The sequence below is a fragment of the Parendozoicomonas sp. 209JJ7-1 genome (assembly GCF_058147085.1).
On the sequence record NZ_JBYVJU010000003.1, the window covers coordinates 1 to 230,686 of the forward strand.

The following is a 230,686-nucleotide window of genomic DNA, read 5'->3' on the forward strand; positions in this document are numbered from 1 at the left end:
CTTTATAGAAAGTACTGAATTATTTCCCCCCATAGGCGTCTGGGCTGCGGTTCCAAAGAAAGACAAGACCGGGAAAATCGTAGACTACGACAGGGGTAAACTCCTGTGCCCCTATTTTTCTGGCCTTTCATATTGCTGTGCAGATTTGAACAAAGGCCCGTTTCTGGTCGGGGTCGATTTTGCACCCTTTAACTATACCATTATTAACGAGACACACGTCGTGAGAACAGGGCGTGCGCTGATGGGGCAACATGGCTTATATGTATCCCTAGACAAATATGCCTCAGCATGGGATTCCCACTGCAAGTGGGGGCATGAGGCGGTGCTTATCAATGCGCTGGATATAACCGTTGACGTGAGTCTGTCATCCCTGGGTTATCACTATTCACATATTGCTCCAATGGGCGGGAAAACCTGCATAACAAAAGATGAAGCGAGCCCGAATCTTACAGTTTTCTACAGGGACACATATGATTCCAACCAGAAAACAACCGGAAAAATTGCCGGAAAATATTGTTTCCTCCACAGAGACAAACCCCAGGACGTGCCGTTAATGACCTGTTACGGTTCCCTTTCACCGGATGCGCCTCCGGTGAATCAGTTGTAGCCACAGAGTCTCCCCCTGATGTATCTCCTGCACACTCTGCTCTCAGCGTGTCCGCTAATACCTGATACAAAAAAAACCGCCGGGATGGCGGTTTTTTTTATCCAGTAATCAGCATACAGTACTGCGAATTCTAGAATGCGTCGTAAATGTTAATTAATTTCTATCAGGACATCGCCATGGCCGAAGGTGCATACCATCAGGAACTTCATATTTCCTGGGACGAGTTTCACAGGGATTCCAGGGAGCTGTCCGCTCTGCTGAAAGACAGGGAGTGGAAGGGCATGCTGGCAATTACCCGTGGGGGGCTCGGACCGGCGACGGTTTTGTCCCGCGAGCTTGATATCACTCACGTGGATACAGTCTGCATCGCCAGCTACGATCATCAGGATCAGGGCGAGCTGCAGCTGCTGAAAAGTATCAGTCTGGAGGATGGCGGAGAAGGTTGGCTGGTGGTGGACGACCTTGTGGATACTGGTAAAACTATCAGGCTGGTGCGTGAATTTCTGCCCCAGGCCCATGTGGCCACTGTTTTTGCAAAGCCTGCGGGTAAAAAGATGGTTGATACCTTCTTGAAAGAAGTTGAGCAGGACTGCTGGGTATTCTTCCCATGGGAAGAATAAATCCTGGTTGTTTTTTCTGGGATTATTCAAAATATAGTCCTAACAATCCTAATCAAAGTCTTCGGTTTTCCCTTTCCTGGCGTATGCTCGCTAATGGGTATTTGTTCGGTTAGAATCTGCCTCCATGGTGGGCCGGGTTCATGAAGTCCCCGGTGTTGGTTTATTGCACTTTTGTGCCACGTTTGTACCACGAAAGTGTGATAAATCTACGGTAAACCGAATAATAAATATCCAGCCGGAATTCCCGGCAAAGAAGCATAAGTCAGGAGAAAGCAGATGGCGGTAGAACGTACATTGTCCATTATCAAGCCAGACGCTGTTGCCAAAAACATTATTGGCAAGATTTACAGTCGTTTTGAGAGCGCTGGTCTGAAGATTGTTGCTGGCAAGATGCTGCACCTCTCCCAGGAAAAGGCAGAAGGCTTTTACGCTGAACACAAGGGTCGTCCTTTCTTTAACGACCTGGTCGCTTTTATGACTTCCGGACCGGTTGTTGTATCTGTACTGGAAGGCGAGAACGCTGTTGCCCTGCACCGTGAACTGATGGGCGCGACAAATCCCAGGGAAGCGGCGGAAGGTACTATCCGTGCTGATTTCGCGGAAACTATTGATGAAAATGCTGTTCACGGCTCCGATGCTGTTGAGTCAGCGGCCCGGGAAGTGGCTTACTTCTTCGAGGACAGCGAAATCTGTCCGCGTACCCGTTGACAGAGTACCTGAAAGTACTGTCCCGACAGGTATGATGTGATTCCGAGGTGATGAAATCTATGGGTGTTGAAAAAGTCAATCTGTTAGGTCTGACGAAAGAGAAGCTTGCCGCTTTTTTTGAAAAAATCGGTGAGAAGCCTTTCCGTGCCCAGCAGGTTATGAAATGGATTCATCACTTCGGTGTCGATGATTTTGATGCTATGACCAATGTCAGTAAGGCTCTGAGAACAAAACTCAAGGAGATTGCTGAAATCAGGGGACCGGAAGTTGTCTCCTATGATGTTTCCACAGACGGTACTCGCAAATGGGTGGTACGTGTAGCCAGTGGCAGCTGTGTGGAAACTGTATTTATCCCCGATAATGGCCGGGGCACTTTGTGTGTATCTTCCCAGGCCGGATGCTCCCTGGACTGCAGCTTCTGCTCTACGGGCAAGCAGGGCTTTAACTCGGATCTGACAGTCGCTGAAATTATCGGCCAGGTCTGGCTGGCGGTGAAATCTTTTGGTGTTCCCGCATCCAGCGAAGAGCGCTCCGTCACCAACGTGGTGATGATGGGTATGGGTGAACCCTTGCTCAACTTTGAGAATGTGATTGATGCCATGAACCTGATGATGGACGACTTTGCCTATGGTCTGTCCAAGCGTCGGGTAACCCTCAGTACCTCCGGCGTGGTACCTAACCTGCGTCGTATGGTTGGTCTGACCGATGTGTCACTGGCTGTTTCCCTGCACGCTCCCAATGATGCGCTGCGTAATGATCTGGTGCCCATTAACAGAAAATACAACCTGAAGATGCTGCTGGCTGCCATTGATGAATATATGGACAGCCTGCCGGATAACTCCCGGGTGGTCACTATTGAATACACCCTGCTGGCCGGTGTAAACGACCAGCCGGAGCATGCCCTGCAGTTGATACGCCTGCTCAAGGATGTACCCTGCAAGATTAACCTGATACCCTTCAATCCATTCCCTCATTCGGGATATAAACGTCCCAGTAATAATGCGATTCGACGGTTCCAGAGTGCTCTTATGGACGTTGGCTTCAACACCACTGTGCGTAAAACCCGTGGTGATGATATTGATGCGGCCTGTGGCCAGCTGGTGGGTTCGGTTATGGACAAGACTCGCCGGAGCGCCCGCTATGAAGCTCAACGCAATGTGCAGACGGAGGCCGTCAGGTTCATAGACAGAGCTTCCTGACCAATTATGGATAACCGGATACGCTACTCACTGGCTTTACCCCTGATACTGCTGGCACTGCTGACAAGTGGCTGTGTCAGTACACTTCCGGATGAAAACAGAGTGCAGAACCCGGAGGTTTTCGAACAGAGGAACCTCGAGATAGCCTATGGCTTTCTGCAACAGGGACTGCCGGGTCGGGCTATCGCCCGTCTTGATGAAATTCTCAAGGTTAACAGTCGCTCTTCACGCACTTACGCGATGCTGGGCATCGTTTACCAGCGTCAGGGCGAGCTTAAGCTGTCTGAAGAGAGCTTCAAGCATTCCCTGTCTCTCAAGCCCGACGCTTCCGATGTTCGGAACAATTATGGTGTACTGTTGTATGAAATGGGCCGCTATAAAGATGCCTACGATACTTTCATAAAGGTAACCGAAGACGTTTATTACGCCAATCGTGGCGGTACTTTTGAGAACCTTGGCTTTGTGGCTCTGGCCGTTGGTAAGCAGGAAGAGGCACGCAAATATTTCCAGCGGGCACTGCGTCTGCAGCCTGATCTGCCCAAAGCCAGCCTGGAGCTGGCATCAATCTATTTTGATGATGGTAATTATGTGGAAGCGGAACGCTCCTACCAGAACTACCTGAATTTAACCCGTTATAGCCGCCCCGATGCCCGTGGTCTGCTGTTAGGTATTGAATTGGCTAGAATATTCAAGAATCAGGAACGGCTGGATAAGTTTGCTGAACAGCTGGCCCGCTACTATCCGGGCTCCCAGGAATATCGCAAGTACCAGGCAACATTGCGGAATGACTGAAGACATTAATTTTACTCAGACAGAAAATACCGAAGAACACTTCCAAAGGGCTGGTCAGGTTCTTGCCGCAGCAAGGGAAGAAAAAGGTCTGACTGTTGAGCAGGTTTCCGAACGGCTGAAAATTTCCGTTCCCTACCTGCAGGCTATTGAAGTCTGCGAGTACGACAGCCTGCCCGGCACCACTTTTATTCGCGGCTATCTGCGCAGCTATGCCCGGCTGGTTGAGCTGGACGAGCAGAATATACTGGAGCTTTACGGTGAGACCGTTCAGGCCGACGAGCAGGTTGCTCGTCTGCTGCAGGAAAAACCTCTGGATAATCATGGTGCTCCCGGTGGCCGTGGTGTAATTATTTTTGGCTTGGTTTTTTTGGTCAGCTTTGTTGCTGCAAGTGTATTCTGGTGGCAGAACGAACCGGCTGCTCAGCTGACAGCGTCCGCTGTGGCGGCGGAACAACAGGTCGAATCAGTTTCGGCTGCTGTTGCTGAAGAGGTGCGATCCGAGGAGCAGGTTGATCAGATTTCGGCACTTGCTGCAGAGGACGATGGGGTTACAGCAATGTTTCCAGAAGTTCCAGACGTGCCAGAAGTGCCAGAGCTTCCTCAAGTGGCAGAGCAAACAATAGCAGAGGGTTCAGAGCCAGAAGTTGTAGCGGATGAACCCGAAACGGCGATACAGGAAGTTACGAAACCTTCTGTTAAAACAGTTGCGCCTGTTGTTGAGGCAGTAGCTATTAAGTCAGTAGCTATTAAATCAGTAGCTGCCGAGGCAGAAGAGACTCTCAAAATCAGTTTCAGCGCGGATTGCTGGGTTGAGGTGCGGGACGCAGAAAACCATGTGCTGTTCTCTGCGGTAAAGTCCGCAAACAGTGAACTGATGGTGGAAGGGGATGCTCCCCTTAAAATCAAATTCGGCAATGTCAGCGCCGTAGAGTCAGTATTTTTTAACGGCAAGCCGGTAGATATCGAAATACCGGTGTCCGCCAGTGGTGTCGGTCGGCTGACTCTGGGTTAATATTGCCCGGCTAACAGTATTTATCGTCTGTCAGTAGCATCGGAAAGAAGGATAATAACATTGGCGAAACAGCTGCAAGCCATTCGCGGCATGAATGACATTCTCCCTGAACAGACCCCGACCTGGGCCTGGCTGGAGAGCAATGTTCGCCATATTCTGGCTCAGTATGGCTACCGGGAAATGCGGGTGCCGCTTATTGAGTTCACTCATTTGTTTGCCCGCGGCATTGGTGAAAACACTGATGTGGTGGAGAAGGAAATGTACACCTTTGAAGATCGGGGCGGTGACAGCCTGACCCTGCGCCCTGAAGCGACTGCCTGCTGTGTGCGGGCGGGTATCCAGCATGGGTTGTTCCATAACCAGCAGCAGCGTATCTGGACCTCCGGCCCCATGTTCCGTTACGAGCGCCCCCAGAAAGGCCGCTACCGACAGTTTCACCAGGTGAGCGTAGAAACCTTTGGCATGGCTGGCCCGGACATTGACGCAGAACTGATCCTGATGACCTGGCGTCTGTGGAAAAAGCTGGGCCTGGATAAGCATGTGGCCCTGGAGTTGAATACCCTGGGTGACTTTGAGTCCCGCAAGCGTTACCGGGAAGCCCTGGTAGCCTACCTGGAAGAGCGGAAAGGCTCCCTGGACGAAGACAGCCAGCGCCGCATATACAGCAATCCGCTGCGGGTTCTGGACAGCAAGGATAAAGGAACACAGGCAGCCCTGGCAGAGGCTCCGAAGCTCCATGACTATATGGATGAAGAATCTGCAGAGCATTTTTCCCATTTATGCGCCACTCTTGATGACGCTGGCGTGAAATATGTAGTGAACCAGCGCCTGGTGCGGGGGCTGGATTACTACAATCGAACCGTGTTTGAATGGATCACCTGCGCGCTGGGTTCCCAGGGGACGGTCTGTGGTGGCGGTCGCTTCGACGGTCTGGTGGAACAGCTGGGCGGAAAGCCGGTCAAAGCCTGTGGTTTTGCCATGGGAATGGAGCGTCTTGTGCTGCTGCTCGAGACCTGCGGGCTGGTGCCGGAAGAAATTAATACTGCTGTTGACGCTGCCCTCGTGACCTTTGGGGACACAGGCAATTACGGCATGGTGCTGGCGGAGCGTGTTCGTGAAGCCTGCCCGAACCTGCGACTGCAGGTAAGCTGTGGCGGTGGCAGCGTGAAGAACCAGATGAAACGTGCAGACCGCTCCGGAGCCCGTATTGCTCTGGTTGTCGGCGAAGATGAAAAGCGTGACGGCACGGTAACGGTGAAATTCCTGAGGGAGGACCGCCCCCAGGAGACCTGTACCCTTGAGCAGTTTATTGCCCGCAAAGATATGGCTGGTTAGCCGACTGACGGATATTGATAGAAAGCTTATATAAAGAACTTGGGAGTTCAGAGTGGATAGTTTGCGTACCGAAGAGGAACAGGTCGCGACCCTCAAGCAGTTCTGGAAGGATTATGGCTCAGCCATCCTGCTGGGTATTGTGCTTTCACTGGGGTCTGTATACGGCTGGAAAGCCTGGAAAAACCACAACCTGGAGCAGGCGCAGGTCGCCTCCGGCCTGTATCAGGAACTGCTGGATCTCTCCCTGGTCCAGCCCGGCCAGGCGATGACTGATGAGCAGAAGGCGTCTTTTGACAACCTGCTCAAAACTCTGAAGGAAGACCATCGGGACACGGTTTACACCCAGTTTGCGGCCCTGCTGAAGGCTGGTAAGTCCGTAGAGGCGGGTGATCTGGATACCGCCCATGACCAGCTGGAATGGGTGCTGCTGCAGAAGCCGGATGCCAATGTGGCCATTATTGCCCGCCTGCGCATGGCTCGTGTACTGCTTGCCCAGAATGTGGATAAAGCGGAAGAAGCACTGGCTCTGATCAACCAGATTGACCAGCTGGGTGCTTTCAAAGCATCCTATGAGGATGTCAGGGGTGATGTACTGCTGGCTCTGGGACGCAGGGACGAAGCCCGCGACGCTTACCGTCTGGCTGTAGACCTGGGTGCGGAAAACGGTGAACCCCGCCCACTGGTTCAACTTAAACTGGATGATCTGGCCAAGCCCGGAGAAAATAACAAGTGATGCAAAGTCCTGTCGCCCGGAATAAAAGATTTTTTTCTGCTGTTCTGGCTACGGTCCTGATCGGCCTGGCTGGTTGCAGCAGCGATGGAGAAGATGCCGTTGAACCGAAACCCCTTCCTGATTTCAAGGAAGAGGTTTCGGTGAAAGAGGTCTGGAGCCGCAATGTTGGTGATGGTCAGGGAGGAGCCTGGCTACATCTGACCCCAAGCGTTGATGGCGAGCGAATCTTTACTGCCGGTGCGTCAGGCACTGTCACTGCCCTTGACCGCTCCAGCGGTAAAGAAATCTGGTCTTCGGACCTCAAGCGCCGTATCGGCGGTGGTGCGGGTTCCGGTGAGAGCCTGGTTCTTGTTGGTACCCGTGACGGCCATGTTGTGGCTCTGAATGCCGAAGATGGCAAGCAGCTGTGGGAAGCCCCTCTGTCCAGCGAAGTGCTGTCCGCTCCCCAGGTTAGTGATGGTGTTGTGGTTGTGCAGACCATTGATTCCCGCATTACCGGCCTGAAAGCCAGTTCTGGTGAGCGTTTGTGGGTGCAGGAAACCCTGCAGCCCGTCCTGACCCTGCGTGGAACTTCAGTTCCGACTATCAAGTCTGGTGTCGTGTATGCCGGTTTTGCCAATGGTGAAGCCCGGGCCTACCGTCTGGATACCGGAACCCTGCTGTGGGATGCAAAAGTGGCGGTTCCCCGTGGTTCCTCTGAACTGGAGCGTATGGTTGACGTTGATGCGGCTCCGCTGCTGAGCGGCGATGTGCTGTACATGATCAGCTACCAGGGCAATGTCGTTGGTATTGAACCCAGCAGTGGCCGCATCCTGTGGGCCCGTGAAGCCTCCAGCTATGAAAGCCTGACGGAAGGGTTCGGTAACCTTTACCTGAGCAGTGCAGACAGCGTTATCTCGGCCGTAGATCAGCGCACCGGCTCCGTGATCTGGAGCCAGAAAGAGCTGGAACACCGTGGTCTGTCTGGCCCTGCGAGCCTGGGCAGCTATGTATTTTCCGGTGATTTTGAGGGTTACCTGCATATCATCTCCCAGGTGGATGGCCGGATTGTTGGCCGCACGAAGGTGGATTCTTCCGGTATTCGTGCCCGCCCTCTGGTTGTCGACGACATGATTTATGTTTATGCCAACAACGGCGATCTGGCGGCGCTGACACTGAACTAACGCGCTGCTGAATAATTTGAATGGTGATGCAGCCGGTCTGTATCACCTGAGTCAGGGACGGCTGCCGAGAGGTGGCCGTTTGCTGTTTTCTGTCTGCAGGCTTTTCTCGTGTGGCTGACGGCTAATGTGAAAAGCCTGCAGCTCTGATGTGATTTCTGGATCGATAATAGAATGCTTCCTGTCATCGCCCTTGTCGGGCGGCCCAATGTGGGCAAGTCAACACTCTTTAACCGGATGACCCGCAGCCGGGACGCGCTGGTTGCCGACTATTCCGGCCTTACCCGTGATCGCAAATACGGCGAAGGCCGTCTGGATGAAAGAAGTTATATCGTGATTGATACCGGTGGTATCAGTGGTGATGAAGAGGGCATTGATTCCCATATGGCGGAGCAGTCCCTGCTGGCCATTGAAGAGGCTGATGTCGTTCTGTTTCTGGTGGATGCCCGTGCCGGACTGACCGCCGCCGATGAGATGATTGCTGATCACCTGCGCCGGAACAAGAAGAAAGTCTGGCTGGTGATGAACAAGACAGATGCCGTTGATGCCGACAGCGCTGCGGCAGAGTTTTACAGTATAGGCTTGGGTGACCCGTTGCCCATTGCTGCGGCCCACAGCAAGGGAACCCGTCAGCTGGTTGAGCTGGTGATGGAAGACTTCCCTGAAGCTAAAAAAGAAGTGCTTAATGACGAGGAAGCCGGCATCAAGATGGCGGTTGTTGGTCGTCCTAATGTTGGTAAGTCCACACTTGTTAACCGCATGCTGGGTGAAGACCGGGTGGTTGTATACGACCAGGCTGGCACAACCCGGGACAGTATCTACATTCCCTACGAGCGTTTTGAACAGCGTTACACTCTGATTGATACGGCTGGTGTTCGCCGTCGTGGTAAGGTTCATGAAACGGTAGAGAAGTTTTCTGTTATTAAAACCCTCCAGGCAATGGAGGACGCTAATGTCGTTATCCTTGTGCTGGATGCTCGTGAGGGTATTGTTGAGCAAGATCTGCACTTGCTGGGCTTTGTGCTTGATAGTGGGCGCTCACTGGTTATTGCCGTTAACAAATGGGATGGCATGACGTCGGAAGAACGGGAAGATGTTAAGCGTGAGCTTGATCGTCGTTTGAACTTTGTCGGGTTTGCGGATACTCATTTTATCTCCGCCATGCACGGCACCAATGTTGGCCACCTTTATGAATCTGTGGAAGAAGCTTACGACAGTGCTATGGGGCGCTGGACATCTAATCAGCTGACCCGGATTCTGGAAGATGCGGTAGCCAGTCATCAGCCGCCGATGGTTCGTGGTCACAGAATCAAGCTGCGTTATTGCCATATGGGCGGTAATAATCCACCGATGCTGGTTGTGCATGGCAACCAGACCTCTTCTGTACCTGCGTCATATGCCCGCTATCTGGAAAACACTTTCCGTACGGTGCTGAAGTTGAAGGGCACTCCTATGAAAATTGAATTCAAAGGCAGCGAGAACCCTTTTGCGGAGAAGAAAGCTCCCCAAAAAGCCCAGAATGCCAAGCGTCGTCAGTTGGAAAAACGTGACCAGCGGATGAAAAACCGCGATGGAGTGATGCAGGCGAAAAACCCAAAGAAGAAGGTGAAACAGGCTGGACCCAACAAGAACAAGCTGAAAAATAAGGCTCGTACCATTTAACCCATAATTAGATTAACGCTTAATTAGCCTTTAACTTCATCCGTTTGTTCAGGCTGGGGTTCAGGTTGGGGCTTATCAGGCTGGGGTAAATGGTTGTCCTGGCCTGTTGGTTCAGCAGTTGTCTTCTTTTTCTGACGTTTCTTTTTAGCTGGCCGACCTTGTTCGGCCAGTTTTTCTTTGACCAGTTCTATGGTCGTTTTTGAGTGAACAGCTTCCTGATTGACTCGTCGCATACGTTCCCTGGCAAGAATCAGGCTGTTGCGAATATCGTTAATCTTAACCTGTTTCTTAAAGCGGCGCAGATAGCTCCAGCAGACCATGGTTGTTGCGGCGGCAGCCTGTAAAAGGAGTTTGCTGGTGTTCATGGCAGCGGCAGCGGCGTACCAGGGTTTAGCTTCAGGCTGCAGGTTGGCCATCAGTGAATCCGGATAATCGCCAAATGCGAAGTACTCCCGGCTTGAGCCCTGGTGAACCATCCGCAAATTCAAAATGCCATAAATGCCTGACATGCCTCCAGCAATGACGGCCAGTTGCCAGAGGGTGTCCCTGGTTGAGAGAGAGGGCAGGGCAGAACCGTTTTCGCTGAACCATGTAACCAGTCCTGCTGTAATGGCGGACAAATAACTGCGTGGAAGTGTTTGCCTGAAAAAGTCCTGCCACAGGTGATGGAGATCGCCGGGGCTGGTAACTGGTTTGAGAAGAAAGTAGTCGGGACTGGCGGTCATCAGGTTGGCGGAGTGGATAAATTCCAGAGCCAGGTCGATAGCGACGGCGACACCGGCAGAGAGAGCTTTGTTTTGAGCAGTATTATCTTCCTCAAGGAATTCCAGTTGTTGTTCCAGTTTCTGGTATTCAAATTCCAGTGCCTTTGATTGAGCTGAGAGCTCGGTTTCTTCTGTGGCAGAAGCGGTGGCTGATATCAGTATGCTGAAGAAAAGAACGCCGGAAATGCCTGCCCTGCGGGCAGCCTGTCTGAAATAAGAAGTTACTGTTCTGGGCACCGGTCGTTCCTGTGCAATCTGTTCTTATCTGTTGGGCTGGATAGCCTAGTAGAACAGTACAGGTGTGCCAGTTATTCCTGTAATTCTACCCGGCAGATCAGCTGTCCCTTTGCGAGTCTGACTCTGATTTTATCGCCGGGGGAGGCCGTCTGGCTGTCTGTGATCACTTGCCCGGATTCTGCCTGGACAATGGCGTAGCCCCGCTGAAGGGTGGCCAGGGGGCTGTAGGCATCCAGTTCGGCCACCTGGCGGCCCAGTGCGCTTTTCAAACGTTCAAAGGTGGCTGTGATGGCCTGACGCATACGCTGGTCCAGCTGCTGCTGCAGGGTACTCATACGGGCCAGAGTGTTGATGGGGGAGTGTTGACGAAGCTGCTCCCTGCTTTGGCTGAGACGTGACTGCTGTCGATGCAGGTGGTGTTGTATGGCCTGCCGCAGGCGAATATCCAGTTCGTCCAAACGCTGGTTCTGTTCCCGCAGGCGCTCTCCAGGGTGGCGCAGACGCTGGCGCAGGTGGTTCAGATGCTGATGTTGGTGTTGAATCTGGTTGCCCAGCAGGCGGGCCAGCATCTGCCGGTAACCCAGAATAGTATTCTGCAGTTCCTGCTGGTCCGGGCTGAGAATTTCTGCTGCGGCTGAAGGTGTGGGTGCCCGATGATCTGCAACAAAGTCTGCAATAGTGAAATCTACTTCGTGGCCCACAGCACTGATCACGGGCAGAGGACAGGCAGCTATAGCCCGGGCCACCATTTCCTCGTTAAAGGGCCAGAGGTCTTCCAGGGAGCCGCCTCCGCGACCGAGGATAATGGCATCCACTGGGAGGCCTGCTGCCAGTGCGAGGGCGTGAACAATCTGGGGAGCGGCTTCTGCACCTTGAACCAGGGTTGGAACCACAGTGATTTCCATGGTCGGAAAGCGGCGCTGGAACACAGTCAAAATATCCCGAATCGCGGCTCCGGTCGGAGATGTGACCACGGCAATATGGGATGGCATGGTGGGCAGAGGCTGTTTGTACTCAGGAGCAAACAGTCCTTCCCGGGACAGGCGATTCTTTAGCTCTTCAAAGGCTCGCTGCAGAGCACCCGTGCCGGCTTCTTCCATATGCTCGGCAATCAGCTGGTAATCACCTCGCCCTTCGTACAGGCTGACTTTGGCCCGAATCAGTACCTGCTGGCCTTCCTTGGGCTGAAAACGCACCCGACTATTGGCCCCCCGGAACATGGCGCAGCGCACCTGGGCGCTGGCGTCTTTCAGGGTGAAGTACCAGTGGCCGGAGCGGGGGCGGGCAATATTGGAGAGCTCTCCTTCTACCCACACAGAAGGAAAAGAGACCTCCAGAAGGCGTTTGGCCTGACGGTTCAGGTCACTGACGGAAAGCACCCGTTTGTCATTACCGGATGGCTCGCTATAGGTATTCTGTGAACCCTGCGGTCCGTAGCTGGAAGGATTGAAATCGTATGACATGGCAGCTACCGGATGGGCGGTTATCAGCAATTTCTCTGGAGCTGATAAGGAACCGCAGTGTTTCAGGGAATTTGTATAAGGGCTTTTACACGGGCAAACCGTAATATTATCCCTGAAAAAAACAAAAAATATAAGAATTGTGGGAGGCAATAAGGACTTTTATAATTGACTGAATTTACCTCGCTCAGCTGGCTTGTGAGTGCATCCCCGGCACAATCCGGTCGGTTCTGGTGTATGTTTTACCTTGAAAATGGAAGCAAGGTGGAACCTCACTGGTTTTTACACCCAGCTTTTCCTTAACTGGACGGCAAAAATGTTACGTATCGCTCAAGAAGCTCTCACATTCGATGATGTCCTTCTCGTACCCGGCTATTCGGAAGTTCTGCCCAAGTCGGTTTCCCTGAAGACTCAATTGACCCGCGGCATTGAATTAAACATTCCCCTGCTGTCCGCGGCCATGGATACCGTAACCGAAGCACGTCTGGCCATCGCCATGGCCCAGGAAGGTGGTATTGGTATTATCCATAAAAACATGACCCCTGAAGAACAGGCGGCAGAAGTCCGTAAGGTTAAAAAACACGAAAGCGGTATTGTGCGTGATCCTATCACTATCGAAGCCTGTGCCACCATTTGTGAATTGATGGGCCTGCGTCAGCAATACAATATCTCCGGTGTACCTGTTCTGGATAACGGCGAACTGGTGGGCATTATCACCAGCCGTGATGTGCGTTTTGAAACCGACCTGAATAAAAAAGTCACCGATCTGATGACGCCCTGTGATCGTCTGGTCACAGTGCAGGAAGGGACCGACAAAGCTGAAGTTGAGCGTCTGCTGCAGAAGAACCGCATCGAAAAGGTCCTGGTTGTTGATACTGCTGGCGTCCTGAAAGGTATGATGACTGTTAAGGATATTCAGAAGTCTCAGGATTATCCCAGTGCCTGTAAAGATGAATCCGGCAGCCTGCGTGTCGGTGCTGCTGTGGGTACCGGCCCCGAAACCCCTGACCGTGTTGCGGCTCTGGTTGATGCAGGCGTTGACGTAATTATTGTTGATACTGCCCACGGCCACTCCCGGGGTGTTATTGATCGTGTTGCCTGGGTGAAGAAGCATTACCCCCAGGTGCAGGTGATTGGCGGCAATATCGCCACCGCTGAAGCGGCCAGGGCCCTGGCTGAAGCGGGTGCCGATGGTGTGAAGGTTGGTATTGGTCCCGGTTCTATCTGCACCACCCGTATTGTGACGGGTATTGGTGTGCCTCAGATTACCGCTGTGTCCAATGTGGCAGAAGCCCTGAAGGGTACCGGTATTCCTGTTATTGCTGATGGCGGTATTCGTTATTCCGGTGATCTGGCCAAGGCCGTTGTTGCCGGAGCCAATGTGGTTATGATTGGCAGCATGCTGGCGGGTACCGACGAAGCCCCCGGAGAAATTATTCTCTACCAGGGCCGAAGCTACAAGAGCTACCGTGGTATGGGATCCCTGGGTGCCATGGCACAGAGCCAGGGTTCCAGTGATCGTTACTTCCAGGATGCCAATGCCGGGGCTGACAAGCTGGTACCGGAAGGTATTGAGGGCCGTGTTCCCTACAAGGGTGCTTTGAATGCGATAATCCATCAGATGATGGGTGGTCTGAGGGCCTCCATGGGTTATACCGGTTCTGCGGATATCGAAACCATGCGTACCTGTCCGGAGTTTGTCCGGGTGACCAATGCCGGTATGCGTGAGTCCCATGTTCATGATGTTACTATCACCAAGGAAGCGCCCAACTATCGGGCAGGTTGATTGCGGGCTTGCTGATTGTTGTTTTACGGGCGGTTGAATATTGCCACCTATAAATCCTGATTGATGGATGACCCGATAATAATTGACAGCTGCCTTTCACCCGGGCAGCTGTGTTTGCAGGTATCAAAACGCTTATGAGCCAGGATATTCATTCCCAGCGAGTCTTAATTCTTGATTTCGGTTCCCAGTACACCCAGCTGATTGGCCGGCGTGTGCGGGAAATCGGTGTGTACTGTGAAATTCGCGCCTTTGATATGGACGAAGCGTCCATTCGTGATTTTGCTCCCAAAGCAATCATTTTGTCCGGTGGCCCTGAGTCTGTGACCGGTGACGATACGCCCCGGGCTCCGCAGGTTGTGTTTGAGCTGGGTGTGCCTGTTCTGGGTATCTGCTATGGCATGCAAACCATGGCCCAGCAGCTGGGCGGTGAAGTATCCACCTCAGACCTGCGGGAATTCGGTTATGCCCAGGTCAATATCGGTGAAGCCGGCAACCTGCTGGATGGTATTCAGGACCATGTGGCTGAAGGCGGCCAGATGAGCCTGGATGTCTGGATGAGTCATGGTGACAAGGTTTCTGCTTTGCCGGAAGGCTTCAGTCGTCTGGCCTGGACCGAAAGCTGCCCGTTTGCCGGTATGGCAGACGAAGAACGTCGTTTTTATGGTGTGCAGTTCCATCCGGAAGTGACCCACACCCTGCAGGGGGGCCGTATTCTTGAACGTTTTGTCTGTGAGATTGCCGGTTGCGAAAAGCTTTGGACCCCGGCCGGCATTATTGAAGATGCCATTACCCGTGTCCATAAGCAGGTGGGTGACCAGATGGTTCTTCTGGGCCTATCCGGTGGCGTGGATTCCAGTGTGGTAGCCGCGCTGTTACACCGGGCTATTGGTGACAGGCTTGTCTGCGTATTTGTGGATAATGGTCTTCTGCGTAAGAACGAAGGTGACCAGGTGATGTCCATGTTTGCGGAGAATATGGGCGTAAAGGTTATCCGTTCCGATTCCGAAAGCCGTTTCCTGTCCCGTCTTCACGGCGTTGAAGATCCGGAGAAAAAGCGCAAGATAATTGGCAATACCTTTATCGAAGTTTTTGATGAAGAGTCTGCCCGCATGAAGGGGGTGCGCTTCCTGGCCCAGGGCACGATCTATCCTGACGTCATTGAATCTGCCGCCAGTAAAACCGGAAAGGCCCATATGATCAAGTCTCACCACAACGTGGGTGGCCTGCCGGAAGATATGACCATGGAACTGGTTGAGCCTCTGCGTGAACTGTTCAAGGACGAAGTGCGCAAGATCGGCCTGGAGCTGGGGTTGCCCTACGATATGGTTTACCGTCATCCGTTCCCAGGGCCGGGTCTGGGTGTTCGTATTCTGGGTGAGGTGAAAAAAGAGTACGCCGACATTCTGCGGGAAGCGGACGCGATCTTTATTGAAGAATTGCACAAAGCGGATCTGTACCACAAAACCAGCCAGGCTTTTGCGGTGTTCCTGCCGGTTAAGTCTGTGGGTGTTGTAGGCGACGGTCGTCGTTACGAGTATGTGATTGCCCTGCGGGCGGTGGAAACCATTGATTTTATGACAGCCCGCTGGGCTCATCTTCCCTATGAATTTCTGGAGACAGTGTCCAGCCGGGTTATTAATGAAATCAGCCAGGTATCCCGGGTAACGTATGATGTTTCAAGTAAGCCACCGGCCACTATTGAGTGGGAATAATTTCTGAAGTGTTTATTTATTAATTGAAGCATTTCAAAGCTGCTGGGAATTCTTCAGCAGCTTTTTTGGTTTATTTTGTGTTGATAACCGGTTATTGAAGGAGCAATGTTGTAGCTTGGTAGGCTGATATTCTTCGTACGATGGTACTCATAAAGGGACATGAAAATATCGCATTTTCACAACGTTTTGCTATGTTTTTTCAAGTTGTCAGGTATACGAACACTTTTGCTGTTGTGGTAACAGCCTATTAGCCCTGATATTTCATAAATTGCCCCGAAGATCGCGTCGGGCCTTGTTGCTCTAGGGTGTTTGGCGAAGAAGCGCCGTACCGGGGTGTACGGTCGACTGAGTCAAATCTCCTTAGAGCGGCAGGGAACAAGCGAGAGCGGGAGCATGTTTATGAAATATCCGGGTTAGGGTGTGGAATATGCGTGTTTTGTTATTGTGCGCATTGTGAGTGTTATATCGGCTGTGCATAATGATTGCAGGTTTTGAATGGTAGAGGCGCAGGGTTCATCAGTACTTGGCTTTTGAGTGACGTCAATGGAAGCTGGGGGAAGGGAGCTTTGCCGAAGTCTGCAGCAGGTCAAAGCTGTAGGCTGGGGTGCCGTTTAAGAGGCGGCACACTGTCACGGTGTTGCGGTTATCAGGATGCTTTGCGTGTTATTTCATCCAGGTTTCCAGCAGTACATTTGCTATCTGGGCTTGCCTGTTTTCAGGAGCTTTTGTAATCCAGAAGTTTTCAGGAAGCAGGGAACCGTGGAGTGCTACCGAATTTTGAAAAAACCTCCTCCGATTTCTGCGTTGCTGAAGGGTTGTGCGGGTTTATTTCATAGTTTGCGCTCCTGATCACTAATGACCAGTTTGCGACGATGCAGGGAATTACAAGTTTCTGGCAGACCCGTAAAGCTGTACTGAAAAATAGAGATCAGCAGTATGGATTTAATCAGTTTCTCTTTTTCTCCTTTATCACTTCTGGCACCGGTCGTGGCAATAGGTCTGGCGGTGTTGACCCGTAAGACTCTGTTGTCGCTGGGGGTAGGTATCGTTGCTGGCGCATTGCTGCTTACCGGTTTTAATCTGGCTGATACAGCTAAATATCTTTTCAGCGCTCTGACTTCCGTATTCTGGGATGATGGGCTGAATACCGGCAGTGTCTTTATTATCCTGTTTCTGATCTGCCTCGGAATTACCACCAGTTTTATCTCTCTTGCTGGCGGCACCCGGGCGTTTGGTGACTGGGCAAGAAAGCGGGTATCCACCGCGAAAGGTTCTCAGCTGCTGACAGTTCTGATGGGCGTGATCATTTTCATTGATGATTATTTCAACGCCCTGGCGGTTGGTAATATCTGTCGCCCACTGACTGACCGGAACCGGGTTTCCCGGGCTAAGCTGGCTTACCTGATTGACTCAACCGCAGCTCCTGTATGTGTAATTACCCCTGTTTCCAGCTGGGGGGCATACATTATCGCTTTGGTTGGTTCCATTCTGGTGACCCACGGCGTTACGGATGTCAGTGCTTTCTCCGCGTTTGTCTTCATGATCCCCATGAACCTGTACGCTTTCTTCGCTTTGGCCATGGTAATCGCAGTGGCGGCAATGGATCTGAATGTCGGCCCGATGCACACCCACGCGATGATGGCTGACCAGGGTGAACTGTTCGACAGCAGTCGTGGTACACCCATGGGTTCGACTGAAATTGAAGATACCGGCAAGGGTACAGTGGCTGATCTTGTGGTGCCTGTACTGGTGCTGGTGCTAACCACTATTGCTGCGCTTATCGGTACAGGTTTTATGGCTCTGGCAGAAGCGGGAGAGGCTTTCAGTATTCTGGGGGCGTTTGAGAATACCAATGTGGCCAACTCCCTGCTGACTGGTGGAATGATTGGCCTGATCGTCAGCTTTATTATGCTGTCCCGTCAAGAGGTTTCTGGAAGCCGGGTTATGGAGGCTTTCGGTGCCGGCGTGAAGTCCATGATGGGCGCTATCTACATCCTGATTCTGGCCTGGGTGCTGGTGGATGTGATTAGTAACCTGGAAACCGGTAAGTACCTGGCCAGTCTGGTCAGCGGTAATATCAGCACTTCCTGGCTGCCGGCCCTGATGTTCCTGATTGCCGGAGCAATGGCTTTCGCAACAGGTACCAGCTGGGGTACCTTCGGGATTATGCTGCCGATCGCCGGCGATATGGCTGCGGCTACGGAAATTGTCCTGATCATGCCGATGATGAGCGCGGTGCTGGCGGGTGCGGTCTTCGGTGATCACTGCTCACCCATTTCCGATACTACTATTCTTTCCTCTACAGGTGCGTCCTGTCACCATATTGATCATGTGGTGACTCAGCTGCCTTACTGCACAGTAGTGGCCAGTGTCTGCTTCGTTGGTTACCTGGTGATGGGTGCCACCCAGTCCGCAATACTGGGTTTTGCGACCACTGCTGTCCTGTTTGCCGGCGTGCTGGTTGTTTTCCGTAAGCTCTCGGCCATCAACCGGAACAGCCGCCAGGCCCGCACGTTTGCCTGATAACGGATGATCTGACTTTAAACGGGCTGCAGTGAATCCCGCAGCAGCCCGTTTTCATTTGTAGTCCCGGGGCGTTCTGCCGACATCTATCTGTGAATAAGTCAGAGTGCCTGCAATGAATCTGGATGAGCTTCTAACCCGCTTTGCCCGCAATAATGGTATCGAAAAACCTGTTGACGAAAGTGGTCGGTTTAAGATTGCCATGGAAGGTGTGGATGTATTCTGCCTTGAGGAGGCGGGGAATCTTTGCCTGCAGGCTGAACTGGCTCCTATGGCGCAGGAGAGTTCACGGCGACAGGCCGATAACCGGCTGTTGCTAAGCAAAAGCATGGAGTTGATTAAAAGCCGGCGCAGTGTTTTGACCGTTGATAATGATTCTGGCTCTTATCAGCTGTATCAAAGAGTGTCTCTGGCTGAGCTGGCTCCAGAGGAGTTTCAGCGAACACTGGAGGCTTTTGGTGGGTGCTGTCTTTATTATCTGGGGTTGCTGGGGCAGGGAACTTCGGGAGCTGCGCCACCTATGACTGGTGGTAATATGATGATGCCCTGAAAGCCTTCATAAATACTTAGTGAAGGCCGGGGGACGATTTTTTGTTGGCGTGCTGCTGCAGTTCATTGAGAAGGTTGGTGGCCAGTCCTGCTGCCAGCGCGTCATCGCTGTCTACTAACCCCTCCAGGCAGCGTTCACTTTCACTGCTGCGGCCGAGCAGCATCAAGGCCATTCCCATAAATGCCTGAACTGTTGGGTTGTCCGGCTCGATCTTTAACGCTTCTTTCTCAAGAATGTCCAAGGCTTCCTGATTCTTGTTCAGATTCATGCAGTTCAGTGCTTTGCCAATATGGGGCAGGACACTGTCGGGGCGGTTCAGCTCTATGGCACGGAACAAAGAGTTGGCCTGTGGAGAGAAGCCACTGCTGGTTGCCATAAAGCCGATGTCGGCAAGAAGTCTGAGGGTGTCTGCGCTAACCATATCTGGTCGTCCTGATAAGAAGGTTCAATAAATCAGTTTATTTTCTGGATTATGCTCTGACCGGTATCCTTGATGGATTTGATCACACCACTCTCAAGGCTGTAGAGCATGGTCAGTTTATTAATTTCCTGCTGGAACTGGATCAGATCCGCCATGTTACTTGGATCAAGGTTCTCCATTCGGCTCTGAACATTTTTCTCAAACTCTTGCAGCTGATTGCTGAGTTTTTCTGTCGTACGATCAAAACTCAGGTTCTGTGGTGTTGTGGTGTTCTGCGGCATAACCTGCTCCCTGGTATTCCTTTCAAGTTCTCAGCTTAGCTGCTGTGCTTTGGATTCCGTCTCAGTGTTGTTTTTCTGACGCGTGGTGTTTATGCCAGGTCAGTTCAATCACCTTGATGGCATCATCAATGGCAGCTGTCAGAGCCTCTACGCTGGCGAATTGCTCCGGGGAAAGGCCGCTGTTGCGTTTGCGTTTCAGGGCTTCCACATCGCTGGTCAGCTGTTCAATCAGCTGGGTTTTGTATTTGCCGTCTTTGTCGGATACCAGGCGGTCTTCCGTGACTGACAGCGAGACGAATTCATTGTCCGCCATTGGCTCCTCCAATAAAGTATTTGATTCGTTCCTGGCCTAGCTTGAGCGTTAGATATTCCAGATTGATATGTTCAAGTATATATCCGTTTTTCAGCTTCGCCCCTCGCAGGTACTTTTCACCATTATCGAGAATTACGTAAGGGATGCGCCCGAGGCTGATGCTTTTAATTTTCAGGAGAGGCTGCATGGTGGCCAGGTCGGTGGCAGGAAGGACAACATCTATTACCAGCTTGGGGCGATCCTTGTATTTTTCCCGAAAGTCCTGAACCACCTCTTTGAGGTGATAACCCTGAGAAGCGTCGGCAAGGCGGCCTTTAAGCACAATTGTTCCCGGCGTTTCCATCAGCCGAATACGCTGGGCGATGGCTTTTTCCTTCAACATAGTACGTAGAGCTTTGAGGCGGGTGGCCTGGTATTCCACCTGATCGACAATGGAAACCAGTCCATGGACTTCCTGTTTGAGTACATCTCGAATACGGCTGACCTCCTTGGGATTGGCGGCATAGCCACTGAGAACCAGAGAACCGGGGGTGGTATCAAGTTCAATATTCATCTGCTTGAACTCATACTGTTCCAAAACTGTGGCGGCTGTGGCTCTCATTTCATTCATCACCACAGCCTGAAAGTTATAAGGAATATTGGCTTCGTTTAGTGCTGTTAGAAGTTTGTTTTTGACTGTGTTGTCAGCGATATAGCCGGAGATCAGGACGGAGCCATCAGGCAGTTTTTTCAGCTGCAGATCCTGAAGGTTCATTTGGTTTATAGTGGCTTCCGCCTGTTGGGCAGGGGTAATGTTGTCGAGGGCGTTTTGTTCAGGGTCTGTCAGTGTCCACAGCCAGATAAAGCCGGCAATCAGCAAGCACAGGAAGATACCCGCACCGGAGCCGGCAACAATAAAGGGGTGTTTCCGCCCCCAGCCAATAATGTCTATCCCTTCAAAAGAGATATCACCCAGGGCCGCGAGAAGCTTGCTGAAATAAGTGGGGGCTTTGTTCTGGGGATCTGCTTCCTCTGCTACCAGTTCCTTGAGTTCATCTTCTTCGACACGATCATCAATAATGGGAATGTCATCAGTTTCAGGAATGCTGGCTTTTGTTTCGCTGTTAGCGGTGGGTGCCGCTGGTTCCGGTTCCTGCCTGAGGGATGGTGTGGGCGCTGAAACAGGCGGGCCGGCCAGATTTAACTCGGGCCATGCCTGCCCAGCCTGACCGACAGCAAAATAAAGGCTGCCAGCCATAGCGACAGTGTGGGAAGGAAGGGTAAAGCTGGTGGGCTGGGCTTCCCCTGACAGGTAGATGTTCTGCCCCTGGGCCAGATTGGACACTTGTACACCATCCGGGCCGACATTCAGCTCAAAATGGCGTTCAGCCAGAGTGTCATCTGTCAGAACCAGATCGCACTCTTCATGACGCCCGAGAACCCAGGTTCCCGTATCCAGCGCAATTTCGGCCCCAACATGGGGGCCAGACAGAATTTTGAGGGCCCAGGCTTCAGCCATATGTGTTATCCGTAACCTTATGGCGCAGCGTCATGATCCTTCAATCGGCTGCGGGGAGATTTCCCCTAATTAAGAAAAGGTTATGTGAGAGATATGGATATTTCCACTGGTGATAAGCAGTCTGTCAGAAAACCAGCCCTGAAGGCTGGTTCCACTGAAGTTGGGCGCTAGAAGTGAATTTCTCCTTTATTAATTTGTGAGAGAAGGCCGGCTGTCAGTGGCTGGTAGCGATCTTCCTGGGGCTGGAGGGTCAGGACAGGGTCATTGATAAGATTCAGGTCAAAAGCTTCTTTCTTAAGTTCACCCTTCAGGTATTTAAAAGTTGAAGTCACTTTTTGCTCTTCCCGTATGCGCAGAAACAGTGGGATGGCATATCCCGGCAGCTCACCGCGTACGTAAGATGTCAGTTCGGAGAGAGATAACTCAGCAATGGTGCTGTCCAGGGTCAGGGCCGCCATACCGGCGCGGCCATCGCTTCCTGGGATGCTGACGCCATAGACAACAGCATGCTTGATACCGGGAAAGTGGTTAAGAATGGCTTCAATTTCTGCTGTGGCGACGTTTTCCCCCTTCCAGCGGTAGGTATCCCCCAGCCGGTCGGCAAAGGCCACATGTTTCCAACCCTGGTTGATAACCAGATCACCTGTGTTGATATAGCAATCGCCCTTTGTAAATACGCTATGGAGGAGTTTTTTTGCGCTCTCTTCGGCTGAGGTATAGCCATCAAAGGGGCTTCTTTTGGTCACTCTGGATATCAGCAGACCGGTTTCCCCCCTACCCGCTTTAATCATCCTTCCCTTGCTGTCCTGTGAGGGGCAGCTGTTCTCAACATCCCAGTGCACAATGGCATAGGGCAGCGGGCAGAAACCGGTGGTGTAATTCAGGTTGAAAACATTACTGAACACCAGATTGGACTCACTGGCACTGTAGAATTCATTAATATGGTTGATATTGAAGCGTTGTTTGAACTCCATCCAGATATCCGGACGCAGCCCATTACCCAGCATTACCCTGACAGGGTTCACACCATCGCCGGGTTGGGGAGGCTGGTTATAAAGATAACGACAGAGTTCACCTATATAACAGAAGGCTGTGGCCCGGTGAAGGTTGATATCTTTCCAGAATCGGGTAACGCTGAATTTTCTGGCCAATGCCATAGTTGCGCCTGCTCCCATTACGGATGAGAGGGTCAGGGTCAGGGCGTTATTGTGATAAAGGGGCAGTGGGCAGTAAAACACATCAGCTGAAGTCATTCGTAGAGAGGCCGTGCCTATTCCGGCCAGGGCCTTGAACCACCGGTAATGGGTCATGATGGAGGCTTTTGGCATACCGGTTGTGCCGGAGGTGAAAATATAAAAGGCCTTTTGGCTGAGGGTTATATCGCGGGTTGTGGCTGGATTCTCTATGGACTTACTGGCTGTTTCTTCCGGAATACTTCGATAGTCGCTGGGGGCTGTGGCCTGGCTGTTATCGGGTTGAAACCACAGGTTATTGCGCAGGTTATCAGGAAAAGACGAACGGATTTCCGTCAGTGCCGGTTCCAGTTCTTCTCCAACAATAATCAGCTTTGGCTTGGTAATGTTAATGCTGTGGTGCAGAGTATCCCGGCGCTGGCTGGTGTTAATCATGGTGGCGATGGCCCCCAGTTTCACGGTGGCCAGGGCGAATAGCAATAACTCAATGCGATTCTCCAGGAATAATCCAATAGTGTCGTTTTTTCCTATACCCTGGCTCTGCAACAGGTGGGCAATGCGGTTTATCTGCTTATTGGCCTGTTCGTAAGTCAGTTTCTGGGCTTCATCAACAACGAAGCATTTGTCCGGGTGCTTCTTTGCCTGTTGCTCCATCAGCAGGCCAATGGACATTTTTTTTCCGGGAGTCAGGGTGAGCAGCATTACTAACCCTTTCAACATAATGGGAAGTTCCCGGGCAGAGGCGAAAGATGAGCGGATAATGCTGCGGAGGGATACAGCTCTTTGAATGACGGTGCTTTTTATTTTTAGATTTGTCATTGTGTTGGGGGACTCTGTCATGGCATTGCGTCTGTCCGGCAGAGAGAAACATTAACAGTCTGTTATCCGCCACAGGCATGTAGTGGCCAGAGTTGTGTGCAGACTGTCATCGGTTCGCAGGCAATCATAGCGGGTGAAATCAAAATTGCTTTCGTCCTGTTTTGTACCTTATTTTCCGTATATTGCACCAAAAAATACGTACAAACTTAGATATTGAAAGTGTTTGCCGCTATCATGTGCGGGCATTCTGCTGGTCCCACTAGACTGGCAGAGTGTCTGGGGGCAACCATTGACTGCCGGACAGGGGGAAATTGGCATCACAGCCAATTCTGTTCGAGAGCGGTACCCGGGCTCCAATACAGGGCGTATGGCCGGATGACAAAACCGGTACCGTGAAGTGAAGTTGCCACGAAGTTTATAATTAAAAAAGTGATTCGCTTATGGATGCTCAATTCTGGAATGGTAAGCGTGCTCCAGGTGTTCAGGATTCTGTTAATCCTGACGTGTACACTTCTATCCTTGAAGTTTTTGAAGAATCTGTTGGCAAACATAAGGACAACCCAGCTTTCACTGGCATAGGTCATACCCTGACTTACCAGGATGTTGATGAGCTCAGTACAAAGTTTGCCACTTACCTGCAAAATTATACCGACCTGGCTCCAGGTGACCGGATCGCCATTCAGATGCCAAACCTGCTTCAGTTTCCCATTGCCGTTTATGGTGCTCTGAAGGCCGGTCTGGTTATCGTGAACACAAACCCGCTGTACACCGCCCGTGAAATGCACCACCAGTTCAATGACTCCGGAGCAAGAGCCCTTGTGTTCATGGATGTGTTTGGGCACCTGGTGGAAGAAATTATTGCCGATACGCCCGTTGAGCATTTGATTGTTACCAGTATTGCGGACTGTCTGCCCACACCCAAACGTCAGGTCATTAATATGGCCGCCAGATACGTTAAGAAAATGGTGCAACCTTACAATCTGCCTGTAGCGGTGAAGTTTCGTAAGGCTCTGAGCCTTGGTTCCGGTAAAGAGTATGTGCGTCCGGCTTCAGCCAAGTCTGACGATGTGGCTGTTCTGCAGTACACCGGTGGTACGACAGGTGTTGCTAAAGGTGCGATGCTTACCCACCGGAATATTATTGCCAACATGCTGCAGTCGAGTGCCCATCTGTCCCAGAATGATGAGTCCGGCAATCCTATTAATGATCCGGGCAATGAAATCATTGTCGCACCTTTGCCCCTCTACCATATCTATGCGTTTACAGTGCATCTTATGAGCATGGTTGAGCAGGGTAATCACAGTATTTTGATTGCTAACCCCCGTGATACCAGCATGTTTATCAAGATGATTAAGCCCTGGCAATTCACGTCCTTTATCGGTTTGAATACTCTTTTTGTCAGCCTTCTTAATCATCCTGAATTTGAGAAGTGTGATTTCAGCAAGCTCAAGATGACTCTGTCTGGTGGTACGGCTCTCCAGGGGGATACCGGAGTGCGTTGGAATAAATTGACTGGGGCGACCATCTCCGAAGCCTACGGGCTGACAGAATGTTCCCCCGCAGTCACCATTAACCCGGTTGGGGAAATGATTCAGTCAGGTACTGTTGGTCTGCCGGTGCCGGGTACAGCCCTGAAAACTGTAGATAATGAGGGGAATGAAACTCCGATTGGCCAGCCTGGCGAATTGTGCGTAAAAGGCCCTCAGGTGATGAAGGGGTACTGGAAGCGTCCTGATGCCACTTCTGAAATCTTTGATGAGGCTGGTTGGCTGAAAACCGGGGATGTGGCCACAATCGCTGAAGATGGTTTTGTCAGAATTGTTGACCGTATCAAGGACCTGGTACTTGTTTCCGGTTTTAACGTCTATCCCAACGAGATTGAAGATGTTGTGGTAACTCACAAGGATGTTGAGAACTGTGCGGTTATTGGTGTTCCTGATGAGAAGACCGGTGAAGCCGTGAAGCTGTTCGTTATTCCTTCGGACAAGTCCCTGACGGAAGAGGTTATTCGGGAGTATTGTCGGGCCAACCTTACGGCATACAAAGTGCCCAAGCAGGTTGAGTTCCGGGACGAGCTGCCCATGACACCGGTTGGCAAAATCCTTCGTAAAGACCTCCGTGCTGAAGAGCTGGCAAAGCGAAAGGCTGGCTAACTTCTCTGTAGCGTGATTCCTGAATAAGCAGGCATACCTTCTGTGTGCCTGCTCTAGCCCAAATCCTCATCTCACTGGTCTGACAAGCCAATACAACTTGTTCAATCCTTGCTCACAATGCTCATTTTCCAGTTGTTGCTAATATACCCGGCATTCAAAAATTAACAGACCGGGAGATGGGTTGAGGAGAATTGTCTATGCCTGAGTACAAGGCCCCCCTGAGAGATATGAAATTTCTGATGGATGATGTACTGGACATGTCATCCCACTACCAGAGCCTGCCTCTTGAGGAAGAGGTGTCTTCTGATCTGGTTGACGCGATTCTGAATGAGGGAGCGAAGTTCGCCGAGAATGTACTCTCTCCCCTGAACCAAAGTGGCGACGAAGAAGGCTGCCGCTGGGAGAATACCGAGGTTTTTACGCCTAAAGGCTTTAAGGAAGCTTATCAGCAATATGTCGAGGGAGGCTGGCAATCCCTTGCCCACCCAGTGGAGTATGGTGGCCAGGGGCTGCCGATTTCCCTGGGAATGATGATGTCGGAAATGGTGGGAACGGCCAACTGGTCCTGGGGTATGTACCCCGGATTGACTCTTGGTGCGATGAATACGGTTTATCTCCACGGTACGGAAGAACAGAAGCAGACCTACCTGACCCGCATGACGACGGGAGAGTGGAGCGGCACCATGTGCCTGACTGAGCCCCAGTGCGGTACTGATCTGGGTCAGGTAAAAACCAAAGCTGAGCTTTTCGAAGATGGTGCCTACAGCATTACCGGTACCAAAATCTTTATCTCTGCCGGCGAGCATGACCTGACCGAAAATATTATTCATATTGTTCTTGCACGCCTCCCCGGTGCGCCCAGGGGGACCAGGGGCATTTCCCTGTTTATCGTGCCCAAGTTTAATGTGAACGAAGATGGTTCTCTGGGAGAACGCAATGGCGTGAGCTGTGGTTCGCTTGAGAAGAAAATGGGCATCAAGGCATCGGCCACCTGTGTTATGAACTTTGATGGTGCCAGGGGTTTCCTGATCGGCCCGGAAAACAAGGGGCTTGAGTGCATGTTCACCTTTATGAATACGGCCCGTATCGGTACCGGTATGCAGGGGCTGGCGGCAGCGGAGCTCTCTTATCAGGGGGCTTTGAACTATGCCCGTGAGCGTCTGTCCATGCGGTCTCTGTCTGGTACCAAGTATCCGGATAAAGTAGCTGATCCATTGATTGTCCACCCTGATGTACGGCGCATGCTGCTGACTCAGAAGGCTTTTGCGGAAGGTGGCCGGGCCATGCTCTACGACGCGGCCAAATTTGCGGACAAGATGATTACCGCAGCCTCGGATATTGACAGGGAAAAGTTAGACGATGAGCTAGGTATGTTCACGCCTATCCTTAAAGGATTCCTGACAGAGATGGGGCTGGAAGCTGCCAATATAGGTGTGCAGGTGTATGGCGGCCATGGTTATATTCGTGAACATGGTATGGAGCAGATTGTCCGGGATACCCGTATCTCCACACTTTATGAAGGTACAACCGGGATACAGTCACTGGATCTTCTCGGGCGTAAAGTATTGCTCTCCAAGGGCAAGGCCTTGAACCGGGTGGCGAAGCAAATTTACAGTGGCTGTAAAGATATTCTTGTCGAGAATGCTTCAAGCCGCCTGAAGCTGTTGCCTTACGTGACCAAAGTTATGGCGCTGACTGCCAAGTGGCAGTATTTGACTTACCGTATTGCTTTCCGGGCCGCCAAAAACCGGGATAGTGTAGGCGCGGCCTCTGTGGATTACCTGATGTTTGCCGGTTATGTATCTATGGCATATTACTGGCTGAAGATGATGGCTGTAGCTTATCGAAAACTGGATGAAGGTGTGTCCGATCCCGAGTTCTACCAGGCAAAAATCCAGACCGGTAAGTTTTATTTCGAACGTATTTTGCCCCGCACCAGAACCCACGCCAAAGGAATGATGGCCAGCCCCAAAGGCCTGACCAAAATGGCGGAGGAGCACTTTTCCTTCTGAGTGATTTCTGCCTTCCTTCAGCTAGTCTGTTTTATGACTGAAAGCGGAAAAATTGAAGGGAGGCAGAATATGTTGTTCAGAAATATCGGATTACTGTTTGTATGTGGGGTGGCATCTTTCGTTTCTGCAGAAGCCTACCGAGTGGCTAACCCGGAAAGCAAGGCTAATATCGCTCAGGTGGTTAATATTCAAGGTGCGGCGGAAGGTGCAAATTTCTTTTACGTGAAGTTAAATAAAAACTTGCAGCCGTCTTGTTCTGATGGATCCTGGGCGAAAGTTATGTTTGGGAGTAGAAACATCAACTTTCCACTATTGCATGATGCAATGAAGGAAGGTACTCCTGTTGCTTTTATTTTGTCCCAAGGGCAACCCTGTCAGAATATTGGGAACAGGGAGTATTACAACATCCTTGGTTTTGATGTTGGTAAATATCGTCCTAAATCGTTAGACAGCAGCACCCGGACGGAGGAGCGCTTGCAAAGAGAGAGGTAGCAGCAGCTTCGGGCTTTTCAATTGTTGCCTCTGTTGCAAACTGAAACATTCCTCCGTATGCCCCGGCCCCCGGGCCTTATTCTCCCCGCCAGGGCCGTTAGCAGACACCCCAGACAGATTTATGTGTATTGTCAGCGGTTCTGCCCCGCTGGTCTGGATTTGTCTGACAAAAGGCGGCGGTAATTCGAACGCCAAGGCTCTGTTCACATTAGACATTGGTGAGATAGTCTACACTTGCAACTTGTGTCACCTGTCGTCTGAGTTGGCCCCAGAATCATGCAAGCCGGTCATTTCGATAAGCTCATAGCAGCTCTGTTCTCACTATCTCCTGAACAGCTTTGCAAGCTCGCCTCCCCACCCTGAGGAAATATCTCTGCTGTGTCGCTCTCCGTAGTGCTCTGGCAATCCGGAAAAAAGACCAGCTTCCATCACACAGGGGCTTTTAAGTTCATGATTGTTTTTGGCGGATAACATGAAGTTGTCACTGCGTGTGGAAAGAAAGTGGATCCTGTTATGGGCAGGGCTACTGATATATGGTGAGGCTTGGGCACCCATTGTACATCTACAGGATTTTCTCGGTCTGCCGGTGCTTCATTCTACCCCAATACTTATCTCTGATTATGGTTATGGTAAACACATAATGACTTACAACCCTTCCCTGGGAGGCGGCAGGGAAGAAAATGTGGGTTACCTTGATGCCGCGGTTATTGATGAGGGGCGCTTTTTCACCGATGCTGCTTTGTTTGGCGGCAAACAACGTACTGATCTTATTGCATCAATGGTGAGGTCCAAAAGATGGCTGCAATCCACAGGTTCCCGGTCAGAAGGACAGTGGCTGGTAACGAAAGAACTGGAGTATAACAACAGGGTCATTGTGGTTGGTGGTTTCCGGATCATTGACGACAACCCCCATATTCTCTTTTCTGTGGGGAGTAACCTGTGTGCTTATGAGCCCTCTGAGTTGGGGCTAAAGCTGGGGAAAATATTCAGGCGCTATGGTATAGATATAAGAACCGTTGATCTTTTGATCCCCCATGGGGATAAGATAGCGGCCGATTTTCATGAAGGTCTGAGGGCTGCCCTGAAAGACAAGAGCAACTTCTTATTGAATGCCTATGACGTGGAAGAAATAAGATTTGGTTCCAAAATTAATGGTGAGGAGGTATTAGTTTTTCATCGTGGCAATCAAGACGTTGTGCTTGATTCACAGAAATTTTTCCAAAAGGGTGAAACAGAAGATATACCCAGAGAGTGGGTACACAGTTATTTGGCTGATGACACCCCTCGCCTATGGAAGTACGCCCCTTGGGAGGATGCCTGCACGCCTTGATTTTTTAATGAGTGACAACCTTTCATTCGATTCCTTTATCGAAAATGGATTATTGTGAGGTTCCAGCCCGACTGGAAATACAGAGTCAGGATTCTCTAAGTGCGGGACTCTATATCCGGGCTAGGGGCTGTTCATAAATAAAGGCAGGTTCCACCCAATTACTTATGTCTGTGCCTGACTCCGCTTTCTGGCTGGAGTTTTTCTCAGGGAAATATTGGTTTAACAGTTCTGGGGTGTCTTTCAGCAGGCTTCTGGCTTCTGGCTTCTGGCTTCTGGCTTCTGGCTTCTGCTTCTGTCAGTGGCTCTACCACTGTTTTTTCCAGTTTCATAGCATCAACATGGGCAATAAACAAGAACCAGTGACCGCATTCGTTCAGGGTGAGAACTCTGAGTTCGTGCTTGATAGAAGGAAGCAGGGGAAGGAAAGGGTGCTTTATATGGTCTTTGCGGATGGGGGTTGCGGTCTGGCACCATTTTTCCTGGGGCCGGCATCCTGCTGCCCTTTGGTTGGAGTATAGGTATATTCCGCAATCAGGGAGGTGTTATTACAAAGCCTGGTCAGTTCAGCAGGCAGAGCCAAGGTCGGGGAAAAGAGGAGAAGTAGAAGCCTGTGATGCCTGGTTCCACCAGTGGGCGAGGGTGTCTTTGGCCAGTTTTTTTGCCTCTGATTCACCACTCAATTGTCGTACAAGTTCGAGGGCAAAAGTTATGGCTGTGCCTGGCCCCTGGCTGGTAATGATCTTGTGGGTTTCATCTACTACAACAGGTTCGTTTGAGTGCATGCAGTTTTGCATTTTATCGGCAAAGGATGGATAGCATGTGGCCTGCACGCCAGACAGAAGATTGTGGTGATGGAGAACAACGGCAGGGGATGCGCAAATGGCAGCCAGCCAGCGCCTCTGTTGCTTTTGGGTTTTTAACAGGGAGGTAAGTTCCGGGCTATCCCGCAGGTTGGCGGCACCGGGCATACCGCCGGGCAGGGCAATCATATCCCAGTGTGTATCTGTGCAATGACTGATAAGGCAGTTGGCCTGAATCCTGATATTGTGGGAACCCTCAATCAGCGTGGTTGCGCTGCACGAGGCGGTGACAACGGACAGTCCGGCTCGCTGGAGAAAATCGGCCATGGTTACGGCTTCAAGCTCTTCGGTACCGTGAGCCAGAGGAATCAGAATCGACGGAATCATAATGTTTCCAGTCTGTTAGACAATAAGGGAGGTCAGCCTATACGGTTTTCTCTGAACACCAGGTAACCGCCATACAGGTAATGGCCAGTACGCATGAGCTGACCAGTAGTATAAAACCACCACCCCATCCCACGCGATCCACAATAAATCCCAAGAGTATATTGGCCATTAACGCACCTCCAAGATAGCCAAATAAACCGGTCAGGCCGGCGGCTGTTCCTGCAGCTTTTTTGGGGACCAGATCCAGGGCCTGAACGCCAATCAGCATCACCGGGCCATAGATAAGAAAGCCGATCGCTGTCAGGGCCAAATTATCAATCAGAGGGTTTCCTGCCGGATTCAGCCAGTACACTAGCACAGCGATCATAACCAGAACCATAAACAGGATATTGGCGGGGGTGCGACGACCGTTGAAAACTTTATCACTGAGCCAGCCACAGAACAGGGTGCCGGGAATAGCCGCGAACTCGTAGGCAAACCAGGCCCAGCCAGACTGCTGAATCTGGAATCCTTTGGTTTCTGCCAGAAATGCCGGTGCCCAGTCGAGAATGCCGTATCGCACCAGATACACAAAGGCATTGGCGAAAGCTATACACCAGAGTGTGCGGTTGGGGAGTACATGACGGAAAAGAATATCTTTCAGACTGAACTCTTGCTCGTGGCTGCTGCAGTATTGAGGCGGATAATCATTGCGATATTGTTCAATGGGAGGAAGGCCGCAGGACTGGGGTGTATCCCTAATTAAAAGCAGAGTGAGAAGGGACAGAGCCAAAGCAAGCAGTCCGGGAACATAAAATGCGCTCTGCCAGGTGCCGGTTATGGTTAAACCAAAAATCGCCAGAGGCCCGATAAGGCCCCCGCCAATATTGTGGGCCACATTCCAGGTGGCCATACGGGAACCCCGTTCAGAAGGGGAGAACCAGTGCACCATCACCCGACCGCTGGGTGGCCAGCCCATGCCCTGGAACCAACCGTTCAGGAACAGCAGGGAGAACATAATGGGAATGCTGGACAGTGCCCAGGGAACGGTTCCCATAAACACCATAAGCAGTGCGGTCATGGTCAAGCCAAGGGAGAGAAAGCGGCGGGCATCGCTGCGGTCCGACAGGGTGCCCATCAGGAATTTGCTCAGGCCGTAGGAAATGGCGACACCGGACATGGCAAAGCCAAGCTGGGTTTTTGAATAGCCCATATCAATCAGGTTGGGAATTACCAGGCTGAAGTTTTTACGTACCAGGTAGTAACCGGCATAGCCGATAAATATTCCCAGGAAAACCTGCAGCCTCAGGCGTTTGTAAGAAGGATCAATATCTTCCTCGGCCAGCGGTTGGCTGGGGGGTGGAGGAACCAGAAAGCCTGACTTTACGGACTGTGATGCGCTCTGGGTCATAAACGATTGCGCTCCTGAATGGTGGAGAGAAGTTAGACTTTGGTTCCACTTCTCTCCAGTGCTGTTCTGTAAACAGTTGTTATACCGGCAACTGTTTATTCAGACCGTCAGGATTGAATATCGTGTCCGTAAATATCTGATTTTTCCCGTTTTTCTTCGCGAATTGTAAGCCCTACCAACAGCACAGCCAGCAGGCAGGAGCCAATAAGGACAAGGAATCCTCCGCCCCAGTTAAAATGGTCAACAATCATGCCCATGGCGATATTGGCAAACATGGCTCCCCCAAGATAACCAAACAGGCCGGTTAGCCCGGTTGCGGTTCCCGCTGCTTTTTTGGGAGCCATATCCAGGGCCTGAACCCCGATCAGGACGACGGGGCCATAGATCAGAAAGCCCACAGCTATCAGGCAGACGATATCAATGGCGGGGTTTCCGGGAGGGTTCTGCCAGTACACGAAGATCGCTATGGCGACCAGAAGCATAAAGATCATGTTCACCGGAGCCCGGCGGCCATAAAACACCTTGTCGCTCAGCCAGCCGGTAATCAGGATGCCCGGTATGCCGGCAAATTCATAGGCAAAGTAGGCCCAACCGGTCTGGCTCATAGAGAAATTCTTAACCTCTTCCAGATAGGTGGGAGCCCAGTCCAGAACCCCGTAACGAACCAGATAAACAAAAATATTGGCGAAGGCCAGATACCAGAGAAGTTTGTTGTTAAACACATGCTCAAAGAAGATCTCTTTGGCGGAGAGTTCCCGTTCATGTTCATTGGAATAGGATTTATGAAACTCCCCTGTCCAGTTCTCAATGCTTGGCAATCCGCAGGACTGGGGGGTATCCCGTACCAGCAGCCAGGTGACGGCAGCAAAGACCAGGGCAATATAACCATGAAAATAAATTTTGCTGTGCCAGTCAGTGAATAAAACAACCGCGAGAATGGCCAGTGGGCCGACCAGTCCAGCACCAACATTATGGGCTGTATTCCAGATGGCCATTTTCATTCCCCGTTCACGAATAGTGAACCAGTGGGCCATCACACGCACACAGCTTGGGTAACCAATCCCTTGAAACCAGCCGCTCAGGCATAACAGGATAAACATATTGGTAATGCTGGCGGTGGCTATGGGTACAGAACCCATAAAAATAGTTATAAGGGCGCTGACACTTAGGCCCAGAACTACAAATTTGCGAGCATCGCTGCGATCGGAAACATTACCCATCAGGAATTTGCTGAGGCCGTAAGCCAGGGAAACGCCAGAAAGGGCAAAGCCAAGTTCTGTCTTGGTATAACCCAGAGCGACCAAATCGGGCATGGCCAGGGAGAAGTTTTTGCGGATCAGGTAATAACCGGCATATCCGATAAAAATGCCGATCATCATCTGCAGACGCATCCTTTTATAGGTGCTGTCGACACTCTGCTCGGGAAGCAGGGCAATATGGGCGGGGGGGTTGAGGAAATTACGTAACGTCGTCATTCAGCCCTCGCTTATGCTCGCTTTTGGTGCGGCAAGTCCAGACCATGATTTCGAAACTGGCAATGTCGGATTATACGGAGGTGGAAAGGTAGAGAAGGAGCCGTCTGTATCAGGGCAGACGGCTGAGGTTTGGGAAAACTCAGTTTTTATTTGTGGGATCGGGGAAGCGAGAGTGGATGTTTTCGATTTCTGTGAGAATTTCGTCAGAAAGCTTCAATTCCAGTGAGTCGATATTATCGGTCAGCTGCTCCAGGGTAGTGGCTCCGATAATATTGCTGGCCAGAAAACTACGGCTGTTTACATAGGCCAGCGCCATCTGGGCTGGGTCAAGGTCGTGATCCCGGGCCAGCTCAACATAAGAGCGGATAGCGTTCTGGGCCAGGGGGGAAGTGTAACGGACAAAGCGGGTGAATAGCGTCATACGGGCACCTTCCGGGCGGGCGCCATTAAGATATTTACCGCTCAAACTGCCCATGCCTAGAGGGGAATAGGCCAGCAGGCCAAGGTCTTCCCGGTGGGCGATCTCTGCCAGCCCCACTTCAAAGCTCCGGTTCAGTAGACTGTAGGGATTCTGGATAGAGACCGCCCGTGGCCATCCTTTCTCTTCCGCAAGCTGCATAAAGCGCATAGCACCCCAGGGGGTTTCATTGGAGAGACCGATATGGCGGATTTTGCCGGCTTTTATCTGGTCGTCCAGCACCTCCAGGGTTTCTTCTATGGGGGTGGCTGTTTCATTATCGTCGAAAACAAAGCCCCGCTGTCCGAAGTTGTTGGCATTGCGGTCAGGCCAATGCAGCTGGTAAAGGTCGATATAATCGGTCTTCAGACGTTTAAGGCTGCCATTAAGGGCTTTCTCTATATGTTGCCGGTTAAATCTTCGACCACCATCCATATAGGCATAGCCTGGGCCGCAGACTTTGGTGGCGATCACCATATCATCCCGCTGTCCACGCTGGGCGAGCCAGTTGCCGATAATAGTTTCAGTTTTTGTATAGGTTTCCTCTTTGGGAGGGACAGGGTACATCTCTGCGGTATCAAGAAAGTTCACGCCCCGCTCCAGGGCATAATCCATCTGGGCAAAAGCCTCCTGTTCGGAGTTCTGCTCTCCCCAGGTCATGGTTCCCAGGCAAATCAGGCTGACCCTGAGGTCGGAACGGCCAAGATTATGATATTTCATAGCGTGTATTTATTCCCGTGATGGATTCGCGGCTATTATGACGCTGATTCCCTGCCCGGATACAGTACGAACCGCAGTAAAGGAAAGGTACAGCACCTGCGCGCCAGAACACAGCAGAAACGCATAAGAGGTGTGTAATAAAGAGTACTTTGATCGTTGCGAAGGGCTTCCCAAATAATTCTGACTCGCTATAATATCGCGCTTCGTTTCCCGCGAATGAGTGCCCAATGTTTGCACGCCGAACCTGATAGGCCGTTTCAAAGCCTGGTTACGGGTCGACAGGGTAGGCGAATTGAAACCATCTCGCATGGCGAGCATTGAGGCGATAGGATCAGATGAAAACCTTTAGCGCTAAAGCAGAAACCGCACGGCGTGACTGGTACGTCGTAGATGCGGCTGGCAAGACTCTGGGGCGTCTAGCTACAGAAGTTGCTACCCGTCTGCGCGGAAAGCACAAACCAGAATACACTCCGCACGTGGATACCGGTGACTACATTGTTGTCATCAACGCTGAGAAAGTACGGGTAACCGGAAACAAGGCGTCTGACAAGATGTACTACCGTCACTCCGAATTCCCGGGCGGATTGAAGTCCATGAGTTTCGACAAGCTGATTGCCCACAAGCCTGAGCGAGTAATCGAACTGGCTGTTAAAGGCATGATGCCCCGTAATCCTCTGGGCCGCGCGATGCAGCGTAAACTGAAAGTTTATGCTGGTACTGAACATCCGCACGCTGCTCAGCAGCCTCAGCAACTGGATATTTAACGGGGATTAATATGTCTGTTACTCAGAACTACGGAACTGGTCGCCGGAAGAACTCTACCGCACGCGTATTCCTGCGCGCCGGTACCGGCAATATCAGTATTAATGGTCGTACTCTGCAGGAGTACTTCGGTCGCGAAACGTCCCGCATGGTCGTTATGCAGCCCCTGGAACTGGTTGAGATGGTCGAGAAGTTTGACCTCAAGATTACTGTAAAAGGTGGTGGTGCTTCCGGTCAGGCCGGTGCTATCCGTCACGGAATCACCCGTGCACTGATGGACTACGACGAAGCTCTGCGCAGCTCGCTGCGTAAGGCTGGCTACGTAACCCGTGATGCCCGTATGGTTGAGCGTAAGAAAGTTGGTCTGCACAAAGCGCGTAAGCGTCCGCAGTACTCCAAGCGCTGATACCTTTCGGTATTTCGGTCGAGAAAACGCCCTGCCTTTTGGCCGGGCGTTTTTTTATGTCGGCCATTTTTGTCCCAAACTGGTGCAAGATAAGAAAAATAGCACGGTTAAGAGATTTCCAGCCTAATCACGCATTAACATTCCTCCATAAAACCTATATTATCTCGGTCTGTGCGTAGGGTGATGGGGTAAATGCCTGTTGCTTGTTAAACAAAAAATCTAAATACCAAGCCCTCCGCCCGAAAACGGCAGGCATGCCGTACAAGCAATAACCCTTGGGGAGAAAGCCGAATGAGTCAAGACGGCGTAAATGTGGGTCGGCGCCGCTTCCTGATAGGAGCTACATCGGTTGTCGGTGCGGCGGGAGCAGTGGGCGTGGCGATACCGTTCGTACAGTCCTGGAATCCCAGTGCCAAGGCAAAAGCTGCTGGTGCACCTGTGGAAGTCAATGTCGCTAAAGTTGAGAAAGGCCAGCAGATCATCGCTGAATGGCGCGGGAAGCCGATTTTTGTCGTTCGTCGTACTGACGAAATGCTGGAGAATATCCGTAAGGATGACGGAAAGGTTCTGGATCCTGATTCCAATAATTCAGAGCAGCCTGAATATGCGAAAAATGAATACCGCTCCAGAAAACCGGACATTCTGGTTCTGATCGGTATCTGTACCCATTTGGGGTGCTCTCCGAAGTTTCTACCGGAAGTTGCTCCTATGGATTTTGCTCCGGACTGGTTGGGGGGATACCACTGTCCCTGTCATGGTTCCAAGTTCGATCTGGCTGGGCGTGTTTACAAGAATGTACCCGCACCCACCAATCTGGTAGTTCCTCCTTACTCCTTCAAGAGTGACAATGTGATTGTGGTCGGTGTTGACGAGGAGAATGCCTGATGGGATCCAAACTTTTGGCATGGGTCGATGAGCGGTTCCCGCTGACACCCCTCTGGGAAGAGCATCTCAGTAAATACTACGCGCCCAAGAACTTTAACTTCTGGTACTTCTTTGGTTCCCTGGCTCTGCTGGTTCTGGTTAACCAGATCCTGACTGGTATCTGGCTCACCATGAGTTATGTGCCCAGTGCGGAAGCGGCCTTTGCTTCTGTTGAATACATCATGCGTGATGTGGAATATGGCTGGCTGATTCGCTACATGCATTCGACGGGCGCTTCAGCTTTCTTTGTCGTTGTGTATCTGCACATGTTCCGGGGGCTGATTTATGGTTCTTACCGGAAGCCCCGTGAGCTGATCTGGATTTTTGGTATGGCCATTTACCTTGCGCTGATGGCGGAAGGCTTTATGGGTTACCTGCTTCCATGGGGGCAGATGTCTTACTGGGGTGCACAGGTAATCATTTCCCTGTTTGGCGCGATTCCGGTGATTGGCCCCGATATCCAACAATGGGTACGTGGTGACTTCCTGATCTCCGGTATTACCCTGAACCGCTTCTTTGCCTTGCATGTGATTGCGTTGCCGATCGTTATTCTCGGTCTGGTGGTTATGCATATCATCGCTCTCCATGAGGTTGGTTCCAATAACCCTGATGGCGTTGAGATCAAGAAGAACAAGGATGAGAATGGCATTCCTCTCGATGGTATTCCTTTTCATCCCTATTACACGGTTAAAGATCTTGTAGCAGTGGTGGTGTTCCTGTTCGTATTCTGTGCTGTGATTTTCTTCTTCCCGGAAATGAACGGATATTTTCTTGAGCATGCCAACTTTGAGCCTGCCAATGGTTTGAAGACGCCGGAACATATTGCTCCAGTCTGGTACTTCGGGGCGTTCTATTCGATTCTTCGTGCGATCACGTTCAGTATCGGGCCGATTGATGCCAAGCTGTTGGGTGTTATCTTCATGGGGGCGGCCATCGCAATCCTGTTTGTATTGCCCTGGCTTGATCGCAGTCCTGTGAAGTCCTGGCGTTACAAGGGGCCGATTTTCCGCACACTGATTCTTTTGTTTGCGTTCGACTTTATCCTTCTGATCTGGCTGGGAACCAAGCCGGCAACGGAGATCTATACCCTGATGGCTCAGCTGGGCACGGTGTTCTATTTCGCCTTCTTCCTGTTGATGCCGTTCTACTCCGTCATGGAAAAAACCAAGCCTGTACCGGAGAGGGTGACCAAATAATGAAAACAATACGGTTAATTAAAAATACTGTTGCGGCCGTTATGCTGGCCGCACTTTCTGCGGGGGTTCTGGCTGCTGGCAGTGGGTATCCGTTGGATAAGATGGAGCCGAATATAGAGGATAAGGCATCCCTCCAGCGTGGTGCACAAACTTTTGTAAACTACTGTTTTGGTTGTCATGCTACAGGCTATCAACGCTATGAGCGGGTGGCTGACGATCTGGGTATTCCCCATGATCTGATGAAGGAAAACCTGATGCCCTCCGGTGGCAAGATTGGTGACCTGATGGTGATCGGTATGGACCCGAAAGAGTCCAAGGAGTGGTTTGGTACCACGCCTCCCGACCTGACTCTTGTGGCCCGGGTTCGTGGTACCGACTGGCTGTACACCTATCTGAGAACTTTCTACCTTGATCCCAAGCGTCCCTGGGGCGTGAACAACAAGGTGTTCCCGGATGTGGGTATGCCTCACGTATTGCTGGAGTTGCAGGGTGCTCAGGTGGATACCTGTGCTGGAGAAGGTTTCTCCCAGCGTGACACACTGACCGGAGAAAGGCTGTGTGGTCTGGAGCCTGATCCTTCTATTAAAGGCAGTATGACACCGGAACAGTATGACCAGTCCATGTATGACCTGGTGAACTTCCTGGCTTACAGTGGTGAACCCATGAAGCTGGAGCGTCAGCGGACTGGTACTTTTGTACTGATGTTCCTGGTGGTTTTCTTCATTGTGGCCTACATGCTGAAACGGGAATACTGGAAGGACGTTCACTAACTCCTATAATCTGGTAGAATTTGCTATCGGCGCGTAATCACAGGTTGATTGCGCGCGTTTTTGTTTCACTTCACCTCAGGCGGAGGTAAATAGATGGGCGTAGTCGCCAAGCGATCCTCAATGACTTTCTACTCCGATCCGGCGGATCATTACTGCCATCGGGTTCGTATTGTGCTGGCGGAGAAGGGGGTTGCTGTCGATATTCAGGATGTAAATCCAGACGCCCTGCCTCAGGAACTTGCGGATATTAATCCTTATAACACGGTACCGACACTGGTTGATCGTGAGCTGGTTCTGTATGAGTCCGGCGTTATGATGGAATATCTGGATGAGCGTTTTCCTCATCCCCCTCTGTTGCCGGTTTATCCGGTGACTAGGGCGCAGAGTCGTTTGATGATGCATCGTATTCAAAAGGACTGGTGCCAGCTGGCGGATACTATCCTGAGTTCTACCAGCAAGGATGCGACTGCCAGAGCGCGTAAAGAACTGAGGGAAGGGCTAACGGGCATTTCTCCGATTTTCGCTGAAAAGCCATTCTTTATGAGCGATGAATTCACTCTCGTGGATTGCTGTGTGGCTCCGATTCTCTGGCGTCTGCCGGCGTTGGGTGTTGAGCTGCCCCGCCAGGCCAAGGATATTCTGACTTATGCAGACAAACTGTTTGAGCGGGATTCTTTCCGTGAAAGCCTGTCTGAGATAGAGAAAGAAATGAGAGTCTGATTCAGCTTAATGAATTACAATGAAAGGAGTGCCTGGCACTCCTTTTTTTTATGGAGCTTCTCTTTTTAATAGCGCTTCTTTTCTAATATAACCGTTTATCTGGAGTTGGTGGATGAGTATGACAAGCAGTCGCCCTTACATCATTCGGGCACTGTATGACTGGATTGTTGAGAACGAATGCACACCCTATTTGCTGGTTGACGCTCTCTGGCCCGGCGTGGCTGTTCCTCCTGGATTTGCTGAAGATGAACAGGTTGTGCTTAATGTGTCGCCTATGGCTGTGCGGGAACTGCAGCTGGAGAATGATGCTGTATCATTTATGGCGCGTTTCAGTGGGCGTTCCTGTGATGTTTATGTGCCAGTGGCTGCGGTCATGGCGATTTATGCCCGGGAAAATGGCCAGGGTATGGTGTTCGAGATGGAGCCCCGTCCCGGTGAGGATGAGCTTGATCTGGAAGAGGGTGAATCTGCTCCTGTTATCGCGCCGGTTGAAGTTGCAAAAACCGATGCTGATGTTTCCCGGCAGGATGGTGGCAATGATGATAAGCCCACTCCACCGAAAGGCCGCCCGTCACTTAAAGTCGTAAAATAAAGTTTTAACACTGGTTTTAAACAGAAAAGGCCCGCGCTGCGGGCCTTTTCTGTTTTGTATCTCTGTGTTTGTTATTAGCGAATGTATTCAAAAACCTTGACGATTTTCTGAACGCCGTAGGCTTCCCGTACAAGGTTGACGGCTTGGTCGGCCTGTTCCGGTGTCACCAGTCCCATTAAAAATACAGTGCCGTTCTCGGTCACAGTCTTGATCTGTGAAGAAGGAAAACCTTCGGTCGCCAGCATGCGGGTTCTGATTTTGGTGGTAATCCAGGTATCGCTGGAGCGTGTCAGGGCGGTGGTGGGACCGGAGATTTCCAGTTCGTTGTACACCTTTCTGACTTTAAGAACCTTTCTGACTATCTGTTCCGCCTGGGCTTTCAGCTGTTCGCTGCTGACCTGGCCGGACAGAAGAACGTAGCCGTTATAGCTGGTCACGTTTACGTGATTCTTCTCAAATTCCGGGTTGGTTTTGTTGAGATTTACGGTGGCGACGGTTTCAATGCTCTGGTCGTCCATCCAGGCGCCCCAAGTGCGGCTACCCTGATCTTCCTTGATGGGACCTTCCTGTACGGCAGATATGGTCGTGGCGCACCCGGTCAGCAGCGCAAGGACGCAGGTCAGGGCCGGTAGCAGAGATTTTGTGGTCATATCCTTGTCCTGTGTCGTTTATATAGCTTTTCGATAGGGCGTTCGATAAAACGTTCGATAAAGTGTTCGATAAAGTGTTATTCGACACTTCCAAACAGATATTCATCAATCAGGTCGCACAGGCAGTGGAGAACCAGCAGATGTACCTCCTGAATACGGGTGGTGATATTACTGGGAATACGGATTTCCACGTCTTCCGTATGGAGCAGACGTGCGCAGTTACCACCATCCTTGCCGGTAAGGGCGACAACGGTCATCTCCCGGTCATGGGCGGCCTGTATGGACTGTACAATATTGGGGGAGCGGCCGCCGGCAGATATAACCAGCAGGATGTCGCCGGGTTGCCCAAGGGCGCGGATCTGCTTAGAGAAAATTTCGTTGTAGCTGTAATCCCTGGCAATGGAGGTCAGAGTTGAGGTGTCCGTGGTCAGGGCTATGGCGGGCAATCCTGGGCGCTCCCGCTCAAACCGGTTCAGAAGTTCGGAGGAGAAGTGCTGGGAAACGGCTGCTGAGCCGCCGTTGCCGCATACCAGAATTTTTCCTTCATTTACGAGGGAGTGCACCATAAGTTCGGCAGCCTGGCCGATATAGGGCGGAAGTTCTTCAGCTGCGCGGATTTTTGCGTCAATACTATCGGAGAAGTGGCTGGTTATATGGTCAAGCATGTCACGGGGTCCTGGTGATCCACTTTCGTCCGGGAATTGCTCTTCTCTCAGACAGATAATTTACTAAAAACAGGTATCGCTTTTTCAAAATGATGCAGCGATGATTGCAGCCTGTTCAGGATGCTCACTTAAAGTACTCTTCAGATTGCTCTTCAAACAGTTTTTCAAAAGTTTTGCGACAATTGTCTTATGGGCCAAAGGCGTTTCTGATCCAGTTGATTGCACGGGTGTTGGCATTGTTCGTTGTCGGATGAATCGTGATTATATCAAAGCGACAGGGCTGTCTGTCTGTCAGCTTGAGTGTCTGCATGTAATGGGCTGCCGTTTTGCTCAGTTTTTGTTGCTTGTGATAATTTACAGCGTCTGCGCCTGATCCGAAATTGTTGTTTTTCCGATATTTCACTTCAACGAATACAAGAGTGTCCCTGTCTTCCATGATGAGATCAAGCTCCCCGGCTCTGCAGGCGTAGTTTCTGTCTCTGAAGGTCAGGCCCTGGCGAAGCAGGAATGCCAGAGCCTGGTCTTCGGCAGCTTTGCCGGAGAGGTTGTTAACCGTCGTCTTCCAGAACATTCTGGTCGTGCTCAGGGTTCATGCTGCGTTTTTGAGTTAATGGTGTGGGGCGACCATTACGGAAATACTGCCAGGTAAGCTGGCGGGTGACTTCCCTGTTGCGGGATATGCTCAAGGTGCCGGTTGAGCCGAACATTTGGGCACCTTCTGACTGTGCCATCTGCTCCAGACGGGGATAAATCCGCCAGGCATCGGCACCCAGTGCATAAAGAGGGGCAAGCTGGCTGCTGCTCTCTTTTTTCCAGCTGGACTGAATTGATGCCTTGACTGGTGAAGGCTTGTCGGTAAACCAGGGTATCAGCGGGATACGGACGTCGTTAAGATCCCTGTTCTGGGTTCTGTTAGTTTCGCCGCTGTACATGGCGGATATCGTGTAAACCGGCAGGTCGTAAGCAAAGTAGTAGTTCAGGGCGGGTTTCAGCTGACGTCCCTGGGCGGGGGAGCCAATCATGAAAATCATGTCTATATCCTGGCGTCGGCGCGGGGTGTAGTCCAGGCGTTCCCCGAGAAGTCTTGTCAGGGCATTGGCTCGTTTGAAGCTGCTGTTTACCAGTAGGGCATCACTGACAGCGGTGTTGTAATCACCTTTGGAAAAAATATGCTGGTTCAGTACTTCGCCCCCCCACTCTTCCCAGGTTTTACGGAAACTTTCTGCAACCCGGCTGCCCCAGGGGCTGTCTGGGGTAAGGATGACAGGTTTCCTGTAACCATCGTTCCAGGCTCGGTGAGCAGCCTGGGCCGCTTCGGTTTCGGAGGCCAGGCTGAACTGGTAAGTGGTCGGACTGGTTTCTATATCAGGTACCTGGTTAAGCACCAGCCAGGGGATGGTGATGGTGGTGTTGATCAGGCTCCGCTGGGCTGCGCTGCGGCGCAGGGGGCCGATAATCATTTCCGCACCTTCATCCTGGGCCAGGCTGACAAGTTCCGCCGGGTCTGATTTGTCGGTGTTATAGAATGCTATTTCCGGCAGATTGGTGGTAGTGTTGCCAGCCTGCAAGGTGCTTTTGGAAAGATAGTAGCCCGCCATAAAGCCGTTCTGCACAGCTTTTCCTGCTGCGGCCTGTGGGCCAGTGAGTGGCAGCAGAACCGCAATACGTGCTGGCTGGTAGGGTGGCGTATTTTTCAGTGCGCTGATGGCTTTCGGTATATGCTGGAGAGCGTCAGTGCCCTGCCAGCGCATCTCCCACTGTCTGAGTTCGACCAGTTGCTGGCTCAGTTCGCTGGGTTCCCGGTAAATAATGGCCAGTTCAATCCAGGGTTGGAGAGGTGTGGCGATGTTGTTGGCCAGCATTTCTTTCAGATTGTCGCTGTCTTCCTGCAGCAGGCTGTTCCAGAGATCCTGGTAGAGTTCAGGGTTGATGGTTATGCCGGGCTGGCTGATGGCATTGCTCCAATAGCTAATCGCTTCGGGGTAGCGGCCTTCCATATTAGCAAGACGTGCCTGAAGAATATTGTATTTCTGCAGTTGATTGTTCTGGAGGTCGGGACGATAGATAGCCTCAAGCCACTGGAGGGCATAGGATGGCTGCTTATTGGTCAGGGCCAGTAATGCGTTCAACAGTTTGTAGCCGGTCAGCTCCTGCTGGCTCAGACTGTACTGGCTAACCAGTTCAAGAAGTTCGGCGGCCCGGACAGGGTTTTCTGAAGCTAATTGTTCTGCTGCTTGAATATACAGATTGCTGCGGCGTGGTTCGCTGGCCTGGCTGGCTGCGCTCAGTAAGCTGTTGATGGTGCTCTCGATTGTTGTAACCCGTGGCTTCGCCGGGTGTGTGTCGACTTTCTGGGTGGGAGCGCAAGCCGACAGAATAAACAGTGGTATTACCAGCAGCAATATTCCGGCCCGGGTTTGAAAATTCACGGTGTCAGGTGACCTTCTGGCAAAATAATAATTAGTACGGATTCTAACCGAGACCCTGCGGTGGCTCCAGAAGGTGGGCGGGTTAAAAGCAGGTTTGTGTGATTTTTGGGTTAACGGGTAACAAAGGTTTTTTTATGAGTGACGGTACCCTTTATATAGTGGCAACGCCGATAGGTAATCTTGGTGACTTGTCCGTCAGGGCAAAAGAAGTTCTGGAGGGTGTGAATGTTATTGCCGCTGAAGATACTCGGCATACCAGCCGTTTGCTCAGTCATTTTGGGATAAAGAGGCCACTTCTGGCTTGTCATGACCATAATGAGCGGGGAAGAAGTGAGCAGATTGTGCAGCGGTTGCAGGCTGGTGAGTCTGTTGCTCTGGTGTCTGATGCGGGGACGCCGCTGATTTCTGATCCGGGCTATTACCTGGTTAACGCGGTACGGGATGCCGGTTTCCGGGTTGTTCCGGTTCCGGGAGCCTGTGCTATGGTGGCGGCGTTGAGTGTGTCTGGTATGCCTTCCGACCGGTTCTTTTTTGAAGGGTTTCTGCCAGCTAAAGGGGCCGGGCGCCGCAAGCGTATTGGTGAGCTGGCGGATTTTCCCCACACCTGGATTGTTTATGAGTCTCCGCATCGCATTGTGGATATGCTGGATGACTTTGCTTCGGAGCTGGGAGAAGAACGTCAAGTGGCTCTGGCCCGTGAACTGACCAAGACCTTTGAAACAGTCCTGTCTGGAACCGTTGCAGAGTTACAGGTGATGCTGGAGCAGGATGAAAACCAGCGTCGGGGCGAGTTTGTTGTTCTTGTCCATGGTGCGTCAAAGCCGGAGGTTGTGGCTGGGGATATACCTGAAGATGCTCTGAAAATTCTGCAGTTACTGCTGGATGAATTACCCATGAAGCAGGCAAGCCAGCTGACCGCTAAAATTACCGGGCTAAAAGCGAAAGTGCTGTATAAGGCAGGATTGGCACTGAAGTCGAAGGGATAATTATCAGGTCGCTAATGGGGGCAGTGGTAGCCAGCCAAGGGTATCAAGGGCTTCTATAAAAATTTCTACAGCGAGGGATGTGACCAGAAGGCCCATAACCCGAACAAGAATAGATGTGCCGTTGTCCCCAAGGATTTTGTAGATTTTCGGAGCCAGGCGAAACAACCCCCATGCAATTGTAAGTACCAGAATCATCAGGAAGGCGGTGAACGCCTGTTCCTGGATTGAGTGAAGGCGGTTATCGGTTAAAATAATGATGGCTGTCAGGGCTCCAGGGTTGGCAAGGGAGGGAATGGCCAGGGGGAAAACAGCTACATCGTGCCCTGGTTCCTGATGGCCAGCGGGGTATTCCTCCTCTTCCGGGCGAAAAATCATCTGTAAGCCATAAAGAAACAGAACTACGCTGCCGGCCATCTGGAAGGCAGCAAGCCTTATTCCTATGGCATGGAGCAGTACCTGTCCAATCAGCAGGCAGCTGATTAGTATGATGGCGCTGTAGAGGACGGCCTTAAGGGCAATATGGGCTTTCTGGGTGGCATTAAAACGACGGGTGACTGTTAGAAACATGGGCATGCTGCCGATCGGATCAATAACCGCAAAGAGAAGGATAAAGTCATGGATCTGGTTTGGGATCATTGCTGTAACGGCGGAAAGAATGTTCGGAGAGATTAGCTAACAAATCAAGCTTGAGTTGACTGGACTGTTCCGGTATTGTTCGCCGTCCGCAAGATGGCCGGGCAGCCGCTGTTTCTTTATTGTGTTCGCATAATAAAGGGAGGGAGGAAAGTCCGGGCTCCACAGGGCAGGGTGCCAGGTAACGCCTGGGGGGCGAAAGCCTACGGAAAGTGCCGCAGAGAGCAGACCGCCTAAATCAGCCGCTCTTTTCAGGAGAGTGATTGATCGGTAAGGGTGAAAGGGTGCGGTAAGAGCGCACCGCATGGCTGGCAACAGTTCATGGCAGGGTAAACCCCACTCGGAGCAAGACCAAATAGGAATTCATTGGCGTGGTCCGCGCTGAATTCGGGTAGGTCGCTTGAGGTGTGTGGCGACATGCATCCCAGATGAATGGCTGTCAGGGTTCCTTTGGGAACTTTACAGAACCCGGCTTACAGGCCATCTTGCGGCCTTTTCTTCTTTTTATATTCCTGTTTTGCCTTGTTCTTGACGGTTCCCTCCGTTTCTTTAGCTTTCTTTGTGATAAATCATTCCTCCTTTATTAGCGGCTATAGCCTATAAACTAATATTTTTCATCATTCTGTCTCTCATGATGTTGGTGCAGCCGTTTCTTTTTATTGGTTTTTTCCATTTTTTCCACTTTCTTTCACCATGTGTAACTTACTAATTTTCAAGGTTTTTCCCGAACTCAAGGGTCTTTGACCAGGGTTTTGAGTATTTCTATAGTGTGTTACAGTGGGTGAAAGTGGATATATGTGGAAAAATCTGGGAAGCTGGTGTAGTTGAAAGGAGGGATTCTCGTGTTTCGAGGTGTTAACGCACTGAATATGGATACCAAGGGACGGTTGGCAGTGCCGACACGTTACCGGTCCGTATTGTCAGAGCGTTGCGAAGGCCATCTGGTGGCCACCATTGATACCGAAGAAACCTGCCTTCTTATTTATCCGGTTGATGAATGGGACGCTATTCAGACCAAGATTGAAGCTTTGCCCAGTTTCCATCCTATGACCCGCAGAATACAGCGCCTGTTGATAGGCCATGCGACTGATCTGGAAATGGATGGTAATGGACGAATTTTGATTCCGCCACTGTTAAGGGAATACGCCGGCCTGAGCAAGAAAACGATTTTGCTGGGCCAGGGGAAAAAGTTCGAACTTTGGAATGAGCAGTGCTGGAATGAACGGCGCAATGCCTACCTTCAGGAAGCAGGGGGCGGCGACGAAACCCCCGAAGAGTTACAGACATTGTCGTTGTAGGTATGAATAAAAAATTTCAGCACAAGACAGTTTTGCTGGATGAGGCGGTAGCGTGCCTGGTCGAAAACCCCGATGGTCGTTTTATCGACGGCACCTTCGGGCGAGGTGGCCACAGTCGCCTGATCCTGTCCCAGCTCAGTGATAAAGGGCAGTTGACGGGTATTGATAAAGATCCTGTAGCCGTAAGGTTTGGCACTGGATTAATGGCAGAAGATGGCCGGTTCCGTATCTGCCATGGCTCTTTTGCGGATATGAAAGAGTTTGCAGGGGGAGGAAAGCTGGATGGCATTTTGCTGGATCTTGGCGTGTCATCCCCCCAGCTGGACGACGCTGATCGTGGATTCAGCTTTCAGAATGATGGTCCTCTGGATATGCGCATGAATACCAGCAAAGGTTTAAGCGCCGCTGAGTGGCTGGCGGTAGCCAGCGAAGACGAAATTACTGACGTCATCAAGCGTTTTGGAGAAGAAAAATTTGGTCGTCGTATGGCAAAGGGCATTATTGAAGCCCGAGAACAGGCACCAATAGAAAGAACAGCCCAGCTGGCGAAGATTATTGCGGATGCGAACCCGGTGTGGCCGAAAAAGATTCACCCGGCCACTAAAGCGTTTCAGGGAATCAGAATTTTTATTAACAGTGAGCTGGACGACCTTGAGCAGATACTGGAAGACAGTCTGGAGCTGCTGAAGCCCGGTGGAAGGCTGGTGATTATCAGTTTTCATTCCCTGGAAGACAGAATGGTGAAACGCTTTATCCGCAGGCATGAAAAAGGGGATGATGTTCCCAGTTGGGTGCCCCTGACGGAAGAACAGCTGAACCGGCACCTGAAGAGTATCGGCAAAGCCCGTAAGGCCGGCCCGGAAGAAGTTGACTGTAATCCACGGGCACGCAGTGCGGTTATGCGAGTGGCGGAACGTCTCGCGTGATGACGGGCTGGCTGGATTTTTCCCCCCTGAAAGCCATAGGGGAGAGAGTTCGATGGTTACCAGTGGCCATGTTTGTGGGAGTTGTCGTCTGTGCTCTGGCCGTGACTTATGTCGCCCATTTGAACAGACAGGCATCCAACCAGTTACAGGCTGAATTAAAGCGTAAGAATGCCCTTCAGGAAGAGTGGGGGCGGCTGCTTCTGCAGCACAGTACTCTGACGGCTCACAGGGAAATAGAGCAGTTGGCCCGTGAGGAGCTCAACATGGATGTGCCCGGAAAGGGCAGGGTCATCATGGTGCAGCCATGAATATGCTTGGAAAAATAAAGTCACGGCTTAACCGCTATTTCTTTGTGCAGACGCTAATAATTGCGGCTGCATTGTGCGTCAGTGGTCGTGTGTTTTATCTGCATGTGTACGACAGGCCCTTCTTACAGAACGAAGGGGACAAGCGTACTGAGCGGGAAATACAGATTCCTGCTCACCGGGGCATTATTTTTGACCGTAACGGTAGCCCTCTGGCGGTCAGTAGCCGGGTGGTGTCTGTCTGGGGCAATCCCAGACTGTTGAATAAAGAGAAGGGCCGCTGGGGCGAGTTGGCAAAGGCCCTTGGCATAAAGCTAATGGTGCTGGAAAAGAAGTTAAAAAATAACAGCGAGAAAGGTTTCGTCTACCTGAAAAAACGGATGAAACCGGAGAATGCTGACAAAGCGTTGAAACTGAAGATTCCGGGCGTTTATGGTGACTCGGAATATCGTCGTTTTTATCCGCTGGGTGAAGAGACAGCTCAGCTGATTGGCCTGACAGATTCTAATGATCAGGGACAGGAAGGTGTTGAACTGGCCTTGAATGACTGGCTGGCCGGCGTACCTGGTGAGCGGGTGGTGACCAAAGACCGCAAAGGTAATGTTATCCGCATGGGAGAAGTGCGGAAGGAGGCTGAGGCGGGCAAGGATGTCATGCTCAGTATTGACCTGCGTTTGCAGTACCTGGCTTACCGGGAATTGTTAGCGGCGGTGCAGGAGCATAAAGCCAGGGCTGGTTCTTTGGTCATGCTGGATGTGAAAACCGGAGAGGTGTTGGCCATGGTCAATCAGCCCTCTTTTAATCCGAATAACCGTAAGTCCATTAATCTTGCGGGTATGAGAAACAGGGCTATCACCGACCAGTTTGAGCCAGGTTCGGTGATTAAGCCATTTACCGTTGCAGCGGCGCTGGAATCGGGGCGTTATCAGGCGGATACGCAGATTAATACAGCGCCGGGAACCCTTCGGGTGGGCCAGGATACAGTCAGGGATCCACGCAATTTCGGCACCCTGGATGTTACCGGAATTATTACCCGGTCCAGTAATGTTGGTGTAACCAAGCTGGCCCTGGATATAGGTGCAGAAAAGGTGATTTCTGTTCTGCAGCGTGTTGGTATCGGACAATCTACAGGGATTGTGTTTCCCGGGGAGAGTACCGGAACATTGCCTGTCAGAAGAAAATGGCGACCAATAGAGACCGCAACCCTGTCTTACGGTTATGGCCTTACGGCTACACCCCTGCAGCTGGCACAGGCATATAGCGTGTTGGCGAATGATGGGGTGGCTATGCCTGTAAGCATTATTAAGCAGGATCTTCCCTCTCAGGGAGAGCAGGTGCTGGCCCCGGATATTGCCCGTGAGGTTATGGATATGATGAGAACCGCAACCAGCAATATAGGCACGGCCAGAAGAGCGAGAACAGAGGGCTACTCTGTTGCCGGTAAGACAGGAACATCGAAGAAACTGGGTGACAAAGGGTATTCCGACAATGACTATATTTCTCTATTTGCCGGTGTGATACCGGCAGACAATCCGAAAGTGACGATGGTTGTTCTTATAGATGGTGCTACAGACGGACGTTATTACGGTGGTGCTGTCGCGGCTCCGGTATTTTCACGTGTAGCGGGAGAAACCATGCGCGTGTTGAGGGTTCCGCCGGAAGGAAGCCGCGGGCAGATGGTGGCCGACGCCGCAAGAAAATCCAGGAATGAAGGTTGATGACTGATTCTATGCGGGAGTATGGCATCCAGAACCAGCAACTGACCTTGAATGGTCTGCTGAAATGGCTCGGACATGTGCCGACTGCAGACGATATTGTCCTGTCCGGGGTGAAAACAGACAGTCGCCGTGTACAACAGGGTGACCTGTTTCTTGCGATTTCTGGTTATGCCGTTGATGGCAGGGACTATATCGAAGCTGCAGTTCAGGCTGGTGCTGTCGGGGTGCTGGCTCAATCTGGCGCTGAACTGCCTGTTGTCGGTGTGCCTGTGATCGCTGTGGATAATCTTCAGGACAAGGCCGGTGGGCTTATTGATTTCAGCTTTGGCCATCCTTCCAGACAAATCAAAGTTATTGGGGTGACTGGGACCAACGGAAAGTCATCCACAGTGCATTTTCTGGCAGACCTGCTGGATAAACTCAGTAATGGCTGTGGCCTGATGGGGACATTAGGCAGTGGTCGCATAGGGCGACTGGAGAATTCCGGCAATACCACCGCAGACCTGTTCAGCTGTCACAGCTTCGCTGCCCAAATGAGAGATGAACAGATCGGCTGGATGGCGATGGAAGTATCGTCCCACGGTCTTGACCAGGGCCGAATTCAGGGCATGCATGTTGATACGGCAGTGTTCACAAACCTGACCCGGGATCACTTAGATTACCACGGTACCATGGGCGCCTATGCCCGGGCTAAGGGACGCTTGTTCCAGCATCCTCGTTTAAAACATGCCGTATTTAATATGGATGACAGCTGGTCACAATTCCTTCGTGACCTGACCCCGGACAGTGTTGAATGTATTGGGTGCTCTTTGTCCGATGAAAGTGCTGATATTTACCTGAAGAATATTCAGCTGATTTCCCACGGTATGCAGGCGGATATTGTTACTCCCTGGGGAAAAGGCGAGCTGAAAACACCACTGATGGGGCGTTTTAACCTCAGCAATCTGCTGGGTGTGATTAGTGTTCTGGGATGTCATGGTTTCCCGTTAAGTGACGTTCTGCAGGTTATTCCGACTATTAACAGCGTACCGGGGCGTCTTGAACGTTTTGGAGGTGAGAATCAGCCCCTGGTGGTGGTTGATTATGCCCACACACCTGATGCCTTAACCAGTGCCCTGAAGGCGCTGCGTGAACATGGTGGTAAAAGCATTACCTGTGTCTTTGGCTGTGGTGGTGACCGGGATAAAGGCAAGAGAGCCTTGATGGCTCAGGCGGCCTGCGCTGATGCGGATAAAGTTTATCTCACCAGTGATAATCCCAGGAATGAAGAGTCCAGAGCCATTATTGAAGATTGCCTGGCTGGTCTTGATGAGGCCCAGAAAAACCAGGTGACCGTTGTCGTAAATCGAGCGGAGGCTATCGCCCATGCTGTTGCCGATGCCTGCGCTGAAGATATTGTGCTTGTGGCCGGAAAAGGCCATGAGAGTTACCAGGAGATTAAGGGTGTTCGATACCCGTTCAGTGATTTCGAGCAGGTTTCGCTGGCTTTGTCCGGGAGGGTGGCATGATTGCATCTGAACGCTTGAGCGGGCTGGCCAAAAAGCTACCGGCGAAGCTTATCGGTGATGATGCTGAGGTCACATCCATCAGCATAGATACACGAACACTGGTGCCAGGGCAGTTATTTGTCGCGATCAAGGGACCAAACTTTGATGGTCACAACTATGTGTCTGCGGCCCTGAAAAAAGGCGCGGCAGGAGTGCTGGTTAGCCGGAAAGGGGAAGGTGAGCCCCGTCTTCTCGTTGAAAATACAGATAAAGCCCTGGCATCCCTGGGTTACCTGAACCGTGACGCATTTGATGGTCTGGTGATAGGTGTAACCGGCAGCAGCGGTAAAACCTCAGTAAAGGAAATGCTCGCCGCTGTTTTTGGCCAGGTGGCACCGACCCTGGCGACCCGTGGCAATCTGAATAATGCCTATGGTGTTCCGGTTACCCTGGGTGAGCTGATTTCTGAACACAAGTATGCCGTTATTGAAATGGGCACTAACAGCCCCGGTGAAATAGCTCATCTGACGTCTATCGTCCGCCCCCATATTGCTCTGATCAATAACGCCAGTATTTCCCATATAGCTGGTCTTGGCAGCCTGGAAGGTGTTGTGGAAGAGAAAGGTGCGATTTTTGATCGCCTGCCCAATGACGGCTGCGCTGTTATTAATGCTGACGACCCGTACTGTGATACCTGGAAAGAGCGGGTAAGCAAAGCTTCAAACTGTCGGGTAATGACTTTCAGTCTTACAGGTAAAGAGGCTGACTGCTGGCCGGATAATATTGTCACCGAAGACAATGGCATGCACTTTACCCTGCACCTGGATGGCAAGGAGACTCTTGTCCATCTGCAGTTCTGGGGTAAGCACCAGGTGGCGAATGCCTGTGCTGCTGCTGCCATTGCCAGAGCCGCCGGCCTGGATATTGAAACCATTGCCGCCGGGCTGGGGGAAGCCCGTCCGTACGCTCGCCGTGGTCAGCGTTTTCGTACTAATAACGGTGCCATAGTTATTGACCAGAGTTATAACGCTAACCCTGACTCAACCCGTGCGGCCATTGATGAACTGGCTGACTGTGACGGTTACCGGATTCTGGTGGTGGGTGACCTGTCTGAAGAACATTTCCTTAATGAGGAAGAAGGCATTGCTATGCACCGTGAACTGGGTGAATACACCAGTGCTGCAGGTATCGACAGGTTGCTGACTTCCGGCCATTGGTCCCGTTATGTTCATGATGGTTTCCAGGGGGCCGGCGAGCACTTTGAAACAAAAGAAGAATTAAGTGGGTGGTTGCATCCTCATCTGAATGCCGGGGTTGTTGTGCTGGTGAAAGGGTCAATGACAACCGGAATGAACGAAGTGGTCACTGCCTGCCTGGGCGACCCAACTGTTGAGGCCGGGAGGCCCGAAACCACGGAGGGTATCTGATGCTGTACTGGCTGTCGGATTTCCTGAGTACGTATTACAGCGGCTTTGGCGTATTTAAGTATCTCACCCTGAGAGCCATTCTCAGTGTGCTGACAGCTTTGGCCTTCTCCCTGATTCTCGGTCCGGTGCTGATTCGTAAACTGAGCTTTCACCAGATTGGTCAGGCGGTTCGTGATGACGGCCCACAGTCTCATCTGAGCAAAGCGGGAACGCCCACAATGGGGGGCGCGTTAATTCTGGCAGCGATTACTATCAGCACCTTGCTGTGGGGCAATCTCACTAATATTTACCTGTGGATGGTGCTCGGTGTAACCCTGTCGTTTGGTGCTATTGGCTGGGTTGACGATTACAGAAAGGTTGTGGAAAAGCATTCCCGTGGTCTGCCAGCCCGCTGGAAATACTTCTGGCAATCGGTGTTTGGTTTGGGGGCGGCTGTTGCTCTGTTTGTAATGGCGAAAACTCCCATGGAAACGGCATTGATTGTGCCGTTCTTCAAGAGCGTGGCTATTCCTCTGGGCTTCTTCTTTATTGGGCTGACGTATCTGGTGATTGTTGGCACCAGTAACGCGGTGAATTTAACCGACGGCCTTGATGGGTTAGCCATTATGCCGACGGTGATGGTGGCTGCGGCTTTGGGTGTATTTGCCTACCTCAGTGGTCATATTGAGTTTGCCCGTTACCTGAATATTCCCCATATCCGTGGTTCCGGTGAACTGGTGGTATTTACCGCTGCGCTGGTGGGAGCGGGGCTTGGCTTTCTGTGGTTTAACACATATCCCGCCCAGGTTTTTATGGGTGATGTGGGTGCCCTGGCTCTGGGGGCAGCTCTGGGTGTTATTGCTGTGATTGTTCGCCAGGAAATTGTGCTCTTTATTATGGGCGGTGTTTTCGTCATGGAAACCGTGTCGGTCATTCTGCAGGTGGGCTCTTACAAACTGACCGGACGACGTATATTTCGTATGGCACCCATACATCACCATTTTGAATTGAAGGGCTGGCCTGAACCCAGGGTTATTGTGCGGTTCTGGATTATCAGCCTGATTCTCGTATTGATAGGACTGGCAACACTTAAGTTGCGTTGACGAAGAAGGATAAAAACGCAGTGAACGGACAGATGATCAGCAGCGATAAACAGCGGATTGTCGTCGGTCTTGGGAAGACCGGGCTGGCCTGTGCCCGCTGGTTGTTCCGTTCTGGTCTGTCTTTTCAGATAGTGGATACCCGTTCACAGCCTCCCGGCCTGGATGATCTTCATCGGGAGTGTCCTGGTGTTGAGGTTGTTTGTGGCCCTCTTGATGGGAACTTTCTTTCTCAGGCTGATGAGTTGATTGTCAGCCCGGGTCTCTCCCTGAAAGAACCGGCTATTGCTGAGGCCATTTCAGCCGGTATCTCTGTTATCGGTGATATCGAGCTGTTTTGCCGCAAGGTGAGTGCGCCGGTTATTGCCATTACCGGTTCAAATGGCAAAAGCACCGTAACCACTCTGCTTGGCCAGATGGCAGAAAAATCTGGTATCAGGGCTGGTGTCGGCGGAAATATCGGCACTCCGGTTCTTGAATTGCTGGAGCAGGAGGAGCACGAACTTTATATTCTGGAACTCTCCAGTTTCCAGCTGGAAACGACCCACTCCCTCAGAGCTGTTGGCGCAACTGTACTGAATGTAACACCGGATCATATGGACCGGTATGCTTCAATGCTTGAATACCATCAGGCGAAACACAAAATTTACCGTGGCTGCACCGGGGCTGTTTATAACCGTGATGATCAGCTGACCACTCCGCTGGTATCAGAGAATACCCAGATAATGTCTTTTGGCCTGAATACACCTCCAGGTTTAAAAGACTTTGGTGTTGTCAGTGAGCAGGGCAAAACCTGGCTGGTGCAGGGGTTGCAACGTCTGATTGCGACGGATGAGCTTCGTGTAAAAGGCTCTCATAATCAGGCTAATGCTCTGGCTGCCCTGGCGCTGGGAACATTTGCCGGTTTGCCTATGGACGTCATGCTGGATAGTCTGCGGGAATTTACCGGGCTGGTCCATCGTTGTGAATGGTTGGCGGATTGTCAGGGCGTCAGCTGGTTTAATGATTCCAAGGCCACCAATACCGGTGCTGCCATTGCCGCCATAGAAGGGCTGGGCGGTGATCTGGCGGGCGATATTATTCTGATCGCCGGTGGTGATGGTAAAGGTGCTGATTTCTCCGACCTTTGCCCGGCAGTTGAACGCTATGTTCGCGAATTAATTGTTATTGGTACAGATGGTCCCCGTATTGCCGAGACTGTGGGTGGCCTGTCTCACGTGCACTCTGCCGCAAGCCTGCAGGATGCAGTGAGAATGGCAGCCAGTCTATCTTCTGCTGGTGATGCTGTTTTGCTGGCGCCAGCCTGCGCAAGCTTCGATATGTTCTGCAGCTATGAACACCGGGGTGATGAATTCCGGCGACTGGTGGAGATGCTCAATGGCTGACGCATCCTCCCTGAGCTTGTCTGCACGCCTGCGCACCGGGAGCAGTCCGGTGGATTTCTGGTTGCTGGTAGCAGTGGTCTGCACTATGGCCCTTGGGCTGGTAATGGTGGCTTCTGCCTCCAGCGGTATTGCCTCAGCCGGTTACGGTTCACCTTTCCATTTTTCGTTGCGTCAGGGCATTTATATGTCTGGTGGGGTTGCCATAATGCTGGCCCTGCAATCACTGCCTATGGCCTCTCTGCAAAAAATTACTCCGGGGCTGCTGGTAATTGCCATGGCTCTTCTGGTTATAGTATTGGTTCCCCAGGTTGGTCGGGAAGTGAACGGCAGTCGTCGCTGGTTGCCTTTGGGCTTATTTAGTCTTCAGGCGTCTGAGGTAGCGAAAGTTTTCCTGGTGCTGCCTATGGCTGCGTATATGGCAAAGCATGAAGAAGACCTTCCTGGTGCCAGCTGGAAAGTCTTTCTGACTCCTATTGTTTTGCTGGGAATTGCCGGTGGTTTGTTGCTTGCGGAGCCTGATTTCGGGTCTGCGGTCGTTATTGCCGGAACCGTTATGGGAATGATTTTTCTGGCTGGAGCCAGATGGGGAAAATTTCTGGTATTGCTGACTCCTTTGCTGGTAGCCGGGTATTACCTGCTTCAGGAGCCGTATCGTCTCCGTCGTCTGACTAACTACCTGGACCCTTGGTCTGATAAATACGGTGACGGTTATCAGTTAACCCAGTCGCTTATTGGCTTTGGCCGTGGCAGCTGGTTTGGAGAAGGTCTGGGTAATGGTATCCAGAAACTGTTCTTCCTTCCTGAGGCTCATACAGATTTCATCTTTTCTGTTATTGCTGAAGAACTTGGTCTTATTGGTGCACTGCTGGTGATTGGTCTTCTGACTTTTATTGCCTGCAGAGCCATGCATATTGGTCGTACGGCGTATAAAGCCGGGCAGAAATTTTCTGCTTACGTGGCCTATGGTCTGGGGCTGCTGTTTGGCAGCCAGGCTTTTATCAATATAGGTGTGAGCAGTGGTTTGCTGCCCACCAAAGGGTTAGCTCTGCCTCTGTTCAGTTATGGAGGAAGCAGCCTGATTATGAATTGCGTGGTCCTTGGACTGTTAATGCGAATTGATTTTGAACGACGAACTGCTGTTAAACAGGGAGGGAAAGCCAATGGCTGAGCAGTTTCCCCTGTTTATTATTATGGCCGGAGGAACCGGTGGCCATATTTTCCCCGCCTTGGCTGTGGCTGATGAGCTGCGGAATAAAGGTTACCGCATTCACTGGTTGGGTACCCGGGATGGTATGGAAGCAGATCTGGTTCCCAAACATGGTTACGACATCAGCTTTATGCCGGTCAAAGGTGTACGTGGTAATGGTTTGAAAGCGTTGCTTCAGGCTCCGTTCCGGGTACTGGTTTCCGTGTGGCATGCTCTGCGTATTATGCGTAGTAAAAAAGCAGTTGGTGTCCTGGGTATGGGCGGGTTTGTCTCCGGCCCTGGCAGTGTTGCCGCCTGGCTGCTGCGTAAGCCACTTGTTCTCCATGAGCAGAATGCCACAATCGGGCTGACCAATCGCATAGCCAGCGTATTTGCTACTCGGCGACTGGAAGCTTTCCCCGAGGCATTTCCGCCTTCAGCTGGCGCAGAGTGTACAGGCAATCCTGTGCGCCCTATGAATGTGCCTGCGTCAGTTCGGAAAGAAGCACCTCTGCGTCTCCTGGTTCTGGGGGGCAGCCGTGGCGCTGTGGCCATAAATAAATGTGTACCGGCAGTGCTGGTGCGAATGGATAAAGGTGCTGTTGAGGTCTGGCATCAGACAGGTGCCGCAAATATTGATGAGACCCGTGAAAACTATCGAGCACTCGGTATTGCTGGCCGGGTAGACCCTTTTATTGATGACATGGCTGTTGCGTATGGGTGGGCCGACTTGGTGTTGTGCCGCTCTGGAGCCCTGACTGTTGCCGAGTTAGCCAATGCCGGCAGGCCCTCCATTCTTGTGCCTTATCCCTGGCACAAGGATCAGCAGCAGTTACGCAATGGTCGTTATCTTGTGGATAACGGCGCCGCCATTTTGCTTGAACAACGAGATATGACAGAAGAAACACTGGCAGACATACTGATAATGTTTTCAGAAGACAGAGACCGTCTGCAGATAATGGCAGGCGCTGCGAAAGCCTGTGCCCACCTTGATGCAACACAGACTGTTGCCCGTCACTGTGAGGAGGTGGCCCATGCCTGAGGCAGGTTCTGAACAGAGCGTAAAGGGAATGAATGTCCCTGTTTTTGCTGTACCGGAAATGCGTCGTATCAGGAAGATCCATTTCATTGGTATTGGCGGTTCCGGCATGTGTGGTATTGCGGAAGTTCTACGTAACCAGGGTTATGCCATTTCCGGTTCAGACATAAAAGCATCCCGGGTGATTCGGCGGTTGGAGTCCCTTGGTGTTGAGGTGTTTATCGGCCATGCCCGTGAACATGTTGGCGATGCCAATGTGGTGGTTGTTTCTACTGCTGTTAAGGAGGATAACCCCGAGTTGCTGGCGGCACGGGAGCTGCGTATTCCTGTCGTTCCCCGTGCGGAGATGCTGGCTGAGCTGATGCGTTACCGTCATGGTATTGCTGTTGCCGGTACCCATGGCAAAACCACCACCACAAGCCTGCTGGCTTCCGTGCTTGGGCAGGGTGGTCTGGACCCGACATTTATTATTGGTGGCCGGTTGAACTCTGCCGGCACTAATGCCCGTCTGGGGGCAAGCCGTTATCTGGTGGCCGAGGCCGATGAGAGCGATGCCTCCTTCCTGCATCTGCAGCCGATGGTTTCCATTGTTACCAATATTGATGCTGACCATATGGGTACCTATGACGGTGACTTTGGCCGTTTGAAGCAGACTTTTCTGGAGTTCCTGGATAATCTGCCTTTTTATGGTCTGGCAGTCGTCTGTATTGATGACCCTGTGGTGCGTGAGCTGCTTCCCAGAATCAAGCGTCAGATCATTACCTACGGTTTTTCTGAGGATGCTGATTACCGTGCTGTTAATGTGCATCAGGATGGTATGCAAAACCGCTACACCCTGGTACGCAAAGGCCGTGAAAATGTTGGGGTCGGTCTGAATATTCCCGGGGAGCACAATGTTCTGAATTCACTGGCAACCTTTGCTGTGGCTGCAGAAGAAGGTATTTCCGATGAAGATATTTGCGCGGGTCTGGCAGGTTTTCAAGGTGTTGGTCGTCGCTTCCAGGTCTATGGCAATTATCAGACGGGTGTCGGCGAAGTAATGTTTGTGGATGATTACGGACATCATCCCAGAGAAGTGGCCGCAACCATTGCTGCCATTCGCAAAGGCTGGCCGGAAAAGCGTCTGGCGATGATTTACCAGCCCCACCGCTATTCCCGGACCCGGGATCTGTACGACGATTTTGTTGATGTACTATCCCAGGTGGACGTTCTGCTGCTGATGGATGTTTACCCGGCAGGTGAAGATGAAATCCCCGGTGCTGATAGCCGAAGTCTGTGCCGCAGCATTCGTCAGCGAGGACGCCTTGACCCGATTTTTGTTCCCCGAGGAGAGTCTGTGAACAAAATTCTTCAGGATGTATTGAGTGAAGGTGATTTATTAATAACCCAGGGTGCCGGTGATATCGGTGCTCTGGCTGCGGATCTGGCAAAAAAAGAGCTGGTTCTGAAAGTGGAATGAGTGCATGACTGAAGAAAAAGTAGTCGGGCATGAGACCCTCAGTCAGAAAGAGGCCGCTGGACGGGTAGCCGTACTTTATGGTGGGTGTTCGGCTGAACGACAAGTTTCGCTAAATTCCGGTGCTCGCATCTTTAATGCACTTAAGGAAAAGGGCATTGATGCCGTACTGGTAGATGTTGACACGGATTTGATTGACCGGTTGCGGGATATTGCACCGGATAAGGTTTTTCTGGCTCTGCATGGAGGTGAAGGTGAAAACGGGACTATCCAGGGGCTGTTGGAATTTATGGGTATTCCCTACACAGGAACAGGTGTGAAAGGGTCTGCGCTGGCAATGGATAAGTGCCGCAGTAAACTGCTTTGGAACAGTATTGGGCTACCAACTCCTGAGTTCCGAATGATTTATGCAGAAACTGATTTTGCCAGTGCGGATTTGCCGGTCCCCTGTTTTGTTAAGCCAAACAGTGATGGCTCCAGTATCTATACTTTCCCGGTACATTCCCGGGATCAGTTGAAACCATCAATTAACCGGGTGCTGGAACATACCGGTCAAGTGCTGGTTGAGCAGTTAATAGACGGCCCGGAATTTACCATCGGAATTCTTGATGGCCGTGCATTACCGGTTATCCGTCTTGAGACTGATAACACATTTTACGACTACGAAGCCAAATATCTTTCCGATGATACACGTTACCATTTACCTTGCGGGCTGTCAGAAGAGAAAGAGGCAGAACTCCAGGAGCTGGCGGTCAAGGCTTTTGAAAGTCTTGGATGCAGTGGCTGGGGGCGTGTCGATGTGATGCAGGATGTAGATGGGAAATTCTGGCTGCTGGAAGTGAATACTATTCCCGGAATGACTGACCATAGTCTTGTACCTATGGCAGCCCGGGCAGAAGGTTATGACTTTGCGGATCTGGTTGTGAAGTTGCTGATGACAACTGAACAGAAGGAGCGGCCATGGATGCCCGTCGGTATCTCAGGCGAGACAATGACAACCGGGTAGGGCGGGCAAAGGAGCAGCCAGCCCGGAAACGGCAGAGCCATCGTAAAGAGCGAGGCGACCGAACACAACGGGTTGACCGTAAAGAAATTTTTGCACTCTGGTGGCGGCGCATACTGTCGGCTCTGAAATTGCTGATAGCGGGTGCCTGCCTTGGCGGCTTGATGTGGTCTGTGCCTCAGCTCTGGAACTGGCTGGATCGTCCGATTTCGAGGGTTGAGGTGGGTGGAACATTTCGCTACCTGAAGAAGGAACGGTTGCAGGCGCAGTTAAAACCCTACCTGCAACAGACGTTCTTCTCCCTGGATCTCCGGGCTATACAATCCCGGCTCCAGGGCGATAGCTGGATAGATAATGTCCGGGTGCGCAAAGTCTGGCCGGATCTTCTGAAAGTAACTTTCAGGGAAGAGGTGCCGGTTGCCAGGTGGCGGGACAGAGAGCTGATTAATGCCGAGGGGGAGGTGCTCGATTCACGACAGGGGCAGAGTTTTAGCGAGCTGCCCGTGCTTGCAGGGCCTGATGGCCGTGAGCAGGAAGTGATGCAGCAGTATATGACCCTGGGCCAGCAGCTGCGACCCCTTGGTTTGAAAGTGGATGGTGTAACCCTGACACCTGCCGGTAGCTGGAGTTTCAGGGTCAGGCAGGTGAAGGTTGAACTCGGTGGAGAAGCTTTGATTGAACGAATGCAGAGGTTTTCACGCCTCTATTTCAGTCAGCTGAAACCCCGTTGGAACGATGTTGCAAGTGTTGATTTACGGTACCGGGATGGAGTGGCTGTTGCCTGGCGTATAAAGTACGACGGATAACGGATAGATAAGTGGAACAACAACGATTGCACGGGCACAGTGATGACTGCATTCAGAAACGGCTGGACGCCGGAGTCGAGTCACTGAGTGTTGGCACAATAACAGATAGGTTAACGAATGACTGACTCCGGGAATGGAAAAATGGTGGTCGGCCTGGATATAGGCACCTCTAAGGTGGTCGCTCTGGTCGGAGAGATTACTGACCGTGGAACAATTGAGGTGGTTGGTATCGGTTCACATCCTTCGCGCGGATTGCGTAAGGGAGTGGTCGTTAATATTGAGTCAACGGTGCAGTCTATTCAGCGGGCCATAGAAGAAACTGAATTGATGGCTGGCTGTCAGATTGATTCAGTGTATGTGGGGATCGCGGGTAATCATATCCGCAGCCTGAACTCTCATGGGATTGTTGCCATTCGTGAACGGGAAGTAACTACGGCCGATATGGAGCGGGTGATTGATGCGGCCCAGGCTGTTGCGATTCCCGCAGACCAGAAAATTCTCCATATTCTCCCTCAGGAGTATGTGATTGATACCCAGGAAGGGGTGAAGGAACCCTTGGGCATGTCCGGTGTCCGTCTGGAAGCCAAGGTTCATCTGGTGACCTGTGCCGTTAATGCGGTTCAGAATATTGAGAAATGTGTACGTCGTCGTGGGCTGGCCGTTGATGATGTGATTCTTGAACAGCTGGCTTCCAGTTACTCGGTGCTGACAGAGGACGAAAAAGAACTTGGTGTCTGCATCGTGGATATCGGTGGTGGAACTACGGACATTGCCGTTTATACAGAAGGTGCGATTCGCCATACGGCGGTGATTCCTATCGCCGGTGATCAGGTGACCAACGACATTGCCATGGCCTTGAGAACACCTTACCAGCATGCGGAAGATATTAAGATTAAATACGCCTGCGCGCTGACACAGCTGGCGGGTGCCGATGAAACCATTCGGGTACCGAGTGTCGGTGATCGTCCTCCGAGAGAGCTTTCCCGGCAGGCTCTGGCGGAGGTTGTCGAGCCCAGATATGACGAATTGTTCACATTAATCCAGGCAGAATTGCGCCGCAGCGGTTTTGAAGAACTGATTGCCGCGGGTGTGGTTCTGACCGGTGGAACCTCAAAAATGGAAGGGGTTATTGAGTTGGCGGAAGAGATTTTCCATATGCCGGTTCGACTGGGTGTGCCCCAGAATGTGGAAGGTCTGGCTGATGTGGTCAGGAATCCGATTTATGCGACAAGTGTTGGGCTTTTGCAATATGCCCAGCACAATATGCAAGAGGGGAGCGGAGCTGCATCACCCGCTCAAGGGCAGGATCAACAGGAAAGTTTTTTGAGTCGGCTGAAAAGCTGGATTCAAGGAAACTTCTGATTGTGGACTGGAAGTCAATATAACAAAATGGACATCAAGAGAGATAGGAGAGTGACATGAGTGACATCTTTCAAATGGTTGACAGCGTGTCGCAAAATGCTGTTATCAAAGTTATCGGCGTAGGTGGTGGCGGTGGTAATGCAGTTAATCACATGCTTAACAGCCAGGTCGAGGGTGTAGACTTCGCCGTTGCCAATACTGACGCACAGGCACTGAAAAACCTGAATGCGCGTACCCTGTTGCAGCTGGGCACTGGTATTACCAAGGGCCTGGGCGCAGGTGCTAATCCGGAAATTGGCCGTCAGGCGGCCATGGAAGATCGGGAGCGCATTGCCGAGGTACTGAGTGGGGCAGATATGGTCTTTATCACTGCCGGTATGGGTGGTGGTACTGGTACTGGTGCGGCACCGGTTGTTGCCCAGATTGCCAAGGAAATGGATATTCTGACAGTAGCTGTTGTGACTCGTCCATTCCCGTTTGAGGGCCGTAAGCGCATGACGATTGCCGATGCCGGCCTGAAGGAACTGGAGGAGCATGTCGACTCCCTGATTACCATTCCTAACGAGAAGCTGCTGGAAGCACTGGGCAAGAAAGCCAGCCTGCTGTCAGCCTTTAGCGCGGCCAATGATGTGCTTCAGGGCGCAGTACAGGGTATTGCTGACCTGATCATCCGTCCGGGTATGATTAACGTCGACTTTGCAGATGTTCGTACCGTGATGTCTGAGATGGGCATGGCTATGATGGGAACAGGTTCTGCCCGGGGTGAAAGTGGTGAGACCCGTGCGGTGGAGGCTGCTGAAGCCGCTATTCGCAGTCCGCTGCTGGAGAACATTGACCTCCAGGGTGCCCGTGGTGTACTTGTGAACATTACCGCAGGTATTGATTTTGGTATTGGTGAATTCCAGGACGTTGGTGACACTATTAATCAGTACGCTTCTGACAATGCTACCGTTGTTATCGGTACGGTTATTGATCCCGAAATGTCTGATGAGATCAAGGTAACCGTGGTTGCTACAGGTCTTGGAGAAAATGAGCAGATTCGTACAGTTGTAGATAATACTGCGGACACAACTCCCAAGCCCCGTGCCGATACAGGCAAAATTGACTACGGTGAACTGGACCGCCCCGCGGTTATGAGAAACCGCCCCCGCAAGGTTGCCGGTGATACTGCCACTGTCGACCCCCAGGACCAGGGACAGGGCTCATCAAACGGTTCTGACTCCACATATCTTGATATTCCTGCGTTTTTGAGACGCCAGGCGGATTAATTTCTGCCTGGGGTGAGGAATATGGCAACCTTGAGTGAATGTAACACTATGTTCATGGTTGTTACTTTGCTAGACTGCGCGTTTATTGCAAGATTTCAGGCAGGGCAGGATGTCTTGCAGCTTGGCTGAACGCCGGCATGACTGGCACATAGCAAGATATAAAGGCTCTACGGCTGCACTATGATCAGACAGCGAACACTTAAAAATATTATTCGAGCAACGGGTGTTGGTCTGCATTCAGGTGAGAAGGTTTACCTGACTTTGCGTCCTGCTCCGATTGATACTGGCATTGTTTTCTGCAGAACAGATCTGGACCCAGTGGTTCAGATTCCTGCTCTTGCCATGAATGTTGGCCAGACGACCCTCTGCACGTCACTGGAAAAGGACGGTGTACGCGTCGATACGGTCGAGCACCTGCTGTCTGCGATGGCCGGGCTTGGTATCGACAATGCCTATGTTGATGTGACTGCCCATGAAGTTCCCATTATGGATGGCAGTGCCGGGCCTTTTGTATTCCTGCTTCAGTCCGCTGGTATTGAAGAGCAGGATGCCCACAAGCGTTTTATCCGCATAAAGAAGAAAGTAACCGTCGAAGATGGCGATATTAAAGCCACTTTTGTGCCCTTTAATGGCTTCAAGGTTTCCTTCTTTATTGAGTTTGATCACCCCGTCTTCCAGGGGCTGACCCAGGAAGCGAGTATCGACTTCTCCAGTACGTCTTTCGTCAAGGAAGTCAGCCGTGCCCGTACCTTCGGTTTTATGAAGGATATTGAATTCCTGCGTTCCCAGAATCTGGCCCTGGGTGGCAGCGTTGAGAATGCCATCGTGGTGGATGACTACCGCATTCTGAATGAAGACGGCCTTCGATACGAAGATGAATTTGTTAAGCATAAAATGCTTGATGCCATTGGTGACCTGTACCTGCTGGGTAACAGCCTGATTGGTGAGTTTATCGGTGAGAAGTCCGGTCACTCCCTGAATAACAAATTGCTGCGTGCCTTGATCGCCGATAAGTCCGCCTGGGAAGTTGTCACATTTGACGACCCGGAGAGCGCTCCGATCTCTTATGCCCGCCCCACGGCAGTTATTGCCTGAGCATAAATTAAGTACACCTCCTTTTTGGTCATCCTTGTGATGGCCTTTTTATTGCTTAAAATTTAGATAGATATCGGCGTGTTTAGTTGCGGGAATGATTGACTGAATGCTAGAGTGTGCCGCACTTTAGCCGATTTCTGGTACTATCAAGCATTACCTCTGGCGCTGGGTTTCAGATTCCGGGGACGAGTATTTTTAGTGTTTGGTAAAACTGGCCAGTCCAGAGCGGAATTTTGTTGTGTTGTTTATTTTCCTCTCCTGATAAGCCGAATCGGTCGCTGTGTTTTTGGAAATTTCAGGCAGGCAATGAAAGTAATCGTTGTTCGATACCCCCATGGCAAGAGCCGCACATTCTGGATGGATGGAGTCCGGCTCGTATGGGGGGCTGGGGTGGTCGCCATTGCTTTGATTTTGATGGGCTTTTTCCTCGCCTGGTATGTCATCAATATCAACGCTTCCGGAACTCTGACCACCAAAGAGCTTTCCAACTGGCAGTCCTCCCTTGCGGATCAGCGAAAAGATGTTGAGAAACTTCGGAACGAGGCTGCTGTCGAATTGGATGCTCTGGCAGTGCAGTTGGCCCAGCTTCAGGGGCAGCTGATGCGCCTGGATGCCTTGGGTGACCGGCTGGTAACCATGGCGGATATCTCCCCGGATGAATTTGATTTTGGCTCAGCGCCGGCACTGGGTGGCCCTGATGAAGCCATCACCGAGTCTGGCCTGTCCTACGTGCCGCCGGCGTTCGCCGACCAAATTGAAGACCTGGCTACACGTATCGACCAGCGTGCGGAACAGCTGGAAGTCCTGGAGTCGGTTTTGCTGGACCGCAGCCTCCAGGATGATGTATTCATTGCCGGGCGGCCGGTACGAAAAGGCTGGATGTCGTCCTCCTACGGCCGCAGAACCGACCCGTTTACGGGTAAGGCAGCCTGGCACCGTGGGGTGGATTTCGCCGCCAAGGAAGGTTCTGATGTTATCGCTGTCGGATCAGGGGTTGTGACCTGGTCAGGGCCGCGAAGTGGTTATGGGTTGCTGGTTGAGATCAATCACGGCAATGGTTATGTAACCCGATATGCCCATAATAAGGATTCCCTGGTGAAAGTCGGAGATATCGTCAGCAAAGGGCAGGCTATAAGTCTGGTGGGCAGTTCCGGTCGTTCAACCGGACCCCATGTGCATTTTGAAGTGCTGGTGAATGGCCGACAGGTCAACCCTGCACGGTATATTTATCGGGCCAGTCGCTGATATAAACGGATAGAATTCAGGCATTTGATCAAACATGTTGTCATCCTTCGTCAAAAAAATCATTGGTAGCAAAAACGACCGCCAGCTCAAAAAAATGAGTAAACGGGTCAAGCAGATCGGCGAGCTGGAATGCTCCCTGCAGGATCTGAGCGATGAAGAGCTGAAAGCGCGGAGTCTGCAGTTGAAGGAGCAGGCCCATGGTGGAGCGTCCCTTGACGACCTTTTGCCTGAAGCCTTTGCCGTCTGTCGTGAGGCCAGCCGCCGGGTTATGGGTATGCGTCACTTTGATGTCCAGCTGATCGGCGGTATGACCCTTCATGAAGGACGTATCGCTGAGATGCGTACAGGTGAAGGTAAAACCCTGATGGCCACCCTGGCCGCGTACCTTAACGGCCTGTCCGGCAAGGGCGTTCATGTTGTGACCGTGAACGACTATCTGGCCAGCCGTGACGCCGAATGGATGCGCCCCCTGTACGAATTTCTTGGCCTGAGTGTAGGCGTTGTTGTTCCCCAGCAGGCCCCTGAAGAGAAGCGGGCCGCTTATCGGGCTGACATCACCTACGGTACCAACAACGAGTTTGGTTTTGACTACCTGCGGGATAACATGGCCTTCCGCAAGGAAGACAAATTTCAGCGGGATCTCAACTTTTCCGTGGTCGATGAAGTTGACTCCATCCTGATTGACGAAGCCCGTACCCCACTGATTATCTCCGGCCCGGCGGAGGACAGCTCCGAGCTTTACCGTACTATGAACAAGCTGGCTCCCCGTCTGACCCGTCAGATGGAAGAGCTGGAAGAAGGCCAGGAAGCCACAGGCCATTACATTGTGGATGAGAAGACCCGTCAGGTTGAACTGACTGAGGCCGGTCACCAGTTTATTGAAGAGGTTCTTACCGCTGAAGGGCATCTGCCGGAAGGTGAGAGCCTGTACGCTTCCCAGAACCTGAATCTGCTGCACCACGCACAGGCCGCCCTGAAAGCCCATGCCCTGTTCCAGAAGAATGTAGAGTACATCGTACAGGGTCAGGAAGTGATGCTGGTGGATGAGCACACTGGTCGTACCATGCCCGGTCGCCGTCTGTCCGAAGGTCTGCACCAGGCTCTGGAAGCGAAAGAAAGTCTGCCCATTCAGGCAGAGAGCCAAACCCTGGCTTCCACTACTTTCCAGAACTACTTCCGTCTGTATAACAACCTGTCCGGTATGACCGGTACGGCTGATACCGAAGCCTTTGAATTCCGTCAGATCTACGGCCTGGATGTTGTGGTTATCCCGACCCACAAACCCATGATCCGTAAGGATATGAATGATCTTGTGTATCTCTCTATTGAGGAGAAGTACGAGGCCATTATTCAGGACATTCGTGAAACTGTGGCGGCTAGTCGTCCGGTTCTGGTGGGCACGGCATCCATTGATGCTTCCGAACTGCTGTCCAATGCCCTGAAAAAGGCAGGTATTGAACATAATGTTCTGAACGCCAAGTTTCATGAGAAGGAAGCGGAAATTATTGCCCAGGCCGGCCGCCCTGGTGCGATTACCATCGCTACCAACATGGCGGGCCGTGGTACTGATATCAGCCTGGGTGGTAACTGGGAAGCGGAAGCCGCCAAACTGGACAACCCCACCGAAGAACGGCTGGAAAACCTGCGCTCTGAGTGGCAGCAGACCCACGAAAGTGTACTGGCGGCCGGTGGCCTCCATATTATCGGTACCGAGCGCCATGAATCCCGGCGTATTGATAACCAGCTCCGCGGCCGTGCCGGCCGTCAGGGTGATGCCGGTTCTTCCCGTTTTTATCTGTCCCTGGAAGATAACCTGATGCGTATCTTCGCCTCTGACCGGGTGAAGAACTTTATGAAAGCCCTGGGTATGGAAAAGGGCGAAGCCATTGAACACCGTATGGTGAGCAATGCCATCGAAAAAGCCCAGCGTAAGGTGGAAGGCCGCAACTTCGATATTCGTAAAAACCTGTTGGAATACGATGACGTTGCCAACGACCAGCGTAAGGTGGTTTACAGCCAGCGTGATGGCCTGCTGGATGCTGAGGATGTGTCTGAAAGCGTATCCAGTATCCGTGAGGAAGTGGTCAACAGTATTATCGATGAGTTTATTCCGCCCCAGAGTCTGGAAGAGCAGTGGGATATCAAGGGTCTGGAAGCCCGTCTCAGCGCTGAGCTAAGCGAGAACCTGCCGGTTCGCAAGTGGCTGGATACAGAAGACGCTCTGGAAGAAGACAGCCTGCGTATTCGTATTCTCGAGAAGGTTGTTGAATCCTACGAAACCAAGAAAGAGATGGCTGGTGAGGAAGCTCTGCGGGCCTTTGAAAAGCATATCCTGCTGCGTATTCTGGATGACAAGTGGAAGGAACATCTGGCCACCATGGATCATCTACGCCAGGGCATTCATCTGCGTGGTTATGCCGCCAAGAACCCCAAGCAGGAATACAAGCGCGAAGCCTTTGAACTGTTTTCCCAGATGCTGACCGACATCAAGCACGAGGTGATCCGTGTGCTGTCCCATGTTCAGGTCCAGCAGGATGACCGCACAGAAGAGATGGAGCGCCAGCGTCGTGAAGAGCTGGCCCGTCGCATGCAGTTCCAGCATGAAGAGGCCCACGCCCTGCCGGATAAGGCGGAAGACGAAAGTGGCGGAGCGCCTCAGCAGAGTGAAGAGCATCCGGAACCCTTTGTCAGGGAGGGCCGCAAGGTTGGCCGTAACGAACCCTGCCCCTGTGGTTCTGGCAGGAAGTTCAAGCAGTGTCACGGTAAGCTGACCTGATAATACTCTGAAGTCAGCTTCTACAAAAAGCCTTTCATTCCGTCTTAAAGGCCGGGTGAAAGGCTTTTTCATTTTCATGGCCTGAGTTATAAAGTGGCCAGGCACATCTCTGACAAATATGTCTTTGACAGAAATGGTTCTGGCAAAATAAAGCTGTGAAAAATAAAGCTGGGTGGAATAAATCCCGGCACAATAAATAATTGAAAAAGGTTGTCGCCAGCAGGGGGTATATATGGCAACGGGTAAGGCTCCATCGGGCACGCTTCACAAGGTAAAAGGTTTTGAGCTGGGAACGGTGAAAGCCGGTATACGCTATCCCGACCGCCGGGATCTGGTGGTTATGCGCTGGTCTCAGTCTGCGAATGTTGCCGGAATCTTCACCCAGAACAAATTTTGTGCGCCTCCTGTCGTACTGTGCCGGGAGCGGGTGCAGAAGCAGCCCTGCGCTTTGCTGGTAAATACCGGCAACGCCAATGCCGGAACCGGCGAGCAGGGGATGCAGGATGCTGTTTTAACAACGACGATGCTTGCCGAACATCTGGATATTGTCCCTGAAAAGGTATTGGTGTCGTCTACTGGTATTATAGGTGAGTACCTGCCCACTGACCGTATTGAAACCGGTCTGCCGGGCTGTATCGCTGAACTGTCGGAGGATGGCTGGTGGCCTGCGGCGGAGGGCATTATGACCACCGATACCCGCCCGAAAGGTTTTTCCCGCCAGTTTTTCCATGAAGACGTTGAGTACACGGTTACCGGTATTGCCAAGGGCTCAGGGATGATTCATCCCAATATGGCGACCATGCTTGCTTATATTGCCACTGATGCAGCTATTGCCAAACCCCTGCTTCAGGAGTTGTTGACGGAAGTTGCCGATCAGTCTTTTAATCGGATTACTGTGGATGGGGATACCTCAACAAACGACTCATCTTTCCTGGTTGCTACTGGTGAAGCGGGTAACGAGTTGATAGAAGACCGCAGTCACCCACTGTTCCCGCTTATTGAAGAAGCCATTACCGGCGTTTGCCGGGATCTGGCTATGGCTCAGGTGATGGATGGTGAAGGGGCGACCCGATTTGTGACAGTGGCTGTTGAAGGCGCTGAGTCCATGGCACAGGCCCATACTGTTGCCAATACGGTTGCTCTGTCGCCTCTGGTGAAAACGGCTCTGTTTGCCTGTGACCCGAACTGGGGGCGTATTCTTGCCGCTGTTGGCCGTTCCCCTGTGGATAAACTGGATGTGGAGAAGATTCGTATCTGGCTGGACGATGTGCTGATTGCTGAAAAAAGCGGTGTGGCCCAAAGCTATCGGGAAGAAGATGGTCAGGCGGTTATGGATAAAGAAGCTTACACCATTCGGATGGATCTGGGGCTGGGAGAGGTTGCCACCCAAGTATGGACCTCAGACCTGTCCCATGACTATGTCACCATCAACGCCGAATACAGAACCTAAAGAAAATCTATGACTCCGCTTCACGTAGTTGCTGCCGTTATTCTCGATGATAAAGAACGGGTGTTTATCGCACGACGCCCGCTGGATAAGCACCAAGGCGGTCTGTGGGAGTTTCCCGGTGGCAAGGTGGAGCCGGAGGAGCAGGTGACAGATGCCCTCTGCCGTGAGCTGGATGAGGAATTGGGTATTCAGCCAACAGCTTTCCAGCCCCTGATTCAGATTCGCCATGATTATCCGGATAAGTCTGTTCTACTGGATGTCTGGACGGTGACGTCTTTTGAAGGTGAAGCCCACGGCAGGGAAGGGCAGCCGGTGCAGTGGGTGAATCGTAGTGCTTTGGGAGAGCATGAGTTTCCTGCGGCTAATCGACCTATCGTAACCGCTGCCCAGTTGCCGGAAAAATATCTGGTAACGGGAAAATTTTCCGATGCTCAGGATCTCTCCCGGAAGATAGAGAGTATTCTTAGCCAAGGTATTGAGCTGCTGCAGTTTCGTGCACCCTGGCTGGATGAAAAACAATACGCAGCAGCTGTTCAACAGCTTCTGCCATTTTTTATTGATGGCAGGCGGAAACTGATTGTTAAAGGTGGTCTGGAGTGGCTTGAGAAAGAAGGTGTGGCTGGTTTGCACTTAACATCTGCCCAGCTGCTTTCGCTCTATAGAGAGGAGTTCCGATATTCTGGTGAGAGGTTGCTGGTCGCTTCCTGCCATAATAGAGAACAACTGGAGATGGCTCAGGAGATTGGTGTGAGCTTTGTGACCCTGTCTCCTGTGCAACAGACTTCCTCACACCCAGATGCCTCTCCCCTTGGTTGGGAGGCGGCTACAGCCCTGATTGCTGATGCTTCTATGCCCGTTTATTGTCTTGGAGGAATGACCGAGCTGAGCCTGCCTCAGGCAAAGAATGCCGGAGCCCAGGGAGTAGCTGCTATCAGCTGTTGGTGGTCTTAAAGGGGAGTAGTGTCAGTGGGCAGGATTACTTATGCCCGGCCAGAGGGTCATCAAGGTTTTCAGACATTACATCATCATAGACGCTGCTGCCGGCGATCTTGTGCTCCTCTGATGCCCAGGCTCCAAGGTCTATCAAGCGACAGCGGTGGGAGCAGAAGGGGCGGAACTTGTTTTCAGGCTTCCACTCAACAGGATTGCTGCAGTGGGGACACTTTAATGTGGTGGTCATACATTCGGTTCCTGAATGGTGGTACAGAATAGCTGAAATAAAAAAGGCCTGAGAGATCAGGCCTTTTCTTTATTTGGAGCAAAGAATCAGTTATTAGACGCTTTGGGAGCATCTGGCTCTTGATGGTTATCCAGCAATCCGAAACTGAGGGTGTTCAGCCAGGAGCTGTTCTGTTCTTCTTCATGTTCTTCATGCTCTTCGGCTTGTTCTTTGGCTTTGGGCTTGTTGTCACCCCCCAGCAGGCCAAAGGTCACAGTGTTCAGTAGTGACGGGTCAACATCGTTGTAAACACGGAGTCCGACAAAGTTACCGTTAGCATCAACCAGTTTGCTGTCCGGGAAGTTGGCCTTCAGAACGCTCAGGGCTTGTTCCGCAGGCTCGTTCAAACCGAGGTGCTGGTAGCCTTCCACCATAACCCCCAAGGCTTCTTCCACAACGGGGGTACCCTGAAGGTGTTCAACAACGTAACGGCCACGGCCTACGGCGGCGACATAAGCTTTGCGCTTCATGTAATAGTCGGCGACGTGCATTTCGTAGTGGGCCAGGCGATTACGGAGGTAAATCATGCGCAGGCGGGCATCGGGGGCGTACTGGCTGTTCGGGAAGCGGCGCAGCAACTCGGCAAATTCGTTAAAGGACTGGCGGGCCTGTCCCGGGTCACGGCGGGACATATCCACAGGCACGTAGCGCTCAATCAGGCCCAGGTCGGCGGTGTTGGACGCCAGGCCCTTCATGTAGTAAGCATAATCAACGTTAGGGTTCTGAGGATGCAGGCGGATAAAGCGTTCGGCAGATGCTCTGGCGGCTTCTGGCTCTGCACTCTTATAATAGGCGTAAATCAGATCCAGCTGGGATTGCTCGGCGAAGGGGCCGAACGGGTAGCGGGATTCCAGCGCGCGCAGCTCCTTAACGGCGGTAGAATAGTCTTTATTGTCCAGTGCCTTGCTGGCCCGCTGGTAGAGCTGGGCTTCGGTAAGGCTTTCGGGAACAATATTGGAGTCTGTGCTTGAGCAGGCTGCCAGCAGCACAGTAAAAGCCAGTACAAGTAAATGTTTTGCTGGTCGCATTGGTAATCCCTGAAGTACTTTCCCAGTGTTATCCGTCCGTCCCGGGGGCTGACGTACTGTGATACACTGTCCTATCTGGTCTATTTAATCACAGCATGGGGGGGAATCCCAGTCATGCACGGATGATCGTTTTGTTCGGGCAGTAATTTTATATATTGTCCTTTGTTTTTACGTACCTGAGCACTTTTCATATAGCTAATTATGTATATTGCCAATTATGTCTGAGGTACCTATTGAAGACTATTTTAACACTTCTTGTCACGGGGAATACTAGCTCCATTTATGTCTGAGAAGATAACCCTTGAGGCTGCCGTCCCCGATGGGCTGGGAGGCAGGCGCCTGGATCAGATCGCTTCCAAAGTATTTTCTGATTATTCCCGCTCCTGCCTGCAGGAGTGGATTCGCACCGGTGCCCTGACTGTGGATGGAAAAAGCCGCAGACCAAAAGACAAACTCTATGGTGGGGAAAATCTCACCATAGACGCAGAAATAGAAGATGATGGCCGCTGGGAACCGGAAGATATTCCGCTGGATGTGGTGTATGAAGATGATCATATCGTGGTTATCAACAAGCCCCGTAATCTGGTTGTGCATCCGGCGGCGGGCAACTGGTCCGGAACTATGCTTAATGGTCTGCTGTTCCGTTATCCTGAGCTGGCTTCAGTGCCCAGGGCCGGTATCGTTCATCGGCTGGATAAAGACACCACTGGTTTAATGGTGGTAGCCCGTACCCTGCAGGCTCAGACCAATCTGGTTGAACAGCTGCAGGAGCGCACCGTCAGCCGTGAATATGAAGCCATTGTATTTGGTGTGATGAGCGGTGGTGGTGAGGTGAATGAACCCATTGGCCGTCACCCTGCCAACCGTTTGAAAATGGCTGTTGTAGTGGGCGGAAAGCCTTCCATCACCCATTACCGTGTGCTGGAGCGTTATTGCGGTCATACCCATATTCTGCTGAAGCTGGAAACCGGTCGTACCCACCAGATTCGTGTGCATATGAGCCATCTGCGTTACCCGCTGGTAGGCGATTCCCTCTATGCCGGGCCGCCCCGTTTCCCCAAAGGTGCCGGTCCGGAATTGAGCACTGCGATAAAGGATTTCGACCGTCAGGCTCTTCATGCCCGTCGCCTTGGTCTTGTTCATCCGGCCACCGGTGAATATATGGAATGGGAGACAGAACTTCCGGAAGACTTTTTGACATTTCTGGATGTACTTGAACAGGATGTGGAGCTGGCTTCTGAATGACCCTGCACAATAATTATCTGCTGCCTGAATGGAATGCACCGGCTCTGGTGAAAGCTTTTGTTTCCACCAGAGCCGTCAGCCCTTCGGGGCCGCCAATGAATGATACCAGCGCACCAGATTTTCAAGAGCGCAGGCAGCAATGGTTATTGCCCTGGGGTGAGAAGCTTGTTCAGGGATGGGGCTGGAAGGCCCCACCCTGCTGGGCTCTGCAGATTCATGGTACTGATGTGATTCCCGCTGGTTCAGCCTTTGGTGCTCCGGCAGATGCCGTCTGGAGTGATAAAACAGGTTTTCCCTGTACAGTGTTGACGGCGGATTGCCTGCCGGTACTCTTCTGCAACTGTGCAGGTACTAAAGTGGCCGCGGCCCACGCAGGTTGGCGCGGGCTGGCGAATGGTGTGCTGGAAAATACCGTTGCTGCAATGGGAGAACCGGGAGAGAAGTTAATGGCCTGGTTTGGCCCGGCGATCAGCCAGCCCTGTTTTGAAGTGGGGCCGGAAGTGTATGAGGCTTTTGTCAAGTGCCTTCCCATTGCGGAAAAAGCCTTTGTACCCAGTAAAGAGGATCGCTGGTTTGCAGATATTTACCTGCTGGCCCGCCAACGCTTACAGGCTTTGGGCATTACAGATATCAGTGGTGGTAACCATTGTACTGTAACGGAAGGCGAGTTGTTTCACTCTTACCGGCGGGATGGCGTAAGCAGTGGTCGAATGTTGTCGTCCATCTGGATTTGTAGGGAAGAATCATTTTTTGCCCTGTGAAGCCCCGAGCTGACAGCAGGTTACCGGACAGCAGTGAGGTTCTTCCTCTGTCACCTACTGTAAGGTTTTTCATGGCGTCATGGAGCTAAGGTTTTTTCCGTAATCATTTCAGGTTGTACGCAGAACTCAGCCCCTGCAACGCTGCATATTGAGCAGCCATCTTTGCGGTGTTCTTGAAATATCTCTTCTCAGTCTCCACATACATAGCAACAGTGATTGTGTGAATATGAAGGGGAGAGTGCCATGCGTGCCGACAGGCTCACCAGCAAATTACAGTCAGCCCTTGCCGATGCCCAGTCATTGGCCATCGGCAAGGATCATACCAGTATTGAACCGGCCCACCTGCTGCAGGTGATGCTTGAGCAGCAGGGTAGTTCTGTCAAACCTTTGCTGTCCCAGATGGGCTTTGATATCGCCACCCTGTCCCAGGGACTGGCGGGTATTATTGATAAGGTTGCCGTGGTCAAAAATCCCACCGGCGATATCCAGCCCTCCCAGACTCTTCTTCGCCTGCTGAATATGGCGGATAAACGTTCCCAGCAGGATAACGACCAGTTTATTTCCAGTGAAACCGTACTGCTGGCGATGATGGACGACAGCGGACCTGTCGGCCAGCTGCTGCGGGATCAGGACGTCAGCAAGAAAGCCCTGGAAACCGCCATTAAAAACCTCCGTGGTGGTGAGTCTGTTAATGATCCCAATGCGGAAGACAGCCGCAATGCTCTTGCCAAATATACTGTTGATCTGACTGAAAGAGCCGAGCAGGGCAAGCTTGATCCGGTGATTGGCAGGGATGATGAGATCCGTCGTACGGTTCAGGTGCTTCAGCGTCGAACCAAAAACAATCCGGTTTTAATCGGTGAACCGGGTGTGGGGAAGACCGCTATTGTGGAAGGCCTGGCCCTGCGGATTGTGAATGGTGAAGTACCAGAGGGTATTCGCAACAAGCGTATTCTTTCCCTTGACCTGGGGGCTTTGCTGGCTGGTGCCAAATATCGGGGCGAGTTTGAGGAACGCCTGAAGGCGGTTCTGAATGACCTTGCCAAGCAGGAAGGCCAGATCATCCTGTTTATTGATGAAATCCACACCATGGTGGGCGCAGGTAAGGCAGAAGGCGCGATGGATGCTGGCAATATGCTTAAGCCGGCTCTGGCCCGTGGTGAGCTGCATTGTGTGGGCGCGACGACACTGGACGAGTATCGCCAGCATATTGAAAAGGACGCGGCCCTTGAGCGCCGTTTCCAGAAGGTACTGGTGGATGAACCCACAGTGGAAGACACCATCGCTATTCTCCGTGGTTTGAAGGAACGCTACGAAGTTCACCATCACGTAGATATTACCGATCCGGCCATTATTGCGGCGGCCAAACTGTCCCATCGCTATATCACTGACCGACAGTTGCCGGATAAAGCCATTGACCTGGTGGATGAAGCCGGCAGCCGGATTCGTATGGAGATGGATTCCAAACCGGAAACCATGGACAAGCTTGAGCGCCGCCTGATTCAGCTGAAAATCGAGAAAGAAGCCCTGAAAAAAGAAGAAGACGCAGCGTCCAAAAAGCGCTTGTCTACTCTGGATGGTGAGATTGCAGGACTGGGAAAAGAGTTTGCCGATCTTGAGGAAATCTGGACCGCAGAGAAAGCGGTACTGAAGGGTGCCCACAAACTGAAGGAAGAGAAAGAGAAACTGCTGCTGGAACTGGAAGCGGCCAACCGCAGTGGTGACCTGGCGAAAATGTCAGAGATTCAGTACGGTCAGCTACCGGATATTGAAAAGCGTATTGAGCAGGCCCAGGAAGCGGAAAGCTCAGGTATGCAGCTGTTACGCAATAAAGTGACTGATGAAGAAATTGCCGAGGTTGTCAGTCGCTGGACAGGTATTCCTGTCAGCAAAATGCTGGAAGGTGAGCGGGATAAACTGCTGCGTATGGAAGAGTTTCTTCATCAGCGGGTGATTGGCCAGGATGAAGCGGTCAGGGCTGTTTCTGACGCTGTTCGCCGCAGCCGGGCGGGACTGTCTGATCCGAATCGCCCCAACGGTTCCTTTATGTTCCTTGGCCCCACCGGTGTGGGTAAAACCGAGTTGTGTAAGGCGCTGGCTGAGTTTCTGTTTGATACCGAGGACGCGGTTGTCCGGGTGGATATGTCCGAGTTTATGGAGAAACACTCGGTTTCGCGTCTGCTGGGGGCACCTCCCGGATATGTTGGTTATGAAGAAGGTGGTTATCTGACCGAAGCCGTACGTCGTCGCCCGTACAGCGTTGTACTGCTGGATGAGGTGGAGAAAGCCCATGCGGATGTGTTCAACATCCTTCTTCAGGTGTTGGACGATGGTCGTTTGACTGATGGTCAGGGGCGCACCGTTGATTTCCGCAATACAGTAATTGTGATGACCTCCAACCTGGGTTCCGACCTGATTCAGACCTTGAAGGATGAAGAGTTTGAAACTGTGAAAAGCACCCTGATGGATGTTGTCGGCCAGCACTTCCGACCAGAATTTGTAAACCGGGTGGATGAACTGGTGGTGTTCCACCCATTGGCGAAAGAGCAGATTGTCGGTATCGCTGATATTCAGCTGGATCGCCTGCGTTCCCGTCTGGCGGAAAGCGAACTCTCCCTGGATGTCTCTCCAGAAGTTATGGGTATGCTGGTGGATGCCGGTTTTGACCCCGTTTATGGTGCTCGCCCCCTGAAGCGTGCAATTCAGCGGGAGATTGAGAATCCGCTGGCACAATCCATTCTGGCGGGTAAATTTGCTCCGGGAGAGACAATTCGGGTCACTATGGGCGAGAAAGGGCTGGTGTTTGAGTCCTGACTTTTAGAGCCACTGAGCCGATCATAAAACCTCGACAGGCTCTAGCCCGGATATTTCATAAATTGCCCCGAAGATCGCGTCGGGCCTTGTTGCTCTATGGTGTTTGGCGAAGAAGCGCCGTACCGGGGTGTACGGCCGACTGAGTCAAATCTCCTTAGAGCGGCAGGGAACAAGCGAGATCGGGAGCATGTTTATGAAATATCCGGGCTAGCTTTCCATACTGAGGCTTCTGAGAATAGGGAGTGGCAGAGAGGGTTTCTTTGGCCATTCCCCTGGAGGTGCGGGTTTTGCGAATGCTGTGTTGGTTATTCTCTCTGGTGAGCCAGCTTTAGAAGTGTATAAGGTGTCTCCTTCTTCTATTTCTGGGGGAGAGGTGGGAGATTCTGACTGTTCTGAAATCCCGCTGTCGTTACTGATTTGTTTATGAAATGCTGGATGTTTGCCGGGCAAGTCCTCAGAAGCTTCCGCCAGGGTGTCTGCAGTTGCGCCCTGATAAAAGAGCAAGGATAAAAGCAGAGACGCATAATCCTTGGCGTCAGCTAGATCTGGTTCTGCAATATCTTGTTGCAACCGCTCCTGTAAAGCATTTTTCAAGCCTGCCCATTTTAACTCTCCGGTAGCAAGATCACTTTGCAGCTGCTGGAACAGGTTTATGAAAGACTCCATTGCCTGGCTTTGGGGCATCTCTTCCAGACTCTCAATAACGGCCTGAAGATTGGTTACATGTACATTAACAAGGTTGCCCATCTGGCCCATAAGCTCGTGGGACTTTGACAGTTCATGCCTGAGGCTGGTTATCATTCTGATTGCTTCCAGTTTCTCCTGCTCTGTATCAGACGCTTTTTCTTCCTGCTGGGTCAGGGCTTCTTTTGTTCTTTCCAGTTCCGTTGTCAGGCCACGCTGTTGTTGTACGATGGATTGCAATGCCTGTTGCGTTTGCTCCAGTTGCTCCTGAAGAGTGCCATTCTTGTCATATTGATGGGATTTAGTCTGGGTCGCCACTAATTGTTCTTTAAGTTCACTGTTTTCCTGGTCGAGTTTCAGGTTGCGGTCTGCCAGTGTACTCTGGTGGCTTTGCAGGGTTTTCAGGGCGGTTTCCATTTCCTGAAGGTTTGCGCTGGCCTGTTGCTGGGTTTCCCGGGCCTCGTCAAGCAGTGTTTCGTATGCTTCTTGTTTTGCACCTAGCGAGATATTGAGCTCTTTGCTTGTTTGAAGTTTTTCTTCTGTCTGGGCCAGGGTTTCTGTTAATTCTGAATATGTCTGCTCTGCAGCATCTTTGCTCTCTTTTAAGGCTGTAAATTCTGCGAGAAGCATCTCAAGCCTGGCGTTTATGGATGCGTCATTAATATTTATGGTCGGCAGAGCTGAGATTATATTCCTCTCTGAACTGATGGCTGCCATGTTTTCCGGTGTGGATAAGCTGTCTGATATTTGTATATGGGCTGTGCTGTCGATGATGGATGCTGGGTTAAGTTTCTGTAGTAAAGCCTGTTCGAGGGTCAGCCACTGATTCAGAAGTTTCTGGCTGTGTTGCTTGAGGGTTTCTGTTTGTGTCTGGGCATCACTGGCCAGCTGTCTGGTTTCCTTTAGGCTGGTTGTCAGCTGCTTAATTTCGTCGTCTTTGGTTTGAATGGTTTGCTCTTGTGTCGAGAGCAGCTGCTGCATTTCCGTGTTGCGAACCTGGACAGCCCGATGTAGTTCCTGGGTGGCATACAGTTTTTCTTGAACTGTTTGTGTAGAGGCTTTTTCCTGGGCAAGCTGTTGTTGAATTTCAGTGATTTTCTGGGTCTGCTGTTCACAGACTTGCTGTAATTCTGCTGCTGTGGCTGTTTGTTTTTCCAGAAGGTCCCTTACTTCTTTCTGGTTTGTTTGAGCCTGATCGGTGAGTTCCTGAATGTGTTGCCGGGCACTTTGGAGGGATTTATCTTTCTCCAGCGCCAGAGTGATCTGCTGTTGTTTTTCTTTTTGCTCAGACTGGAGTTGCAGGTTGAGCTGAGCCAGCTCAGCGCTTTGGGACGTAACCATCTTCTTCCAGTTCCGAATGGAGGTTTCTTGTTCTTTCAGTTGGTTTTCCATCTGCTGGAGCTGGAAGGTCAATCTCTCTTTTTCCGTACTCAGGGCTGTTATTTCAGGGGAGCTGGCCGGTTGTTCTCTTATCTGTTCGGACAGCAGTGACAACTGTATCTGTGCTGTTGTCATCATTTCTGTCAGCTGCGTTCTTTCTTTTGTTTGGGTTTCCAGTGTTTGCTGTGCTTCTGTCAGGGCTAGATGAGTTTGGTGAAGGGTTGCCAGCATCTTTTGATTGGTCAGTTCAAATTCTTCAGCTTTTTTGGCCTGGGCGTGCAGGTTGCGAATTTCCTCAGACTGCTGTTTTATGGTGGCTTTGCTCTGTTGCAGTTCCTGTCTCTGCTCTGTATAAGAGCGGGTAAAATTTGTGAGGGCTGCCTCTTTTTTTAGCAGATCTTGTGTTAGTTGCTGGACAGCCTTTTCCGATTTTCTCAGCTGCTCCCTCTGCCTGACCAGTTCCCCTTTATCCCTCAGGTGTTGAAGCAGGGTTCTGCTGACATCGTGGCGCATACTGGTAACTGCGGATACCTGCTTTGCCGTACTTTGTTTTTCTTTCTCTAATTGCTGCTGGAAAGAGCGAGAACTTTTTTCCCAGATTTGTTTTTCCTGGTTTATACGACTGAGTTCTACTTTTAAGCGCTCTATTTCCTGATCCTTTGTTGTCGCTGTTTGTTCCGCTTCAGCGTGCGTGGTTACAAGAGTCTGGTGTTGTTCTTTGAGTTGTTTGAGGTCTTTATCTCTTGCGGAGAGGGCGGAAGACACAGTTGATAATTGTTTTCTCGCTTCTTCCGTTTTCCATTGGCTGACCGCCAGTTCTGTCGTGAGTTTCTGGAGTTGTTCCCTGGTTTGCTGGTGTTCTTTCTGTTCTTCAGCCAGCTTCTGTTGCTGTCCGGCCAGTTCTTTTTTGGTGGTCAGCACTTCTTGTACGGACTTGATGTTATTTTTTCTCTCCTGAGCCAGCTGGCTGCTGAACTCGGCTCTTTCGGTAAGAACGGTGGTAACAGCGTCCTCAAGGGTAAGAGGCGGTTTCTTTTTTGTTCTTGCGGTGGAGAGTGCTTCAGCCAGTTTGTTCTCCTGGACCTGCAATCTTTCGAGTTCAGTCAGCATTTCGGCTGTAGTTTCTTCATACACGTCAAGTCGTTTAGTTTGATCTTCCAGTGTGGTGTGCAGCTGCTGGTTTTCCTGCTTTAGGGCACGAAGTCTTGCGGATTGCTGGATGGTGACCCGTTCTGTTGCTTTGGTTATACGACGGGATTTGCGTAAGTTAAAGGCGAGAGCGCGATTATCTTGCTGAAGTTGTGCAACATTCTGGCTCCAGTTGAACTCCTTCATTTTGAAGAGAACCGCCTGATCTTTAAGCTTACTGTGGAGTTCCTGGATGTTTTTCTGACTGGCGGTGACTACTGATTGTTGTTGCTCGAGTTTTCTTTGGGTGTCTTTTTGCAGTACTTCACTGGCAACCAGTTCTTCCAAAGTGCTGACAAGTTCCGCTTCCTGCTCTTCAAAGATTCTCTGTGCTTCCAGGAGTTTGTGCTCGCTGGTCTGCAGGTTGGCCTGGGTCTGGATTAATTTGTCCTGGGTGGCTTTCAGTTGCCCGGATGTTGTGGAGAGCTGGCGGCTCTGTTGCTCCGTCTGGTTTTGTAACTGTCTCAGCTGGCGTAAATGCTCACTGATCTGCTGTTGCAGTTCGTGATTCTGGTGTTTGGTTTTATCGTGCTGTTGCTGTAGTCGTGCCAGTTTTTCCTGTGTTTCCTGAAGGTTGCAGGAGAGTGCTTTGGAATCCCGTTCCTGTTTCTCCCTTGCAGTGATTAGCTGGTGTATCTGAGCCCTTTGCTGCTGTTCCGTTGCCTTAAGGGTATTGTTCTGTTTTTCAAGAAGATCTTTTTCTTCTTTTATCTGGGCAAGTGCCAGGGACAGTCTTGTGGTTTGCTGTTCTCTATGCAGGATATCCTGGGAAATTCTGTTGTGTTCAGCCTGTAGTTGACTGTTTTCAGCCCGCAGACTGGTCAGTTGCTGTTTTATTTCGAAAGTTTTTTTTCTGAGTTGTTGCTGGGCTTCTTTCTGGATTTCGTCCCTTGGGAATCTGCGTTGTAGATGTTGGGCCTGGGTTGTCGCGACGCCGGTGCTGGTTGCCAGAGCTCTGGCTTTTGGTCCCAGGCGACCGGCTTTTACCGCAATATCGGCCACAGCGTTTTGCAGGTTTTGGGTTCCTTCACTGGCGGTACTCAGCCGGGCGGAGGTTTCATGCCCCTGCTTAAGTGCCTCTTGGGACTGTTGCAGGGTTTGGCTTGTCTGGTTATAAAGCTGCTGTGACTGTTGTTGAAGCTGGCCGAAGGGATCGTCTGCATCAACTTCTGTACGGGTATTGTCTTCCCTGGAAGTAATCTGGTTGCTGAGCCAGGAGTACCGTGGTGACTCGAAGATTTTTATCAACTCCCGAACATCCACTCCCTGGCATTCTTCTGCGATAGGTTTATCAAGGGCGATGATGCTGGAATGTACCTGCAGCCCGGCATGGGTTTCATTAAAACCGGCTTTCACATGCCCGGCGATATAGCCCTTGGTGAGAGTGCGAATCACGTTAAAGGGGGGATACTGCTTCAGAACACTTGTTCCTGGTACCCCTGATTTCAGGACTTTATCCTGGCCATAAGCCAGCAGTTCGGCTCTCTGTGGGTTTGCCTGGGCAGTGCTGAAGTCTTCCGGAGAGGGGGCGGAGGTCAGGTCATGTTCCAGCAGACTGACACCTGGGCCGGGAGTATCCGGTGATACAACTCTTGTACGCCTCTGGGGGAGTGACGCCCGATAAGGATTTTTTATACCGGGTTTTGGCAGTTTTTTTTCAACTGTGGGCTGTTTGTCAGATGACAACGGTGGTTTACCGGCGCTTGATGAACCGGATGCGGGCGTAATTCCTGGTTTTCCTGACCCGGTTGGCTCCACTGCTATTCCTGCCCATTCTCGTTTATGAGTATCAGTAAAGCAGGTTTACAGCCAAATCCCACGTGCAGAGCTGGGGAATTGGGTCAGGTTTCCAGAAGCTTCCGCACACGCTTCTGGTTATCATCGCTGATATCAATAATGCGAAAGCCATTCCAGAACTGCGTATCACTGTTTCCCGGCGCGCTCCACAGGGATTCCGCCCCCAGTTGAATGGTTTCTCCATCTTCGCCTTCTTTTTCAATCACGGTCCGGCACTGGAGAACCATGCCTTCCGGTACAGGGCTGGGATTGCTGAGCATAAACCCGCTTTCCGACAGGTTTACCAGGTTGCCAAGGCTTTCACCGGTGTGCTCGTTAAACAGCTCCAGGGGAATGGTTATGTCTATCCGTGGTTCTTTGCGCTTGTCCATATTAAGGGCCTATTTATTGGTTTTTTTGTTGTTAAAGGCGGTTTGAACTGCATCCAGAATACTGGTGAGAAGAGAAGACTGTTTACCGACCTGGAAGTTGATCTGTCCTCGTTCTATCCAGTCTGCGAGGGTATTTTTGTCGGTCAGGGATGTTTTCTGACCTGAGCCATCCACAAACAGGAAGTGCTGGCCGTTCTGGCTGATCCAGGCCAGTTTCCAGCGAACGTTTCTTCCCTCCAGGTTACTTCCGGCCTTGGCTCTGTGAACATCGCACCACTCCCCAGGTTGTAGCTGAGAGATAAGGGCTTCAGTTTCCGGGGAGAGAGAAGTTTGGGGCTGGGAATTGTCGGAGATGTCGGGTTGCTGAGTCTCAAACTGTTCCAGCAGGCTGAGATCACCCAAGACCTTACCGCTGGCTTCCATAAGCAGCTCCTTAATCAGCTGGCGAATCACATCCTGGCGGTAGCTGCCTAACTGGTGCAGGCAGGAAGCCACTCTGGGGGCAATGGTGAGCAACTTCTCTCGTTCACCTGCCAATCCTTTGAGCAACTGCTCCGTCAGGGACTTAACATCCTCGCCGGTCGGCATTTGTTGTTGACGAAGATTATGGAAGGTCAGAAGGTCAACCCATACCGAGTTCAGAAAGCGTTTGCTGAAGGGACGCAGGGAAGTCTCTGTACTTATTGCGCGAATGGTCTCTGATGCTTTTCTGCGGGCGTTCTGCAGGGTTTCCTGGCCTTTGCTCGCTTCTATATGCCGTTGTTCCAGAATGTCTGATTTACGCTCCAGGGTGGAAATATGCTGTCGGAAGCTGCTCAACATTCCATCCAGTTTTTCCCGGCGTACCTGAGGTGCTCTGGTCAGGGAGTCCACAATAGCTTGGCACTGATTGTATAATTCCCTGGAGAACATGCGTGTATCCTGGAAACGGTTGGCTGCGCTGGCTATTTCATCCAGGAGCTGCTGGGCGGGGTGCTGGCTCTCCTCAAGGAAGTGTTCGTTTTCCAGTGCCAGGTAGGCCCAGGGCAGGGAAAGTTTTGTCAGCAGGTTCCGGTAATTATCGGACAGTTGGGCATCATGGCTGATGGTTTCAAAAATCTGGCCAATCAGTTGTATATTACTTTCGTCTTCCGGGCTGAAAGCATGAGTGTCATGGCTTTCTTTCTCCAGCTCATCCATAAGTGCCCTGCGAAAATTGTCAGCCCCTTCGGAGCTGGTGAAAGGGTGGTAGTTTTCATCCAGAGCCTGCTTCTGGATACGGGTCAGGGCTGAGAGAAGGTTGTCTTTGGTCCAGGCTTTGCCGTTATGGGCTGGCAGGCTTTTAAGTATCTGATAACGCAGGCTGGTTATCGGTTTTGCGCTGAGCCTGGAAGAGTCTGATGGCGTTTGTGGCGACGTATTGGGTACCGCAGCTTTTCTGGGGCGGGATGGCAGGGGAGCGGATTGTGACTTTTTCCAGGACTCTTTTTGAGGTTTCGCTCTCTGTATCCGGGCGCTGTAACGCAGATTGGCCAGAATTCCAGCATCTATCAGCAGGGTGTTGATGCGCTGGTAAATAACATCAAGGCGCTTCATCACCATTTCATCAAACAGATGATAAATATCGGGCTTGATGCGGCTGTGAATGCCCGCAGGCTCTATGGCCATGGCAAAGCTCTCAGCGATGCACCGGGGAGACAGAGGATTGTTCTGTTCTGTCAGAGGATGACCATCGTTAAGAATGGCAAAGCGTTTATCCAGACCAAACAGTGCTTCTCCACAGCGCCCGCTAACACTGGAAACCAGATTGGTGACCTGCAGCGTATCTTCATAGGCTTCTGTGTTCAGCAGGGTCATGGAATTTTCATCTGGCTCTTCGTCGGAGGCACCTTGGTCTGTGTCATGTGAAGGGCCGGGGGGGAAGTTACGGAAGGATTCAGATATCCGGCTGTGAAAAGCCCGGGTGATTGTGGAGCGGTTGCGCCGGATGTCCCGCATGGTGTCGAAGAACAGGGTTTGCTCAACATTGCTGGGGGCTTTTTCGGCCTGGGCAAACAGGGTGTCATCTACCAGACTGAGAGTTCTGTCCAAGCCCTCTGCCAGGCTTTCCATAGTCAGCTTTCGACACTGGTCGATCAGTTTCCTTACATTCCGGTCAGGGAAAGGCCCTGATCGAAAGGGGGAGACAGGGCTGGAATCATTCCCGCTCATGTTTATTAATCCCTGGCGCCCCTGTGGAGCGGGTATTTATTCTTATTTGCTGCAAGAATTATACACCCGCCCGGAACCCTGAACAGGCATAACATTTGACCACTGTTGTAAAAAGGACTTGACGAAAATCTCAGAGTCATTATCATTCGCCGCCGTTGAGTGATGATAACAATGGCACTTTCCAGACTGTAACGAAGTAAGCGAAAGTGATAGCCGGGGTCAGTAACTTTGTGACCCGGAAAAATGTTAAAAATCTCTTAATAAAGTTCCCCGATAGCTCAGTTGGTAGAGCAAATGACTGTTAATCATTGGGTCACTGGTTCGAGTCCAGTTCGGGGAGCCACTTTTAAATAGACTGTTCGCGTAACAGTTTATTTGTGGGTCGTTAGCTCAGTTGGTAGAGCAGTTGGCTTTTAACCAATTGGTCGTAGGTTCGAATCCTACACGACCCACCATATCGTTCCCCGATAGCTCAGTTGGTAGAGCAAATGACTGTTAATCATTGGGTCACTGGTTCGAGTCCAGTTCGGGGAGCCACTTTTAAATAGACTGTTCGCGTAACAGTTTATTTGTGGGTCGTTAGCTCAGTTGGTAGAGCAGTTGGCTTTTAACCAATTGGTCGTAGGTTCGAATCCTACACGACCCACCATGTTAAAGAAAAAAGGCCGCATCACTGATGCGGCCTTTTTTGTGCCCGAATTTTATGTCCTGAATGCCTGGTGGCCCCGCTTCTGTTTTCTAAAGCGGGACAAAGGGATTAATGAAGCTTAAGCTTTGGTGTCGTGCTGCGTTCCAGAACATCCTTGGCCATAAGCATGCCGGTTCTCCAGAAGCCGTACAGGGTCATCTGGTGAAGTCGGTAGAGGGACAGGTAGAACAGTCTGGCCATCCATCCTTCCAGCATGACATCTCCCGTCAGGTTGCCCATCAGGTTGCCCACTGCAGAGTGGCTGCTGAGTGATATCAGTGAACCGTGGTCGCGGTAGGCGAACTCTTCCATTTCTTCGCCTTTTAGACGTTTCGCAAGGTTCTTGGCCAGCAGGCTGGCCTGCTGGTGGGCAGCCTGGGCCCGGGGCGGAACAGTAAAACTCTCTCCGTTCTTGCCGGGGATGGTGCAGCTGGCGCAGTCCCCCAGAGAGAATATGTTCTCATCAAGGGTGGTCTGGAGGGTGGGCTTTACAATCAGTTGATTGATGCGATTGCTTTCCAGCCTGTCCAGATTCTGTAGAAACTCCGGCCCTTTAATGCCCGCGGCCCAGATGGTCATATCCGAAGGGATTACGCTGCCATCCCGGGTTTCCAGTCCGCCCTTCTTTACCTCGTTGACCAGAGTGTTGGTCAGGGTTTTGATGCCAAGGCGGTCCAGTTGCTTCTGAACCCCTTTACTGATTCTTTCTGGCAGGGCGGGAAGAACACGGTTTCCACCTTCCACCAGGGTGATCTTTATTTCTCTTGGGTTTTTTTCCAGCCCGTAGCGGGCCATCAGGTGAGCGGCGTGGTGCAGTTCTGCGGACAGCTCCACCCCGGTTGCCCCTGCGCCAATAATGGTTATGTTGGTGTTTTGGGGGGCGCCAGAGTCGGTAGAGTGGCGCAGGGAGCGGCTGATGAGGTGGTGGTGCACACGTTCGGCCTGCTCGCGGGAGTCGAGAAACAGGCAGTTCTCCTGTGCGCCCCTGGTGCCAAAGTCGTTGGTCTGGCTGCCAACGGAGATGATCAGGGTATCGTAGTTAATGGTGCGTTCGGGGAAAAGAGGTGCGCCAGTGTTATCCGTAGCCGCTGCCAGGGTAATTGTTTTGACGCTTCTGTCCAGGCTGGTCATGGTCCCGGGCTGGAAGCGGAAGTGGTTCCAGTTGGCCTGGGCCAGGTAGTTCAGTTCGTCACTGTAGGAGTTCAGGGAACCTGCGGCCACCTCGTGGAAGAGAGGTTTCCAGATATGGGTCATGCGGGTATCTATCAGCAGAATATCGGCGGCTTTTTTCTTGCCGAGCGTACGACCAAGACGGGTGGCAAGTTCCAGTCCGCCGGCACCACCACCAACAATAACGATACGATGCAATCCCTGATGATTTGGCATTGGCCTCTCTTTATGCTTTTAGGCTTGTAGTATTTGGAAACGGGAACCCTAACAGGCTCTAACCTAACAGGCTCTAATATGGCAGATAAAAGGTGCCAATCAGACGTGCAGCAACGCCAAGAACAATAATGCTAAGGGTTAGCCAGAGCATCATGGACCAGGGGCGAAACGGTTTGCGTTCAGTCTGGTTAATGCCTGTCGAAATAAAAGTATCCACAAGTTGTTGGTCATCCTGGTTCAGGCGGGGTGTATGCTCAGTATCTTGCTGATTCATAAGTAACCTGTCTGACTGCCATACTTTGGTAAATCAGGTGTCCCTTCCGGGGCTGATAATTTAATTATTATGTGTGAAATTCATGTGAATCCCTTCATCTTGGGGATTATGGTTGAATTTCAATCAACATGACAACTCATGTGCGGCTAAGGATGGACTACATGAACTGGAATAATGCCGGAGAAAACCGTTTTTGGGGCTGGTTTCGCATGCTGGGAACGGGGCTGGTTCTTTCCCTGATAGGTTTGCGCTATGGGTTGTCCCCGGGCTTTCTGAAATTTGAATTGCTTCGTCGTTTATTCTACCTCCCCTGTAACCCCTGGCGAATCAGTCGGAAGTTTCTTGATGACCGGCAGGAATATGATGCTCAAGGCTATGGGGAAACACCTATTGTGGTTCTGGATGCTATTGCCCGGCATTTGCGGTTGAGTCGTGGAGACACTTTACTGGAGCTGGGTTCGGGTACCGGACGAAACTGTGCCTGGCTTTCTGTGAAATATGGTTGTCGAACTCGGGGAGTGGAACAGGTCCCCCTGTTTGTCCGGTTTGGGCAGAGGCTTGTTGACTACAGTGGGCTTAAGAAAAAAGTATCATTGGAGTGCGGGGATATGTTCTCCCTGGATATGTCCCAATGGAACAAGGTTTATGTTGATTGCACCGCTATGAGTGAAGCCTGTATCCGCAAGGTGGCTATGCTATGCGCTGGGCTGCCTGACGGTGCCCTGGTGATAACGGTAAATGCTTCCCTGGCGGAGCTTATGCCGGAACGTTTTCAGGTGACAAGTACCTTTCCTGGTCTTTTTGTCTGGGGCTGGTCGGATATTCGGGTGCAGAGAGTGGGAATTCAGAAGGCGTGGGAAACGCATAAGTCTCCTGAAGACCTTGCTGGTCTTCAGGAGGGCGTGAAGGTTACATCAGTTCAATAGCCATGGCTGTAGCTTCACCGCCGCCAATACAGAGGCTGGCAATGCCTCTGCTGCCATTTGTGCGACGAAGGGCATGTATAAGCGACAGAATAATACGTGAGCCTGTGGAGCCTATTGGGTGCCCCTGGGCGCATGCGCCGCCATGAATGTTCACTTTGGCATGGTCAAGACCATGATCCTGCATGGCGGCCATGGAGACCATGGCAAAAGCTTCGTTGATTTCAAACAGGTCAACGTCGTCTTTTTTCCAGCCGATTTTTTCAATCAGTTTAGTGATCGCGCCAACGGGGGCAATGGTAAACTCTGACGGATGTCGTGAATTGGTGCTGTGTCCAACGATACGGGCCAGTGGTGAAAGCCCACGGCGACTGGCTTCTTCCGCAGTCATCAGAACAAGGGCAGAGGCACCGTCGGAAATCGAGCTGGAATTGGCTGCGGTAATGGTTCCGTCTTTGCTGAACGCCGGGCGCAGTTGTGGGATTTTGTCGATGCGGGCGTTTCCGGGCTGTTCATCATCCGATACAACAGTTTCACCCTTTCTGGTTTTCACGGTGACAGGAACAATCTCATCCTGTAGCCAGCCATTGGCAATAGCGGCGTTGGCCCGGGACAGGGATTCGATAGCAAAAGCGTCCAGGCTTTCACGGCTCATGTCATACTGTGTGGCCATATCCTGGGCAAAAGAACCCATCAGGCGGCCGGTTTCTGCGTCTTCCAGTCCGTCCAGGAACATATGGTCAGCAATCTGGCCGTGTCCCATGCGATAACCGCTTCTGGCTTTGTCGAGGATGTAGGGAGCGTTGCTCATGCTTTCCATGCCGCCGGCAACCATAACAGAGGCAGAGCCTGCCCGAATAAGGTCGTGGGCCAGCATGGTGGCCTTCATACCGGAACCGCAGAGCTTGTTGATGGTTGTGCTGCCTGTTGAATCGGGGAGTCCGGCCAGGCGGGCGGCCTGTCTGGCGGGGCCCTGCTTGAGTCCAGCGGACAATACGCAGCCCATAATCACTTCATCTACGTCGTCCGGACTCAAGCCTGCCCTTAGTACGGCTTCCTTAATGGCAATGGAGCCAAGTTCGGGAGCTGTCAATGTGCTCAGGACTCCCTGCAGGCCGCCCATAGGAGTCCGTGCGCCGCCAACGATAACAATGTCGTCTTGGTTCATAGCAGGTATCATTTCTTCTGATTTCTAATTATGTGTTTTGTGTCATCTGTGTGTGCGCTGGCCATTGTATCCCTCCAGTCGGCCAGTATGAACCTCTTATCCTCAATAGACATGCATGGTGGCTGGATGAAAGTCCACCAGGATACGGGTGGGTTCATGGTACCAGCGGCTGAATTCGGTCCAGTTCGGGTACACCGGCCTTGCCTGCATATTGTAAGGCTTGCTGGTGGGACGTGTGCTGTTTATTCCGCTAACACGCGCGTCAATAGTGCCTGGCTTCCAGCTGTTAGTGATATGACGGATGAAGTTTATGGTGATTTCTTCATCTGGCCCGTTTTCATGTCTGCGGGAGAATGTGACGTCGATATCGGTGGGATTATCCGTCAGACCCCACCAGTTTTCCTGGTCTATCAGCAGGAAGCGACCCGAAGGACATGTCTGGCGGTCGAACATATTGTTTTCCCTGACAATTTCCAGCGCGTCCTCATTAAAGTCAAAGTCTTTCTGGCGAACCACTGTGCCGTTGGTGATCTTGTAGCCGGTTATCCGCCAGTCAGAATCTTCCGGTACTTCTATGGCTGTCAGGCTGGCGGCACCGTTATAGGGCCAGAAGGAGAAAACAGAGCGGCTGATACCGTAGTAGGCTCCATAGGCAATGGCAGCGATGGTTGCCACGGCGGCAACAACAACGACTCCATCTTTCACTGTTTCAGTAAATGAAGGCCGGTCACTGCTGTAGCTGTTCCTTCCCCAGCCCCCACTCCATCCCCATCCGGTTCCCCAGTGTGAGTGGGTATGGTGATGTTCGACATGAATGGTTTTTTCCTCTGCCCCTTCTTCTGTTTTTTGCAGGTGCGGGCCACGTTGTTTCAGTTGGTAAAGCCCCATGTGCCGGTAATCAATCGGAACTTCCCGAGTGGATTGAGGAACAATGTTCTCGGTGATCTGCTCAGAATCGGAAGGGAAGGAGATTTCACCGTATGAGGGACAGGTAAGGATGATTGCGAGGGTTGTTAGTCCGGTTGCCAGTGATTGCCTGATCATATGAAAGAATCCTGTGAATAAATTATTTGAGGGGCTGTGTGTACTCCTTGTTTCCCTGAATAGGGCGTGTCGAGGAAGGTTAGACACTCATGAAACAGCGTCAATGTAGAAAATGTGACATACCGTAACGGGGTTTCGCCAAGTGAGGTGTTGACAGGTGAGGGGTTAATCATGAAAATGCGCACCAGGTTTTCGGGGCTAGGTAGCTCAGTTGGTTAGAGCACAGCACTCATAATGCTGGGGTCGGCAGTTCGAATCTGCCCCTAGCTACCAAAGATGACATCGAATGGGGTGTCGCCAAGCGGTAAGGCAACGGGTTTTGATCCCGTCATGCGCAGGTTCGAATCCTGCCACCCCAGCCATCTTTTCCGAAATCTGAAGAATGTGGCTAGGTAGCTCAGTTGGTTAGAGCACAGCACTCATAATGCTGGGGTCGGCAGTTCGAATCTGCCCCTAGCTACCATGTTTTTGGGGTGTCGCCAAGCGGTAAGGCAACGGGTTTTGATCCCGTCATGCGCAGGTTCGAATCCTGCCACCCCAGCCATATCCTTTTTTCATTTCTCACCTTCTGCTTCTGATTTCATCGTTCCAACCGCTGTGCCGGTAAATTCTGTATTCACTGCAACTTTATTGAGCTTTTTTGGAATCTCTATGTATTTTTACCTGTCGTGATAGGTGAATCTGCCGTGGCTTTCTATATAATGCGCGCGCAAGCTGAATAAAGGATCACCATTATAACGCAGCACGGACAGCTGCAAGGCACGATAACAGGTCGGGTTTCGTACGAATGCACCAGCATTCTGTAGTCCTGGCCGGCAAGGTCAGAGAGTGGAGATGATGACGGCAGAGACCTATGACGTATTAATAGTGGGAGGGGGCGTTTCCGGAACAGCGCTGCTCTACGAACTGGCAAAATACACAGACCTGAAGCGTATTGGTCTGGTAGAAAAGTACAGTGATTTTGCGACTGTTAACTCGAAAAGCAGTAATAACAGTCAGACTATCCACTGCGGTGATATTGAAACCAACTATACCCTTGAAAAAGCCCTCAAGGTAAAGCGTACTGCCAGAATGCTGGTAAACTACGCCACATCTCTCCCCGATGAAGAGCGGGACCGGATTATCTTTAAATACCCCAAAATGGTTTTGGGTGTCGGTTCCCAGGAGTGTCAATTCCTCCGTGACCGTTTCGAGGTGTTCAAAGAACACTACGCAGGCATGACCCTGCTGGAAAAGGAGCAGGTAGCGGAAGTTGAACCCCGGGTTGTCAACACAGACAACGGTCCCCGCAAAGAAGATCTGGTAGCACTGGCCATTACTGATGATTACACGGCGGTAGACTACAAGGCCCTGTCCCAGTCCTTCGTGGACAATGCCAAGAAAACAGATAAAAACATTGGTATCCATCTGGAAACTGGTGTTGAAGCCATCGAGAAAATTGACGAAGGCTATAAGCTGGTTACCAACAGGGGTGAGTTCCGTGGACGTTTTGTTGTGGTCTGCGCCGGTGGTCACAGTCTGCTGCTGGCCCAGCAGATGGGCTACGGTCTGAACTTCTCCTGTCTGCCAGTTGCGGGAAGCTTCTATTTCACGCCCCAGGTGCTGAACGGTAAGGTGTACACCGTTCAGAACGACAAGCTTCCGTTTGCCGCTATCCACGGCGATCCGGACGTGCTTGTACCGGGTAAGACCCGTTTCGGACCAACAGCCCTGCTGCTGCCGATGCTGGAGCGTTACAACAACAGTACCATTCCTGAGTTCTTCAAGGTTCTGCGCCTGGATGGTTCTGTATTCAAGGTATTCTGGGATCTGTTTAAGGTTTCTGATATCCGCAATTACATTTTCAAGAACTTCCTGTTCGAGATGCCCTGGATACGCCGCCGTTTGTTCCTCAAGGACGCACGTAAAATCGTTCCTGGCCTTAAGCTGGAAGATGTCTCCTTTGCCAAGGGCTATGGTGGCATCCGCCCCCAGCTGATTGATAAAGATAAGAAAGAGTTATTGCTGGGTGAAGCCAGAATTAATCCGGGTAGCGGCATTATCTTCAATATGACACCTTCCCCCGGTGGTACCAGCTGTCTGGGTAATGCGGAGAATGACCTGCTGGAGATTGTACGTCATCTTGGCTGTGCTTTTGACAAGGATAGTTTTGAGAATGACCTGACCGACATGTAATTCTCGGTTAGACGCTAGCAAAAAAGCGACTATCGCAAGATAGTCGCTTTTTTTTGAACTATAAAACTTCACTTGTTTTTTGGTTTGCGTCTTTTTCAGAGAATGAGGCAGGTGGAGGCATGAAAAGAGCAATAGTCCTGAGAAGTGTGGTTGTGCTGTCGTGCATTGCGCTGGCTGACATGACATATGCAGGCAAAGACAAATCAGCAAAGCTTATTCCGGATGTAGAGTGCAGTGAAGAAGGTGCTGGTGAAGCCCGTAAACGAGTGAAGCAGAAACATAAGCAATCCGATAGTGATTCGCTTACAGTTCTGAAACATAGGGAAGTTGATAAACCGGGCAGTCAAAAAGGTCACAAAATTAAAGGGGGACGGAGCGAAAAAAGCAAAGAAGATGGTGTTGTGAATCCACAACCTGTGGGGCAGCCGGAGGCTCCGGCTTTTTCCTATCAATTAAGCGGTACGGATTACCGAACATATACAGGTGTTCAGGAGAAGGGTCATACCAAGCAGTATTTCCTTGAACATCATGCTGATGCTATCAGGGCAAAGATTGAGAAGGAGAAAGAGACCTCCGGCCTGGAATATGGTGATGACCTGGTTGTAAAGGTTCTGGCTCCTCGGGGCGGTGGTATGCTGGTAAAATTAAATTTGGATGATTTGTATCCTGGAGATCCTGAGATCCCTGCCGCACAACGTGTTTCTTCCGGTGAAGAGGAGCTTGATGGGAAAAAAAGAAGACGGTCACCTTCTCCAGTGATCTATAACCTGAAGACATTATCAGAACCAAAGGTTGGCCGCTGGTATGGAATGATTCGGTCAAGATGTTTTCATAGATTTCACGGGCCAATGGACAGGCTTTTTGCAACGCCAGCGCCCATATTGACCTGGGAAATTTATCCGGAAACTGGTGGGAAGTTTCTGGATAAACACAAGCTTATTGCTGTTAAAGCGGATAAATATCTGACCCAGGCGGGGAAAGATATTCTTACTGCTAATAATAAAAAATATTCAGGATTTATGGATATTCAATATGTCAGGGAAAAGAAAAACAGGAATGTTTTGAGCTCCATGATTATTAATCTTATGGCGGTGCCTAAGGGGTATGGTAGTAAGCCAAGGATTGCGGAGGCGGATGTCCATGTCCGGCTGGAAATGGATTTCGGTAATATTTCCAGGACACTTTATGACCGGCCCCATGTGGGTGTGAAAGTGACCCTGCCACAGCTTGTGGCAACAAGGGGCGATAGCGCAATAAGACATTATCGTTTTGATCTTGAACAGGATTTGTCTCAGAAGATTCTTCGGGACAACTCTCTGAGAACAGGAGAGGAAGAAGAGGATGAAAGCGAGACAGGTGATAGTGATGCCGGAGGGGTTCAGGGCTGGGCTGTGGTGAAGCCGCCTATGGAATCCACACCCATGAAAGAAGGGCTTTTCCCCTATCCTGATCGTGATGCACTGTTCTCCATGCTCAGGGATGTTTTGGGCAGCACATCAGAAACTGAGAGATTCGATAATCTGAAAACCTGGGATTCTGATGGCAATCTTCATATTCTCAGCGACAGTGATGGTGATAGTTTGGTGCTTATCAAGCCTCTTTACTGGCTATACCATAATGGAGAAGGCTCTTTGCAGATGGTCAGAGAGAAGGGGGATGTAGGCTCACAAGCTGTGTCAGTGTCCGTTAAGTAGAAGGGCAGGATCAGGCTTAATTCCATTCCCTCCCGTATAATTATGCTGGAGGGAATGTTTTAAAGGCGCTTTTATATTTTTGCTTTGCAGGCCTGTTGAAGGGCCTGTGCGTACTTCTCACTGGGCGGGTTTTCCCGGATCTCTTGAAGAAGGGTTTTACCGTCCGGTCCTTCCGCCAGAGGATTGAAGCCTTGCTCAAGAAAAAATGGCAGGAAACGCTCAAAGTCGTGGCTGCGCAGGGCGCGATAGGCCCGCAACAGAATAAAATAGTCCCGGTCGATACCGGCTTCCGGCTCCTGAACGAGAAGCTGTTTCAAGCGCTCATCCGAGAGCTCTTCCCCAATGACTTTCTGCTTGTCTTTTTTCATCGTCTGTTTGTTTGACTGGTTGCTGACGGATTTCTGGCGGCCATTGTAGCGGTCTGTCTGGCACAGGCAAAGAAATTCAAGGAAACGTAAGCCGCGCAGTGCTTTCTCTTCCCAGCCGATATTCGGTACAAGGACGCAGGATTTCTATTGTATGGACTCAGGAAATATTCGTGGCTCTGATATTCAGTCCCTCCGGGGAATGGACATTGCGGCGACTCCGGAACAGCTGGAACAGTGCCAGGTCGCTTTTGGCAGTGGCAACAGGACTGTCACCCTGGCGGAAGCCAAAAGTGTGTTCCAGGAGTTGCGGGCAGAACAGGTGCAGACGGGAGACGTCGAATCTGGTCCCGAACAGAAGCCCCTGGAAGAGCGCTCGGTCAAGGATGTGACGGATAAGAAACCCGGGCGACTGCGTTCAGCATTATCCAAATTAGGGAAGTATACAGCCGACAAATATCAGTCCGGGAAGAGCGCTGCAAGAGCCGTCGGTGATGTGCTTCTGCACCCCATGAAAACAGGCCGTGCGGGCCTTTCCTACGCCAAAGGAAAGTACGACGCGGCGAAAACCTCTGTCGGGCAGGGCTGGGATACCTTCAAGGAGAACCCCAAAGGTGCGCTAAAGTCCGGTTTGCAAAGTATAGGAAAAAGTCTGAAAAACCGGGCTGTTTCAATGCGTTCAAGTGCCGCGAAGCTAATTCCTTCCAGCCTGAAATCCGCCTCTCTGCCCAGCCTGAAATCCCTGATGTCTCGTTCGGTGAAAGTCACAGAGCCCTCTGTCTCTATTAAACAGCTGTCTACGGATGTGACCCAGAAGCATCAGCGTGCGGAAAATCAGATGACGGAAGCCCGGGAAAATTTAAAGGATGCTAAGGCAGCCCATAAAAACTTTCAGCAACTATCCCAGCTTCTGGATAACCCAGCAGAGCTTGGCAGCTCAAAGAAAGATGTGGAGTTAACCTTCCCGGGTGGTGAAACAGTTGTTGTGGCCGGCATTGGCTTAAAGCGCAGCAAGACGGTGAGCGAGGCTACCAGGCTGGCGGGCCAGTATCGTTCGGAAATCAGGGAAGGGCTGAAGGATTCAGAGAAACTGGTCAGTGATTTACGTACAGGAAAGAAGTCTATCAAAAGTGAAACTAAAGAAGAGATAGAAACTCTGCGTACGAAAGAAGCAGGCAAGGAAAAAACGGCCTATAAAAAGCAGTTGCAGTCACTGACCAGTGAACGCGAAGAAATCAAGATTGCTATCAACAAAGCCAAAGAAGAACTGAAAGAGGCCGTGGACAGTCGAAAGACCCAGAAATCAACAGTAAAAGAGAAAGCCAGTGAATTGTTAAAAAACAGTGAAAGAGAGCTGGCAGAGTTGAAAGGGCAGAAGAAAACAGTCACCACCGAGGGCAAAACATCGGTGAAAGAGCTTAGTCAGCAACTACAGGAGGTGAACAGGGAACTCAAGGTCCAGGAAAAACTGCTTGAAGACGCGGGAGAGCTTCCTGAGCAGGTGGCGGAGATTAAGACAAAAATCCAGTCTCTGGAGGTGAGAGCCGATGGCTTGATGGAAGGTATTGCCCAGGCCCGGGAAAGCCAGGAGAAACAGCTTGAAGAACTGAACGATCAGATCAGGACGGCAGAAGGTGCTGTGCAGACTTTAAAAGACGCAAAGAAAAAACCGGAACTTCCCGAGCCTCCGGATACAACGGCTCTGGAAACACAGTTAAAGGATGAAAGAGAGAAACTGGCTGATAACACCAGAAAAATACAACAATTGAGAAAGCAGCACCAGCTGGATAAGCAGGCGTTGAAAAAACTCAAATAAACAAGCGGAAATAATCGGTGATGTGAGTTAATGAAAAAGGGCGGCAGGACCGCCCTTAATTTTGCGCTGTCAGTGGCCTTTCAGGGCGTAAATACCCGGCGCGTTACGCCAGTAGCCCTGGTAATCCATGCCATATCCAAAGATGTAACGGTCTTCAACATCCAGCCCGGTAAAATCACTCTTCTGCCCGGAGCGGGCTTTACGATCATGAATCTTATTCACCAGAACCGCGCTCAGTACCTCTTTGGCACCGGCTTTTTCACAGTGCTCGAGGATTGCGGAGAGGGTGTGACCTTCGTCGAGAATATCATCAATAATCAGAACAGTGCGGTCTTTCAGTTCGCTGGCAGGGGGAACCTTCCAGTCCAGTTCTCCGCCGCGGGTGGTATTGCGGTAGCGGGTAGCGTGCAGGTAAGACGATTCCAGGGGAAAGTGCAGGTGAGTAAGAAGTTTGCCACAGAAGACCAGTCCGCCATTCATTACAGCGAATACCAGAGGGTTTTTGTCAGCCAGAACTTCAGTGATCTCTTCTGCCATACGCCGAATAGCGGTTTCCACCTCTTCGCGGGTATAGAGACAATCGGCTTCTTCAAAAACCAGTTGGATATGGTCCAGATCGATGGACATGGTGGAGAGCCTCTCCTCGGAAAATACGGTTGCTCATTATGACTGACACAGTTAATGATTTAACAGACGAAAGCCATTACAGGAGCGGAAACATACATGGCTTGCTGACCTGAATCAATGGTGCGGCGAAAGGGAATTATACTGCTGCTGTTATTGCGGTTGGAGAATATCAACAGGGAAGATTAAAATGCGATACTGGTCAATATTGCAGTTAAACGGCCAGGAAATAATAGAGGCTTCCAATGAACGTTCAAGAAATTAGGCACCCTCTGATCCAGCACAAACTGGGTCTGATGCGTGAGAAGGATATCAGCACGAAAGGTTTTCGTACCCTGGCCAGTGAAGTTGGCACGCTGCTGACATATGAAGCGACCAAGGATCTGAACCTGGAAGATAAAGTCATTCCCGGATGGAATGGTGATGTCACTGTTCAGCGCCTGAAGGGAAAGAAAATCACCATCGTGCCTATTTTACGGGCGGGCCTTGGCATGCTGGACGGCGTGACTGAGTTAATTCCCAGCGCGCGTATCAGCGTGATTGGTCTGTACCGTGATGAAGAGACTCTGGAAGCCGTACCCTACTTCCAGAAAATCTGTAAGCAGATTGACGAGCGAATGGCGCTGATTGTTGACCCCATGCTGGCTACCGGCGGCACCATGGTGGCTGCTATCGATATGTTGAAAGAAGCGGGCTGCAGGAATATTCGGGTACTGGTGCTGGTTGCTGCGCCGGAAGGTATCAAGAAGGTTCTGGATGCCCATCCTGATATTGAGATTTTCACCGCGTCTGTAGACGATTGTCTGAATGACAAGGGTTATATCCTGCCTGGCCTAGGCGATGCCGGCGACAAGATCTTCGGCACCAAGTAAGCATTACTTTTCGGGCTTACTTATGTTTCTGCCAGGTTCGATTCTCAAATCTGGCATTCCACACTTCCTTACCGCTCCATTTTTTCCTGTATCAGGTAAACAGACTGAATGGCAGCTTGACCTTGGGCATGTAAGTTACGGCGCTGAAGAATTCGAACCAGTGTTTCTTCGGTATAAGATGGTCACCGTTATCACCATGCTGTAATCCAAGGGCCGCCCCCACAAGCGTGGCTGATGTCAGCGTTGCTGTAATAAATGCTGCCGGGAAGGTAATTCCGGCTGAGGCAATGGTTCCCAGGGTGACACTGGCCATCAGGGCCAGAGCACCGGCATAAAGGAAGCCGCTGACCAGGGTTGTCAGGATCTTTGCCGGATTATGCAGGTATGCCGTTACCCGGTCTTTTATATAGTCTACAGGCAGGGTTGGCCTGGACAGTTCTACAGTTTTGCCTTCCTTCAAGTATTTATCTGGATCTTCAATAGCTGACGTGCTCTTCCGCAGTTCATCCCAGCGGGCTCGTGACTGTTCATGTATCCGCTGCCGGGCCATTCTGGCAAAGTCCATTTCGCTGGCTGGCTTTGCGACTGTCAGTCTGGGGGACGCGAGTGCATAATCGGTATCCGAGTCTGAGCTGGAGTCAGAATGCAGCCCACTGTCGTAAGATGCCTGTCTGAGTAATCTGCTGGCGCGGTGTTCACTGTCCTGAACAGAAAGTCGGGAAGGTGAATGAATCTGACGGCTGTGGATATGGGCACCGTTGCGCCTGTGGCTGCGCTTGCTTTTGGGCAAAATCAATGCTGCGGGCGCGGGTTGTCTTATTTGCCTTTGCTCCTGCACGGGGGCGGAGAAGGCTGGTGCTTGTCTGTCTACAGATAACATAATCTCGCCTCCTCTTTAATGCAAAACCCGGCGTATGGCTTCATGCTTGTCGGGAATGGCTTCTATAAACTTATCGAGTCCGCTGAGGTGCAGCAGATCGACAACCCTTTGGCTAGCATTACATAATACAACTTTTCCATCTTCGGAAAGCTCTTTCACCAGCTCCGACAGGACGGATAATCCGTGGCTGCTGATGGAGGCCAGGTCCTGGCAGTCCAGAACAATCCGGTTGTGGCCGTGGGCCAGCAGGATATCCAGAAAATTCTGCAGATAATAAGCGTTACTGGCCCGTACGCTTCCTTCCAGAACGATAACCGCCAGATCGTTGTACTCTTCCAGAATCAGTTCCAGAGCCATAACGACACCTCCATCCATTGCCCCATACGGCAGGGGTCTCTGGCCACGGACACAAGGTATCGGGTTGGTTTCTTCCAGTCTGTTGAACCATGGTCTCTAAGACCAAAGGCTTATAGATCCCGTCCCTGGATTTGTAGTTCAAAAAAGGTCTTGTGAAGGCAGAATCGTTCTTAATTTTTACTTCAAAAATCATTGCTTACACGACGGGTCTTTCATGATGTTGTACTAAATTGAATCGCACTTTACAGGGAATAGACCGACCATGTCTTTTGCGCACGTTAACAGAGTTGCACAATATATATTTTTGATTGTGCATGCCTTATTTGCGGTAAGTGGAATACTGTTGAGTTCATCAAGCTTCGCGGAAGACGATGGTCGTTACCCGATAAAGAGACTGGTGGTTTTGGGGGATAGTATCTCCGATACAGGTAATTTGCAGGCTGTGCTGAAAGAGCTGGTTGGCAAGGTGCCGCCCAATATCGTGCTGAAACCCTGGAAAGCCTATTGCACCCATAAGTACAGGACGTATGTGGGCGCGGAGATATGTGAGACTATTTTTGACAGGTTTATTCCCGTTGCCATTCGTATGCTTAACATGATGCTCCGAAAGGTACCGGTTATACCGGAGAGGCCCTATTACAAAGGGCATTTTTCCAACGGTCCGGTATGGGCGGAATGGGTAGGCGAAATGCTGATGGATATTGATGTCAGCAACAGCGGGCAGTTTATTAATCGGGCCTATGGTGGTGCCTTTGCCATAGATGCCCTGCAACAGCTGGAGTTTGATCTCAAACATTTTCGCATGGATTTTCATCATTTGCTTCGCACCCTGACATTTCTGTTGGCAGGGAAGATATTTCCTCCGGACCTGAGTCTGACCCGGGAGATTTATCTGGATGAGTATCCAAATACTCCTACAGATACACTTTTTGTGCTGTTCTATGGAGCGAATGATTACATGACGGGGGTTACCAATTATCGGCTGGTAACGGATTCCATTTGCAGAAATACACGAATTCTGGCGGATAATTTTGTAAATAACCCCAAGAACCAGGGTGTGATCCATATAGCCTTAGTGAATATGCCGGATATTGCCCAAACACCGGAGTATTTCAGCAGCACTTCTGCGGTACGGGAAGAACTTATGGATCTTTCCGCCCACCATAATATTTATCTGAATGCCTGTTATCAGTCCCTGGTTATGTATGAAGCGTATAAAACCGGTAAGGCCAGGGTTGAATTTACTTTGGTAGATATTGCTTCACTGATGAGCCAGATTATTAGCGAGGGCGAAGCCAGGGGAATGGAAACCAGAAAACCCTGTATAAATACCAACTTTCTGACGGGGAAGTTTTTTCCATCGAAGGAATGCCTTAATCCGGATAATTATATTTTCTGGGACTCCGGGCATCCAACCCGATGGACCCATGCACACATCTCTTATCGGCTTTGCAAGGAAATGAGTACCAAATATCGCTTAAATTGCAGTATTCCCGCAGATATCAGCGACAAGGCACTTTGGCCGAAGACTGTGTTGAATCCATAGGCAGTGTATTCAATTTCACCGGTATCGGTTTATAGGGGTAACGCTGTTAATGCCTCCGGACTTGAAATTATTTCCATCCACATCTGCGTTTTTCCTGCCGTTTTCCCTGCAAAGGGCATTTACGAAAATGCCTGTTTCCATAACGTGTTCAGGGATCTTTTGGGGCCATTCTATCTCAGAGCAACATCCCTGTCTTACGCATTTTCCAGTCCTATGTAATAAAATACCCTGTTAGCTGGGGATACAATCCGGCCAGTTTTTACACGCTCTTGGTACAGCAGGCATCCTTCCCAAGATGAAAAGCAGTGTTATTATTGCCACCTACCAGCGTCCCCAGGATCTTCCTCGTTGCCTGGAGTCGCTTATTTCCCAGTCCCGACTGCCCGACGAGATCATTATCGTCGACCAGGATCCAGCGTCCCAGACCCATAAAATAATCAAGCCGTACCCCTCGACTCCGATTACCCTGATTCACCATGATGTACCCAGTCTGACCCAGGCTCGCAACCGGGGGATAGCACAGGCCGGAGGAGAGTATCTGTTCTTTCTCGATGATGATGTGGTCCTGGAGCCTGATTATATCGAAATGGCCTGCGCCTATCTGGACAGCCACAATGAGGTCAACGGGCTGAACGGGCGCGATCAGTTGCGGGCGTTGGAGAAAGCCCGCCATCTGAAAAGAGCCATTCTTTTTCTTTTTACTCTAAGACCTCTGCATGGGCGACAGGTGGTTAGTCGTGCCGGACGTAATCAGCTGACCTGTGCATTGCACCAGGAACAGACCGTCGAGTGGTTGAGTGGATGCAATATGGTCATTCGCGCCAGCATCCTGATCGAGCTGAATTTGCTTTTCGAACCCACTTTTCGGGCATGGTCGTGTGGTGAAGATGTTTTGCTGACCTATCAGATTCATCAGCACCGACCCGGGTCGTTGAAATATCTCCCGCAGATTATACTATCTCACCATGAAAGCCCCGCCGGACGCTTACCGCCCCGTCAGCGGATTGCCATGATCATCATCTATCACCGTATTTTTCACCAAAAAGCTTTGGGGCATTCACGACTTAATCGCTTCCTGTACTGGTGGACCCTCCTACCCAGTACGCTATTGCACTGGCTGGCTTACGAGCGCTCGCAGTCTTTACTTTCAGTACGAATGAAATCAGTCTGGTATGTCTTTAAGCACCGCCATCAGAAACTTATTGAAACTGATTTTAACAGTTTTGTTTTCAAGGACAGGTCATGACGACGCACCCATCCAGGAAAACCATTGTCGTCATAGGTATGTGGGATGTCAGCACCACAGGGGGCGTGAGCGGAGGGGTGGAGAGGATGATTTTCGCCCTGCTCAGAGACTGGAGCGACTACCATATTCACTTCATTGTTTACCTGCCTTTTGCCCGCCTGGACGCGCCTCTGGCTGATTTTGGGCCAGATGTGATGGTGCACAGGATGGGCTATGGGCGTGCCCCGGAATTCAGGGCGTTCTGGCGGGCTCTCCCGATGATCAGACAACACAAACCCGATCTGGTTATATCCGCTCATTATATTTTTGCCCGCTACCTGCTCTGGGATCGCCTGGTCAAACGCCAGAAATATAAATTGATCTATTGGTGTCACGGGTTATCGGGTGGCTGGAAAATTATGCTCCAGGCGGCTATGTTCGCCTGTTTGGGTGACCATGTTATTACCGTTAACCAGAATCTGGCCCGGCGCATTGCCGCCATTTGCCCCGGCACGGGTCATAAGATCACGACTATCTACAACGGGATGGATCTGGAGGCTATTCGCGCCCAGTCCCTGCAGTCGTGCCCCTGCCCGATCACTTTACAGCATCCTCTGGTTTTTGTGGGTCGGCTGAGTAACAGCGAAAAAGGGCTGGATACCCTGATTCACGCCGCCCATTATGCGGTGAACACTTTGAACTCCCCGCTGCATCTTGACATCGTCGGGGATGGCCCTGACCGGGATCTGACTGAAAAACTTATCAAAAAATACGGCCTGGAAACCCGCATTACACTGCATGGGTGGTGCGCCAACCCTTACCGGCATATGCGTCACTCGTCTGGTTTGGTGGTATCCAGCAATATAGAATCCTTTGGATTGATCATTGTCGAGGCCCTGGCGTTGGGTCTTCCTGTTGTATCAACCGACGCACCGTCTGGCCCCGGGGAAATTCTAAAACAGGGACAGTATGGATCGTTGGTAGCAGTGGAGGACTACAAGGCTCTGGGTGAGCAAATGCACCGCCTCTATAAGCTGGGCCACGGGAAACAGGAAAGGCTTAGCAAGTATGCCGAGCAATTTTCCATCACTGCCTGTCGCACTCAATTTCAACAGATCTTTGAGCGTCTTTTCTCATCAGTATGAAAAAAATGGTAGTGGGTCAAATGTGTGTTTCAGGGATTCGGGACACCAGCCAGGTTCTTCAGATCAATTATGAATAAGTATTTAACGAATGCTGGCGAAAGTTGAAGTATCAGGTAACTGCCTAAAACAAGACTTATGCTTCATGTTAACGCCTTCTCTGTCTTGTCTTGTTCTTTACAGAGCAACTGCTGAGTTATTGAAAAAGGTGCGGCCGGATGTCCCCGTTACCATGGTGTGGAAACCGCCCATGTGGATGATGGTGCGGAGGGTGAAGTGGCACGCAGTGCCGGATAGCTTTTGATAGAGAAGAACTGCTGATAGGAGAGAGATGTCGATCGAATAACAGGAAGGCCTTGAGGCTGATAAGGAGCCGGGGAGATGCGTTCAGAACGTATCTCCCCGGTTCCTTATCAGGTGGATGCAAAGTTTCTTTTGGTGTGGTTGCGGGCTGATACGTGCCAGCTCAGACAGAGCAGCACCAGGGTCAGGTAGATGATAAGGAAAGTGCGGTTTGTTGATGCGGCACTTTCTTCGCTATAAATTGCACGGCGGGATGAATCAATCGCACCATTGATAACGCTCTCAGTGTTGGCATTAACAGCTTTGTGCAGATAGCGCTGCACAACAAGCTGCTCCCTGATAATGATTTCTGTATGGCGAATAACACGGGAGAACTGCTCTTCAAGCTGTTCAGGCAACTGCCCCTGAGTATTGGCATCCTGCAGGTCTTTCAGATTGATCCTGAGGATAATCCTGTCGCTCTGCTTACCGCTGCTGCCGTATTGCAGCAGGCTGACTTTTAGATCAGTCAGCAGGGACACTAACTGATCTGAAAGGATATATCGGTTCTGGAGCAATTCATCCACAGCTGTGGGTGCGTAGTGTTTGGAGTTACGCAATACAGAGTTATGGGACTTGAAGCTTTCAATCAGGCTGCTATGCACTTCATGGGCTTCATTGTATCGTTCCAGGAATTCAGCGCCAGGATTCAACTGATTCAGCTGTCTAAGCTCAGCCTCGATTTCGTTCATCAAGGTTGTCAGGGCATCATAGTTTTTATCCAATCCGCTGTAGGCTCTCAGCAGCCGTGAGCTGATCTGGGCATTGAGCTCATCAAGGGTCTGCAGAGTGCTCAGCTCTTCATAGCTGCTCGTCCGTTCACCAAACTGCTGCAGGAAAATGGGGATACTGGCAACCATCACAATCAAAGTGAATAGGGTTTTGATATTCATTACGGCGTCATCTCCCTGTTGGTGCCGGCTAAGGTTCCCAGAAAATCAATGATGGCATCACGATCCTTATCCGGTACCGGGCGTCCAAGCTGGAACTCAATCATGAGGTTGACGGCTTCCTGAAGTGTTGATACTGAGCCATCGTGAAAGTAAGGAGCCGTCTGAGTGACCATTCTCAGGCTGGGTACCTTGAAAACAAATTTGTCCCACTCATTGCGGGTGATGTTGTAGCGGCCGAGGTCATCACTGCCGCCGTCGCGAAGGTTGATATCTTTCAGCACGCCGAATTTCTGGAACATATTGCCACCGACATTTTTACCCTGGTGGCAGCTGGCGCAGCCATAGGACTTGAATAGCTGGTAACCTTTTTTTTGGTTATCTGTCAGAGCTTCGTTATCTCCCAGAAGGTAAAGGTCGAAGGGGGCATCGACAGTTATCAGGGTTTTCTGGAACTCGGCAATGGCATCGGTGACAGAGTGCTGGTCGATCACACCGTTATACAGTGTTTGAAACGATTGCTGATATTCAGCTTTACCGGAAAGCTTGCTGCCGATGTCTTCAAGGTTTATTCCCATTCCTGTGGGGTTTGAGAGAGCTCTGGCAGCCTGGCTGGCAAGGGTTTTCTCTACTCCGTCCCAATGTTGGCGGAAGTTATAGAAGGCATTAAATACTGTGGGTGAATTACGGGTTCCCCGCTGTTGGTTAATGCCGGTGGAAACCCTGCGGCCATCGTCTCCACCTTTGCTTAAGTCATGGCAGGAAGCACATGAGATATCGTTGGTGGCAGACAACAGGGGCTCATTAAACAGCTGTTTACCCAGTGCTGCCTTGGCTTTGTTTATGCCGGTAACCTCTGTAAGAGGCTGAATGGGCTCATTGTCAGGATCACGAATTTCAGCAAAGGATGTTGTTGTAAAAAGTGCTGTGGCAAAAAGGCTGCATTTGAGAGAAGCGGACAGAGATTCGCTTCGAGGGGGCAATTCCATAAAATTCATTATTATCAGGTGGACTTGGTTCACCTCTACCTCTTATTAATCAGTTGCCTGATTGTGTTATTGCGATCAGTACCTGTTGCTATTAGATTTCAGGCGTACTTTTTCGGTGCAGAGACTAAATCAACAAGACAGTAGTTGGTTAATGAGTTTTGTAGTATTGGCCTGAATAAACCGGTAAAGCTGCCTGTTGGGCTGTTTCGCCAACAGCGCTACTCCCAGGGCAGTCGATTACACTTATTGCTTGAATCCAGCATTATTTTCCCGGGTGTGAACCTGTGTGCTGACGCTGCTATCTGCCCCGACAAGGGTATGGGTACGGGTTATTATCCGGCCACCGGTATTACGTCGGGTATAGCCTGTAACAACCCTGTGGCTATCAGGCCCAGTACGAAGCCGTTCACGGCCCAGGGCATCGTGTTCAAAGGTGGTCTTAGGTGGATTAGATGTGCCTGCAGTATAAGGCTCCGTGATCCGGACAGTTCGGCCAAGTGCATCATAGCCGGTATCCACATAAATGGTTGCGCCACTCAGGTTTGTTGTTGCACGCCGTAATTCACGCCCCAGGCGATCGTAATAAACCGTCGTATCCGGGCTGGCTTTGCCCAATGCAGTGCCGCGTTCGTGAAGACTGCGGGATGTCAGTTTCCACAATTAAATGAACCCGACCCCATTTCTCTCCATTTCTCTTCATTTAAATGAACCTGAGCCCTTTTTCTACTCGAAAATGATAAGGGAGATATTACCAGCAACGATATTACTACTGCCTTTAAATTTTCTTTGATATTTGTTTACGAAAAACTTCCATATTCTTACATCATCCATATCTGGAATCGACAAGGGGGCACATCTATTATCACATTCGTACCTGACCCCATTTCTCCCGTGGTATGGAGTATGGATCTGTTCGGTGTTGAACGAAGTTACAGCGGGGCGAGAGTCGGTGGCTTTACCTGGCCATGAACATAAATAAACGACCCCCTTGTCGGGAGCATTTCAAACAAAGCCTCCCGGGTCACCTCAATCATCCAGCCATGATATGGTTCTCTTAAAATAGCGCTCTTTTCATTGATTTCATCCAGCACAACAGCGTGAATGCCATGGTTTTGTGCCTGTAACGTCAAGATCAGCGCACCCCACTTTTTCAGGTGCCCCTGTAGTACAGATATGCACTCATCAACTGAGGCGGCAGAGACATGTTCTATATTGGCCCGAAGCCCCATGGTCTGAAATCGGTCTACACAATTTACGTTAGAGTCAAGGTTGCAGTCTGAACCGTAGGGGGTTGTGGCATCCAGGGCAACACCGTGATCCAGCATTAACATGCCGGCACATGCTGCAAGACAGGCACGGGTTGCCGGCTGCTGATACACGTGTTTACTCTGAAAGACACCAAACCAGTGCAATGTAGCAGGGCTTGAAGAGTCATCATGATAGAGCGCATATTCATATGATGCTGGCGCATCATGCTGCGCCGATTTTATATATTCAAACAGCTTTCCTACCTCTGGAAAGGTATGGCCATACCGGGGCTGACACATCACGGTCAGAATGTCCTTGTCTTCAAACAGGGGCGTGTGCGAGCGGTCTTTTCCTATGGTATCAACCAGATTATGGGGAGGGTATAACCTTTTTTGGGGTAAGGGGTAGAGCAGAGAATGCCGCTCTCCTGCTCCTGCTGGTGTGACTGAATAGCTGGTTATACTGACTCTGCCCGCCTGTCTGGAATGATCAGTTTTCCTATCGCTGGAGGTCATAGGGAGAGGGGCAGGAGATGCACTCTCCATGGGGGCCGGCTCCGGGTGCCTGGGCTTTGGTGTAAGCACGTTCTGTTTTGGGTTTATGGTGGTTTCCATGGGACACCTCTTGCCGCAGAGCTTGTCTATATTGCTGTTTATCACAGTCAGCATGACTGGCTGGATTATTTTCTCTATGTCATGCATGTCCGAACATCATGAGTCGGGCAAGCTCTATGCAGTCCGGGAAATTGACTGATTTGTTCGGACCTTCCTTGGTTTTCCCATGCTTTCGTCAGGGCCGATGTGTAGTTCCATTCCACCCCAAAGCATTATCTTTATTGAGCAGGCATTTCTATTGTGTTTATTGCACCGCCGCCAGTGCGATTACGCAGATACCTGGTCAAATACACGGTAGCGATAACGCCTCCCACGGTAAGAGCAGCTGTGCTGACGGTTATTCCAGTACCCAAACCGGCACCAAAGCCCGCGCCAAATCTGTCGTCGCAATCACTGTCCGGGCAGCCGGATATTGCAGGAGACGGGGTTGTTGTTGATGCTGTTGCTGTTGATATTTCTGTTGGTGTTGCTGTTGGAAAAACGCAGCTGCCTCCCGCTGTCATATTGTCAGGAACGAGCTGATAACCGCTTTCCGAGCGCTGAAAGCAGTAGTTATAACGCGCCACTTCTGCATCACCGGTGAGCGCTGCGCACCGGTTCTGTTCGTCATAGTTCATGGCAATCATGTCTGGCAGCGTCTGGTTGGCAATCAATGTCTGGTTGAAAGCCTGTGAATCAATATCTCCGGAAAAAGAAAACAGCTTTTTATTATGAGCGCCATAGCCGGTGACGGTGTAGCTCCGCAGGGAAAGGCCCGTAAACGGGAGTGTTTCCGGCGGTATATTCACGCCTTCAGGGTAATCGAATGCGACGTTTACCCTCTGAACGCCATTCTCTTCCCCGTCCACCGTATAATTCAGGGAAACCGCCGGCTTTGCCCCTAATGAAGCTGTGGTCAGCAGGGTGGCGGTTTGTGTGAGGAAACCATCTCCGCAGGTTACACTGTCTTGTATTGGTGTGGTTCTAAGGTTTGATATATACGTTACCAAATCGCCAGAAGGTAGCTTCTGATCAAGGCTTGCAAATGAAACAATATCATTTGTCGCGATACTGCTGGTGGCGCTGATTTGGGAGTTCTCATCAAATATGTGAACCCGATTGTCAGGCAATACCCATTGGAGAAAACCATTAGTTGATATCGTGGTACATTTAAAATTCAGGTTGCCAATATTGCTGCAGTAGCTTCTTGGCGTCAGGGTAATGTTCGCAGGGTCGGTCGCAGAGGCTGTTTCCATAAGAAACGCGGCGGCCATGCCCAGGGCAATTGTTGTCTTTTTCATTAAAAGGGTAACTCCTGTGACATCATAAAAAATCAGGCTATTACCCCTAAGGACAATGGATGGCTCTGTGGAGTTTCCTTTCCGTTAAAATGTCTGACATATGTGTCAGGGGGGGCTGTTTCTTGATCCGGCTCCTGAAGGGCTACAGGCACAGCAAACGCACACCTTTCTGGAAAGTGGGTTTGTCTTTCATAATCCGCAGAGTGGCCAACATTGCTTTGGGGATAACCCGTTGCGCAAAATCGGCTGGCTGGAGGACAATGTGGATGTGTGCCAGCCCAAATAAGTTGTTTACGGCTCCCGAGGAGCCAGCTGCCGTCTGAGAAAGTACAAAGATCCGGTGAATTTATAACCCTTTACAGTACGTCCGGGAAAGATAAAGACGAGAAAAAAGTTTCAGGAGGAAAAGACGCCGTTACAACGGCCCCTCCTTCCCAGAAACATAAAAGAAAACGACACAAGAGACGATAAGAACTGATTCAGGCATGGCCTTTTTTCTTCAGGAAAGGTGTGAACAAGGCGGCCCTATCCTGACCGGCCTGCTTTTCATATGTCTTATCCCTGAATCATAACCCGCACAGTGGCCAGCATTGCCTGGAGATAATCAGTTGCGGAAAATTGGCTGGCTCCGGGCTTCCTTTACGCAGGGCTATTGTTTTGCCTGGGTGCTAAGGGCGATCAGAATTTTCGCTACCTGCTCTGTAGACATGTCTTCCCCCGGTTGCTGTTGGGCTTTGGATTTCTCAACCGTGTGGGTGCGCAGGTGTTTTCTCATGCGGCTCATTCGAGAAAACCGCTTGACACACCCTTCAAAAGTACAGGCATGGGGTTTCTCACCTGTGTGGGTGAGCAGGTGTCTTTTCATGCTGCCCCTTTGAGAAAACCGCTTGACACACCCTTCATAATTACAGGCATGGGGTTTCTCACCTGTGTGGGTGAGCAGGTGTGTTTTCATGCTGCTCCTTTGAGAAAACCGCTTGCCACACCCTTCAAAAGTACAGGCATGGGGTTTCTCACCTGTGTGGGTGAGCAGGTGCCTTTTCATGTAGTTCATTTGAGAAAACCGCTTACCACACCCTTCAAAAGTACAGGCATGGGGACCCTCACCTGTGTGGAGGAGCAGGTGTGTTCTCATGCTGCTCATTTGAGAAAACCGCTTGCCACACCCTTCAACAATACAGGCATAGTGTTTCACACCAGTGTGGGTGAGCAGGTGTCTTTTCATGTTGCCCATTCGAGAAAACTGCTTGCCACATTCGCCACAGACAACCGTCGAGCACGAACGACCCGAAGCCATCTTTGTCCGCTTACGGCTTTTCTGCAGGGCAGGAACCGGTTGCACAACACTTTGTGCAGGATGAGCACGACTCGGTGCAGATACCATGATGTCAGAGCCTCCCTTAATTCTGTTGTCCGACCAAATACCCATTAGACAACCTGATGTGTTCTGTGACTTGCACAGCTGACAGCTTTGTCAGTGGTTTTGCAGACGACCATAATTCTTCAGCCTCTCTTATTTGGTCATATCCGCTGGCATCAGCACGACGCCGGTTGGAGCCTGGTGCTCACCTGAAGGGTTAGTCTGTGCATGCTTTGCCGGGGCATCCAGCCCGAGCATTCTGGCCCCGACGCTCCATGATCTTGAGCAGGGGGATAACCAGCTGCGCAAGATTGGCTGGCTTCGGGATTTCAAGCGTTCCGGTGTTCGCTACAGAAACCCTTACCAGACCCGCCATACCTATGCCCATATGCTGATCAAAAATAATGAGAATATATGGTGGCTGGCAAACCAGATGGGCCATACGGGTATTGAGATGATTAATCGCCATTATGGCGGCTGGCTGGAAGATAATGTGGATGTGTATTAGCCCAATAAGCTGTTTACGTCTCTCCAAGAGCCCTTGTTGGCGGATTCTGAGAAAATATAACGTTATCAGGCCGAGAGGAATTGCAGGGGCTGAAGCTTGGAAAGGTTAACCCGCTTCCTGGCCTGCCAGATTTCATAATTGTCCTGCATGCTGAGCCAGCTCTCAGGCGTACGCCCCAGAACTTTTGAAAGTCTTAAAGCCATCTCGGGGGAGACGGCACTCTTTCCTTTTATAACACGGTTCAGGGTCGAAGCAGCTACACCAAGCTGTTCTGCAAGATACCGACAGCTGATCTCGTAGGGCTGCATATAAACAGACTCAATGAACTCGCCAGGGTGCGGTGGATTGTGCATGGGCATTAGTGATAATCCTCATAGTTAAGGATGTACGCATGGCCATCCCGAAATTCGAAGGTAACACGCCAGTTACCACTCACAGAGATTGACCATATACCTGAGCGATTCCCTTTCAACGGGTGTAAGGAAAAGCCCGGGAGGTCAATATCATCCAGCACCTGGGCGGTATCAATAGCAGCAAGCTGCATTCTCAGCTTTTTGGCGTGCTTGGCTTGAATGCCAGATTTTTTGCCTGTTTCAAAGAACTGTTTCAGCCCTTTGTGCTTGAATGATTTGATCATGATGAAAATCGTAGCGCATTGCGCAACGCGGATCAATGGCGGGGTTGTTATATGGCTAAAGAAGGCTGGCAGGGATACGAAGTGGGGTCTTTTTCAAGAGGCCTGAGGCTGGGCTTAAGAGGCGTTTTTAAGCGGACAGGCCTGGCGCACCGCCTGGCCTGTCCTGAAGGGCTTTTTGTGCCCCTCTTTCAGTTCTCAAGGGGCTGCCATCCAGAGCGACCCGACTGTCGCCATCAGGTAAAAGACCCAGCCAGGCCCTCGCTGAGTCTGTTCAGCGCCGTTGCTTTCCGGGGTAGGAGTGGGGGTCACAAAACGGCTGTCTCCTCCTGGGCTTGTGACCGTTGTCTCTGCAGGTGTGGGTGTAGCCTGTGTCGGAGTGGGGTAAATGGGCAGACCAAGGTTTGCCAACCCACGTTGAGGCAAAAGAACTTCATAGTCCGCTGAAACAACTGGCGCTCCTGCCACAAGACCAGTGTTGATCAGGCATCCCTGGCCAAACAACCGCCCGATTCTTTTTGTTTGTCCTTCCGAGACACGGCAAAATGCCTGATACTCAGACACAGGTGCCCTGTCAGACTGGGCCCCACTGCCACTGCTCCCGGTTTCAGGGTGGGATACAGTCGTAAAGACACCGTTAGCCAAATCCTGTACAGGGTAATACCAGGAATAATCTCCAAACAGCGTTCCTGTCAACACCTCAAACCTGTCCTGAACCAAAGACTCTTCGCCCCTGTACGTCAGGCAATGCCATTCGCCAGCGGCATCCTGCCTGAGCTCGCCCGCAGTCTTTTCTTCATCCCGGCAGAGCAGTGAAGCGCTCGTGAAGCTGCCATCAGGGAACCAGGCGCCTGTGCGCAGTGGCTGACCACTGGACATTGGCCGCCACTGCCAGGGGGTCTCGTCACTCCAGCCGATCAAACTGATCGCCTGACTGCCATGGGGAGCCAGGCGCGGGCCGATACCCACGATGTCACCCCTGCCCAGGCTTTGCCAGACAGTAAAAACACCCTGCGTGATGCCAACCTGTACAAGCCCCTCCCCGGAAGGCAAGGGAACCAGAATGGGGCCGCCGGAGTCACCAAACGAGCTTCCCCCCCGCTGGCGATCCACAAATATCATTGCCTTCAACGCCTCTTCTGTAAAAAGGTGTGTTGCCGCCGGGACAGCCACCTTGAAGGGGGTGTCGGGAAAAGACGGTGAGAATAAATCTCCCCCCGTCACCCCCCAGCCTGCGAACGTCAGTTGACTGCCTTCGGTCGCCCCGGTACCGGGTGCGGGGAAAAGCTGTAAGTTGGCCAGGGGAGGGTTGGGAACAGGCTGGTCAAGAAGAAGCCAGGCGATATCATCACTCCCGACAGTATTGTGATCCTGATAGTATGGGGGATGAGCAAGCACAGTGACGCTGCTCTCGGGATGCCGGTATATTGCCTGAACCGTTCGAAATGGTTCACGGCTGCCATCAATGCCCCAGACAGATACCGTCAGGTCAGTACGCTCAAAATTTTCAACACAATGAGCCGCGGTTAGAACCCAGCGCTCCCGGACCAGCGTGCCGCTGCAGCGGGTGGGGGTCACTCTGGACTTTTGTCGCCACTTTGTGTCTCCGATGCGGACAAGGTACGGGAGTTCGCCCTGCGCAACAGGGTCTCCATTCAAAATACGCTCTTCCAAAGCCAGGGTCGGCGTCGAGACGTAAAGTAAACAGGCAATTGCCATCAGCGCTGCCCTGAGGAAAAGCCTGGAAATGACATGGCCTTGTTTGTAGTGATGCAGCACAGTGATGATCCCTCTGTGTACTATCAAATGCGAAATGCGGTAACACATCAGAGGATGTTGCCGAAAATCCGTTCAATTATTGTCACGGTGGCAAACCAGGCTGTTAGTCGGCGTTTACCCCGGGTAGCTGCGAAAGCCAGGCTAACAATTGCCCCTCACTCAGGGAACATAGTCCTGTCTATCGGCTCTACCTGCAGGAAGCACAAAAGTCTGAAGACCAGAGTATTTTCAGGCGATAGCAGGAAGGAGTCAGACCATGATGATAAAAACCGGAACAGCCAGCCTGGTCTCGCACCGGCTAAAAACACTGGCGCTGCTGGTCGCCCTGGCAGCTACCAGCGTCAAGGGGGACCTCCCTCCGGCAGACGGGTATGAACAGTCTGGCTCCGGAACACTTCAGTCAGCAAATCAATGGATGTCCTTTTTTACCTTTTAACATTCACAGTTTGGTCGAATGGGATGAACCTCTGGTTCTGGGCCGGTCGTTCCATATTTGGAAATCCTTAAGTTCTCCGTATGAGCGATGCTTACTGGCCAGTGAAAGAGACCTCATTGACGATGTTATGAGATGCTCGAATTTGGATATACCTGCAACGACGGAGTCAAAGCACGATGTATTGTCACACTGTTCCTGCCTCAGTTTTTTTTCCTTCTCTTTCCAATGTTTTACTGCTGGCTTCAAAGCGTTGATTACTGATTGGTAATTATCATATCGTTCAGGATCCTGCCTTCTCCATAGGGGCTGGCCCTGCCTGGCCGCACGTAGAGGGCTTTTGGTAAAAATTTTATAATAACGCCATGTCATTGTTGGATCAGCCCCCGCATTAACAAGAGTGGGAACAATATCGACATAGCCATTCTGACTGGCTTTAAACAGAGGCGTTACACCATGCCAGGCTTGATTCAGATCAGCCCCGGCCTTAACAAGTATGCGAACGACATCAGCATGGCCATTCTGACTGGCCTGGAACAGAGGTGTGGCTCCGTTCCAGGTTTGATTCAGATCAGCCCCGGCCTTAACAAGTATACGAACGACATCAGCACGGCCATTCTGACTGGCCTGGAACAGAGGTGTGGCTCCGTTCCAGGTTTGATTCACATCAACCCCATCGGCATCAACAAGTATGCGAACGACATCAGCATGGCCATGCTGACTGGCTTTAAACAGAGGCGTTACCCCGTCGTCATAGGCCTGATGCAGATCAGCCCCGGCATCAGCAAGAATTTTAACGACCCCAGAATGACCCCAGCTAGCCGCTATATACAGACCTGATCTCTTTTCCTTGCTTGCGCCGCTGACAAACTCCTCACTGGGGTTAAAACCCTCCTGAGCCAACCAGTATCCCACAATATCAACACGCCCCTGTCGACAGGCGGCCAGGAACTGGTGTTCATCAAATGCTTTCTCGAAAGAAGGCTGACCTTCCCAACTTGGCGCGTCCCTCCAATCGGCTCTCGCAAGCCCGGCCTGCATCAAAAGAACCACCAACAGGCTGAGGAAAAATAATGCATAGGAAAATGCGTCCTGTGAACCAACTCTTTTCATTAGCGCATCGCCTCACCACACTTACTGTTAAAAAGGGATAGAAGGTATGGCAATTACTCAGGAAAATATCAAGCTGCTTGAATCCCAAAGGGTCACCGACGAGGACGATGGCGGGGGCCGAGCCACCTGTTGCAATTGGACACACTCATTCTTTCAGACAACTTCCTGTGGCTCAACGAGTTCGACTGGTCACCCGTCGCCCAGGAAAGCGAACACACCCTGACCGGTGCGCTAATGGTGTCAGAGCAGGCCAAATCCTATGGCCGTCCGATTGTGCTGGTGGATGGGGAAAACAGCTGGGTGACCCGCGCCCAGCTCGATGCTCTGTTCGCACTTACGGCCGTAGTTGTGACGATGCCGCTCCTAATAGACGGGGCTTTCGGTTATCTCATTGGGCCCGTAGCTAGAAAAGCGCTTTTGATTACTCTTATTACAACCCTGCTCTGCCCAAGACAGGCATCCAAAAACGAGTTGAGCTGGATATGCTTGGTGTTTTGTCCCGTACATAGTTTCTGGTGTATAAATCAGATGAACACTTCTCCATGACGCAGTATCTGACCGCTCTTGTTTTGCCTGGGGTCGTGATGTGGTGATCCTGCCCCGGTTGAGCGGCAAAAAGCACATATAACCTTACTAAAATCATAATCAAAGCCTGGTAGCATCTTGTTATTGTTAATATGTTCAATCAGAAAAACTATTTCTGAAAGTGTTTTCACTGTTGCTCCAAAAAAAGTTTCGTACCATGAGTTTTGTGGTTTTTCTATTTGGCACAGGGCGCAGGGGCGGAATTCCTGAAATGGCGTTTTGAGCTTTGAGATACTGATAAATGTTTCAAATGCAGTGGCTGCGGCTTCAATCACTGTGTCTGCGTCAGGAAAGTACGATAGGTTGTAATTAGGACAAGTTGATCCACCCTCATAAATATCTGTGGGCTGTACATTAAGGCTTGAGAAGTTGACTGGGTTAATATCTATTAGTGCGCTGCCATGGGGGCAAAAGAACCATATTTCCAAGAGTTTCGGAACCATGAAGGTCGTGTTAAGAGCTCCTCCATGGGAGGATATAAGAATTTCTGGTGTAATGAATGAGTCAGAATAAGTTATGCAAATACCATTAGTTGAATACTTTAACATACTACAACCTCTGCGTCTGGGGCAGTCTTTAGAAAGGCATAAGGATGAGGAATGCTGCTGGTTCTATGGCTTATTTCTACTCAAAGAACTTAATGGTTTGAATAACCCTTCATCTCCACCTTTCCTGAAACTTTCTTGGTCTTGTATTGGTTGTTGTGAACAGGCGTCACTCTCATATTTTCTACCTGAAAAGAGTGGAACTACCGCTCCATTCTCAGGAAACGCGCTGACTACAGGCGCTCCTGTAACAGTATCTACAGGGTAAAGGTTACTCGTTAATTTGTCTGTAAACTCAAATGCAAGTACATGGGAATGGTACTCCTTATTGTGCAGTTTAAGATAAGAGTGACAGGCAGCAGCACTCGGCGCGGAAATACTTATATTACCAACACTATGATTTTGGTAAGCAGTATCAAATAGCTCTTCATCAATAAGCAGCCCACTATACAGGTCTTGTAAGAAATAGGCTGATACCCTGTATTTTGACGTATCCTGCTCATTTCTTTGAACAGGGATGAGTAAGCATCCTTTTTGCTGCACAGGTTCGGGCAGGTAGTCGCCACTTAAGGCAAGGGTTACAGCATCCTCCATTACCTCGATAGGATCAGGTATTGGAGTCGTTACTGCTGTGAAGTAGCTATTAAGTGTTGCAGAATCTGTTTGACCAGCTTTAATTCTTTTGGCCTGAAGATCTGTAGCATCACGATGTTTTTGCAGGTTTAATGCGAGCCTGACAATACAACGGCTCTGGCAGGGAGTCTCTTTTTTTGAAAGGTAAACGCCTATACCTGGATAGCGCTTTATGGATATGCTCAAATCTGGTAATTCATTCATATCAAGCAGTTTTCTATAATCGTCTTCGCCTACAAAGAGGACAAAACCGTGGTTTCCCGGAGAAATACCATGAATGACCCTGTTAAGAAAAGTCGGGTGAGGCAGGGCTTTAATATCATGAGCCGTTAGAAACTCCTGGATAGCCTTCAGGTCAGACAACTTTTCATCTGAGTATTTACAGGCATTGCTTACTTTTACAGGACTACCATCTGGTGAATGCTTCCTTATCTCACGTATCTCTTTCTTATCGGAGAATCTCCATAGAGAGATGTTACCCATTTTCTGTATTCTGGTGTTAAATGTCTCCAGGTATTTTTCCCCGTTCAGGCTGTCAGGAATAGACTCTATATAATCAGCTCCACTAAACGAAGAAAAAGGCAACACGACAAAGGCAAAAAAAGGAATCGTCAGAAATGGAGACGATATTCTTAACGCAAGGAATCGGATTATCATAGTCTGGAACCTGAAAACGATGATGCACAATAACGAAGTTATTAAAAAGATCTTCTGATACGCATCCTGCAGAAAACAATGGTAGACCAGCGTTAGCCATTAGTCGTTAAATTTTATAAGCTGCTTGTGGATAGGGGGCTATCCAGCACAACATAGGGTGAAGTTGTCTTTGTGCTTGTAGAGACAGGCAGCAAATATGTACACCCATTCTGGGTATTCCCCCTTGGTGCTGAAGAGTTCGTGCTGAAGAGCTCCAGAATCTTTTTACTGGTTGGATTGGATATGGCTTTTTCAGAGGATCAATCCTGCGCCAGAAAAGATTATGCTGTCGAGGATCTTGCCATTGCAAGGCCGATTGCCCTGAATATTCTCAAGCAGGATGCAACGATCAAATTGGGCATTAAGAATAAAAGAAAAGATTGTGGCTGGAGCGAGGATTATCTCTATCAAATGCTAAATAATGTTCACATGTTTGCCCTGTATACTAGAATGTAAGGCTCACAAAGCATATATGGTGTTTAACGATGAAAATCATTCCTAATATTCATCATTCATCTTTCATCTTTATTTTTTTTCATTGAATGTATGGGCCTCTATTCAGAAATTATCATCAAACTCTTTTATTTATGACTCTCAAGATGGGGAGAATATTAAAGTAACCATTACTGGTTATACAAAACCTAAAAATTTGGCGTCATTACAATGTCTATGTTCTTGTAAAGCAGCTGAAGGTAACACAAACATGGAGGATCAGAAATTAACAGATCCGGATATAAAAGAAATATTTGTTTTATCATCATCATGTTGCGATAAAAGTTATGGTTGTATATTTTTTGTTGTCCTTTTGAAGGATGAAAAAAAGTTATTTGTTTACCATTACATAACAAAAGTGACAATTAGAAACCCAAAAATCCCACAAGGATTGTATCCCTCTTTATTCAAAACGGTATCAATGAATGAACGGATTGTAATGCCATCTTTAGATCCAGCCGGATCCGTGTCAATTGCAGAGGATAAAATTTTAATGACATCAGAAGTAGCAATACCCATGACCGTTTTGTTAGATGATGATTTTGACGTAGAAAATAAGGATCGAATAAATCTTGATTCCTTACAATTCATGTATTCGATAAGAGAAAGAGAAACCTTTGATTAGAATCAACAGAGAATGGAAAACAGTTAACAAGTGGTTCCAGGTGGCACTTGAGCAGTTAAATAGCCCGTAAGCTGCTTGCTTTTACTGTCGGTATATATCACAACATTCAGGTTGGTAAAGCGCCTATGCAATTTGAAGAACTTATCTCAGTCTGGAAGTTACACTTGGGGTTAACTAAGGAAGTGAATATATACATAGCCCGATAATGGCGGGCTATGTATACAAAACAACTGAAAAATCACTCCAGTTTCTTCTTAAGCAATTGATTCACCATTCCAGGGTTAGCTTTACCCTTGGAAGCCTTCATGGTCTGGCCAACAAAGAAACCAATCATCTTGCCACGCTTGGCCTCTTCCGCAGATTTGTACTGCTCAACCTGAGCAGGGTTATTGGCCAGCACTTCATCAATAATTGCTTCGATGGCGCCGGTATCGGTAACCTGCTTCAGGCCCTTTTTCTCGATCACCTCATCAGCAGTGGCGCCCTCACCATTCCACAGGGCTTCAAAAACCTGTTTGGCAATCTTGCCGGAAATGGTGTTGTCCTTAATGCGGGCAATCAGGCCGCCGAGGGTATCGGCATTGACCGGAGATTCGCTGATGGTCAGGTTGTTCTGGTTCAGGGTCTTGGCCAGTTCACCCATTACCCAATTGGCTGCCAGCTTGGCATCTCCACCGGCTTTGGCCGCGGTTTCAAAGAAGTCGGCAGTGGCGATATCCGCAGAGAGGATTTCCGCATCATAGTCACTCAGGCCCAAGTCGCTGATAAAGCGAGCCTTGCGGGCTTCCGGCATTTCCGGCATTTCGCCCCGCAGGCGCTCCAGGCGTTCGTCACTGATCACCACAGGCAGCAGGTCGGGGCAGGGGAAGTAACGGTAGTCGTTGGCTTCTTCCTTGCTGCGCATGGAGCGGGCTTCACCGGTATCACCGTTGTACAGCCGGGTTTCCTGCATAACCGTGCCGCCGTCTTCTATCAGCTCAATCTGGCGCTGGACTTCTTTATAGATGGCCTGTTCCATAAACCGGAAGGAGTTCAGGTTTTTGGTTTCTGTGCGGGTGCCGAGTTTTTCTTCGCCTTTTAAGCGTACGGAGACGTTGACATCGAAGCGCATGGAGCCCTGGCTCATTTCACCGTCGCAGATACCGAGGGAGGTAACAATAGAGTGCAGCTTACGTGCAACGGCCACAGCTTCCTTGGCACTGCGAATATCGGGTTCGGTGACAATCTCAATCAAAGGTGTACCGGCACGGTTCAGGTCGATACCGCTCATGCCCTGGCTGCCAATAGAGAAAGCTTCGTGCAGGCTCTTGCCCGCGTCTTCTTCCAGATGGGCATGGTGAATGCGTACTCGGCTGGTTGTACCGTCGTCCAGCATCACATCCAGGTAGCCTGCTCCGACAATAGGCTTTTCCAGCTGTGTGGTCTGGTAACCTTTGGGCAGGTCCGGGTAGAAGTAGTTTTTACGCTCGAAAACGTTCACCTGATTGATCTCGGCGTTAATACCCAGACCAAATTTGATGGCCATATTAATAGCTTCTTCATTCACTACCGGCAGAATGCCCGGCAGGCCCAGGTCTACTGCGCAGGCCTGGGTGTTGGGCTCAGCGCCGAAAGCGGTGGACGCGCCGGAGAAGATTTTGGTCTTGGTGGCCAGCTGTACATGGACTTCCAGGCCGATGACTGTTTCCCATTCCATCGTCTTACTCCCCCTTTCCTGCTCTGGTTTCTAAAGCAAAGCCTTCCGGTGTCGCCTTGTGCCAGTCGGTTGCCTGCTGAAACTGGTGGCCTACATTCAGCAGTCGTGCTTCCTCAAAATGCGGGGCGGTAATCTGCAGGCCTACGGGCAGGCCGTCTACAAAACCGGCAGGTACGCTCATGCCCGGCAGACCCGCCAGGTTGGTGGCGATGGTGTAGATGTCTTCCAGATACATGGATACCGGGTCATCGCTCTTTTCGCCGATGGGGAAGGCAGGGGTAGGCGTGGTTGGACCCATGATTACGTCTACCTCGTTAAAGGCGTTCATAAAGTCATCGCGGATCATGCGACGCAGTTTCTGTGCCTTGGCATAGTAGGCGTCGTAGTAACCGGCGGAGAGGGCGTAGGTGCCCACTAGGATGCGGTTCTTCACTTCCGTGCCGAAACCTTCGCCACGACTGCGCTTGTACAGGTCTTCCAGGTCTTCCGGATCCTTGCAGCGGTGGCCAAAGCGCACACCGTCAAAGCGGGACAGGTTGGAAGAGGCCTCCGCCGGCGCGATTACATAATAAGCGGCTACGGACAGATGGTTGCGGGGCAGGCTGATCTCTTTTACCGTCGCCCCCAGCTTTTCATATTCGGTAATGGCATTTCGAATCAGTTGTTCCACCCGGGCATCCAGACCTTTGGTGAAATACTCTTTGGGCAGACCAATTCGCAGACCTTTCAGAGGTTCGTTTAAATTGGCCGTATAGTCGGGAACGGCACGATCCATACAGGTGGAATCTTTCGGGTCAAAGCCGGCCATTATATTCAGCATCATGGCAGCGTCTTCGGCGGTCTGGGTCAGGGGACCGGCCTGGTCCAGGCTGGAGGCGAAGGCGATCATGCCCCAGCGGGATACACGGCCATAGGTGGGCTTAATGCCGGTAATGCCACACATGCTGGCGGGCTGACGGATAGAACCGCCGGTATCGGTACCGGTGGCCGCCGGAACCAGACGGGCTGCTACCGCAGCGGCAGAACCGCCGGAAGAACCACCGGGAATCATGCTCTGGTTCCAGGGGTTTTTCACCGGGCCGTAAAAGCTGTTCTCGTTGGAACTGCCCATGGCGAATTCATCCATGTTCAACTTGCCCAGAGTCACTGCGCCGGCCTGCTTGAAATTGGCAGTCACAGTAGATTCGTAGGGGGCAATAAAATTATCCAGCATCTTGGAACCGCAGCTGGTCTTTATGCCTTCTGTGCAGAAAATATCTTTATGGGCCAGTGGAATACCGGTCAGTGGGCCGGCATTGCCGGCGGCGCGGGCTTCATCGGCGGCTTTTGCCTGTTCCAGGGCCAGATCCGGGGTTACGGTAATAAAGGAATTGAGATCCGCATCGTATTGTCCGATACGGTCCAGAAAACTTTGAATCAGCTCGACACTGGATATTTCACCTGTGTCCAGCAAACGGGAGAGTTCCGCCAGGGTTTTATAGTGCATGTGTAGTCTATGATATCTGTCAGTCAGGAATCTGGGGGCGAATCGTGTTCAGCTGTTGCGTGCTGGTTGCCGGTTCATTCAATAACTTTGGGCACCAGGAACAGGCCGTTTTCTATGGCCGGGGCATTGGCCTGCAGCTGTTCACGCTGATTGGTTTCACTGACTTCGTCGGCCCGCAGTCTTTGTACAGCATCAAGGGGATGGGCGAGGGGGGCAACACCATCGGTATCCACGGCCTGCATTTCATCAATCAGGCTCATAATGGCAGTAATTTTATCGGTCGTTTGCTGAATCTCATCCTCGCTGATTGACAATCGGGCAAGATGAGCGACGCTCGCAACCGTGGAGCGATCAATCGCCATGGGCTGTTCTCCGTATGAATATGTACCAGGGTCAGACGCGGCGAAACATCTTTTTTATATGTAACAACATATGTAGCAACGCCGGCTCGAAATTTACCAATAACCGGCCTAATTTAGGGACTTGTCCCTATAATCTCAAGGTTCTTTTTCAGCACCAGGCCTTGTATATCGAGCAACAGAGTGGACGGTCCGGCTTGCCCGGTGTGCACTCCATTGTTATTGTTGGCGGATATATTTAAAGCCAAGACCATAGCAGGGCTACAGGACACTATGTTAAAGAGATTGCGCGGCCTGTTCTCGACAGACTTGTCTATTGACCTGGGAACCGCAAATACCCTGGTCTATGTACGCGATAAAGGTATCGTGCTTGATGAACCGTCTGTTGTTGCCATTCGCAACCTCGGTACCCAGAAGAGTGTGGTGGCCGTCGGTACAGATGCCAAGCGCATGCTCGGGCGTACCCCCGGCAGTATAACTGCAATTCGCCCAATGAAAGACGGTGTTATTGCCGATTTCGACGTTTGTGAGAAAATGCTTCAGCACTTTATAAATAAAGTGCATGAAAACAGTTTTATTCAGCCCAGCCCCCGTGTGCTGGTCTGTGTACCCTGCAAATCCACCAAGGTGGAGCGCCGGGCGATTCGGGAATCTGTACTGGGTGCCGGTGCCCGTGAGGTTTACCTGATTGAAGAGCCCATGGCCGCCGCTATCGGTGCCGGCCTGCCGGTTGAAGAAGCCAGTGGCTCCATGGTTGTGGATATCGGTGGTGGTACGACAGAGATTGCCATTATCTCCCTGAGCGGTGTGGTGTTCTCTGAGTCTGTACGTATTGGTGGTGACCGTTTCGACGAAGCTATCGTAACTTACGTGCGTCGCAATTACGGCAGCCTGATTGGTGAATCCACTGCGGAACGCATCAAACAGGAAATCGCTATTGCTTACCCCATGGGTGAAGTGCGTGAAATTGATGTCCGTGGCCGCAACCTGGCGGAAGGTGTGCCCCGCAGCTTCACCCTGAACAGCAACGAAGTGCTGGAAGCCCTGCAGGACAGCTTGAACTCCATCGTTCAGTCTGTGAAGAGTGCCCTGGAGCAGTCTCCCCCGGAACTGGCGTCCGATATTGCAGAGCGTGGTGTGGTGCTCACCGGCGGTGGTGCCCTGATGCGTGGTCTGGATACTTTAGTCAGTGAAGAGACCGGCCTGCCGGTGATTGTCGCGGAAGAGCCTCTGACCTGTGTGGCCCGTGGTGGTGGTCGTGCCCTTGAGATGATGGACCGTCACCGTATGGATCTGCTCTCTACTGAATAATAGTTTTCACCGCTATACATAATAAAAAAAGGCCTGCACTCAAAGAAAAGTGCAGGCCTTTTTGGTTTGGGGTGTTGAGATAAATCCGTTTAGTTGGAGAGGGCATTGTCTCCAATTTCATTCATCGGAATAAACATGGGAGTGTGGCTGCGTTTTTTTACCAGATAAATAACGGCCACTGCAGTAATAGCTACACCAGCTATAACTGCAGCGGCTGCGGTTGTACCCCCGATAATTCCCCCTTCGTTATTAGGGTGGGGAGGCAAAGGAGACTCTGTTGGTGATGGAAAGGCAGTTTCCTCTGTTTCTGAAACTATAGCGCTGCTGAAAATCGTGGTAAATCCGGGCAGGCTGGAAAGTGCCGAGGACAGGCCTTCAGAAACTGACGTCGGGAACAGGCTGGATGTTACCGGTCCAGAGTTGGAGGATGTGAAAACAATAATCGGCTCTGATGAGGTCACTTCCCCTGAACTCTGGGTCGTGTGGGTTGTGATAACCATCGGGGAGCTTATGGGAAAGCTCGTGGGCAGCTCCATTGTCGACGTCAGGGAGGGAGTAAATTCCATCACCGGTGACGACTCCGTTTCTGACATAAATGGCGTACTGCTGTACTCAGATTCAGTTGCTGTTATATCACAGTAGGACACAGTAAGAGATGGAGTGTTAGACTTTGGTTTATTGACTTTCTGGCTCAGGTGGTAAGCCCTGAGAAACTGCATCAGTGGCTGCCCGTCACCAATATCCGGACGGGGGTTGCTCTTGAAAAGGTAAGCCTGAACCAGGGCAAACCCTCGGGTAAAGAAGTGGCTCAAGCCATTGGGCATGATATTACTTGTATCAATGCTAAAGCTTGTACTGTTTTGGGTTCCTACCAGAAAGTAAGGACTCTTTCCTCCGTATACTTTATAACTGGCATCATTAGTACGGTCGGCGTTATAGACAGAGTAAAAGCTGTTATCCCGGTCATCATTCGGGTCCAGTGTGTAAGGAATTTGCACCTTGGTAGATATCTCGACGATATACTCCTGAACAGGTACATTTTGGTTCACAAAAATGGGGGTGGCTGATTTACATTCCGTATCTCCGCAGGCCCTGAGTTCTACAATTTTGTTTCCTTTCTGGATATCAATGTTGTGTATGCGTACATGGCCTTTGCACTGGTTCAGGTTCTCTGAGGTGTAAAGTTCTGTGCCATCTTCTTTAAACAGGCTGAGCTCCTGTTCGATACCTGCGTCTGTAACAGGATGCCAGTCAAGCTCCATGGTCTGACCATCGGAGTTGTAGTTCATGGCAATTATTTGTGGGCGTTGAGGGGCGGCGCTAACTGGCAGACTACCCGTTGGCTCGTTTTTGATGACGACCGGTGGGTAAGAAAGTGACAGGGATGTTTTAAATGAGTCGCTACCGCCTTGAGTGGTCGTATAATAACACGCATATGTTGCTGATGAGCCGTTCAGGTAATCAGCCTGTAATAAAAGGTGGTTGTTACTGGTTGCCGTCAGAGCGCCGGGCAGGGTGTTGCCATTGAGAAGCTGTGAGTTAACACTCCAGAAAACCAGCTGCTGAGGTTGTCCTGGCTGGCTCGGTCTTGGACAGTAAATTGAAACCTCCTGGCCATTTTTTACGACATATTCCGGCTCGGTGATATTCAGAGCGTTAATATTTATCGGGTTATCCCCGGCCAGAAGGTTGCCGGAGATTGTGGCCAGAAAAAACAGTGTGAGAATGGTTTGGAATAGTCGCATCACGGTCTTGCTACTTCCGTGAATACTGTTATCTGTGTTGTACATTGTGATTGTGCTGAACATAGTATCTACCTTTTTGCTGACAATTGTGATCTTGTTGTCTGATAGATTCACAACAGCCTTGTTAAGTTCCGAAGGGCGGGAAGTTAGACAGTTTGGCTTTATGTTCGGTTATCGGAAGAAATAATCAGGCGTGTTTAACTGTAAATGTCTCTGATTATGATTTGAGAGAAAATCGGGAGTTCTTTGGTATTGAAGTCATTTTCGGTGTTGAAATAAAGAGAAAGGTCAGCACTTTCAATACTGACCTTTCTATTTGGTCTTTCCGTAGATAAATCCGTTTAATTATCGACTGGCATATCATGCATCTGAACGTCCTGGGAGGAGTGTCCGCCCTTCTTCTTGACCACCATTACTGTTGTTACAAGAATAGCCAGGGCAGAGATTCCGACAATTAGTGCTGCAGCTGCTGTACCCCCGATAATTCCCCCTTCGTTATTAGGGTGAGGAGGCAAAGAGGAGTCACTTGGTGACGGAAAGGCTGTTCCCTCTGTTTCCGAAGGCATGAAACTGCTGCTGAACAATGTAGAGAGTCCTTGCAGGCTGGACAGTGTTGAACCCATGCTTTCAGAGACTGACGTCGGGAAGAAGCTGGATGTTACCGGGCCAGAATTGGAGGATGTGAAAACAATCATCGGCTCTGAAGAGGTCACCTGCCCTGAACTTTGGATTGTTTGAGTTGTGACCACCAGCGGGGAGCTTATGGGGAAGCTCGCCGGAAGGCTCGGCATTGTACTGGATGGATTCACGGATGATGTCAGTTCCATGTTTGTTGATGACTCGGTTGCTGACATGGATGGCGTGCTGCTGGAGGCTGTTACATCACAGTAGGATATAGTGACAGATGCTTTTGGCTGGCCAGTCTCTCTTAGATTATAAGCCTTATGGAAACGCATCCGTGGCTGGTTGTTTCCAGCCTCCGGGGTGGGGTTTCTGCTAAAGCTGTTCGCTTGCACAAAGGCAAGGCCCTGGGTAAAGAAGTAATTCTCTCCCTCCGGGTTGTTCTTTGCCAAACTTAAAGAAAAGCTTGAATTGCTCTCAGCTGTTGTGGCGAAGTAGGGGGAGTTGTCACCGAAAACCTTGTAAGTCTCATCTCCGTCCCGTTCCTGGCTGTATACGGTATAGAAACTGTTGTCGAGGTTGTCATGACCCAGTGTATAAGGCAGTTTTATTCCGGTGTTCGTGTCTACGGTGTATTCCTCTATGGGGACATTTCCATCCACAAAAACAGGTACGGATGAAGTGCATTCCTTATTGTCGCAGGCTCGCAGTGCGACAATTTTTTTTCCGTCCCGGATATTAAAGTTGTGTACACGTACATGGCCATTGCATTGGTTCAGGTTATATGAGTTATAAAGTTCTTCGCCCTCTTCCGAGAAGACGTTAAGTTCCTGTTCGGTGCCGGCAACAGAGTGCCAGTCAAGCTCCATGATCTGATTATTTGCGTTATAGTTCATGGCGATCAGGCGCGGCCTTTGAGGGGGGCTGCTAATTGGTGCTGCGCTGCCTTCTGACTCCCCTTTGATAATCACTTCGAGTGAGTCGCTCGTAGCACTGCTGAAAAAGCCGTTATGGAAACCACTGGTTGTGTAATAACAACTGTATGTGGTGGTGCTGTCATCTTTGTAATCTACCTGGAAGATAAGATCGTTATCACTGGTAGCCATCAGGTTGCCGGGCAGGGAGTTACTGCTGTAAAGCGCAGTGTCGACTCGCCAGGCAACCAGTCTTTGTTCATGGCCTGGTTTGTTTTGTTCATGGCAGGCGATGATAACTTCCTGACCACTTTCCAGGGTATATTCAGGCTTTGGATTATTCTGTAAATCAATAATTAGCGGTTTATCCTGGGCCAGAAGAGTGACGGAAATAGTAGCCAGAAAAACCAGTGTGAAAATGGCCTGGAATAGCCGTATCACGGCCTGGTTGCTGCCGTTAATACTGTTACCTGTGTTGTACATAGTGGTTGTGTGGAACGTGGTTGTGTGGAACCTGTTTTTGTGAAACATAGCGTATGCCCTCGGTTAAGAATCGGTATCTTGGTGTCCGATAGATTTATGACAGCTTTGCTATGTTCCTGAGGGCGGAACGTTAGACAGTCTGGCTTTACCTCCGGTCAGTGTTACAAACAATCTGCATGCTCAATTGTCCTCAATTGTCAGCGCAGGTTAATCCTGTTCACAAATCCTGCAGGTGTTGTTACAAAACCACTATAGAGGCCAAAAGCGTTGCCCAGTAAAGTGAATTTTCTGATGTTCTAACGACTGTTCGGGAGAGAAAGATGGATACAATGATTCGCAACCAGATGGCAACCGGACACTTTGACCCCATGTTCGGAGCCGCAATTATCACTGAAGACGGCCGCGAACTGCCGATTACCGATGCCATGGTATCTGAGAGCCTGGATCGCCTGATTCGTCAGCAGGAAGTCTACGAGAAGTAAACCTGCGAGAAATTAGTTTCACCTGATACTTATAAATGCCCGGTACATTGTGTGTCGGACGTTTTCGGTTTCAGGGAGCTGGTGGTTTGTTAACGTCTTTCCCAATAGAGGAAATGGAGAAAAGGTCCATCAGGATACAGGCGACCAGCGCCGTCCCAACAAAACCGACCAGGAAAATCAGCGGCATGGTGGTATAGCCAAGAATATGCCAGATCAGGGATTCCAGCGTGCTCATTGCCAGCCTCCTTTTTCTTCACTCATATTGGGCAGTCGGTGGGCAATGCCTTTATGGCAGTCGATGCAGGTGGCCTTGCCTGTGGCAAGAAACTCCCTGTGCATGCGGGCTGCCCGGGATGACTGCACCGACAGATCCATGTAGGAAAATTCATGGCAGTTACGGCACTCCCGTGAGTCGTTGGCTTTCATACGTGCCCACTCCCGTTCTGCCATCTCCTGGCGGTGAGCAAGAAATTTCTCCCGGGTATCAATAATCCCGGTGATCTTGCCCCAGACCTCTTTGGAAGCCTGGACTTTGCGAATAATTTTATAGGTCCATTCATGGGGAACATGGCAGTCCGGGCAGGTGGCCCTGACCCCGGAGCGGTTGGTGTAATGGATGGTGGGCTTAATCTCCTGGAAGACGTTATCACGCATTTCATGGCAGCTGGTGCAGAAGGCTTCGGTGTTGGTCATCTCCATGGCGGTGTTAAACCCACCCCAGAAAATAATGCCCGCGATAAAGCCAAAGGCCAGCACCACCCACAGGGCCAGAGCTACGGGCACGGTGAGCCTGCTCCAGTAACGATGTATCCAGGCGGGCAGCTTCATGGCTTCAGGCTCGGCACAGGATCAAACAGGTTTTCCCTGAGTGGAGGGGCGTTTTTCTGGGGGACATGGCATTGAGTGCAGAAATACCTGGCTGGAGAAACATCGGACAGCAGGTTGCCTTTGCGGTCCCGGAAATGGGAAAAGCCGATACGGGGAGCGCCGGTAATATGGGCGGAATCCAGCCCGTGGCATGTCAGGCATTTATTGGTGTTGGCGGTGATTTCGTACCCCCGGATAGCGTGGGGAATTAACGGCGGTTGTCCGATATAGTTGGGTTTGTAGCGGGGCGTCTCCTTGGGGAAATCCTGGAGTCGTGGCGGCGTGCCTTCTTCCTGTATGGGGGTTATTCCCCTTAGTGACTCCGGAGGTTCAAGGGGAGGGGGAGGCGTGGGCTTTTCAGCCTGTACAGGCAGAATAGCCAGGGCGGTCAGGCCCGTCAGCCAGGTTACGATGGATTTACGCAGGCTTACCATCACGACACCTTCTCAACCTTGACCGGACATTTTTTAAAATCGGTCTGCTTTGACAGGGGATCGGTGGCATCCAGAATCAGTTTGTTTGCCAGTTCCGAAGCGTCAAAGAAGGGAATAAATGTCATACCCCTGGGCATGCGGTTTCGGCCCCGGGTTTCGACTCTGGTCAGGATGCTGCCCCTAGGGGAACTGACCTGCACTTCATCTCCCCGGCGCAGTTTCCGTTCCCGGGCATCGTCCGGGTTCATAAACAGCACAGCGTCAGGGAAGGCTTTATAAAGTTCGGGAACCCGCTGGGTCATAGTGCCTGAGTGCCAGTGTTCCAGAACCCGACCGGTGCACAGCCATAGATCATAGGTCTCATTGGGAAGTTCCGGTGGCGGCTCATAGGGCAGGGCAAACATCCAGGCCCGGCCATCGGGCTTGCCGTAGAAATACACTCCCTGGCCTTTTTTGACATAAGGGTCGTAACCTTCCCGGAAGCGCCAGCGGGTCTCCTTGCCGTTCACGACAGGCCAGCGCAGACCGCGGGCTTTGTGATACATATCAAAAGGAGCCAGGTCATGGCCATGGCCGCGGCCAAAGGTGGCGTATTCCTCAAACAGTCCTTTTTGCACATAGAAGCCGAAGTGTTTGGCTTCCTGATTATCCCGTTTTGGATTAATGGTGTTGAGGGGAAATTTATCCACCTGGCCATTGGCGAACAGGACTTCATAAAGAGTTTTGTTCTTGTAAGCCGGGTTGTTTTCCAGAAGCTGCTGTGGCCATACCTCATTGGTGGTAAAGCGTTTGGAAAACTCCATCAACTGCCAGAGATCGCTGCGGGATTCGCCGGGAGCGGTTACCTGCTGGTACCAGAACTGGGTGCGTCGTTCAGCGTTGCCATAGGCTCCTTCCTTTTCTACCCACATGGCAGTGGGCAGAACCAGGTCGGCAACAGAAGAACTCACCGTCGGGTAAGGGTCAGATACCACGATAAAAGCTTTCGGGTTCAGGTATCCGGGCAGTGTCTCTTTATTGAGGTTGGGGGCGGTCTGGACATTGTTATTACACATCACCCAGTAAGCGTTAAGTTTGCCGTCTTTCAGCATTCTGTCCTGGAGCACTGCGTGATAGCCGGGTTTTGGGGGAATGGTGCCGGGAGGCAGCTTCCAGATGTGTTCGGTCCGTTCACGGTCTTCAGGGCTGGTGACCACCATATCGGCGGGCAGACGGTGGGAGAAGGTGCCCACTTCCCGGGCTGTGCCGCAGGCGGAAGGCTGGCCGGTGAGGGAGAAGGGACCGCTGCCTGGCTCTGATATTTTTCCGGTCAGCAGGTGGATGTTGTAAATAATATTATTCATCCATACGCCGCGAGTGTGCTGGTTAACCCCCATGGTCCAGAGGGACATGACTTTCCGGTCAGGGTCAGCGTAAAGCTCTGCCAGATCCAGCAGGCTTCTTTTGCTGACACCGGACATTTCGGACACCTTCTCAAGGGGATAGTCGCTGACAAAACGGGCAAAGGCATCAAGATCAATAGGCTTTGAGGCACCGCTGTTCGGATGTTTGGCTTTCATCTGCAGAGGGTTGTCCGGGCGCAGGCCGTAACCGATATCGGTCTCCCCAAGACGAAAATGGGTGTGCTTGTTAACGAAGTCGCTGTTCACCCGGTTGGTGCTGATGATGTGATGGCAGATAAAGTTTCCAATGGCCAGATCAGTCTGTGGCTCAAAGATCATGGGCATGTGGGCGAGGTCGCAGGAGCGGTGCTCATAGGTAGAAAGAACAGCTACCTTTACATGGTCGTGGGCCAGGGTGCGGGCCGCCAGCCGGCTCCAGAGTACTGGATGCATCTCCGCCATATTGGAACCCCAGAGCACAAAGGCATCGGCGTTCTCAAAGTCGTCATAGCAGCCCATGGGTTCATCTATGCCAAAGGTGCGCATAAAGCCACTCGCGGCGGATGCCATGCAGTGGCGGGCGTTGGGATCCAGATTGTTGGAGCGAAAGCCGCCTTTCATCAGCTTGGAGGCTGCGTAACCCTCCCAGATTGTCCACTGTCCGGAGCCAAACATGCCTATGGCTGTTGGGCCTTTCTCTTTCAGGGTTTTCTTGAACTGGGCGGCCATCTCATCAAAAGCCTGGTCCCAGGTGGTGGGCATCAATTCACCCTGTTTGGAATATTTACCGTTCTTCATTCTCAGCAGAGGAATGGTCAGGCGATCTTCCCCATACATGATTTTGGACAGGAAATAACCCTTGATGCAATTCAGGCCGCGGTTGACCGGCGCGTCCGGGTCGGCCTGGGTGGCGACCATCCGGTTATTCTTTATACCCACCAGAACACCGCAGCCGGTTCCGCAGAAACGACAGGGAGCTTTGTCCCAGCGCAGCTCTTCATTGGTGAACGGATCAGCATCCGAAGCGATAAGTTTTTCTGTGGGCAGGCTCAACCCGGCAGCGCTGGCTGCGGCCATGGCAGCGGAATTACGGATAAATTCGCGTCGATTTTGCATAGTCTGGATCAGCCGGGGCAGAGAATTGGAAAGGGTGTTTTACTATCCGTTTTCGTGATAGGTGTAGGTCAGCGACACATCAAGTACACCCTGGGTAGAGCGGATTGTTTCCAGGCGATCCATAGTCGTTTGTTGTTGCCCGTCACTTTCCAGTGTGGCGGCCATGCGGCCTTGTGTGTCACTGGCGTGGATGGTCAGACCGGGGATTTCCGGCAGGGTTTTCATCACTCCGGACATATGCTCTGGCTGAGCCAGAATAAACAGTCCGCAGATATCAATAATGTCACTGGGGTGGTGTAACTCAGGTTTCATGGCGTACTTCACATTCGGCTCATTTTGTAGATTCTGTGTGGGCTTTACAGCCTGTGGCATGGCCACTCTTCATATGGTTTATAGGTTTATATGGTTTATGTGGTAACCACATTTACGGTAACGGCGTCGACTGGGCATATCGGGATGCAGGCTCCGCAGCCGGTGCAGGTATCAGCGTTTACCGATGGCTGCCCCATGCCTTGGGAAGAATAGTTCATAATTATGGCCCGTGGTTCACAGATATCCGAGCAGTGTCCGCAGGCAGTGCCTGAAAATGTAAGGCAGCGGTCGCTTATGTGGGCAATTGGCTGTTCAGCGGCTGTTTGTGGTTTATTTCCGCCCAGAAGAAAATGCCTGCGGGAAAGATCTACCGGTGGATGATTATTCATAGCAAATTCACGTCATCTGAGTGCTTGTATAAACTATCGGACAGTTTAGGCTGAATCTGTTGGCTTGCCCCTTCCCGCAATGGGCATAACCCATTTAGAATAAATAACTTTATACACTGGAGCTGGCAGGAGCACCCCTATTAATCCCATATTTCGAAAGGGGCAGTCCCTTGGTGCGCAGTTCACATTATTACTGGCATTGTCCCTGACTTTGATTTTTGTTGATCATCGCTTTGAATATCTGGTTCAGGTGCGCAGCGCACTGTCTGTTGTGGTGACCCCTATACAGTGGCTGGCAGATACCCCTGCCCGGTTAACGGACAACGTCCGCATGATGGTCAGTTCCCGTACTGAGCTGGCCCAGGAAAATGCTCAACTCAAAGCCCGTAATCTTATCCTCAAGCAGAAATTGCAAAAGCTGGCTTCCCTGAATGCCCAGAACGTACGCCTGCGGGAACTGCTGAACTCTTCACGGCTTGTTGATGAAAAGGTGGTTGTCGCTGAGCTGATTGGTATTGATCCTGATCCCGGCATTAAACGGGTGCTGATTAATAAGGGTGACAGGGATGGCGTGTATATTGGCCAGCCCCTGCTGGATGCTACCGGTGTGATGGGACAGGTGGTCGAGACCGGCCCCCTGACCAGTCGGGTAATTCTGATTACTGACAGCAGCAGCCGGATTCCTGTACAGGTTAACCGCAACGGTTACCGGGCCATTGCCGCGGGTACCGAAGATGGTACTGAGCTGGAACTGCAGCATGTTCCGGGTACAGCCGACATAAAAGTCGGTGATCTGCTGGTTTCTTCCGGTATGGGGCAGCGCTTTCCCGTAGGTTACCCGGTGGCTGAAGTGGTAGAGGTTCACCAGGATCCCGGCCACCCGTTCCTCTCTATTCGTGCACAGCCTTTGGCGCGTCTTAACCGCAGTCGTCTGGTGATGCTGGTGTTTACTGCGGAAAGGGATATTTATGGACAGGCTGAACAGGTTATGGAGTCAGGTGGCCATACTTCGGAGGCTAAACGAGAGGTTAAAGCAGGTAAAACGGAAGGAACCCAACAATGAAGCATAGTCATGGCCACTGGCTGGTCTGGGTAACACTGTTTCTTGGTGCTGTTCTCGCCCTGCTGCCCATGCCGGAAGTGGCGGCACAGGCTCGTCCGGCCTGGGTATCCTTAGTGGTGATTTTCTGGATACTGGCTTTGCCTCAGTACTATGGTCTGTTCTTTGCCTGGGGCGTTGGCCTGATTATGGATGTGCTTCTGGGCACGGTTTTTGGCCAGCATGCCATGGCCATGCTGTTTATGGCGCTGGCGGTTAATCAGTTGCACCGAAGGCTGAGAATGTACCCCTGGTGGCAGCAGAGTTTTATGGTGTTGATGATTGTGGGTATTTACCAGCTCACTATTCTCTGGATTGGTAATGCCACCGGGCAATTAAGCCCGTCCCTGTGGTATTTGCTGCCTTCTGTGACCAGCGCTGTACTCTGGCCCTGGCTGGCGGCGCTGTTCCATAGTCTGCGTCGGCGCTTTGTGGTGATTTAAGCAGTTAATACACTGAGATTTCCGGGCGGGTCCTATGGAAAGTATGTCATTTGTTTATCTGGCGTCCCGCTCTCCTCGCAGACGGGAGCTGTTGAATCAGGCCGGTGTCCCTTTCCGGCTGGTGGATATAGAAATTGATGAGTCTGTTGTTCCCGGGGAATCCGCAGCCGCCTATGTTGAGCGTCTGGCCCGGGGCAAGGCTGCGGCGGCATGGCAAAAGCTTGACTCAGGCGAAATAGCGGAAGTCGCGCCGGTGCTGGCGGCCGATACAACGGTTGCCATCGGCGATGTTTTGCTGGGAAAACCGGCTAACACGGATGATGCTGTAAGCATGCTGATGGAGTTGAGTGGTAAATCCCATAACGTACATACAGGCATCGCGGTGTGTCTCGGTGAGCGCATCAAGACCAGGGTTGTCACTACCCGGGTCGTGTTCAGTGAGTTTTCCCGTGAACAGGCTCAATGCTACGTGAATACGGGGGAATCCATGGACAAGGCCGGCGCATATGGCATCCAGGGATTCGGCGGTGTTCTGGTGGAAAGAATCGAAGGAAGTTACTCAAGTGTTGTGGGTCTGCCTCTTAAGGAAACAGTCGAGCTGATATCCCGGTTCGGCATACCATTTTGGCAGAAACCTTCTTGCGAACAAGATCAGTAGGGCTTGTCTCTACAGGACGTGAAGACCGGGAGTTGGAGATGAGTGAAGAAATACTGATGAACATTACGCCCATGGAATCCCGTGTGGCACTTGTGGAGAACGGCGTTCTGCAGGAAGTGTATGTGGAGCGTTACCGCAGCCGGGGGATTGTGGGCAATATCTACAAAGGTAAAGTCGTACGGGTTCTGCCCGGCATGCAGGCAGCTTTTGTGGATATAGGGCTGGAGCGGGCCGCGTTTATCCATGCCAGCGAAATTTATGACCGCAGTGACAAGGCCGATGGCCAGGAGCCGGGCATTGTTGAGCTGGTTCATGAAGGGCAGGCCCTGGTTGTGCAGGTGACCAAAGACCCCATCGGCTCCAAAGGTGCCCGTCTTACTACCCATATCTCCATTCCCGCCCGTTATCTGGTGTTGATGCCCCACAATACTCATGTGGGTATTTCCCTGCGTATTGAAGACACGGAAGAACGTGACCGTCTGCGCCAGATTGTTGAAGATATGGTGGAGCAGGAGAACCTGAAGGAGAAAGGCGGGTTTATTCTGCGTACGGCATCGGAAGGTATCTCCGAGAAAGAGATTCTGGCGGATATCCTGTTCCTGCACCGACTGTGGGAGAGTGTGGAAGAGCTTCGCAAATCCAGTAAGGCACCTTCCTGTATTTATGAAGACCTGCCCTTGCATCTGCGCACCATGCGGGATCTGGTGGAGCCTGATATTGAGCGTATTCGCATAGATTCCCAAGAAACTTTCAACAAGGTCACAAAGTTTGTTCGCAAACTGGTGCCCCACCTCGACGGCCGTGTGGAGTTTTATGCCGGTGAAAGGCCCATCTTCGATCTGTTCAGTGTGGAAGATGAAATTAATCGCGCCTTGTCACGGCGGGTGGAGTTGAAGTCTGGCGGATACCTGATTATTGACCAGACTGAAGCCATGACCACCATTGATGTAAATACCGGTGGTTTTGTCGGGCACAGGAATCTGGAAGAGACAATTTTCAAGACCAATCTTGAAGCGGCCCATGCCATTGCCCGCCAGCTGCGTCTGCGCAACCTGGGCGGCATTATTATTATCGATTTTATTGATATGGAGGATTCCGAACACCAGCGCCAGGTACTGCGTGCCCTGGAAAAAATGCTGGAACGGGACCATGCCAAAACCAATATTACCGGGGTTTCCGAACTGGGGCTGGTGGAAATGACCCGCAAGCGTACCAGGGAATCCCTGGAAAATACCCTGTGTGAACCCTGCCCTACCTGTCAGGGGCGGGGCACGTTGAAAACCGCTGAAACTGTCTGCTATGAAATTTTCCGCGAAATTATGCGGGAAGCCAGAACTTACGACAGTGACAGCTACCTGGTGCTGGCTTCTGAAAAAGTTGTTGACCAGTTACTGGATGAAGAGTCCGATAATGTGGCTGAACTGGAATCGGCGATGAAGAAAACCATTCGTTTTCAGGTTGAGCCACGCTACAGTCAGGAACAGTTTGATGTTGTACTGGTCTGAACCGTTAACAGCTGTTGAGTTCAGTCCCGCACAGTCGGAGTCGAAGCGGATCGCTTTATGAAAAGGATTGCCATTCACCTGTCCAGAGCCACGTGGGTGGCTGTGGTTTCCTTGATGGTTGCACTTGCGCTTGCGCTTGCGGTTGCCAGATTTGTTGTGCCCATGGTAAACACCTGGCGGGTTGATGTAGAGAACCGGCTGAGTGCAATGCTGAAAACCCGGGTTGTACTGGGGGAGCTGACCGGGGAACAATATAACTTTAATCCAGCCATTGGCATTAATGGTCTGGTTATTTATCAGGTTGAACATCCTGACCGTCCCAGCCTGAAAGTGAACCGGCTGGTATTGGAACTTGATACTATTGCCACTTTGACCCGTCAGCAGCTGGTATTCCGGCGCATGCTGATTGATGGTGGTGAATTGCATCTGACCGGACATCCGGGCGGTGTACGCCTGGAAGGTTATCCCGAACCTGAACCCGTTCCCGAAGGGCCGGTGATGACCAGCGGAAGACCCAATATTCGCAAATTTGTGGACCTGCTGGACCAACAGCAACAGATTGATGTCCAGAATTTTCGTTTTACTGTCGATATGCCTTCCGGTGTGACCAACACATTAACCGTGGAAGATATGCTGATGTCCGGCCCGTCCAGGGCGCGGCGGGCAGCGGCAGTGGTGAAAATCGCCGGTGAGGAGAAAATAAAGCTTTCTCTCAATCTGGCCGGACATGCCAGCAGTTGGCCGGACACTGTCGTTCATGGTTATCTGTCTACTCCGGTGATTGATTTCAAACCCTGGCTGGGGCTGCTTCCCGGTGAGATTGCGTCTGACCTTGAGTGGCAGATCAATGATGTACAGGCCGGTGTTGAATCCTGGTTCTCCTACACTCCAGCTGGATGGGATATTCGCGGCAAGGCACAGGTTGAAAATGCCGATGTGGACTGGCGTGGCCAGGAATTGCCTCCGATAAGTAATCTGCAAAGCGATCTCTCGCTTACTTTTGATCGCGATCAGCCTGCCAGGTTGTGGTTGAATAACCTCTCCTTCATGTTTGCGGAGGAGAGCTGGCCTGAAAATAACCTTTTCTTTGAATGGAAAAATAGTGAAGAAGGCAGCCTGCTTGTCGCTGCTGACCGTATCCCCCTGCAACCGCTGGCGATGATGGCCAGTTCCTCTGGACAGCTGCCGGAACTGTTAAATGAGGTGGTCACTACTCTTGCTCCCAGGGGGCGGTTAAAAAATGTTGTGGCTCGCTTCTGGCCAAAGCATGAACCCTTTGACTTCGAACTCGTAGCGGATATGCGGGATATTGGTGTTGACCACTGGTATGACGCGCCGTCCGGCGACCGTATCAGTGGCCGCCTGCAACTGACCGCTGATACCGGTATTATTGATCTCGACAGTCCCGGTTTCACCCTTGGACTGGACAATGTCTTTGGCGATATCTGGGTGTACGACAGGGTACAAGGCCAGCTCTACTGGCGCATAGCCGATGAAGCAATGGTGCTGCGTACAGATGGATTGTCGTTTACCGGTGGTGAAGGTGATATCGAGGCCAGAATGAGGCTGGATATACCCTTTGATGAAGATATTCCCATCATTATGGCTCTGGAGGCCGGTATTACCAATGGGGATATTGCTTACACCGGGAAGTACCTGCCAGTGAAAAACGCTCTGTCCGAAGACCTGGCCAGTTGGCTGAACAGTGCAATCAAAGGCGGAGATATCCGACAGGGCGCGTTTATTTTCAATGGTCCGCTGACCGGGCCGGATATTGATAATGCCATGGCCTGGGGATTGTTCTTTGATATTGCCAATACCGACCTGGCTTACAGCCCGGAATGGCCAGAGCTGAAAGGGATTGATGGCCTGGTGACGGTAGACCAGAGCGATGTGCTGGTCCGTGCAGATAAGGCCACTATCTATAACAGCCGGTTAAGTGCCTTGCGGGCACGGGTGCCCGATATTCTCGGGGATGCTCCCCTGTCTGTTCAGGTGCAGGGTCGAGTGGCGGCCACAGGCCAGGATGCCCAGCGAATTCTCCAGGAATCTCCCATTGCGGAACAGCTGGGCCATGCCGCTGATAACTGGAAAATTGGCGGTGATGTGGGTGTCGACCTTGATTTAAGTATCGGCCTGGATAAAGGCAGTGATGACGATATTCGGGTTGGGATTGACCTGGCAGGCAACCGCCTGCAGATTCCCTCTGCTGGTATTGATGCCAGTGGCCTTGTTGGTCGGCTGACGTATACCTCGAAGAAAGGTATCAGTGGAAAAAAACTGATCGGGCAACTGTTTGAAAAGCCAGTGTCTTTTACCCTTTCTTCTGCGATTGGAAAAAACACTCAGACGACAGAGGTTGATGTTCGGGGACGGGTCACCATGACCTACCTGAAGGAGTGGCTGGGCTCTGAACTGCTGGGCGAATTCTCCGGTGAAACCGGTTATCGGGCCAGGGTGAAGATTGGCAAACAGATAAATGTAAATGTCACCAGTAACCTGGCTGGGATCAGTTCAAAGCTTCCTGCGCCTTTTGACAAGAAGCGTTCCGAGGCGATTCCTTTTCAGTCTGAGATTATGGTAACCCCTGGTCAGCCCTTGATAGAGTTTACTGCGAACTATGACTCTCAGTTCCTGGTCAGGGCTGCGGTTAACAGAGAAGGGAAGCTCGCGCGCGTGGGAGCTCACTTTGGCCCTGGCCGTGCGGTTATGCCCAAAAACGGAGTACTGCTAACCGGACAGATGGAAAACCTGCAACTGCCTCCCTGGGTTGAGTGGTGGGACAGGTATGGTGGGCAGGGCCATGTACAGAACCGCTCTGGTAGTGCCGGAGTCTTGACTTCGGGGAGTTTTCAAACGGCGTCCAAAGGTATGCCCGTAACTGTCAGAGAATTCCGTATCGGTCATCTTTATTGGGGGGAAGAAATTCTTACGGATACCCGGTTTGACCTGTCCAATGCTTCAGGTAACTGGAACCTCTCGCTGAAATCCTCAAAAGTGGACGGTTCTGTGAGTGTGCCTGCGGACAAAAATCCGATAGAGGTTGATATTACCCGACTGGACCTGCCTGCCTCAACGCTGCCCAAGCATCAGACTGGAAAGCAGGAAACAGGTGATGCTGTTAACACGGCTGCCCTTCGGCCTGGCAGTCCGGAGAAGAAAAAGGATTTTCTGAAGGAGATAAATCCGGCAGAGATTCCCGATATGAATGTGCGTGTAGCCAGGCTTCGCATTGATAAAGATGATTTCGGGAACCTGTCGTTTAATATCCGCCAAGTGAAAAATGGCCTTAAGGCCATGAACCTGAAGGGTGTTCTGGGAACAGCCACCCTGGATGGCTCCCTGGACTGGAGCCTGGTCAATAAAACCCATCACACAGTCCTTAAGTCCTCCCTCAGCAGCCGTAAAGTAGGAGGGCTGATGGCGCGATGGGGCTATCCGGACGTGGTGACGGGGAAATCCCTGAATGGTCGTGTCGATCTGTCCTGGAGGGGGGCACCAACAGGGTTTGATGTGGACCATCTGCGGGGCAGGGTCAGCCTGGATATAAAAGACGGACACTTTCTTTCTGTGGATAACTCCTCTTCCGGTGCTCTACGACTGTTTGGCGTACTTAATGTTGACGCTATTACCCGCCGCCTGCGGCTGGATTTCTCGGACCTGTATCAAAGTGGCATGGCTTATGATCGTATTCGAGGCGAGGTTGAGTTTAATAATGGAGTGATATCCCTGATTAAGCCGGTCACTGTTGAAGGACCTTCTTCCGATTTCCGTCTTGGAGGAAGTCTTAATGTCCCGAACAAAACCATAGATATGGATCTGGTTGTTACCTTGCCAGTTACTCAGAATATAGCGGTTGTCAGCCTTCTGCTTGGTCAGCCTTATATTGCCGGTGCCGTTTATCTGTTTGACAAGCTTCTGGGCAGGCAGGTGGAGCAGTTCGCCAGCCTGCGTTATGAAATCAAGGGCAGTTTCTCGGAGCCGGAGATAAAGCTGGATAAGCTCTTTTCTAACAGGGTAAAGGGTGGCAAGTCGTAAGGGACGAGTGGTTATAGGTGCTGGCCGTAGGGTTTCGGCCAGCCAGATTTTAATCAATTAATTTTGTTGCGGAGAATCTGTTTCCAGGTTCCAGTCACTGTTACCACGGAGTCTGGCAACCTGCTCTTTATGTTCCGCACGGGTAATACGGTACTGGAACAGAGCAATAATGGAAATAGCGTACAGCAGTCCAAGGAGAGGACCGTACACCATTCCCAGGTCAAACAGCACATCTTCGGGAACCGTACCCGGCATTGCCCTAGCGGGGAAATCAATAATGCTGATGACCAGTCCGCCAAGGGCAATACCCAGGGCACCTGTGGCCTTGCCGACAAAAGACTGAACAGCAAACAGGGTGCCTTCATCCCGGCGTCCGGTTTCCATTTCCCGGGCTTCCACCAGGTCGGCCATCATGGATGAGGACATAACGTAACCCATAATGCTGAGGGCCACGGTAATAACGCCGTGGATAACCATCACCACCAGCAGCATATCATCGCCATTTTCATAGAACAGGCCAAGTAGACGCAGAGTCACAGGCGCTGCGGCAACCACAAGGCTGATGCAGAACAGGGTAATGGTGACATTCCGCTTTTCATGGCGACGGGATACCACCGGTACCAGCAGTACCGCGATAAATGTTGAGAAAATCTGGGCGGAGATCATGATTACTGTTTCTTCCGAGCCAAACTCCCAGAAGTAGCTTTGCATATATATCCACAGGGCACCGGTTACACCGGCGGCTATCATACTGAACAGGCTGGAGGTAAACAGGGCAACAAAAGATCTGTCGTTAAAGGTGCTGAGCATTTCCGCCAGCATGCTCTTGTCGTTTTTCTTCGGTGGTGCGTACAGGTGGGGAATATAGCGGTGTGTACCACGGGTACAGATCAGCATAAATATACCCATCAAAATGGCACCGAAGGTTGCAGCGTCCTGGTAGCCTTCTGCGTTCAATATGCCCATGCCAGGCACCATGCCAGGTTTATCGGCAATCCAGTAACCATACATGCCGATGGCCAGGGCGGTGCCGGCAAAGTAGGTGAAAAAGCTCCAGTAGTTCACGATGCGGGTACGTTCATCGTAGTCATCGGTCAGTTCCGCGCTGAGGGCCATGCCTGGTACGCTGAAGAAGGTCAGGGCCAGGCCTGTGAGGGAGCCGATCACCAGCAGCCAGTAGAACAGTTCCATCTGCCCAAGCCCGGCGGGTGGGTTCCATTCCAGGTAGAACAGCACAACAACGGGAATAATGGAGAAGTACATAAAGGGGTGACGACGCCCAAAACGGGATTTGAAATCATCTGACCAGCGCCCGATAAAAGGGTCGCTGATGGCATCGATCAGGCTGGCAATCGCCAGGGCCAGGCCTGTCAGATAGGCTTCAAGCCCAAGAACCTGGCTGTAATACACCAGAAGAAAGTAAGAAACGAAGTTTATAACAACTCCATCCCCCACACCGCCGGAGCCGAAGGCCAGGTGAGTTTTGAATGGCAGCTTGCGCATATTATTTTTCTACTGTTTTTGATCTGGTTTATCGGGTGTGTTATGGATTTTTTATTCTCAAATGAGACTACATTGTTCCAAAATGAAAATCATCATCTAAACCGGATTTTCTCCAAATTAAGCAATTTTTCTTGAGCCTTTTTATGGCCTCCCATACCATGTAAAAGAGACGTAACTTCAGGAAAATCTTTCACATGAGCGACATCCTGACCCAGGCCAGACAGCAGCTGCTCGTACCTTCCTCTCTTGATGAGAGCCATTTGGAGCGGGTTATTCACGGTATGCTGGGACACCGGATTGATGCTGCAGATCTTTACTTCCAGAGTGTCCGCCATGAGAGCTGGATGCTGGAGGACGGGATTGTCAAAGAAGGCAGTTACAACGCTGACCGGGGAGTGGGGGTCAGAGCCATCAGTGGCGAGAAAACCGGCTTTGCCTATGCCAATGATATTGATATGAGTGCCCTTGAGGCGGCAGCGGGTGCGTCCCGCAGTATCGCACGTCAGGGCCAGAACCGGCAGGTTCAGGCATGGCACCGTCGTGAGCCTTTGACTTTATATAATGATGCCAACCCTCTGGATTCCCTGTCCCGGGATGACAAGGTCAAGCTGCTGAAAGATATGGATGCTGAAGCTCGTCGTATTGATTCACGGGTAAAGCAGGTAAGTGTAAGCTTGGCGGGTGTCCATGAATATGTACTGGTGGCCGCTGCGGATGGCACTCTGTCTGCGGATATTCGTCCGCTGGTGCGTTTGAATATCAGCGTGATTGTAGAAGACGGTGGTCGTCGTGAGCGGGGCAGTCATGGCGGTGGTGGCCGTAGTGACTATCGCATGTTCTTCCAGAATGATCTGTGGAAGAGCTATACCGCCGAAGCTGTACGACAGGCTCTGGTAAATCTGAACGCGGTCGCGGCACCGGCAGGTACTATGGAAGTGGTGCTGGGAGCCGGCTGGAACGGCGTACTGCTTCATGAGGCTGTAGGCCATGGTCTGGAAGGTGACTTTAACCGTAAAGGCAGCTCTATGTACTCTGGTCGCATAGGTGAACGTGTGGCTTCTTCTCTGTGTACCATTGTTGATGACGGAACAATTGCAGGTCGGCGCGGTTCCCTGAATATTGACGATGAAGGTATTCCCGCCTCCAATACTGTGCTGATTGAGAACGGTATCCTCAAAGGCTATATGCAGGATAAACTTAATGCCCGCCTGATGGGAGTGGAATCCACCGGTAACGGACGTCGTGAGTCCTATGCCCACCTGCCCCTGCCACGGATGACGAATACTTATATGCTGCCAGGGCCGCATGAGCGTGATGAAATTATCGCTTCTGTAGATAAAGGTATTTATGTCGCCAATATGGGCGGCGGCCAGGTGGATATCACTTCCGGTAAGTTTGTGTTCTCCACCAGCGAAGCCTACCTGATAGAAAACGGGAAAATTACTTCACCGGTAAAAGGCGCGACCTTGATTGGTAACGGCCCGGATGTGATGAACAAGGTGTCCATGGTGGGCAATGATCTGGCTTTGGACAGCGGTGTTGGCGTATGTGGCAAGGATGGCCAGTCTGTGCCTGTGGGGGTTGGCCAGCCGACGTTGAAAATTGATGAGATTACGGTAGGTGGTACCAGCGCCTGATATAGTCGCCCACCCCCCGAATGTGGGCTACTTACTCCACCGCACTGGGAGCCTGTCGGACTTAACAGGCCCTAGTGACAACTCTCAGGAGAAGGTGTAACAGGGGGATGGACGACTTCAGGTACGCCAATAGTGCTTTTAAGCTTTAGCGCCATTGGTACTTCCTTAAACTCTCCCCTGAGGTAAACATCTTCAACGGGGCTTATGAACTCTTGGCCGTCTTTCGATTCAGCATAAAATAAATCATGGCGACCATCCTCATCTATAATGGTTCCCACTTCTTTCATATCATATGTGTTTATTTCTACATTTTTATAGTCTGACTGTTGGAGTCCTTTTGTAAATTCGGGCAGGACCGTTCTACCACAACAGGTTATAAGATCTATTTGTTTTACATTGAGCCCATTGAGGGAAAAAAAACGGCCAAGCCTTTCTCCAAATGTCTCTGTATTGATACTGACCTTTTTAGAGCCAAAATTAAAAGATATTTTTTCAGGTTTGTAATCTCCATGCATATCAAGAACGACTCTCCCGTTAAAACCAAAAGGTTGATTTTGTTTAAAACTTAGAAACATAAATTTCCAGCTTCGCATTATGGATAGCTCCTCATCGGATTGTAAGGGCGGAAAAGGAAAAGCTTCGGGAACAATTGTCGCCACATTTAAAAAACCGAGGGCATTTCTAGGCTTCAGCATGTCAACATTAGTACCAAGCCGTACCGCTGTTTGACTATATGTGCTTATCAGTAATGGGCGATCTGTTGTCGGAACGAGATTGCCCCATATATCGAAACTGGGGGACGGAGCAAACACCGCCTGGCAGTAACTGAGAAGAACCAGCATAAGCTGGTAGGCTTTTGTGTTCATAGTGGAGAATATTCCAATAAAATAAGGCCAATATTTCGGACAGTTTTTCAGACTGGGTTGGAGATGAGAGAAATCAGCGAGAATAGAGAAACCGAAAGCCTCTGTTCACTGATATTTTCTCTTAAGGAAACCTTAGTAAAGACCGCTCTGGACGCTATGTTCACTGGCAAAAAGCCCCAGAAAACCTTCATCACTCTGTTTCTTCTCACACTCACCGTGGTTCAGGGAACAGCCAACTTTCGCAATATGAGCCGTTACTCATCAATGAGCGAAAAGCGGTTCAGCTGTTGGTATCGCCGTGCCTTGCTATCTGCTGAATACACTGACCAAACGCTATCATGCCGTCCGCAGACTCAAGCGCTCTACAGCCAGCAGCTGGAGGGAGGCGGGATAATTTTTTTAACATTATTGTCAGAGCTAACAGCAATGTTGCCGCTTTTTTATTTGGGCAGGGGTTAAGTTGGGAGCTGTTTTTTTTCTGATTGAGATATTTCGGGTATGGCTTCATTACTGTCTGCAGCACTCAGGCGTCGGCATCACCGACAGCCATCGGAGCATCCGGAATATCCGCTTGGTCAAGGTACATATTCGTTCGTTTCCCTTGGCAGGTTCCGGGTCTCTAGAAAGAAGAAAAAGGGGGATATGCTGGAATACGCCCATAAAGTCTGCCGCAGTGGAAAATCTGAAGACAAAGCCCTTCTGGAAAGGGAAGCAAAGCTTCTTAATGGGTTGAAACATTTCAATATCTGCGAGATTTTATCAACTGTACAGCTTCCCTATGGTGAAATTGCGCTGGAGTGGTGCCCCCAGTCTCTTGAAGAGCTGTTAAATCCCTCGCGAATTGAAGTGCCTGAAGGTGAGCGTGAATTGCTAAAGACAATTCCGGAGTATGAAAAATTTAATACTGTGTTTTTAAAAAGAACTCAGGGAACTGAAGAAGCCAGTTTATTTTCTGCGTCCGGTGATGTGGATGAGGTTTCACTCCGGGAAATTGATGACGATGATGGGTGGGCTTTCTGTGATCAGGCTGATCGGCTGACACCATCGGATTTGGATGAGCAAACAGTATTGCGGCTGCTGAAGGAAATGTTTCAGGGGCTGGAATATCTTCACAAACAAGAAATTGTCCACAGAGATATCAAGCCGGCAAACCTGCTTATCTCCCGTACAGGCGTATTAAAAATTACTGATTTTGGAGGGGCAGCGAAAACCGGGGAAAAGTGCGGTTCTAAACATATGACACCGGCCTATATGAGCCCCGAGAGACTCCGGAACTGGAAGTGCTCTGAAAAATATCGGGCAAGCCCGTCGGATGATATCTGGAGCGCGGGAATTGTGAGTGTATTGTGTGTTCGCAGAGGTGCACACGTATTGGAGGCTTCGTGCAGTCAGTTGGGAGATCAGAGCTGGATAAATGTTTTAATCACCAAGGATGATCAGCTTGGCCGGGATATCAGGATTCGCTTATGTCAGTTAATCAATATTGAAAAACGGATTCCCGGAGTATTTGGTTCCAGAGTTGGAACTCAGATACTAGGTATTAAAGTGACGGATAACATGAAGGACTTTCTGCGGGATCTGTTACTGCCGCAGCCAGAAAATCGGCTAAGCGCCAGAGGGGCTCTCAGGCATGAGGTTTTTGCGGGTATGGCCGGTGCTTCGGAAGACGGCCCACCAAAACTCATTAGACAAGTCTCAACACCAATTAATGTTCCCGGTCACCCCTGACGTCGTTAACCGGAATTGCTGTGTTGACTGTTGTGACAGTAAATATGAGGCATTTTTGCCAATGTGGGAGAGGTTCAGGTTTTGTAATGCTGAATGAGTCTGTGCTTATTTATGACCGGAGAATAATAAATTTTACAGTTGATTTAAGGTGTAACTGTTCATGGCCTGTTTGGTTTACAGGCTTGAATGCAGTTCCATCATAAACAAGCTTCAGTATCAAAAAACAAAAACTATAAAAGGTTACTGGGCATGAAAATGGAATACCTGCGTTGCGCAGCGGTTCTCTCTGTATTGTTTTCCCCATCTCTGTTCGCGGTTTCTCCCTGGAAGGACGCATCCAACAGTCTTGCCAATAAATGTTATGCCATCCAGTCGCCCTCAACCGGGAAGTTTATGGTGCGTGTTCATAAACCCGGTGGGCTGGATGATCAGTTGAGCTATGCGCTGCAAAGCCAGAGTCTCGAGCAGGCGGAAAAGTTTTACCTTAAACCCACGGCGTATTCACGGTATCTGATTTATGACCGGGACGGGCGCTATCTTGCTGGCCATCAGCCCTTGCAGGCCTCTTCCGGTCGTTGGGCTGGCAGTTATGCAGAATGGGATGTGGGAGCTGTAGCTGGAGGCAATGGTTCCTATAATTTCCGGCTTTATAACAGGGGTATGGCCCGGAACCTGCGACACGATACCGGAGGTGGGGGAATATTCTATTCCCGCCTGGTACCCGGTGAGCAGGAATATCGTATGGTTCCTGCCAGCGGTTGTACCACATACCCTGAAGCAGAACTGAACCTGGCCCGTACTGAGGGGCCGGATGTGAGATTTCCGGCGGGCAGTGAGATTCGTGGTCTGGCGGATGTACATACCCACCTGACCGCTTCGGAGTTTATGGGAGGCCGTTTTCTTCATGGTCAGCCATTTCATCCTTATGGCCTACCCCATGCGTTGAACGAAGGAAGTCGTGATCACGGCCCTTGGGGAGCGCTGGATATTATTGGCAATCTTATGGGGCCGGGAGATATTAATGCTCGCCATGACACCCGAGGCTATCCGGATTTTCCGTCCTGGCCGGAGCGCAACTCTGTCTCCCATCAACAGGGTTACTACCGTTGGGTTGAGAGAAGCCATAAGGCCGGTGTGAAAGTGATGGTTTCCCACCTGGTGCAGAATGAAGTGCTGTGTCATGCCCAAAAGCGGATAAACCCGGCGGGTTGGATACCAAGGATTGGCTGTCACACTATGGACAGCATTCGTTATCAGGCTGGTTATCTGCAGGACATGCAGGATTATATTGATGCTCAGGCGGGAGGTCCTGGCAAAAGCTTCTTCCGTACAGTGCGTTCTCCCGATGAAGCCAGGGAGGTGATTGCCCAGGATAAAATGGCTGTTCTTATCGGTATAGAAACCTCTGAACTGTTTGACTGCGGCCTGCGGGATAATACCTGTACAAGGTCTTATGTGGATGAACGGCTGAATGAGGTGTGGGACCTTGGTGTGCGGGTGATTTACCCCATTCACCGGTTTGATAACCAGTTTGGCGCTACGCGCATTGAAGACGGTTTTATTAATGTCGGTCAGCGATTATCCACAGGACGTTTCTTTGAAACCAAAGTCTGTAAAGAGGGCATTGATGGTCAGAATATGACCAATGGTTTCCCACTTTTGGGTAATATTCCGGTACTCAGGAATATTCTCAACACTCTTGGCCTGCAGCCCCAATACGATCAGAGTCGTAAACACTGTAACCGTTACGGACTTACGGATCTTGGTGTTTACCTGGTTAACCGGATGATCGACAAAGGAATGCTGATTGAGATCGATCATATGTCTTATGACACCGCCGATGCGGTTTTAAAAATTGCCGAAGCACGTAATTATTCCGGGGTCGTTACCGGACACAGCCACCTGGTACGGGGAACAGAGCATCGTTTAAGTGATCTCTATGGGCGTATTGCCACACTCGGCGGGATTCTTGCTCCTTATAATTCCGATGCCCGCTCTCTCAGTGGTGAGGTTGATAAAATGAATGCTCTGATGCAGCAGAACGGCTTCCTTCCGGGAGTGGGGCTGGGTTCCGATGTTAATGGTCTGGCCAAGCAGGCGAGAGCGCGGGTAGATATTCAGAGTACTCCGTTACAGTATCCGTTTACCTCCGATGATGGTCGCTACAGATTTGAACGACAGAAAACCGGTAACCGGGTGTTTGACTATAACAATGAAGGTGTCGCCCACTATGGCCTGATGGCTGACCACCTTGCTGATGTGCGTAAGACTGGCACCCCGACCGCCTATGAGTCGCTGATGAACTCAGCGGAAGCATATCTGCAGATGTGGGAGCGGGCTGTTGGTAACAGTGACAGGCAGTATGTAAACCCAATTGGGGTCAAATATTTCTCTCTGGTGGAAGGTCGCAGTGGCAAGTGTCTGGATGTTCCCGGTCACGATAATCGAGTACAGCACCATACTCTGCTGCAGCTGTGGGCCTGCGCGAATAACTCCCTTGACCAGAAATGGTCGTACAATCCGGATACAGGGTTAATCCGTAATAAGGCCAATCCCCGGTTCTGTGTGGATACCAAGGGTTCCCGAAGCAATGGCGGGGAACTGATTCTCTGGGGATGCGACCGCAATAACGGTAACCAGACGTTCAATTATATTGATGGCACATTCCGTCCCCGCTATGACTCAGGACTGGTCATTGATGCTAATGGAACGGAAGATGGTGCCAAGATTACTCTCTGGTCCCATCATGGCCAGTCCAATCAAAAGTGGCAGCAGAACAGCAGTTACGGCAGTCGGCCAATTTTCTCACTGGCAGATGCCCGCAGTGGCAAGTGCCTGGATATTCCCGGCGATGATAATCGTGTTCACCGGAATACCAATGTGCAAACCTGGGATTGCCAGGGTTATGCCAAAGACCAAAAGTGGTATTACGTACCGGAAACAGGCCACCTCCATAATTGGGGTGATGCCCGGTTCTGTATGGATAACGAAGGTGATCGCCACAACGGCGGAACGGTCAAGCTCTGGGAGTGCGTTGATCATCCCAACCAGCGCTTCGACGTTGTAAATGGCACCCTGAGGCCGAAGGATAACCATGACTTCGCGGTGGATGTGAATGGTACGGCGAATGGCGATAATGTGACTCTGTGGGAAAGTCATGGATTACCCCATCAGGTATTCAGTCAGCGCAATGTATCGGATCAGAATTTGCCCTGATTTAAAGCAGGGTTCAATATAAAAAAGGCCAGCGGGATAGCTGGCCTTTTTTAACAGCAGTTCTGTTTTACTGCTTTAAACGTCGCTGATTTCCCGTATGTAGCGGAACAGTTTTTTACTCTGGGCAGCTTTCTTTTCTTCGTTTTTTTCTTTATTGGTATTTCTGATCAGCTGGCGCAGGTGCTGGGCGTCGGCGGCGGGATAGGCTTCCAGAAACTCGGTGACTGCCTCATTGCCGTCGTTTAACAGCTGTTCCCGCCAGCGTTCAAGAATATGGAAATGACGGTTGTACTCTTCGCTGCTGGTGTCGAGCATGGCCAGCTGATGTTTAATGTCATCAACATCCTGTTCCTGGAGAAGTTTGCTGATAAAGCCGAAGTGCCGCTTGCGGGCGTTCATACTTTTGATACGGCTGGCTTCTGCCAAAGCATCCAGAATGCGGCCTTCCAGGGGAAATTTTTCCAGCTGGTCGGGTTTCAGCAGAGACAGTTTTTCGCCAAGTTCCCGCAGAGCCTGAGCGTCTCGCTTAAGTTCAGACTTACTGACCAGGATAATTTCTTCATCCTGTTCCTGCTCTTCATATTTTTCATACTCTCTATACTTGCGCATTCTCTGACCAATGAATGAAATATGGGCGCTATTGTAGGCTGCGGTTTACTCTCGGAAAAGCCCGGCGGTAGAATGGCAGTAAAACAGATTCAGGATAGGGAGTTGTAATGGCCAGTCAGGTGCAGCCCGTCATTGACCCGGTACTCGAAGAACAGCGTCTGACCACTCTGGTGACGGATATTATTGATGAAGCCCGCAGACAGGGAGCGGATGCCTGTGAGGTAGGAGCAAGCTCAGACGCGGGTCTGTCCACGACCGTACGGATGGGAGACGTTGATACTGTTGAGTTCAATAAGGACCAGGGGTTCGGCATTACTGTGTACTTCGGTACCCGCAAAGGTTCCGCCAGCACCAGTGACAGCACCCCTGAAGGTATTCGGGCTACTGTGCGGGCCGCCTGTGATATTGCCCGTTACACCAGCGAAGATCCCTGTGCCGGCCTTGCTGACGCTGACGAGATGGCCACTGAATTCCCTGACCTTGATTTGTACCATCCCTGGGGCATCAGCGCGGAAGAGGCCATTGAACGGGCCAAAGAGTGTGAAGATGCGGCTCGCTCTGTCAGCGGCAAAATCATTAATTCCGATGGCGCGACGGTGAACTCCCACCAGGGTTGTCGCGTGTACGGAAACAGCCATGGCTTTTTCGGCCCCCATCGCTCCAGCCGCCAGAGTGTCAGCTGCATTGTGATTGGCCAGCAGGGCGAGGAGATGCAGCGGGATTACTGGTATACAGTGGCCCGCAGCGGTAACCAGCTGGAAAGCATGACCGATGTTGGCCGTAAGGCCGCAGAGCGCACTTTGGCCCGTCTGGGCAGCCGTAAGGTTCCTACCGCGACTGTGCCGGTTATTCTCAGCGCAGACCTGACCGGTGGCTTTATCGGACATCTGATGGGGGCGATCAGCGGTGGAGCCCTGTACCGTGAAGCGACCTTCCTTCTGGATCACAAGGGTAAGAAGATTTTTCCGGACTGGGTCAATATCTATGAGCGCCCCCATCTTAAGGGCGGCATGGGTTCCATTGCCTATGACGGTGACGGCCTGCAGACCCGTGACCAGTCCTTTGTTGTGGATGGTGTACTGGAGAGCTATATGCTCAGCACCTATTCCGCCCGCAAGCTGGGCATGACCAGCACCGCCAATTCCGGCGGTGCCCATAATCTGTTCCTGGACAGTAATGCCGGCGATCTGGAGGAGCTTATTAAAGAGATGGGAACCGGCCTGCTGGTGACCAGCCTGATTGGCCAGGGCATTAATATGGTGACCGGTGACTACTCCCGTGGCGCGGCGGGTTTCTGGGTGGAAAATGGTGAAATCCAGTTCCCTGTTTCAGAAGTGACCATCGCCGGTAATCTTCGGGATATGTTTATGAGCCTCCGCTGCGCGGGCAGTGATATTGACCGCCGGGGTAATATTCAGAGCGGTTCTTTGCTCATTGACGGACTGATGCTCGCCGGCGAGTGATTTTAGCCTAAACTTCCCGGTCGGTTATGGTCGGGGAGTATTCCATGTTTTTTCGCTCTGCTTTTCACATTCTGTCAGCTCTTTTTTTGGTGCTGTTATCCTTCTGCCTGCAGGCTGGTGAGCTTGCCCGGGCTCTTCCAACCCTTCCTGTGACCCTTGATCCCCATCGCTTTCTGGGCACCCCTGAAGCCTCTGTGCTGAAGGATATGTTTGAAGGGCTGGTGGTTCAGGATGAATATGGGAACCCTGTTGGAGGTGCTGCTGAAAGCTGGAGCGTTTCCAGGGGGGGGCAGGTCTGGAGATTCAGGCTGCGTAAGGGGTTGCGCTGGTCTGATGGATCACCCCTGCATGCGGAAGACTTTGTTTACAGTTTCCGCCGTCTGGCAGACCCGGCGACTGGAGCGCAGTATCGCTGGTATCTGGATCTGGCCGGAGTATATAACAGCCGGGATATCGCAGCCGGTAAACGTCCCCCCTCTGATCTTGGTGTCAGTGCGCCGGACAGTCAGACTCTGGTGATTATTCTGAATCAGCCCCGGGCCTGGTTTTTATCATTGCTGACATTTCCTTCTTTTCTGCCTGTGCCAAGGCATGCTGTGGAGTCGTGTGGCCGGGATTGGGCGGACAGCCTTGAATGTTCAGTCAGTAATGGTCCCTATCAGTTATCCAGCCATGATTCACAGAGTGTTGGATTAAAGAAGAACCGCCTGTATCGAGAGCAGGATAAGGTCGCCATTGAGCAGCTGCGCTGGCATGTTTACGGTGACTCGATAAGGGAGTTAATCGCTTTTCTGGATGGTTCCCTGGATATATCTTCTTCCATGTCGAAAGAGATAGCCGCGCATGTCGGCTCTCTCCTTCCTGAGAGCCAGAAACCTGTTCCCCAGCTGGCGGTTGCCTACCTGCAGATGAACCCACAGGATAAGCTTCTGAAAGATGAAAACCTGCGGGCAGCCCTGGCCTATATCGTGGATCGTAGTGCTATCTGGCCAGGGGGGGATGAACAAACCCAACTGCTTGTGCCCCCATGGACCCATGGAGCCCCGAACAGAGGTTGTGATGTTAAGGACAATAAGCAGTATGTACGGGATGTGCAGGCATACAACTTCATTCAGAGGACTTCTTACTCTGTTACTCAGCCCGCCCACCTTGAACTGCTGATAGCAGATATTGGTAAAAGAAATGCGATGGCCTGGACTCTGGCCGTGCAGTGGCACCGGTTACCTGGGGTTGTAGTGGATGTTATCAGTGTCAGCTGGGAAGAATATATAAATCGTGTTCAGGCTGGAGATTACCAAATGATTCTGGGGGGCTGGCTGGCAGCTTATAACGATCCGTCAGCATTCCTGCTGCTGGGAGGGAATACGGCTTTTTCCGGAACCGGTTTTATGGGGCCGGATTACGACAAGAGCCTGCAGCAGGCTATGTCGGCGCACCCTTCTGCAGATACAGGGAAACAGTTCCTGCGGTTGGAGAGAGATTTGTTGAACAGCAATACCATTATTCCCCTTAGCCATATCAGCGGTATACGCTGGGTAAGCGAGAGAGTGAAAGGGTTTACAGTGACCAATCCGGAAGGCTGGGTACACAGCAAGCAATTGCGGTTGGAAGAGCCGGTAGGGTAGCAACGCTCTCAATCAGGTTGTTCTGCTATACGTAAAACACTGTTGCCAGACCAAGGAAGGCAAAGAAACCAACCACATCGGTAATAGTTGTAAGAACCACGGAGCCAGCCAGCGCCGGATCAATTTTCATGGATTTCAAAATCAGGGGCAGGAAAGCCCCGGACAGTACGGCAACAATAAGGTTGATCATCATGGCCAGGGCAATTACCAGGGCGATAATCTGGTCATCAAACCAGAGCATGGCGGCTCCAGCGACAACTGTTGCCCAGATGGCCCCATTGAGAATGCCCACCAGGAATTCACGGTTTAGCAGCCAGGACGTGTTTGAGCGGCCTATCTGGCCAAGGGCCATGGCCCTGATTACGAGGGTCAGGGTCTGGCTGCCGGCAATACCGCCCATACTGGCAACTATTGGCATCAGTACAGCCAGGGCGACTACCTTGTCGATGGTTTCCTGAAATATACCGATCACACCGGAGGCGATAAAGGCGGTAATCAGATTAATGCCAAGCCAGATGGCTCTTCTGCGGGACGTTTTCAGAACCGGGGCGAAGGTATCCTCGTCTTCATCCAGGCCCGCCATACTCATTATGGAATGTTCGGCTTCTTCCCGGATGACATCAACTACGTCATCAACGGTGATACGGCCGAGCAGGCATCCATTCTCGTCTACAACCGGGGCGGATATCAGGTCTTCCCGTTCGAACATCTGAGCGACGTGGGTGTCTTCCATCGTGACAGGGATGGACTTGTCAGCCTCTTCCATCAGTTCCAGTAGCATTGTCCCCGGGTCTGCGGTCAGCAGTTTACCGATGGGAACAGAACCCTGCAGAATATCATGGCGATCAACCACAAGAAGCTTGTCCAGGGGCTCGGGCAGTTTTTCATGCAGGCGCAGGTAGCGCAGAGCAACATCGACAGTAATATCACTGCGAACGGTGACGGTATCGGTATTCATCAGGCCGCCGGCGGTATCTTCCGGATAGGCCAGCACTTCCTCAACCCGATGGCGGTCCTGCAGGTTCATGGAATCCAGCACCCGGCGGGTTATACGCTTGGGCAGCTGCTGGAGAATGTCGGCCATATCATCAACATCCTGGTCTTCCAGAATGCTGATCAGTTCGGCAATGTTCATCTGGTCGATAAAAAACTGGCGGACTTCATCCCCCAGTTCATTCAGAACATCACCTTCATCTTCAACGGGTACCAGCTTCCAGAGCAGGCTTCGCTGCCTGGGAGGAGAGGACTCCAGCAGGTGGGCAATATCTGCGGCAGAGAGACTGGCCAGCATCTGCCGGGTGTGCTCAGGGACATTTCCGGAGAGAACAGAATCCAGGGATTCCAGTTGGTCATCAGAAAGAGCCAGGGACTGGTGCTGAGATGCTGGACTCATAGCTACTCGTTTTCATCAAAGCGGTTGGCCACCAGGGTGGTGATCGCCTGGTAAGCCTGGTGGGCATCATCGCCTTCCACTTCTATATGTAGCTCGGTTCCTTTGCTGGCGGCGAGCATCATCACTGACATAATGCTTTTGCCATCGACCATTTTCTCAGGGTGGCCAATACGGACATTACTGCCAAAGGATGAGGCCACTCCAACAAACTTGGCGGCGGCTCGGGCATGCAGACCCAGCTTATTAATGATCAGAAGCTGTTCTTGAATTACCGCCATAATGTCTGATCCTTCTGACTGGTCAGCTCCCGGTGGCGTATCTGTACGGAGGCTATGGTGTTTTGAAAGGCTGTGGCCAGAGCTTCGCTGATATAAACGGAGCGATGCTGTCCGCCTGTGCAACCAATGGCTACGGTCAGATAACTGCGGTTGCCCCGTTCAAACTCCGGCAGCCAGCTATTTATAAAGCGGATAATGTCATCCCGCATTCTTTCCACTTGATCATGGCTGGAGAGAAAGTCTTTGATAGGTTGGTCCAGCCCGGTCATGGAGCGCAGCTCTTCCCTCCAGTAAGGGTTAGGCAGGCACCGGACATCGAAAACAAAGTCGGCGTCTATCGGTACACCTTTTTTAAAACCGAAGGATTGAAACAGGAGGGAGAGCTCATGGTGTTTCTTGCCAGTAATCCGTTGGCGGATCACGCTGCGCAGCTCGTGGAGTGACAGGCGGCTGGTATCAATGCGCATATCTGCCGAGTCGGCGATAAATTCCAGCACTTCCGCTTCTTTTTTTATGGCTTCATCCAGGGAGGACTTGCCATCACTTAACGGGTGACGTCGGCGGGTGGCGCTGAATCGCTTCAGCAGGGTTTCGTGGTCTGCGTCCAGGTAGAGAATATCGCAGCTTAACTGAGGGTCGGCCTGTAGCTGCTTATAAATAGAAGGGAAGCCGGCCAGTTCTCCGGACGTGTTGCGGGCGTCAATACTGACGGCCAGTGCATTGCCTGTTCCGACCGGCTCCTCCTGAAAACGCCTTGCCAGCCCTGTGAGCAAGCCGGCAGGAAGGTTATCAACGCAATAGTAACCCTGGTCCTCAAGAGCCGCTAACGCTGAACTTTTGCCGGAACCGGAGCGGCCGCTGATAATTACCAGTCTGATAGACTTGGACATGCCTGTATTCCCCCCCCATGGCCGCAAAGTGGCCTATCGCCAAGGATAGGAAAAAAAGCGGGCAAAAAAAACCACTATCAAAAAGAGCAGCATAAATATACGCCTTTCTGCTGAATGGAAATCAGTGACGCTATTCCGGCAGAGGCGTCAGGCAGAGATTTTTTCGGTCAGCAGGTGATAGAGTGTTTCCCCGCTATCGGCTTCCCGCAGGGCTTCACAAAGGGCGGAGTTGCTGAACTGTTCGGCGATCTGGCGCAGGAACTGCAGATGCTGTTCCGTTTCGTTCTCAGGAACAACCAGGGCAAAAATCAGGTCAACGGGTCTGCGATCAACGGCATCGAAGTCGATAGGTTCAGCCAGCCGGATAAATACAGCCTGGGGCTTTTCGCAATTCGCTACACGACAGTGTGGCAGTGCGAATCCATTACCAAGACCTGTGCTCCCGAGTTTTTCCCGGGTGATCAGCTGGTGAAACAGCTCCTTGGCGTCAAGGCCAGGCTGCCTTTCACTGATCAGGTTGGCGATAAACTCCAGGGTGCGCTTTTTGCTGGCCCCCTGCACGCCGCAAAGGGCATGCCCGGGGTAAAGAAGATTACGTAGGCTCATTAGATTAGGGAACAGGGATCAGTGAGACGCCCCCTGCAGGCGATCTATGTTTTTTTCCTTGTGCTTCAATAGCTGTCGATCAAGTTTGTCCGTCAGCAGGTCTATGGCTGCGTACATATCATCGTGCTCAGAGGAGGCAGCCATATCCGCGTTACGTACGTGAAGTGTTGCTTCTGCGAGTTGTCGTTGTTTTTCCACGCTCAGAGTGACCTGAACACTGGTGATTCCGTCAAAGTGACTGGCTAATTTGGACAGCTTTTTGGATACATAGTCGTGCAGAGCTTCGGTAACGTCGAACTGATGACCACTGATCTTTACTTGCATGCGTTACTCTCCTGGTGTCAGGTTGAGCAGCCCCGGCAATTCCATACCGGGCCGACATTTTCATTTTATCACCAGACCTCTGCTCCGTCTCGACTTTTGCCTGTAAGGTGCAGAAATCCGGGCTTTCCTTGAGCTGGGACAGCTCAAATCACACACTTATACCAGCCGTTTGCGCTCGTTGGAGGGCGGGATATTCATGGCTTCCCGGTACTTGGCGATTGTCCGCCGGGCCACCTTGATGCCCTGTTCCCCCAGAATATCAGCAATCTTGCTGTCGCTCAGGGGCTTTTTGGGAGTTTCCTGGGCTACCAGCTTTTTGATTATGGCCCGAATCGCCGTAGACGAGCACTCTCCTCCGGATGTGGTGCTGACGTGGCTTGAGAAGAAATACTTCAACTCAAAGATACCCCGTGGAGTGTGCATGAATTTCTGGGTGGTTACTCGCGAAATGGTCGACTCATGCATTTCTACAGCTTCAGCAATATCATGGAGAACCAGGGGCTTCATGGCCTCTTCCCCATAATCAAGGAAGCCCCGCTGATATTCCACAATACGAGTTGCCACTTTCAATAGAGTATCATTACGGCTCTGCAGGCTTTTAATAAACCAGCGGGCTTCCTGCAGATGATTTTTTAGATAAGTGTTGTCTGAGCTGGAGTCGGCTTTGCGAATCAAGGAAGCATAACTGTCATTAATACGCAGTCGCGGTGATGCATCAGAGTTCAGTTCCACCATCCAGTGCCCCTTGTGCTTTCGAACCAGCACATCTGGAATTACATACTCTGCTTCAGAAGATTGCAGTTCCGCGCCGGGATGGGGGGTTAGACTTTGAATGACTTGAAGTGCGTCCCGTAGCTGGTTTTCTTTCAAGCGTGTGCGGCGCATCAGGGTGGTGTAATCCCGGGTGCCCAGCAAATCAATATAACGATCAAGAATCCGGTGGGCGTTAACCACGTCATCTGTTGCTTCCGGCAGCTGGCAGAGCTGCAGGATCAGGCATTCACGAAGATCACGACAGGCGACGCCCACAGGGTCAAACTGCTGGATTTTGTGAAGCACCATTTCTACTTCATCCATTTCGACCTCCAGTTCCGGGTCAAGGCCGCTGAGGATGTCTTCAAGGGATGTTGTCAGATAACCATTGTCGTTAATGCCGTCAATGATAGACATGCTGATTATACGGTCGGTGTCTGACATTGGGGTCAGGTTCATCTGCCATTCAAGATGGTTCTGCAGAGTTTCACTGGTGCTGGTACGGGCGGCGACATCATCACCGGAATATTCGCTGGCAGAGGACGTTGATGAAGGGGGTTGGTAAACATCATCCCAGCCGCTGTCGACGGGCAGGTCGGAAGGGATGGAGTCTGCCCAGTCTTCCTGGGTCTCTTTGGATTCGTCGGGCTTTTCGGCTCTGGCTGTTTCGTTGAAATCGGTCAGGCCGGCGTCCGTAATAGCGTCTTTGGAGGCGTCGTCTTCGCTGGATTGCTGTTCATCCTGTTCCAGCATGGGGTTGCTTTCCAGGGCCTGCTGAATTTCCTGCTGGAGATCCAGAGTCGACAACTGAAGCAAGCGTATGGCCTGTTGCAGCTGGGGTGTCATGGTCAGCTGCTGACCAATTTTCAGTTCCAGAGATGGCTTCATAGGATAGTTATCCAGCTTCTACAACTCTGTCCAAGCAATTCTTCTTACCTCCCTGCTTTGCGGTCAGCGATCAGGGTTAAGCCTGATCCCGCGTTAACGCTATCTTACTCGCAGCGGATGGGAATTTGAAAGCTGTATGTCACCCGCTGCATCAGTACGGCCCGGTTATTCAGATCCTGAAGTGTTCGCCCAGGTAAACATCTCGCACTTTCTGGTTGGCCATAACCGTATCGCTGTCACCGGAAGCGATGATATGACCTTCGCTGACAATATAGGCATGTTCGCAAATGTCCAGAGTTTCCCGCACATTATGATCAGTAATCAGTACACCGATGCCGCGATTCTTCAGATGAGTGACAATTTCCTTGATATCTGTGACCGAGATTGGGTCTACCCCGGCAAAAGGTTCGTCAAGGAGAATAAAGGACGGTTCAGTCGCCAGCGCCCGGGCGATTTCAACCCGGCGGCGCTCACCGCCGGACAGGCTCATGCCGAGGCTGTCGCGAATATGCTGGATGTTAAACTCATTCAGCAGCTGCTCAAGTTTCTCCTGGCGCTTTTTTCTGCTCAGTCCTTTCCGGGTTTCAAGAATGGCCAGAATATTTTCGGCGACGGTAAGCTTCCGAAAGATAGAGGCTTCCTGGGGCAGGTAACCAATACCTGCCCGGGCCCGACCATGCATGGGCAGGGCGGTGATATCCTGATTATCGATCAGTATGCCGCCTGACTCGGTCTGGACCAGCCCCACAATCATGTAAAAACAAGTGGTTTTGCCTGCGCCATTGGGTCCAAGAAGGCCAACAATCTGGCCACTTTCGATAGACACGGAGACATCGCGCACCACCTGGCGGCCGCTGTAACTTTTACTGAGATGTTTTGCTTGCAGTTGTGCCATTGGGCCGGAGTCTACTTACTTTACTTTGATGAGCTTTGTTTCGACGGGGACTGAGTGGGTTGAATAACCATCTTTACCCGTCCGCCGCTGGTGGTTTTCTGGCCTCCTGTCGCATTAACAACTTTCTGGATCTGATCGTAATCAATACGGTCGCCGGTAAATGTGTCGCCTTTCTGAATCAGTCGCGCTTTTTTAATCAGCTCAATCTTGTCGTTGGCCAGTTTGTAATCAATGGTGACCGCCCAGGCTTTTAGAATACCTTTGTCGCCTTCCTGTTCTTCTTCGTAATAGGCAAGGTTTTTCTTGCCAACGGAAACCACCCGCTGGACCTCATTGTTTTTTGAGTAAATGGTAACTATGTCGCCGGTCAGTTTGGTTGAACCCTGGGTCATAATAACATCGCCCCTGTAGATGGCGATCCCTCTGGCGTCATCAATATCGGCGTTATCCGAGGTGATGTGGATGGGCTTGCCCCTGTCCCCTGGCAGTGCCCAGAGCTGGGTGGAGATAAGCGCCAGAATCAGAGTCATGCCCGTAGTGAGTCTGGAGATAAATGGGCTAGCGGGTTTCATGTGTGCTTCTTACCCTGGATTTGAGCTGGATAAAGTCCTGTTTGTAGTATGCGCGCATACCAACCGCATTAACGACGCTGGTGCTGTTCGTCATGCGTATGGGCAGGTCGGTTTCGGCAAAACCCTGCCCAGAGTAAACGGTCATAAATTCTGTGTCTATACGCTGCTCAGGGTTTCCCTTAGCGTCTGACTGAATCATGACCACATTGTCGATCAGTTCAACGGTTTCCCCGTCCGCGAGTATGCGCCCTGTATCTGATGTGGTGTTCCAGGGCTGATGATCTCCCGAGAATGTCCACAGGTCAGGCTCTGTGAGCAAAGTGATGCCGTTGTGGGGGAAGTGGCTGATCTCATCGGCGACAAGTGTCGATTTCAGGGAACCCTCCGCATCGTATTCCACTATTCGAGCATCGCGTGCGAAAAAATCCGGTGTTTTATCTTCCGATGGACTCTTGCCCTCAGACAGGGGGGAAGGGCTGTTGGTCTGAAACAGCCAGTACCCGAGCAGTGCGATGAGGGCACAGAACAGAAGCGGATAAATGCGCTGGCGCTGGGGCATATCAGACCACACCTGCTTTCAGCAGGTCATGCATGTTTATAGCGCCAATAGGCTGCTGGTTTTCATCAACGCAGATAAGGCCGTTAATTTTGTGGTCTTCCATAATCTTCAGGGCTTCGGCAGCCAGGATATCGGCGCGGATGGTGACGCAGTTCTCTGTCATGGCCTCTTCTACCTTGGTAGAGCGGGGATCAAGGCCATGGTCCAGTGTGCGGCGCAGGTCACCATCGGTGAAAATGCCCAGCAGTTTGTTATCGTCTCCGGTAATGGCGGTCATGCCCATGCCCTTGGTGGTGACCTCCATCAGGGCAGTACGGAGACTGGTTCCCTTAGGGACAGAAGGCAGCCGTGTCCCTGAGTGCATGATATCACTGACTTTCAGTAGCAGGCGACGGCCCAGGCTGCCCCCCGGATGGGAGAAGGCGAAGTCTTCGGCGGTAAAACCACGGGCTTCCAGCAGGGCGATAGCCAGGGCATCACCCATAACCAGGGTGGCTGTGGTACTGGATGTAGGAGCCAGATCCAGGGGGCAGGCTTCCTGACTGACGCCGGTGTTCAGATGAACAGTGGCATCCTTGGCCAGAGTGGAGCCGTCATTGCCTGTCATGGCAATCAGGGGGGTGCCCAGGCGCTTGAACAGGGGAATCAGGGAGACGACTTCTGAGCTGTTGCCGGAGTTGGAGAGGGCGATGACCACGTCTCCGGGGGTGATCATTCCCATATCTCCGTGCTGGGCTTCACCGGGATGAACGAAAAAGGCGGGGGTGCCAGTGCTGGCTAGGGTCGCGGCTATTTTATTGGCGATATGGCCGGATTTGCCCATACCTGTAACCACAACTCGTCCTTTGCAGGCCAGGATGATTTCACAGGCCCAGGCAAATTTTTCATCAATGCGGCTTTGCAGGTCGCTTACGGCCTTGCGCTCAATATCAACAGTGCGCAGGCCGGAAGCAATAAAATCTTCAGCGGTTTTCATATGGGTTGTGTATTCACATCCGGAAAGCAATATTCGGGATTGTAACGAATCATCTATCAGGCTGCATTAACGCTGAGCAGCAGGGCACTATAGGCTATATAGCAGCCAAGCAGTATGCAGCCCGATGTTCGGCCAAGCACCTTCGGGCGCTTTCCAGCCAGGGTCAGGAGAACCAGCAGCAGGGTCAGGCCAGTCATCACCGGGTAGTCCCGGAGGAAGGCGGAGGGGTTTATGGTCATCGGGGATACCAGGCCGGGAATGGCCATCACCGCCAGCAGGTTGAACATATTGGAGCCGATGATATTGCCAATGGCCATGTCATGGTGTTTTTTCAGGGTGCTGGCAATGGACGCGGCCAGTTCTGGCAGGCTGGTGCCGATCGCGACAACGGTCAGCCCTATCATCAGTTCGCTAATGCCAATTCCCCGGGCAATTTCTGTTGCCGCCCATACCAGCATACGGGAGCTGGCCAGCAGCAGAGCCAGGCTGCCGAGCATCACCAGGATGGATTTGCTCCGGGAAAGATCGGGGATATCTTCTGCGGTCTCTTCACCGGTCGTAGTGTCCTGGCTGGAAGCCGGGTTTTTCTGCCAGCGGTTAATTATATACATAGTGGCGATCAGGACCAGGATCATCACTATGCCTTCAATCAGGCCAATATAGTTGTCGTAAAGGAGTACGCCTGAACACAGGGTGATGATACCCAGCAGGGGGAGTTCCTTCTTTATCAGACTGGTGTTTACGGGAATGGGAGCAATCAGCAGGGTGATACCCAGAACCAGGGCGATATTGGCGATATTGGAACCCAGGGCATTACCGATAGCAAGGTCACCGTGTCCTGACATCGCGGCCATAAGGGAAACCAGAATTTCCGGGGCCGAAGTGCCGATGGAAACAATGGTCAGACCAATCATCATGGGGGACATGCCAAAATTTCGGGCGGTAGCTGCAGAGCCGTTAACAAAATGATCCGCGCTCCACAGAAGAATAATGAAGCCGAGCAGAAGGGTCCCTATAGCTAAAAACATGTGCGTTCGAACCGTTTATATCGTCAGATGATTGAGAGAGCCGGACATTTTAGCGATTTTCTCCGTTAAGCACACCCCAGGTGATCTATCCAATTTCTAATTGCTGGCTATTCTGAAAAGAGCCGATAGGATGCGGGGAGCTGGCCATGGGTAAGCAGATAAGAACGGATTACGGAGTTTACCAGAGACATGTTCAGAAGGGGGCACCCGAGGAAGAATATGGAGCTGGTAAAACCGCTGATGGCGTACGTCAGGTTAAAACCGGTGAAGGGTACTTGTCCGAATCGAATACCGGAATGGCTGCCCGCAGCCAGAACAAATCTATAAATCAGCGTACTGTTTCCCGTGCTGGAAAAGTTGGCTCCTGGTTGATGCTTGCAAGTGGTGCGGCTGTGGGGATTTTCGGGCTGGTGGCCGCTGCTCCTGTGGTTGCTGTCGCCGGTGGCATTGCTGCTGGGGTTGGAGGGGGCAGCATAATTAGTGGACGGTTTTCCGGAGGTAAAGGTAAAGATGTCTCTGCTGCAGATGAGCAGGCCGTCAGACAGGCGGAAACCCAAATTGACAGCCAGGCCGCAGAAATCCAGAGACTGAAAGAGCAACTTGCGGAGATTCAAGGCAATCAGGCCATTGAAACACAGTATGCCAGTGTTGAGGGGCAGGCCGACAAAGCTGATGGCTCAGACCAGATTGAAACCCTTAGAGAAGGGTCCAGAACGTCAAGAAAGCATTTAAAGAAAGCAGAAGAAAACTTGGAACTGTTTGAAAGCAAACTTGCCGGGTTTCAGACTCGGGGAGTCAGCCAGAACCAAGACATTAGTGATGCTGCTGGCGAAGCTCTTGAGCTTCACCAAATGCTTGATTTGAAACCTGCCTCAGGTGAGCAGAGTTTTGAAAATTACGAGCGGCTGGTATCTGTTCTTCGCGAACAGATTACGAGTCTGTCATTTGAACTGACCCAGAAGCAATTCTGGTCATCTGATGAGGATGGGGACGAGGATATGCACAGGGATGCTGCTGGATTTGAGAGTCTCACCTCCCAGGAACCAATGGGATCTGAGGACGTTGTAGAGAGTGCGGGGGACGGACAATCAGATCTGGTCAAGCAAGTTAAAGAAAGCCCCCAGCCTGTGGTGTTGAATTCGGTTGCTGATATGCAAGGGGAATCGTTGTCTTCGGCACTAGAGATGGATGAAAAGGTGAGCATGCTGGAACGAAAACTTAAAGTAGAACGTAGCCTGCGTGAGGAAAAAGAGGATCAGATCGCCCGGCTGCAACGTGCCGCACAGGAGATGGAGGAGGCTTTGGGGGCGGAGCTGAATAAGGTTCGGGATAAATTAACCGTATTGCAACGGGAGAAGGACACGGCGCTGGAGCGTCTCGCGCAACAAGAAGAGGGAACAGAAAGTGCGGAACAGATTATTCAGGATGTGCGGGAGAAGGAAACTGCGATAAAGAGAACTTTAAGCAAAATGGAAGATGCACTTCAAGAGTTTCTGGTTGAGAATGAAGTGTCTCTGAAGGAGATAGAAAAACGGGATATGAATGACTCAGAAAGGCTGCCCTTTATGCTCAAAAGCTTGCAGGAAAGGATGCACCTGGCCAGCATAGGTGAGCAGTTACTGGAAGTCGCGGCAGGTAAAGATGTATCCCCTGAGCAGATTGATGTGTATGCACTGAAATCATCTTTACAAAAGATGGCGGTTCAGGCTGAAAGTTATTTGAAAACCATCACTATGCTTGATAAGAAGGTAAAGAACCCGGGCGACATTGATCCTGAAGTCTTCCTGACCAGTCTAAAGGAAGTTAAAAACCAGAATGACATGTGGGAAGAAGTATGTGAACATTTCCGCCGATTTGACCATAACTTCAGTAATCGGGATGTTTATGAAAAAATTCTGCAGGCAAATCTGGGGCGAGTCCAGGCAGATAGTTGATAGTTGGTAAATTGGTTGATAGTTGGTAATTGATAGTTGTTAGCGCCCGTATTCTGAAACAGCAAGATATGGGCTTGGATTGTAATCTTTGGCCTCAGCCCCTGCTATTACAGCCCCTTCAGTGTTACACTTTCCGGCAATCAATATGAATACACATAGCCGTTACACAAGGATGAGGGGGGCGGTGTTCAGCTATAGTGCTGATTCTGCCGGAAAAACTTTTTCTGATGACTGCAATTAAAGACAATTTTATCGAGATCCGGGGACTGTCGTTTAGCCGTGGCGATCGGTTGATATTCGATAATATAGATATGGATATTCCCCGTGGTAAGGTGACCGGTATCATGGGACCCAGTGGTACTGGTAAAACGACCTTATTACGCCTGATTGGTGCCCAGCTAAAGCCGGATGCCGGACAGGTAGTTGTTGATGGTCAGGTAGTATCCCGGCTTGGGCGGGAGCAGTTGTTTCACATGCGTTCCAAGATGGGAATGTTGTTCCAGAGCGGTGCTTTGTTTACTGATCTTACCGTTTTTGAGAATGTAGCTTTTCCCCTGCGGGTACATACGCGTCTTCCAGAATATATGGTACGTGATATTGTGCTGATGAAACTCCAGGCGGTTGGGCTGCGTGGAGCCAGTCAGCTAATGCCGTCTGAGCTTTCCGGGGGGATGGCACGCCGGGTAGCTCTGGCCAGGGCAATCTCCCTTGATCCTGACTTTATTATGTATGACGAGCCTTTTGTCGGTCAGGACCCTATTGCCATGGGGGTACTGGTTAACCTGGTACGCATGCTTAATGATGCCCTTGGTCTGACCAGTGTTGTGGTTTCCCATGACCTGACAGAAACTGCAAGTATCGCCGATTACCTTTATCTTCTCGCTGATGGTTCCGTGATTGGTCATGGTGCCCCGAAAGAGCTCCTTTCATCGGAAGACCCGAAGATTCGCCAGTTTATGAATGGTATGCCAGACGGACCGGTTCCCTTCCACTACCCAGCTCCGGACTTTCGTGAGGACATATTCGGGGATCGTTCATGAAGCAGTTGGTGACAAAGTTACTGGAGAGCCTGGAAGCCCTTGGGCACAGCGGCCTTGAAATGGTTCAGGCTATTGGCCGGGCGACGATTATGCTGGTTCAGGCACTGTTTGGGCGCAGTGGCGGCCATAGCTCTTTTACCGCATTGCTGGTGAAACAGATTTACGCTGTGGGTGTACTGTCCCTCATTATTATTACTGTGTCGGGTGTTTTCATTGGCATGGTGCTGGGGCTGCAGGGGTACAATATCCTTGTTCGTTATGGCACAGAGCAGTCCGTGGGCCAGCTGGTGGCCCTCAGCCTTGTGCGGGAACTGGGGCCTGTAGTGACAGCCCTGTTGTTCGCAGGCCGGGCCGGTTCAGCCCTGACTGCGGAGATCGGGTTGATGAAGGCCACGGAACAACTTTCCAGCCTGGAAATGATCGGTGTTGACCCCCTTAAAAGAATTATTGCCCCCCGTTTCTGGGCGGGCGTTATCAGTATGCCTTTACTGGCCTGCATTTTTTCCATGGTGGGCATCTTCGGTGGTGCCATGGTGGGAGTAGACTGGCTTGGAATTTACGAAGGCTCTTTCTGGGGCAATATGGAACAGACTGTCGATTTCCAAAGGGATGTGCTTGATGGTCTGATCAAGAGTGCGGTGTTTGGTTTTGTTGTGACCTGGATTGCTGTTTTCCAAGGCTATGATGCAGTGCCAACCTCCGAAGGTATCAGTCGGGCAACAACCCGGACAGTTGTCTATGCCTCTCTGGCAGTACTGGGACTGGACTTTATCCTTACGGCTGTGATGTTTGGAGATTTATAAAAATGCGGATGAGAACCGTTGAAATCAGTGTTGGTGCTTTTCTTCTGGCGGGTATTTTTGCCCTGATCCTGCTGGCGCTGCGGGTCAGTGGGCTGTCTGCCAGCGCAGATACCAGCACCTATCGTCTTTACGCCGAGTTCGATAATGTTGGCTCTCTGACCAAACGCGCGAAAGTGGCTATGGGTGGTGTTACCATCGGCAGGGTGGTGGATATTAAACTGGACAAAAAAACCTACATGGCCCGTGTGGTCATGGATATTGACTCTGACATAGATAACATTCCGGTGGACAGCTCCGCAGCTATCCTGACGGCAGGTCTGCTCGGAGAGAAATTTATCGGCATCAGTGTTGGTGGCTCTATGGACTTCCTTAAGAATGATGAAATCATAGACGATACTCAATCTGCTATTGTCCTTGAAGATCTGATCGGCAAGTTCCTGCTGGGTTCGGTTGGCAAGGAAGATGATGGTGGTGGCAATTTCTGATGTTTTACGAATTCAATCGTAAAGGGGGAGTATTATGTCAGCTGGAGTAACAGATTACGTGAGAGTCGGCATTCAGGGATTTTTCTGCAGTGTTCTGGCTTTGTGCCTGACCATCGCTTCTACGGCAATGGCTGCCCCCCGGAGTCCTGACCAGATAGCGGGACAGGCGACCAAAAAAGTTGTCAGCCTGCTTAAGAGCGAGCATGCTGTTTACGAGAAAAATCCGGAGCAGTTTTTCAAGGATGTGGAAGTTATTATCGATCCGGTCATTGCTTTTGACGAAATGGCCCGTGGCGTTATGGGCAAATATGCCCACAGGGCAAGTGATGAGGAAGTAAACCGGTTCACAGGTGTGTTTCGTACAAGCCTGATCCACTTTTACAGTAAGGCTGTGCTGACCTTTGATACCAGCCAGCTGGCGGTTGAAAAAGTGGCGCCGGTTCCGGCGGCCATGCTGCAGGAATATGAAGCGGGCAAAAGCCGTTCGGTGCCTGTGAACCTGAAAATCCGTGGTAAGAATGAGTCCTATGCCATGTCCTACTCCATGATGAAAAAGGGGGGCGAGTGGAAGGTTCGCAACATCGTGGTTGAGGGTATTAATATCGGTATCCAGTTCCGTAACCAGTTTGGCGAAGCCATGAATAAATACCGCAAGATTGATATGGTAATTAACCGTTGGCCGGAGATTATGCAGCAGACTGAAAAGAGCCAGGAAAAAGAACTCCATGACCGGCAAAGCAAATAACAGACAGGGAGTTGTAAGAGAGAGTTATGGGTGAATTAAAGCAGTCTGGTTCCGGATCATTTGCTCTTACCGGAAATGTAAATAAGGAGACGGTTCCCAATCTGGTGGAAAATGGCTGGCAACTGATCGCCCGCCAGTCAGGTGAAGGGAAGGTGGTTATTGATATGTCCGGTGTCACCCAGGCGGACAGCTCGGCCCTGTCCATGATGATGACCTGGTTGCGCAGGTGTGCGAAACAGGACAGAGTGCTGCTTTTTTCCGGCCTGCCTTCCGACTTGGTCGCCCTCGGGCAGGTTTGTGGGACAAATCAGCTTATTCCCCGGTTGCAGTTGACCTGAATCTTGCCGAGACACTGGAGTCCTTGGCGCCTCTTCCTTATCATAGAGTCCTTTGAGTACCGGAACCGGGAAAGCCCTATGCATGCCAATGAAGTAAAACAGCTGCTCGAAGAAAGGATCGCTGGTGCGCAGGTTATTGTTGATGGAGAGGGGTGTGATTTTAGCCTGACAATCATATCTGACGCTTTTGCGGGCGCTTTACCTGTGAAACGCCAGCAGATGGTCTATATCCATCTCAACGCAATGATTGCTGCCGGAACGATCCATGCGGTGACTATGCAGACTTACACTGAGAGTGAGTGGACAGCCCGCCAGTCCTGAGCCGGTCCGGACCTATTTCAGAGAAGATGCCCTGTAAGCCGGCCTTGATGTGCAGGAATGGTTATTACCGGGCATATCACCTTTTTCAGCCTACGGGTATTCGATGGATAAACTGATTATTACCGGCGGCAATCGCCTGGATGGAGAAATTCGCATCTCCGGTGCAAAGAACTCGGCCCTGCCGATTCTTGCTGCTACTCTGCTGGCTGATGAGCCGGTAACCGTGTGCAACCTGCCTCATCTCCATGACATCACCACAATGATAGAGCTGTTCGGCTGTATGGGCGTGGAGCTGCTGATTGATGAAAAGATGAATGTGGAAGTGCATGCCAGCACCATCAAACACCTGACCGCCCCTTACGATCTTGTCAAAACCATGCGTGCCTCTATCCTGGTGCTTGGCCCGCTGGTCGCCCGCAACGGTTATGCGGAAGTGGCCCTGCCTGGTGGTTGTGGCATTGGCAGCCGTCCTGTAGACCTGCATCTGAAAGGCCTGGAAGCCATGGGGGCGGAAGTTTCTGTGGAAGACGGTTATATCAAGGCCAAAGCTGAGCGTCTGAAAGGTGCCCATATCTTCTTTGATACCGTCACCGTAACCGGCACAGAAAATCTGTTGATGGCCGCGACTCTGGCGGAAGGGGAAACCCTGCTGGAAAATGCCGCCCGTGAGCCGGAAGTGGTGGACCTGGCGGAATGCCTGATCCGTATGGGGGCGGAGATTGAAGGCCATGGTACAGATACCATCCGCGTTCAGGGCAGGAAGAGCCTGCACGGCTGTGTGTACTCCGTACTGCCGGACCGTATTGAAACCAGCACCTACCTGATTGCCGCTGCCGCGACCAGTGGCCGTGTCAAGGTGAAGGATACAGATCCTACCATTCTTGACCCGGTTCTGGTGAAGCTCCGTGAAGCCGGTGCCACAATCACTACCGGTGAAGACTGGATTGAACTGGATATGCACGGCAAGCGTCCTAAGGCTATCAGCCTGAAGACCGCACCTTATCCCGGTATGGCCACGGATGTTCAGGCTCAGTTCACGGCCCTGAACGCTGTCGCGGAAGGCATCGGTACCATTACCGAAACCATTTTTGAAAATCGCTTTATGCATGTGCTGGAAATGAAGCGCATGGGAGCGGATATAGACGTGGAAGGCAATACTGCCATTGTTCGTGGCGTAGAGGTTCTCAAATCCGCGCCGGTTATGGCAACCGACCTGCGGGCGTCCGCCAGTCTGGTGATCTCAGGGCTGGTGGCAAAAGGAGATACAGTGGTTGACCGTATTTACCATATTGACCGTGGTTACGAATGTATTGAAGAGAAACTGCAGCAGCTTGGCGCGACGATTCGCCGTTTGCCCCAGTAAAACTTCAAAGATGCCTGAAGTCCCCGGACAGCGTTGATTGTTTTTTCCTGATCGGTGCTTTCCGGCCTGGAATCCACGTAGAATAACACCAACATATACAGCCTGAAGTCATAGATATAATGATCTCATCAACGCTTACTATTGCTCTGTCCAAGGGACGTATTCTTCAGGAAACCCGCCCGCTGCTGGAAAAGGCAGGCATACGTCCGGCTGAAGATGTCGCCAAAACCCGAAAGCTGATTATTCCCACCAATCATGAGAACGTGCGCCTGTTGATTGTGCGGGCCAGTGACGTGCCTACTTATGTTGAGCATGGCGCGGCTGACCTTGGCGTGGCCGGGAAAGACGTGCTGATGGAGCATGATTCCCAGGAGCTGTATGAACCTCTGGACCTGAACATCTCCCGCTGCCAGCTGATGACTGCCGCGGTCGTTGGTTACCAGGAAGAGCCAGGGCGGAGGGTGCGGGTGGCGACAAAGTTTGTGAACGTTGCCAAGCGTTTTTATGCGCAGCAGGGTAAGCAGGTTGATATTATTAAACTGTATGGCTCCATGGAACTGGCCCCCCTGATCGACCTGGCGGACCAGATTGTGGATATTGTCGATACTGGTAATACCCTGAGAGCTAACGGCCTGGAACCTCGGGAGTACATCGCCGATATAAGCTCCCGTCTGGTGGTCAACAAAGCCGCCATGAAGACCAAACATGCCACTATCAGCAAGTTGATTGATGATATGCGCCAGGCGATTAATGAAGCGAAACAGGCTGATAGTGTGAAGTGAGAAAACATAGACACTTCAGTGAGACGATGCAGAGGTAAAGCATGGGAGAAGGAATATTGCAGCCTGCGCGGCTGGTTTATGGTGACGGTGACTTTTCAGTAAAACTGGATGAGCTGCTGGCCTGGGAATCTGTATCTGATGCCAGTGTTCAGCATGTGGTTACTGATATAGTTCACAATGTTCGCCAGAAGGGCGATGCTGCTCTGGTGGAATATACCCATAAATTCGATCACCTCTCTGTTTCTTCCATCTCTGAGCTTGTGCTGGAGCAAGATCAGTTGAAAGCCGCTCTGAATGGGCTTCCGGACGACCAGCGACAGGCCCTGGAAACCGCTGCCCGGCGTATTCGTACTTATCACGAACGTCAGTTGCAGGAAGGCTGGGAGTTTGAAGAGGCTAATGGTACCCGGTTGGGCCAGCGTTTCACGCCCTTGGATCGCGCCGGCCTTTACGTTCCCGGTGGTCAGGCCGCTTATCCTTCTTCTGTTCTGATGAATGCTATTCCCGCTGATGTAGCGGGGGTGGAAGAAGTGGTTATGGTAGTTCCCACCCCGGGTGGTGTGGTGAATGAGCTTGTATTGGCGGCTGCGGCCCTGGCTGGGGTAAACCGGATATTTACTATTGGCGGCGCTCAGGCAGTGGCAGCTTTGGCCTATGGAACTGAGACTGTTCCCGCTGTGGATAAAATTGTTGGCCCCGGCAATATCTATGTGGCGACAGCCAAGCGTATGGTCTTTGGTCAGGTAGGCATTGATATGATTGCCGGTCCCTCAGAGATTCTGGTGGTCAGTGATGGCAAGACTGATCCGGACTGGGTGGCCATGGATCTATTCTCCCAGGCGGAACATGATGAAGATGCCCAGGCCATTCTGATCAGTCAGGACGCGGATTTCCTGGACAAAGTGCAGGCCAGCATGAACAAACTGTTGCCGACTATGGAGCGGAAAGAAATTATTGGAGCCTCCATTAATGGCCGTGGCGCGTTGATCCATGTGCCCAATATGGAAAAAGCCGCTGAGATCTCCAACCGTATCGCGCCGGAACATCTGGAGCTGTCCGTTGAAGACCCTGATGTCATGCTGCCAATGATTCGCCATGCCGGCGCTATCTTTATGGGGCGTTATACTGCGGAAGCCCTTGGGGATTATTGCGCCGGGCCGAACCACGTACTGCCAACATCCGGTACGGCAAGGTTCTCCTCTCCTCTGGGGGTTTATGATTTCCAGAAGCGCAGTTCGTTGATTAACTTCTCTGCAGCCGGTGCTTCCGAGGCTGGAAAGGTGGCATCTGTTCTTGCGAGAGGGGAAGGTTTAACGGCCCATGCCCGCTCTGCGGAATATCGTATTCGTAAATAATTATTGAAGGTTCTGAGCCTTGTGGGTGGATGCCTGCAGGACTCAGATTGACGATATGGAATATTATTTTCCTGTAACCTGACTGGTGTGAGGCAGCCAGGTTCCATCAGGGTACATGGTGCCATCTTCCCATTTTAAAGCTTGTAAGGTTTTTACCGCTTCCGGTTTTTTAATTTGCTTTAATGCCTGAAGTGATAAGGGAGATAGCCTGTTTGGCACCCTGTCTGTTTTACGCTGTGCCCGGTAATAAGCTAGCATGCTCATAAGTTGTTGATAAATAGCATCCACTTTCTCTGGAGCGATGATATGGTTGAAGGCATCATACACCGTCACAGCTTTAATTCCCGTTCGTCCACTTTGTTTGAGTTTATGGACTTCTTCGCGGTATAAAACCGCCAGGAACAGTTTTGCTTTTGTAATAACCCCCTCGTGAATATCCATTCCCGGAACTGGGCGAAGGGTCAGGCTTGAGCGGCTTTTACCAATGCTCTGGCTTCTGTTAGCCATATTCTGCAGGTTGTACTGCCCTCGTTCCAGCATCCTTTTAAATATTTTTTGATAATTTTCTTCGGACTGTTCTGAAGCGGCAGCCTTCATTTGTTTATACATGCCAGCTTCCCTGAAGTGCCACTCCCCATCGACAATGGTCACACCTGTTTCTTCCAGGAGTTGTTTCACTAAAGCACTTGTCCATTTTGAGGCGTAAGTGGGAGCTTGCTTCAGACAGGCAGGAAGCGGGACTTCATAAACATTCAGGTGATTTGAGTGTGACCTGGCTTTTTTCATCAAAGAAGAGTCCCAGCAAATCTCCCGCGAGTCTGGTTTTATACCGAGTGCCTGTCTTATGTGTTGTGTGGCCATCATGTGGTAGTCAGGGTGCTCAGGGTTAAGCACTTTCAGTATCTTCTTGACTTCCTGGAGAGGGCTGGTGAACTTTTCCGGAAAATATTTCCAGATCAGGTACCTTACATACAGGGAGTTCCATTGGCTGCCTTTTGGGATGGCCAGGGATGGATGAACAGGAATTGCCTGGTGACTCAGACCGTGTTTTTTCAGGCCATCGCTGGGTTTTCTGACCCGGAGCACTCCCTCTGTGAGTTTTTTTAACGGTTGGTGAGAAGTCCCGGTTTGCTCTCCGCTTATGGTTCCCCCAGGTTTAGCTTCTCCTTTGTTTTTACTTTTTCTGGCTTGAGTGAGTCGTGTGGCTTCCCATGGCTCTATGGCTTTTTTTGGTTTCCCGTTCAGGAAATCTCTGCCGTAATTAACAAGGTATTCCTGTCCTTTGGGTATGTCCGTAATTGTCATATGGGCCACATAAGGTATGCCCCTATATGACACCGCCAGTGTCACAACATTTGTCTTATATATATGGCGAAGACTTATCTGGTTGTCTGAGTAGTCACTACTGCAATTGATATAGCTAAGTTCATTACCGGTCTGGTAACTGCTGATAAACCATTTATCGGATTCTATGCCTCGTATTTTTGGAAGCTTGAATGCATAGCGATTGACATCAGCGGTACCCTGCAGGCTTTCAACAAGAACCCGTTCATCATCACCACAGGCCAGTACGCCACTATATAAACCAAGAATGGTAAAGGCGGGCACATCCCTGAGAGCGAATGCACCTTTTTGCCCCCGCAGGCTGATTCTTGGGTCATCTGGTTTGATGGGTTTTACGCTGATCAGATGTTTCAGTCGTTTATTGTTTTCCGGGATATTTTTAATCAGATAGAGGAGAGTTTTTTTGAGGCGAATTTTAGTCACAAGATTAAGTGTTGGAATGGTAGGCCAGTTTTCCACAGTGACGCTGTTTAATTCCGGATGTTCCTGGAGAAGACGCTCCGACTCCGCTCTGGCTTTGTTTCCATAAATATAAAGCTCGGAGTCATGAACCATCGTATGCTCCGGAAACATGGGAAGTATCAGCCTGGCGTTGGCTAAAACGGCGTCCACAGGGGCGTCCGGTTGCTGTTTTCGCTGTTGAAATACATCTTTATAGATATCCCATAAACTCAGGTATACACCAGTATCTTCGTTGTCTTCATCAGTATCTGAATGTGTTTCAGCTGTTTCAAAAGACGAGCCATCCCAGGGGGACTCCTGTTTGATGGCTGCTCCTGCCAGAGAAGGTAGCGGCGTTTGCCAGAAGTCGGGGGGTAAAGAGTCGTCAGCGTCTGGCTGGAAACGGGCTGAAAGTGTGGGCAGGCTTGCGGATATATCATTTCGTCGCAGAGTATGGGGGCCAGTGTCGGCCTGCCAGAAAACCTGGAGGCTGCCAAGGGTACTTGTTTTCCAGTTATCAGAGGATGTATCGGCTATTGAGTCTGCATTCGGGGTCATGCCCATAAGAAAGACAAAATCAGCATCGGGGAACAGGTAGTCAAATACTGACCAGTCCGCTTCTCCGGGAAACCCGGACAGTAGTTCAGACGCCATTATTGACCACTCATGCAGAGTTGTTCTTTTCTCCACCAGGGCTTTCCGGGGAGTTACCCAGAGATTGTGCTGTTCCCAGGGATAAGAAGGCCATTGGGGCAAAAGCTCAGGGTATACAGACAGATCGAAGGCCGGAATCCGGGTTCGGACAAGGTACCTTCCCGGTGTCAGAGGTTTTCCCTGATGTGCAGGCGGTGCCATATTTTCTTTCAGGCGAAAATAGATAAGGACATCACTTGCGGGAGGTTCTGTGATGGCGCTGTGTGAGCTGCCCTTTGCACTGCCCTTTGCGCCATAGGCAAGAGGCAGTTTGTTTACTGACAGCAGAGCCACTGTGGCCAGTAGCAATCGTATTAAAAAAGGAACGTTATTCAAGGCAGATGTCCGGGCTTAGTCCGGGTAGACCGCCAGCAGCATCAGATGCAGTGTCTGGCCTGCTCTAATAAGTTCAGACAGTCTCCCACCGATACGCACTGCATACCCTTGGTCTGCATCTGAAAAGGCGTACCAGTTCAGACCGTCGGTGAGCATGGGAATGTATTGATTTCCTTCTTTCAGGATTATTCCTGTTACCGATAAATGAGCCTTTTGTCGGTAACTTTTATTGCCTTTGTCTTCAAGGAAAACCTGCTCCTGAGTCACTGACTCAATAAAATCTTCAAGTTGCTCTGGACTCAGGTTGACTTCTGTCTCTACAGCGTTGATCAGGCGTTGGAAATATGTACGCTGAACCTGCAGGGTTATCTCTTCTCCGGGATTCAGGTTCAGGTTGTCCCTCAGGGCTTGATAGAAGGTTTGTGGTGTCTCAGATTCTGAGTCAGGGAGGGCTGGGGAGGCAAATAATAAAGTATGGGTTACTGTCTGATTATCTATAGACCAGCCATAAACAGGTTTTAGATTGCTTCTGGATAAAATGCTGTTGATGAGTTCGTCTGGGGTGGGGTTGTACTGTAAGGTTTCCGTCTCTGAATATTCCTGATTTGTGTTCTCCACTTCTGTTAATAACTTTGTAAAGAGTGGTGGTGCTATGGCAGTCTGTGCTGATCCTGGCTGCGTTCTCAGGTTTTGAGCTAATGTATTGATGTTCTGGAAAAAATCAGCATATTTCTCAAATTTCGTCGTTATTTCCATACTGTCGGGAATAATTTCCATACTGCCGGGCATATTATCAATGACGGCGATAAGAGCAGCGCTGACAGAAGAGCCATCAGGCTGCCCTCTGGTAACAGGCTCAAGCTGGACCAGTGGTGAAGCTGACTGCATAAGTGATGTCAGTTTTGTTGTGCGAAGACTGGATATTGCTTGAGAAATATACAGAGTTGTTTCCTGTACAGGCTGAGGGGGAGTTGTGCTCGCAGGTTCCTTGCTGACTAAAGGTTCTGGGTTGAGGGGTATGGGTTTGCTCTGCTTCTGCTTCTGCTTCTGCTTCTGCTTTTGCTTGTTGTGGAGGGGCGCTTTAGGGGCCTGTGCCACGGCTGCAGGTACGGACTTCTGTTTTGAAGGAGCTGTCCGGGAGGAGGGGGCGTACTCTTGTGGAGAAAAATCTTTGTGCTTTTTCACGTAAGAAGCCGGTTGTCCGTGGGATGCGATTATGTCCGCCCACTGGAGACCAAGAAGTTCTTTATTGGCTATGTCGTACAATCCCCATCTTAAATCCGCAAACAGTAACAGTGCCACATAGACTCTGTGTTGATGTGTTGACAGGTCATCCATGGATGGTAGAAGTGAGTCCTCCGCAAGAGGGGATGCTGAGTCTGGTCCCTGGGTGATATAAGAGGCGATGTGTTTGACCCATTGGTAAAGGTCGGGTTCATGCTTAAGCTGGTTGAGCCACTTTATCAGGGTCAGGGAGGTATTATCTTTATCAGCGAAGTAGTTATTATAAATACCACTTAACGCTCGATAGCTGTCATCCAGTTTCTGATAATCCGGACTGTCCTCTCTGAGTTGCAGCATGGCTGCAGATGGTGGCTGGGGGTGATTAATAAGTTTGCCTGGTATTCCCAGAATGGCCCCTGTAAGTTTATAAAGATCGCGTTCGTTGCCGTTATAGGCTCTTAAAATTCTAATGGCTTTCTCCCAGGTGACATTGATATTCTTCATTTTTAATGTGTCTGGTATCGTTGTCGTTTTAGCGGCTGCTAAACTGGCTCTGGTCGCGCCAACTGCAGATGGCAACAGGTTCAATTTGCTGCCAATGCGTGGAATTACCCAGTTTTTTCCCCCGAAGCTGGCTTGTAAGACTGTGTTTTCCAGCAAGTTTTTTGCCGAGAGTCGATCCAGGGATGAGGTTTCAAGCCCTTCAAGGTCTATGGCTACCTTTTGCCCCATTTGGGCTCTGTGTATGGTCAGTTCAACCCTTCGTCCCTGGTTGAGAAAAACATAATCACCGACTTTCAGTTGAACATCGCCAGTTATTGGGGTGGGGCTGGGCCAGATGGATGAAGGCAGAGAAGGAACATTGATTCCGTACAGCTGCCCTTTGTCACCAAGGATAATACGGGAGATTTGTGTTAATGATTGGTGATGAGGGGGCTGGAATTTTTTAACGACTTCCTCTTTCCCTTTGCCATTGTGTATCTTGTTAGCACCACCTTTACCAGCTTGAAACAAAGTGCACTGTTCGTGGGCATCCGGGGAGTGCCAGGTTCCGACATAGGGCTTATGTTTTCCTGCAAATACAGTTGGCGACAGCGCGAATGGTAAAAAAGTCAGCAGTGTAAAAAAGTTAGCCAGTCGTAGACGCGCAACTGAATTCATAAGACCTCCCGATTTTTGCATCGGGAGAGTCTAGGCACTATTTTCAATGGTGCTGAATAATTTCAGGTGCGGGTTTGAATCCGGGTTAATTACGGGTGGTTGTTTCCGGGGCGCTCCCCAACCACGGTGGAAAATGGCAATTCCTTGCCATCACGAAGAACGACAATTGTCACTTTTGAGCCGGGTTTCAGTTTGGCAACCCGATTCATCACATTGCGGGCATTGTGGGTGACCATATCGTTGATGCGCAAAATAATATCACCCCGTTGCAGGCCAGCTTTGCTGGCGGGTCCGTTATCGTAAAGGCCAGAAATCAGGATGCCGCTGCCCAGGGGCAGGTTAAAGGCTTCCGCCAGTTCAACGCTGAGGGCGGTGGATTCAATACCCAGCCAGCCCCGAACAACCCGGCCACGTTCAATAATTGATGTCATAACAAACTTGGCCAGGTTGGAGGGAATGGCAAAGCCAAGACCTTCGCTGCCGCCATCGCTGGAAATCAGAGCCGTTGAAATTCCCACAAGCTCCCCTCTGGCATTAACCAGAGCACCACCGGAGTTGCCCACGTTAATAGCGGCATCTGTCTGCAGGAAACCTTCATAGGTACTGAGGCGCAGATCCCGGCGGGTGGCGCTGATAATGCCCTGGCTTACAGTCTGGCCAAGGCCGAAGGGGTTGCCGATGGCCAGTACGATATCGCCGATACGTACGGATTTGGAATCAGCCCAGTCTGTGCTTGGCAGGTTGTCCATTTCAATTTTGAGTACGGCCAGGTCGGTTTCCAGATCTGTGCCAATAACCTTGGCGCTGGTTTCCCGATGATCCTGCAGGGCGACGATAATATCATCGGCACCGCTGACAACATGGTTGTTGGTGAGGATATAGCCAGCGGGGCTGACAATCACCCCGGAGCCCAGACTGGACTGAACCTCTTTGCGACGGGGAATCCGGCTGCCGCTGAAGGGTTCATTTATCAGGTTGTTATCCCGGGTGCGGTTCCGGCGCAGGGCTCTCTGGGTATAAATGCTCACCACGGCGGGAGCGGCTTTCACAACGGCAGAGTTAAATGAAAATGGAGGTTGGCTTGCAATATTTTGAGCGGGGGCAGGCTGTGTTTGTTTATTACCCAGCAGACCTTGTAAGGAGTTCTGCTGCAGAATCAGCAGGCCTGCCAGTAAACCACACAGAACCGGCCAGCCAATCCAGCTGAGCGCGCGAAGGAACCTGTTCATTCAGACTGTAATCCGGTTGGGGTTATTGCACTGAGTTTTTGTGCGGAGTTTTGGCACATTGTTGTCGCTTCCGAGCCTGTTTTATTCATGAAAAAGATAAAAAACGCATCATGGATTTGTCATAACAGATAGTATAAGAATATGCATTTTTTCGGGATACAAGAAAACCCGAAATATCAGATATAAAGCCAAGCATTTTATACAGATCCAGGACTGCCAGGTTTATTTAATGAAACTTACTGAACTCACCCAGGTTCTTAATACTGAACTCAAGGCCGATAAATTCCGGGATTACTGCCCGAACGGGTTGCAGGTGGAAGGGCGTCCGGAAGTAAAAAAACTGATGACCGGCGTAACTGCCTGTGAAGCCCTGATTGATGAAGCCATTGCCTGGGAAGCGGATGCCCTGCTGGTTCACCATGGGTACTTCTGGAAGAATGAGCAGGATGAAATCACAGGCATGAAGCAGAGAAGGCTGAAAAAGCTCCTGACCCACGATATCAGCCTGCTGACGTATCACCTTCCCCTTGATGCCCATCCAACCATGGGCAATAACGCCACTCTGGCGCAGTTGCTGGGCTTTCGGGAAACAGGCGCTCTCGACCCTTCGGAAGCACTTCCCATCGGTACCGTGGGTGAACTGAAAGAGACGGTATCTCTGAGGGAACTGGGCCAGTTAATCCAACAGCATCTGGGGCGTGAGCCCCTGCTGATTTCTGGCGGTGATCATCCGGTCAAAAACGTTGCCTGGTGCACCGGTGGTGCTCAGAGCATGATTGATAAAGCTGTGGCAGCCGGTGTGGATGCCTATATCAGTGGTGAAATTTCAGAGTCTACTGTGTATACCGCCCGGGAAGAAGGTATCCACTATATTGCCGCCGGGCACCATGCTACTGAACGGGGAGGCGTGCAGGCCCTGGGAACGTGGCTGGCCAGGGATTATGGCATTGAACACAGGTTTATGGATATTCCGAACCCTGTCTAACCGATCAGATACCCCTGATAACTCTTTTTAAACCTTTGAAGGTCAATGCCTCTCATAGCACTCATTAACTGTTAATAGAGAGGAAATGGTTATGTGGGGGCGAATTCCTTCATCACAATTAGCTTATGGTGCCGGATCAAGTGCCGGTGCCGGTAAACCTGTCGCAGTGGCGCAATACAAGAATGTTGACCAGAGTGATTGGCGTATTGAGAACCTTCCAGAGGTCGATATTGGTGATTCTGAGCGGGTTACCGTTAAAAACTGGTGGAGGATGATAAATAAGGGTTATTCCTGCCTGGGTTTTTACTATTCCGGAGCTCCTTTCTTTGAACTGGCGAATACTTACTCTTGTCCAATCAGGATTGATGGTCACACCTACGATTCTACAGAACAGTATTTCCAGGTTATGGGGTACGGCGGGAGAGATGCTCCTATGGGGCGAGAGATTCTTCAGTTAGGGAATGATCCTATGGCTTCTGTTCAGTATGCCAGAAGTCATCGGGGACAGAAGGTTGAGAGTTGGAATGATGGAATCAGCAATCACTTTATGAGAAAGGCTCTGGAAGCAAAGTTTAATTTTGAAAGCGCGGTGGTATCAGCTGACAGGGATGTACGACATCGCCAGGCCCTGGCATTGCTACTGACGGATACCTGGAAATTCGGTGGAAAGATTCTTATTGAACAGAGTCCTCACGACTGTTATTGGGGGGCTGCGGATAAACAGGGCGGGCAGAAAGGAGAAAATAAACTTGGCTTGATGCTTATGGAGCGTCGACTGGAGTTGAAAGATGAGTGGACGCATTTAACTAATGTTCAACAAGAAGTTGTTTTCCATAGCTATGAAGAATTCTTCCCTGCCTTGGCAACAAAGTCGGCAGATATGCGTAGATCTGTGGGACCACGATATCCAGTACACCAAGAGGGAGCGACTCCTTACACTGCAGCACCAGGACCGATGAGAGTGCGGGGAAGGGGCCAGAGTTCCTCCAGAAGGAAAAAAATGTCGCAATACAAAATGTCCAAGCAATAGCAGGTTAGCTTTTACAAAAACGGAATGCGGGGCGTTTATTATGTTTCCTGTTCACTTTAAATCAAGTCCTGTCTCGGTCTCTGAAGTACAGGCCGGTGGTACAAAGAAAGCATCATATACGGCTCAAGATGATAATACTGTTCTTGAAGAGTGGTATGATTTGCTCCCTTCACAAATGATCGGGCTTGAAGATGCCAGGCAAGGCTTTCTTGAGTATTTTCAGAGAGGCAGACTAAAAGTTGCCTGTGACAGGTCTGTGATTGATAGCGTTAAAAAATGCTGTCAACAGGGTGCGGGTTTAACACGCTCTAAGGCCACTCATCTGGAGTGGGTGTTGGATAGCATTGGTGAGAACAGCTCTGCTCTACTGGCAGACCCTTTGGCAAGAGCTATCCATTCCCCTGAGTTTCTTCTGGAATTACATATTGAAAATGTGTTTCCTCACTCACTACCCCTTGTACGTGAGGCTGTTTATAAGTGCTTGTGCCATGGTTATGTACTGGAAGTACAGGATGCTCTTCTCCAGAGGTGTTCCAGGGAAGTTCTTATGCCTCTTAGTCGAGGTATGCCTTTCAAACTTGAGGGCAGCTGCAAACTGAATGAATTACTGGTGCAGAGAGCGCCGAATGGCCGGGATGTTGCCATAAAACATCATTTTGAATGCAGGCCTGCATTTGTCCAGTACAAAACTGTCCGTGATAAGCCCTTCCAGCCAATAGAGTCACTTCTTGTTTATCAATATCTGGATATCTGGTGCACACTTACCATTAAAAATAATCAGGAGCTGCCAGGTGGTTTGTTTTTTGAAAGTGAAACCCAGGTAGCTCTGAAAGAAGAGAAGAGGCGGCCTACTGTATATACATCAAGGTCGCGTAAAGGGGCCGGGAGAGGGAACATATCAATTATAACTGAGAACGATTTGTAGCAGCCTGTTTTGTAGCGCCCTATATATCGTCGGGACGGACATCCTGAAGGTTTTCCAGAGACTTCCTGAATTCTGTGAATGGACCGCTCGCAATATACAGTTATCGGTAACGGGTATCCAGAAGTGTTCCATTTGCTGTTCTTCGATAATAGTGATGAAAGTGTGTTTGAGTTAATGAGTCAATGTCTTGTGGGGCAACGCTCTGGACGTTTTGAGCCCAGAGCGCTGAAGAGGAGGCAAAAAGCTTATCCCTTATTGATGTTTCCAGGGGTTGTTGCTCAGATGAGAATCAGAGCCCATGGCCATCCGAAGACGCTTAAGTAAGTGCCATTTGAACCTGATCCCATTTCTCATTGGCAGGGCTTGTGATCTTTCAAAGAGTCAAAGTGATAGAAGCTACCAGGGCAGACCGCCCCCCCAACGGTTAATTGAACATCATTGCCTGGCATTCGCCCATAACAATCGTTATTACCAGTGCAGGCAGTCCATACATCAACCATAGTGTTTTCGGGTATCTTATATGAGCGCGATTGATAGGCGGGTACATACTGCCAGGTTTTGTTGATGTTATCTGGACAATGGACTTCCAGCGACGCCAAAGCCCCACCATTCTGATTGTGAAGTTCTGCCGAGTAGACCGGAATTTTGTTAACCGCTTCCCACTTATCATCCCAGCAGGGCAAAGCTTCTTGCGGCGTGCCAAAGGATTCCAGATACTTCCGCCAGGTCATGTCGTCAGGTGGCGTACATGCTACGCCATCCCCTTTGCGGACATAAGAAGGCCCCTTCGGGTCGTGAATGCCTGTTTTCTCTAACTCAAAGTAACTTAAACTGGCACCCCCTTTTCCATCCAGAGACACCTGAAGATATAAATTTGTCTTCTCCAGATCCCCTGGTCCACGACCATAGCTGTGATCCGCAGCCTCAACGATCCTGGATGCCTGACACAAGACCAGAGGAAAATCGTTGTTTATGAAGAGAAAATGATTACGCTTTCTGGAAAGAAAATATACACCACTGGTTTTTACATCATAAATAGACAGTTGTGGAGCAGTATTCAAACAGCCCGGTAAAATAGCGCCAAAACCGCCATAAGGGTTTGGTGGGGGGGGAGGACAGGGAGGCAGGCTTTGCGCCTCTTCTGAAAGAATCGGGCCTGCTGTCGCGCCACTACTCACAATCACTGGCATCAGCAGTATAGCCAGTCTGACAGGTATACTCATACTCATACTCCAACAACAAACAACTATTTATTACGTATGGATTGCTATGTATGGATTGCTATGTATGGACAGTACTGAAAGTCTGTTGGACTCACGGCTGACCCGTGAAATACAGATAGTAGTAGATAGTAGTATATTTGTATGTGATGCAGAGAAGTGGGGCAGCGATGGTTTCAACGACCGGTACCAAGCTGTTCAAAGGGCAAGCCCTCAGCCATGGTCACTCGGAAGCAAAGGACAGCGTCAGGGCAGGATGAAGCTTCAGACAGCGTCCTGCAGATTTGGTTCTTACCAGCAGGCAGCTGGAACTCAAGCCAGGGTGACAGTCAGGAGAATGCGAAAAATTTAATCTGTCTGCTTATCGCAGAGAAAAGTTGTGGTCATATAAATAGTCCAAATAATTCTAAATACGGTTGCACATATTCGATATGATTATTGATATAGTGTTCCCCCCGTCAAAATAAGCCTTATTTCAACCGGCGGACAGACAAAGATAACAACGGGTTAGACCCATGAGCACGGATTACAATCTTAATCATCTGCGCCAGCTTGAAGCAGAAAGCATACATATTCTTCGTGAGGTCGCTGCGGAGTTTGACAATCCGGTGATGCTCTATTCCATTGGCAAGGATTCAGCGGTGATGCTGCATCTTGCCCGTAAGGCATTTTTCCCAGGACGGATTCCGTTCCCGCTGCTGCATGTCGATACCGACTGGAAATTCCGGGAGATGATTGAATTCCGGGACCGTATGGCCAAAGAGTATGATCTTGATCTATTGGTGCACCAGAACCCGGAAGGTCTGGCCATGGGGGTGGGTCCGTTTACCCACGGCAGCTCTAAACATACCGATATTATGAAAACCCAGGCCCTGCGTCAGGCCCTGGACAAGTATGGCTTTGACGCTGCCTTTGGTGGTGCCCGCCGGGATGAAGAGAAATCCCGTGCGAAAGAACGGGTTTACTCCTTCCGTGACAAGAACCACCGCTGGGACCCGAAAAACCAGCGTCCGGAGCTGTGGAACGTTTATAACGGCAAGCACGAGAAAGGCGAAAGCATTCGTGTGTTCCCGCTCTCCAACTGGACCGAGCTGGATATCTGGCAGTACATCTGGATGGAGAACATTGAGATTGTTCCCCTCTACCTGTCCGAGAAGCGCCCCGTAGTTGAGCGTGATGGCATGCTGATTATGGTGGACGACGAACGTATGCCCCTGGAAGAGGACGAAGTGCCGGAGATGAAGTCTGTACGCTTCCGTACACTGGGTTGCTATCCACTGACCGGTGCTGTGGAATCTGAAGCAAATACTCTGCCGGAAATTATCCAGGAAATGCTGCTCACTACCACATCTGAGCGTCAGGGCCGGGCGATAGACCACGATTCTTCCGGCTCCATGGAGAAGAAAAAGCAGGAGGGGTATTTCTGATGAGTCATCAATCCGAACTGATTGAATCCGATATCCTCGGCTATCTGAAGCAGCATGAAAACAAAGAGCTGCTGCGTTTCCTGACCTGCGGCAGCGTAGATGACGGCAAGAGTACGCTGATCGGTCGTCTGCTCCACGACAGCAAGATGATCTTTGAAGACCAGCTGGCCGCTATTGAAAATGACAGTAAGAAAATCGGTACCCAGGGCGAGAAGATCGACCTGGCCCTGCTGGTGGATGGCCTGCAGGCCGAGCGGGAGCAGGGCATCACCATTGATGTGGCTTACCGTTATTTCTCCACCGAGAAGCGCAAATTTATTATTGCCGATACTCCCGGGCATGAGCAGTACACCCGCAATATGGCCACTGGTGCCTCCACCTGTGATCTGGCGGTAATCCTGATCGATGCCCGTCACGGTGTGCAGACCCAGACCCGTCGCCACAGCTTTATTGCCAGCCTGCTGGGTATCAAACATATCGTTGTCGCCATCAACAAGATGGACCTGGTGGATTACAACCAGGAGACCTTTGAAAAGATTCGCAACGAGTATCTGGACTTTGCCGAGCCTCTGGCTTCCAAAGGTGCCATGGGGGATATCCGTTTTGTACCTATGTCCGCACTGGAAGGCGATAACGTAGTGCACCCCAGCCAGCATATGGATTGGTATTCTTCAGAGAACGGCGGGGGCCAGACGTTGATGGAAGTACTGGAAAGTGTTGAGATTGCCAATGACCGCAACTTCGACGATTTCCGTCTGCCGGTTCAGTATGTAAACCGTCCGAACCTGGACTTCCGCGGCTTTGCCGGCACCATCGCTTCCGGTGTAGTGAAACCTGGCGATGAAGTGATGGCCCTGCCTTCCGGCAAGATCAGTAAGGTCAAAGACATAGTCACCTTTGATGGTAACCTGGACGAAGGCTTCGCCGGTCAGGCCGTGACTCTGACCCTGGAAGACGAGATCGATATCAGCCGTGGCGATATGCTGGTACGCCCGGATAACCATCCGGAGCAGGCCAGTGAACTGGATGCCATGGTGGTGTGGATGGCGGAACAGCCCCTGCGCCCCGGTCGTCAGTATGACATCAAGATTGGTGCCTTCAGCTCGACCGGTCAGGTGAGCAATATTCACCACCGTGTGGATGTAAACACCCTGGAGCAGCAGTCGGCTGATCAGTTGGCCCTGAACGAGATTGGCCTGTGCCATCTCTCCCTGGCGCGCCCGGTAGCCTTTGATGGCTACAGCGATAACCGCGCTACCGGTGCCTTTATTGTTGTAGACCGCCTGACCAATGCCACCGTTGGTGCCGGTATGGTGACTGGCAGTGCTGATAACCTGGCAACCGGCCCGGTTACGCTACAGGAGCGTGCTGCACGTCTTGGCCAGAAGTCGGCTGTTATAGAAGTAGCAGGAGCGACCGCTGAGCAGCTAAGTGAACTGGAACGTGAACTGTTTGCAGGGGGATACTTCCCTGCTGTGCTGACTGAAAGCAATGCAGCACAGGAGCAGTTGCTTAAGACCAATGGTCTGGTTGTACTGACAGCCAGCGCTGCATCTGAGGATGCTGTTAAAGTTTCCGCAGGTCAGGCTGATGTTGTTGTTGGGCAATTGACTGGGATTATCTCCCTTTAAGCAGGCTTAGAGCTTTAAAAAACGGTGTTACCTTAACTTAAGGGGAACACCGTTTTTTTATGCTGTTTGTTTTTATGATTGACACTTTATATAGTGCCTGTCAGAAAATTTTCCTGTCATCATGAAAGATGAATCCTGTAAGTGGAATACCTGCAGATTATACCTACAGGAACCAAATGCCGGTGATTTCCTCTATGAGGTTACTGACGTTTTGCGATCAGCCTTGGCCTGGTAATCCTCATTTTCTTCCTGTTGAGCATATGAGAAAGATATAGGCGCAGATCATGCCGGCTGATGACTAGGCATGGAGGATTATGTATAGCTACGGGTTTATGCTATCGCCAGTGGCTGCAAAAATACGTAATATGTCGCCCAATTTTGTATTGTTTTCAGTTACTCCTATGTTGAATAGGGGGCTTTCTTTCATGCGCTGCCAGGATGAGCATGGAAACGCTGATCCTGTAAACGCCGCGTGCTGTTCCTTCCCGGAGCCGAAATGAAATCTGCATTTTACGAACAATTGACCAGTCAGCTGGAAGAACTCAAGCAGCAGGGTCTGTACAAAGACGAGCGGGTTATCACTTCCCAGCAGTCGTCTGATATCACCGTAACTACAGGTGAAAATGTCCTGAACTTTTGCGCTAACAATTACCTGGGGCTGGCTAACTCTCCCGTACTGATTGAAGCAGGCAAAGCCGCACTGGAAAAGTACGGCTATGGTATGGCGTCCGTACGCTTTATCTGTGGTACACAGGATGTACACAAAGAGCTGGAACAGCGCATGTCTGAATTCCTGGGCATGGAAGACACTATCCTGTATTCCTCCTGCTTTGACGCTAACACCGGCCTGTTTGAAACCGTGTTAAGCGCTGAAGACGCGATTATCAGTGATTCCCTGAATCATGCCTCTATTATTGATGGCGTGCGCCTGTGTAAGGCCAGGCGTTTCCGTTATGCCAACAATGATATGGCTGACCTGGAAGCCCAGCTGAAAGCTGCTGATGAAAGCGGTGCCCGTCACAAGATGATTGTCACTGACGGTGTGTTCTCCATGGACGGTATTATCGCTAACCTGCAGGCCATCTGTGATCTGGCGGACAAGTATAATGCTTTGGTGATGGTGGATGACTCCCACGCCGTTGGCTTTATTGGCGACAAGGGCCGTGGCACCCACGAGTACTGTGATGTAATAAGCCGTGTTGACATTATCACCGGTACCCTGGGCAAGGCCATGGGCGGCGCGTCCGGTGGTTATACTTCTGGTAAGAAAGAAGTGATCGACTGGTTGCGTAACCGATCCCGCCCATACCTGTTTTCCAATACCCTGTGCCCCACTATTGCCGCCACCACCCTGAAGGTGCTGGACCTGCTGGCCGCTGGCGATGATCTCCGTGCCCGCTTGCAGGAGAATGCCGCTTATTTCCGCGCTGAGATGGAAAAGCAGGGCTTTACCCTGGCGGGCAGGGATCATCCGATTATTCCGGTTATGCTCGGTGATGCGGCTCTGGCAAAAGATTTTGCTGACCGTATGCTGAAAGAAGGCATCTACGTTATCGCTTTCAGTTTTCCTGTTGTGCCCAATGGCAAGGCCCGTATCCGCACACAAATGTCCGCTGCCCACACCAGGGAGCAGATTGACCAGGCTGTTGCCGCCTTTACCAGGGTTGGCCGTGAGCTGGGCGTAATTCGCTGATTGTTCTTCAGCTAGATTGAGACGTAACGGAATTGATGATTTCAGGCTGCCGGTGATCCTGGCGGTCTGAATGGAGTGAGTTTTATGACCATGATGAAAACCCTGGCCAAGCTACATGCCGAAAAAGGCATCTGGATGGACGAGAAGGAAATCCCGACTCCCGGCCATAACGATGTTCTGATCAAAATCCACAAAACCGCTATCTGCGGCACTGATATCCATATTTACAACTGGGATGAATGGTCCCGGAAGACTATTCCCCTGGGCATGACTGTTGGTCATGAATTCGCTGGTGAGATCGTTGATATTGGCCAGGAAGTGGCTGGCTTCAAGGTGGGTGACCGTGTTTCCGGTGAAGGCCATCTGGTGTGCGGTCACTGCCGTAACTGCCGTGCCGGCCGTCGTCACTTGTGCCGTAACACCAAGGGTGTGGGCGTAAACCGTCCCGGTTGCTTCGCCGAGTACCTGTGTATTCCTGCCGCCAACGTATTTCCGTTACCGGATGATATCAGCGATGATATGGCCGCTATCTTTGATCCCTACGGCAATGCTGTGCATACCGCTCTTCAGTTCGATATGGTGGGTGAAGACGTGCTGGTGACCGGCGCGGGTCCGATTGGCATTATGGGGGCCGCTGTTGCCCGCCACGCCGGTGCCCGCAATGTGGTCATTACCGACGTTAACAAATACCGTCTGGCCCTGGCCCGTGAAATGGGCGTAACCCGTGCTGTAAACGTGGCGGAAGAAAACCTTGAAGAGGTGATGAAAGATCTGGGCATGACCGAGGGCTTTGATGTCGGTCTGGAAATGTCCGGTAATGGCCGTGCTTTTGAGCAGATGCTGGAACTGATGAACAACGGTGGCAAGGTGTCCCTGCTGGGTATTCCATCCGCTGATACTACCATTGACTGGAACCAGGTGATTTTCAAGATGCTCACCCTGAAAGGTATCTATGGCCGTGAGATGTTCGAAACCTGGTATAAGATGGGCAGTATGCTGCAGTCCGGCCTGAATCTGGACCCGATTATCACCCACCGCTTCCCTGTGTCCCAGTTTGAGGAAGCCTTTGAAATTATGGCCAGCGGTAAGTCCGGCAAGATTGTTCTGGACTGGACTGAGTAATTCTCAGCTTCATTTGACTGTTGTATCGCGGCCCCTGCTTGGGGCCGTTTTTATATCCGCTTTATATTTATTCCTGTTGATTCCTGGTTTATGACTACTTTAATGAGCCGGAGTGAACGGAAGTGATATTCAATGCCTTTGACCGGCTTTAGGTGCAGGTTTTATGGTTTTGCCAGGGCGCTGTTATGCGTCTTTCTGGCAGCTTTCTATGCAGGAGAGAGTCATGGGATGGAGAAAGAGCTTCAATCTACTGCAATGTTCCGCCCAACACCCGACCAGCTGATGGAGCCCCAGACTCAATCTCAACAATCTTTTCCTAAATTACTTGTTCATCCTCGACGCTCCCAGTCTTCGACTGGAATGTCAGCTACCAGAATCATTGGAAAAGGGCCGAGATTGGGGATTACTTTGCCTGCAGCCAGTGAGAATCAACAGCTTGTAAAGGGAATGGTGCAGCTGCGGATGACCTCAGGCAGGAGACGGTCCTGGACACCGGGCAATGGCAGTAGGAAAACCGAGGAAACAGATGCTGGCGATTTAAAATCAATGGCCCATAGTGCGTCTTTTCCTGCGTCTGAATCCAGTGGTAAAAAGCAAGGGGGGTTCGAATTAAAGAAAACTTTCTCAATGGCTGATACGGATTTTGACGCCAATTATAAAGAATTGTACCACTCTGTTGAAGCCTGGCCGCTGGATTCCGGGGATGACCTTTCAGAGATTCTGGTGAACCTGGAAAGTCTGGGGGAGGATGATTTACCCGGATTTATTCAGGGTTTTGTCTGGAATCTGATGGTATGGATTATTAATAAAGCCTGGACTGGCGATAATGGTTCAGGCTCACCGTCCGATTACAAACCGGTTTCTGTTCATTTTCGCATATTTAACGGTGCACAGGGCTGGAAATTGCCGGTTTTTGGGCGTGTCCCTCAGTTCAGCGATTTTACCCGGAATTTAGTGCGTATTGAGAAAACTTTTGAGAACTCTGTTATTAACAAGGGGGATTATCCCTGGAAACCGTATGGAGAGAAGTTCTGGGAGTTTGTAAGAACTTATATTCGGGGGTTATTTATGCAAGTTGATAAAGGCGAGCAGGGGCAGCTATTAATTCAGGAATCAGATAAGGATACATCTGTCGTTGTTTCTAACACAGTGAGATTACTACATGCGGCGCTAGACTTTATTAATGGCTATCTGAAAGAACAGGATGGTACCTCTGAAATCGGTAGCAATCCATTGCCGTTTAAAGATATAGCTAAAACCGTGGAAGGTGTCAGTACGATAATAAAGCTGTCTCGAACTACTGAGGAATTGCTGCCTGTGTTTATGGTGGCTTCCCATCTTCTGGCTCTTTTGGACAATCCGGAAAAACAAAGACGAGGTCCTGTGTGTCTACCTGTACTGGCAAAAATACCGGCCCTTGCAAAAAAGCCCTGGTATATGGGGGCGGCTTTACCAGTGCTTCAGGAAAGAGCCGGATCTCAAATATTGGGAAAGCCCCAGTTCCAGAATCAGTTAGGTCATTCCGGTTATATCCATCTTCTGCATTTTGCCCATGAACTGCTGGTTGGGAAGGCATCTGGTCTTGTTAAGGTAGGTCACAGACTTGGTAATTATGGATGGAATGAAAATCTTACACTTAGCATTGCTGGGGATGTAGTGGGGGTAAGTGTTGATGAGCTGTTTGATTCCTTTGTGACAGCTGATGTGAGAAAGTTGGCTGAGTCGTCTGATAGTGTTCAGCTATTGTTGTACAGACTGTATATGTATTCATTTTCCGAGCGTGGTCATTCCCCCTGGGTATTGAATATCATGCAGACCCTAAGGCTTATGGGCGGAGCCTTCTGCCTGAAGGAGCAGATAAAGCAGCAAGCGATATCTCAGGAGGGGCAACGTTCATTAAAGAAGAAAAAGAAAAGAGATTATGTTGGGAAGAAGGGTGATATATATACGACATTTGATGAGAAACTGTCAGCCCTTGCAGGTTATCTGGCGCGAATTCTTGATGTTCTTGAAAGAGAGGAGAAGATTTTGGATGACGGGGTGATTCTTCTCGGGGCTAAACAAGCCGCAAAGGCTTTATACAGCACTACCCAGGTTTTGTCCTCAGAAGAGCAGTGTCAGGATATAACGGGCTTGATGAACTGTCTGGAATAGCTCAGGTAAGGGCAGTGGCACCGCCCTTAATGCCCTGATATTTACTGAACAGATTTTATCGGGCGATATAACGCAGGAACTCTTCCCGGGTCGGCAGGTGAGAACGGAAATCGCCCCGCATAACTGAGGTAGTCATGGACGAGTTCTGTTTCTCCACGCCGCGCATCATCATGCACATATGTTTGGCTTCAATCACGACCGCGACACCGCGGGCTTCCGTGACTTCTTCAATAGCCTGGGCAATCTGCAGGGTCATGTTTTCCTGAATCTGCAGGCGGCGGGCGTACATATCAACAATGCGGGCAAACTTGGATAACCCAAGCACCTTACCTTTGGGCAGGTAGGCGACATGGGCCTTGCCAATAAAGGGCAGCATGTGGTGCTCGCACATGGAATAAAGCTCAATATCCCGGATAACAACCATTTCGTCGTTGTCGGACTCAAACACCGCACCGTTAACGATATCCCCCAGGCTCTGGTGATAGCCCTTGGTCAGAAAGTTCATGGCTTTGGCAGCTCGGTTCGGGGTGTCCCTCAGACCATCCCGCTGGGGGTCTTCTCCCAGTCCTTCCAGTATTGCTTTGTAGTGTTCGCTCAGGTCGTTATTCATGAGTCTAATGGTCCGTTTCAGCCTAATGACATACCGCCGTCCACAGGCAGTGTTATTCCGGTGATGTAGGGATTGTCAAGTACGTAAACCAGCGACTGCCAGATCACATCTTCACCCGGCTCAAGTCCCATGGGAGGGATATGCAGGGCATTCATGGCAGCCATCACTTCATCCTGCTCATTCTTGATGATCAGGTACGGCGCGATGGCGTTAACTTTTATCTTCGGCGCGTACATTCGGGCGAAGGAGCGGGTCAGGCTCTCCAGCCCCGCCTTGGTTGCGGCATAGGCGGCATGATGATCACTGCCTCGCAGGGCATTGTAATCGGTCATGTGAATGATGTCCGCAGTTTCACTGCAGTTTTTCAGTAAAGGATGCAGGCCTCGGTTGATCAGCCAGGGGGCCTCCATATGCACCCGGAACAGGGACTCCATAGGCTCGGTATCCAGGGCGGAATCACTGTCCGACAGCCAGCCGGAGGCGTTGTGGATAACGGCCCGCAGGCTAGAGGTGTGGGCGCGGACCTGTTCTATCAGATCCCGAGTCTGGCGAGTCTGGCTTAGATCGGCCTGCAGGGTCAGGGCACCGGCGGCCTGAAGCTGTTCTATACCGGGAGAGTGCTGGCGATAGGTGGCGATTACAGAATAGCCACGCTCCAGCAGACGGAGGGCATTGTATAGCCCCAGGCGGCGGGACGCCCCTGTTATCAGGACTGTGCCGTGGCTGTTCGTCATGGTGTCCCCTCCAGAAGATTTATAGTCAGACCCGTTCATGGACAGTTAATAATGAGGCGGAACTGTCTCGGGGGAGACATTGTGCAAAACGCCGGATTATTAGTCCAGATCAATGAATTAACCGACCTTCAATGTATGGCCTGTTTTGCCCTGAATTTATCTTCTACAGTCAGGCTTCCGGTCAGATTCTTGTCAGTACATGGTCATCATTGTGCCTATGAAAGCAGTCGAACACTTTATTGAAAGATTGATTTACGCCTCTCGCTGGCTGTTGGCCCCTTTATATCTGGGGTTGAGCCTGATTTTGATGGCTATTGTTTATGAGTTTTTTCAGACCACGTTTTCTGTCCTGCTCAATATTGACCTGATGGATGAGAAAACCCTGATTCTCACCATTCTCGGGATTGTTGATCTGGTGCTGGTCAGTGGGTTAACCCTGATGGTGATGTTGAGCGGGTATGAGAATTTTGTCTCCCGTATAGATATTGCCAGCGAAGCTCGTGAACTGAGCTGGCTGGGCAAAATGGACACCAACCTGCTCAAGGCCAAGCTTGCGTCCTCTATAGTGGCCATCTCTTCCATTCACCTGTTGAGAGTGTTTATGGATGTCCAGAAAACCCCCAACGATAAAATCATGTGGTACATGCTACTGCATATAGTCTTTGTTCTGTCGGCTATTGGCATGTCTGTTTCAGAGCGTATATCCCGTAAGAAGCCCGGATACGCTGAGTAAGTACAGTTCCCAGCGCCTTGTTCTGTAGGTATATTTCCCTTGTTTCCCGAGAGTCGGCTTTCGTTACAATGGCCGGCTGCTCAATGCTTTATAAAATCAGGTGCTGCATGTGTGAGAACCGGGATTGCTGATGTTACTTTATTCTCTCGACATATTGGGAACCGCTGTATTTGCGGCCTCTGGGGCCATGGTTGCGGCACGCAGGAATCTCGATGTTTTTGGGGCTCTGGTTCTGGCGTTTGTTACGGCTGTTGGTGGTGGCACTCTGAGGGATTTTATCCTGGGCAGTACACCTGTTTTCTGGGTGAAGGACACGACCTATCTGACGGCTATCTGCCTGGCCACAGTCCTGACCCTGGCTGGCCGGCAGTGGTGGCATAAAACCCGGTATATGATTCTTCTGGTCGATGCCCTCGGCCTTGGGGTGTTTACGGTGATTGGCGTGGAAAAAGCCCTGGCTTTTAATGTTGACCCCATGATTGCTGTGGTAATGGGGGTTCTGACTGGTGCTGGCGGCGGTATGATACGTGATGTACTGGCCGGGCGTGTTCCCATGGTACTGCGCCATGAAATCTATGCGACGGCATCTATTGCCGGGGGTGCCCTCTATTTTATACTGCAGAAGACGGGGATTTCCGACGGTGTGATTGCCTCCCTCTGCGCCACTGTTGTTTTCATTCTTCGACTGCTGGCTATTTACTGCAACTTATCCCTTCCAAGGCTGACCCAGCCAGAGGCTCGTAGATAAGCCGGGCATTTCTACAGCGACTGCTACACTTTTCGCCTTTCGACACACTGATGATTTGTACTTAATGCTGTGGATCAGTGAACCGGTATTTCGGTTTGGCTCAGGTTTATTTCTGGTCCGGTGGCTGAGAGACGTTGGGAGAAGTTTATGCTGTCGTTCCGTTGTCGTATTCCTGCGGGTTTTGTGGTTTTGGCAACCACTTCCCTGCTGACTTCCGGTGTTACCCAGGGGGCCGGCTTTGCCCTGAATGAAACTTCTGCTTCAGCGGCAGGGACGGCTTTTGCAGGGCGGGTGGCTGCAGGGCAGGATGCTTCAGCCCTGGCGGCCAATCCCGCAGCGTTATCTTCCCTGGATACACGGCAATGGACGTTGGGCGGTGCCTTGATTGCGCCGAAAGGGCACCTTTCTGATTACTCAGGAAGAGAGCCTGAAATTATTGTAGGTTTACCTCCTAAAGCGGGGATGATTGATGTGGTGGGAGACCGCGGAAGTCCGTTTGTCTCTCCGCAATTTGTGCCCGGCGCATATTATGTGATTCCCTTTAATGAACGCTGGCGTTTTGGTTTTGGAATGTATGCGCCTTTTGGTCTGGTTTCCGATTATGGCAAGGATTTTGTTGGCCGTTATCTGGCCAGGAAATCGAAAATCCTGAATATAAATATTCAGCCAACCCTGAGCTATCAGTTTACCGATAATCTGAGTGTGGGGATTGGGATGTTTGCTTCCTATGTGAAAGGAGAGCTGACCCAGGATAAAAATGAGATTGTTGCCTTGCCCGTTGTGGGAGGGGCTTTGGTGGAGGCATATGGTCGTTCGCAGGTAAAAGGACATGGCTGGAGTGCAGGGGTAAAGGTTGGGGCTCTGTGGCAGACAGAGCAGGCCAGCTTTGGTCTCTCTTATACCTCGCCGGTGGATTTCAAGGTGAAGGGGCAGGCCAGGATATACGATGTGGGGTTTGAGATTCCCGGGTCTTCAGGGATTAAGCCTACTGGTATACAGGGTAAGGCCGATGGCCACCTGAAGCTGAAATTGCCGCAGATGTTTGAAATCGGGGGCAGTTATAAGATAAACGAGCAGTTGGAGCTGGTGGCCGGTGCCTTATGGACAGGGTGGAGCAGTTTTAAAGAGATAAGGGTTATTGCTGATGAACCCTTTAATATAAAGGTTGGCCCTTTGGATCTCAAAATGGCAGGTAAAGGGCAGACGATTTCCTATGTTCCAGAAAAATGGAAGGATGTCTGGTCTGCGTCTGTCGGGGCAAGGTATAAGTTGAATGACAAATGGCTGATGCGCTTTGGCTACGCATTTGATAAGTCTCCTGTCAAAGATGAATACCGCACAGCCCGTATTCCTGATACAGACAGAAACTGGCTGGCCATGGGTGCCCGCTTCCTGCCATCAGAATCCTGGGTTGTTGATATGGCCTATGGCTACCTGCTGCCCAAAACCGAGAAGGTGGATGAGGTGAGTCACAATGCCGACGGTAGCAAGGGCAAGCTGGAGTACAAGGGTAAATACAGGATGAGTGCCCATATTTTTATGGCTTCTCTCTCGTATAAATACTGACAGGCAACATAAAAAATCCCGCAGCCTGAGGTTCAGCTTGCGGGATTGGTGCTTGCTTGGTTCTGAGTAAGGCCTGACAATACAAACGAGAAATCCCGTTTATTCTGCTTCATCCCGGGTAAATACCCATTCTTTGTTATTACTCAACTCAGCGTTGAACTGATAGCCTCCATAGTTGAACTTTTTCATCTTGGCCGGCTCAGTAATCTGCCTGTCGATAATATACCGGGTCATCAGCCCCCGGGCTTTCTTGGCGTAGAAGCTGATGATTTTGTACTGACCGTTTTTCAGATCTTTGAAAACCGGGGTAATAATATCTGCCTGTAATAACTTTGGCTTGATGCTCTTGAAGTACTCATTGGAGGCCAGATTCACCAGAATATTGCTGTCCTGCTTTTCCAGTTCCCGGTTCAGGGCATCGGTAATGATTCCTCCCCAGAAGGTGTACAGGTCTTTGCCCCGGGTATTAGCGAATTTGGTACCCATTTCCAGCCGGTAGGCCTGCATAAGATCCAGTGGTCGCAATAACCCATACAGGCCGCTTAGGATACGCAGATGCTGCTGGGCAAAATCCAGCTCTTTCTTATTCAGTGTTTCCGCGTTAAGGCCGGTATAAACATCCCCCTTGAAAGCCAGCACGGATTGCTTGGCATTCTCGGGGGTGAACGGTGTTGTCCAGGCTTCATAACGGGCTGCGTTAAGCCCGGAAAGCTTGTCACTGATGCCCATCAGTTTGCCGATATCAGCGGGGGACAGATCCCTTAACTGTTCAATCAATTCCTGGGAGTGATCCAGAAAATCCGGTTGGGTAAATACATCTGTTGTTGGCGGTGTGTTGTAATCAAGAGTCTTGGCAGGGGAGATAACTATCAGCACAGAAGGTTCCCGTTATTATCCGTTTGCGTCCATATTATTCCGCCTGCCTCTCTTTCTCCAGTCGCATATCCCTATTGGTACCATTAACTTTTCTCATCAACTAACCCGGATATTTCTTTTCAGCTTCGCAGGTGAGATACGGTATTGACCGTAAGCGTATCAACAAGAGCCGTAACGTTCGGCAATAGGATGCGGGCCGGAATAAAGCAGGGGTAAAAGCAGAAAGACCACCGGTGAAGGTGGTCTTTTCTGTATAAGCTGTTCCGTTTTGAAACAGCCTGCTCAGTTCAACACAACAATATCCTGCTTCACTTTGGCAAGAACCTTTTCTGAGGTATTGCCTTTCATCATGGCGGAAATGCCACGGCGGTTACGGCTGCCGATCACCACGATATCCGCGTCAATCCTGGTAGCGACTTCATGGATAACGTCTTCGGGCTCGCCCTGACGAATATGAACCTTGTCGTTCTCCAGATTGGTCTTGCGCAGCAGTTGCGCCCTGTCCGGGAAGTCCAGGGAGTCCCGGTAGGAGTTAACAATATGCATCTCAGCGCCATACCCTTTGGCGATCCAGTCAGTAATGGCGATAACCTTGTTGGTCAGTTCCTGGTACGTCTCTTTCTTGTTCTGGATGTTGACGGCACCGAGTATGGCGGTACGCTTGGGCTTTGAATTTTCACGGACAATCAGTACCGGGCAGTTGGCGTGACGCATAAGACCCCAGATAGCCCAGCCTTCATGGCTAAAGGCACTGCCGTCGCCGGTGTAATCGGACAGGCAGATCATGGCGCAGTTGTAATAGTCTGCGGCATACATGATGGATTCCTGCCACTGGTGTGCCCAGGAGATGGCTGAAGTGTACTTGATGCCGGCTTCTTTCAGTGGCTCCACCAGTTCCAGAAACCACTCATTATCGCGGTAGAGTTTCCAGTTCTCCGCATTAGTGTCGGTTGCGGATGAGTTGACACCGATGAAAATATTAATCTGCGGAATTTTTTCGGCAATCGTTGCGGTTTTGATGGCGCGATCCAGGGCGGGCTGCTTGTCCTGGGTGGGGTCAACGACAACCAGGACGTTCTCCAGGGGCTGATAAGCTTGCTCCAGATCCAACTGGTCGGTCATGGTGTAATCCTCTTGTTATTGGCTTTATCCGAATTATTGAGAGCCATGATACGGGAATACCTCTGAGACTCAAAGATATATTTTGGAACGCCTGTGTTCCGTTTTTTGTTTTTTCTGGTATGCGGTGAAGCTGGGAAACGGATCGGCTTCAGAGCCCTGCCGCCGATCCTGTATCAAGGGGAAAGGATCTACAGATTAGCCTCTGCGAAAGCCGCCAAAGCCGAGCGCGGCACACCTTCAAGCTGGATCATACCGCCATAGTTGAAATTACGGAACCTCTGGGTCAGGTAAGTAAGCCCGGAGCTGGCCGGGTTGAGATAAGGGGTATCAATCTGGGCCAGGTTGCCCAGGCAGATCACCTTGCTGCCGTAGCCGGCACGGGTGATGATGGTTTTCATCTGGTGCGGTGTCAGGTTCTGGCACTCGTCAATAATAATCAGACTGTGCTGAAAGCTGCGGCCACGGATATAGTTCAGGGATTTGAAGTGAATGGGAACCCGGTCGAGGATGTAATCCACACTGCTGCGGGTGCTTTCATCATCGCTGTGCAAAGCTTCCAGATTGTCGGTGATGGCCCCCAGCCAGGGTTCCATTTTCTCAGCTTCGGTACCGGGCAGGTAACCAATATCTTCATCCAGCCCTTTGGTGCTGCGGGTGGCGATAATGCGTCGGTACTGCTGCTCTGCCACGGTCATTTCTATGGCTGCGGCCAGAGCAAGAATGGTTTTACCGGAGCCGGCCGGGCCATTCAGGTTGACCAGCTGTATGTCCGGGTCCAGCAGCAGGTGCAGGGCCAGGGCCTGGTAGATATCCAGCGGTTGAAGTCCCCAGGCTTTCCGGCCAAGGAGTTTTTCCCTGTCCATATGCTCAAGGGTGATATTACCGTCTTTGAATTCCGTAACCTGTCCGACAAACTCCTGTTGATCAACAATAAACTCATTAATACCCGGAGGGCTGATATCTTCCGGCAGCGGAAGGGTATGGAGAGTACGGCCATTGTGCTGGGTGGTTTTTACATCAGTGACTCTGTCCCAGAGACTGCCTTTCAGTTCCTGGAACCCTCGGGGCAGAAGGCTGACATCGGATATCTGCTGATCATTGTGATAGTCCTCCGCCATAATCCCGCAGCCCCTGGCCTTAAGGCGCATATTGATGTCTTTGGTGACCAGTACAAAGGTCTCGTCGGGGTTTTCCTGTTTAAGGTGACAGATGTCGTTGATTATGCGGTTGTCGTTGAGGTCGGTGGGAAGCATGGTGACATTGGCGGGAGGGGAGTGCATTTTTATGGAGAGGCTGCCGTTGGGCGGGCTCTTTTCTCCCCGGATGATCGGTACCCCCTGCTCAATTTCTTCCGGTGAGGCTGAGCCGACGATGCGGTCTATCAGGCGTATAGCCTGACGACAGTCTGCGGCTATTGTCTGTTTGCCGTTTTTAAGTTTGTCCAGTTCCTCCAAAACTGTGATGGGTATGACGACTTGGTGTTCTTCGAAGTTTAACAGTGAGTTAGGATCGTGGATGAGGACATTGCTGTCCAGTATATACGTGGTGCCAAGGGTCGACTGAATCGGTTTCAGCGTCACTGCATCATGCATCTAGCTGCTCCTTGTTCCCTAACGTTTCCGGCACCCGGCAGTGCCGGTTGGGGGCTACGTTCTGGTCTTGTCAGGACCACCAGCGCTGTCATACGTCTTATCGCTTTTTAATCTTAGCTTTTCGACAGGCCTGTTTTGATTATGCGTCGAGAAAAATGAACAAGGCAAGCACGGTGTGAGTGAAAACAGGTTTTTTTTATTATCTGTTGAATGGGTGTTGCGGTGGTGGAATTATGTACATATATTTAAGAGATAACGCCTGTAATATTTCTTCTTTTCAAAACCTCTTTTCTGTCTCCTTCTTTGGCTGTTGCAGCCGAACATTTCTCTTTTGACAAACGCCCTGCTGTAAAAAACTGCACTGGTCTTTTATATCCTACAGAACCATAACCGCCAGCCAGCCAAACAGCACCAGGGGAATATTAAAGTGCAGGAAGGTCGGAAATACGGAATCACGGATATGGTCGTGCTGGCCGTCAATATTCAGGCCGGCAGTGGGGCCAATGGTTGAGTCGGAAGCCGGGGAGCCCGCATCGCCCAGGGCACCGGCGGTTCCTACCAGGGCAGCAATAGCCAGAGGAGACAGTCCCATTTCCATACCCAGGGGCACATACAGAGCGGCGATAATGGGAACTGTGGAGAAGGAGGAACCAATCCCCAGGGTAATTAGCAGGCCGACGACCAGCATCATCAGTACAGCCAGGGCTTTCTGGTTGGCGAACTGTTCACTGATGGAGGATACCAGGCTGTTAATATCACCGGTCGCCCGCATCACTTCAGCAAAACCTGCAGCTGAGATCATGATAAAGCCGCAGTAGGCCATCATTTTCATACCCTGGATGAATACATCGTCCGCTTCCCGCCAGTGGATAACATTAGTCACCACCATAACCATGCAACCCACCAGAGCACCGAGGCTCATGGATTCACTCCATAGCTGGGCGGCCAGGGCCGAGGCAGTGGCAATGGCGATGGCTGCAAGTTTGGTGACGGGGATATTAGAAGTGTCTACGGATACGACTTTGGTGTTTTCCTGCTGATAGGCACGTGAATTGCGGTAACTCCAGAAGATCGCAACCAGCAGGCCCAGAAACATACCGGCTACGGGAATCATCATGGCCTGGGGCATCAGACTGTTGCTTATCTCAAGGCCATTGGTACGCAGGTTTCCAGCCAGAATCTCGATCATATAAATATTGCCGAAACCCACGGGCAGCAGCATATAGGTCGCTGTCAGGCCAAAGGTCAGGCAGCAGGCGATCAGGCGACGATCAATCTGCAGGTGGTTGAACACACCCAGCAGAGGAGGAATCAGGATCGGGATAAAAGCGATGTGAATCGGCACAAGGTTCTGGGAAGCCACGGCCATAAGAATGATACAGAGCAGCAGAGCCAGGCGGCGGCCCCGGACACCGTTCCGTATACTGTTGATTATCTTCCCTGCCAGGTACTCCGGCACACCGGAGCGGGCAACCGCCATGGCAAAAGCGCCCAGCAGGGCATAACTCATGGCAATATTGACCCCGTTGGTGAGTCCGGTTCCGAAGCTGGACAGGGTGGCGGCAATATCCATCCCCTCAAACAGGCCGCCGATCAAAGCGCCAAGGAAGAGAGCGAGCACAACATTCATTCGGGCCATACTTAAGGCCAGCATGGCAAGTACGGCGATAACAACTGCATTCATGGTTATGAAACCTGATTTTTGATTTTGGTATTAATATCCGATCCCGTCGAGCAGGCGATGTTGTTTTGAGTTGGCGCACTTTCGCCGCATCAGCAAACGCTGCACCAGTAAATACTATGGCTCAGTTCAGGGGTTTCGGTTTGTGTTTCAGGGATATTCAGGCATCAGGGCGCTTCAGTGAAGATGGTGCAGGCAGATGGTCGGCTTGTTGGAAGAGAGGGTTTGTGTCGGGAGAGAGGGTGAAGGTGGCAGAATTGCCACCTTGCACATTGCGGGAAGAATGCAGTGAAGCTATCAGTCTATCCAGCCGCCCATTTCCTTCCAGTTATTCACAATATTGCAGAATAGTTCCGCAGTTTTATCTGTGTCGTAGCGGGCGGAATGGGCCTCTTCCTTGTCAAAAAGGATACCTGCCACATCACAGGCCCGGGCCAGAACAGTCTGGCCATAAGCGAGCCCGGCAAGGCTGGCGGTATCAAAACTGGAAAAAGGATGGAACGGGTTGCGCTTAATTCCGCAGCGTTCCACTGCGGCATTCAGAAACCCGAGATCAAAAGACGCATTATGACCCACCAGAATAGCCCTGGTGCAGTTGTAACGTTTCAGGGCCTTGCGCACCACCTTAAATATATTTCCCAGCACAACATCTTCTTTTGAGGAGATTCTCAGGGGGTGGAAAGGATCGATACCGATAAACTCAATGGCAGATTTTTCGATATTGGCTCCTTCAAAAGGGGTCACATGGCTGGATTCCCTGGCTTCAGGAAATACAAAACCCTGCTCATCCATGCCGATGGTCACTGCGGCGATTTCCAGCAGCGCGTCGGTCTTGGCATTGAAGCCTCCGGTTTCCACATCGATAACAACCGGCAGATAGCCCCGGAAGCGGTCAGACATCAGGGCTTTAGGGTCAGAATGGCTCACAACTTTGCCTTATTCGGAATTGGGGTTTTATGAAGCGATTGCATTTCACGGATTGCATTTCACAGATTGCATTTCACGGATTGTATTACACGATCGTCCATTGTAATTGTTCTCCGGCCTTAAGGGGAACGACCTGGGCGTTACCAAAGGGCAGGGATTCCGGAACCTGATGCGGTTTCCGCTCCAGGGTGATGGTGTCCGTGTTACGGGGCAGGCCGTAAAAGTCCGCGCCAAAGTGGCTGGCAAAACCTTCCAGCTTATCCAGGGCATTCTCGTTATCAAAAACTTCCGCATACAGTTCCAGGGCTCCAAAGGCAGAGTAACAACCAGCGCAGCCACAGCTAGTCTCTTTGGTTTCCCTGGTGTGGGGTGCGGAATCTGTGCCCAGGAAAAATTTGCTGTTGCCGCTGGTGGCCACTTTCACCAGGGCATCCTGGTGGATATTGCGCTTAAGAATCGGCAGGCAGAAATAATGGGGACGAATACCGCCGACCAGCATATGGTTGCGGTTATACATCAGGTGTTGAGGGGTGATGGTAGCCGCGACATTGCTGCCAGCGCTCTCCACAAACTGTACCGCATCGGTGGTGGTGATATGCTCCAGCACCAGCTTCAGTTCCGGATAGCGCTCGGTCAGGCCGACCAGGTGCCGATCAATAAAGACCTTTTCCCGGTCAAAGATATCAATATCCGCGTCGGTCACTTCTCCGTGCACCAATAAGGGAAGGCCCGCGTCGATCATCGCTTCCAATGCCGGATAGATATGCTCCAGGCTGGTAACGCCAGAATCGGAGTTGGTGGTGGCACCGGCGGGGTACAGTTTCAGAGCGTAAACATCATCACCGGCTTTGGCCTCACGAACAATCTCAGCCGTGGTGTTATCGGTCAGGTACAGGGTCATCAGCGGGTCAAAACCGCTGCCAGCAGGGGCGTGGGCCAGAATACGCTGCTTGTACTCAGCAGCCTGTGCGGCAGTAATCACCGGCGGTTTCAGATTGGGCATAACAATAGCCCGGGCAAAGGTATTGGCCGTGGCCGGGACAGTGGTGGCCAGAGCCGCACCATCTCGCAGGTGCAGGTGAAAATCATCGGGGCGGGTGAGAGTGAGCTGCACGAGGGCTAATCCTTGAATATTTGTTGCCGGCAAATTTTACAGCAAGAGGTTACTCAGGTCATGGATTGTAACTTGTACGATCGTACTGGTTAGGTTGCGTTTTTGGTAGCTATTTGTGAGCAATCTCTCAGATATGTATTCCCGGTTGGTGTTTCGGTATCAACATTGATAGAAGGGCGGCAGTTACTGACAAAAATGTCACTCAATGACTTGTCGGAATCCGAATAAAAACACCAAGGTCTGCCAGTTTATGGATCAGCGTTTAAAAAGTTTGTCGTCCAAACTGTGTTATGAGGGTGCCTGTGGCGGCGAGCTGAAGAACAATAAAAGTTCAGTTATGGAGGGTTTCAGTGGACTGAGTGGCGGCTGGTTGTCTACAGTCGTACAGCCGTTTTCTTTCTCTCATACGCTGATCTATAAAGCTGTTGTCGTTTGTATTTCGGGTTTTATCGGTAATACAGCCCTGGCAAATCCTGATCACAGCACAGCTTCCGTTGTAAACGGCACGGCTACATTCTCTCACTCCGGAAATACGCTTACAGTCAATGCCGGTAATAATGCCATTATCAACTGGCAGGGCTTCTCTATAAGTGCAGGAGAAACCACCCGGTTTGTTCAACCTTCTGCCAGCTCGGCTGTATTGAACCGAGTGACGGGTGCCAATCCCAGTAACATCAATGGCTCCCTGCTGGCCAATGGTCAGGTTTTTCTGATCAACCCCAATGGTATTGTGGTTGGTAAGACCGGGGTTATTGATACCCAGAGCTTTATTGCTTCCACTCTGGATATTACTGATGACGAATTCAAGGCCGGTGCCAATAATCTCAGGTTTTCCGGTAACAGTCAGGCCAAAGTCGTCAATATGGGGCGTATTGATTCCAGGAATGGTGGCGATGTTTTTCTGATTGCTAATCAGGTTGAAAATAAGGGAATCATTAATGCGACCGGCGGAACGGTTGGTTTGGCCGCAGGTAAAGAAATTCTTCTGACTCGTTCCGCAGACCAACGCATCGCGGTACTCGCTGGCAAGAATAACGATACCAGTGTTACCAACAGCGGTACCATTAATGCTCTACAGGCGGAGCTGAAAGCCCATGGCAACAACCCTATGGCTCTGGCTGTCAATCACAGCGGTGTGATTAATGCCACCGGTGTTCAGAACAAAAATGGCCGGGTTATTCTTGCGGCCATGTCGGGCAAGGTGACTGTCTCTAAAGAGATTAATGCTTCTGAAGGTGTTGTTGATATTGTTGGGCAAAGAGTTGAACTCACTGACGATGCCAGAGTGGATGTGAGTGGCAAGACTGGCGGCACCGTCAATATTGCCCAAATCAATGAGCGCCCTCGCCCAACCCATAATTCCCTGGAAGATCCGGTTGAAGATCTGAATATACATGCCGGGGCCGTTGTTGATGCCACTGGTAAAGGTGCAGACGCTCAGGGTGGCAGGATTATCTTTGTAGCCGAAGGGCGTAATCGTATGAAGGGAACCCTGAAGGCGCAGGGTTCTTCAGCTGAGAAGGCTGGCAATATTCGCCTGACAGGCCTGGAAGCCCTGCATATGGAGGGTAATGCAACAACCGGAGGAGGAACGGTTACCCTGGCGTCTAATCGGGTTGAAGTTGGAATGACAAATCAACCAGCGGATAAAGATTATGAGAATATTTTCTACCGGCAGACAATCAGCCCAGAGAAATTAAGAGAACTGCTGAATGACGGCAAGGTCACTCTGGAGTCTCCCAAGAGGAGTGGTAAACATATCAGAATCAATCAGGACGTTGTATACAACAGCCCTTATGATCTGAATCTTGTTTCCGGCGGGAGTATTTATGCCAGAGCGTCATTATTGAACCAGCACGCGACTAAAGGGGATATTAACCTGGTCGCGGGCTGGAAGTTTACCAGACCTTTGAATATTGCAGAACTTGAAGGAAGCAAGCCGGGAGCCGCAAGCCTCTATAGTGGTGAAATCAATATTGGTAATACGTCCACTGTGCCATCCCACCTGATGTATTCGGCAGCAGTGGGAGCCCGTGGAGGAACAACGCGGGCTTTTGCTCGTAATGTGGGTATTTTGGGAAGTCCGTTTGGGCTTTACGGGCAGTTGGGGTATCGACCAGAAGATAACTCTGATAATCAGCCCATTACCGGTGATATAAAGGTTTATGCTTCCGGGGCACTGGGTGTGTTTGGTGGTGCCACTGGAGGTTATGCCCAGATTGGCCATGGTGGCAAGGATAGACAGGCCATTGTCAGTGGCGCTGATATTGAAATTCATGTTGGCAATCTTGGTTTAGCGAGTACAACTGTAAGAGCCGGGAGTGGAGAAAGTGCCTACGCCCAGATTGGCCATGGTGGTACTCAGAGCAACCCTGGTGGTGGCCGGCCCGCTATTCAGGCCAGTGGTAACATCAGCATTGATAGTGAAAATGTCTATATCGAGGGCAAGAAAGCTTACGCTCAGATTGGCCATGGGGGGAAAAACGCCAGGGGCAGTGTCAGTGGTGATATCTCAATTAATCAGGCCTCTGAAGATTCTTTATTTGAAATTATCGGTGGCAGTTTTTACGACACTTATGCCCAGTTAGGTCATGGCTCAGCTATTTTGGGGCAGCGCGGCACTTCGCAGAAGTTTGATGGGAGCATTCAGGGTAATATTACTCTGAATAATATGGGCAGGTTAAGAACGAAGAGTACCCACTATACCCATGGTGATGAGAATCTGACTTCCTATGGTTTGATTGGCCACGGCAACAGATCTGGAACAGGTATCAGTAATGCGGATGTTTCATTAACCACAGCCTCCTGGAAAGACAGTGCAAACGGTGTGAAAGAAAGCCGTTTTGATGCGGATATAAATAGCATCCTCTCTCACACCTTGAGACACAGCAATGTCACGGTTAACCTGACTGACTCTGATCTGGTTTTTACAAATGCGCTGGAATACAACAGTGCGAATACCCTTACTCTCCATGCCAGAGCCTCAGGTAAAGACGGAGGCCCCACAGGTAATATTATTCTGAGTGCCGGGAGTGGAATTAATAACCAGGGTAATGGCAGTATCGTCCTTGCTGCGGATGACAGTTTCCACAATCGCAGCAATTCCCTTACGCCATTGCAGAGTGGTGGTCGCTGGCTGGTTTATTCCCGCCGCCCGGATGAGAACGATAATGATATTGAGATAACCAACCGTGACTTTATCCGTTATGGTCTGGATTTCTCACCTGCCACCCCTGTTCCCAATGGGCTGCCTTCCGGAAGTGGATTGATTTATGAAGTCAGCCCCAATGTAGAAGTCACTGTTGCTGATCAGACGATTACTTACGGTCAGGATATCAGTCAGTCAGGGGCAACTATTACCCTGACTCTGGATGGAGCCGATATCAGTGCCGATGCTGATAAATTTGGTTTCCAGCTGGGCAGTATCACCGGTTTGCAGATCGAAGCGAACGGGGTAACGCATTCTACCTCCGGTAATATCAATGCCGGTGTCTACAACAGTTCGCTCTCAGCTGCGGATTCCCTGAGCAATATTCATGGGGCTGCGATTGTTAGCAATAACGGCAAATTAACCGTTAACAAGAGAGATTTGAATATTACTCTTGGTGCGGAAGATAAGGTTTATGACCGCACGACAAGCGTTAACTTTACCAAGGGCGATGACCGCATTAACGGTGATGTGATTACTGTCAATGTGACCGGGCAGTTTGATACTAAAAATGCCGGGCAAAACAAGACCGTTAATGTTAACCCCGTAAGCGTGACCGGCGCAGACGTTGGTAACTACAACCTTGATCTCAGTGCTGTACCCACAACACTTCAGGCATCAATTGCCAAGAAAGAAATCAGCCTGAATGTAGCGTCCAAAACCTATGATGGAAAGACAACTGCCAGTTACAGTGTCGCTGATGGCGGCATTATTGCCGGAGACCAGACACAGGTATCCGGAGCGGTTGTCTTCGCCGATAAAAATGCCGGAACAAACAAGGTTGTTAATACCAGCCAGGTGAAACTGGAAGGCGATGATGCGGCAAACTACAGCCTTGCTGCAGACACCCGGGGAACCATTAACCGCCGGGAGGTGCAAGTCGGTGCCCAGGTGACTGATCGGGAGTATGACGGTACGACCAATGCCAATGTGACAGTCTCCAGCCGAAATACTGTCTCAGGTGATAATCTGACAGTGTCGTCTTCAGGTGCTCGCTACAGCTCAAAAAATGCCAGTAGAAATAATATCTCCATAATTGTAAATGGCCTCAGTCTCAGTGGAGATGACGCCGGCAATTATTATCTCACGCAAAACGTTGCCTACACCTCGGGTCGTATAAACCAGCGGACTATCACCCTGTCTGGTATCAGTGCCGAGGACAAGACCTATGACGGCACAACCGCCGCGCAGGTCGATTTTGTTGAAGGCAATATTATTGGCAGCGACACAGTGACAGTGTCCGGAACCGGCAATTTCGTTGATAAGAATGCCGGAACCAATAAGACTGTAAACCTGAATGGATTGTCTCTTTCGGGAGCTGATGCTGGAAATTACCGTTTGGCTGGTAACAGTGGTACGACCACTGCAACTATTCATAGACGTAATGTAACCGCAAGTGCTCAGGATAAAGTTTATGACGGTACCACCAGTGCCAGCCTGACTCTGACCGGTGGTGTTATTGACGGCGATACCATTGCGCTGAATGGAAACGCAACCTTTGCGGATAAGAATGTCGGTACCAATAAGGCAGTTAATACCAATGCTGTCACTCTGACCGGTGCTGATGCCGCCAACTATCAGCTGGTTAGCGGCTCAGCCAACGGTACCATTACAAAGCGTACCCTGGTGGTAACAGCCAATGGAGGTAACAAGGTTTATGACGGCAATACAAATGCTGCTGTGACCTTTGGTGATGACCGGATAACCGGTGACAACCTCACTATTGCCGGTACCAGTCAGTTCAGCGACAAGAATGCCGGTCTCGGAAAGACCGTCACCAGCTCTGCTCTGCAACTTAATGGTGCTGATGCCGGAAACTACCGCCTCCAACATGCTTCTGTTAACAGCACAGCCGATATCAGCAAGCGGCAGGTGCAGTTCACTGGCGTAACCGCCGAAGATAAAGTCTATGACGGCACCACAACGGCCAAGGTCGACTTTGTTGAAGGGAATGTTGTTGCCGGTGATGACATTACTATTGGAGGCAACGGTACATTCTCTGATAAGAATGCGGGAGTTAATAAAACCGTTACCCTGAGTGGACTGACGCTGTCTGGTCAGGATGCGGCGAATTATGAATTGCAAGGCAGTAGCACAACGACGACGGCTACGATTACCAGAAGAGCAGTTACTGCCCGTGCCCAGGATAAGGTCTATGACGGTACTACCAATGCCAGCCTGACTCTGACCGGTGGTGTTATTGGCGGTGATACCGTTGCGCTGAATGGAAACGCAACCTTTGCGGATAAGAATGCCGGTACCAATAAGGCAGTTAATACCAATGCTGTCACTCTGACCGGTGCTGATGCCGCCAACTATCAGCTGGTCAGTGATTCAGCCAAAGGCACAATCACGCAGCGTACCCTGGTGGTTTCTTCTTCTGGTGGAAATAAAGTCTACGACGGCAATTCCAATGCTTCTGTTACCTTTGGTGATGACCGTATTACTGGGGACAGCCTGACTATCGCTGGCTCCAGTCGTTTTACGGATAAAAATGCTGGAACAGGTAAAACCATAACAACCTCCAGTATTCAGTTGAATGGTGCTGATGCCAGTAATTACCGAGTTGAAACCGCGTCTGTGGAAACAACCGCTGATATCACTAAACGGACGCTGAATATCACCGATTTCCAGACTGATCATAAAGTTTATGACGGCACTCGCAATGCCACAGTGAAGTTCACCGACGATCGCCTGACCAATGACCAGCTGACAATTACTGGCAACAGTCAGTTTGATGATAAGAATGCTGGAACAGCTAAAACCGTTACTATCTCTGGCTTAAGGCTGGAAGGCACTGATGCCGGTAACTATCAGCTGGCCGCGCCTTCTCGCACTACGGATACCGCAGATATAACCCAGAGAACCCTGGTGATTCGTGCCAACGATGCCCGGAAAATCTTTGATGGCTCCATTTATAGCGGTGGCAATGGCATCCGTTCTATTGGCTTTGCCCCCGGCGATGATGCCTCTTTGATTGAAGGCGATCTGGTTTACGGCGGTACTGCGCAGGGAGCCTCAAGCGTTGGCCAGTACACCATTCTGCCCAGTGGCCTCAGAATTAACAGCCCCAACTATGTGGTGCGCTTTGAGGCCGGGGAGCTTAACGTCAATCCGGCCAATGTTGCGGCATTGCCCCTTTCAAATGACCAGCGGCGGGAACCCAAGTTCTCTGAACCTGAAAAGGCCCGTCTGACTGGTGAACATATCATTAATGCGACAACTGATTTTGGGGGCGCTGAGAATTATTTGTCTGCGACTGAGCAGCATGTAAACAGCGATATACAGGAGTTGTGGACAGAGACTCCTGCACTTCAAAGCGAACAGAATCAAGCCGAACAAGACGATAAGAAGAGAATTCTCAGTGCCATCTAAGAAAGTGATACTGCCGCTGGCCATTGCTGTTATAGACATTGCTGTTATGGCCAGCGCGGCACAGGCTTCTGACAAACAGTTTGAGCCGAACCTTCCCAAACCAAGTGGAGAGGCGGTGATTGATAACCCCTTTGAGGACAGCAAGAAACAACCTGCTGGCACCGGGGATAAAACCGTTTTGCTGGAAGATCTCAAGGGTCTGGTATTTGTCACCGGCCCTGACGAAGTGAATCCAAACGGACGCCCTGGGGTGTACGGCGTATCTACCGAAGGTCTGGTGACTACAGCAGATAATGGTTTCAGCGCCTACCTGATTCCGTTTATGAACAAACCGCTGACCCTTGGTCGCTTGCAGGAGATCCGTGGGATCGTTGAGCGCTGGTATCAGGATCAGGATCGCCCGGTGGTTCAGGTGCTGGCACCTGCCAACCAGGATATCACCGATGGTGTGGTGCAGATGGTGGTGGTTATCGGCAAAAGGGCAAAGGTTACCGTTGAAGGTGGCGAGTTCTTTGACCATGATCGTATGGTTGCCCAGATCAGCACCAAGCCCGGTGACGAGCTGCAGACCAGGAAGCTTGAGGATGATCTGCGCTGGCTGAACCGCAACCCTTTCCGGGATGTGAGTGCACTGCTTAGCAAAGGTGAGAACTTCTCTGAGACTGATATTATCCTGCGGGTGAAAGACCGGCGTCCGGTACGCTTCTTTACCGGTGCGGAAAACAGCGGTACACCCCAGACAGACCGCAAGCGCTGGCTGGCAGGTTTTAACCTCGGTAATTTGTGGGGGCTGGAACACCAGTTTAACTACCAGTACACCTCCGCCTTTGACCGGCGTTATCTTCAGGCCCACTCTGCCAGTTATATTGCGCCCTTGCCCTGGCGTCATATCCTGATGTTAAGCGGTGCGATCACTCGTTCAAAGCCACCCAGTAATGGCCATTTCAAGCAGAGTGGTAAAAACTGGCGGGCTGGTGTGGCTTATGAAATACCGTTACCTGATTATGGAAAGCTGGATCACAGCCTGACCCTGGGCTACGACTTCAAACGAGGTAATAACAACCTGACGTTTGGTGGTGACAGGGTGTTTGACCATGATACGGACATCTCCCAGTTTAACCTCGGTTATCAGGCCAGTTATCCAGATAGTTTTGGTGGAACTACCCTGAACTGGAACCTGTATGCCAGCCCGGGTGGAATGAGTTCATATAATAGCGACAAATATTATGAGCAGGTGCGTCGAGGCGCGAAAGCGAAGTATGCGTATACCAACCTGAAGCTGCTGCGAGTGACCCGCTTACCGGAAGAACTTTCCTGGCATGTCAGCCTCGATCTACAGCTGGCCAACGGTAACCTGCTTCCCAGTGAACAGATGTCCGCCGGCGGTTATCGTACGGTCCGGGGGTATAATGAGTTCCTGGTGACAGCTGACCAGGGCCTGATACTGCGTAATGAGATACGTTCTCCGGTTTTCTCACCCCTGGACATTAACGACAGCCTGCAACTCCTGGCGTTCTTGGATTATGCGACACTAGGCAATAAAGACCGGCTTAAGGGAGAGCGAGCCAGAAGCCTGGCATCCGTCGGCTTTGGCCTGCGCTACTCTATAGACCGTTATCTGAGCCTGCGGGCGGATTATGGCTGGCAACTCCGCGAACCCCGCCCGGGTAAAAGAAAAGGCAGCCTGCCCCATCTTGGTCTGGTACTCAGTTACTGAGTTTGTCCAGGGTTCCCTTGATAGAGCACTCCCGATAGAGTATCCCTGATGTTGAGATACGCATCGGGGGAATGATGTTTTTCTAATGGGCTTTTTATGGCAGCCATGTTGTTTTACCGAAATCTGGAAGTTTTAAACAGCGAGAAGCATAAGGCATTGCATTATGCCGATTCTGCTGATGTCAGTTTCGCTGCGGACGCCAAAACTGTTCCTCTCACAGGTATAGAGTTTTTTGAAGCCAGCCGTAGTTTTCCGGTGCTGTTTCGAAGGGATAAAAAAGGTCGTGTTCACCCAGTGGCGCTGCTTTCCCTGGGGGAAAGTCATTGTGTAAATAGCGATGGCCAGTGGAACGCCGGTTATATTCCTGCTTTTATTCGGCGTTATCCTTTTGCCCTGACTACAAAAGGGGATATCTGCTTTGACAGTGACGCCCCCCATTTCAGCTTTGGAGAACCGGGGAAAACAGATAACAGAGAAGCTAAACCACTGTTTACCGATGATGGTGAGGGTTATACCCGGACACTGGATAATATCTCTGATTTTCTGGGTCGATATGAACAGCATACCCGGGCAACAGCAGAATTTTGCCACTCTTGTGAAGAGCTTGATTTACTGCAGCCTACCAATATCGAATTCTGTGATGCCAACCAGAAGGTGACCCATCTAAAGGGAATGTTTACTCTCAATGAACCGGCTCTCAATAAACTTGATGATAAGACAGTTACTCTCTGGTTTCGCAAAGGCTGGCTGGCCTGGAGTTATGCCCATCTGCATTCGTTAAAAATGTTGCAGATGCTGGTGCAGTAAAAATACCGGACTGTTTATAGCCCGGTTTTTCACGGCAGGCTGGCGTTAAGTCCGACAGGCTCCTAGGCGGCTTTATCTTTCCCTGAAGGTTTCCTGGCGGGCTTCCTGACGGGCTTCCTGGTGGGTTTGGCACGGTGAATGTTTTCTAGCTTCCGCTGTTTCTCGTAAAGGAACGTCAGCACTTCTGAACGCAGCCTGTTGTATTCCACATCATCGGCCAGGGCCAGGCGGTTACGGGGCCGTTCCAGTTTTACATCCAGAATTTCACCCACTGTTGCTGCCGGGCCATTGGTCATCATTACGATACGGTCGGAGAGCAGCACCGCTTCATCGACATCGTGGGTAATCATAATCACGGTGTTGTTCAGTTCGTTCTGGATTTCCATCAGAGAATCCTGCATATGGGCGCGTGTGAGGGCATCCAGGGCACCGAAGGGTTCATCCATCAGCAGAACATCCGGCTGCATGGCCAGGGCACGGGCGATACCCACCCGCTGTTTCATACCGCCGGAAATTTCGTCGGGGCGTTTGTGCATGGCGTGATCCATATGCACCAGTTCCAGGTTATGCTCAATCCAGTCTTGGGTTTCCCGTTTGGTTTTTGATTTGCCAAAAACCTGCTTTACCGCCAGCTCGACATTCTCATAGGCAGACAGCCAGGGCAGCAGGGAGTGATTCTGGAAGACTACGGCCCGTTCGGGGCCGGGCTCAGTCACTTCCTTACCGTTCAGCACTACACCGCCACGAGTGGCCTGATGCAGGCCAGCGACAATATTCAGAACTGTGGATTTACCGCAGCCGGAATGGCCGATCAGCGAGATAAATTCCCCTTCGGCGATTTTCAGGCTGACATCTTTCAGCGCAGTAAAAGGGCCGTTGGGTGTGGGAAATTCCATATCCACATGATCAATATCAAGAATAATGCTCATGATTGTCTCCTCTTAACGCTTTCTTTTAACGTACGGCGCTTGATTTATCCCAGGATACAAACTTCTGCACCTGCAGCATGCCCCGGTCCAGCAGAAAGCCGATAAAACCGATCACCAGTACGGTTGCCATAATCCGGCTCAGGGAGACAGAACTGCCATTCTGGAACTCATCCCAGACAAACTTTCCAAGGCCGGGGTTCTGGGCCAGCATCTCGGCGGCGATCAGCACCATCCAGGCAATACCCAGTGACAGTCGCATACCGGTGAAGATCATTGGAATGGACGCTGGCAGAACAATTTTCCTTACATGGTTCAGGGCAGAGAGGCGCAGAACCTTGCTGACATTCACCAGGTCTTTATCAATACCGGCAACGCCCACAGAGGTGTTAATCAGCATGGGCCACAGGCAACACAGGGTGACTGTGATCAGGGAGTTAATAAACGACTTGGCAAACATTGGGTCATCACTGGTGTATACCGCACTTACGACCATGGTTACCAATGGCAGCCAGGCCAGGGGGGAAACCGGTTTAAAGGTCTGGATAATGGGATTGATCGCGGTATTTAAGGTCTTGTTCAGGCCAATAGCGATACCCAGGGGAATAGCTACCAGTGCCGCCAGCAGAAAGCCACTGGCTACGGTTTTCAGACTGGTAAGAATCTGGTCGATAAAGGTCTCTTTACCGGTGTATTTGCGAATCTTGGGCTGGTAGTCAGGGTCTACAGCGACCCGCTTGGCATTACGTTCTTCCTGACGCTTATAGAAGGCATCTGCCTTCTCTCGTTCAGCCACATGCTCGCTATACAAAGCACTGAACTGGGTTGCTACCGCTCCGGGGCCGGGGAAGGCTCCCAGGGAAGTTTCAATGTTTCTGGCCGACACGGACCAGATCAGCAGAAACACCAGGATACCCACAAGGGATACCACGGCAGTTTTCAGCCATTCCCCTGAATGGCTGAACCAGGCGGTCAGAGCATCAATAGCTGATGGGTTACTGTCTGAACTGATATCGGTTGTGGATGATGTGCTCATGGTTTTCTCTTTTTGTTCAAACTTCAGAGTTACCGGTCCGGGGTGGAGAGTCTGATTTTATCCGCGCAGATGGGCAGTCCCTGCCTGCTGCGCTACCGGGCCATCCATGGCCCTTGAAAAATCAAACTCTCCACCCCAAACCTTATTGGCTGTGGAGAACAGTTCCTTACAGAACATCACCCTTTTTCAAACCAATAGAGAAGCTGTTGATATACGCATTCGGCTGTTTACCGTCATAAACGATATTGTCGATAAAATGCTTCTGGGGATTACGGAAGCCATCTTCAGTGGCGAAGTCCGGGAACTCTTCCGTTTTTGCCAAGCCTTCAGCAATCAGGGATTTGGCGGCTTTCTCGTAGATATCAGGGCGATAAACCTTCTTGGCAGTCTCGAAGTACCAGGTATCAGGCTTGTCTTCAGCAACCTGGCCCCAGCGGCGCATCTGGGTCATATACCAGACGGCGTCAGAATAATAGGGGTAGGTGGCGTTGTAGCGGAAAAATACGTTGAAGTCCGGCACCGGGCGCTTGTCGCCTTTCTCGTACTCAAAGGTACCGGTCATACTGTTGGCGATCACATCGTAATCCGCGCCCACGTAGTTGGACTGGGATAAAATCTTCACCGCCTCCGGACGGTTAGCGTTGTTATTCTCATCCAGCCACTGGGCGGCTCGAATCAAGGCGCGGGTCAGGCGAATGGTTGTATTCGGATACTTCTCAGCAAACTCTTCGGTAATACCAAATACCTTCTCCGGGTTGTTCTGCCAGATCTCATAGTCGGTTACCACCGGCACACCGATGCCTTTAAATACGGCTTGCTGGTTCCAGGGTTCACCCACGCAGTAACCATAAATGGTGCCGGCTTCCAGAGTGACAGGCATCTGCGGTGGTGGGGTTACAGAGAGAAAAGCATCCGCATCAATCTGGCCGGAGGTGTCGCCTTTATGGGGGGCGTAGTAACCGGGGTGAATACCACCGGCCGCCAGCCAGTAGCGCAGCTCATAGTTATGGGTGGAGACCGGGAACACCATGCCCATATTAAAGGGTTTGCCCTCGGCATTGTATTTATCCACAACCGGCTTCAGAGCATCAGCCTTGATGGGATGAACCGGTTTGCCATCCTTTTGCTTGGGGATATTAACCTTCATCTGTTCCCAGACCTTGTTAGAAACGGTAATGCCATTACCGTTCAGGTCCATGGAGAAAGGGGTAATAATATTGGCTTTGGTGCCGTAGCCCATGGTGGCGGCGATAGGTTGCCCTGCCAGCATATGGGCACCGTCCAGGCGACCGTCGATGACTCCGTCCAGCAGCACCTTCCAGTTGGCCTGGGCTTCGATTGTGACGTAAAGCCCTTCATCTTCAAAAAAGCCTTTCTCATAGGCGATGGCGATAGGGGCCATATCGGTGAGTTTGATAAAGCCGAACTTCAACTCTTCTTTTTCCGGCCAGCCCAGCTTTTGTTCCGCCTGTGCTGCAGTGGCCAGGGGTGAGAAGGTGGGCAGTGCTAGAGCAGAAGCCATGGCGCAGATCAGAGCGGAAGTTTTCAGAAACTGTCGTCTTGCTGTTTTTCTCATGGGTGTTGGCACCATTTATTTATTATCTGTACTCCATCCCGAGTACGTTTGAGTCGGTCACACTCCCGCTTCAGCAACGCTTGTGCCAGATCAATTTTTCGGGTGAAAAAAGTCTCCGGTGTAAGAAGATGGTGCAGCTTTTTGAGGGAATCTGTGCCGGAAACAGCTATTGGCATTGTTGTGGTGCGGAAATTCGGTGAATACAGGAGAATTAGGAAAACAGTGAAGTGTACTGCTTTAATCTAGTGCCGGTTGGGTGTACTTTCCTCTGCACTGTAAATGGGATGGTTTCTGGCGCAATTGCTGAAAAGGGAACTGAAACAGGGCATTTCTATGGGAAGGAAGTTAGTAGCATTACTTATGAGTATTAAAAAATATTAAGTGGTGCTAATCATCTTTGCAGTTACAATAATCGATAAATACATATTAACCCGACTATTCCCCTGAAAAAGGGATAAAAACCATCGAAAAAAGAGGTCGGTAAGAAAATGGAGTCGCTCTTCCCATGAAAGAAATCAACAAGGTTGTCCTGGCCTACTCCGGTGGACTGGATACCTCTGTGATCGCCAGATGGCTTGAAGATACCTACCTGTGTGAGGTTGTTACCTTTACCGCTGATCTGGGTCAGGGCGAAGAGGTTGAACCTGCCCGCGCCAAAGCCCAGGCCCTCGGTATTAAAGAGATTTATATCGAAGACCTGCGAGAAGAGTTTGTCCGGGATTTTGTATTCCCCATGTTCCGTGCAAACACCATCTATGAAGGTGAGTATCTGCTGGGAACGTCTATCGCCCGCCCGCTGATTGCCAAGCGCCTGGTGGAAATCGCCAGTGAGACCGGCGCGGATGCCATCTCCCACGGCGCCACCGGTAAAGGTAATGACCAGGTGCGTTTTGAGCTGGGTGCCTATGCCCTTAAGCCCGGTATCCAGGTAATTGCTCCCTGGCGTGAGTGGGATCTGAACTCACGGGCCAAACTGTTGGCCTACTGCGACAAACACGGCATTGAAATCCAGAAGAAGAAGGGTAAGTCCCCTTACTCTATGGATGCCAACCTGCTTCATATTTCCTATGAAGGTGACATTCTGGAAGATCCCTGGAACGAACCGGAAGAGGATATGTGGCTGTGGAGTGTTTCCCCGGAAAACGCCTCCGATGAGCCCACTTATATTGAGCTGAACTATAAGGCCGGTGATATTGTTGCCATTGACGGTGTGGAAATGACGCCAGCTACTGTGCTTGCTCACCTGAATAAAGTGGGAGGTGAGAATGGCATTGGCCGTGTGGATATTGTTGAGAACCGTTATGTCGGCATGAAAGCACGGGGCTGCTATGAGACGCCCGGAGGCACCATTATGCTGAAGGGTCATCGTGCTATTGAGTCCATCACTCTGGACCGTGAAGCCGCTCACCTGAAAGATGAGCTGATGCCCCGCTACGCCAAGTTGATTTACAACGGTTACTGGTGGTCCCCCGAGCGTGAAATGCTGCAGACCATGATCGACCAGTCCCAGCTCTACGTAAATGGCCGTGTACGCCTGAAGTTATATAAAGGCAATGTCACTGTTGTGGGCCGTGAGTCTGACCAGACCCTGTTCGACGAAAGTATCGCCACTTTTGAAGATGATGCCGGTGCCTACAACCAAGCCGATGCGGCTGGCTTTATCAAGCTCAATGCCCTGCGTCTGAGACTGGCGGCCCAGAAAGGGCGGAAGCTGCTGTAAGCGATTCTTCCTTTTTTATAAACAAAGCCGGGGTTCCCGGCTTTGTTGTTTCTATGATTTCCTGCTTGCCGTCAGGCTGACTTTTCTGGTGAGCCTGATCGGGCTGCGTACACTGCCTCTGGCTTATAAACGTGATGGCATGAAGCATTTTGGACTTAGCAGAACCTGAATGTCGTATTTGGAGCGCTGTCCAGAAAGTATTGTTTTATGCTTGTCTTGCGGCATAAGTATCCTGACACCCGTTTTCATACACTGATTACCGACTAATGGTGGGTGCTAGAAGGAACGATATTCGATTACTTATGCCTGGGTACTTATGTCGTTTATATCGTATAATGGGCTATTGTGTATGCAGATCATGAAACGTTTTACTGTTTATTCCTGTGTTTTGCTTTTTTCTGCTCAGGTTTATGGTGGATGGAGACAGACTGTTGATTATATTAAGTCTGTCCTGGCGCAGGACTCGAACAGAATGTTTGCTGTTCTCGTGATTGATATGCAAACATATTATTTAAAAGAAAGTATCCCGCCTGGAGAGTTGGAAAGGATAATTGGTGAACAGGTAGCACTCATCCAGAGTTTATCTGGTAACAAGCGAGTCTCTTTTGTCAATGTAACCATGAAAAGGCGTAGGGAAATTGTTCCTGAAATGACAGTACTCTTTGAGGAGGCTAGAAAAAATAGTTTATATGACCACTTTATTAAAGACTCTTTTGGTGCTTTTGATGATGTTGCGGTCACTGACGTTGGTGGCTTAAAAGGTACGATTGAAGGGTTCTTGGGGAATGCCCTCAAAGAAAAAGGCGTGACGGATGTCCTGTCAGTAGGGTGTATGTCAGACGTTTGTGTCTGGGCGACAGCCAGAGGGGCGCAAAAGGCAGGCTTTCGTGTATGTACCGATCTGGATCTGAATGTACTGGAAATCGGTAATCCTGCGGAAACTGCCGATGTTATCCGAGAGAGAAGAGAAGAAGAACGTGCACGCTGGGAGTCTCTTAAAAAAGAAGGCCCTATAAAAATCATAGGTATGGACGATACCGTTTCAACGGCAACATGTGAATGAGGAATTTAAAAGTGGGGCCAGGCAATTCGTCCTTTTCTACGATAAGGACGGGTGATCGGGTATACTCCCCCGATTAAATTTTCCCTCCCCTGTTCCCCGGTGTTTTATGATTGCTAATGATATTTTGCGTCGCCTGCGTTTTGCCCTGCACCTGAGCGATAAGCAGATGATCGCCATGTTCAAGCTGGTGGGTCATGAGATACCGATGTATCACCTGTTCAACCTGATGCGTAAAGAGGAGGAAAAAGAATTTGTTCTCTGCCACGACGATGTGCTGTGTATGTTTCTGGACGGTCTGATTATTGACCGCCGTGGTCGCCAGGAAGGTCGTGAGCCGGTACGCCTGCCCAAGGGCGCAAAGCTTTCCAATAATGAAATTCTGCGCAAGATCAAGATTGCCCTGGAACTGAAAGATACCGATATTATCGATATTATGGCCCTGGCGGATTTCTCTGCCTCAAAAGGGGAGCTGTCTGCTATTTTCCGCAAGAAAGGCCATCGCAACTACAAAGAGTGCGGCAACCAGTTTCTGCGTAATTTTCTGCAGGGGCTGACATTGAAACTGCGTAAGGATGTTTCATCAAAAGCTGTTCAAGAAAATGAAAAGAAGAAATAAGGCTGACTGGTTGATATTTCCAGCTATATAAATCGTCAGTGAACAGAGGCTGTTCATTATTGATCTTGAACATCCTCTGATTCCAGAATAAGCAGGTTAAAGTATTTTTTGAAATCCTCAAGAGATATATGTATTAATCCATCCTGAGGGCCATCTGATGGCGATCCTGGATAAGAGTCATTTCCCCAAGGGTTATAGATGGTAACCAAGTTCTCGTCGCTTTGATATTTCATAACGCTGTATGAGTGATTACGAATAAGCGGGACACGGCTATGGTTCACGTCAACATTACGAAATGTCGTAGCTAGTATTATTTTTTCATTGTTTAAGTATTCTTCCAGAAGATTTTGAAGGCAGTTGAGACACAAATCCCGAATAGTTTTTTTAACAGGATAATGATTTGTCAGGATTTTAATAGATGCCTCTGGGCTTATACTTTCAATTCTGCTCTTATACGCACGCCTTGCGCTGTAAATTATGTAATCGGGGACAGGAAATAATAAGTCCGCAGTATATAAGAGGTTTGTTTTTTCCTTTTCTTTATAAAAAATTTCAGAGACGGCTTTTTCTATAATAAATAGCCACTTTCCGGTGCTTCTGGCTGAGGCACCAACCATGATTTCCAGTATGTCCGGTCTGACGAGGACAGGTTTGATGGAGCTATGACCATAGCGCTTCCCGGGGAATGTAACAGTATGGGTTCCGTCATTGTTTCTTGTTATTCGCTTGAAAAGTTCTTTTCTTCTTGTTGGATAGTGAACTATAGCTGCAAGAGTTGCCAACAGTGCGCAATCGCCAGCCCCCCCCTGTTTGACTTCTTCCCTCCAGTCAACCTTGTTCTGATTGTATTGGCTGTTATATATGTAGTTATAGATTCTATCGCATTCATAAAAATGTACATCTCTATTAAAAACTGCTTTGAAAAGCGATAAATCATCCCGTGATATGCCCGCTTGTGCTCTCCATCCTGCTATTGAAAAGGTTTTGAGTTCTTCGTAATTAATAATGGCTGTCCAGGTGAATAAAGACTCGATTCTGTTGAGTTGCGCTGTATGGATGGCATATTCAAGTTCATCCAGCGAGAGAAGCTCATCACCGCTGATATCAATACGACTGATATAATCTTTAATGTTGATATCAATACACTCTGTTTTTCTGTGTGCTGAAGGCTCAACAGCATGCCCTTGTATTGACAGATATAAAACCGAAAGAGTTACTAAAAGAATTTTTATTTTCGGGTGCATGCTGTTCCCTTCTTTGATTGCCAGCTTATTCTTTTAGTTGATACCGTATCTGTTGATACAGCTGTATATTGAGAGAGGCTGGAAGAAATAGTTTATAAATGTTCAGAAGGGAGGGGTATAACTATAAAGTCAGGGGCTGTGACATTAACAGCCCCTGAAACTTACTGTTGTAAGGAAAGAGTCAGGCTTCTTCCAGGTTCATTCTGTCCTGAATCAGCTGGTTGACTACGGAAGGGTCCGCCAGTGTAGAAGTATCCCCCAGGCTGTCATATTCACCGGAGGCAATCTTACGCAGAATACGGCGCATAATCTTGCCGGAACGGGTTTTGGGAAGGCCGGGGGCATTCTGGATAATATCCGGTGTAGCGATAGGCCCGATTTCCTGACGTACCCATTTTCTCAGATTGCTGGCCAGCTCAAAGGAATAATCCACACTTTTGTTCAGAGTGATATAAACATAGATGCCCTGGCCTTTAATTTCGTGGGGGTAACCGACAACTGCCGCTTCCGCCACATCCCGGTGGGCGACCATGGCACTCTCAATTTCCGCCGTTCCCATCCGATGGCCGGAGACATTAATAACGTCGTCCACTCGCCCGGTAATCCAGTAGTAGCCGTCTTCATCCCGGCGGGCGCCGTCACCTGTGGTGTACATGCCCTTAAAGGTGGTGAAGTAGGTTTGTACAAAACGTTCATGGTCGCCGTATACAGTACGGGCCTGTCCGGGCCAGCTGTCCAGAATCACCAGATTACCTTCGCAGGGGCCATCCATAATATTGCCCATATTATCCACAATCGCCGGCAGTACACCGAAGAAGGGGCGAGTGGCTGAACCGGGTTTCAGGGCAGTTGCGCCGGGCAGGGGGGTAATCATGGCAGCGCCTGTTTCTGTCTGCCACCAGGTATCCACAATGGGGCACTCCCCACGGCCGATAGTATCCCGATACCAGTGCCAGGCTTCCGGGTTAATGGGTTCCCCGACACTGCCCAGCAGACGCAGACTGGTACGACTGGTGTCTTCTATGGCTTCTGTACCATGGGCCATCAGTGCTCGAATAGCGGTGGGGGCAATATAGAGAATATTAACCTGGTATTTATCCACAATCTGACTGAGACGGTTCACTTCCGGGTAGTTGGGCACTCCTTCATGCATAACAATGGTGGCACCGTTAATCAGCGGGCCGTAAACCACATAGGTGTGGCCGGTAATCCAACCCACATCGGCGTTGCACCAGAAGACTTCGCCATCCTTGTAATCAAACAGGTATTGATGGGTCATGGATGCGTACACCTGGTAGCCGCCGGTGGTGTGCAGAACACCTTTGGGTTTACCGGTAGACCCGGAGGTGTAAAGGATAAACATCGGGTCTTCGGCGTTCATCTCCCGGGGCTGGCAGTGGGGGGAGGAGATATTGACCAGATCGCTCCACCAGACATCCCGGTGGGAGTACCAGGGAATATCCACACCTGTACGACGGTAGACAATGACTTTTTCAATGGAACGGATTTCCGGATGGGTCAGGGCTTCATCTACATTGGCTTTCAGGGCGGTTACCCGACCACCCCGCACACTCTCATCGGCAGTAATAACAACCTTGGCGTTGCTGTCGATAATCCGCCCTGCCAGAGCCTCCGGAGAGAAGCCGGCAAAGACAATGGAATGAATTGCGCCGATACGGGTACAGGCCAGCATGGCGACAGCGGCTTCAACGACCATGGGCATATAAATAGCCACCACATCTCCCTGACGTACTCCCTGTGATTTGAGGGCATTGGCAAAGCGGCACACCTGCTCATGGAGTTCCCGGTAGGTCACCTGACGCTCTTCTCCAGGCTCGTCCCCTTCCCAGTAAATGGCGATCTGGTCGCCCTTTGTTTCCAGGTGACGATCCAGACAGTTGTGGGACACATTGGTGGTGCCGTCTTCAAACCATTTGATATCCACATGGTGGTCATCAAAGGAGACGTTTTTTACCCGGGTGTAGGGGATGAACCAGTCGATACGCTGTCCGTGCTCCCGCCAGAAACCTTCCGGGTTGATGATGGATTGCTGGTACATGCGACGATAGGTGTCATCGTCAGCCCAGGCGTTTTTTGCCTGGGCAGGGTCCACGGGATAGACAGAGGGGGTCTTTGCGCTGCTGTTCATAAGCCAGTTCCGAAATTGTTAATGAATTATTGTTATTGGTGCTGTTATTGATGTTGTTATTGGTAAGTGGCTATTGCTTGTAGCGTTCGGAGTGATGGTCACTACAGCCAACAGTATGCAGCAGTATGGCTGACATATCATCTGCCGGGGCAACCTGTTGGGCCTGTAAGAAGTCATATGTACTTGTTATGGAGCAATACCGTCATTGCATGTGACTGATTATGGGAAAAATACGATGCAGATAAGACCTTTAACAGCATACGTCAGAGGAGCACACGCCGGTGGAGGTGTGGGTGCAGGACTCTATAGTACTCTGGGCAGCTCTCCTCGAAAGGTGAAGGCTGCGGAACCCTCGTCCAGGGAGTATTTCCGGGATTATGAGCCGGTAAGACACCCACTGCCGTCCTGGTATGAGCAAAAGTCCAGAGCGCAATATGTGCAGCAGGAGTATCGGCTGGTCACCAGCCGGGAGCAGGTTGAGGAGAAACTGAAAAAGCGCTGGGCATCCGTAAGTCGCTGTTATCGTGCAAAAAGCGGGGTAGGTTCCAATAATCTCGCATTTATGCAGCAGGCTTCCCAGATTCTTGACGGAAAAGTCAAACTGGAGCGGAGTGATCCAAAAGTAAGGATGTCAGGAATACTTCAGCCGGGGGTTGGGTACGCTTCCCACTGTGGAATGCGGGATTATCAGGAAGACCGGTGTTCTTCCTCTGTTTTTTACTGTTCAGTCAAAGGGAAAGAGATTCCCGTTTCCTTTTATGGCATTTTTGATGGGCATGGTGGCAGTGACTGTTCCCGGAAACTGACAGAAATCATGTCTGAACGCATACAGGAACGTTTGCAGTCCTACCTTGAGCGTTTTGAGGGAGACTGGACGCTTGCGCTGTTTAATGCCCTGAAAATTGCCGCTGTTGATGTCCATTTTGACCTTGTCCGTGAAGGCATTGGGGTCGATTCCGGTTCGACAGGGACAATTGTTCTGCGGGTTGGTAATCAGCTCTGGGCAGCCTGTACCGGAGACAGTCCCGCAGTTCTTGTTTCTCAAAGAGGGGAGGTGATTCCTTTAACTGAGGATGCATCCCTTGATAATCCCGAATATATTGCATCGGTTAAAAAGCGCGGGCTTAAGATAGTCAAAGTGTGTGGATACTCAAGGGTGCTGGCTGAAGGAGGGCGCTTCGACATTAATATGGGGCGGGTTTTTGGTGATGGGGAAGGGGTGACCGGTATTTCTCCCCGGCCGAAGATTGTTCGTTACCTTCTGCCATCTTCTGATTCTGACATCTTTACCCTGGTACTGGGCAGTGATGGATTGTTTGAACTGGCAAGCCCGACGCAGGTCGGCAAGCTGGCCCACAGCCTGCGCCTTCGCAGTAATCCTGCCCGTAAAATTGCCTCATACCTGGTGGATACGGCTGAAAAAGCAGCTGCCCGTACGGAGCACCATGCCCGTGGTCGTGTTGGCAGAATGAAAACGGATAATAAAACCGCTGTGGTTACCCTGTTGAAGTATGACCGTGGGGCTGTCCCGGGTAGAAAATAAGCTTTGCCGCCAGATTGTCTGCAGCCCCTTGTTTACAGTCTGGCCCTGGCGGTCACGGCGGAATCTGTGGTCAAGCGGCCTTTTATACGACAGTAGTTAAGAATAATAATCTTCACTATTTTCAGGTCTGTGTCGACATTGGCCTCCTGTTATCTGAAATGCTGTCTAAACTACTGCACTCTTCATCATTCTTCATCATTCTTCATCATTCTTCACCATGTCGTCTTAATGTCGCGTCGTAGCGAGGATATCTCTATGTGCAGGATAATCTGTAACCTGAGAATCAGGTTTGCTGCAATGGCTTTGTGTGTGCTTGCTTTTCCCTGCCTGGGGTAGTATGGCAATCCTGACCCTGATGCCTGGCCCAGGATGTTTGATGACATGAATGCCCCTTCGTTTCCTGCTGATACATGGGAGAAACTGAGTTTTCTCAGGAGCCTTGCGCCCATGGATGACCTTTTATTTCCTGTATGCCCGGGAGGGATTGAAGGGGCTGCTGTTGTCTGAACCTCATACGGATGACAGATTAAACCATTGCCTTTGGTTAAGAACGGTGCAGTATCAGGCTTGTGCCTCTGCGATAGCAACCTGCGTTTGGGGCTTCTATCTGCCACCCTGCTGGGCTGCGGGAATTGTTTGCGGATTATACCGAAACGATTATGGCTTCTGCTGTGACGAGTATAATAAAGGCAGTAAGGAATATGAGCTGTTGAAGTGTGATCTGTGCAGAGGCAATGCCGTGGCTCCTGACTGCAGACCTCAATAATGTGGAATGACATTGTGCAGCCCGGATAGAAAAATCCAGATAGTCAAATAAACGTCACCCCATGCACGACAACAGGCGTGCATAGATTTCATTATTTGACACACTACCCATCATTTATTAAGTCCCAATTTATCCAGCCCCGGTAATTTCTCCTTAGCCCTCTGATAGCGCGTAAGCCCTGCCCTTTTTCTCTATTCCTGTTTTTTCCAGTGACGAAATTGGCTCCTGTTATCTGAAATGCTGTCTAAACTACTGCACTCTTCATCATTCTTCACCACTCTCATCATGTCGTCTTAATGTCGCGTCGTAGCGAGGATGTCTCTATGTACAGGATAATCTGTAACCTGAGAATCAGGTTTGCTGCAATGGTTTTGTGTGTGCTTACTTTTCCCTGCCTGGGGCAGCAGTATGGCAACCCTGACCCTGATGCCTGGTCCAGGATGTTTGAGGACATGAATGCCCCTTCGTTTTCTGGCGATACATGGGAGAAACTGAGTCTTATCAGGAACCTTGCGCCCATAGATGACCCTTTATTTCCTGTCGATGCCTGGGAGGGAATGATGGGGCTATTGTCGTCTGAATTTGATAGGAAACTGTCTGAAGATGGTAAGAAGCCGTCTAAAGCTGATAAGGAACGTGACAAATTAAACCGCTGCCTTTGGTTAAAAAAGGAGCAGTATCTGGCTTGTTCCTCTGTGATAACAGCTTGCTCTTGGGGCTTCTATCTGCCTCCCTGCTGGATTGCGGGAGGTTTTTGCGGAACATATCGGAACAGTTATGCCTGGTGCTGCGATCAGTATAAGGAATTCAGTCATGAATATGAGCTGTTGAATTGTGACGTGTGTAGAGGTAATGCTGTGGATGTTGAATGCATGCCTATATAGGTTTTCCTGCCAGGCCGGAAAGTCCGCTGTTTTACCGGCTTTGTCTGGCCATATTGATCAACGTGCTGAGGGAAATAGTCTGTATCTGTTCGGTCATAAGCTGGGCAAACAGAGCGCCGGTTCCCCCATGTGAACCCATATGCCCTGCGTAAGACAAAGGGTTCCAGTTTGTTGTTTCCGGGCGGAAGGGGATTATGGCTCCACAACTGCTGAGGGGGCAGACCCAGTGAGTGCCATTGAAAACAGGGCATGTCGATGGCATTTGGATTACCTGACCGACTGCCGGTGCCAGTTGTGCAGGTGCCAGTTGTGCAGGTAGTTGCGGTGGAGCGAGTCTTCTCTCTCTTTTTCTGACTCTTTTTACGGGATGAGGTGTTCGCCGCTTCTGGGATTCCACCAGCTTACGCAATTTATCCGGGTGTTTTAAACGGCAGCTCTTTAAATGGGATGAAATAGATTTTTTCTTGTTCCCATTTATTGGCTTGTATGTTTCACAGAGGGGGCATATATCACTTTCCGATGGAATTTTTATCGGCGGCACTTTTATTGAGGAAAGCGTTGTTACTGGTTGTTCTCGCTGAGTAGATTGAAGTTCCGTACCCAATACCTGATGAGCCACTTTACTGAGAATCAGCATTTTATGCTGCGCTAGCCCAGGGGTACAAGTTTCGGAAAATCTGTCGGCGCAGGGCAGCCAGGGAAAATTTGTACTGGAGGGGGACTCTTCATCTTTACCTTCACCTTCGGACTCTGGTTTAGAGTCTGAATCCGGCTTCGGCTCTGAAGATGCGACTAACAAAGAGCTGTCTTCCTCGGCTGGAGGGTTTAGTAAGACTAAACCTGTGGCTGCATCCAGTTTCTCACATCTTGCCGGATCAGTAATAACGAACGGTTCTGAGGAACTGGCCCGGTAGTGTCCACTGTTCCCATCGGGAATATATCTGTCAGGAGTGCTCTCATCTTCGGTAGTGGTAATTAAAGAAGGACAGGCATAGGTGGTATTGAGAGGTGTTTTTACTGTATCCATATCAGGAATCCTGCCAGTTATAAAATATCAGACTGTCAGGGTTAGACCCGGAATAAACGTATCTGGAGGAGATGATTAACCACTTTGTCAGTATGATGAAGAGGTTATTTCCAGTTATTGAAAGGCAATTATTGAAAGACAAAAGTTGAAGGGCAGCGTAACAACGGCCTGAGTATGGCTGCAGGCCCCGCTACCAGAATGTGGAAACAGCACTTTGAAAGATTTAGCTGGGATCGGGGTCCGGGTCGGGAACCTTTTCAGTATCCTCCCCTTGAATATTTCTCATTAAAGTCAGGGTCATAAGCAGGGAGATAACCGCAGCAATGCCTGTTGAAAGCAGTATTGGCTGGCCCAGCCCCAATGCGGATGAATTCAGCAGAAAAGTAATAACAACCGTGGTCATAAACATGGCAGGAATTGTAGCTACCCAGTGCATCTGACGACGGCGGATAAGGTAGGCTGATGCTGTCCACAGCATAATCACAGCTGTCGCCTGGTTAGCCACACCGAAGTAACGCCAGATAATGCCGAAGTCCACCTGGGTAAGAACAGCACCGGCACAGAACACGGGAATGGCCAGCATTAGCCTGCGGATGAGTCTTGACTGCTTGATATGAAAGAATTCCGCAAGAATCAGTCGAGCAGCTCGAAACGCTGTATCTCCCGAGGTAATGGGAAGAACAATCACCCCAAGAACCGCCAGGAACCCGCCCACCATGCCCAGCAGTCCGGTGGATGCCTGATAGACAACATTGGCAGGATTACCACCCATGCCGGCATTCAATCCTTCAACGCCGCCAAAGAAAGAGAGGGCGATAGCGCACCAGATCAGGGCGATCAGCCCCTCACCTACCATGGCACCGTAAAAGACAAAACGTCCGTTTTTTTCGTTTTCAATACAGCGGGCAATCAGTGGTGACTGGGTGGCATGGAAGCCGGATACCGCCCCACAGGCAATGGTGATAAACAGGGCCGGCCACAGGGGCATATCATTGGGGTTCAGGTTTTTGCCAAAGTCCGCCAGGGAGAAACCGGGCAGGGCTGTATATTCCCCGGAGAACAGCAGGGCCAGGGTCAGGCCCACGGACATAAACAGCAGCAGGGCACCGAACAGTGGATAAATACGCCCAATCACTTTGTCGATGGGAACGATGGTGGCAATAAAGTAGTAAGTGAAGATCAGCCCGACAAACAGCAGTTCATTATGGCCGGTCAGCCGGCTCAGAAGGCCGGCGGGCGCTGAAATGAATACGACCCCAACCAGCAGAAGCAGTACCAGAGCGAAAATATTGACAAACTGTTTGGCCCAGTTACCCAGGTAGCGTCCGGCCAGGGTGGGAATGGATTTCCCGTTATTGCGAACCGAAAGCATGCCGGAGAAGTAATCATGGACACCGCCAGCGAAGATACAGCCCACCACAATCCAGAGCATGGCGGCCGGACCGTACAGTGCACCGAGAATAGGTCCGAAGATCGGGCCGACACCGGCAATATTCAGGAGTTGGATCAGGTAAGCTTTTTTTCTGGAGATGGGAACGTAATCGACGCCATCCTGGCTGGTATAGGCGGGTGTTTCTCGACTGTGGTTGATCTTGAAGATCCGCTCAACAAGGGCTCCGTACAGGAAATAACCGGCAATCAGCAAAACTGCGCATAATAAAAACCAAACCATACAACCTCCCCGGAAATTGAGCCCTTCTGGTCATGACAGGCTCCAGTAAGCACCGATGGACGGTTGGAAACAATAACCAGACTGTTACCTGTATTACGACTGCTATGGGCGGAAATTCGCAGGAAGGATATGCCATAAACCGGAAACCTGCCGGCTTCCGGTGAGAGGAGGTTAGCTTTTATTCAACGGTAGTATCCTCGGGGCCGTCCAGATCCAGCTTTTTCAGACGGTATCTGAGGGCGCGGAAAGTAATCCCCAGCTGTCGGGCCGCGGCGGTGCGGTTCCAGCGGGTGGCTTCCAACGCCTGAATAATGGCTTGTTTTTCAATATTTTCCAGATAGTCTTCCAGGCTGTCGAAATGGGCCGGCTGGAGGGATGACTGCGATGCACCGGTTTCTGTGGCTGTGTTACCGGGCGTAGAAAGATAGAGATCATCAGTCTGAATAATATCGCTTTCACTCAGGGTGAAAGCCCGCTCGATAATATTTTCCAGTTCCCGCACATTGCCCGGAAAGGGGTAGGCGGCCAGGGCCTGATAGGCTTCCGGGGATATTTGCGGTGGCTTGACGGCACATTCCTCGGACAGTTTTCTGAGGAAATGGTCAGCCAGCAGTTGAATATCACGACCCCGCTCCCGCAGGGAAGGCACTGGCAGCTCGATAACATTAATGCGGTAGAACAGATCCTGGCGGAAGCGTTCTTCCTGTACCTCTTTGGCCAGATCCCTGTGGGTGGCGCTGAGAATACGGATATCCACAGATTCTTCCTGCTGGCTCCCCACCGGACGGATTTTTTTCTCCTGAATAGCCCGCAGCAGTTTCACCTGCATATGCAGGGGCAGGTCCGCCACTTCGTCCAGGAACAGTGTGCCGCCGCTGGCGGCCTGGAACAGTCCGGTTTTATCATTCACCGCACCGGTAAAACTGCCTTTGCGGTGACCGAAGAATTCGCTCTCCATCAGCTCGGAAGGGATGGCGCCACAGTTCACCGCGATAAATGGCTTGTCTCCCCGGGAACCCTGTTCGTGGATCATGCGGGCGACAACTTCCTTACCCGTACCCGATTCCCCGTTGATATAAACAGGTGCCTGGCTGCGGGCGATACGGGCGATTTTTGTTACCAGCTTCTGGACTGGTTCGGATTCACCAAGAAGCTTGATTTTCTGTTGTGCGGATTCCACCCGCTTCAGCTTCAGGGCCTGATTCACCAGCTCCCGCAGACGGGGGAGTTCCACCGGTTTGGAGACAAAGTCAAAAGCGCCGGCCTTCAGGGCTGATATGGCGGTATCCATGCTGCCGTAGGCGGTGATTACGGCTACTGGAATATCGGGGTAATGCTGCTGTATATGACGTACCAGATCGATGCCATTGCCATCGGGCAGATTCATATCCGTCAGGCAGAGATCAAAAGTGGTGCGCTCAAGGGCGATCTCGGCATCCCTGATATTGGGTAACGCCACAGTATCCAGTTTCATTCTGCCAAGGGTAATCTCCAGCAGTTCCCGGATATCGGGCTCATCATCAATAATAAGAACACGTGGACTGCTCATCTGTTCTATCCTTCAGGTTATTATTATCCGGTTGCCCAGTTCAGCTTGCTTTAAAAAAGACGGCTTTAAAAAAAGACTGTAAGTTTGTCGTTTATCCAATTCTTTTGTCCGGATGAGCGAAGGAAATCCTGAATATACATCCGGAGCCGTCTTCCGAGGGAATTAACTCAAGGCTGGACTGGTTGGCCTCGCAAAGTTCCCGGCTGATGTAGAGGCCGAGTCCTGTTCCTTTTTTATCTGTAGTGAAAAAGGGTTCAAAAATCTGACTGCGCTGTTCTTTGGGAATACCCGGTCCCCTGTCTTCTATTTCCAGCCAGGAATGGCCGGAAGGACTTGAACCGGAACGGATGACCAGGCTGGCTCTGCCAGTCTCCTGCATGCTGTAGCGCAGGCCGTTCAGGCTGAGATTCATTACAACCTGATGCAATTGTTTGATATCGAAACGGACTTTCAATTCACCGGGTTGGGGGTGGAAATGAATCTTGGGGGATTCAAAGCCGGAGAAATGTTCATCATTCACAAAGCGTTGCAGCCATTCATTCAGATCCAGTTGTTCCGGGTGCCAGTTCTCCCTGCGGGAGAGCTGGAGGATGGTTTCGATAATATCGTTCATCCGGTGACCGTGCTTGTGGATGATATCCAGCAGCTTGCGGTCGGGTTTATCCAGGTTCCCGGATTCAGACAGCAGCTGGGCTGAGTGACTGATAGCACCCAGGGGGTTGCGGATTTCATGGGCAATGCTTGCAGTGAGCTGTCCAAGGGCCGCCAGCTTCAGCTGCTGAGCCTGCTGGGACATAAGCGCTTTGTCGTCCAGAAAGATCAATACATAAACGTCGGATTCATAGGCTAGCCGGGTAAAACTTGGCTGGATTTCCGGAGTGTCTGGTGTCGCGCGGAAGCTTTCCAGACGTAGCAGGGGGTTGTTGCGCCACTGCCAGTAGGCCGATTGCAACTGGTTGGAAACAGACGACAGGTTTGCTACTTGTATCCCTGTTGATGAATGGGGCCTGGCCAGCATATGGGTAGCGGCTTCATTCATCATGACAACTTCGTCAGGTTCCCGAAACACCAGTATGCCGGTGCGCATATGCTGCATAATACTGAGGCTGAGTTTTTGCAGGTCGACGGCCCGGTTTTTATTGATCCGGGCGCTTTTGGCAGTATTGGTCAGACGCAGGTTATAGCCCTGGACCATCATGGCTATGGCAAAAAACAGAATACCTTTCAGGCCAGCATCCAGCATCTGGCCTGAGGCTGTGTAGTAGTCGATGGTCAGCAGGAAAATGGAAGCCATGGCCGCCAATAGAACACCAATCCGACCATGGATCAGGATATTCCCCACGGCTATTGGGGCAAACATCAGGTTGGTGAGACCGTTGTCCTGACCGCCGCCTCCCATAGTCAGCAGAATGCTGAGTAGAACAATATCGAGGAATGTCAGGGTGAAAATAATGGCTGTTGCCGGCAGCTGGCGCAGAAATGTTATGCCACCCAGGGCATGGACCAGGTAGGCCAGGCAGAACAGTTTCACCTCATCGGTACTGGTTGCCCGAAACATAAATGAATCGGGTATAAATGCCATGGAAATCAGGACAACCGCCAGCAGGCATCGATAACAGTTATAAAACCGGTAAATACGATGGAACAGGTTCTGTTCATCATCAATGGAAAGGGGATATGCAGGCAACTCCACGACCTTCATTATTTTTATCTCATTCGTAGACGGGATTCTACACTTCCACAGGTTCGGCGGAAACTTCGGTTTCCCGGCTATGAGAAATGGTTCAATAATGACAATCCAGTATTGGGAGTGGCTCCGAGCTGTAATACGGGACAATACCTTATAGAATACCCGGCAATTGCACTTTATCTGTTTCGAGGTGTTCATGGCCGCAACATACCAGGCCACTCATGCAAAGGGCGCAAGCGTGAAGGTTGCCCTTGCCCAGCTGAATCTGCTGGTGGGGGATATTGAGGGAAATGCCCGTAAAATCGCCGATACCGCCCGGGAGGCCCGCGTCCAGCATGGTGCGGATGTGGTTGTCTTCCCGGAACTGACCCTGTGTGGTTATCCGCCGGAAGACCTGCTGCTGCGTCCGAGCCTGGATATCCGTATGGAAAAGGCCATGGAACAGCTGTTTGCTGTTGAGGATATTGACCTTGTTGTGGGTTTGCCGGCCAGGGTAAATGGCCAGCTGGAAAACCAGGCGGTGGTGATTCGTGATGGCAAAATCATTGCCAGCCATGCTAAGTGGCATCTGCCCAACTATCGGGTGTTCGACGAGAAGCGTTATTTCCACCCAGGCACCGAGGCTGTGACCTTTAGCTGCAAGGGCATCACCGTTGGTCTGACAGTTTGTGAAGATATCTGGTTTGCTGACCCCGCCGCTGTCCTGAAAAAGCAGGGAGCTCAGATTATTTTTAATCTGAATGCTTCCCCCTTCCATATGGATAAGCTGGACGAACGTTACAAGGTGGTGGGTGAACGCTGCAGGGAAACTGGTGTGCCTGTCGTTTATGTTAACCAGGTGGGTGGTCAGGATGAGCTGGTGTTTGATGGCGGCTCTTTCGTGATGAATGGTAATGGTGAAGTGGCTGTTTCCGCTTTTACCCATGAAGAAACTCTGTTAATGGCGGAGTTTGATCCTGTTTCCGGTCAGTTTCTTTCCGACCAGAAAGCGTCTTTAAAGAGTCTTGAAGCCAGGGTTTATGCCAGCCTGGTGCTGGGTGTGCGGGACTATGTTAATAAAAATGGTTTTAAAGGCGTTGTTCTAGGTTTGTCCGGCGGTATTGATTCTGCCCTGACCCTGGCCGTGGCCGTTGATGCCCTCGGATCTGATCGGGTAGAAGCGGTTATGATGCCGTTCCAGTACACGGCAGAAATCAGTAAGGAAGATGCGGAAGCCGAGGCCTGTGCCCTGGGTGTGACTTACAAAGAGTTGCCCATTAAAGGAATGTACGACGCCTTTATGGAAACCCTGTCCGATGAATTTGCCGGCACTTCCCGGGATACTACGGAAGAGAACCTGCAGTCCCGTTGCCGGGGCGTAATGCTGATGGCTATCTCCAATAAAAAAGGCTATCTGGTTCTGACCACTGGTAACAAGAGTGAAATGGCCGTAGGTTATGCGACATTATACGGAGATATGGCCGGCGGCTTTGATGTTCTGAAAGACGTGCCCAAGACACTGGTCTTCCGTCTCTCTGAATATCGCAATACCCTTTCTCCGGTGATTCCCCAGCGGGTGATTGACCGTCCGCCCTCCGCAGAGCTGGCACCAGACCAGGTGGATGAAGACAGCCTGCCTCCCTACGATATTCTCGACACCATTCTTGAACTCTATATCGAGCAGGACAAGAGCGCAGAAGATATTATCGCCCAGGGTTTTGAGCGGGATACGGTATACCGCATCCTGCGGCTGGTGGATATTAATGAATACAAACGCAGACAGGCACCGGTAGGCGTTCGCATTACCTCACGGGGCTTCGGCAAAGACCGCCGCTATCCGATTACCAATGGCTGGAGACCAGGGGTGTAAAAGCCTGGTTATGAATATCAGGGAGTAAAAGACAAAGTATGAGTGAACAGCAGACGACACTGGAGCCTATCCGCGAGACTTTCCCCGTCGGCCCTCTCGGGTGTAATTGTACGATTATGGGCGACCCGGTGACCAGACGGGGCATTATCGTGGACCCGGGTGGTGACGCGGACAAAATCCTGGCCCGGGTTCAGGAGCTGGGACTGACCATTGTGGCCCTGATCCATACCCATGCCCATCTGGATCATTTCCTGGCCAGTGGCGAGATTAAGGAAAAGACCGGCGCGCCTATCCATCTTCATAAAGAAGACAAGTTCCTGTGGGATACCCTGGAAAGCCAGTGCGCTATGTTTGGCGTGCCTTACAATC

General features: G+C 50.9%; 192 protein-coding genes, 8 tRNA genes, 1 other RNA gene and 1 riboswitch (1 of these 202 cut by a window edge). Of the genes, 114 read left to right on the plus strand and 87 right to left on the minus strand.

The genetic code is table 11. The features are described from left to right. The 10 genes from ACY2RQ_RS03495 to der form a co-directional block, all read left to right on the plus strand. Positions 1-607: hypothetical protein (locus ACY2RQ_RS03495; RefSeq protein WP_490111574.1), on the plus strand; the 607-nt coding region annotated here is incomplete at its 5' end. A gap of 176 nt (positions 608-783) precedes the next feature. Beyond that, a complete protein-coding gene (gene gpt / locus ACY2RQ_RS03500; RefSeq protein WP_490111575.1) occupies positions 784-1,227 on the plus strand; it encodes a xanthine phosphoribosyltransferase in 444 nt (147 codons plus the stop codon). 276 nt (positions 1,228-1,503) lie between these two features. Beyond that, positions 1,504-1,935 (plus strand): nucleoside-diphosphate kinase, encoded by a 432-nt coding sequence (gene ndk / locus ACY2RQ_RS03505; protein ID WP_490111576.1) that lies wholly within the window; start codon positions 1,504-1,506, stop codon positions 1,933-1,935. Positions 1,936-1,994: 59 nt separating this feature from the next. After that, positions 1,995-3,134 (plus strand): dual-specificity RNA methyltransferase RlmN, encoded by a 1,140-nt coding sequence (gene rlmN / locus ACY2RQ_RS03510; RefSeq protein ID WP_490111577.1) that lies wholly within the window; start codon positions 1,995-1,997, stop codon positions 3,132-3,134. 6 nt (positions 3,135-3,140) lie between these two features. Next, a complete protein-coding gene (pilW, locus tag ACY2RQ_RS03515) occupies positions 3,141-3,926 on the plus strand; it encodes a type IV pilus biogenesis/stability protein PilW (RefSeq protein WP_490111578.1) in 786 nt (261 codons plus the stop codon). Continuing rightward, the gene (locus ACY2RQ_RS03520; protein WP_490111579.1) at positions 3,919-4,938 is read left to right on the plus strand and encodes a RodZ domain-containing protein; all 1,020 of its coding nucleotides are present in this window, start codon (positions 3,919-3,921) and stop codon (positions 4,936-4,938) included. The genes pilW and ACY2RQ_RS03520 overlap by 8 nt, the downstream gene beginning before the upstream one ends. Positions 4,939-4,998: 60 nt before the next feature. Next, positions 4,999-6,273, plus strand: a complete 1,275-nt coding sequence (gene hisS / locus ACY2RQ_RS03525; RefSeq protein ID WP_490111580.1) for a histidine--tRNA ligase — start codon at positions 4,999-5,001, stop codon at positions 6,271-6,273. A gap of 52 nt (positions 6,274-6,325) precedes the next feature. Then, complete coding sequence (locus ACY2RQ_RS03530) at positions 6,326-7,006, plus strand: YfgM family protein (RefSeq protein WP_490111581.1); 681 nt, start codon at positions 6,326-6,328, stop codon at positions 7,004-7,006. Continuing rightward, positions 7,006-8,169, plus strand: coding sequence for an outer membrane protein assembly factor BamB (gene bamB / locus ACY2RQ_RS03535; protein WP_490111861.1), 1,164 nt, complete (start codon positions 7,006-7,008; stop codon positions 8,167-8,169). The genes ACY2RQ_RS03530 and bamB overlap by 1 nt, the downstream gene beginning before the upstream one ends. 171 nt (positions 8,170-8,340) lie before the next feature. Beyond that, positions 8,341-9,828 (plus strand): ribosome biogenesis GTPase Der, encoded by a 1,488-nt coding sequence (gene der / locus ACY2RQ_RS03540; protein WP_490111582.1) that lies wholly within the window; start codon positions 8,341-8,343, stop codon positions 9,826-9,828. Between the two features lie 23 nt (positions 9,829-9,851). Here the strand turns inward: der and ACY2RQ_RS03545 are convergent, their stop codons facing one another. Both ACY2RQ_RS03545 and xseA read right to left on the minus strand, forming a co-directional pair. After that, entirely contained in the window at positions 9,852-10,829 is a 978-nt protein-coding gene (locus ACY2RQ_RS03545) for a hypothetical protein (RefSeq protein ID WP_490111583.1), read from the minus strand. Positions 10,830-10,900: 71 nt separating this feature from the next. Then, positions 10,901-12,292: an exodeoxyribonuclease VII large subunit gene (gene xseA / locus ACY2RQ_RS03550; protein WP_490111584.1), complete on the minus strand. Its 1,392-nt coding sequence runs from the start codon at positions 12,290-12,292 to the stop codon at positions 10,901-10,903. A 313-nt stretch (positions 12,293-12,605) separates the two neighbouring features. Here xseA and guaB point away from each other — a divergent pair, with 313 nt between their 5' ends. The 4 genes from guaB to ACY2RQ_RS03570 all read left to right on the plus strand — a co-directional run bounded on the left by guaB (position 12,606) and on the right by ACY2RQ_RS03570 (position 18,860). Beyond that, positions 12,606-14,075 carry an IMP dehydrogenase gene (gene guaB / locus ACY2RQ_RS03555; RefSeq protein WP_490111585.1) on the plus strand — a complete coding sequence of 490 codons (1,470 nt, stop codon included), beginning with the start codon at positions 12,606-12,608 and terminating at the stop codon, positions 14,073-14,075. Positions 14,076-14,209: 134 nt separating this feature from the next. Continuing rightward, positions 14,210-15,787: a glutamine-hydrolyzing GMP synthase gene (guaA, locus tag ACY2RQ_RS03560; protein ID WP_490111586.1), complete on the plus strand. Its 1,578-nt coding sequence runs from the start codon at positions 14,210-14,212 to the stop codon at positions 15,785-15,787. Between the two features lie 491 nt (positions 15,788-16,278). After that, a riboswitch (Lysine riboswitch) is annotated at positions 16,279-16,565 on the plus strand. Between the two features lie 158 nt (positions 16,566-16,723). Next, positions 16,724-18,310: a Na+/H+ antiporter NhaC family protein gene (locus ACY2RQ_RS03565; protein ID WP_490111587.1), complete on the plus strand. Its 1,587-nt coding sequence runs from the start codon at positions 16,724-16,726 to the stop codon at positions 18,308-18,310. Positions 18,311-18,425: 115 nt separating this feature from the next. After that, positions 18,426-18,860, plus strand: coding sequence for a CesT family type III secretion system chaperone (locus ACY2RQ_RS03570; protein ID WP_490111588.1), 435 nt, complete (start codon positions 18,426-18,428; stop codon positions 18,858-18,860). Positions 18,861-18,876: 16 nt separating this feature from the next. Here ACY2RQ_RS03570 and ACY2RQ_RS03575 read toward each other — a convergent pair whose 3' ends face one another. The 5 genes from ACY2RQ_RS03575 to ACY2RQ_RS03595 form a co-directional block, all read right to left on the minus strand. Beyond that, complete coding sequence (locus ACY2RQ_RS03575) at positions 18,877-19,281, minus strand: tetratricopeptide repeat protein (protein WP_490111589.1); 405 nt, start codon at positions 19,279-19,281, stop codon at positions 18,877-18,879. Positions 19,282-19,313: 32 nt separating this feature from the next. Beyond that, the gene (locus ACY2RQ_RS03580; protein ID WP_490111590.1) at positions 19,314-19,562 is read right to left on the minus strand and encodes an EscF/YscF/HrpA family type III secretion system needle major subunit; all 249 of its coding nucleotides are present in this window, start codon (positions 19,560-19,562) and stop codon (positions 19,314-19,316) included. A gap of 61 nt (positions 19,563-19,623) precedes the next feature. After that, entirely contained in the window at positions 19,624-19,875 is a 252-nt protein-coding gene (locus tag ACY2RQ_RS03585; RefSeq protein WP_490111591.1) for an EscE/YscE/SsaE family type III secretion system needle protein co-chaperone, read from the minus strand. After that, positions 19,862-21,373 carry a type III secretion system inner membrane ring subunit SctD gene (gene sctD, locus ACY2RQ_RS03590; RefSeq protein WP_490111592.1) on the minus strand — a complete coding sequence of 504 codons (1,512 nt, stop codon included), beginning with the start codon at positions 21,371-21,373 and terminating at the stop codon, positions 19,862-19,864. The genes ACY2RQ_RS03585 and sctD overlap by 14 nt, the downstream gene beginning before the upstream one ends. Before the next feature lie 167 nt (positions 21,374-21,540). Next, positions 21,541-23,385, minus strand: coding sequence for a long-chain-acyl-CoA synthetase (locus tag ACY2RQ_RS03595; RefSeq protein WP_490111593.1), 1,845 nt, complete (start codon positions 23,383-23,385; stop codon positions 21,541-21,543). Positions 23,386-23,825: 440 nt separating this feature from the next. On the opposite strand from ACY2RQ_RS03595, the gene ACY2RQ_RS03600 reads away from it, so the two are divergent. The 4 genes from ACY2RQ_RS03600 to ACY2RQ_RS03615 all read left to right on the plus strand — a co-directional run bounded on the left by ACY2RQ_RS03600 (position 23,826) and on the right by ACY2RQ_RS03615 (position 29,372). Further along, positions 23,826-25,538 carry an AMP-binding protein gene (locus ACY2RQ_RS03600; RefSeq protein WP_490111594.1) on the plus strand — a complete coding sequence of 571 codons (1,713 nt, stop codon included), beginning with the start codon at positions 23,826-23,828 and terminating at the stop codon, positions 25,536-25,538. Between the two features lie 197 nt (positions 25,539-25,735). Beyond that, positions 25,736-27,550 carry an acyl-CoA dehydrogenase C-terminal domain-containing protein gene (locus tag ACY2RQ_RS03605; protein ID WP_490111595.1) on the plus strand — a complete coding sequence of 605 codons (1,815 nt, stop codon included), beginning with the start codon at positions 25,736-25,738 and terminating at the stop codon, positions 27,548-27,550. A gap of 33 nt (positions 27,551-27,583) precedes the next feature. After that, complete coding sequence (locus ACY2RQ_RS03610) at positions 27,584-28,042, plus strand: hypothetical protein (protein ID WP_490111596.1); 459 nt, start codon at positions 27,584-27,586, stop codon at positions 28,040-28,042. A 640-nt stretch (positions 28,043-28,682) separates the two neighbouring features. Further along, entirely contained in the window at positions 28,683-29,372 is a 690-nt protein-coding gene (locus tag ACY2RQ_RS03615; protein ID WP_490111597.1) for a hypothetical protein, read from the plus strand. 563 nt (positions 29,373-29,935) lie between these two features. Here ACY2RQ_RS03615 and ACY2RQ_RS03620 read toward each other — a convergent pair. From ACY2RQ_RS03620 to ACY2RQ_RS03635, 4 genes are all read right to left on the minus strand, one after another. Next, complete coding sequence (locus tag ACY2RQ_RS03620; protein ID WP_490111598.1) at positions 29,936-30,559, minus strand: DJ-1 family glyoxalase III; 624 nt, start codon at positions 30,557-30,559, stop codon at positions 29,936-29,938. Positions 30,560-30,596: 37 nt separating this feature from the next. Then, positions 30,597-31,949 (minus strand): glycerol-3-phosphate transporter, encoded by a 1,353-nt coding sequence (gene glpT / locus ACY2RQ_RS03625; RefSeq protein WP_490111599.1) that lies wholly within the window; start codon positions 31,947-31,949, stop codon positions 30,597-30,599. 107 nt (positions 31,950-32,056) lie between these two features. After that, entirely contained in the window at positions 32,057-33,424 is a 1,368-nt protein-coding gene (gene glpT / locus ACY2RQ_RS03630; RefSeq protein WP_490111600.1) for a glycerol-3-phosphate transporter, read from the minus strand. Between the two features lie 139 nt (positions 33,425-33,563). Further along, complete coding sequence (locus tag ACY2RQ_RS03635; protein ID WP_490111601.1) at positions 33,564-34,601, minus strand: NADP(H)-dependent aldo-keto reductase; 1,038 nt, start codon at positions 34,599-34,601, stop codon at positions 33,564-33,566. Between the two features lie 335 nt (positions 34,602-34,936). On the opposite strand from ACY2RQ_RS03635, the gene rplM reads away from it, so the two are divergent. The 7 genes from rplM to ACY2RQ_RS03670 all read left to right on the plus strand — a co-directional run bounded on the left by rplM (position 34,937) and on the right by ACY2RQ_RS03670 (position 39,971). After that, positions 34,937-35,365: a 50S ribosomal protein L13 gene (gene rplM / locus ACY2RQ_RS03640; RefSeq protein WP_490111602.1), complete on the plus strand. Its 429-nt coding sequence runs from the start codon at positions 34,937-34,939 to the stop codon at positions 35,363-35,365. An 11-nt stretch (positions 35,366-35,376) separates the two neighbouring features. Next, positions 35,377-35,769: a 30S ribosomal protein S9 gene (gene rpsI, locus ACY2RQ_RS03645; protein ID WP_490111603.1), complete on the plus strand. Its 393-nt coding sequence runs from the start codon at positions 35,377-35,379 to the stop codon at positions 35,767-35,769. Between the two features lie 291 nt (positions 35,770-36,060). After that, a complete protein-coding gene (gene petA / locus ACY2RQ_RS03650; RefSeq protein ID WP_490111604.1) occupies positions 36,061-36,654 on the plus strand; it encodes a ubiquinol-cytochrome c reductase iron-sulfur subunit in 594 nt (197 codons plus the stop codon). Beyond that, entirely contained in the window at positions 36,654-37,889 is a 1,236-nt protein-coding gene (locus ACY2RQ_RS03655) for a cytochrome b (RefSeq protein WP_490111605.1), read from the plus strand. The genes petA and ACY2RQ_RS03655 overlap by 1 nt, the downstream gene beginning before the upstream one ends. After that, positions 37,889-38,659: a cytochrome c1 gene (locus ACY2RQ_RS03660; protein ID WP_490111606.1), complete on the plus strand. Its 771-nt coding sequence runs from the start codon at positions 37,889-37,891 to the stop codon at positions 38,657-38,659. The genes ACY2RQ_RS03655 and ACY2RQ_RS03660 overlap by 1 nt, the downstream gene beginning before the upstream one ends. A 93-nt stretch (positions 38,660-38,752) precedes the next feature. After that, a complete protein-coding gene (locus ACY2RQ_RS03665) occupies positions 38,753-39,379 on the plus strand; it encodes a glutathione S-transferase N-terminal domain-containing protein (protein WP_490111607.1) in 627 nt (208 codons plus the stop codon). Between the two features lie 112 nt (positions 39,380-39,491). Then, on the plus strand, positions 39,492-39,971 hold the full coding sequence (locus ACY2RQ_RS03670; protein ID WP_490111608.1) for a ClpXP protease specificity-enhancing factor: 480 nt from the start codon (positions 39,492-39,494) through the stop codon (positions 39,969-39,971). A gap of 74 nt (positions 39,972-40,045) precedes the next feature. Here ACY2RQ_RS03670 and ACY2RQ_RS03675 read toward each other — a convergent pair whose 3' ends face one another. The 4 genes from ACY2RQ_RS03675 to ACY2RQ_RS03690 all read right to left on the minus strand — a co-directional run bounded on the left by ACY2RQ_RS03675 (position 40,046) and on the right by ACY2RQ_RS03690 (position 43,715). Further along, complete coding sequence (locus tag ACY2RQ_RS03675; RefSeq protein WP_490111609.1) at positions 40,046-40,621, minus strand: BON domain-containing protein; 576 nt, start codon at positions 40,619-40,621, stop codon at positions 40,046-40,048. A gap of 77 nt (positions 40,622-40,698) precedes the next feature. Further along, positions 40,699-41,286: a phosphoheptose isomerase gene (locus ACY2RQ_RS03680; RefSeq protein WP_490111610.1), complete on the minus strand. Its 588-nt coding sequence runs from the start codon at positions 41,284-41,286 to the stop codon at positions 40,699-40,701. A gap of 187 nt (positions 41,287-41,473) precedes the next feature. Then, positions 41,474-41,857, minus strand: a complete 384-nt coding sequence (locus tag ACY2RQ_RS03685) for a YraN family protein (protein ID WP_490111611.1) — start codon at positions 41,855-41,857, stop codon at positions 41,474-41,476. Continuing rightward, a complete protein-coding gene (locus ACY2RQ_RS03690; protein ID WP_490111612.1) occupies positions 41,835-43,715 on the minus strand; it encodes a penicillin-binding protein activator in 1,881 nt (626 codons plus the stop codon). Before ACY2RQ_RS03690 ends, ACY2RQ_RS03685 begins: the two co-directional genes overlap by 23 nt. A 134-nt stretch (positions 43,716-43,849) precedes the next feature. Between ACY2RQ_RS03690 and rsmI the strand changes: the two genes are divergently transcribed. Further along, complete coding sequence (rsmI, locus tag ACY2RQ_RS03695) at positions 43,850-44,701, plus strand: 16S rRNA (cytidine(1402)-2'-O)-methyltransferase (RefSeq protein WP_490111613.1); 852 nt, start codon at positions 43,850-43,852, stop codon at positions 44,699-44,701. A gap of 3 nt (positions 44,702-44,704) precedes the next feature. Here the strand turns inward: rsmI and ACY2RQ_RS03700 are convergent, their stop codons facing one another. Continuing rightward, positions 44,705-45,337 carry a MarC family protein gene (locus ACY2RQ_RS03700; protein WP_490111614.1) on the minus strand — a complete coding sequence of 211 codons (633 nt, stop codon included), beginning with the start codon at positions 45,335-45,337 and terminating at the stop codon, positions 44,705-44,707. 89 nt (positions 45,338-45,426) lie between these two features. On the opposite strand from ACY2RQ_RS03700, the gene rnpB reads away from it, so the two are divergent. The 21 genes from rnpB (at position 45,427) to ACY2RQ_RS03805 (ending at position 70,596) form a co-directional block, all read left to right on the plus strand. Next, positions 45,427-45,826: RNase P RNA component class A (gene rnpB, locus ACY2RQ_RS03705), an RNA gene on the plus strand. A gap of 350 nt (positions 45,827-46,176) precedes the next feature. Then, the gene (gene mraZ, locus ACY2RQ_RS03710; RefSeq protein ID WP_490111615.1) at positions 46,177-46,632 is read left to right on the plus strand and encodes a division/cell wall cluster transcriptional repressor MraZ; all 456 of its coding nucleotides are present in this window, start codon (positions 46,177-46,179) and stop codon (positions 46,630-46,632) included. A gap of 2 nt (positions 46,633-46,634) precedes the next feature. After that, positions 46,635-47,558: a 16S rRNA (cytosine(1402)-N(4))-methyltransferase RsmH gene (rsmH, locus tag ACY2RQ_RS03715; RefSeq protein ID WP_490111616.1), complete on the plus strand. Its 924-nt coding sequence runs from the start codon at positions 46,635-46,637 to the stop codon at positions 47,556-47,558. Further along, positions 47,558-47,866, plus strand: coding sequence for a cell division protein FtsL (ftsL, locus tag ACY2RQ_RS03720; RefSeq protein ID WP_490111862.1), 309 nt, complete (start codon positions 47,558-47,560; stop codon positions 47,864-47,866). Before rsmH ends, ftsL begins: the two co-directional genes overlap by 1 nt. Then, positions 47,863-49,581 carry a peptidoglycan D,D-transpeptidase FtsI family protein gene (locus ACY2RQ_RS03725; protein WP_490111617.1) on the plus strand — a complete coding sequence of 573 codons (1,719 nt, stop codon included), beginning with the start codon at positions 47,863-47,865 and terminating at the stop codon, positions 49,579-49,581. The genes ftsL and ACY2RQ_RS03725 overlap by 4 nt, the downstream gene beginning before the upstream one ends. Continuing rightward, positions 49,581-51,089 (plus strand): UDP-N-acetylmuramoyl-L-alanyl-D-glutamate--2,6-diaminopimelate ligase, encoded by a 1,509-nt coding sequence (locus ACY2RQ_RS03730; RefSeq protein WP_490111618.1) that lies wholly within the window; start codon positions 49,581-49,583, stop codon positions 51,087-51,089. Before ACY2RQ_RS03725 ends, ACY2RQ_RS03730 begins: the two co-directional genes overlap by 1 nt. After that, complete coding sequence (locus tag ACY2RQ_RS03735) at positions 51,086-52,495, plus strand: UDP-N-acetylmuramoyl-tripeptide--D-alanyl-D-alanine ligase (RefSeq protein ID WP_490111619.1); 1,410 nt, start codon at positions 51,086-51,088, stop codon at positions 52,493-52,495. The genes ACY2RQ_RS03730 and ACY2RQ_RS03735 overlap by 4 nt, the downstream gene beginning before the upstream one ends. After that, a complete protein-coding gene (mraY, locus tag ACY2RQ_RS03740; protein WP_490111620.1) occupies positions 52,495-53,577 on the plus strand; it encodes a phospho-N-acetylmuramoyl-pentapeptide-transferase in 1,083 nt (360 codons plus the stop codon). The genes ACY2RQ_RS03735 and mraY overlap by 1 nt, the downstream gene beginning before the upstream one ends. Before the next feature lie 20 nt (positions 53,578-53,597). Then, on the plus strand, positions 53,598-54,959 hold the full coding sequence (murD, locus tag ACY2RQ_RS03745) for a UDP-N-acetylmuramoyl-L-alanine--D-glutamate ligase (protein WP_490111621.1): 1,362 nt from the start codon (positions 53,598-53,600) through the stop codon (positions 54,957-54,959). Then, on the plus strand, positions 54,952-56,127 hold the full coding sequence (ftsW, locus tag ACY2RQ_RS03750) for a putative lipid II flippase FtsW (protein WP_490111622.1): 1,176 nt from the start codon (positions 54,952-54,954) through the stop codon (positions 56,125-56,127). Before murD ends, ftsW begins: the two co-directional genes overlap by 8 nt. Continuing rightward, complete coding sequence (murG, locus tag ACY2RQ_RS03755; RefSeq protein ID WP_490111623.1) at positions 56,120-57,187, plus strand: undecaprenyldiphospho-muramoylpentapeptide beta-N-acetylglucosaminyltransferase; 1,068 nt, start codon at positions 56,120-56,122, stop codon at positions 57,185-57,187. The genes ftsW and murG overlap by 8 nt, the downstream gene beginning before the upstream one ends. Continuing rightward, on the plus strand, positions 57,180-58,643 hold the full coding sequence (gene murC, locus ACY2RQ_RS03760; RefSeq protein WP_490111624.1) for a UDP-N-acetylmuramate--L-alanine ligase: 1,464 nt from the start codon (positions 57,180-57,182) through the stop codon (positions 58,641-58,643). Before murG ends, murC begins: the two co-directional genes overlap by 8 nt. Positions 58,644-58,647: 4 nt before the next feature. Continuing rightward, positions 58,648-59,646 carry a D-alanine--D-alanine ligase gene (locus ACY2RQ_RS03765; protein WP_490111625.1) on the plus strand — a complete coding sequence of 333 codons (999 nt, stop codon included), beginning with the start codon at positions 58,648-58,650 and terminating at the stop codon, positions 59,644-59,646. Next, the gene (locus tag ACY2RQ_RS03770) at positions 59,601-60,449 is read left to right on the plus strand and encodes a cell division protein FtsQ/DivIB (RefSeq protein ID WP_490111626.1); all 849 of its coding nucleotides are present in this window, start codon (positions 59,601-59,603) and stop codon (positions 60,447-60,449) included. Before ACY2RQ_RS03765 ends, ACY2RQ_RS03770 begins: the two co-directional genes overlap by 46 nt. Before the next feature lie 117 nt (positions 60,450-60,566). Beyond that, on the plus strand, positions 60,567-61,811 hold the full coding sequence (ftsA, locus tag ACY2RQ_RS03775) for a cell division protein FtsA (protein ID WP_490111627.1): 1,245 nt from the start codon (positions 60,567-60,569) through the stop codon (positions 61,809-61,811). Positions 61,812-61,867: 56 nt separating this feature from the next. Continuing rightward, positions 61,868-63,079, plus strand: a complete 1,212-nt coding sequence (ftsZ, locus tag ACY2RQ_RS03780) for a cell division protein FtsZ (RefSeq protein WP_490111628.1) — start codon at positions 61,868-61,870, stop codon at positions 63,077-63,079. 180 nt (positions 63,080-63,259) lie between these two features. Continuing rightward, the gene (gene lpxC, locus ACY2RQ_RS03785) at positions 63,260-64,174 is read left to right on the plus strand and encodes a UDP-3-O-acyl-N-acetylglucosamine deacetylase (RefSeq protein WP_490111629.1); all 915 of its coding nucleotides are present in this window, start codon (positions 63,260-63,262) and stop codon (positions 64,172-64,174) included. A 306-nt stretch (positions 64,175-64,480) separates the two neighbouring features. After that, complete coding sequence (locus ACY2RQ_RS03790; protein ID WP_490111630.1) at positions 64,481-65,419, plus strand: M23 family metallopeptidase; 939 nt, start codon at positions 64,481-64,483, stop codon at positions 65,417-65,419. Positions 65,420-65,453: 34 nt separating this feature from the next. Then, a complete protein-coding gene (gene secA, locus ACY2RQ_RS03795; protein WP_490111631.1) occupies positions 65,454-68,195 on the plus strand; it encodes a preprotein translocase subunit SecA in 2,742 nt (913 codons plus the stop codon). A 232-nt stretch (positions 68,196-68,427) separates the two neighbouring features. Then, positions 68,428-69,645 carry a bifunctional glutamate N-acetyltransferase/amino-acid acetyltransferase ArgJ gene (gene argJ, locus ACY2RQ_RS03800; RefSeq protein WP_490111632.1) on the plus strand — a complete coding sequence of 406 codons (1,218 nt, stop codon included), beginning with the start codon at positions 68,428-68,430 and terminating at the stop codon, positions 69,643-69,645. A 9-nt stretch (positions 69,646-69,654) separates the two neighbouring features. Then, the gene (locus ACY2RQ_RS03805) at positions 69,655-70,596 is read left to right on the plus strand and encodes a Nudix family hydrolase (RefSeq protein WP_490111633.1); all 942 of its coding nucleotides are present in this window, start codon (positions 69,655-69,657) and stop codon (positions 70,594-70,596) included. A 25-nt stretch (positions 70,597-70,621) separates the two neighbouring features. On the opposite strand, the gene yacG is transcribed toward ACY2RQ_RS03805, so the two are convergent. Continuing rightward, complete coding sequence (yacG, locus tag ACY2RQ_RS03810; protein ID WP_490111634.1) at positions 70,622-70,825, minus strand: DNA gyrase inhibitor YacG; 204 nt, start codon at positions 70,823-70,825, stop codon at positions 70,622-70,624. Between the two features lie 86 nt (positions 70,826-70,911). Then, the gene (locus ACY2RQ_RS03815) at positions 70,912-71,892 is read right to left on the minus strand and encodes an outer membrane protein assembly factor BamD (RefSeq protein WP_490111635.1); all 981 of its coding nucleotides are present in this window, start codon (positions 71,890-71,892) and stop codon (positions 70,912-70,914) included. Positions 71,893-72,174: 282 nt separating this feature from the next. On the opposite strand from ACY2RQ_RS03815, the gene rluD reads away from it, so the two are divergent. The 3 genes from rluD to clpB all read left to right on the plus strand — a co-directional run bounded on the left by rluD (position 72,175) and on the right by clpB (position 76,712). After that, a complete protein-coding gene (gene rluD / locus ACY2RQ_RS03820; protein WP_490111636.1) occupies positions 72,175-73,137 on the plus strand; it encodes a 23S rRNA pseudouridine(1911/1915/1917) synthase RluD in 963 nt (320 codons plus the stop codon). Then, positions 73,134-73,898: a peptidoglycan editing factor PgeF gene (pgeF, locus tag ACY2RQ_RS03825; RefSeq protein ID WP_490111637.1), complete on the plus strand. Its 765-nt coding sequence runs from the start codon at positions 73,134-73,136 to the stop codon at positions 73,896-73,898. Before rluD ends, pgeF begins: the two co-directional genes overlap by 4 nt. 243 nt (positions 73,899-74,141) lie before the next feature. After that, complete coding sequence (clpB, locus tag ACY2RQ_RS03830; RefSeq protein WP_490111638.1) at positions 74,142-76,712, plus strand: ATP-dependent chaperone ClpB; 2,571 nt, start codon at positions 74,142-74,144, stop codon at positions 76,710-76,712. 207 nt (positions 76,713-76,919) lie between these two features. Here clpB and ACY2RQ_RS03835 read toward each other — a convergent pair whose 3' ends face one another. The 3 genes from ACY2RQ_RS03835 to ACY2RQ_RS03845 all read right to left on the minus strand — a co-directional run bounded on the left by ACY2RQ_RS03835 (position 76,920) and on the right by ACY2RQ_RS03845 (position 84,322). Continuing rightward, positions 76,920-81,722, minus strand: a complete 4,803-nt coding sequence (locus ACY2RQ_RS03835) for a hypothetical protein (protein ID WP_490111639.1) — start codon at positions 81,720-81,722, stop codon at positions 76,920-76,922. 83 nt (positions 81,723-81,805) lie between these two features. After that, entirely contained in the window at positions 81,806-82,132 is a 327-nt protein-coding gene (locus tag ACY2RQ_RS03840; protein WP_490111640.1) for a PilZ domain-containing protein, read from the minus strand. Positions 82,133-82,141: 9 nt separating this feature from the next. Further along, the gene (locus tag ACY2RQ_RS03845; protein ID WP_490111641.1) at positions 82,142-84,322 is read right to left on the minus strand and encodes a DUF1631 family protein; all 2,181 of its coding nucleotides are present in this window, start codon (positions 84,320-84,322) and stop codon (positions 82,142-82,144) included. A gap of 267 nt (positions 84,323-84,589) precedes the next feature. On the opposite strand from ACY2RQ_RS03845, the gene ACY2RQ_RS03850 reads away from it, so the two are divergent. From ACY2RQ_RS03850 to ACY2RQ_RS03865, 4 genes are all read left to right on the plus strand, one after another. Then, a tRNA-Asn gene (locus ACY2RQ_RS03850) sits at positions 84,590-84,665 on the plus strand. 36 nt (positions 84,666-84,701) lie between these two features. Then, a tRNA-Lys gene (locus ACY2RQ_RS03855) sits at positions 84,702-84,777 on the plus strand. Between the two features lie 6 nt (positions 84,778-84,783). Next, positions 84,784-84,859 (plus strand) — tRNA-Asn (locus ACY2RQ_RS03860). A 36-nt stretch (positions 84,860-84,895) separates the two neighbouring features. Continuing rightward, positions 84,896-84,971, plus strand: a tRNA-Lys gene (locus tag ACY2RQ_RS03865). 108 nt (positions 84,972-85,079) lie between these two features. Here ACY2RQ_RS03865 and ACY2RQ_RS03870 read toward each other — a convergent pair. Both ACY2RQ_RS03870 and ACY2RQ_RS03875 read right to left on the minus strand, forming a co-directional pair. Next, on the minus strand, positions 85,080-86,396 hold the full coding sequence (locus ACY2RQ_RS03870; protein WP_490111642.1) for an NAD(P)/FAD-dependent oxidoreductase: 1,317 nt from the start codon (positions 86,394-86,396) through the stop codon (positions 85,080-85,082). Positions 86,397-86,469: 73 nt separating this feature from the next. Beyond that, positions 86,470-86,670 carry a DUF3094 family protein gene (locus ACY2RQ_RS03875; protein WP_490111643.1) on the minus strand — a complete coding sequence of 67 codons (201 nt, stop codon included), beginning with the start codon at positions 86,668-86,670 and terminating at the stop codon, positions 86,470-86,472. Positions 86,671-86,831: 161 nt separating this feature from the next. Here ACY2RQ_RS03875 and ACY2RQ_RS03880 point away from each other — a divergent pair, with 161 nt between their 5' ends. After that, positions 86,832-87,596: an SAM-dependent methyltransferase gene (locus ACY2RQ_RS03880; protein ID WP_490111644.1), complete on the plus strand. Its 765-nt coding sequence runs from the start codon at positions 86,832-86,834 to the stop codon at positions 87,594-87,596. On the opposite strand, the gene ACY2RQ_RS03885 is transcribed toward ACY2RQ_RS03880, so the two are convergent. Next, positions 87,580-88,761, minus strand: a complete 1,182-nt coding sequence (locus tag ACY2RQ_RS03885) for an acetyl-CoA C-acyltransferase (RefSeq protein WP_490111645.1) — start codon at positions 88,759-88,761, stop codon at positions 87,580-87,582. The genes ACY2RQ_RS03880 and ACY2RQ_RS03885 overlap by 17 nt on opposite strands. A 102-nt stretch (positions 88,762-88,863) precedes the next feature. Then, entirely contained in the window at positions 88,864-89,805 is a 942-nt protein-coding gene (locus ACY2RQ_RS03890; RefSeq protein ID WP_490111646.1) for a hypothetical protein, read from the minus strand. A gap of 196 nt (positions 89,806-90,001) precedes the next feature. Here ACY2RQ_RS03890 and ACY2RQ_RS03895 point away from each other — a divergent pair. The 6 genes from ACY2RQ_RS03895 to ACY2RQ_RS03920 all read left to right on the plus strand — a co-directional run bounded on the left by ACY2RQ_RS03895 (position 90,002) and on the right by ACY2RQ_RS03920 (position 93,674). Next, positions 90,002-90,078, plus strand: a tRNA-Met gene (locus ACY2RQ_RS03895). A 14-nt stretch (positions 90,079-90,092) separates the two neighbouring features. Then, positions 90,093-90,167, plus strand: a tRNA-Gln gene (locus tag ACY2RQ_RS03900). 24 nt (positions 90,168-90,191) lie between these two features. Continuing rightward, a tRNA-Met gene (locus ACY2RQ_RS03905) sits at positions 90,192-90,268 on the plus strand. A gap of 6 nt (positions 90,269-90,274) precedes the next feature. Beyond that, a tRNA-Gln gene (locus tag ACY2RQ_RS03910) sits at positions 90,275-90,349 on the plus strand. A gap of 290 nt (positions 90,350-90,639) precedes the next feature. After that, positions 90,640-91,980, plus strand: a complete 1,341-nt coding sequence (locus tag ACY2RQ_RS03915) for an FAD-dependent oxidoreductase (RefSeq protein ID WP_490111647.1) — start codon at positions 90,640-90,642, stop codon at positions 91,978-91,980. A 119-nt stretch (positions 91,981-92,099) separates the two neighbouring features. Beyond that, a complete protein-coding gene (locus ACY2RQ_RS03920) occupies positions 92,100-93,674 on the plus strand; it encodes a hypothetical protein (protein ID WP_490111648.1) in 1,575 nt (524 codons plus the stop codon). A gap of 71 nt (positions 93,675-93,745) precedes the next feature. Here the strand turns inward: ACY2RQ_RS03920 and ACY2RQ_RS03925 are convergent, their stop codons facing one another. Next, positions 93,746-94,042 (minus strand): PA4642 family protein, encoded by a 297-nt coding sequence (locus ACY2RQ_RS03925; RefSeq protein ID WP_490111649.1) that lies wholly within the window; start codon positions 94,040-94,042, stop codon positions 93,746-93,748. Positions 94,043-94,193: 151 nt separating this feature from the next. On the opposite strand from ACY2RQ_RS03925, the gene ACY2RQ_RS03930 reads away from it, so the two are divergent. Next, positions 94,194-95,855 (plus strand): hypothetical protein, encoded by a 1,662-nt coding sequence (locus ACY2RQ_RS03930; RefSeq protein WP_490111650.1) that lies wholly within the window; start codon positions 94,194-94,196, stop codon positions 95,853-95,855. A 69-nt stretch (positions 95,856-95,924) separates the two neighbouring features. Here the strand turns inward: ACY2RQ_RS03930 and ACY2RQ_RS03935 are convergent, their stop codons facing one another. Further along, positions 95,925-96,482 (minus strand): hypoxanthine-guanine phosphoribosyltransferase, encoded by a 558-nt coding sequence (locus ACY2RQ_RS03935; protein ID WP_490111651.1) that lies wholly within the window; start codon positions 96,480-96,482, stop codon positions 95,925-95,927. A 242-nt stretch (positions 96,483-96,724) separates the two neighbouring features. Here ACY2RQ_RS03935 and upp point away from each other — a divergent pair, with 242 nt between their 5' ends. Next, positions 96,725-97,351 carry a uracil phosphoribosyltransferase gene (gene upp / locus ACY2RQ_RS03940; RefSeq protein WP_490111652.1) on the plus strand — a complete coding sequence of 209 codons (627 nt, stop codon included), beginning with the start codon at positions 96,725-96,727 and terminating at the stop codon, positions 97,349-97,351. 91 nt (positions 97,352-97,442) lie between these two features. On the opposite strand, the gene ACY2RQ_RS03945 is transcribed toward upp, so the two are convergent. Beyond that, positions 97,443-98,231: a hypothetical protein gene (locus ACY2RQ_RS03945; protein WP_490111653.1), complete on the minus strand. Its 789-nt coding sequence runs from the start codon at positions 98,229-98,231 to the stop codon at positions 97,443-97,445. 15 nt (positions 98,232-98,246) lie between these two features. Then, complete coding sequence (locus ACY2RQ_RS03950) at positions 98,247-98,588, minus strand: STAS domain-containing protein (protein WP_490111654.1); 342 nt, start codon at positions 98,586-98,588, stop codon at positions 98,247-98,249. A 343-nt stretch (positions 98,589-98,931) separates the two neighbouring features. On the opposite strand from ACY2RQ_RS03950, the gene ACY2RQ_RS03955 reads away from it, so the two are divergent. From ACY2RQ_RS03955 to ACY2RQ_RS03965, 3 genes are all read left to right on the plus strand, one after another. Continuing rightward, positions 98,932-100,134: an SGNH/GDSL hydrolase family protein gene (locus ACY2RQ_RS03955; protein WP_490111655.1), complete on the plus strand. Its 1,203-nt coding sequence runs from the start codon at positions 98,932-98,934 to the stop codon at positions 100,132-100,134. A gap of 295 nt (positions 100,135-100,429) precedes the next feature. Then, positions 100,430-101,380 carry a glycosyltransferase family 2 protein gene (locus tag ACY2RQ_RS03960; RefSeq protein WP_490111656.1) on the plus strand — a complete coding sequence of 317 codons (951 nt, stop codon included), beginning with the start codon at positions 100,430-100,432 and terminating at the stop codon, positions 101,378-101,380. After that, on the plus strand, positions 101,377-102,504 hold the full coding sequence (locus ACY2RQ_RS03965; protein ID WP_490111657.1) for a glycosyltransferase: 1,128 nt from the start codon (positions 101,377-101,379) through the stop codon (positions 102,502-102,504). The genes ACY2RQ_RS03960 and ACY2RQ_RS03965 overlap by 4 nt, the downstream gene beginning before the upstream one ends. Positions 102,505-102,914: 410 nt before the next feature. Here ACY2RQ_RS03965 and ACY2RQ_RS03970 read toward each other — a convergent pair whose 3' ends face one another. From ACY2RQ_RS03970 to ACY2RQ_RS03995, 6 genes are all read right to left on the minus strand, one after another. Continuing rightward, positions 102,915-103,736, minus strand: coding sequence for a DAHL domain-containing protein (locus ACY2RQ_RS03970; RefSeq protein WP_490111658.1), 822 nt, complete (start codon positions 103,734-103,736; stop codon positions 102,915-102,917). After that, a complete protein-coding gene (locus ACY2RQ_RS03975) occupies positions 103,736-104,755 on the minus strand; it encodes a cytochrome-c peroxidase (RefSeq protein WP_490111659.1) in 1,020 nt (339 codons plus the stop codon). Before ACY2RQ_RS03975 ends, ACY2RQ_RS03970 begins: the two co-directional genes overlap by 1 nt. A gap of 210 nt (positions 104,756-104,965) precedes the next feature. Further along, on the minus strand, positions 104,966-105,382 hold the full coding sequence (locus ACY2RQ_RS03980) for a hypothetical protein (RefSeq protein ID WP_490111660.1): 417 nt from the start codon (positions 105,380-105,382) through the stop codon (positions 104,966-104,968). A gap of 269 nt (positions 105,383-105,651) precedes the next feature. Continuing rightward, positions 105,652-106,584 (minus strand): hypothetical protein, encoded by a 933-nt coding sequence (locus ACY2RQ_RS03985; protein ID WP_490111661.1) that lies wholly within the window; start codon positions 106,582-106,584, stop codon positions 105,652-105,654. 218 nt (positions 106,585-106,802) lie between these two features. Then, a complete protein-coding gene (locus tag ACY2RQ_RS03990) occupies positions 106,803-107,864 on the minus strand; it encodes a hypothetical protein (protein ID WP_490111662.1) in 1,062 nt (353 codons plus the stop codon). Between the two features lie 649 nt (positions 107,865-108,513). Then, positions 108,514-109,248: a C2H2-type zinc finger protein gene (locus ACY2RQ_RS03995; protein ID WP_490111663.1), complete on the minus strand. Its 735-nt coding sequence runs from the start codon at positions 109,246-109,248 to the stop codon at positions 108,514-108,516. A 133-nt stretch (positions 109,249-109,381) separates the two neighbouring features. Here ACY2RQ_RS03995 and ACY2RQ_RS04000 point away from each other — a divergent pair, with 133 nt between their 5' ends. Further along, positions 109,382-109,732 carry a site-specific integrase gene (locus ACY2RQ_RS04000; RefSeq protein WP_490111664.1) on the plus strand — a complete coding sequence of 117 codons (351 nt, stop codon included), beginning with the start codon at positions 109,382-109,384 and terminating at the stop codon, positions 109,730-109,732. Positions 109,733-109,797: 65 nt separating this feature from the next. Here the strand turns inward: ACY2RQ_RS04000 and ACY2RQ_RS04005 are convergent, their stop codons facing one another. From ACY2RQ_RS04005 to ACY2RQ_RS04015, 3 genes are all read right to left on the minus strand, one after another. Beyond that, positions 109,798-110,091 (minus strand): HigA family addiction module antitoxin, encoded by a 294-nt coding sequence (locus tag ACY2RQ_RS04005; protein ID WP_490111665.1) that lies wholly within the window; start codon positions 110,089-110,091, stop codon positions 109,798-109,800. Further along, on the minus strand, positions 110,091-110,369 hold the full coding sequence (locus ACY2RQ_RS04010; protein WP_490111666.1) for a type II toxin-antitoxin system RelE/ParE family toxin: 279 nt from the start codon (positions 110,367-110,369) through the stop codon (positions 110,091-110,093). Before ACY2RQ_RS04010 ends, ACY2RQ_RS04005 begins: the two co-directional genes overlap by 1 nt. 195 nt (positions 110,370-110,564) lie before the next feature. After that, complete coding sequence (locus ACY2RQ_RS04015; RefSeq protein ID WP_490111667.1) at positions 110,565-112,085, minus strand: S1 family peptidase; 1,521 nt, start codon at positions 112,083-112,085, stop codon at positions 110,565-110,567. A gap of 316 nt (positions 112,086-112,401) precedes the next feature. Here ACY2RQ_RS04015 and ACY2RQ_RS04020 point away from each other — a divergent pair, with 316 nt between their 5' ends. After that, positions 112,402-112,581, plus strand: a complete 180-nt coding sequence (locus ACY2RQ_RS04020; RefSeq protein ID WP_490111668.1) for a hypothetical protein — start codon at positions 112,402-112,404, stop codon at positions 112,579-112,581. A 3-nt stretch (positions 112,582-112,584) separates the two neighbouring features. On the opposite strand, the gene ACY2RQ_RS04025 is transcribed toward ACY2RQ_RS04020, so the two are convergent. Beyond that, entirely contained in the window at positions 112,585-113,691 is a 1,107-nt protein-coding gene (locus ACY2RQ_RS04025) for an ankyrin repeat domain-containing protein (protein ID WP_490111669.1), read from the minus strand. 129 nt (positions 113,692-113,820) lie between these two features. On the opposite strand from ACY2RQ_RS04025, the gene ACY2RQ_RS04030 reads away from it, so the two are divergent. Next, a complete protein-coding gene (locus ACY2RQ_RS04030) occupies positions 113,821-114,237 on the plus strand; it encodes a hypothetical protein (RefSeq protein WP_490111670.1) in 417 nt (138 codons plus the stop codon). On the opposite strand, the gene ACY2RQ_RS04035 is transcribed toward ACY2RQ_RS04030, so the two are convergent. Together ACY2RQ_RS04035 and ACY2RQ_RS04040 are read right to left on the minus strand one after the other, a co-directional pair. Beyond that, the gene (locus tag ACY2RQ_RS04035) at positions 114,216-114,824 is read right to left on the minus strand and encodes a putative adhesin (RefSeq protein WP_490111671.1); all 609 of its coding nucleotides are present in this window, start codon (positions 114,822-114,824) and stop codon (positions 114,216-114,218) included. The two genes, ACY2RQ_RS04030 and ACY2RQ_RS04035, sit on opposite strands and share 22 nt — an antisense overlap. Before the next feature lie 63 nt (positions 114,825-114,887). After that, positions 114,888-116,111, minus strand: coding sequence for a hypothetical protein (locus tag ACY2RQ_RS04040; protein WP_490111672.1), 1,224 nt, complete (start codon positions 116,109-116,111; stop codon positions 114,888-114,890). A 171-nt stretch (positions 116,112-116,282) separates the two neighbouring features. Between ACY2RQ_RS04040 and ACY2RQ_RS04045 the strand changes: the two genes are divergently transcribed. Together ACY2RQ_RS04045 and ACY2RQ_RS04050 are read left to right on the plus strand one after the other, a co-directional pair. Beyond that, positions 116,283-116,606 (plus strand): transposase, encoded by a 324-nt coding sequence (locus tag ACY2RQ_RS04045; protein ID WP_490111673.1) that lies wholly within the window; start codon positions 116,283-116,285, stop codon positions 116,604-116,606. Between the two features lie 247 nt (positions 116,607-116,853). Continuing rightward, entirely contained in the window at positions 116,854-117,267 is a 414-nt protein-coding gene (locus tag ACY2RQ_RS04050) for a hypothetical protein (protein ID WP_490111674.1), read from the plus strand. Between the two features lie 238 nt (positions 117,268-117,505). Here the strand turns inward: ACY2RQ_RS04050 and gatB are convergent, their stop codons facing one another. The 3 genes from gatB to gatC form a co-directional block, all read right to left on the minus strand. Further along, a complete protein-coding gene (gene gatB / locus ACY2RQ_RS04055) occupies positions 117,506-118,963 on the minus strand; it encodes an Asp-tRNA(Asn)/Glu-tRNA(Gln) amidotransferase subunit GatB (RefSeq protein WP_490111675.1) in 1,458 nt (485 codons plus the stop codon). Between the two features lie 4 nt (positions 118,964-118,967). Next, positions 118,968-120,449: an Asp-tRNA(Asn)/Glu-tRNA(Gln) amidotransferase subunit GatA gene (gene gatA / locus ACY2RQ_RS04060; protein ID WP_490111676.1), complete on the minus strand. Its 1,482-nt coding sequence runs from the start codon at positions 120,447-120,449 to the stop codon at positions 118,968-118,970. Between the two features lie 74 nt (positions 120,450-120,523). Beyond that, positions 120,524-120,811 carry an Asp-tRNA(Asn)/Glu-tRNA(Gln) amidotransferase subunit GatC gene (gene gatC / locus ACY2RQ_RS04065; RefSeq protein ID WP_490111677.1) on the minus strand — a complete coding sequence of 96 codons (288 nt, stop codon included), beginning with the start codon at positions 120,809-120,811 and terminating at the stop codon, positions 120,524-120,526. Between the two features lie 270 nt (positions 120,812-121,081). Here gatC and ACY2RQ_RS04070 point away from each other — a divergent pair, with 270 nt between their 5' ends. Next, positions 121,082-122,119: a rod shape-determining protein gene (locus tag ACY2RQ_RS04070; protein ID WP_490111678.1), complete on the plus strand. Its 1,038-nt coding sequence runs from the start codon at positions 121,082-121,084 to the stop codon at positions 122,117-122,119. 89 nt (positions 122,120-122,208) lie between these two features. On the opposite strand, the gene ACY2RQ_RS04075 is transcribed toward ACY2RQ_RS04070, so the two are convergent. Both ACY2RQ_RS04075 and ACY2RQ_RS04080 read right to left on the minus strand, forming a co-directional pair. Continuing rightward, on the minus strand, positions 122,209-123,927 hold the full coding sequence (locus ACY2RQ_RS04075) for a hypothetical protein (protein ID WP_490111679.1): 1,719 nt from the start codon (positions 123,925-123,927) through the stop codon (positions 122,209-122,211). 278 nt (positions 123,928-124,205) lie between these two features. Continuing rightward, complete coding sequence (locus ACY2RQ_RS04080) at positions 124,206-125,930, minus strand: hypothetical protein (RefSeq protein WP_490111680.1); 1,725 nt, start codon at positions 125,928-125,930, stop codon at positions 124,206-124,208. Between the two features lie 272 nt (positions 125,931-126,202). Between ACY2RQ_RS04080 and ACY2RQ_RS04085 the strand changes: the two genes are divergently transcribed. Next, on the plus strand, positions 126,203-126,364 hold the full coding sequence (locus ACY2RQ_RS04085; protein WP_490111681.1) for a PA1571 family protein: 162 nt from the start codon (positions 126,203-126,205) through the stop codon (positions 126,362-126,364). A gap of 70 nt (positions 126,365-126,434) precedes the next feature. On the opposite strand, the gene ACY2RQ_RS04090 is transcribed toward ACY2RQ_RS04085, so the two are convergent. From ACY2RQ_RS04090 to ACY2RQ_RS04115, 6 genes are all read right to left on the minus strand, one after another. Beyond that, positions 126,435-126,599 (minus strand): TIGR02808 family protein, encoded by a 165-nt coding sequence (locus tag ACY2RQ_RS04090; protein ID WP_490111682.1) that lies wholly within the window; start codon positions 126,597-126,599, stop codon positions 126,435-126,437. Next, complete coding sequence (locus ACY2RQ_RS04095) at positions 126,596-127,192, minus strand: NapC/NirT family cytochrome c (RefSeq protein ID WP_490111683.1); 597 nt, start codon at positions 127,190-127,192, stop codon at positions 126,596-126,598. Before ACY2RQ_RS04095 ends, ACY2RQ_RS04090 begins: the two co-directional genes overlap by 4 nt. Further along, the gene (locus ACY2RQ_RS04100; protein ID WP_490111684.1) at positions 127,189-127,665 is read right to left on the minus strand and encodes a nitrate reductase cytochrome c-type subunit; all 477 of its coding nucleotides are present in this window, start codon (positions 127,663-127,665) and stop codon (positions 127,189-127,191) included. Before ACY2RQ_RS04100 ends, ACY2RQ_RS04095 begins: the two co-directional genes overlap by 4 nt. Further along, complete coding sequence (gene napA / locus ACY2RQ_RS04105; protein WP_490111685.1) at positions 127,665-130,163, minus strand: nitrate reductase catalytic subunit NapA; 2,499 nt, start codon at positions 130,161-130,163, stop codon at positions 127,665-127,667. The genes ACY2RQ_RS04100 and napA overlap by 1 nt, the downstream gene beginning before the upstream one ends. A 42-nt stretch (positions 130,164-130,205) precedes the next feature. Then, on the minus strand, positions 130,206-130,475 hold the full coding sequence (locus tag ACY2RQ_RS04110; protein WP_490111686.1) for a chaperone NapD: 270 nt from the start codon (positions 130,473-130,475) through the stop codon (positions 130,206-130,208). A gap of 95 nt (positions 130,476-130,570) precedes the next feature. Continuing rightward, positions 130,571-130,864 (minus strand): 4Fe-4S dicluster domain-containing protein, encoded by a 294-nt coding sequence (locus ACY2RQ_RS04115; protein ID WP_490111687.1) that lies wholly within the window; start codon positions 130,862-130,864, stop codon positions 130,571-130,573. Between the two features lie 148 nt (positions 130,865-131,012). Between ACY2RQ_RS04115 and mreC the strand changes: the two genes are divergently transcribed. Genes mreC through ACY2RQ_RS04140 form a run of 5 tightly spaced genes read left to right on the plus strand, consistent with a single transcriptional unit; the run spans position 131,013 to position 138,607 of the window. Continuing rightward, the gene (gene mreC / locus ACY2RQ_RS04120) at positions 131,013-131,927 is read left to right on the plus strand and encodes a rod shape-determining protein MreC (protein ID WP_490111863.1); all 915 of its coding nucleotides are present in this window, start codon (positions 131,013-131,015) and stop codon (positions 131,925-131,927) included. Next, entirely contained in the window at positions 131,924-132,406 is a 483-nt protein-coding gene (gene mreD / locus ACY2RQ_RS04125; protein ID WP_490111688.1) for a rod shape-determining protein MreD, read from the plus strand. Before mreC ends, mreD begins: the two co-directional genes overlap by 4 nt. A gap of 34 nt (positions 132,407-132,440) precedes the next feature. Beyond that, positions 132,441-133,064, plus strand: a complete 624-nt coding sequence (locus ACY2RQ_RS04130) for a Maf family protein (RefSeq protein ID WP_490111689.1) — start codon at positions 132,441-132,443, stop codon at positions 133,062-133,064. Between the two features lie 38 nt (positions 133,065-133,102). Continuing rightward, positions 133,103-134,569, plus strand: a complete 1,467-nt coding sequence (gene rng, locus ACY2RQ_RS04135; RefSeq protein WP_490111690.1) for a ribonuclease G — start codon at positions 133,103-133,105, stop codon at positions 134,567-134,569. A gap of 57 nt (positions 134,570-134,626) precedes the next feature. Then, on the plus strand, positions 134,627-138,607 hold the full coding sequence (locus tag ACY2RQ_RS04140; RefSeq protein ID WP_490111691.1) for a YhdP family protein: 3,981 nt from the start codon (positions 134,627-134,629) through the stop codon (positions 138,605-138,607). A 57-nt stretch (positions 138,608-138,664) separates the two neighbouring features. Here the strand turns inward: ACY2RQ_RS04140 and ACY2RQ_RS04145 are convergent, their stop codons facing one another. After that, positions 138,665-140,110: an MFS transporter gene (locus ACY2RQ_RS04145; protein WP_490111692.1), complete on the minus strand. Its 1,446-nt coding sequence runs from the start codon at positions 140,108-140,110 to the stop codon at positions 138,665-138,667. 194 nt (positions 140,111-140,304) lie between these two features. Here ACY2RQ_RS04145 and tldD point away from each other — a divergent pair, with 194 nt between their 5' ends. Next, positions 140,305-141,747 (plus strand): metalloprotease TldD, encoded by a 1,443-nt coding sequence (gene tldD, locus ACY2RQ_RS04150; protein WP_490111693.1) that lies wholly within the window; start codon positions 140,305-140,307, stop codon positions 141,745-141,747. A 71-nt stretch (positions 141,748-141,818) separates the two neighbouring features. Here tldD and ACY2RQ_RS04155 read toward each other — a convergent pair whose 3' ends face one another. Further along, the gene (locus ACY2RQ_RS04155; RefSeq protein WP_490111694.1) at positions 141,819-142,613 is read right to left on the minus strand and encodes a hypothetical protein; all 795 of its coding nucleotides are present in this window, start codon (positions 142,611-142,613) and stop codon (positions 141,819-141,821) included. A gap of 63 nt (positions 142,614-142,676) precedes the next feature. On the opposite strand from ACY2RQ_RS04155, the gene ACY2RQ_RS04160 reads away from it, so the two are divergent. From ACY2RQ_RS04160 to ACY2RQ_RS04170, 3 genes are all read left to right on the plus strand, one after another. Further along, a complete protein-coding gene (locus ACY2RQ_RS04160; protein ID WP_490111695.1) occupies positions 142,677-143,072 on the plus strand; it encodes a hypothetical protein in 396 nt (131 codons plus the stop codon). A gap of 39 nt (positions 143,073-143,111) precedes the next feature. Then, the gene (locus ACY2RQ_RS04165) at positions 143,112-144,341 is read left to right on the plus strand and encodes a protein kinase domain-containing protein (protein WP_490111696.1); all 1,230 of its coding nucleotides are present in this window, start codon (positions 143,112-143,114) and stop codon (positions 144,339-144,341) included. A 249-nt stretch (positions 144,342-144,590) separates the two neighbouring features. Further along, a complete protein-coding gene (locus ACY2RQ_RS04170) occupies positions 144,591-147,557 on the plus strand; it encodes a ricin-type beta-trefoil lectin domain protein (protein WP_490111697.1) in 2,967 nt (988 codons plus the stop codon). Positions 147,558-147,632: 75 nt separating this feature from the next. On the opposite strand, the gene yjgA is transcribed toward ACY2RQ_RS04170, so the two are convergent. Then, positions 147,633-148,166 (minus strand): ribosome biogenesis factor YjgA, encoded by a 534-nt coding sequence (yjgA, locus tag ACY2RQ_RS04175; RefSeq protein WP_490111698.1) that lies wholly within the window; start codon positions 148,164-148,166, stop codon positions 147,633-147,635. A gap of 107 nt (positions 148,167-148,273) precedes the next feature. Here yjgA and pmbA point away from each other — a divergent pair, with 107 nt between their 5' ends. Together pmbA and ACY2RQ_RS04185 are read left to right on the plus strand one after the other, a co-directional pair. Then, a complete protein-coding gene (gene pmbA, locus ACY2RQ_RS04180; protein ID WP_490111699.1) occupies positions 148,274-149,629 on the plus strand; it encodes a metalloprotease PmbA in 1,356 nt (451 codons plus the stop codon). A gap of 44 nt (positions 149,630-149,673) precedes the next feature. After that, positions 149,674-151,254: a peptide ABC transporter substrate-binding protein gene (locus ACY2RQ_RS04185; RefSeq protein WP_490111700.1), complete on the plus strand. Its 1,581-nt coding sequence runs from the start codon at positions 149,674-149,676 to the stop codon at positions 151,252-151,254. A 25-nt stretch (positions 151,255-151,279) separates the two neighbouring features. On the opposite strand, the gene mgtE is transcribed toward ACY2RQ_RS04185, so the two are convergent. From mgtE to ACY2RQ_RS04240, 11 genes are all read right to left on the minus strand, one after another. Next, positions 151,280-152,647 carry a magnesium transporter gene (gene mgtE, locus ACY2RQ_RS04190; RefSeq protein ID WP_490111701.1) on the minus strand — a complete coding sequence of 456 codons (1,368 nt, stop codon included), beginning with the start codon at positions 152,645-152,647 and terminating at the stop codon, positions 151,280-151,282. Between the two features lie 2 nt (positions 152,648-152,649). After that, positions 152,650-152,925, minus strand: a complete 276-nt coding sequence (locus tag ACY2RQ_RS04195; protein ID WP_490111702.1) for an HPr family phosphocarrier protein — start codon at positions 152,923-152,925, stop codon at positions 152,650-152,652. Further along, positions 152,916-153,815: an RNase adapter RapZ gene (gene rapZ / locus ACY2RQ_RS04200; protein ID WP_490111703.1), complete on the minus strand. Its 900-nt coding sequence runs from the start codon at positions 153,813-153,815 to the stop codon at positions 152,916-152,918. The genes ACY2RQ_RS04195 and rapZ overlap by 10 nt, the downstream gene beginning before the upstream one ends. 147 nt (positions 153,816-153,962) lie before the next feature. Further along, positions 153,963-154,421 carry a PTS IIA-like nitrogen regulatory protein PtsN gene (gene ptsN / locus ACY2RQ_RS04205; RefSeq protein ID WP_490111704.1) on the minus strand — a complete coding sequence of 153 codons (459 nt, stop codon included), beginning with the start codon at positions 154,419-154,421 and terminating at the stop codon, positions 153,963-153,965. An 18-nt stretch (positions 154,422-154,439) separates the two neighbouring features. Then, on the minus strand, positions 154,440-154,745 hold the full coding sequence (gene hpf / locus ACY2RQ_RS04210) for a ribosome hibernation-promoting factor, HPF/YfiA family (RefSeq protein ID WP_490111705.1): 306 nt from the start codon (positions 154,743-154,745) through the stop codon (positions 154,440-154,442). Positions 154,746-154,901: 156 nt separating this feature from the next. After that, positions 154,902-156,386, minus strand: a complete 1,485-nt coding sequence (locus ACY2RQ_RS04215) for an RNA polymerase factor sigma-54 (RefSeq protein ID WP_490111706.1) — start codon at positions 156,384-156,386, stop codon at positions 154,902-154,904. Positions 156,387-156,555: 169 nt separating this feature from the next. After that, positions 156,556-157,281, minus strand: a complete 726-nt coding sequence (lptB, locus tag ACY2RQ_RS04220) for an LPS export ABC transporter ATP-binding protein (RefSeq protein ID WP_490111707.1) — start codon at positions 157,279-157,281, stop codon at positions 156,556-156,558. A 20-nt stretch (positions 157,282-157,301) separates the two neighbouring features. Then, positions 157,302-157,853: a lipopolysaccharide transport periplasmic protein LptA gene (gene lptA, locus ACY2RQ_RS04225; protein ID WP_490111708.1), complete on the minus strand. Its 552-nt coding sequence runs from the start codon at positions 157,851-157,853 to the stop codon at positions 157,302-157,304. After that, entirely contained in the window at positions 157,840-158,412 is a 573-nt protein-coding gene (lptC, locus tag ACY2RQ_RS04230; RefSeq protein ID WP_490111709.1) for an LPS export ABC transporter periplasmic protein LptC, read from the minus strand. The genes lptA and lptC overlap by 14 nt, the downstream gene beginning before the upstream one ends. Position 158,413: 1 nt before the next feature. Continuing rightward, complete coding sequence (locus tag ACY2RQ_RS04235) at positions 158,414-159,388, minus strand: KpsF/GutQ family sugar-phosphate isomerase (RefSeq protein ID WP_490111710.1); 975 nt, start codon at positions 159,386-159,388, stop codon at positions 158,414-158,416. A gap of 56 nt (positions 159,389-159,444) precedes the next feature. Beyond that, on the minus strand, positions 159,445-160,416 hold the full coding sequence (locus tag ACY2RQ_RS04240) for a calcium/sodium antiporter (RefSeq protein ID WP_490111711.1): 972 nt from the start codon (positions 160,414-160,416) through the stop codon (positions 159,445-159,447). Positions 160,417-160,562: 146 nt separating this feature from the next. On the opposite strand from ACY2RQ_RS04240, the gene ACY2RQ_RS04245 reads away from it, so the two are divergent. The 10 genes from ACY2RQ_RS04245 (at position 160,563) to hisD (ending at position 169,582) form a co-directional block, all read left to right on the plus strand. Further along, entirely contained in the window at positions 160,563-162,350 is a 1,788-nt protein-coding gene (locus tag ACY2RQ_RS04245; RefSeq protein WP_490111712.1) for a hypothetical protein, read from the plus strand. Positions 162,351-162,577: 227 nt separating this feature from the next. Further along, positions 162,578-163,390 (plus strand): ATP-binding cassette domain-containing protein, encoded by an 813-nt coding sequence (locus tag ACY2RQ_RS04250; protein ID WP_490111713.1) that lies wholly within the window; start codon positions 162,578-162,580, stop codon positions 163,388-163,390. After that, entirely contained in the window at positions 163,387-164,193 is an 807-nt protein-coding gene (mlaE, locus tag ACY2RQ_RS04255; protein WP_490111714.1) for a lipid asymmetry maintenance ABC transporter permease subunit MlaE, read from the plus strand. The genes ACY2RQ_RS04250 and mlaE overlap by 4 nt, the downstream gene beginning before the upstream one ends. A gap of 2 nt (positions 164,194-164,195) precedes the next feature. Next, the gene (mlaD, locus tag ACY2RQ_RS04260; protein ID WP_490111715.1) at positions 164,196-164,678 is read left to right on the plus strand and encodes an outer membrane lipid asymmetry maintenance protein MlaD; all 483 of its coding nucleotides are present in this window, start codon (positions 164,196-164,198) and stop codon (positions 164,676-164,678) included. A gap of 34 nt (positions 164,679-164,712) precedes the next feature. Then, positions 164,713-165,423, plus strand: coding sequence for an MlaC/ttg2D family ABC transporter substrate-binding protein (locus tag ACY2RQ_RS04265; protein ID WP_490111716.1), 711 nt, complete (start codon positions 164,713-164,715; stop codon positions 165,421-165,423). A gap of 26 nt (positions 165,424-165,449) precedes the next feature. Continuing rightward, positions 165,450-165,761, plus strand: a complete 312-nt coding sequence (locus tag ACY2RQ_RS04270) for an STAS domain-containing protein (protein WP_490111717.1) — start codon at positions 165,450-165,452, stop codon at positions 165,759-165,761. Between the two features lie 78 nt (positions 165,762-165,839). Continuing rightward, positions 165,840-166,082: a BolA family protein gene (locus tag ACY2RQ_RS04275; RefSeq protein WP_490111718.1), complete on the plus strand. Its 243-nt coding sequence runs from the start codon at positions 165,840-165,842 to the stop codon at positions 166,080-166,082. Positions 166,083-166,185: 103 nt separating this feature from the next. Further along, positions 166,186-167,445: a UDP-N-acetylglucosamine 1-carboxyvinyltransferase gene (gene murA, locus ACY2RQ_RS04280; RefSeq protein WP_490111719.1), complete on the plus strand. Its 1,260-nt coding sequence runs from the start codon at positions 166,186-166,188 to the stop codon at positions 167,443-167,445. Between the two features lie 122 nt (positions 167,446-167,567). Next, positions 167,568-168,227, plus strand: a complete 660-nt coding sequence (hisG, locus tag ACY2RQ_RS04285) for an ATP phosphoribosyltransferase (protein WP_490111864.1) — start codon at positions 167,568-167,570, stop codon at positions 168,225-168,227. 41 nt (positions 168,228-168,268) lie between these two features. Continuing rightward, complete coding sequence (gene hisD / locus ACY2RQ_RS04290; RefSeq protein WP_490111720.1) at positions 168,269-169,582, plus strand: histidinol dehydrogenase; 1,314 nt, start codon at positions 168,269-168,271, stop codon at positions 169,580-169,582. A 63-nt stretch (positions 169,583-169,645) separates the two neighbouring features. On the opposite strand, the gene ACY2RQ_RS04295 is transcribed toward hisD, so the two are convergent. From ACY2RQ_RS04295 to ACY2RQ_RS04305, 3 genes are all read right to left on the minus strand, one after another. Next, a complete protein-coding gene (locus ACY2RQ_RS04295) occupies positions 169,646-172,396 on the minus strand; it encodes an SET domain-containing protein-lysine N-methyltransferase (RefSeq protein ID WP_490111721.1) in 2,751 nt (916 codons plus the stop codon). A 15-nt stretch (positions 172,397-172,411) separates the two neighbouring features. After that, complete coding sequence (locus ACY2RQ_RS04300; protein ID WP_490111722.1) at positions 172,412-174,781, minus strand: hypothetical protein; 2,370 nt, start codon at positions 174,779-174,781, stop codon at positions 172,412-172,414. An 89-nt stretch (positions 174,782-174,870) separates the two neighbouring features. After that, the gene (locus ACY2RQ_RS04305) at positions 174,871-176,010 is read right to left on the minus strand and encodes a S1C family serine protease (protein WP_490111723.1); all 1,140 of its coding nucleotides are present in this window, start codon (positions 176,008-176,010) and stop codon (positions 174,871-174,873) included. Between the two features lie 229 nt (positions 176,011-176,239). On the opposite strand from ACY2RQ_RS04305, the gene ACY2RQ_RS04310 reads away from it, so the two are divergent. The 3 genes from ACY2RQ_RS04310 (at position 176,240) to ACY2RQ_RS04320 (ending at position 178,950) form a co-directional block, all read left to right on the plus strand. Next, complete coding sequence (locus tag ACY2RQ_RS04310; RefSeq protein WP_490111724.1) at positions 176,240-176,995, plus strand: Nif3-like dinuclear metal center hexameric protein; 756 nt, start codon at positions 176,240-176,242, stop codon at positions 176,993-176,995. 91 nt (positions 176,996-177,086) lie between these two features. Further along, on the plus strand, positions 177,087-178,025 hold the full coding sequence (locus ACY2RQ_RS04315; protein ID WP_490111725.1) for an NADAR family protein: 939 nt from the start codon (positions 177,087-177,089) through the stop codon (positions 178,023-178,025). A 40-nt stretch (positions 178,026-178,065) separates the two neighbouring features. After that, complete coding sequence (locus ACY2RQ_RS04320; protein ID WP_490111726.1) at positions 178,066-178,950, plus strand: hypothetical protein; 885 nt, start codon at positions 178,066-178,068, stop codon at positions 178,948-178,950. 350 nt (positions 178,951-179,300) lie between these two features. Here the strand turns inward: ACY2RQ_RS04320 and ACY2RQ_RS04325 are convergent, their stop codons facing one another. Beyond that, the gene (locus tag ACY2RQ_RS04325; RefSeq protein ID WP_490111727.1) at positions 179,301-180,173 is read right to left on the minus strand and encodes a hypothetical protein; all 873 of its coding nucleotides are present in this window, start codon (positions 180,171-180,173) and stop codon (positions 179,301-179,303) included. A 512-nt stretch (positions 180,174-180,685) separates the two neighbouring features. Between ACY2RQ_RS04325 and cysD the strand changes: the two genes are divergently transcribed. The 5 genes from cysD (at position 180,686) to ACY2RQ_RS04350 (ending at position 188,197) form a co-directional block, all read left to right on the plus strand. Beyond that, positions 180,686-181,597, plus strand: a complete 912-nt coding sequence (gene cysD, locus ACY2RQ_RS04330; RefSeq protein ID WP_490111728.1) for a sulfate adenylyltransferase subunit CysD — start codon at positions 180,686-180,688, stop codon at positions 181,595-181,597. Beyond that, positions 181,597-183,228, plus strand: coding sequence for a sulfate adenylyltransferase subunit CysN (gene cysN / locus ACY2RQ_RS04335; RefSeq protein ID WP_490111729.1), 1,632 nt, complete (start codon positions 181,597-181,599; stop codon positions 183,226-183,228). The genes cysD and cysN overlap by 1 nt, the downstream gene beginning before the upstream one ends. A 496-nt stretch (positions 183,229-183,724) precedes the next feature. Continuing rightward, the gene (locus ACY2RQ_RS04340; RefSeq protein ID WP_490111730.1) at positions 183,725-184,921 is read left to right on the plus strand and encodes a glycine C-acetyltransferase; all 1,197 of its coding nucleotides are present in this window, start codon (positions 183,725-183,727) and stop codon (positions 184,919-184,921) included. Positions 184,922-185,014: 93 nt separating this feature from the next. Continuing rightward, entirely contained in the window at positions 185,015-186,043 is a 1,029-nt protein-coding gene (gene tdh, locus ACY2RQ_RS04345; RefSeq protein ID WP_490111865.1) for an L-threonine 3-dehydrogenase, read from the plus strand. Between the two features lie 627 nt (positions 186,044-186,670). Next, complete coding sequence (locus ACY2RQ_RS04350; RefSeq protein ID WP_490111731.1) at positions 186,671-188,197, plus strand: hypothetical protein; 1,527 nt, start codon at positions 186,671-186,673, stop codon at positions 188,195-188,197. 55 nt (positions 188,198-188,252) lie between these two features. Here the strand turns inward: ACY2RQ_RS04350 and folE are convergent, their stop codons facing one another. Together folE and folM are read right to left on the minus strand one after the other, a co-directional pair. Continuing rightward, the gene (folE, locus tag ACY2RQ_RS04355) at positions 188,253-188,807 is read right to left on the minus strand and encodes a GTP cyclohydrolase I FolE (protein WP_490111732.1); all 555 of its coding nucleotides are present in this window, start codon (positions 188,805-188,807) and stop codon (positions 188,253-188,255) included. Between the two features lie 17 nt (positions 188,808-188,824). Next, positions 188,825-189,541 (minus strand): dihydromonapterin reductase, encoded by a 717-nt coding sequence (gene folM, locus ACY2RQ_RS04360; protein ID WP_490111733.1) that lies wholly within the window; start codon positions 189,539-189,541, stop codon positions 188,825-188,827. A 217-nt stretch (positions 189,542-189,758) separates the two neighbouring features. Between folM and ACY2RQ_RS04365 the strand changes: the two genes are divergently transcribed. The 3 genes from ACY2RQ_RS04365 to ACY2RQ_RS04375 all read left to right on the plus strand — a co-directional run bounded on the left by ACY2RQ_RS04365 (position 189,759) and on the right by ACY2RQ_RS04375 (position 192,588). Continuing rightward, complete coding sequence (locus ACY2RQ_RS04365) at positions 189,759-190,274, plus strand: TIGR00645 family protein (RefSeq protein ID WP_490111734.1); 516 nt, start codon at positions 189,759-189,761, stop codon at positions 190,272-190,274. Between the two features lie 130 nt (positions 190,275-190,404). Further along, positions 190,405-191,022, plus strand: coding sequence for a trimeric intracellular cation channel family protein (locus ACY2RQ_RS04370; protein WP_490111735.1), 618 nt, complete (start codon positions 190,405-190,407; stop codon positions 191,020-191,022). Positions 191,023-191,142: 120 nt separating this feature from the next. Further along, positions 191,143-192,588, plus strand: a complete 1,446-nt coding sequence (locus tag ACY2RQ_RS04375; RefSeq protein ID WP_490111736.1) for an OmpP1/FadL family transporter — start codon at positions 191,143-191,145, stop codon at positions 192,586-192,588. 99 nt (positions 192,589-192,687) lie between these two features. On the opposite strand, the gene yaaA is transcribed toward ACY2RQ_RS04375, so the two are convergent. From yaaA to pyrC, 6 genes are all read right to left on the minus strand, one after another. Further along, positions 192,688-193,464 carry a peroxide stress protein YaaA gene (yaaA, locus tag ACY2RQ_RS04380; protein ID WP_490111737.1) on the minus strand — a complete coding sequence of 259 codons (777 nt, stop codon included), beginning with the start codon at positions 193,462-193,464 and terminating at the stop codon, positions 192,688-192,690. Between the two features lie 282 nt (positions 193,465-193,746). Continuing rightward, entirely contained in the window at positions 193,747-194,586 is an 840-nt protein-coding gene (locus ACY2RQ_RS04385; RefSeq protein ID WP_490111738.1) for a universal stress protein, read from the minus strand. Between the two features lie 188 nt (positions 194,587-194,774). Beyond that, positions 194,775-196,178, minus strand: a complete 1,404-nt coding sequence (locus ACY2RQ_RS04390; protein WP_490111739.1) for a PhoH family protein — start codon at positions 196,176-196,178, stop codon at positions 194,775-194,777. A gap of 376 nt (positions 196,179-196,554) precedes the next feature. Then, the gene (locus tag ACY2RQ_RS04395; RefSeq protein ID WP_490111740.1) at positions 196,555-197,862 is read right to left on the minus strand and encodes a Na+/H+ antiporter family protein; all 1,308 of its coding nucleotides are present in this window, start codon (positions 197,860-197,862) and stop codon (positions 196,555-196,557) included. A 294-nt stretch (positions 197,863-198,156) separates the two neighbouring features. Beyond that, entirely contained in the window at positions 198,157-198,786 is a 630-nt protein-coding gene (gene rnt / locus ACY2RQ_RS04400; RefSeq protein WP_490111741.1) for a ribonuclease T, read from the minus strand. An 85-nt stretch (positions 198,787-198,871) separates the two neighbouring features. After that, positions 198,872-199,900 (minus strand): dihydroorotase, encoded by a 1,029-nt coding sequence (pyrC, locus tag ACY2RQ_RS04405; RefSeq protein ID WP_490111742.1) that lies wholly within the window; start codon positions 199,898-199,900, stop codon positions 198,872-198,874. Positions 199,901-200,150: 250 nt separating this feature from the next. Between pyrC and ACY2RQ_RS04410 the strand changes: the two genes are divergently transcribed. From ACY2RQ_RS04410 to ACY2RQ_RS04420, 3 genes are all read left to right on the plus strand, one after another. Beyond that, a complete protein-coding gene (locus tag ACY2RQ_RS04410) occupies positions 200,151-206,483 on the plus strand; it encodes a YDG domain-containing protein (protein WP_490111743.1) in 6,333 nt (2,110 codons plus the stop codon). Beyond that, the gene (locus ACY2RQ_RS04415) at positions 206,473-208,200 is read left to right on the plus strand and encodes a ShlB/FhaC/HecB family hemolysin secretion/activation protein (protein ID WP_490111744.1); all 1,728 of its coding nucleotides are present in this window, start codon (positions 206,473-206,475) and stop codon (positions 208,198-208,200) included. The genes ACY2RQ_RS04410 and ACY2RQ_RS04415 overlap by 11 nt, the downstream gene beginning before the upstream one ends. A 96-nt stretch (positions 208,201-208,296) precedes the next feature. Continuing rightward, the gene (locus ACY2RQ_RS04420) at positions 208,297-209,007 is read left to right on the plus strand and encodes a SapC family protein (RefSeq protein ID WP_490111745.1); all 711 of its coding nucleotides are present in this window, start codon (positions 208,297-208,299) and stop codon (positions 209,005-209,007) included. A gap of 62 nt (positions 209,008-209,069) precedes the next feature. Here ACY2RQ_RS04420 and ACY2RQ_RS04425 read toward each other — a convergent pair whose 3' ends face one another. From ACY2RQ_RS04425 to ACY2RQ_RS04435, 3 genes are all read right to left on the minus strand, one after another. Beyond that, complete coding sequence (locus ACY2RQ_RS04425) at positions 209,070-209,936, minus strand: ABC transporter ATP-binding protein (protein WP_490111746.1); 867 nt, start codon at positions 209,934-209,936, stop codon at positions 209,070-209,072. A 25-nt stretch (positions 209,937-209,961) separates the two neighbouring features. Next, positions 209,962-210,969, minus strand: coding sequence for an ABC transporter permease (locus ACY2RQ_RS04430; protein WP_490111747.1), 1,008 nt, complete (start codon positions 210,967-210,969; stop codon positions 209,962-209,964). A gap of 166 nt (positions 210,970-211,135) precedes the next feature. Then, on the minus strand, positions 211,136-212,491 hold the full coding sequence (locus ACY2RQ_RS04435) for a CmpA/NrtA family ABC transporter substrate-binding protein (protein WP_490111866.1): 1,356 nt from the start codon (positions 212,489-212,491) through the stop codon (positions 211,136-211,138). A 559-nt stretch (positions 212,492-213,050) separates the two neighbouring features. On the opposite strand from ACY2RQ_RS04435, the gene ACY2RQ_RS04440 reads away from it, so the two are divergent. The 3 genes from ACY2RQ_RS04440 to ACY2RQ_RS04450 all read left to right on the plus strand — a co-directional run bounded on the left by ACY2RQ_RS04440 (position 213,051) and on the right by ACY2RQ_RS04450 (position 215,944). Beyond that, positions 213,051-214,265 (plus strand): argininosuccinate synthase, encoded by a 1,215-nt coding sequence (locus tag ACY2RQ_RS04440; RefSeq protein ID WP_490111748.1) that lies wholly within the window; start codon positions 213,051-213,053, stop codon positions 214,263-214,265. Positions 214,266-214,614: 349 nt separating this feature from the next. Continuing rightward, the gene (locus ACY2RQ_RS04445; RefSeq protein WP_490111749.1) at positions 214,615-215,328 is read left to right on the plus strand and encodes an isochorismatase family protein; all 714 of its coding nucleotides are present in this window, start codon (positions 214,615-214,617) and stop codon (positions 215,326-215,328) included. A 106-nt stretch (positions 215,329-215,434) separates the two neighbouring features. Continuing rightward, on the plus strand, positions 215,435-215,944 hold the full coding sequence (locus tag ACY2RQ_RS04450) for a YehS family protein (RefSeq protein WP_490111750.1): 510 nt from the start codon (positions 215,435-215,437) through the stop codon (positions 215,942-215,944). A 56-nt stretch (positions 215,945-216,000) separates the two neighbouring features. On the opposite strand, the gene ACY2RQ_RS04455 is transcribed toward ACY2RQ_RS04450, so the two are convergent. Together ACY2RQ_RS04455 and acs are read right to left on the minus strand one after the other, a co-directional pair. Continuing rightward, the gene (locus ACY2RQ_RS04455; RefSeq protein WP_490111751.1) at positions 216,001-217,188 is read right to left on the minus strand and encodes a C2 family cysteine protease; all 1,188 of its coding nucleotides are present in this window, start codon (positions 217,186-217,188) and stop codon (positions 216,001-216,003) included. A gap of 181 nt (positions 217,189-217,369) precedes the next feature. Then, a complete protein-coding gene (acs, locus tag ACY2RQ_RS04460; RefSeq protein ID WP_490111752.1) occupies positions 217,370-219,337 on the minus strand; it encodes an acetate--CoA ligase in 1,968 nt (655 codons plus the stop codon). A 235-nt stretch (positions 219,338-219,572) separates the two neighbouring features. Between acs and ACY2RQ_RS04465 the strand changes: the two genes are divergently transcribed. Next, positions 219,573-220,880, plus strand: coding sequence for a PP2C family serine/threonine-protein phosphatase (locus tag ACY2RQ_RS04465; RefSeq protein ID WP_490111753.1), 1,308 nt, complete (start codon positions 219,573-219,575; stop codon positions 220,878-220,880). 1,681 nt (positions 220,881-222,561) lie between these two features. Here the strand turns inward: ACY2RQ_RS04465 and ACY2RQ_RS04470 are convergent. The 4 genes from ACY2RQ_RS04470 to ACY2RQ_RS04485 all read right to left on the minus strand — a co-directional run bounded on the left by ACY2RQ_RS04470 (position 222,562) and on the right by ACY2RQ_RS04485 (position 228,465). Then, a complete protein-coding gene (locus ACY2RQ_RS04470; RefSeq protein WP_490111754.1) occupies positions 222,562-223,557 on the minus strand; it encodes a hypothetical protein in 996 nt (331 codons plus the stop codon). 223 nt (positions 223,558-223,780) lie between these two features. After that, on the minus strand, positions 223,781-225,229 hold the full coding sequence (locus ACY2RQ_RS04475) for a carbon starvation CstA family protein (RefSeq protein WP_490111755.1): 1,449 nt from the start codon (positions 225,227-225,229) through the stop codon (positions 223,781-223,783). Between the two features lie 178 nt (positions 225,230-225,407). Continuing rightward, positions 225,408-226,778, minus strand: coding sequence for a sigma-54-dependent transcriptional regulator (locus tag ACY2RQ_RS04480; protein ID WP_490111756.1), 1,371 nt, complete (start codon positions 226,776-226,778; stop codon positions 225,408-225,410). 91 nt (positions 226,779-226,869) lie between these two features. Continuing rightward, a complete protein-coding gene (locus ACY2RQ_RS04485; protein ID WP_490111757.1) occupies positions 226,870-228,465 on the minus strand; it encodes a sensor histidine kinase in 1,596 nt (531 codons plus the stop codon). A gap of 199 nt (positions 228,466-228,664) precedes the next feature. Here ACY2RQ_RS04485 and ACY2RQ_RS04490 point away from each other — a divergent pair, with 199 nt between their 5' ends. Both ACY2RQ_RS04490 and ACY2RQ_RS04495 read left to right on the plus strand, forming a co-directional pair. Next, a complete protein-coding gene (locus ACY2RQ_RS04490) occupies positions 228,665-230,317 on the plus strand; it encodes an NAD+ synthase (protein WP_490111758.1) in 1,653 nt (550 codons plus the stop codon). Positions 230,318-230,355: 38 nt separating this feature from the next. Next, a protein-coding gene (locus ACY2RQ_RS04495) for an MBL fold metallo-hydrolase (RefSeq protein ID WP_490111759.1) crosses the window boundary here: on the plus strand, positions 230,356-230,686 show its 5' portion. It continues 320 nt past the right edge of the window; only the first 331 of its 651 coding nucleotides appear in the window; the start codon lies at positions 230,356-230,358; the stop codon falls past the right edge of the window.

Coding starts and splice junctions, on each gene's coding strand:
- ftsZ (WP_490111628.1), top strand. CDS start 61,868: ATGAGTGACATCTTTCAAATGGTTGACAGCGTGTCGCAAAATGCTGTT.
- ACY2RQ_RS03675 (WP_490111609.1), bottom strand. CDS start 40,621: ATGACCACAAAATCTCTGCTACCGGCCCTGACCTGCGTCCTTGCGCTG.
- ACY2RQ_RS04145 (WP_490111692.1), bottom strand. CDS start 140,110: ATGCGCAAGCTGCCATTCAAAACTCACCTGGCCTTCGGCTCCGGCGGT.
- ACY2RQ_RS03930 (WP_490111650.1), top strand. CDS start 94,194: ATGGACTCAGGAAATATTCGTGGCTCTGATATTCAGTCCCTCCGGGGA.
- rpsI (WP_490111603.1), top strand. CDS start 35,377: ATGTCTGTTACTCAGAACTACGGAACTGGTCGCCGGAAGAACTCTACC.
- gatB (WP_490111675.1), bottom strand. CDS start 118,963: ATGGAATGGGAAACAGTCATCGGCCTGGAAGTCCATGTACAGCTGGCC.
- ACY2RQ_RS03685 (WP_490111611.1), bottom strand. CDS start 41,857: ATGTTCTGGAAGACGACGGTTAACAACCTCTCCGGCAAAGCTGCCGAA.
- ACY2RQ_RS03725 (WP_490111617.1), top strand. CDS start 47,863: ATGAATATGCTTGGAAAAATAAAGTCACGGCTTAACCGCTATTTCTTT.
- ACY2RQ_RS04275 (WP_490111718.1), top strand. CDS start 165,840: ATGCATGCCAATGAAGTAAAACAGCTGCTCGAAGAAAGGATCGCTGGT.
- ACY2RQ_RS04480 (WP_490111756.1), bottom strand. CDS start 226,778: ATGAGCAGTCCACGTGTTCTTATTATTGATGATGAGCCCGATATCCGG.
- ACY2RQ_RS04100 (WP_490111684.1), bottom strand. CDS start 127,665: ATGGTAAGCCTGCGTAAATCCATCGTAACCTGGCTGACGGGCCTGACC.
- ACY2RQ_RS04350 (WP_490111731.1), top strand. CDS start 186,671: ATGGCTGATACGGATTTTGACGCCAATTATAAAGAATTGTACCACTCT.
- ACY2RQ_RS04195 (WP_490111702.1), bottom strand. CDS start 152,925: ATGGCGGTAATTCAAGAACAGCTTCTGATCATTAATAAGCTGGGTCTG.
- ACY2RQ_RS04080 (WP_490111680.1), bottom strand. CDS start 125,930: ATGTTTCACAAAAACAGGTTCCACACAACCACGTTCCACACAACCACT.
- ACY2RQ_RS04385 (WP_490111738.1), bottom strand. CDS start 194,586: ATGACCGACCAGTTGGATCTGGAGCAAGCTTATCAGCCCCTGGAGAAC.
- ACY2RQ_RS04370 (WP_490111735.1), top strand. CDS start 190,405: ATGTTACTTTATTCTCTCGACATATTGGGAACCGCTGTATTTGCGGCC.
- ACY2RQ_RS03805 (WP_490111633.1), top strand. CDS start 69,655: ATGACTCCGCTTCACGTAGTTGCTGCCGTTATTCTCGATGATAAAGAA.
- rsmH (WP_490111616.1), top strand. CDS start 46,635: ATGAATAAAAAATTTCAGCACAAGACAGTTTTGCTGGATGAGGCGGTA.
- ACY2RQ_RS03985 (WP_490111661.1), bottom strand. CDS start 106,584: ATGGAAACCACCATAAACCCAAAACAGAACGTGCTTACACCAAAGCCC.
- ACY2RQ_RS04490 (WP_490111758.1), top strand. CDS start 228,665: ATGGCCGCAACATACCAGGCCACTCATGCAAAGGGCGCAAGCGTGAAG.
- guaB (WP_490111585.1), top strand. CDS start 12,606: ATGTTACGTATCGCTCAAGAAGCTCTCACATTCGATGATGTCCTTCTC.
- ACY2RQ_RS04390 (WP_490111739.1), bottom strand. CDS start 196,178: ATGCATGATGCAGTGACGCTGAAACCGATTCAGTCGACCCTTGGCACC.
- clpB (WP_490111638.1), top strand. CDS start 74,142: ATGCGTGCCGACAGGCTCACCAGCAAATTACAGTCAGCCCTTGCCGAT.
- hisD (WP_490111720.1), top strand. CDS start 168,269: ATGGGAGAAGGAATATTGCAGCCTGCGCGGCTGGTTTATGGTGACGGT.
- der (WP_490111582.1), top strand. CDS start 8,341: ATGCTTCCTGTCATCGCCCTTGTCGGGCGGCCCAATGTGGGCAAGTCA.
- ACY2RQ_RS03585 (WP_490111591.1), bottom strand. CDS start 19,875: ATGGCGGACAATGAATTCGTCTCGCTGTCAGTCACGGAAGACCGCCTG.
- ACY2RQ_RS03700 (WP_490111614.1), bottom strand. CDS start 45,337: ATGATCCCAAACCAGATCCATGACTTTATCCTTCTCTTTGCGGTTATT.
- rplM (WP_490111602.1), top strand. CDS start 34,937: ATGAAAACCTTTAGCGCTAAAGCAGAAACCGCACGGCGTGACTGGTAC.
- ACY2RQ_RS03730 (WP_490111618.1), top strand. CDS start 49,581: ATGACTGATTCTATGCGGGAGTATGGCATCCAGAACCAGCAACTGACC.
- ACY2RQ_RS04110 (WP_490111686.1), bottom strand. CDS start 130,475: ATGAAACCTGAGTTACACCACCCCAGTGACATTATTGATATCTGCGGA.
- ACY2RQ_RS03580 (WP_490111590.1), bottom strand. CDS start 19,562: ATGCCGCAGAACACCACAACACCACAGAACCTGAGTTTTGATCGTACG.
- ACY2RQ_RS04395 (WP_490111740.1), bottom strand. CDS start 197,862: ATGAATGCAGTTGTTATCGCCGTACTTGCCATGCTGGCCTTAAGTATG.
- secA (WP_490111631.1), top strand. CDS start 65,454: ATGTTGTCATCCTTCGTCAAAAAAATCATTGGTAGCAAAAACGACCGC.
- ACY2RQ_RS04240 (WP_490111711.1), bottom strand. CDS start 160,416: ATGTTTTTAGCTATAGGGACCCTTCTGCTCGGCTTCATTATTCTTCTG.
- glpT (WP_490111599.1), bottom strand. CDS start 31,949: ATGACCCAGAGCGCATCACAGTCCGTAAAGTCAGGCTTTCTGGTTCCT.
- ACY2RQ_RS04245 (WP_490111712.1), top strand. CDS start 160,563: ATGGGTAAGCAGATAAGAACGGATTACGGAGTTTACCAGAGACATGTT.
- folM (WP_490111733.1), bottom strand. CDS start 189,541: ATGACGAACAGCCACGGCACAGTCCTGATAACAGGGGCGTCCCGCCGC.
- gatA (WP_490111676.1), bottom strand. CDS start 120,449: ATGCACTATAAAACCCTGGCGGAACTCTCCCGTTTGCTGGACACAGGT.
- ACY2RQ_RS03520 (WP_490111579.1), top strand. CDS start 3,919: ATGACTGAAGACATTAATTTTACTCAGACAGAAAATACCGAAGAACAC.
- tldD (WP_490111693.1), top strand. CDS start 140,305: ATGAGCGACATCCTGACCCAGGCCAGACAGCAGCTGCTCGTACCTTCC.
- ACY2RQ_RS04050 (WP_490111674.1), top strand. CDS start 116,854: ATGGAGGATCAGAAATTAACAGATCCGGATATAAAAGAAATATTTGTT.
- xseA (WP_490111584.1), bottom strand. CDS start 12,292: ATGTCATACGATTTCAATCCTTCCAGCTACGGACCGCAGGGTTCACAG.
- murC (WP_490111624.1), top strand. CDS start 57,180: ATGCCTGAGGCAGGTTCTGAACAGAGCGTAAAGGGAATGAATGTCCCT.
- ACY2RQ_RS04215 (WP_490111706.1), bottom strand. CDS start 156,386: ATGAAGCCATCTCTGGAACTGAAAATTGGTCAGCAGCTGACCATGACA.
- mlaE (WP_490111714.1), top strand. CDS start 163,387: ATGAAGCAGTTGGTGACAAAGTTACTGGAGAGCCTGGAAGCCCTTGGG.
- napA (WP_490111685.1), bottom strand. CDS start 130,163: ATGCAAAATCGACGCGAATTTATCCGTAATTCCGCTGCCATGGCCGCA.
- ACY2RQ_RS03995 (WP_490111663.1), bottom strand. CDS start 109,248: ATGGTATCTGCACCGAGTCGTGCTCATCCTGCACAAAGTGTTGTGCAA.
- ACY2RQ_RS03660 (WP_490111606.1), top strand. CDS start 37,889: ATGAAAACAATACGGTTAATTAAAAATACTGTTGCGGCCGTTATGCTG.
- ACY2RQ_RS04265 (WP_490111716.1), top strand. CDS start 164,713: ATGTCAGCTGGAGTAACAGATTACGTGAGAGTCGGCATTCAGGGATTT.
- rluD (WP_490111636.1), top strand. CDS start 72,175: ATGTCTGAGAAGATAACCCTTGAGGCTGCCGTCCCCGATGGGCTGGGA.
- ACY2RQ_RS04095 (WP_490111683.1), bottom strand. CDS start 127,192: ATGAAGCTGCCCGCCTGGATACATCGTTACTGGAGCAGGCTCACCGTG.
- ACY2RQ_RS04015 (WP_490111667.1), bottom strand. CDS start 112,085: ATGGCAATTGCCTGTTTACTTTACGTCTCGACGCCGACCCTGGCTTTG.
- pgeF (WP_490111637.1), top strand. CDS start 73,134: ATGACCCTGCACAATAATTATCTGCTGCCTGAATGGAATGCACCGGCT.
- ACY2RQ_RS04020 (WP_490111668.1), top strand. CDS start 112,402: ATGATGATAAAAACCGGAACAGCCAGCCTGGTCTCGCACCGGCTAAAA.
- ACY2RQ_RS04035 (WP_490111671.1), bottom strand. CDS start 114,824: ATGTTAAAGTATTCAACTAATGGTATTTGCATAACTTATTCTGACTCA.
- ftsL (WP_490111862.1), top strand. CDS start 47,558: ATGACGGGCTGGCTGGATTTTTCCCCCCTGAAAGCCATAGGGGAGAGA.
- ACY2RQ_RS04465 (WP_490111753.1), top strand. CDS start 219,573: ATGCAGATAAGACCTTTAACAGCATACGTCAGAGGAGCACACGCCGGT.
- ftsA (WP_490111627.1), top strand. CDS start 60,567: ATGACTGACTCCGGGAATGGAAAAATGGTGGTCGGCCTGGATATAGGC.
- ACY2RQ_RS03595 (WP_490111593.1), bottom strand. CDS start 23,385: ATGACAAATCTAAAAATAAAAAGCACCGTCATTCAAAGAGCTGTATCC.
- pilW (WP_490111578.1), top strand. CDS start 3,141: ATGGATAACCGGATACGCTACTCACTGGCTTTACCCCTGATACTGCTG.
- ACY2RQ_RS04170 (WP_490111697.1), top strand. CDS start 144,591: ATGAAAATGGAATACCTGCGTTGCGCAGCGGTTCTCTCTGTATTGTTT.
- ACY2RQ_RS03600 (WP_490111594.1), top strand. CDS start 23,826: ATGGATGCTCAATTCTGGAATGGTAAGCGTGCTCCAGGTGTTCAGGAT.
- rapZ (WP_490111703.1), bottom strand. CDS start 153,815: ATGTCCAAGTCTATCAGACTGGTAATTATCAGCGGCCGCTCCGGTTCC.
- rng (WP_490111690.1), top strand. CDS start 133,103: ATGAGTGAAGAAATACTGATGAACATTACGCCCATGGAATCCCGTGTG.
- ACY2RQ_RS04410 (WP_490111743.1), top strand. CDS start 200,151: ATGGATCAGCGTTTAAAAAGTTTGTCGTCCAAACTGTGTTATGAGGGT.
- ACY2RQ_RS04430 (WP_490111747.1), bottom strand. CDS start 210,969: ATGAGCACATCATCCACAACCGATATCAGTTCAGACAGTAACCCATCA.
- ACY2RQ_RS03570 (WP_490111588.1), top strand. CDS start 18,426: ATGAATCTGGATGAGCTTCTAACCCGCTTTGCCCGCAATAATGGTATC.
- lpxC (WP_490111629.1), top strand. CDS start 63,260: ATGATCAGACAGCGAACACTTAAAAATATTATTCGAGCAACGGGTGTT.
- rlmN (WP_490111577.1), top strand. CDS start 1,995: ATGGGTGTTGAAAAAGTCAATCTGTTAGGTCTGACGAAAGAGAAGCTT.
- ACY2RQ_RS03915 (WP_490111647.1), top strand. CDS start 90,640: ATGATGACGGCAGAGACCTATGACGTATTAATAGTGGGAGGGGGCGTT.
- ACY2RQ_RS03935 (WP_490111651.1), bottom strand. CDS start 96,482: ATGTCCATCGATCTGGACCATATCCAACTGGTTTTTGAAGAAGCCGAT.
- ACY2RQ_RS03680 (WP_490111610.1), bottom strand. CDS start 41,286: ATGCTTGACCATATAACCAGCCACTTCTCCGATAGTATTGACGCAAAA.
- mlaD (WP_490111715.1), top strand. CDS start 164,196: ATGCGGATGAGAACCGTTGAAATCAGTGTTGGTGCTTTTCTTCTGGCG.
- ndk (WP_490111576.1), top strand. CDS start 1,504: ATGGCGGTAGAACGTACATTGTCCATTATCAAGCCAGACGCTGTTGCC.
- lptA (WP_490111708.1), bottom strand. CDS start 157,853: ATGAAACCCGCTAGCCCATTTATCTCCAGACTCACTACGGGCATGACT.
- ACY2RQ_RS04250 (WP_490111713.1), top strand. CDS start 162,578: ATGACTGCAATTAAAGACAATTTTATCGAGATCCGGGGACTGTCGTTT.
- ACY2RQ_RS03615 (WP_490111597.1), top strand. CDS start 28,683: ATGACTTACAACCCTTCCCTGGGAGGCGGCAGGGAAGAAAATGTGGGT.
- ACY2RQ_RS03765 (WP_490111625.1), top strand. CDS start 58,648: ATGACTGAAGAAAAAGTAGTCGGGCATGAGACCCTCAGTCAGAAAGAG.
- ACY2RQ_RS04300 (WP_490111722.1), bottom strand. CDS start 174,781: ATGAATTCAGTTGCGCGTCTACGACTGGCTAACTTTTTTACACTGCTG.
- tdh (WP_490111865.1), top strand. CDS start 185,015: ATGAAAACCCTGGCCAAGCTACATGCCGAAAAAGGCATCTGGATGGAC.
- ACY2RQ_RS03670 (WP_490111608.1), top strand. CDS start 39,492: ATGAGTATGACAAGCAGTCGCCCTTACATCATTCGGGCACTGTATGAC.
- guaA (WP_490111586.1), top strand. CDS start 14,210: ATGAGCCAGGATATTCATTCCCAGCGAGTCTTAATTCTTGATTTCGGT.
- ACY2RQ_RS03950 (WP_490111654.1), bottom strand. CDS start 98,588: ATGGCTCTGGAACTGATTCTGGAAGAGTACAACGATCTGGCGGTTATC.
- ACY2RQ_RS03790 (WP_490111630.1), top strand. CDS start 64,481: ATGAAAGTAATCGTTGTTCGATACCCCCATGGCAAGAGCCGCACATTC.
- ACY2RQ_RS03620 (WP_490111598.1), bottom strand. CDS start 30,559: ATGATTCCGTCGATTCTGATTCCTCTGGCTCACGGTACCGAAGAGCTT.
- glpT (WP_490111600.1), bottom strand. CDS start 33,424: ATGACGACGTTACGTAATTTCCTCAACCCCCCCGCCCATATTGCCCTG.
- pmbA (WP_490111699.1), top strand. CDS start 148,274: ATGGCCAGTCAGGTGCAGCCCGTCATTGACCCGGTACTCGAAGAACAG.
- ACY2RQ_RS04140 (WP_490111691.1), top strand. CDS start 134,627: ATGAAAAGGATTGCCATTCACCTGTCCAGAGCCACGTGGGTGGCTGTG.
- ACY2RQ_RS04425 (WP_490111746.1), bottom strand. CDS start 209,936: ATGAGCATTATTCTTGATATTGATCATGTGGATATGGAATTTCCCACA.
- ACY2RQ_RS03875 (WP_490111643.1), bottom strand. CDS start 86,670: ATGAATCAGCAAGATACTGAGCATACACCCCGCCTGAACCAGGATGAC.
- ACY2RQ_RS04270 (WP_490111717.1), top strand. CDS start 165,450: ATGGGTGAATTAAAGCAGTCTGGTTCCGGATCATTTGCTCTTACCGGA.
- ACY2RQ_RS04115 (WP_490111687.1), bottom strand. CDS start 130,864: ATGAATAATCATCCACCGGTAGATCTTTCCCGCAGGCATTTTCTTCTG.
- rsmI (WP_490111613.1), top strand. CDS start 43,850: ATGAGTGACGGTACCCTTTATATAGTGGCAACGCCGATAGGTAATCTT.
- mraY (WP_490111620.1), top strand. CDS start 52,495: ATGCTGTACTGGCTGTCGGATTTCCTGAGTACGTATTACAGCGGCTTT.
- yacG (WP_490111634.1), bottom strand. CDS start 70,825: ATGACCACCACATTAAAGTGTCCCCACTGCAGCAATCCTGTTGAGTGG.
- ACY2RQ_RS04005 (WP_490111665.1), bottom strand. CDS start 110,091: ATGCCCATGCACAATCCACCGCACCCTGGCGAGTTCATTGAGTCTGTT.
- acs (WP_490111752.1), bottom strand. CDS start 219,337: ATGAACAGCAGCGCAAAGACCCCCTCTGTCTATCCCGTGGACCCTGCC.
- ptsN (WP_490111704.1), bottom strand. CDS start 154,421: ATGAGCCTACGTAATCTTCTTTACCCCGGGCATGCCCTTTGCGGCGTG.
- murG (WP_490111623.1), top strand. CDS start 56,120: ATGGCTGAGCAGTTTCCCCTGTTTATTATTATGGCCGGAGGAACCGGT.
- ACY2RQ_RS03965 (WP_490111657.1), top strand. CDS start 101,377: ATGACGACGCACCCATCCAGGAAAACCATTGTCGTCATAGGTATGTGG.
- ACY2RQ_RS04085 (WP_490111681.1), top strand. CDS start 126,203: ATGGATACAATGATTCGCAACCAGATGGCAACCGGACACTTTGACCCC.
- ACY2RQ_RS04160 (WP_490111695.1), top strand. CDS start 142,677: ATGAGAGAAATCAGCGAGAATAGAGAAACCGAAAGCCTCTGTTCACTG.
- argJ (WP_490111632.1), top strand. CDS start 68,428: ATGGCAACGGGTAAGGCTCCATCGGGCACGCTTCACAAGGTAAAAGGT.
- ACY2RQ_RS03815 (WP_490111635.1), bottom strand. CDS start 71,892: ATGCGACCAGCAAAACATTTACTTGTACTGGCTTTTACTGTGCTGCTG.
- ACY2RQ_RS04235 (WP_490111710.1), bottom strand. CDS start 159,388: ATGAAAACCGCTGAAGATTTTATTGCTTCCGGCCTGCGCACTGTTGAT.
- ACY2RQ_RS03575 (WP_490111589.1), bottom strand. CDS start 19,281: ATGGTTAGCGCAGACACCCTCAGACTTCTTGCCGACATCGGCTTTATG.
- ACY2RQ_RS03970 (WP_490111658.1), bottom strand. CDS start 103,736: ATGAATATCAAAACCCTATTCACTTTGATTGTGATGGTTGCCAGTATC.
- sctD (WP_490111592.1), bottom strand. CDS start 21,373: ATGGCTGAAGCCTGGGCCCTCAAAATTCTGTCTGGCCCCCATGTTGGG.
- ACY2RQ_RS03735 (WP_490111619.1), top strand. CDS start 51,086: ATGATTGCATCTGAACGCTTGAGCGGGCTGGCCAAAAAGCTACCGGCG.
- ACY2RQ_RS04075 (WP_490111679.1), bottom strand. CDS start 123,927: ATGTTCAGCACAATCACAATGTACAACACAGATAACAGTATTCACGGA.
- murA (WP_490111719.1), top strand. CDS start 166,186: ATGGATAAACTGATTATTACCGGCGGCAATCGCCTGGATGGAGAAATT.
- ACY2RQ_RS04365 (WP_490111734.1), top strand. CDS start 189,759: ATGAAAGCAGTCGAACACTTTATTGAAAGATTGATTTACGCCTCTCGC.
- ACY2RQ_RS03990 (WP_490111662.1), bottom strand. CDS start 107,864: ATGAAAAAGACAACAATTGCCCTGGGCATGGCCGCCGCGTTTCTTATG.
- ACY2RQ_RS04185 (WP_490111700.1), top strand. CDS start 149,674: ATGTTTTTTCGCTCTGCTTTTCACATTCTGTCAGCTCTTTTTTTGGTG.
- ACY2RQ_RS04320 (WP_490111726.1), top strand. CDS start 178,066: ATGTTTCCTGTTCACTTTAAATCAAGTCCTGTCTCGGTCTCTGAAGTA.
- hpf (WP_490111705.1), bottom strand. CDS start 154,745: ATGCAAGTAAAGATCAGTGGTCATCAGTTCGACGTTACCGAAGCTCTG.
- ACY2RQ_RS04130 (WP_490111689.1), top strand. CDS start 132,441: ATGGAAAGTATGTCATTTGTTTATCTGGCGTCCCGCTCTCCTCGCAGA.
- ACY2RQ_RS04040 (WP_490111672.1), bottom strand. CDS start 116,111: ATGATAATCCGATTCCTTGCGTTAAGAATATCGTCTCCATTTCTGACG.
- ACY2RQ_RS04310 (WP_490111724.1), top strand. CDS start 176,240: ATGAAACTTACTGAACTCACCCAGGTTCTTAATACTGAACTCAAGGCC.
- ACY2RQ_RS03945 (WP_490111653.1), bottom strand. CDS start 98,231: ATGTTATCTGTAGACAGACAAGCACCAGCCTTCTCCGCCCCCGTGCAG.
- ACY2RQ_RS04450 (WP_490111750.1), top strand. CDS start 215,435: ATGATTGCTAATGATATTTTGCGTCGCCTGCGTTTTGCCCTGCACCTG.
- ACY2RQ_RS03960 (WP_490111656.1), top strand. CDS start 100,430: ATGAAAAGCAGTGTTATTATTGCCACCTACCAGCGTCCCCAGGATCTT.
- ACY2RQ_RS04475 (WP_490111755.1), bottom strand. CDS start 225,229: ATGGTTTGGTTTTTATTATGCGCAGTTTTGCTGATTGCCGGTTATTTC.
- ACY2RQ_RS04340 (WP_490111730.1), top strand. CDS start 183,725: ATGAAATCTGCATTTTACGAACAATTGACCAGTCAGCTGGAAGAACTC.
- ACY2RQ_RS03920 (WP_490111648.1), top strand. CDS start 92,100: ATGAAAAGAGCAATAGTCCTGAGAAGTGTGGTTGTGCTGTCGTGCATT.
- gpt (WP_490111575.1), top strand. CDS start 784: ATGGCCGAAGGTGCATACCATCAGGAACTTCATATTTCCTGGGACGAG.
- cysN (WP_490111729.1), top strand. CDS start 181,597: ATGAGTCATCAATCCGAACTGATTGAATCCGATATCCTCGGCTATCTG.
- folE (WP_490111732.1), bottom strand. CDS start 188,807: ATGAATAACGACCTGAGCGAACACTACAAAGCAATACTGGAAGGACTG.
- ACY2RQ_RS03665 (WP_490111607.1), top strand. CDS start 38,753: ATGGGCGTAGTCGCCAAGCGATCCTCAATGACTTTCTACTCCGATCCG.
- ACY2RQ_RS04420 (WP_490111745.1), top strand. CDS start 208,297: ATGGCAGCCATGTTGTTTTACCGAAATCTGGAAGTTTTAAACAGCGAG.
- ACY2RQ_RS04440 (WP_490111748.1), top strand. CDS start 213,051: ATGAAAGAAATCAACAAGGTTGTCCTGGCCTACTCCGGTGGACTGGAT.
- ACY2RQ_RS04165 (WP_490111696.1), top strand. CDS start 143,112: ATGGCTTCATTACTGTCTGCAGCACTCAGGCGTCGGCATCACCGACAG.
- ACY2RQ_RS03870 (WP_490111642.1), bottom strand. CDS start 86,396: ATGCCAAATCATCAGGGATTGCATCGTATCGTTATTGTTGGTGGTGGT.
- lptB (WP_490111707.1), bottom strand. CDS start 157,281: ATGGCACAACTGCAAGCAAAACATCTCAGTAAAAGTTACAGCGGCCGC.
- ACY2RQ_RS04070 (WP_490111678.1), top strand. CDS start 121,082: ATGTTAAAGAGATTGCGCGGCCTGTTCTCGACAGACTTGTCTATTGAC.
- gatC (WP_490111677.1), bottom strand. CDS start 120,811: ATGGCGATTGATCGCTCCACGGTTGCGAGCGTCGCTCATCTTGCCCGA.
- ACY2RQ_RS04435 (WP_490111866.1), bottom strand. CDS start 212,491: ATGGCTTCTGCTCTAGCACTGCCCACCTTCTCACCCCTGGCCACTGCA.
- ACY2RQ_RS04010 (WP_490111666.1), bottom strand. CDS start 110,369: ATGATCAAATCATTCAAGCACAAAGGGCTGAAACAGTTCTTTGAAACA.
- ACY2RQ_RS03655 (WP_490111605.1), top strand. CDS start 36,654: ATGGGATCCAAACTTTTGGCATGGGTCGATGAGCGGTTCCCGCTGACA.
- ACY2RQ_RS03925 (WP_490111649.1), bottom strand. CDS start 94,042: ATGAAAAAAGACAAGCAGAAAGTCATTGGGGAAGAGCTCTCGGATGAG.
- ACY2RQ_RS04325 (WP_490111727.1), bottom strand. CDS start 180,173: ATGAGTATACCTGTCAGACTGGCTATACTGCTGATGCCAGTGATTGTG.
- ACY2RQ_RS03885 (WP_490111645.1), bottom strand. CDS start 88,761: ATGAACCAAGACGACATTGTTATCGTTGGCGGCGCACGGACTCCTATG.
- yjgA (WP_490111698.1), bottom strand. CDS start 148,166: ATGCGCAAGTATAGAGAGTATGAAAAATATGAAGAGCAGGAACAGGAT.
- mgtE (WP_490111701.1), bottom strand. CDS start 152,647: ATGAGTCCAGCATCTCAGCACCAGTCCCTGGCTCTTTCTGATGACCAA.
- mreD (WP_490111688.1), top strand. CDS start 131,924: ATGAAGCATAGTCATGGCCACTGGCTGGTCTGGGTAACACTGTTTCTT.
- upp (WP_490111652.1), top strand. CDS start 96,725: ATGAACGTTCAAGAAATTAGGCACCCTCTGATCCAGCACAAACTGGGT.
- petA (WP_490111604.1), top strand. CDS start 36,061: ATGAGTCAAGACGGCGTAAATGTGGGTCGGCGCCGCTTCCTGATAGGA.
- lptC (WP_490111709.1), bottom strand. CDS start 158,412: ATGCCCCAGCGCCAGCGCATTTATCCGCTTCTGTTCTGTGCCCTCATC.
- ACY2RQ_RS04090 (WP_490111682.1), bottom strand. CDS start 126,599: ATGAGCACGCTGGAATCCCTGATCTGGCATATTCTTGGCTATACCACC.
- ACY2RQ_RS03565 (WP_490111587.1), top strand. CDS start 16,724: ATGGATTTAATCAGTTTCTCTTTTTCTCCTTTATCACTTCTGGCACCG.
- ACY2RQ_RS04445 (WP_490111749.1), top strand. CDS start 214,615: ATGCAGATCATGAAACGTTTTACTGTTTATTCCTGTGTTTTGCTTTTT.
- ACY2RQ_RS03610 (WP_490111596.1), top strand. CDS start 27,584: ATGACTGAAAGCGGAAAAATTGAAGGGAGGCAGAATATGTTGTTCAGA.
- ACY2RQ_RS03845 (WP_490111641.1), bottom strand. CDS start 84,322: ATGAGCGGGAATGATTCCAGCCCTGTCTCCCCCTTTCGATCAGGGCCT.
- ACY2RQ_RS03840 (WP_490111640.1), bottom strand. CDS start 82,132: ATGGACAAGCGCAAAGAACCACGGATAGACATAACCATTCCCCTGGAG.
- ACY2RQ_RS03890 (WP_490111646.1), bottom strand. CDS start 89,805: ATGATCAGGCAATCACTGGCAACCGGACTAACAACCCTCGCAATCATC.
- ACY2RQ_RS03635 (WP_490111601.1), bottom strand. CDS start 34,601: ATGAAATATCATAATCTTGGCCGTTCCGACCTCAGGGTCAGCCTGATT.
- ACY2RQ_RS04025 (WP_490111669.1), bottom strand. CDS start 113,691: ATGAAAAGAGTTGGTTCACAGGACGCATTTTCCTATGCATTATTTTTC.
- ACY2RQ_RS03880 (WP_490111644.1), top strand. CDS start 86,832: ATGAACTGGAATAATGCCGGAGAAAACCGTTTTTGGGGCTGGTTTCGC.
- ACY2RQ_RS04155 (WP_490111694.1), bottom strand. CDS start 142,613: ATGAACACAAAAGCCTACCAGCTTATGCTGGTTCTTCTCAGTTACTGC.
- cysD (WP_490111728.1), top strand. CDS start 180,686: ATGAGCACGGATTACAATCTTAATCATCTGCGCCAGCTTGAAGCAGAA.
- ftsW (WP_490111622.1), top strand. CDS start 54,952: ATGGCTGACGCATCCTCCCTGAGCTTGTCTGCACGCCTGCGCACCGGG.
- ACY2RQ_RS04305 (WP_490111723.1), bottom strand. CDS start 176,010: ATGAACAGGTTCCTTCGCGCGCTCAGCTGGATTGGCTGGCCGGTTCTG.
- bamB (WP_490111861.1), top strand. CDS start 7,006: ATGCAAAGTCCTGTCGCCCGGAATAAAAGATTTTTTTCTGCTGTTCTG.
- ACY2RQ_RS03605 (WP_490111595.1), top strand. CDS start 25,736: ATGCCTGAGTACAAGGCCCCCCTGAGAGATATGAAATTTCTGATGGAT.
- ACY2RQ_RS04315 (WP_490111725.1), top strand. CDS start 177,087: ATGTGGGGGCGAATTCCTTCATCACAATTAGCTTATGGTGCCGGATCA.
- ACY2RQ_RS04470 (WP_490111754.1), bottom strand. CDS start 223,557: ATGGATACAGTAAAAACACCTCTCAATACCACCTATGCCTGTCCTTCT.
- ACY2RQ_RS04455 (WP_490111751.1), bottom strand. CDS start 217,188: ATGCACCCGAAAATAAAAATTCTTTTAGTAACTCTTTCGGTTTTATAT.
- ACY2RQ_RS03770 (WP_490111626.1), top strand. CDS start 59,601: ATGGATGCCCGTCGGTATCTCAGGCGAGACAATGACAACCGGGTAGGG.